We start from the raw sequence: 218,228 nt of genomic DNA, 5'->3' as shown, positions 1-218,228 counted from the left end.
GATTTCAGCCTCGAACCTCGACGAGTTCTACATGGTGCGCGTCGCCGGCCTCAAAGGTCAGCTCGCGGCCCAGGTGGAGCAGCCGAGCAAGGACGGCCTGACCCCGGCCCAGCAGCTCACCCGCATCGCCGCCGACGTCGAGCGCCTCTCCAAGACCCAGCAGGACACCTGGGGCAAGCTCAGCGAGGAACTGACGGCCCAGGGCATCGAACTCGTGGAGCCGGCCGATCTCACCGACGAGGAGCGCGCGTGGCTCGAGGCACAGTTCGAAGAGAGCTATTTCGAGCTGCTGACGCCCATCTCGGTCGACATCGCCAACCAGTTCCCGTTCATCCCGTCGGGCGGCATGGCGGTCGGCTTCGCGCTCGAGCGCATCGGCGAGCCGAGCAAGGTCAAGCATGCCGTTCTGCCGCTTCCGGCCGGTCGCATCGACCGCTTCATCCGGCTTCCGCAATCGAGTGGCGCGCGCCGCTCGCGTGGCCGCCGCGTGGCCGCCGCCGGTGAGCCGGTCGCCCGCTTCTTGCGCGCCGAGCGCATGATCGAATTGTTCGTCCCTCGCCTCTTCATCGGCTATCGCGCCAAGCGCGTGGGCGCCTTCCGGGTCCTGCGCGACAGCGACATCGAGATCGAAGACGAAGCCGAGGATCTCGTGCGCTTCTTCGAGACGGCCCTGAAGCGCCGCCGACGCGGCTCGGTGATCCGCCTCGAGATCGACGCTGCGATGCCTCCCAAGCTCAAGGACTTCATCGTCCGCGAACTCGAGGTCTCCGATGACGAGACGGTGTTCCAGCACGGCCTGCTCGGGTTGGCGGACACCCAGCAGATGATCATCAAGGAGCGCCCGGCGCTCCTCTTTCCGCCCTTCAACATCCGCTTTCCGGAACGGATCAGGGAGTTCGGCGGCGACTGCTTTGCCGCGATCCGCGCCAAGGACATCGTCGTCCACCACCCCTACGAATCGTTCGACGTCGTGCTCCAGTTCCTGCGCCAGGCGGTGGCCGATCCCGATGTCGGCACCATCCGTTGGACGCTCTATCGAACCAGTAAGGAATCGCCGATCGTCGAGGCTCTGAAGGAGGCCGCCAACAGCGGCAAGTCCGTCACCGCCATCGTCGAGGTCAAGGCCCGTTTCGACGAGGCGGCCAACCTCAGATGGGCGCGCGACCTCGAAAACGCCGGTGCCCACGTCATCTTCGGTTTCATCGACAAGAAGACGCATGCCAAGCTCGGCCAGGTCGTGCGCAACGAGGGCGGCCGCCTCGCCACCTACTGCCACATCGGGACCGGCAATTATCATCCCGTCACGGCCCGCATCTACACCGACCTTTCGTTCTTCACCGCCGACCGCACCATCGGTCGTGATGTGACGAACGTTTTCAACTACATAACATCCGCGTGCGACATCGGCGACCTGCGCCTGCTCGCAGTCTCCCCGCACGGCATCAAGCGCCGCCTCCTCGAACTCATCGCGGCCGAGATCGGCAATGCCAAGGCTGGCAAGCCGTCCGGTATCTGGATGAAAATGAACGCCCTGGTCGACACCGACATCATCGACGCGCTCTATTGTGCGAGCCGCGCCGGCGTGCCGGTCCAACTCGTCTGCCGCGGCATCTGTTGCCTGAGGCCCGGGGTTCCGGGGCTGTCCGAGAACATCCGCGTCAAGAGCATCGTCGGCCGCTTCCTCGAACACGCGCGGATTTACTGCTTCGCCAACGGCGCGCCTTTGCCGTCCGCGACCTCCCACGTCTTCATCAGCTCGGCCGACATGATGCCGCGCAACCTCGAGCGCCGCGTCGAGGTGCTCGCCCCGATCACCAACTCGACGGTCCATGCGCAGGTCCTCGAACAGATCATGCTCGCCAATCTTCTGGACAACCAGCAAAGCTGGGTATGCGACCGCCACGGACTGTGGCAACGCCTCGTGGCGAGTGACAGCGCCCCGTTCAACGCCCATGAGTACTTCATGCGCAATCCCAGTCTTTCGGGTCGGGGTGGCTCGCTGACGAGCAACATGCCGCCGACGATCAGCATCGCGCCGGCGCCCGTGGTGAACGAGGTGGGATGACTTCGGACCCCCAAGAGGTCGGCGGACCGCGCGAGCAGTTGAACCGGAACGCACCACATGGGGCGGGCAACAAGCCGTTCGCCGTCATCGACATCGGGTCGAACTCGGTCCGGCTCGTTGTCTACGAGGGCCTGACCAGGGCGCCCGCCCTCCTTTTCAATGAAAAGATCCAATGTGCGCTCGGCAGTGCCGTCGCCGGCACGGGGCGTCTCGAAGGTCCGAGCCTCGACCTCACGCTGACGACACTGCGGCGATTTCGGGCGATCATCGATTTGATGGAGATCACCGGAGTCCGTGCGATTGCGACCGCCGCCGTCCGCGAGGCCGAGGATGGCGTCGCCGCGCTCGCCGCGATGGAGCAGGTGCTCCTTGGCCCGGTCGAACTCCTGACAGGACAGCGCGAAGCCGAGCTTGCCGCGCTCGGAGTCTCGGCTGGCTTTCCGAACTGCAACGGCATCGTCGGCGATCTCGGCGGCGGCAGTCTCGAACTGATCGACACCGACGTCGAACGCTCGCGCCGTTTCGTGACACTGCCGATCGGCGGCCTCCGACTGAAGCTGGCGAGCGGCGGCGACATGAAGCGGGCGCGCCAGATCACCGGCGATGCGATGCGTGACGTGCCTTGGCTGGCCGGCGCGGCGCGTGGGCGAGCCATCTATGCGGTCGGTGGCAGTTGGCGCGCCATCGCTCGCGCGCACATGGCGGTAACCCGCTATCCATTGCGCATCCTCGATCACTACGCCATCACGCCCGACGAATTGGTCCGCTTTTGTCGTGAGTTGCAGAACGTCCCCCCATCCAGCGCAACGGGCATCGAAGCGATGTCGGGTGGCCGGCGCGAGCTTGCTCCGTTCGGAGCGGTGGTGCTGGAGCGGTTGGTCCGTACGGGCAAGCCGCGCGTCGTGCTCATTTCATCCTATGGCGTGCGCGAAGGGGTGCTGCACGAGCTCAAGTCGCAGACCGAGCGCGGGCGCGATCCCTTGCTCGCCGCGTGCGAAGACCTGGCGGACCTTCGCGCCCGCTCGGGTGTCCACGCGCGAGAACTGCCGACCTGGACCGACGATCTGTTCGCCACGGCCTTTGCCTCCGAAACCGCCGAGCAGCGGCGCGTGCGCCATGCCGCCTGCCTCCTCTCGGACATCGGCTGGCGCGTTCACCCGGAATATCGCGGCGAGCAGAGCGTCAACTTGGTCGAGAACGGCGCGTTCTCCGGCGTCGACCACACCGGCCGGGCCTTCATGGCCCTCGCCATCTACTACCGGCACGAAGGCCTCGTGAACGACACCCTGGTCTCCCGCCTCAGGCAGTTCGTTGCCCCGGACCTTTTGAAACGGGCCCGCGTTCTGGGCGCCGCGCTCCGCACGGGGCACATGATCGCGATCGGTCGTCCCGGCGTGATCGGCCATGCGCGCCTCGCCGTCGTCGACGGAAAGCTGCGCCTCACGCTGAGCCGCCCGGTCGTCAACCTGGATGGCGAACGTCTGCGTCGTCGCCTCGGCGTGCTGGCCAAGGAACTCGGGCTCGACGCGGTGATGGTGCTCGAGGGCTAGGTCGACGCTGACGGGCCGCCGCGCCCGCCCGCGAGCCTGTCGACGATCACCGCTAGCTCCTGGAAGTCGGAAAAGCGAGCGGCATGCACGAGGCGGTCCACCGGGGCCTTGCGGTATCCCTCGGTGTGGAGAACGAAATCGATGCCCGCCGCCGCCGCCGTTTCGGCATCGACCTCACTGTCACCAACATAGAGCGCGGGACCTCCGCCTAGCCGGCGCACCGTCTCGATGAGCGGGGCGGGATGGGGCTTGCGTTCGGCGAGCGTGTCGCCGGCCACCACCGCGGCGAACGCCTCGCCGAGGCCGAGCGCCTCGAGCACCGAGATCGTCGGACCGGTTGGCTTGTTCGTGCAGAGCCCGATCCTGTGGCCGGCGCGCCGGAGTTCGGCGATGGCCGCGACCGCCCCGCGATAGGCGACATTGGCGTCACCGGGCGCGGCCTCGTAGATTTCGAGAAAGAGCGCGAGCCGGCTCGCAAAGGCGCCCGGATCGTTGATCGCACGCGTCTCGAGCGCTCCATGCAGAAACGCCGACGCCCCGTTCCCGATCAATGCCCGTGTCTCGGCGAGGCTGAGCGGCGCAATGCCGGGCGCGATCCGCGCCAGCAGCTCGTTGGCGACCGCCCGGATTGCCGGAGCACTGTCGACGAGGGTCCCGTCGAGATCGAACACGACGGCGCTCAATGACCGTCCCGCCACTTGATCGAACAGCCCATGGAGGAAAACTGCTCCGCCGGACCGCGCCCGCTCTTGGCGACTTCGCGCATCGCCTCGAAGAGATCTCGGCGCAGATCCGCCGACCCCGGCTCGCGCCGGCTCGCATCGATCCTCCCGCGATACCTCAGTTTCAGCCCGCCGTCATAGCCAAAGAGGTCCGGCGTGCACACCGCCCCGAAGGCCCGCGCGACGTCTTGGTTCTCGTCATGCAGGTAGGGGAACGTGAAGCCGTGGCGTTCCGCAAAGGTCTTCATGTTCTCGAAGGAATCGTCCGGATAGGCCCGCGCATCGTTGGAGCAGATCGCGATCGTTGCAACGCCGAGCGGGGCGAGATCGCGCGCATCGCGCACCAGCCGATCGATCACCGCGACCACATAGGGACAATGGTTGCAGATGAACGCCACCACGGTCCCGCGTTCGCCCGCGAGATCGGCGAGCGCATGCCGGCCGCCGTCGACGCCGGGAAGGACGAAAAGCGGCGCATCGCTCCCGAGCACACCTTCCTCCGCCGTCACCGCCATGTCACCGCTCCTTCGTCGCCCAGGCCTTCATTTAACTCCCTTGCCGCCGACGTCCCGGCGCTCAGGCCGCCGGCCGCGCACCCGCCCGTGCCGCCTCCGCCGCCGCCCGAATCGAACGGATGTTGCGCCCGTAAACCTCCGGCTTGGCGACCGAGCCACCCTTGAACACCGCCGAACCGGCAACGAGCACATCGGCTCCAGCGGCCGCGACCAGCGGCGCGGTCTCCTCCGTCACCCCGCCATCGACCTCGATGTGGATGGGTCGATCGCCGATCATCTTTCGCAAGCGCGCCACCTTGTCGATCTGCGAACGGATGAACGACTGGCCGCCGAAGCCGGGATTGACGGTCATCACGCAAACGAGGTCGATGCGATCGAGCACGCATTCGATTTGCGCGGCTGGTGTCGCCGGATTGAGCGCCACGCCCGCCCTTTTCCCGAGTGCGCGGATCGCCTGCAGCGTGCGGTCGAGATGCGGCCCGGCCTCGACGTGAACGGTCAGAATATCCGCCCCGGCCTTGGCGAACGCTTCGAGGTATGGGTCGACCGGCGCCACCATGAGGTGCACGTCCATGGTGCCCGCGATGTGCGGACGGATGGCCGCGCAGGTCTGCGGCCCGAACGTGATGTTGGGGACGAAATGGCCGTCCATGACGTCGACGTGGACCCAGTCCGCGCCCTGCGCCTCGATCGCCTCGCACTCGCGCCCGAAGTCGGCGAAATCCGCCGAGAGGATGCTGGGTGCGATCCTGATTTTGCGCTCGAAACCCATTTTCTTCTCCCGATACCGCGATGTCCCCGCAGTCCCGCGGCCCCTGCTCGCGCCACTATTCCGGGTGGATGATTTCCGTTCCCAAGACCTCGACGTCGAAGCCCGAAAGACCGATGTACGTGCGCTCGCGCGTGCCGAGCACGCGGATCGACCGGATCCCGAGGTCCCGCAGGATCTGCGCCCCGAGCCCGACCTCGCGCCACTGCTCCTGGCGGCTGCGCTCGCTCTGGTGGCCTTCGCGGCCCCAGAGTTTTCCGGCCTCTGCCACGCCGACCGCCCCTTGCCTCAGATAGACGACGACACCCCGCCCTTCACGCGCGATCTGCTTTAGCGACGCCTCGAGGGCACCACCACGCGCATTGAACACATCCTCGACGGTGCTTTCGCGTTGCAGGCGCGTCAACACCGCCTCCCCGTCGCCGATGTCGCCATAAACGAGCGCCAGGTGCTGCGCGGTATCGAATGGGGTTTCATAAACCACCGCCTGGGCCGTTCCCGCAGCCGTGCGAACCTCGCTCATCGAGAGGCGAGAGACCAACCGCTCGCTGCGCTGACGATAGGCGATGAGGTCCGCGATCGAGACGAGGGCGAGCTTGTGCGCCCGCGCGAAGGCCTGGATCTGCTCGCCCTTCTGCACCGAGCCGTCATCGTTGACGAGTTCGGAGATGAGCGCGACCGGCGCCAGCCCCGCGAGCCGCGCGAGATCGACCGAGGCTTCCGTATGCCCTGTCCGGATCAGCACGCCGCCCTCGCGCGCGATCAGCGGAAAGATGTGCCCCGGCCGCACGAAGTCCGCCGCCCCGACGTTGCCGTTGGCGAGCGCGCGCACCGTGTTGCTGCGTTCCTCGGCGGATATCCCGGTGGTGAGGCCCACTCGATAGTCGACCGAGACTGTGAACGCCGTCGCAAGCGGCGCGTCGTTGTGGGCGACCATCGGTTGCAGCTGCAGCCGGCGCGCATCGGCGACCGTCAGCGGCACGCAAAGCACGCCACCGGTGTGCCGGATGATGAAGCCGACCCACTCGGGCGTCGCCAGCGAGGCCGCCATGACCAGATCGCCCTCGTTCTCCCGGTCGTCGTCGTCGACCACAACCACGGGCCGGCCGGCTGCGATTTCGGCGATCGCCTTTTCGATGCTGTCGAGTTCGAGGGACATCTGACTTCTGGAAACCTCTGAATGGGGGGTCTGACGCGCCCGAAGGGGTCGGCTCGCCCGGCCGCACCGCCGGCGGCCGCTCAGCGGTGTCCTTCTTGGGCGAGGCCGCGCCCGGACGCAAGGCTCAGGGTTGTCGCGAGGTCATCCCTATCGGCGGGGCTTGGTGGCGGCTGCGATGCGTGGCTGGCGTGCCGCGAGCGAGACGCCGCCGAGGATCAGCGCGAAACCCGCCACATGGAAGCCCTCGAGTCGCTCGCCGAGCAGCGCGATCGCGAGCAGCGAGCCGAACATCGGCACGAGATGGAGGAAGACCCCCGCCCGATTTGACCCGATCAACTGCACGCCGCGATTGTAGAATCTATACGAGAGGATGCTCGGAAAAATCGCAACGAACAGGGCCGCCGCCACGGTCGGCCCATCGAACACCAGTTGCTGTCCCGCGAGATGCTCGCGGATCGTGAACGGCAGGTTGACCATCGCGGCCACCACCGCGAGGACAAACGAGAACGTCAGCCAGTTGAGGTCCGGCCGTTTGCGCAGGAGCACGGTATAGACCGCCCAGGCCTGGAACCCGATGAGGATCAGCGCATCGCCGAGGTTCGGTCTGAGCTGAGCGAGGAACGCGAGATCACCCCGCCCGACGACCACGAGCACGCCGACCAGCGAAATGGCGATGCCGATGCCCGCCGAACGCGCGATGCGATCGCCGAAGATCAAGAAGCCCGTGAGCGCGATCATCACGGGTCCCGCCGACTGCAGCACGAGCCCGTTGAGCGCTGTCGTGTAGTTGAGCCCGACATAGGCGATCGTATTGAAAAAGCCGGGACCGAGGAGCGCGAGCGCCACCAGCAAGCGCCATGACGCCTTGATGGTCGGCCACTCCGCCCTGAGCCGAGGCAACGCGAAAGGCAACAGGATGAGCGCCGCGACCGCCCACCTCAGAAAGCCGAGCGCGACGGGCGGCACATGGCCCGCCACCGCGCGACCGAGCACGAAGTTGCTGGCCCAGAAGATGGACGTGCAGGTGAGCAGGAGATAGGCGTTGTCGAACAACCCGCCGCTCGTCGACTGCTCGATCGTACGCGCCCGCGCTCCGTCCCCGGCCTCGGCAATTGCCGCCCCGCCGGTCGCTCCATCGAGCGCCGCATCCCCCGTGGCGCGGCTCGGATTTGGCACGTCTGTCATCCTGGTCGCACCTTTGCGTGGCATCTCGGGATAGCAGCCGTGGGGGACCGACGCTGGCACTCGAGTGCATGGCAGGGTCGCGCCCGGCGCATGCCCGCGTGCCCGTGGGATGTCCTTTCAGCGGCGCCGCCAACCGCTCCCCGACCTCGGCGAAACGAGCGACCACTTGCCTGAAGGTATCCGATGCGCCACCACGTTGCCCGCACCCCAGAACCCGGATCAGCCATGCCGGATCAGCCGATCCAAACGGTCGTCCTCGATATCGGGAACGTCCTCATCCAATGGGATTCCCGACACCTCTATCGCAAACTCTTTGCCGGCGACGAGGCGGCCATGGAGTGCTTCCTCGCAGAGGTCTGCACCCCCGCCTGGAATCATGAACTGGACCTCGGCCGGCCATGGCGCGAGGCAGTGGCGGAACTGGCCGCGCGCTTTCCCAGGCACCGCGAGCTTATCGAGGCTTACCATGCGCGCTGGCAGGAGATGGTTCCTGGTCCGGTCCCCGGCACCGCCGACATCCTCGCCCGCCTCGTTGCGCGCCCCATCCCGGTCTTCGGCCTGACGAACTTCTCGAGCGAGAAGCTGGCCTAGACCCGGGCGAGGTTTCCCGAACTCGCGCGCTTCGATGGCATCGTCGTCTCGGCCGAGGAAGGCCTCGCCAAGCCCGATCCCCGCATATTCGAAGTGCTCGTGGAGCGCTTTTCCCTCGAGCCGTCACGCACCCTTTTCGTCGATGACAACGCGGACAATATCGCCGCCGCTCATGATCTCGCCTTCATCACCCACCATTTCTCCGATTCGAGTGGGCTGGCCCGGCGCCTCGAACGACTTGGCGTCCTCGATCTGGATGGCGACGGAGATTGAGCCCGCGCTCGTTCCGAGGGCTCGGACCGCCGAGCACCGTTTGGGCGCGTGGGCACGAGGAGGGGGAAACGTGGCGAATGCCGACATGCATGCCCTCGGCGACAGCGAGGCGACCGATGCGCTCGACCGCTCGACAGGCAATGCCATTGCGATGCTCGCGTTGAGCACGCCATTGAACATCGATCCCGTGGCACTCGCCCGCCGCTACGGCGAACGCTGGGGCGGTCCCGCCCCACAGGTCCTCTCCGCCACCGACGGCACGTTCACCTTCCTGCTCGAAGGCGCCCTCGGATTCGTTGCCGCCATGCCGGCTCCGATCCCGAACAACGACCTCGATAGCGCGGTCCGTTCGGCCTGGTGGTGGCGTGACGCCGGCCCGACGCTGGCCGGTCATAGAGCGCACGCCATCGTCGGGATCACGGGCCATGCGGGCGGACCGGTGGCGACGAGGGTGGCCTTGACGCGCCTCATGGCCTGCGTCGTCGAGTTGAGCGACAGCCTCGGCGTCTATTGGGGCGACGCCGGTCTGGTGCAGAGCGCCGGCACCCTCCTTGCCCTCGCCGATCGACTTGGCGACGGGATCCTGCCGGTCATGCTCTGGGTCAACATCCAGATCGGCCCGGATCTGGCTGCCGAGGAGGAGGGCAGGCCGGGACGCTTTGCCGCCTATACCGTCGGCATGCATGCTCTCGGCCACCTGGATATCCAGGCTCGCGACGCCGCTGTCGACGGACGCTGGCTCTTCGAGACCATCCACGACCTCGCCGGTTACATGCTGACGGCCGGAGCGGTCATCGCCGACGGCGACACCATCGGCGCCCACGACGGCGACCGGGTCCTGGTGCGCCACCAACCGAGTTTCGTGAGGGACGGGGCGATCGTCATCGAACTCATGCCGCAGGCACGCGCCTGACGCCGGCCCGCGAACAGCGCGCCGATCGGAGCATTGTGCCCCGGCGCGCGGGCGCGCATGTTCGGTCCGACGCCTCGCCCCGCGCCCGCCGGCCGGTTGCCCGTTGCCGGATCGACCGCGGGGACACCGCGGCCCGGCCGCATTCGACCAGCGACAGAGATTCCCCGAGCCAGCCCGAGTGAACGATGCCCCCCCTCGACCCGAAATCGCCCCCCGCACCGGCCGACCCGGCGAAACCGGCAACGCCGGCCGCGGTCAAATCAGCCGCGACACCACCCCCCGCCCGCAAGGCGCCCACCTTCTCGCTCGCGGCGATCCTCGCCTTCCTGGTCGCCGCGATCCTCGCCCTCTGGTGGCTGGCCGGCCGCGATGTCGAGGTCACCGTCGCACGCCTTGCCCGTGGCAGCGCCGCCGAGGTCGTCTATGCGACCGGGATCGTCGAGCCCAAGACCTGGGCCAAGGTCACGGCTCCCTCCCGCCGGCGCATCACCGAACTCTGTGACTGCGAAGGCAAGACGGTGAAGCAGGGCGAGATTCTCGCCCGCCTCGACGATGGCGAGGAGCGCGCCCAGCTGACAGAGCTCGAGGCGCGCCTCGCCTACCTTCGCGAGGACGTCCAGCGGCTCCGCCGGCTGGTTGAACGCAACATCACCTCGCGCAAGGAATTCGACGAGAAGCTGACCCAGATCCGAGAGTTCGAGGCGAGGATCGTCGCCCAGAAGCACCGCATCGAGGAACTGCAGTTGCGCTCGCCGATGGATGGCGTCGTGCTCCGACGGGACGGTGAGGTCGGCGAGATCGCCGGCGTCGGCGCTGGCGATGTCCTCTTGTGGATCGGCCAGCCGCAGCCGCTGCAGATCGTGGCGGAGGTCAACGAGGACGATGTCTTCCGCGTCAAGACGGGTCAGCGCGTTCTGTTGCGTCACGAGGGCCACGAAGGCGTACCGCTGACCGCAGCCGTCGATCGCATTACGCCGAAGGGGACACCCGAGACCAAGACGTTCCGCGTCTTTCTTTCACTGCCGGACGACACGCCCCTGCTCATAGGCATGAGCATCGAGGCCAACATCGTCGTGCGCGAGGCCGAGAACGCCGTCCTCGTGCCGACCGAGGCGGTGAGCGCCGGCAAGGCGCAGGTGGTCGAGAATGGACGTCTGCGACAGCGGGACGTCGTGCTCGGCGCGCGTGGCGGGCGCGTGAGCGAAGTCATTTCGGGCCTCGAGCCCGGCGATATCGTCCTCGTGCCGCGCCGCGACGATCTCGACACCGGTACCCGGGTGCGCATGCGGGAGGTGGCGAACCGATGAGCCTCATCCTGGACATCGCCTTCACGCATGTCCGCTCGCGCCTGCGTCAGACGTTGGTCGGCATGTTCGGCGTCGCCATGGGCGTCGGCTTCTCGGTCATGATGGCGGCTCTGATGGAGGGTTCGCAGCGCGACTTCGTCGACCAGCTCGTCGACAGCCTGCCGCATGTCACGGTGAGCGACGAGCAGCGCAATCCGCCACGCCAGCCGGCCGAGGACGCCTTCGACGCGGTCGCCTATTCGGGCCTGCGCTCGCCGGTGACGCGGGCCGGGATCAAGAACCCCTATGCCATCGTCGCCACGCTCGAGGATTGGCTCGAGGGAGCCGTCGCCCCTTCGACGCAGACCCGCGCCGTGATCCGCTATGCCGGACGCGACACGGCAGCGAACGTCACCGGCGTCGACCCAAAGCGCGAGCCCTTCGTTTCCAAGCTCGCCGATCAGGTCGTCGACGGCACGCTCGATGAACTCTACAAGGCCTCGAACGCGATCATTCTCGGCGACAAGCTCGCGGCCCGCATCGGCGCGCGCGTCGGCAACACCATTACGCTCGCGTCGGGAACCGGTCAGGTGATCTCCTGCACGGTCGTCGCCCTGCACCATTCGGGCATCAGCCAGAACGACGAGACGCAGGCCTACACGCTCATCAAGACCGCTCAGATCCTCGCCGGCCAGACCGGCCTCGTCAATGCCATCCGCGTCCGCGCCGACGCCGTTCTCGAGGCGCGCACCATCGCTTCCCGCATCGAGGCTCAGACCGGATATAAATCCGTTTCCTGGCAGGAGGCCAACGAGGACCTCCTGTCGGCCTTCGAGATTCGCAACTTCATCATGTACACCGTGGTCGGCGCGATCCTCCTCGTCGCCTCCTTCGGAACCTTCAACATCATCCCCACGATCACCCACGAGAAGACCCGCGACATCGCCATCCTCAAGTCCCTCGGCTTCACCGAGGCGACCGTGCGCAGCATTTTCCTCATCGAGGCGATCCTGATCGGCGGCGCAGGCACCGTCCTCGGCTGGGCGCTCGGCTACGTGCTCTGCCTCATGCTCGGCTCGATCGAGTTCAAGAGCCCGTTCATGGACGCCACCACGCTGCCGATCTATTACACCGCGACGCACTACGCCATTGCCGCCCTCGTCGCCCTCACGGCATCCGCGATCGCCGGCTACCTTCCGGCCCGCAAGGCCGCGAGCGTCCACCCGGTCGAGATCATCCGGGGGGCCTCGTGATGACGGCATCGGCTGGCGGCGGCCCGCTCATCGAAATGCGCGGTGTCACCAAGATCATCGGCGAGGCCATACCGGTGACGCTCGTTCGCGACATCGACCTCACCATCGAACCCGGCGAGTTCGTCGCCATCACGGGACCGTCGGGCTCCGGCAAGAGTTCGCTCCTTTATCTCCTTGGTCTGCTCGATGCTCCGACCCACGGCGAGGTGCTGATCGAGGGGCGGACCACCAGCGATCTCAGCGAGGCCGAACGCGCCCGCTTGCGCCTCGCCCTCCTCGGCTTCGTCTTCCAGTTCCATTTCCTGTTGCCGGAGTTTTCGGCCCTCGCCAACGTCATGCTGCCGATGCGTGCGCTCGCTCGCCTTCCCGAGCCCGCGATGCGCCGGCGTGCCGAGGAATTGCTCGCCTCGCTCGGCCTCGCCGACCACCGCCTGAAACTGCCGGGCCAGCTTTCGGGCGGTCAGCGCCAGCGCGTCGCCATCGCCCGCGCGCTCGCCAACGAGCCGCACGTCATCCTCGCCGACGAGCCGACCGGCAACCTCGATACCGCCTCGAGCGAGCAGGTCCTCGGCATCTTCGAGGAGTTGGTGCACGGTGCCGGCCGCGCCATCGTCATGGTCACCCACAACATGGACCTCGCCGCCCGTGCCACCCGCCACGTCCAGATCATCGACGGCCGGCTGGTCACGTGACGTCCTGCCTGCACCGTTGCCCGTAGGAACCGGTCCTGCCATGGTGCCGTCATTGCGCCCCGCCCCGCAAAGGAAGCCCCGATGCCCGATCCGACCCCTTGCGTCATCACCGTTGCCATCACCGGTTCCGTGCCGCGCAAGGCCGACAACCCGGCGGTGCCGATCACCGTCGCCGAACAGATCGAATCGACCCACGAAGCCTTCGAGGAAGGCGCGAGCCTCGCCCACTGCCACGTCCGCCTCGATGACGGCACACCGACCTCCGACCCCGAACGCTTCGCCCGCCTGAAAGAGGGCATCGAGCGTTACTGTCCCGGCATGATCGTGCAACTGTCGACCGGCGGGCGCTCCGGCACAGGGCGCGAGCGTGGCGGCATGATCCCGCTCCGCCCGGACATGTGCTCGCTCTCGGTCGGCTCCAACAACTTCCCGACGCGCGTCTACGAGAACAGCCCCGACCTCGTCGACTGGTTGGCGTCCGAGATGCGCGCCCACGGCGTCAAGCCCGAGATCGAGTGCTTCGACCTCAGCCACATCTTCCAGGCGGTCGCCATGCAGCGCGACGGCCGCCTCGATGGCCCTCTCCACGTCCAGTTCGTGATGGGCGTCAAGAACGCCATGCCGGTCGACCGGCCGGCCTTCGACTTTTTTCGCGAGACGATCGCCCGCCTCGCCCCCGACGCCACTTGGACCGCCGCCGGCATCGGCCGCGATCAGATCGCGCTCAACCACTGGGCCCTCGAAACGGGCGGCCACTGCCGCACCGGCCTCGAAGACAACGTGCGCCTCGACAAGGATACCCTCGCCCCCTCGAACGCCGCCCTCGTGCGCCGCGTCGTCGACCTCTGCCCGCGGTACGCACGCCGTCCGGCCACCGTCGCAGAAGCGCGCGCGATTCTCGGCCTGCGACCGGCGGCCTGACCCTGAGCGCTCCCATCCACAGGTGCAGCGACCAGCGCGAACCCCCTCCCTGGCGGCCCCGTTGACTGTAATTTGACCGCGTGGAAAGGTCCGCGCGTCGGCCTACGGGGCAGGCGGGGGGAGATGGCGCGTGAACGCTGATTATGTGATCGTCGGCGCGGGCTCGGCCGGCTGTGTGCTCGCCGACCGGCTCTCGGCGGACGGCCGCAGCACCGTAATGGTCATCGAGGCCGGCGGCAGCGATCGCCGCTTCTGGATCCAGGTCCCGCTGGGCTACGGCCGCGTCTTCTACGACCCCAAGGTCAACTGGATGTACCGCACCGAGCCCGACCCCGGGCTTGGTGGACGCACCGACTACTGGCCGCGTGGCAAGGTGCTCGGCGGCTCCTCCTCGATCAACGCCATGGTCTACATCCGGGGCGACCGCACCGACTTCGACGACTGGGCCGGTGAAGGCAATCCCGGCTGGTCCTGGCGCGACATCGAACCCCATTTCCTCGGTATCGAGAAGGCGAGCGGCGGCCCGCTGCACATCGCCGACGTCTCGAACCGCTACCATCCTGTGTCCCGCCGCCTGATCGAGGCGGGCGAGAGCCTGCAGCTGCCGTTCAACCCGGACTTCAACGGCGAAAGCCAGGAGGGGGTCGGCTTCTACCGACTGACGATCTCGCCGGACAGCCGGCGCATGTCGGCGGCCCGCGCTTTCCTGCGCCCGGCCTTGAAGCGCCCAAATGTGCGCCTCGTTGCCGGAGCGCACGTCGAGCGCCTGCACTTCGAGGGGCGCCGCGCCCGCCGCCTGACGGTTCTCATCGGCGGCGAGCGCCGCATGATCGAGGCGCGGCGCGAAATCATCCTGGCAGCGGGCGCCATCGGCTCGCCCATGCTGCTGCAGCGCTCCGGCGTCGGCCCCGGCGAATTGCTTTCCGAACTCGGCATTCCGGTCCTCCACGACAACCCGAACGTCGGCGCCAACCTCCAGGACCATCTCGGCGTCAGCTACTACTACCGCTCGCGCGTGCCGACGCTCAACAGCGAACTCGGTTCCTGGTGGGGAAGGATATTCGCCGGGGTGCGCTATCTGCTGACCGGCGGCGGCCCGCTCGGCCTCAGCGTCAACCACGCGGGCGGCTTTTTCCGCACCGACCCGTCGATGACGCGCCCCAACATGCAGCTCTATTTCCAGGGGCTGACGACGATCGAAGCCAAGACGGGAACGCGCCCGCTCCTCTATCCCGACCCCTACCCCGCCTTCAACATCGGCATTTCCTCCTGCCGGCCGCGCAGCCGCGGTTGGGTTTCGATCCGGTCCGCCAACCCCCTCGAGCCGCCGCGTATCGAGCCCAATTCGTTCGCGGAGCCCGAGGACCTGAGCGAGATGGTGGCCGGCATGAAGTTCGTGCGCCGCCTCGCCGATACGCCGACGTTCTCCGAAATCATCGAGCGCCGCGTACGCCCCGAGGGACCATGCGAGACGGACGAGGAGATCGCCGCCGACATCCGCGCGCGCTGCGGCACTGTTTTTCATCCCTCGTGCACCTGCCGCATGAGCCCGAACGAGGTGGATGGCGTGGTCGACCCGCGCCTCAGGGTCCACGGCCTCGAGGGACTGCGCGTCGTCGATGCCTCGATATTCCCGAACGTCCCCTCGGGCAATCTCAATGCGCCCACCCTCGCTGTTGGCGCCAAAGGGGCCGCGATGATCCTCGAGGACCGCGATCGGGTGTGATGCCCGCCATTTTGGCGCGCTCGCCCCGCACGAAGCTGCCGCCTTGCCCACGCCGGCACCGCGGCCTATGACGGTATCGCGGTGTTGGTGGCACCGGGGCCAGCCCGCCCCGCGCGCCGATACCGTGCCTCGAACGAACGAGCGGACCCCGGACGAAACGCATGTCGCACAACACCTTCGGCCATCTTTTCCGCGTCACCACCTGGGGCGAGAGCCACGGCCCGGCGCTCGGCTGCGTGGTGGACGGCTGCCCGGCCGGCCTCACCCTCACACCGGAGGCGATCCAGTCGTTCCTCGATCGGCGAAAGCCCGGCCAGTCCCGCTTCGTCACACAGCGCCGCGAGCCCGACAGCGTTCGCATCCTCTCCGGCGTCTTCGAGGACGATCGCACGGGCGGGCCGGTGACGACCGGCGCCCCGATTTCCCTCCTCATCGAGAACGTCGACCAGCGCTCGAAGGACTATTCCGACATCCGCGACAAATACCGTCCCGGGCACGCCGACTACGTCTACGACGTCAAGTACGGCGTCCGCGACTATCGCGGGGGCGGTCGTTCCTCGGCCCGCGAGACGGCCGCCCGTGTTGCGGGCGGCGCCGTTGCCCGCGCCGTGATCGCCCCTATGCTGGTGCGCGGCGCCCTCGTGCAGATGGGCCCGCACCGCATCGATCGCGCCCGCTGGGACTGGGCCGAGGTCGACCGCAACCCCTTCTTCTGCCCGGACCCGGTCGCCGCCGCCAAATGGGAGACTTATCTCGACGGCGTGCGCAAGTCCGGCTCCTCCATCGGCGCCGTCGTCGAGATTATCGCGACGGGCGTTCCCGCCGGCCTCGGCGCACCCATCTATGGTAAGCTCGATCAGGACCTCGCCGCCGCCATGATGAGCATCAACGCCGTCAAGGGCGTCGAGATCGGCGAGGGGTTCGCTGCCGCCGCGCTCAGCGGAGAGGAAAACGCCGACGAGATGCGTGCCGGCAACGAAGGCCGCCCCGTTTTCCTCTCGAACCATGCCGGCGGCATCCTCGGCGGCATCTCCACGGGTCAGGATGTGGTCGTGCGCTTCGCCGTCAAACCGACATCATCGATCCTCACGCCCCGCCGCACTGTCGACAGGGATGGAAACGAGACCGAGATCATGACGAAAGGCCGCCACGACCCTTGCGTCGGGATACGCGCCGTGCCGGTCGGCGAGGCGATGATGGCGATCGTGCTCGCCGACCACCTCCTGCGCGCCCGCGCTCAGAATTGGGAGGCGCCGGTAGAGGGATGACGTCGACCCGCGAGCCACCCCCCGGCGCAGGCTCGGCCGACGATGGCTTGGGCTTCGCCCTCGCTTACGCCAAGGGGCGCGCCAGCCAGCGGTTCTATCCCTTTCTCGCGGCCGGCGTCCTCGCCGCCGCATGGTGCACCGCCCGACCCGATCCGATCGCACTCACCATCGCCGTCGCCTTGCTCGCGGTCGCCTATTATAACTTTCCTCTCGTCGAGCGTCGCCCGCGCCTCGGCGCCGGCGAGCCCGGCATCTTCATCGACGGTTTCGGCATCATCGCCTGGCGGGCGATCGCCGACATCAAACTGGTGACGCAAGCGGTCCGCTCCCTCGAAATCGTGGAGTTGCAGATCCACCTCAATCGCGACCTTGCCCATGCCCTCGTCGCCGACTGGCGCCGGGTGGCCATGTGGCGGCTCCTCATGAAGCTGCCCTGGTCGATGTCCTCGGACAATGTCGTCCACATCAAGCTGGAGCCGTTCGCGCCGCCGCCTGCCGAGGTCCATCGCCGCTTCGCGTGGCTCTGGAAACGCTACAGGTCCTGAGGTCTTGCCCATCCAGGAGGATCGAATGCTCGTGCCCAAGCACCTCGAAGGACTGAAAAGTCTGCATTTCGATGTCTTTGGAACCGTCGTGGACTGGCGCACGTCGGTGATCCGCGAATTGACCGCCTTCGGCGACCGCCACGGCCTCTCGTGCGACTGGATCGCCTTCGCCGATGCCTGGCGCGGCCTCTATCAACCCGCCATGGCCGCCGTACGCGAGGGCCGCCGGCCCTTCACCATCCTCGATCAGCTCCATCGTGAGAGTCTTCTTCTTCTCCTCGAGAAGGAAGGGATATCCGGCCTGTCGGAGAGTGAAATCGACGACCTCACCCGCGCCTGGCACCGCCTCGATCCCTGGCCCGACGTCGTTGCCGGATTGCAGAGACTGAAGCCCCGGTATGTCCTCGCCACCCTCTCCAATGGCAATGTCGCCCTCATGGTTGCCATGGCGCGGCGGGCGGGCCTGCCGTGGGACGTGATCCTCGGTGCCGAACCGGCGCGCGCATACAAGCCCCTTCCCGAGGCCTATCTCGCGAACCTGCGCGCCCTCGCTCATGCGCCCGGCGAGGCGGTGATGGTCGCCGCGCACAACGACGATCTCGACGTGGCCCGCTCGCTCGGCATGCGCACCGCCTTCGTCCTGCGGGCCGGTGAGCATGGTCCGGACCAGACGAGCGATCTCGCCCCGACCGGCGCTTGGGACATCGTCGTGGAGGATTTCACTGCGCTGGCCGAGGCTCTCGGCTGCTGACCCGCGCCGCCGGATGCGGCCCGTCAAGCCCGCCTCCGCACCATCACCTTGGAAAGGAACGCGGGCCACGTCGCCACACCGACAAGGCCCGCCGCCGTCATGGCACCATCGAGGTCGTCGCCAAGATAGTCGCGGTAATAGGGCTCGTGGAACCGTTCGGGGAACGTATCGAGCAGCCCGTTCCAGCCGGGCACGTCGTCCCACTGGAGGGAGTCGACCAGGACCAGCAGCCCCCCGGGCTTCAACACCCGCGCCATTTCCCCGATCACCGTGCGCCGAACGCCCCGCGGCAGCTCGTGGAAGAGATAAACGCACGTCAGAACGTCGTGGCTCGCCTCGCCTTCCGGAATATCCTCTGCATTCGCCACACGGAGCGTCAGGTTGCGCCGCCGCCCGAGGTGGCGCCCGGCCTCCTCGATATAGGGAGCGGAAAGATCGATGCCCGTCGCCGCGATCGCGGGCAGGGCGCCGAGCACGTCTCCGAGGAAGCGCCCCGTGCCACAGGCGACATCGAGCAGGTGGAGCGTGCGCTGGTCGCGGCCCCTCACGTGTTCCACGATCGGCCGGATCGCCTGGCGGCGCATCGCCGCCGCCGTCCCCGAGAACAGCGTCTCGACCTGGAGATCGTAGAGCCGCGCCGAGTTTCCGGTGAGATAGCCTCCATCCTGGAAGTGGAAATCCTGGACGAAGTAGTCTGGAAGATTATCGGCACCCGGCAGTTCGCGCGCGCCGCGCGCTTCTCCCGAGCGGCGCCGGTCGGCAGCGCGTGGGACATCCGCGAGGAGCCCCATGATGCCGTTGGCGATCCGCGCGACCGATTGACCGGGCCCGAGCGTCGCTGGCCACAATCCTTCGCCGACCGCCCGGGCGTCGCTCTCGAGGAGGGCCCGCAGGGCGGCGGTGATCTCTCTGCGCTCCGGCACCGGGTGCGGTGTTCGGTATTCGCTCGCCTTGCCCGCGGGTCTGCGCCGGTCCGCCCGCCGCACGACTTCCTGGAGCGCGGCAAAGGCCGCCACCTTGACGGCCTGGTCGGCGAGCTGCAAGGCACTTGCGATCGGTTCCCTCATCCTCGATCCTCCCGGCAGGTCGCTTCCGTCCGACCGTTTGTGACACCACTGGAACCGCTATTCAGTCGGAAGACGAACCCATGGCGAAACCCGAGACCATCCTGATCCTCACCGGTGCCGGGATTTCGGCTGAATCCGGGCTCGGCACCTTCCGCGACGAGGGTGGCATCTGGACCCGCTACGACCTCGAGGAGGTGGCGACGCCCGAAGGCTTCGCGCGCAACCCCGACCTCGTGCACGAATTCTGCAACGCTCGCCGCGCCCATGGCAGCTCCGCCCTTCCCAATCCCGCCCATCATGCCCTCGCCCGTCTCGAGCGTGAGCACCCCGGCCACGTGACCATCGTTACCCAGAACATCGACAACCTACACGAGCAGGCCGGATCCATCCGCGTCATACACATGCACGGCGAACTCGCCCGCATGCTCTGCAACGGCTGCGGCGGGCGCGGCGACAGCCCGGCCGAACTCTCGACCTCGCTCGTCTGTCCGGCCTGCGGCATTGCCGGCGGCCTCAGGCCCGACGTCGTCTGGTTCGGCGAGATCCCATAGCACATGGATCGCATCATGGGTCTGCTCGCCACCACCGACCTGTTCATCTCCATCGGCACCAGCGGCAGCGTCTATCCGGCCGCGGGCTTCGTGCGGATCGCCCGCGACACCGGCGCCCGCACCCTCGAACTCAACCTCGAGCCCTCGGATGGCGCACAGGCATTCGACCATGCCCACCACGGCCCAGCCTCCAGGATCGTGCCCGCCTTCGTCGATCGCTATTTGGCGAGCGGGGTGATCGATCGGGACTGAGTCTTTCACCTTACGGCCAGCTCAGCGCCGGAATGCGGCAACCACCTCGAGGTGGACGCTGTAGCGGAACTGGTCGACAGGCAGAACAGGCCCCATCACGAACCCGGCCCCGACCAGAACTTCAGCGTCGCGCGCAAAGGCCGCCGGAGCGCACGAGACCATAACCACGCGGGCAAGGCCGGAGGCCGCGATCTCGGCAACCTGGGCCCGTGCGCCAGCCCTCGGCGGATCGATCACCACACCGTCGAACGCGGCGAGCGCTTTGCGATCGAGCGGCTCGCGCATCAGGTCGCGGCGCAGCGTCCGGATCGGCTTGAGCCCGCTCGACCCGTCCGCCGCCCGCCGGAGCGCAACGAGCGCCGAGGCATCCTGATCGGCGGCCAGCACCTCGGCACCTTCCGCGAGCCGCAGCGCGAAAGGTCCGACCCCGCAAAAGAGATCGGCGACCTTGCCGGCCCCCGCGAGCCCCGCCACAACCTCGTTCGCCAGCACCGCTTCGGCCGCCGCGACCGCCTGCAGGAAAGGCGCCGGGGGCAGGGGAACCACGCTTCGTCCGATCGCGACGCTCGGCTGAGCCCGCTGGTAAACGGTCTCGCCCGCGATCGTCACCCGGGCAATGTCGAGCCCACCCGCCACGCTCGCCAGTTCGCCGAGCCGCTCGATGTCGTCGGCGAGCCCGGCCGGACCCGTGATCGCGAGGTCGAGTCCGTTGTCGGCCGCCGTCACCATCACATCCGCCTGCCCGCTGCGGCCGAGAAGACCCCGAAGCATCTGCCGCAGCCCGGGCAACGCGGCGACGATCCGGGGCTCGAGAACCGGGCATTCGAGGGCATCGACGATGTCGTGCGTGCGGGCCACCGAATAGCCGAGCAACACGCCCGAGCGCGTCCGGCGGACCTTGAGCGCCGCCCGCCGCCGGCTCGCATCGGGGGCGACCCAGAGCGGGCGAACCTCACCGGCAATCCCCGCCCGTTCGAGCGCACGCACGACGAGATCGCGTTTCCAGTCGGCATAGGCCGGTCCGGCGAAATGCTGCACCGCGCAGGCCCCGCACCGCCCGAAATGCCGGCAAACCGGCCGCACACGGTCCGGCGACGGCCGGATGATCCGCACATCGCCCGCCCGCGCTCCCACAACCGAGGCCGAGACCCGCTCACCAGGCAGCGAAAAGGGCACGAACACGGACCCGTGATCGCTCGCAGCGATCCCGTCCCCGTCGGCCCCGAGGGCGACGATATCGAATTCGACCCGGACCGATGAAAACGCGCGCTCTTTCGTCAAACTCGCCACCTCTCGCGTCGGCTCACACCGCATCGTTGATCGCGCCGAGGAGCCATTCCTCGTTGCCGCTGCCGCCCTCGATCGGCGAGACGATGCGCCCGACCTCCCTCCAGCCGTTGCCCGCCAGAAACCGTGCAACGCCTTCGACGGCCGCCGCGCGCGCACCAGCGTCGCGCACGATGCCGCCCTTGCCGACATGCTCGCGCCCGGCCTCGAACTGCGGCTTGACGAGGGCGATCGACCAGGCCCCCGGCGCCGCCAATCCGAGCGCGGGCCCCACCGCCAGCGTCAGCGAGATGAAACTGAGATCGGCAACGATCGCCTGAACCGGTTCGGGCACGAGCCGCGCGTCGAGATCGCGCACATCCGTGCCTTCGAGCGTGACGACCCGCGGATCGGCGGCAATCGCGGGATGGAGCTGGCCATGCCCGACATCGACGGCGTAGACGCGCCTTGCACCCGCTTCCAGCAGCACCTCGGTGAAACCACCCGTCGAGGCGCCGAGATCGACCGCCACGCACCCCTCGGGAGAAAGATCGAAGGCCGCCAGGGCCGCCGCCAGCTTCTCGCCGCCCCGCGAGACGCGCCGCGCCGCATCGCCCCCGACCGAGAGCGACTGCGCCTCCTGGATCGCCCGGGCCGGTCGGCGCTCGACGGTGCCATCGACCGAGACCAGGCCGCGACGAATGAGGTCGCGGGCCTGGGCCCGGGACCGAACCAGGCCACGCTCGACGAGCGCCACATCCAACCGTGTCCCCAAGAGGCCTCCTCGCGCCACCGCGCTCGAAGGCTGGCCCACGCACGCGCGGCTCACCCCGGAGACGATGGAACCGCAATGGGCGCCGTCAAGCCCGGTGACCGGCCTCCGCGCCCAGCATCTCGCGACCGAGCGCGGCGAGCACCTGCGCGACGATGCCGTCGGCGTCGAGCCCGGCGATCCGGTACATCGCTTCGGGTTTGTCCTGGTCGATGAACACGTCCGGCAGCACCATCGGGCGCACCTTGACGCCGGTATCGAGCAGGCCGCAGGTCGCCAGGTATTGCAGCACGAACGAGCCGAAACCGCCGACCGAGCCTTCCTCCACGGTGATCAGCACCTCGTGCTCGCGCACCAGCCGCCGCACCAGATCCTCGTCGAGTGGCTTGGCAAAGCGCGCGTCGGCAACCGTCGTCGAGAGCCCGAACGCAGCGAGCCGGTCGGCCGCGAGCAGACACTCGCCGAGCCGCGTCCCGAACGAGAGCAGCGCCACCGACGTCCCCTCGCGCAGAATACGGCCGCGCCCGATCTCGAGCGGTACGCCCGCTTGCGGCATCTCGACGCCCATGCCCTCGCCGCGCGGATAGCGCACGGCGCTCGGCCGGTCGTCGATTGCGGCCGCCGTCGCGACCATGTGGACGAGTTCGGCCTCGTCGCCCGCCGCCATCAGCACGAAGCCGGGCAGGCAGCCGAGATAGGCGACGTCGAAGGCGCCTGCGTGCGTCGGCCCGTCCGCCCCGACGAGCCCCGCCCGGTCGATCGCAAAACGCACCGGCAGGCGCTGGATGGCGATGTCGTGCACCACCTGGTCGTAGCCGCGCTGCAGGAAGGTGGAGTAGATCGCCGCGAACGGCTTGTAGCCCTGGGTCGCGAGCCCCCCGCAGAAGGTGACGGCATGCTGCTCGGCGATGCCGACATCGAAGCAGCGATCCGGAAAGGCCTTGCCGAAGAGGTCGAGGCCGGTGCCCGACGGCATCGCGGCCGTCACGGCGACGATCCTGTCGTCCTTTTCCGCCTCCTTGATGAGGCTCTGTGCGAAGACCTTGGTGTAGGACGGCGCGTTCGGCTTGGACTTCTCCTGCGCGCCCGTCACGACGTTGAAACGCGAAACGCCGTGGTACTTGTCGGCCGAGCTTTCCGCCGGAGCGTAGCCCTTGCCCTTCTGCGTCACGCAGTGAACGAGGATCGGCCCGACATTGGCATCGCGCGCATTGCGCAGGACCGGCAGCAGATGGTCGAAGTCGTGCCCGTCGATCGGCCCGACGTAATAGAAGCCGAGTTCCTCGAAGAGCGTGCCGCCCGACCAGAAATTGCGGGTGTATTCCTCGGCCCGCGCCGCCCGGCGCTCCCAGCTCTTGGGCAGCTGGCGGGCGATCTGCTTGGCCCAGTCCCGGATCTTGAGATAGGTGCCGCTCGAGGTCAGCCGCGCGAGATAGAGGCTGAGCGCCCCGGTCGGCGGCGCGATCGACATGTCGTTGTCGTTGAGGATGACGATGAGCCGCTTGTCCATGGCGCCGGCGTTGTTCATGGCTTCGTACGCCATGCCAGCGCTCATCGCCCCATCGCCGATGACGCAGACCACGTGGTTGTCGCCGCCCGAGAGATCGCGCGCCACCGCCATGCCGAGGCCCGCCGAAATCGAGGTCGAGGAGTGCGCGGCCCCGAAATCGTCATAGGCGCTCTCGGCCCGCTTGGTGAAGCCGGCAAGCCCGCCGCCCATGCGCAGCGTGCGAATGCGGTCGCGCCGGCCGGTCAGGATCTTGTGCGGATAGCACTGGTGGCCGACGTCGAAGATGAGCTTGTCCGCCGGCGTATCGAACACGTAGTGGATGGCCGTCGTCAGCTCGACGACGCCGAGCCCCGCCCCGAGATGGCCTCCGGTGATCGACACGGCCTCGATCACTTCGCGCCGCAGCTCGGCCGCGAACTGCGGCAGGTCCTGTTCGGCGATCTTCTCGCGAAGGTCGTGCGGATAGACGACTTGATCGAGCAGCGGAGTGTGGGTCACGTGGCTCAGTCCTTTCGCAGCGATACCGGCGGCACGGCCTGCCGAGCACGAAACCCGGACCGGACACGAACCGTCGCCCCGCACACGTGGGGGGCGACGTAGTCGAATGCCATCGCACGGCACACTCTATCTCGCGCGTTACGCTCGCGATGGTCAGCTACTTCAGCCGTCTCACACCACGAAGTAAAGCCTCGAGGCCGCGAATTGCGATGGGGTCACAGGTGCGCCTCCCGCAACCCCTGTCCTTATGCGATCAGCATGTGTTCGCTCGCGCCCCGATGCCGGATCACTGGGCCGTTGAACCCAATACGTTCGGCATGGCATCCGACCTCGGTCCGGCCCCGTCAGCGAACGCTGGACAGCCGGCCGGCAAAATTTGGCGAAGTGATCAGATCGAGCATCCTTCGCAGGTCCGGCTGCGTACCGATGCGGTTGGGGTTCGTATTGAAATCCCCGTTCCGCACGCCGGTGAGCGCCAAGAGCTGGCGCAACCGGAGCGGATCGAGCGGCAATTGCCCGGCAACACCCTGAACCACCGTCACTCCGGCCGCGACGATCGCCGAGGCACTCGACGTCCCACCGAAGAACCGGGTGTAGTGTTGGTCGCGGTCGGCCTGCGCTCCTTGGACCGTCAGATCGCCATAGCCGCAGGTCACCACCTGCTCGCCCTGGGCGTGAACGTCGATGCGCGAGCCGAAATTCGAACTCGGGTTGACCCGCCGACCGAGCGCTGTGCGCGAAGCAACGAAGATGGCGCCGGAATCGTTCTGCGTTCTATCGAAGGTGCTAGCGTATGTCGTTGCATCGTCGAGGTTCTGGCCATTGCCGTTTCCGGCCGGCTCGACCACCGTGATCCCGATGGCAACCGCGGTCTGGATTGCGCTGAAGACGGCCGGATTGTTCCATTCCACCGGCACGCACCCCGTCTGATCGAGTGGTCCCGTGCAACCGCAGGGCCCCGGATTGCAGCAGCTGTTCGGCCCCCACGACTGCTGCTCGATCAAGATGACGTCGCCGAACGAGAGTCTGAGGGATGCCGTGTTGATCCCGTTCGCGAGGTTGTATGTGATGCCCGAGCCGGGCGAGACGAACCCGAAACGCGCACCCGGCGCCCCACCGACCACGCCCGCCCGGTCGTCGAGGCCGGTCAGGATGCAGGCAACGGCCGTACCGTGATCGATGTCGCCTTGTGCGCCGGATCGGATGCCCAGATCGAACACGGCCGCCTTGGCGTCCTCGTGCGTGTTGCGTCGGTCCCGCTCGATGTCGACCACCGTCACGCCGCGACCGTCTCCGCCGGAAAACCGGCGGGCATAGGTGAAGTCGAGCCCGTTGGGGCTCGGAAAGTACATGAGCTGGCCAATGGAGAAGTTGGGTGTCGGCGGGGCGATGTCCGGGGGCGGCGCCGGCAGTGGCGGCAGGTAAGCGATCTCGACGAACGTGAAGGTGTTGAGCCGATCGGCGAATGTCGCCGCCGCGTTGCCATCGGGTTTCACGAGGCGAATGAGGAAGTAATTCGTGAGGTCGGAGAGTTCGCGCCCGCTCCGCCGTTCACCCGCTTCGCGCTGCCTGTCCAGTTCATCGACGCTGGCGGCAAAGAGCGACGTGACGTCCGCCGCATTGACGATCTCGCCGGATTTGCTGATTTCATCGAGTTGCGCGATGACTTCGGCTTCGCTCAGCGCGAGGCGATCGAAGCGCTTGGCATCCGCCGCGCTCACCTCGGACAGCCGGCGGCGCAGCAGGAAGCGCAAGGTACCCTCGGCCGTCTTGGTGACGAGAACGGGTAGCCCGTCCGCGAACTTGACCGCGACGAGCTGGTTCGAGACGCCGGCGTGAGACACGGTCTTGCCTGGTTTCGGCATGGAACGGGTTCGCGCCGGCAGCGTTGGCGCGGAAATCTCGTCGATCGACTTGGGAAGGTCCTGCAGCGAGCCCGGCGGCAGTTCGGCCGTCTCGGTCGGAACAGGCAACCCCTCGGGAGGTGACGGCACACTGGCAGCTGGTGGAATTGCCGGTGCCGAAGGCGGGCTGGCGAGCGGTGGCGTCGCGGGTTGCGGCGTCACCGGGGATGGCTGGCGCTGCTCTCCGGCCGGCGGCGCGCCGTTCAACATTCGGTTGATGTCGTCGACGCCGCTTTGCGCGACGCGGATGGGCAGTCTGGTGTCTCCGCCCGCCGCCGGCCCAAACATCAGTGCAGCGAGGCAGGCGGCCGCCAGGACACGGCGGCCTGAAACGAAATGAACAGTCATTGCGGGTCACTCCATCGACTTGCGACAGTGCCCTCCCCTCGACGGCCTCCATGCCCCGCCGATGCTGAATGTCATTCAGAATACCCTTGCGGAATGTACAGAGCAACCGCTTGTCGCCGTTGCAAGCTCGAACCGATCGGCTCAGCGCTCGACATCGAGTGGTGTGGTGCCAGCCGGCTTGCCGGAGCCATCGAAGGTCAGCTTCTCGACCTTTTCCTCGGCCTGACGCAGCAGGCGCTCGCAATGGGCCCGGAGCAACGCCCCGCGCTCGTAGATGGCGATGGATTCCTCGAGGGCCACGTCGCCGCGCTCGAGCCGCCCGACGATCTGCTCCAGCTCCTGGAGCGCACGCTCGTAGCTCAGGCTGCCAACGTCCGGTGCCGCGCTTTCCTTGGCCATACGTGCCTCCCGTGCCGGCCCGTTTCCCGCCGATCTGTCACCCGCCCCACTCAGGACGCCGCGTCCATCAGCACCTTGACGTGCACCCCGACGGACTTTGCCAGCGCCGTGAGGTCATAGCCGCCTTCGAGCACGGAAACGACGCGCCCGCCACAGTGACGGTCCGCCACGTCCACAATTTTCGAGGTGATCCAGCGGAAATCGTCCTCGACCAGGGCGAGGCTGGCGAGCGGGTCGTCGCGGTGCGCGTCGAATCCGGCCGAAACGAGTACGAGATCGGGCCGGAAGGCTTCGAGCGCCGGCAGCAAGACGTCGTTCCAGGCCTCGCGGAACGCTTCGCCGCCGTCACCGGAGCGCAGTGGCGCGTTGAAGATGTTGCCGACCCCGGTTTCACTGGTGGCGCCGGTGCCCGGAAAGAGCGGCATCTGGTGCGACGAGGCAAGGAAGAGATCGGGATCGGACCAGAAGATGTCCTGTGTACCGTTGCCGTGGTGGACGTCGAAATCGAGCACCGCGACACGTTCGAGCCCGTGCCGCGCCCGGGCGTGATGCGCCGCGATGGCGACGTTCGAGAGAAAGCAGAACCCCATCGGCCGGACGGCTTCGGCATGATGGCCGCACGGGCGAACGGCGCAGAAGGCGTTGCCCGCCTCGCCCGCGACGACGGCATCGACCGCCGCGACCGCCGCCCCGACCGCATTGAGCCCGGCCTTCCAGCTACCAGGTGAGAGCACCGTGTCAGGGTCGAGCCGCACGTGTCCGCTCGCTGGCACCCGACGCTTGATCTCGTCGATGTAAGCCTGCGGATGCGCCCGCGCGATCGTCTCCTCGTCGCTCGGCGTCGCGCGCCTGCGTTCGAGCCCGGCGAAAATCTCGTGACCGAGCACCTTTTCGATCGCCCGGAGCCGATCGGGTCGCTCGGGATGTCCCGGGCCGGTGTCGTGCTCGAGAAAGACGGGATCGGTGATGTAGAGGGTGCTCATGGCGGAAACCTCTTTGCCGCGCGCGCTCGGCGCACGCACGCGAGCATAGCCGGCATCACGACGGTTTCAATCGCCACCGCCCGATTGCCACATCCGCCTGCGACGGGACGGGCCGGCTGGCTACTGCAGGACGCGGCTGAGCGTGAACTCACCCTGCTCGATGCGCCGCGCCAAGCCCTCTGCCAAGCGCACCACATTGGCTTCGCCATAGGCCGCCACCAGATCGGCGAGTGCCGCAAACAGTGCCGCATTGGCGAGATCGTCGGCATCGAGGCCTTCGTCGATCGCCATTTCCCAGGCTTCGAGGATGAAGCGCAACGCCTCGTCGCTCGCCCGCCCCGGTTCGCCATGATCGTTCAATGCCATCGCGCCCAGGTCCTCCGCGCGGCCGATCGGCCGAGATATCCGTCGCTCGCAGGCGGACCCTAGCAGATCACGTGAGCGAGGCGACCGCGCTCCACGGGCACGGTAAATCCCTCGCTGAAGGCTGTTCGCGAAGCGCTATTCATATTCCTTGGCGAGGGTCTCGGCGATCTCGCGACCTTCCGCCAGGAAGCGGGTGAGTGCCGTCTCGGCGGAACGGTTGCAGCGCCGGTAGGTGCGCTGGTAGCTGCGGTATCCACGGTTGAAACTCTGCGTGAAGCGCACCTTCCTCAACGGCGATGAGCCTTCCGATTCGATCACCCCCAGCATCTGTTCGCGCCACACCTGCCCCTCCTCGAAACCGCAGAGCGCCCGCAGATAGTGGACGGCCCCCAAAATCTCGGACAAGCGCAGCAACTGAGTGTCGTAGGGCTTGGTGACCTCTTCGCCGCGCGCCGGCGCGCCGATGGCCGACATCGCGGCCACTGCGAGCCCGAGCGTCGCGCCTCGCGCAAAGCGTGCGGTTCGTCCGGCGGTTTGCCTTGCGACCATCGATGCCGTGCTCCCGGGCCTGCGGATTCGCCGGTCAGCATAGCCGTGGTTGTGACCGCCGCAAGGCAATGCCGGCAAAGGCCGCTCGTTTCGCCGGTGTCGGATCACCGATGCTTCGTGATGCGGCGCGCCGCCGCGCTGACGATCGCCGCGAGCCCATCGGTGGCCGCCACGCCGTCCAAAGCCCCGACGTCAAGCCAGCCCGCCTCGGCCGCATCGCTCCCCGCCCGGACCTCGCCCCATTCGAGGAGCCCAGTGAAGACGACGATGGCATAGTGGGCCAGGAGACCGCCATCGGTGCCGCGGCGGATCACTTCGGCGACGTCGACGAGGCCGCATAGGCGCGCCCGCACCCCGGTTTCCTCGGCGAGTTCGCGAAGCGCCGCATCGCGCGCCACCTCTCCGGGCTCGATCTTTCCACCGGGCAGCGACCACAGCCCTGCCGCCGGCCCCGCCGCCCGCTTCACAAGCAGCACCTCTCGGCATGAGACCGACCGGAACACCGCCACGCTCGCGGCCACTCGCGGCCACCCTGGTTGTCCGCCTTCCACCGTCATGTTCCGTCTCGCGCCCCGCTTGCGGGTTTGGTCGATCCGCGCGTTACGCTATCGTCGCGCCGGCCGGCGATCCAGCCGGTCGGCCATGCCGCCGGAGGCCCCCGATGTGCTCGCGCTACAATCTCACCACACCGCCCGAGGCCGTGCGCCAGGTCTTCCGCTTCATCAATCATCCCAACTTCCCCCCGCGCTACAACATCGCCCCGAGCCAGCCGGCCGGCATCGTCAGGATCGATCACGATGGCGAACGGCGCTTCACACTCGTTCGCTGGGGGCTGATCCCATCCTGGGCAAAGGATCTCGCGAAGTTGCCGATGATGATCAACGCACGCAGTGAGACGGTGCTCGAAAAGCCCTCCTTCCGAGCCGCGATGCGCCACCGCCGCTGCATCGTGCCGGCCGATGGGTTCTACGAATGGTCGGGGCCCAAGAGCGAGCGCCAGCCACACCTATTTGCACCCGCCTCGGGCGGCCCCATGGGGCTCGCCGGCCTCTGGGAGACCTGGCTCGGCGCCGACGGCAGCGAGATCGATTCGATGGCCATCCTGACCACGCAGCCGAACCGGCTGGTGGCGGCAATCCACGACCGCATGCCCGTGATCCTCGCGCCGCAGGATTTCGACGCCTGGCTCGATTGTCGCGGCACCGATGCCCGCGAGGCCGCGAACCTGATGCGCGCCGCCCCGGATGACTTCCTCTCCTGCCGGCCGGTCAACCGCGCGCTCAACAACGCCCGCAACGAGGGACCGGAACTCATCGCCTCCCCCGACGGGGAGCTTTTCTGAGCTGACGTCAACCGCGCCGCGGCAGCTTTGGCGGCGGCGGCGGCGCGCCGCGCTTGGGCTCGAGCCATTTGCCGAGTTGCACCGATCCCTCCACCTCGAAACCGAGCGCGTCGTAGAAGTCGAGGACTGCCTCGTTCCCCTCCCTGACCAGCAGGTTGATTTTCCAGACGCCCCGTTCGCGCATCCACGCCTCGATCGCCGTCATCAGCACGCGCCCGAAACCTCGTCCCTGCAGTTCGGGGAGAACGGAAAGATAATAGACCGCGCCACGGTGCCCGTCGTGACCGACCATGGCGCTCGCCACCAGCCTGCCACCCGCGAGCCCGACGAGGACATCTGAATTGGGGCCGCTTCGCGCAAAGGCGATGTCGCGCATCGGGTCGTTCCACGGGCGCGTCAGGCCGCAGACCTCCCAGAGCGCGACAACGACCGCCACCTCGTGGTCGCGGACCGGATGCACGGTCAGCTCCGTTGCCGGTTCGGTGCCGTTCATCAGACCACCTTTCCCGGATTGAGGATCCCGTTGGGATCGAGCGCCGATTTTATCGCCCGCATCAGTTCGATCTCCGTGCCTGCCTTGAGTTCCGCGAGCTTCTCGCGCTTCTGGCGTCCGATGCCATGCTCGGCGCTGATCGAGCCGTCGAGCCCGAGCACGACCTCGCCGACCGCCTCCGTCACCTCCTGCCAGCGCGCCATGAAAGCCGCCGCGTCCGCGCCGACCGGCTGCGAGATGTTGTAGTGGATGTTGCCGTCGCCGAAGTGCCCGAACGCGACGGGCCGGGCACCGGGCATCATCGCCGCCACGACGGCGTCCGCGCGCGTCAGCAGCTCCGGCACCCTGGCGACGGGCACGGAGACGTCGTTCTTTATACTTCCGCCTTCATGACGCTGCATCTCCGAGAGGTTTTCCCTGAGGCTCCAGAGCGCCGCCGACTGGGCCTTCGAGCTTGCGATCGCGGCATCCTCGACGTCCCCCGCTTCGATCGCTCCGGCGAGGATATCCTCCATCCGCTGGCTCGCATCGTCGCTCGGAGAGAGGCTGACGAGGTCCATCAGCACGTACCAGTCGTGCCGGCCGGCGAGCGGATCACGCGCGCCGGGCAGATGGCGGAGCACGAACTCGATGCCGATCCGCGGCATGATCTCGAATGCGGTGAGCGTCGGACCCGATGCGTCACGCGCCCGCGAAAAAAGCGCCGCCGCCGCCTGCGGAGAGGAAATGCCGGCGATCGCCGTCACCGTCGCGAGCGGCCGCGCGGCGAGCTTGAGGGTCGCGGCCGTGATGACCCCGAGTGTTCCCTCCGCGCCGATGAAGAGATCGCGCAGGTCATAGCCGGTGTTGTCCTTGCGCAGCCGCCGAAGGCCGTTCCAGATGCGACCATCCGCCAGCACCACCTCGAGCCCGAGCGCCTGGTCGCGCGCGTTGCCGTAGGCCAGCACATTGATGCCGCCGGCATTGGTCGAAAGGTTGCCGCCGACCTGGCAGGTTCCCTGCGAGGCGAGGCTGAGGGCGAGCAGGCGCCCCGCCCCCTCGGCCGCCTTTTGCGCCGCCTCGAGCGTGACACCGGCCTCGACCACCATCGTGTTGCCGACCGGATCGATGTCGCGGATGCGCTTGAGGCGCGAGAGGCTGAGGACGATCTCACCGCCGTGCTCGAAGGGGATCTGTCCACCGACGAGACCGGTGTTGCCGCCCTGCGGCACGACCGCGATGCGGCGTTCGTTGGCGAACGCGAGAATGCGCGAGACCTCCTCGGTCGAGCCCGGGCGCAGCACCATCGCGGTCCTGCCACGATAGAGGCCACGCCACTCGACGAGATGCGGTGCCACGTCCTCGGGCGCCGTCAGAGCGTGGCGCTCGCCGACGATCGCGGTGAGAGCGACGAGCGCCTCCCCGTCGGGCGGTTGATGCCGGTTGTCGCGCATGCTTTCCCCTGTTCTCTCGCCGCCGGCTCCGATCACGATGCCACCTCGGTCAGGGCGCCGAACCGCCCCTCGTTAGCGTCAAACCACGCGGCTCGCCAGCGGCCGCAGCCGCCGGCTCAATCGTCCCCCCGGGGACGTGGCGCCGCCGCCCGCCGCAGCCGTTCGTTGATCGCGACGCCGAGCCCGACCTCTGGCACCGGCGCGACCGCGATCGCATCGACGCCCGTCGCATCCAGTTCGCGCAGCATGGCATAGAGGTTTGCCGCCGCCTCCTCCAGGTCGCCACGCGGACTGAGGTTGCACCGGGGGCCGCCAACGGCCGCCCCCCCACCACTCACGTCGCCGAAGCCGAGGAATGCTGACCCGGCACCGGCTTCGAGGCAATCGAGGAGCACCCGCGCCCGCGGTGCATAGTGGCTCGCGAGCTGGCCCGGCGCGATGGGCAACGTGTCGGCGGCGGCTCCCCCCCCGACTTCCACCCGCTCGCCGAGCACCGCCTCGATCTCGGCCTGCGTCACGGCTCCGGGCCGCAGGATGCGCGCCGCGCCGCCGATCAGCGAAACGACGGTCGATTCGAGCCCGATCGTGCTCGCTCCGGCGTCCAGGACGATGTCGACGCGATCGCCGAATTCGGCCCTGACGTGCGCCGCCGTCGTCGGACTGATCCGCCCGGAACGATTGGCGCTCGGCGCGGCGATCGGCCGGCCGACGAGGGTGAGGAGCTGGCGCGCCACCGGATGGCTCGGCACGCGCAGCGCAACGCTCGAAAGCCCGGCCGAGACCAGCTCTGAAAGCCCGCTCTCCGGTGCTCGCTCCACCACGATGGTGAGCGGGCCCGGCCAGAAGCGTTCCGCGAGCCGCTCCGCCCGCCGATCCCGCACGCCGAGCCGGAGTGCCGCCACCACCTCCGCGAGATGCACGATCAGCGGATTGAACCGGGGCCGCCCCTTGAGTTCGTAGATGCGAGCGACCGCAAGGCCGCTCGTGGCGTCCCCCCCGAGGCCGTAGACCGTCTCGGTCGGGAAGGCGACGATCCCGCCGCTGGCCAGTCGCTCGGCTGCCGCCTTCACCAGCTCACCATCGATGGCCACCGGGCCGCCCTGCATGATGCTCCCAACTCCCTTGCCGTCCGGTACGCGCGCCATCAGGTTCCCGTGCCGCCGGCGGCCTGTCTCCATACGCCCGTTTGCCTCGCCCTGACGAAAGCGTAAAGGTATGTCGCCCACCGCCGGCCGAGGATACGGCATCCGGCGGGTAGGATGTGAGAGACATGGAGGCCCGACGACTATGCCCTACCGTGCACCGATCGACGACATCATGACCGCCCTCGATGCCGGTGCCGATCTCGATCGCGCGCTCGCGAACGGTGATCTCGAAGGGCTCGACCGGGACCTCGTCGCTCAGGTCGTGACCGAGGCCGGCCGCTTCGCCGAGGAGGAACTGGCACCACTCAACCGGCTCGGCGACAAGGTCGGCGCCCGCCTCACCGAAAGCGGTGTCGTGATGCCGGCCGAATTCAAGGCGGCCTATCGCAGCTGGTGTGAAGCCGGCTGGTCGGGCCTGCCCTGCCCGGAAGCCTACGGCGGCCAGAACCTGCCGAGCAGCCTCTCCATGGCCGCCTGCGAAATCTGGAACGGCGCCAACACGAGCTTTGCCTTGGGTCCGATCCTGACGCACGGCGCGGTCCACGCGCTCGAAGCCAAAGCGAGCCCGGAAATCCGCGAGCGCTATCTTGCCAGGCTCACCTCGGGCGAGTGGGCCGGCACCATGAACCTCACGGAGCCGCAGGCCGGCTCCGACCTCGGTGCCCTGCGCACGCGCGCCGAGCGTGCCGGCGATGGCACCTATCGCATCACCGGGACCAAGATCTTCATCAGCTACGGCGACCACGACCTCACCGAGAATATCGTGCATCTGGTCCTCGCCCGCCTACCGGACGCCCCACCGGGCACGAAGGGCATCTCGCTCTTCCTGGTACCGAAACGCCTCGTTTCGCAGGATGGCTCCCTCGGCGCGCTCAACGACGTGCGCTGCACCGGCCTCGAGCACAAGCTCGGCCTCCATTCGAGCCCCACGTGCACCATGACCTACGGCGAGCACGGCGGCGCCGTCGGCTGGCTGATCGGCGAGGAGCACAAGGGCCTCGCCGTCATGTTCCTGATGATGAACGCCGCCCGCCTCGCCGTCGGCATCCAGGGCGTCGCCATCGCCGAGGCCGCGACCCAGCACGCCATCGCCTACGCCAACGAGCGTCGGCAGGGGGCCGCCCCTGGCGCCGCGCCGGGTGAGATGTCACCCATCGTTCGCCACCCCGACGTGCAGCGCAATCTCATGCGCATGAAGGCGCTGACCGCCGCCAGCCGCATGCTCTGCCTCGCCACGGCCGGCGCCATCGATCGCTCCGAGCGCGCCCGCGACGCGGCCGCACGGGCCGAGGGCGCCGCCACCGCCGCCCTCCTCACCCCGGTCGCCAAGGCCTTCTCGACCGATGCCGGCGTCGAGGTCGCATCCCTCGGCATCCAGGTGCATGGCGGGATGGGCTACATCGAGGAGACCGGCGCCGCCCAGCTCCTGCGCGACGCCCGCATCTTCACGATCTACGAGGGCACCAACGGCATCCAGGCCATCGACCTCGCGGTGCGCAAGCTGCCGCTCGAGGGCGGTGCCGTGGTGCGCGGTTACATCGGCTTCCTGCGCGGCATTCTGGCCGAGGTACGGGCCAGCAACGAGCCCGGCCTCACGGCGATCGCCAGGGACCTCGATCTCGCCGTCGATTCGCTCGCAGAAGCCACCGAATGGATGCTGTCGGACGCCGCCCGCGCGGGCGACGGGGCCTCCATGCTCGCCGTTGCAACGCCCTACCTCGCGCTCTTCGGCAAGGCGGCCGGCGGCTGCTACCTCGCCCGCGCCGCGCTACGTGCGCTTCGCCGACCGCCAGGGACCTCGGACCACGCCAGCGCCCGCGAACTCGCCCGCTTCTTCGCCACCAACATCGCTGCCGAGGCGGTCGGCGACCTTCGCGTCGTGCTGGGCGGTGGCGATGGCCTCGCGGACGGCTCCGCGCTCGCACTCCTGGAGTCCTGAGAGATGACCATCGAGATCACCCACGACGGCCCCGTGCAGGTGCTGCGCTTTGCGCGACCGGAAAAGCGCAATGCCGTCACCGGCCCGATGTATGCGGCCCTCGCCGATGCCCTAGTTTCCGGTGACGCCGACCCGGCCATCGCCGCGCACGTCTTTGCCGGCACGCCGGGAGCCTTTTGCGCCGGCAACGACCTCTCGGAATTCCTCGCCTTCGCCCAATCCGGCGCCCTCGGCGAGCCGGTGCTGCGCTTCCTGCGCTCGCTCGCGACGACCGCCAAACCGCTGGTTGCCGCCGTCGACGGCCTTGCGGTCGGCATCGGCACGACGCTGCTCTTTCATTGTGATCTCGTCTATGCGAGCGATCGTTCGAGCTTTCGCACGCCCTTCGTCGACCTCGCCCTGGTGCCCGAAGCGGCCTCGAGCCTCCTGATGCCTGCCCGCATGGGCCACGCCCGGGCCTTCGAGATGCTCGCGCTCGGCGATCCGTACTCCGCCGCAATGGCGCGTGAGGCCGGTTTCGTCAACGCGGTCACACCCCCCGACGAGGTCGAGCACCGCGCCCTCGAGGCAGCCCGACGCCTCGCCACCAAGCCCGCCGGCGCGCTCGCGGCGACACGCCGGTTGCTGCGCGGCGAACCCGATGCCGTGCTGACGCGCATCGATCGGGAAGCCACGGTCTTCGCGGAACGCCTCGCGAGCCCCGAGGCACGCGCCGCCTTCGCCGCATTCCTCGACAAGCGCGGCTCGGGGAGCGCCTGATCCACGACCGCCGCCCGAATGCGCGATCGACACACCCGCCACCCGGCCCGCACGCATTTGCCGGGGACACTTGGCGATCCGTGCGCACCGGCACTGGTCAAACCGGCGGCCATGCTCCATGTCTCCATGCGCGATGATTGAGGCTCTTCTCCAGACCGCGAGGCGCCGATTGCCGAGACGACATTCGTGTAGCGGCCGGTTGGCCGACACGGCCGCTCGTCCATGCGCGGCCCCGGCCGTTCGCCGGCCCGCGTCTCCGAACGCCATGCTCACGTTGTTCCTCGCGCTGCTCCTCGCCATCGCATCCGGCATTGCCGAGCGCGCCCACGCCACGGCCGCCGAGGTTGCCGAAGCCGACGATTTCAAAGGGTTGACCGCCGTCAGCGCCCACCTTGCGGAAACACCACGCATTGGCGGCGTGCCGGCACTGGCTGCGGCCGTCGCCAGTGATGGCACCTGGCGACTCGCCGCGCCGGATGGGCGCACCGTCACCGCCTCGGGTCGCTACGAGCTGCGAACGGCATTGCGCTGGCTCCCGCTCGCTGGCGTCGGCGCCCCGGCGACCGCCGGCGATGCGACCGACAGCGAGCCGCAGAGTGAAATCGCCCTGCTCGTTGCTCCCGACGGGCTCGCCACGACCCCCGGCGCGCTCGCGCTGCTTCCCAAGCGCGTCGCACCGCACACGCTCATCGAAGGCCGCGTCTATCCGGTCCGCGCCGGCGAGGAAGGCCCTGCCTATGTGGTCGCCCATGGGCGCCTGCTCCTGCCACTGACGTCCGACGGCTCGACAGCCGAGTTGCTGTGGCACCTCCGCCGCCGAACGGTCACCGACCGCACGCGGCTGCTTGCGCTCGATCCCGAAGGGGCGGCCCGGCTCGGCGTCCGCCCCCCGTGGCGCCCATTCGTGCGACGCAACGCCGACGTGGGACGACCGGTGGCGACCGTCGAAAAGGTGATGCCGGAGGCGCTCCATGGCGCCTGGACGCGCCTCGACGGTCAACTGGTGATCCTCGCTGGCGCAGTGCGCGATGGCGAATTGCTGGCCGGCCCGAAGACCGAGCCCGATCCGCGCATGCGGGTGACGGCACTGGTTCGCTCGGCGCGAGCCGCCGGCGTCGAACTACTCATCGTCGACACGGCCAGCCCGACCCAGCCCGGCAGCCGCAATGTCGTCTGGCAGCCGATCGACGTGGCCCGTCTGGAGCGCGCCCGCAAGGAGCCGACACTCGGCCACCTCTTAACGGCGATCGCCTACCAAGGCCAGGGGCTGCGCCTCGAACGAACCGCCGCCATCGATTCCACGGGCGGTCTGACGACGGGCCTCAGTGTCGAGCCGCGCGCTGGCCTCGATGCTTTGCTGGACGCGGCGGCACCGGATGTCGTCAGCGGCGCCGGGGCGGTCGTGGTCGGTGTCGTCACCGGCCTCGTTGCGCGTGCGAACGGTGATCTGGAGGCCCGCTCCGTCACCGCTGCCCTCGCGAGCAGGGCCCGCCTCGAGGAGTTGCGGCTTCGGATCGTTCCCTGGGCGCCGAGCTGGCTCCAGTTCGGCTATCTCGCACTCATCGCGATGGGCTTGCTCGCGATCCCGACGGCGACCCGCTGGTTCCATGCCCTCTGGCCACCGCTGCCGCTATCGGTACACCGCTCCGATGCCGAACTGGTGGCCCGTCGAGGCGGCCGGATACTCGTGTTCCTCTTTGCATTTCTGCCGGTCGTCGCGCTCGCCGCCGTCCCCGTCGAGGTGGCCCGGCTGGCGCGCGCCATCACCGCGCGCATGGACGGCGAACCGCGGACCGCCGGATAGGGCACTTGCGACCGCCCACCTCGTGGCGCATCGTCGCACCAGCGACCCGCTGATGCAGCAAGGAGACAGCCGATGGCAACGCTCGCCGGAAAGACGCTCTTCATCACCGGCGGCAGCCGAGGCATCGGTCATGCGATCGCAGTGCGCGCCGCCCGCGACGGGGCAAACGTCGCCATCGCCGCCAAGACGGCCGAGCCGCACCCCAAGTTGCCAGGCACCATCCACACCGCCGCCGAAGACATCGAACGGGCCGGCGGCAAGGCTCTACCCATCCTCTGCGACATCCGCGACGAGGCGGCGGTCGCGGCGGCCGTCGAGCGAACCGTGGCAACCTTCGGTGGCATCGACATCTGCGTGAACAACGCCAGCGCCATCCAGCTGACGCGGACCCCCGACACCGACATGAAGCGCTTCGATCTGATGCACCAGATCAACACGCGCGGCACCTTCCTCACATCGAAGCTCTGCCAGCCACACCTTCGCAAGGCCGCCAACCCGCACATCCTGATGCTCTCGCCACCACTCGACCTGCGGACGAAATGGTTCGCCGGCCATGTCGCCTATTCGATCGCGAAGTACGGGATGAGTCTCTGCGTCCTCGGCATGGCGGGTGAGTTCGCGCGCGACGGAATCGCGGTCAACGCGCTCTGGCCACGCACCACCATCGCGACCGCTGCCATCGCCAACATCGTCGGCGGCGATGCGGTTATGCGCGCGAGCCGCACCCCCGAGATCATGGCCGACGCCGCGCACGCGGTTTTGACGAAGCCGTCACGCACGTTCACCGGCCAATTCGTGATCGACGACACGCTGCTCTACGAGGAAGGCGTGCGCGACTTCGACAAGTACCGCGTCGACCCGACGGTCGATCTGCAACCGGACTTCTTCGTCCCCGATTCCTCGGTTCCGCCGGTCTCCCTCAAGGCGGTGAACACCTGAGATCGGCCGACCCCGCGCCGCGCGACGGCCCGGCACCCAAGCACCCTGCGCGCCGACGGCTGCAACCCTTCCTGGTGCGCCGAGGATTTCCCACGGATGCGAAAGTCGTTGCTGCCGCTGGCCATAACGCTTCATCCCGGGACATGGATTAACCGTTCGTTTAGGGTTCCATCTTACACTATCCACAACCTGAGATTGTGGAATGTGGCCATGCCCGGCACCCTTCGAAAGCATCACGCTGCAATGGCCGTGGCAACGTTCATGGCGGCGGCCCTGGTCGTGCAAGCCCACGTCGGTGCCCCGGACATGCGCATGCGCGAAGCGCCGGGCTCCACCATCGAGCGGTCGCCGAGCCAACCGGTCGCCGTCTGGCAGCCTGCGGATGATTTCCTCGACGACCTGCTTCCCCCTGAAGCCAGGACCGCTGCGGCCCGGCACGAGGAGATCGCCGACGAACCTTGCGGCGACCACTTCCGGAAACCGACCTTTGCCAGGTACACGTTGAAATCATTAACAGATTTCAACTCTTGCACGGCGCTCCCCGGCTTTCTCGTCGTCGTGCGTGGAGGCGATGAGGCACGCCCACGCACCATCGAAGTGGCGGCCGAATCCCCACTCCCGAAAGTCACCGGACGCGGCGCCGAAGTCGCCCCGGGACCATCACCCGACCGACCGACGCTGCACCCGCGGGAATACTTTCACGACGTTCTGGGGGTGGTCATCCCGGACGATCATGGACGCATGAATGTGCTCGCCGTGTTCAGCCGCGAGGCCGAGGTGTCCGTCATCAACGCACAACTCCCGGTAGCGCTGGACGTTCACGTGCCCACCCCGACACTGATTCGCGCCAACGGTCGCGACACGCTGCCCGTCGACCGGGCCGAGGTCCGTCTCGCGAGCGGGATCGTCGGCGTCGTGCGCCCCGAGGTCCGCATCGCGGCAACCGATGGCGATCCGGTGGAAACGGCCTCGACGCAGGGCCACCTGACGCCGACCGCCGCGATCGCCGACGAACCCTCGGTCGAGTTGCCGGAACAGGCGCCAACCGCCCGCCCAACGGTCAGCCCGGCGCCGACCCGAGCAAAGAAGCCCGAGGCCCCGGCTCGCACGCGCCAGGCTCAGAAGCCGGCCGTTCAACGCGGTGCCAACCGGCCCGCCGCGCGTCCCGCGCAAGCCGCGCCCGCCACCACCGGCGGATCGGGTCGCGTCAAATGGTACATGCAGCCGTTCGGCAAGCAGTAGCGCTCCGGCCCGGGCCGCATCGCGGCATCGGACCGGCCTGCGGCCCCCCGTCAGAGCAGGTTGGAGGCGAGTGCCGGATGCGGCACCGATGGCACGTACCCCAGCAGCGAACGCACAATGAGCAGCGCGCCGAAGGCGAGCAGCACGCCCCCCGAGATGCGATTGATCAGCAGGAGCCGCCGCGCCGTGAGCCTGTGGCGCAGTGTGCTGATGACCCGTGAGAGTCCGGTCCACCACAGCATGCTGCCCGCCATGACCGATATGACGAACGTGAAGGCGTCGCGGTAGGTGGTGAAGCCGCCGAGCGCCGTGCCCGTGCCACCGACCAGGGCGAAGATGCCGAGCACGGCGCCCGGGTTGGTGATGGTGAGAAGGAAGGTCTGCGGCGCGGTCCACTTGTCCGCCAGCCGCCGCTTGCCAGCCGGCGCACCGCCATCGGTCTCGAGGCTCTTGCCACCCGCCATCAGCTTCAGACCGAATGCGGCGAGGACGCCCCCTCCGATCAACTGGATCTCGAACCCGTAGTCGTCGATCGTCTTGGTGATCGCGGTAATCCCCGATGCGGCCGCCATCGCCAGGACGCCATCGGCGAGGACCGCCCCGAGCCCCGCCGCGATCCCGCCCCAGAAGCCCCGCTCGAGCGTGCGCTGAATGCAAATGATGTTGACCGGTCCGACGGGCGCCGCCACCAGGATCCCGAGCGCGAGCCCGGCCAGGATATAGTGATGGTCGGGTATCATGACCGACCTCGGTGGATCGAGGGCCCTCGCGCCGGGACGCGCTCGGCCGGGCCGCACCCGGCCCCCCCGCGTGCCGCCCCGCCACCCCTGCTGGCAAGTTGCAATTTGCCGGTCCGCATGCTGGATTTATGCTCTTCGATCGGGATCGGTGGCCTCGAACCGCGAATTCGCCCGGGAGGATGTCGGATGGCACGATGGACGGTGATGTGCCTTTGGCTCGCTGGCGCGATAACGGCGAGTCTCCCCTCTATGCCCGCATTCGCTGCCGGGCATGGTTACATTCTGGTGTCACTCGTTGCGCAAAGTGAACGCTCCACAGCCGATTCCGGCATCGGCGCGATCGATGCGCCGGCCGAGGAGATGCGTAACGCGATCGTGGATGCGGCCCTCTCCGGCAGCTTCGAGGCGCTCTTGGCGGTTGTCGAACTCAACGAACTGCCGCCGGACTTCGGGCCGGGCATCGCAACGCCCGCTGGCGCCGTCGAAGCCTGGCAGCGCCACGATCCCGCGTTCTCCGGCCGGCTGGTTCTGGCGCGTCTCGCCGCCGTTCTCGCGCTGCCGCCCGCCGAGCGGACCGAGAACAGCGCCCGTGTCTATGTCTTCCCCTACCTCGTCGACGTCGACCTGCAAAGCGCGAGCGGCGAGGATATCGTCGCACTTCTCCAGGTCGCGAGCCCGAACGAGGCGGGAACCATGCTGGCGGCCGGCCGCTATACCGGCTGGCAGGTCGCCATTTCCGAGGATGGGGTCTGGCTGTCCTTCACACCGCCGAATGGCGATTGATCGAACGGCCGGATCGGGCCGCGCCTTCGGATGCGATCAGCCGACGGATCGCCTGGGCACCGTCAGTCCGTGGAAATCGATCGCTTCGCCGACCCCCGCCTCGACGATCTCGCCCTGCCACATCACCTGCCGGCCACGCACGAACGTGCCGACCGGCCAGCCTGTCACGGCCATGCCGTCGTAGGGTGTCCAGCCGCAGCGCGAGGCGATCCAATCATTGGTGATCCGCTGGCGGCGCTTCAAATCGACGATGGTCAGGTCCGCGTCGTAGCCGGCCGCGATCCGCCCCTTGCCGGCGATGCCGAAGAGGCGCTGTGGCCCGTGGCTGGTCAGATCGACGAAGCGCTCGAGCGACAGCTTGCCACCGTTGACGTGGTCGAGCATGACCGGCACCAGGGTCTGCACGCCCGGCATGCCGGAGGGAGATTGCGGGTAGGGCTTGGCCTTTTCCTCGAGCGTGTGCGGGGCGTGGTCGGAGCCGAGCACATCGACGACACCATCCGCGAGTGCACGCCAAATCGCCTCGCGATGACGCGAACCTCGCACCGGCGGGTTCATCTGCGCCAGGGTCCCGAGCCGTTCATAGGCCTCCTCGCCCGCGAGTGTCAGGTGGTGCGGCGTCACCTCGACGCTCGCCGCGTGGCGATGGGCCTTGAGGTAGGCCATTTCCTCGCCGGTCGAGATGTGCAGCACATGCACGCGCTTGCCGAGCCGCGTGGCCATCTCGACGAGCCGGCGCGTCGCGATGAGCGCCGCCTCCTCGTCCCGCCACACGGGGTGACTGGAGGCATCTCCCGGGATTCTGAGCCCGGCGCGCTCCCTGAGGCGTGGTTCGTCTTCGCAGTGGAAGGCCGCGCGCCGTGAGATTCGCGAGACCACGGCCTCCAGTCCGCCATCGTCCTCGACCAGCAGGTTACCCGTCGAGGAGCCGATGAAAACCTTGATGCCGGCTGCCCCGGCGAGCCGCTCGAGGCGTCCGACGTCCGCTGCGTTTTCCCGCGTTCCACCGACGTAGAACGCGAAATCGCAGTGCATGCGATGGTGCGCGCGGGCGAGCTTGTCCGCCAGCGCCTCCTCACTAGTCGTGGTCGGGTTCGTGTTCGGCATCTCGAAGACCCCGGTCACGCCGCCCAGCACCGCCGCCCGGCTGCCGCTTTCGAGGTCCTCCTTGTGCTCGCCACCCGGCTCGCGAAAGTGCACCTGGGTGTCGATCACACCGGGCAGGATATGCAGCCCCCGCACGTCGATCGTTCGGGCCGGCTTGACGTCCCGCGCCGCGCGCCCGAGCGCGACGATGCGGCCCTCCGCGATGGCGATGTCCGCCTCGTGGGTGCCGTCGTGATTGACGACGGTGCCGCCACTGACCAGCAGATCGACGTGCTCTTGCATCGCACTCCCCCGGGTGACACGAACGCAGGCACGCTTGAAAGGCCCACGCCCCTAACGTAAGTCTTGCGCGCGTGCATGAAAAGGCCGCGATCCACGCGAATGCGGACGCTCCGCGCCGCGGGATCGTGTCGATCGTGCCATCGTTGAGGAGCGCACATTGATGCCAGCCGAACGCAAGTGGACCCTGCTCGATGACCGGGCGATGGTCCGCGTGTCCGGCCCCGACGCCGCCGGCTTCCTCAACGGTCTCGTCACGAATGCCGTCGACGGGCTCGAGGAGTTCATGACGATCCGCTTCGCCGGATTGCTGACGCCGCAGGGCAAGGTGCTATTCGACTTCCTCGTCTGGAAGTGGGACCGGGAGTTCTACCTCGACTGCCCACGCCCGCTCGTCGGCGATCTCGTCAAGCGCCTCGGGTTCTACCGCCTCCGTGCCAAGGTCGAGATCGCCGACGCCAGCGATCAATTGGCGGTCGCGGCGATCTGGAGCGAGGAGGGCGACCTCGGCCCACCGGCGTCACTACCGGATGACGTCATGGCCTTCCGGGACCCGCGCCTCGAGACCTTGGGCAGACGCGTTGCCGCCCACCCCGACACGCTCGCTACGGCCGGCGTCGGCCTCGCAGAGCGGATCGCCGGAAGCAGCGCCCTACTCGCCGAGGCGCGCCTCGCCGACTACCACCACCACCGCGTCCTCCAGGGCGTTCCCGAGCTGACCCACGATTATGCGCCGAACGAGGTCTATCCACACGACGTCGATTACGACCTGCTCGGCGGGATCGACTTCAAGAAGGGCTGCTACGTCGGTCAGGAGGTCGTCTCGCGCATGCGTCACAAGGCGACCATCCGCACGCGCACCGTCGCCGTCGAAGCGCGCCCGAACGGCGCGCCGCTGCCGCCGGCAGGTACCAAAATCCGCGCCGGCTCGGTCGCCATCGGCACGCTCGGCTCCTCCAGCAGGGGCCTCGCGATCGCCACCTTGCGTCTCGACCGTCTCGCCCGCGCCCGCACCGCAGGCGAGACGATGACCGCCGGCGACGTCGCGATCGACGTGCGCGCCGTACCTTGGCTCGCAGGCGAGCTCGAAGCGGTCGCGGCAACGAGCGGGCCAGGAGATTGCGGAGACGCATCGTGAGTCATCCTGCGACCGACTGCCCCTGGCCGGGCGAGGACCCCCTTTATCGGCGCTATCACGACGAGGAATGGGGCGTACCTCGCACGAGCGATCGCGATCTCTTTGAAAAGCTGGTTCTGGAAGGCTTCCAGGCCGGCCTTTCCTGGATCACGATCCTGCGCAAGCGCGAGCACTTCCGAAACGTCTTCGACGGTTTCGATCCCGAGCGTATCGCGCGCTACACGCCGGCCAAGCTCGCCGCCCTCGAGGCCGACCCGGGCATCGTACGCAACCGGCTGAAAATTGCCGCCACGGTCGACAATGCCCGCGCATTCCTCTCCCTGGCGGAGCGAGGCGTTAACCTCAGCCGCCTCCTCTGGAACCACGTCCTGGAGCAGCCGCCGCGCCCCGCCATCGTCGCCATGAGCGAGGTGCCAGCCTCGACCCCGACCTCGATCGCCATATCGAAATCATTGAAAAAAAATGGTTTTCGTTTCGTCGGCCCGACCACGGTCTATGCCTTGATGCAGTCGTGCGGCCTCGTCAACGACCACCTCGCGAGTTGTCGGCGCCATGGCCCCTGCGGGGAGCTGCAGGCGGCCGTCGTTTCGCGTATGCTGGACGCGAGAAGTCCGGCGTCGCCAGAATGACCAAGGGCCGAGCGATTGCCGCGCTCGCCAGGCGCCGAAACCCGCCGACACAGTCGAAACGAACCCCGTACCGAGAGTCCCCTCCCCATGCGCAGGTTCCGCTTCATCGCCGGACTGATCCTCTTCCTGGCACTCCTGCCGGTCTTTTCCGTCCTGATCGCGTCCGCGCTCGCCGGGACCTACGACTGCACCCTGCACGAGGGGTTCCCCAATCCCTGTCGGATCGGCGGGCTCGATTGGGGGAACACTCTCTATTCGATGTTCGTCATGGGTTGGCTGGCGCTCGCGACTCTGCCGATCGCCGCCCTCGTCGTCGTATTATGGCTCGCCTTCGAAATTGCGGCCTACGTGCGCAGGCGCCGTCAACGGGCGTGACGGCGCCCTGAGGCCGGGCATGGCACCGGCTGGCGCGAAACCGGATTTGGAGTCCGATGGCATCACGATCGAAGCACTCGCCGACCGTCACGTCACCAGAGGTTCCGAGGGCCTGGCAGCGCATGCTGTCCGGCCGCCGCCTCGACCTCCTCGATCCCTCGCCGGGTGATATCGCCATCGAGGATATCGCCCACGGCCTCGCCCGTGTGGCGCGCTGGAACGGCCAGACCCACGGGCCCCATGCCCTCTCCGTCGCCCAGCACAGCCTGCTGGTCGAGGCGATCGTCCGTCATCTCTCGCCCGCTACCGAGCGCAGCCGGCCCCTGCTCCTGACGGCCCTCCTCCACGACGCTCCCGAATATGTCGTGGGCGATCTCATCAGCCCCTTCAAGGCCGCGATCGGAGACGACTACAAGGCCGTCGAGCGGCGTATCTTCGCCGCTGTCCTTGTGCGCTTCGATCTGCCGAGCCCGCCCAACGCCGCCCACCTTGAGGCGATCAAGTCCGCCGACCGCATCAGCGCGTATTATGAGGCGAGGGGCGTTGCTGGATTTTCTCCGGATGAGGCTCTTGCGATTTTCAGGGCGCCGCCCGACCTGCCGAGTGAACTGCGGCGGCAACTGGAAAAGCTCACGCCGCTCGATTCCGAGAGCGCCGGGCGCGCCTTCATGGAGCGTTTCGAGGCTTTGAACCGGCACATATGAGACGAACCGGCTGCACCGTCCTCGGACGTGGCGGGGGCGGGGCCGGCTGGGGTGGCAAACGACGGACGGCACAGTGACCAGGATGGCGATCCGGAACCCAGAGCAGCGTCAGTCCTGCCTCCACGTCTGCCCGCTGAGCGCGGTGGACGAAACCCTCGTTCGCTCGGGCGCCCGCCACCTCGTGAGCCTCATCAACGAACGCATGATGCCCGCGACGCCGGCCTTCATCTCCCCTGCCAACCATCTGCGGCTTTCGATGAACGACATCGTCCGGCCGACCGACGGCCTCGTCACCCCGGACGCCGAGCATGTCGAACAGCTACTGGCATTCACCGAGCGATGGGACCGCACGGAGCCCATGGTCGTACACTGCTGGGCGGGGATCAGCCGATCGACCGCCGCGGCATTCACCATCGCGTGCGCCCTTCTGCCCGACCGTGACGAGATGGCGCTCGCGCTGGCGCTTCGATCCGCTTCGCCGTCGGCCTACCCCAATCGGCTGCTCGTCACCAATGCGGACCGCATCCTCGGCCGCGACGGGCGCATGGTGCGCGCCGTCGAGGCGATCGGGGCCGGAACCCCGACATCCGAGGCCACACCGTTTCTCTTTCCCCTGGAGGTGTGATGGCCCGCCGGCGAGCATCCCCGCCAGCCGGCAGCCTCTGAAATGTGACGTCGATTCGCCACAATGTTCCCCACCGCTGGAATTTCGACCCGCGGCATCGAGATTCCGCACCGGGCGGCAACATCAGTTTTCTGAACAACCGCTTGATATTTCCGCGCGAACATTGGCTGGAGCCCCATGGTGTCCTGACGCCCTTTACGACTCGCCTAAATCTGAGCAAAATGTGTTTTAACTATACGGCGAAAGCGGGTGTGTGTGGCGGGACGCCACGCAGGTGCTGAGTTGTACGAGACGGTCGGCTGCGATGGACCCGAAAGGACAACGATGAACGTGCCCAACACCATTGCATGGGAATCCGGAGTGACCGCAGCAACACTCGAAATCGGATTGACCGCCGCGATCGGAGCCGTCGATGGCGGTGATCCGCAGATCCTGACCGTGCGCACGGGCACCGCCTCGGCGCGCTACGATTCCCTGCCGAACGGCCCCTTTTCGCCGCGAGATCACCGCACGCTCGAGACGGGGCTGCGCACATGGGTGGCCAAACAATCGGGGCTGAACCTCGGCTTCGTCGAGCAGCTCTACACGTTCGCCGATCGCGGTCGGCTGACGGAGGCCACGAGCAAGCAACCGCACGTCGTCTCGATCGGTTACGTCGCCTTGACCCGCATGCCGGAGCCGACCGTGCAATCGGGCGGCGCCTGGCGCAGCTGGTACGCATTTTTCCCTTGGGAAGACTGGCGCAACGGCAAGCCGGATATTATCACCCGCGAGATGCTGCCGCGGCTTCGGGATTGGTGCGAATCACCGGAAGCCGCCACGCGGGCCCATCAGCCGATGCGTCCGATCGATCGGCTGAAGATTTGTTTCGGCATCGATGGCGCGAGCTGGGACGAGGAAAAGGCCCTCGACCGCTACGAATTGCTCTACGAAGCCGGTCTCGTTCGCGAAGCCCGCGAGGATGGCCGACCCGCCGCGCACCGCTGGGCCGACCTGCCGGCCTTCGGCCAGCCGATGATGTTCGATCATCGCCGGATTCTCGCCACGGCCATGAGCCGTCTGCGCGCGAAAATCAAATACCGGCCGGTGATCTTCGAGGTGATGCCGCCCGAGTTCACGCTGTTCGAGTTGCAACGCACCGTCGAGGCCATTCTCGGCAGTCACCTCCACAAGCAGAACTTCCGTCGCCTCGTCGAGAATGGTGGGCTCGTCGTTCCGACCGGCGAGGTTCGAGCCAAGACCGGCGGCAGACCCGCCAAGCTCTTCAGGTTCAGGCGCGAAGTGCTCCTGGAGCGCCCGGCGCCGGGCGTGCGCGTTCATGCGGTGAACGTCTGACCCACATGCTTTGGACGCATGGCGCGCCATCGAATGCGCGCGCCATCCGCCGGTCTTCGACGAAGTCGTTGAAGTGCAGCGCCAAGCGCCCGCAAAGCGGGTGCCACTCGCGGCCTCGATGACGCACCTGCCTATCCGAACCTCGCGATTGTTTGTGGCCGGACCGATTGCATTTCCTGTCGATTGGTCCATATGATTGTCACAAACGGGTGTCGAAAGGGCGCTTCGCGAGGCCGGCCGGCGAGCCGGCTAATTTAAGACCCAAGATATACTCAAACTGAGTATTCTTGGTCGACGCTAGGCCCGGCAACGGGCGATGCCCCGCCCTGGTGGGGCTGAGGAGGTGAATATGACCGAGCTTTCGATGGTCGACCGCACGACGGGCAAGACCCGCCGCTTCAAGTCGCTGGAGATGCCGGAACTCGTCTGGACGCCAGAGGTCGAGCGCGAGACCGCGCACCTCTACGAGCGCGTCGAGACCGTGATCCCGCGCATCGAATGGCCGGCTCTGGCGCCGACGATACATGCCATCAACAAGCTCAAGAAGGTGCGCAACGCCGTTATCCTGGCGCACAACTACATGACGCCGGACATCTTCCATTGCATCGGCGATTTCGTCGGCGATTCGCTGCAACTCGCCCGCGAGGCCGCACGCGTCGACGCCGACGTGATCGTCCAGTGCGGCGTCCACTTCATGGCCGAGACGTCGAAGCTGATGAACCCGGAAAAGACGGTGCTGATCCCCGACAGCCGGGCCGGCTGCTCGCTCGCCGATTCGATCACCGCCGAGGACGTCCGCCTGCTCCGCGAGGCCTATCCGGGCGTGCCGATCGTCACCTACGTCAACACGTCGGCCGCCGTGAAGGCGGAATGCGACATCTGCTGCACCTCCTCGAACGCCGTCAAAGTCGTGGAATCACTCGGTGCGCCGCGCGTCCTGCTGATCCCCGACGAGTACCTGGCCCAGTATGTCGCCCGCAACACCAAGGTCGAGATCCTGACCTGGAAGGGCCATTGCGAGGTCCACGAGCGCTTCACTGCGGCCGAACTGCGCGAGTACCGCGAGGCCAACCCTGGGATCCGCATCATCGCGCATCCCGAGTGCCCGCCCGAGGTGATCGACGAGGCCGATTTTACGGGCTCGACCTCGGGCATGATCGATTGGGTCAAGACCAATCGGCCCGCCAAGGTGTTGATGGTGACCGAATGCTCGATGAGCGACAATGTCGCGGCCGAGACGCCCGATGTTCAGTTCATCCGGCCGTGCAACCTCTGCCCGCACATGAAGCGCATTACCCTCCAAAAGGTTCTCGAGGCGCTCGTCTACATGCGCGAGGAGGTGACCGTCGATCCCGCGGTCGCCGCCAGGGCGCGCCAGGCCGTCGAACGCATGGTCAACCTCACCCACTAATCGGGTGAGAGGCGGCCGGCCGTGATCCTCACCCGAGGACGACGGCCGGCCCCGCGGCTCCCGGCCCCGAGGTCTCGAGCCAATCGGAGGACCAGGCGATGGCTGAGGCGGGCGACGGCATCGTGATCGTCGGGGCGGGGCTCGCCGGCCTCTTCACAGCGTTGCGCCTCGCCCCCCTGCCCGTCACGGTTCTGACCCCCGCCCCGCTCGGCGAAGGCGCCTCGAGCACTTGGGCGCAAGGCGGTATCGCGGCCGCCGTCGGCGAGGGCGACAGCCCCGAGGCCCACGCCGCCGACACGATGGCTGCCGGCGGTCCGCTCGTCGACCCGGAGGTCGCGCGCACCGTCGCGAGCGAAGCGCCCGACCGCATCCGTGACCTGCTGCGCTACGGCGTCCCCTTCGATCGCGACCTTGCCGGCCATTTCGTGCTCTCGCGCGAAGCCGCCCACTCGGCCAAGCGGATTGTCCGTGTCTCGGGCGACCGGGCCGGCGCCGCCATCATGCAGGCGCTGATCGCGACCGTTCGTGCCACCCCCTCGATCCGCGTCCTCGAGGGCGTTTCGGCACATGGCATCCTCTGCCGGGAGGGCGTCGCCACCGGCCTTCGCACCGCGCGCAGCTCCGCTGCCAGCAGTGGCCGGGCCGAAATCCGCGCCAACGCCATCGTGCTCGCGACCGGCGGCATCGGCCAGCTCTATCAGCTGACGACGAACCCACCGCACGCGCGCGGCACCGGCCTCCTCATGGCGCTCGAAGCCGGCGCCACCCTCGCCGACATGGAGTTCGTCCAGTTCCATCCAACGGCCATCGACGTCGGCCTCGATCCCGCACCGCTCGCCTCCGAAGCCCTTCGTGGCGAGGGCGCGGTGCTCGTCGATCGATCCGGCCGCCGTTTCATGGCCGCCCACCATCCGGACGCCGACCTCGCCCCCCGCGACGTCGTCGCACGCGCCGTCTTTGCGGAGATCACGGCCGGTCGCGGTGCATTCCTCGACTGTCGCCAGGCGATCGGCGCGCGCTTTGCCAGCGCCTTTCCGACCATCCATGCGCACTGCGCCCGCGCCGGCATCGATCCCGCGATCGACCTCATTCCGGTCGCCCCCGCCGAGCACTTCCACATGGGTGGCATCGAGACCGACCTCTTCGGCCGCACCTCGGTGCCGGGCCTCTGGGCTGTCGGCGAGGTCGCCTCGACGGGTCTCCATGGTGCCAACCGGCTCGCCTCCAACTCGCTTCTCGAAGCGGTCGTGCTCGGAGCCCGCGTGGCCGAGGACATCGCCGCCCATCACGGCCGGGCGCGCCCGCTCGCCCCCCCGGTGATCACGACGCCCGCCGCCCCCCAGAGACACGAGCCCGCCGATGCCCCGCTGGTGCGGGAGGTTCGCCGGATCATGACCCGCGATGTCGGTGTCGTGCGCACCGGCGAGGGATTGCAATCCGCTCTCTGCGCATTGCTCGCGATTGCGAACGACACGCGTCCTGGCCTTCACCAGCCGATGGCGCGGCTCGCCGGCGTGATCGCACTCGCCGCCCTCGAGCGCAAAGAGAGCACCGGCGCCCACTACCGTGCCGACCACCCGGCCGCGGCGATGGCACCGCGGCACAGTCGTCTCACCAACCAGCTGATCCGCAATGCGTTCGCGATGTCGGGCGCAGAATGCCTGCCATGACGGGTCGGCCCCTGGCCGTTTGCCCGTCGACGCACCTGCCGTGGCACCACACTGCGAGGACCTCCAATGACTCCGACCCTTCCGCGCCACATCGTCGACGAAGCGGTCGCCCGTTCGCTCGCCGAAGATCTCGGCCGCGCCGGTGACCTGACGACCGATGCGATCGTGCCGCCAGAAGCGAGGCTCTCGGCCGCCATCGTCGCACGCAAGCCCGGCGTGATCGCCGGTCTTCAACTCGCGATAGCCGCCTTTCGCGCGCTCGATCCCGGGGCAGCCATCACCGTCGAACGCCCCGACGCGAGCGCGGTGGAGGCCGGAGCCACCATCGCCCGCGTGACGGGCAATGCCCGCGCCATCCTCACCGCCGAGCGCACTGCTCTCAACTACCTGATCAGGCTGTCCGGCATCGCCACTCTCACCCGCAAATACGTCGATGCGGTCGCCGGAACGCGGGCCCATATCATCGACACCCGCAAGACCACGCCCGGCCTGCGCGCCCTCGAGAAATACGCGGTTCGCGCCGGTGGCGGCATGAACCACCGTTTCGGCCTCGACGATGCGATCCTCATAAAGGACAACCACATCGCCTTCGCAGGCGGAATAGACGAGGCGATCACCCGCGCCCGTCGTCATGTCGGCCATCTCGTCAAGATCGAGGTCGAGGTCGACGACCTTGCGCAACTCGAGCGGGTTCTCGGCCACGACGTCGACGCGGTCCTGCTCGACAACATGGACCCAGCGACGCTTCGCCAAGCCGTCGAGCGGGTCGCCGGACGCCTCATAACCGAAGCCTCCGGCGGCGTGAACCTCGCCAGCATCGCTGCGATCGCGGCGACCGGCGTGGACCTCGTTTCGGTCGGGGCCTTGACCCATTCGGCGCCCGCGCTCGACCTCGGCCTTGATTTCACCGTCTCGTGAACCTAGTTGAGCAGTGTGCATGACCCATTGGGGCTAGGGCACGGATTGCCTGGCCCGCAGGATGGGAGTGGCCGAAATGAGTGTAGCCGCAGTGATTACCTTGGTCGGCGGCAGCATGATCGGATGCGCGATACTCGGATTCATCTTCGCGATGCGCCGCAACCGCAGCGCCGACACCTGGGCCACGTTCTGCTTTTTCTTCCCGCCAGCCCTCATCCTGCTGCTCATGATGCCGCGCCTGCCGATGCCCGACCCCGGTCGCGCGATCGGGCGCGGCCTTTCGGACCTTTCCGACGATTGAACCGTCGGAAACGAACAGCCACGACCGGACTATTGACCGATGCCCTGGTCCTGTCTCGCCTCCTCGTGGGGAACGAAATCCGCGCGATAGAAGACGAGACTTCCCACCTGCGCAAGCCGCGTCATGCCGAGGGCCCATGACGCGGTCCCCTCGACCGAATGGAAGTGCGTTGCGTCATCGAGGCCATCGATGCGCGCTCGACCCGACAGGACGCTCTCGGCGACGTCGCGCGCCAGCGCCACCAGACGCTCGTCGATCGCCCTGACCGTGGTCGGGTGGCAGGAGGAAAGAAACTGGCAGCCGGCCTCGCCCTTTTCCGCTCCCTGGAAGACCACGCCGCACACATCGGCCGGAAAGTAATCGCTGCGCACGCGATTCATGACCGTCTGCGCGACGGCGATCTGGGCCCGGACCGGTTCGGTGCCTGCCTCGTGGTAGATGAGCCGGGCGAGGCAGCCGACGGATTCGGCACTCAGTTGCGCCGTTTGCCGCGTTTCGATGATGTCGAAACGCTCGGGAGCCGCACGGACCGACCGCACGTCCGAACGTGCCTCCGGCACCGCGCCCGCCGCGAACATCACCCGCTCGAAGCCTTCGATCGCCGGAAGCTGGTCGGCACGCGGGCCTTTGCCCGCCCGCGAGAAAAGGGCCTCCCCGGCCGGCGGAATGGGCCCGATGACGCCGTGGGGCGAGGCCGCACGTCGCGGGTGGTCGCTGCCAGGCCCGCTAAGGCGCGCCTCGACCGTCACCTTCAGCCTCGCCGCCAGATCCTCGCGGCCGGCGACGTAGCCAGCAAGCCCCGCCACCACCAGGAGCGAAGACGAAAAAAGAGCCATTCCGGCCCTCGAGCGAACAACGCCAACCATCGCCGAACCACCCGCTGATGTCGTCCGTGGCCGCCGCGCCGAAGGCGCCCGCACCCCACGGTTCCATCTCGACATGGTCCATGAAACCCCGGCGAACTTGCCGGATGGTTAACGAGCCGCACCGCCGCCGCGCCCGGCCTCCTGCGCCGCCCGCTCCAGTCCGGCTTCGAGAGCGGCGGTGAGCAATGCACCGACACGGCGGGCGGTCGTGAACGGCCCCTCGTCAGCCAACGGCTCGAGAAAACCGCGCGCGCCAGCCAGCCCACGGGCACCGAACTCGCGCTCGATCCGGCGCTCGAGCCAGGCGACCGACTGGGCCCGGCGGATCGCCCCCGCGCCATCCCGGGCAGAAATCGCGCTCCAGTGCGCCTCGAGTGCCGCGACCAGATCGTCGAGCCCCGCCCCGGTGGTCGCTGAAATGGCGAGTGCCGGCACCCGCCGTTCCTCCCCCGAACCGAGCGAGAGCGCGCCCGCGAGTTCTCCGAGCGCCCGCTCGGCCAGAGGTCCTTGATCGGCCTTCGTCACCACCGCGATGTCGGGGATCTCCATGATCCCGGCCTTCATGAATTGCAGGCTGTCGCCCGATCCGGGCTGCACACAGAGCACGACGGTGTCCGTGACACCACGGATGTCGGCCTCCGACTGCCCGACCCCGACACTTTCGACGATCACCCGATCGAAAATCGCCCGCATCAGCACGAGGCTCGGGAAGGTCACATCCGACAAACCGCCGAGCGCACCGCGTGCGGCCAGCGAGCGAACGAACGCCCCGTCATCGCCCGCCGCCGTTGTGATCCTCGTGCGGTCGCCGAGCAGCGCGCCGCCGCTGCGCTGTGACGAGGGATCGACCGCCAGGACACCGACGGTGAGACGGTCCGCCCTGTATCGGCGCACCAGCGCATCGGTGAGCGTGGACTTGCCGACACCGGGCGGACCCGTCAGGCCGATCGTGCGCCCCTTCGCCCGTCGCTCCGCGGCATCGAGCAGACGCGTGACGGCCTCACTCGTAAACGCGGTCTCGATACGCGTCAGGGCAGCTGCGAGTGCCCGCTTACCGCCAGCGATGATGGCATCGAGATCGTCGCGATCGCTCATGCCGACCTCACCGGACCGCCTGTCCGCCGCCGCATGGGCAGCCCGCCTAACGCGATCCGGTGCGAAGGTCGCTGCCTGCGCGCAGCGCCATCGGCTCCCAAACCTCACCACCATACCGCCCGCCGGGCAGATGGATCGCGGTCGCGAGATTCCATTCGAAATTATAGAGATACGTCCATGCCTCGACTTGGCGGCCCAGCCCGACATCGACGCCGATCATCCGCCGCACGAATTCGTGGGGCTCGGGAAACGCCGGCGAACAGGCTTCGTAGGCGTCGAGCCTCTCGAGCACGACAGCCGGCTGGGCGATCTCGTAGAGTTCGCCATGGACGCGCTCGCCCGGCACCGACGAGAGCACGGCGCCCGGATAGCTGCTGACACCGCGATCGTCCGGATCGTCGATCACATAGAGCCGCCCGGCGAAACTGCCACGCCCGGCCGGCACACCGTTTTCGCGCAAGAACTCCCCGAGGGGGTGGGCGACGGCCGTGGTGAGCGTGCCGTAGACGAAGAGCAGCGCGCTGGATTGCGCCATGGCCGGTGCCTCCGGACTGTGCGGCGACCGGGCCGCCGCAGAGCGTTGTCGACAATCGATAAGGATCGAGAACAGGACCGGCTCCGACCATGCGGCGAAGCGTGCCGGTTGCATGCTGGAATCCGCAAGCCCTGTCAACGCCCTTGGCGCGAACGGCGGCGGCCGCGACGGCAGCACGCCAGTGCCGCCTTGACGCCGCCGCGGATGGGCGTCACCGAGAGTGGCACGGGGTCACGGCAAAGAGAGGCTGGCATGGCGGGCACGATCGAACTGAGCATCTGGATCGCCGTCGATGCCCATGGCGATTACGTCGTTGCCGAGAACGAACACGAGCTGCGCGAGCTGATGGTGGACCGCAGCATCGACGATATCCACCGGGCGGTGCATCACATCATCCTGGAGTGCCCTGCCGTCGAAATCCAACCACAGCGCGCCCAGATCGGAGCGCGCATCCTGCGCCTGGTTCGTGACGAGTAGTTCAATGGAGCTTCGGCCATGCCGATCCTGAACGAGCTGATCCTGACGGTGGTCGGGGGCGTCCTGACCGCTCTCATCCTCGAGCGTGTCCGTGGCTCGGGCAACGCCCCGACGACGGCGAGCGCGGCAACCGGACGCGCCGAGCGCCCGCGCTCCGGCTCGAGCTTCTTTGGCCAGTTGGTGCGGGTGATCCTGGCGGTGACCGGCGGCTACTTCTGTGCCACCACCGGCGCCCGATACATCTTCCAGTCCGGCATCCTCGAGCGTTCGCCGATGAACCGCCTCGCCATCCTGGTTGCCGGCACCATCGTCTGCTGGCTGGTTCTCGCCTGGCTGTTCCGCCGCCGCTGAATAGCCGAGCTGCCGGCCCGAGCCTGCGCCTCAGCCCTCGATGCGCGAGAATTCGGCAACGCCGTGCGTGGCCGCGCGGATGCGGTTGAGCAATCGCAACCGGTTCGCCCGGATGGCCGCATCGTCGGCGTTGACCTTGACCCGCTCGAAGAACGCATCGACCGGTGCCCGCAACTCGGCAAGCGCCCGCATCGCGCCGGTGAAGTTCTCGACGTCGTTCGCCTTGCGGACATCGAGTTCGACCTTTGCGATCGCCTCGTCCAGTTCGCGCTCGGCATGCTCGACGAGCAGCCGCGCCTCGACGGGACCGTCGTGGGCCGCGCCATCCTTCTTTTCCTCGATGCGCAGGATGTTCGCCGCCCGCTTGACGCCGGCGAGCAGGTTGGCCCCGTCCTCGGTCTCGAGGAAGCCACCGAGCGCACCGAGCCGCTTGACGATGAGGGCGATGTCGTCCTGCGCCCCGACCGCCAGGATGGCGTCGATGAGGTCGTGCCTCGCCCCCTGGTCGCGCAGGTAGACCTTGAGCCGCTCGATGAAGAAGGAAAGAAGATCGGCGACGTCCTCACGCTCGCGCGCTGTCGGGCTCGGATTTCCGGTGAGGCGCCCGATGAGCTTGTCCCACTTCTCCTCGAACGACGGCCGCTCGTCGACCCAGGCTCCGAGATCCTCGCTCCAATGCCCCATCGCAGCCTGCCGCATGCCCTCTTCGAGCGTGTGCAGCATCGCGAGCACGTTGGCGCGCATGGCGACGACCAGTCGCTCGGTCAAGCCGAGCCGCAAGTCGTTCTCGATGCAGATGCGGATGACGCCGAGCGCCGCGCGGCGCAGCTGGTAGGGATCACCCGAGCCGGTCGGCTTGTCCCCGATGGCCCAGAACCCGGTCAAGAGATCGAGCTTGTCCGCCAGCGCAACGGCGACCGAGACCGTCCGCGTCGGCACCTCATCGGCCGCCCCGCGCGGCATGTAATGCTCCTCGATGGCGTGCGCGATGTCGCCATCAATTTTCTCTGCTTCGGCGTAGTAGCGGCCCATGAGGCCCTGCAATTCAGGGAACTCGCCGACCATGCCGGAAACGAGGTCCGCCTTGGCGAGTTCGGCGGCGCGTCCCGCCTTGTCGGCCTCGGCATCGACGGCGGGCGCGATGGCGCGCGCAAGCTCGCGCACCCGTTCCATCCGCTCCCACTGCGTGCCGAGCCGCTCGTGGTAGGTGACCGATTTGAGCTCGAAGTGCATGGGCTCGAGGCGGCGTGCGAGATCCTGGCGCCAGAAGAAGCGGGCATCCGAGAGCCGCGCCTCGATGACCCGCTCGTTGCCGGCGATGATCGCTGCTCCCTTGTCCGTGGCCTTCATGTTCGAGACGAGGATGAAGCGGCTGGCGAGCTTTCCGGTTTTCGGATCCCAGAGCGAAAAGCACTTCTGGTGCGCCTTCATGGAGGTCATGAGCACCTCCGGCGGCACCTCGAGGAACTCCTCACGGAAGCGGCCCATCAGAACGACCGGCCATTCGACGAGGCCAGCGTTTTCCTCCAGAAGCCTCGGCTCCTCGACGAGCCTCAAGCCCGCCTCCTGCGCCAGTTTGCGCGCCTGAGCGGCAATCTCCTCGGCGCGCTCGCGCGCATCGAGCAGCACCTTGGCGGCCTTCAGCCCCCTCCTGTAGTCCTTGAAGTCCGCGACACCGAAGGCCTCCGGGGCGAGAAACCGGTGCCCCCGCGTCGTCGCCCCGCTTTCGATCCCTGCCACCTCGAATGGCACGACCTTGCCATCGAAGATGCAGACGATGCCCTGCAATGGCCGCACCCAGGCGAGCTTTCCACTCCCCCAGCGCATCGACTTCGGCCAGGGAAAGCGCGCGATCACGTCCGGCACCAGTTCGGCGAGGATGTCCCGCGTCGCGCGTCCCGTCTTTTCGATCCGCGCGACATAGAAGTCGCCCTTCTTTGGATCGTTGACGACTTCGGCCTCACCGATCGAGCCGAGCCCGGCGGCACGAAGGAACCCCTCGAGCGCCTTGTCCGGCGCACCGACCCGCGGCCCTTTCCGCTCCTCGACGACGTCCTCCGCCTTGCGGGCAAGCCCCGAGAGCACCAGCGCGAGGCGGCGCGGCGTCGCATGGGCCTCCCCCTCGCCGGCCGCGATCCCCGCTTCGGCGAGGCCCTTGACCACGAGCGAACGCAAGTCCTCGGCCGCGCGCGCCTGCATGCGTGCGGGGATTTCCTCGGAGAACAGCTCGATCAGGAGTTCGGACATCGGGGCACTACCTGGATTTTTCGGCCGCGGCCGGACTGCGGAGGGGCTGGCAGGACCCGGGTCGGGTCAGCTCTCGAGCGGATCGAGCCGCCAGACGCCATGGGGATTGTAATAGAAATGGTCCTGCGGGTATCGCCCATCCTCCTGCAGCCTGAGGCGATAGCGCGGCGCCCCCTCCTCGACCGAGAAGGTCTGCCCGTCGGAGAGCGTCGGCGTCTCGGCGATCCGGTAGGCGTTGAACCGGAAGATCAGGTCCGCGAGGTCACCGTCGACCTCCTGCGGATCGCCGATGGCGGCATCGGCAAGGCCGAACTGTTTCATTCCGAACGAGGTCAGGAGGCTGCGATCCTCGACGTGCACCATGAGGGCGAAATAGAGATTGGCGAGGCCCCCATGCTCGAGCAGCGAGTTCCACCGCGAAAAGGGGTGCGCGGCACCCGACTTGTCGACCATGACGCCGAGTCCGCCGGCGACCTCGATGATGTGCGAGAACCGTCGGATACGGCCAGCCAGATCGTTGCCGAAATCGCTGATCGTGATCCCGGCAACCAGCCGGTGGGCGGAAAGGCTCGCCATCTCCTGCTCGTCGAATGCCCCGCCCGAGCCCTTCGCCATGGCCTTGGCGAGCCACGGATCGGGATCGAACACTTCAAAGAGTGCGCTCCAGTCTCCCACCGTATCGTGGATCGCGGCCCCCGCCGCCAGCACCGATCCGCCACTGGCCTCGGCGATCGCGGTGACGAGCGCTGTCCGATCCGGCCAGGGGCCGGGAAAACTGAGCGAAACGCCGGGTGGCTCGGCGAAGATGTTGGCGCTCTTGCCGTTGCTCGTGGCCATCAGGATGGGACCTCGTGGCCGAGTGCCCCGAGCACGCGCGCGAGCACCGCTCCTCCGACCTCACCGGCTGCCCCGCTCGCGGCGAGATAGCCGAGCCCGACCAGAATGAGCGCCGAGGCGAACAGCGAGACCGCCGGAATGCGCCGCAGCAGCAGCCAGGCGAGCACGAGCGCCGGAACCCCGAGCGTCACCAGCCCCGTTACCGTCTCCTTCGTGATCTCCATCAATTCGCCTCCTCGCCGGCGCCACCGCCGCTCGTCGAAAGCCAGGCCGCCGCGCACGCCTTGGCCAGCTCCCGCACCCTGAGGATGTAGCTCTGGCGCTCCGTGACGGAGATCACGCCGCGCGCATCGAGCAGGTTGAAGACATGGCTCGCCTTGATGCACTGGTCGTAGGCCGGCAGAGCGCAGTGGTGCACACGGCCTTCACCCGCGAGCGCGCCCTTTTCCAGCAGCGACCGGCACTCGTGCTCGGCGTCGCGGAAATGGCGGTGCAGCATCTCGGTGTCCGCCAGCTCGAAGTTGTGGCGCGAGTATTCCTGCTCGGCCTGAAGGAAGACGTCGCCATAGCTGATCCGCGCCGCACCCTCGCCACCGTTGAAATTGAGGTCGTAGACGTTCTCGATGCCCTGGACGTACATCGCGAGGCGCTCGAGCCCGTAGGTCAGCTCACCCGAAACGGGATTGCAGTCGAAACCTCCGACCTGCTGGAAATAGGTGAACTGCGACACCTCCATGCCGTCACACCACACCTCCCAGCCGAGGCCCCAGGCCCCGAGCGTCGGGCTCTCCCAGTCGTCCTCGACGAAGCGGATGTCGTGCAACGTGGGATCGATGCCGATCGCCGCGAGGCTTCCGAGATAGCGCTCCTGCAGGTCCGCCGGCGAAGGCTTCATGATGACCTGATACTGGTAGTAGTGTTGCAGCCGATTGGGGTTCTCACCGTAGCGCCCGTCCTTGGGGCGCCGCGAGGGCTGCACGTAGGCCGCCCGCCAGGGCTTGGGACCGAGCGAGCGCAGGGTCGTTGCAGGGTGGAAGGTGCCCGCCCCCACTTCCATGTCGTAGGGCTGCAGGATCACGCATCCCTGCCGGCTCCAGTAATGCTGCAGCGTCAGGATGAGATCCTGGAACGAGCGATCCGGCGCCAGCCCCAGCTCCCCGGCCAGGCCCGTCGATTTCTTGCTTTTCGCCATTTTTGCGAGGTCCGTGGTGCGAGATCCGTCGGCCGGTGCTTGCCGTCTTTAGACAACGTCTCTCGCCCGTGCGCAAGCGCTGCGCCACCGTGTCGGCGGGCTCCGGCTCGGGCGGTCGCCGGCGCGCTCCTCTCGCCCGTCAGTCCGGCTTGCGCACGCGGTAGACCCCCGTTTCGGGATCGGCCACGAGTTCACCCGAGGGCGCCATCGACTCCGACCTGCGCCGCGCGATTTGCTCTTCGGCCTTGCGCAGATCCTCGGAGATTCGCTTGCTTTCCTTGCGCAGCCAGCGATAGCCGGCCCAGAGCCCGGCCCCCGCCAGCGCGATCGCGATCAGCTGCGGCATTGCCACCTCATCTTCTGCCACGGCGCCAGCGGTCCGCGAGCCCAGTATGCCATGCTCCGGCCGCTGGGTCGTCCCTTCAAAGTCCGTAACGCGACCACAGCTCCCGTTCCTCGAGGCTCGCAACGACCTGATCCGTCAGCCCCGTCCCGCCGAGCCGCCCGATCGCATCCTCGCCCGTCGTTTCGCCGAACATGGTGGCGCCGACGAGGCGCTGTACCAGACCACTGCGCCGCGTCACCACCTTGAGGCGTACCTTGTCGCCGTAGATTGCCCGCATCCGCGTGCGCAGATCGCCGACCCCGTCGATGAGCCCGAGCCGCACCGCCTCGCGTGCGAGAAAGACTTGCCCCTCGAAGACGTCGGCATCGGGCGCGACCAGCCTTTCGCCCCGCCGCTCGCGAACCATGTCCTTGAAGATCGTGTGTATCTCGTCTTGCAGCGCCCGCAGTCGCTTGACGTCGTCTTCGCGCGCCGGCTCGAACGGATCGAGCAGTCGCTTGTGCTCACCCGCCGTGAAGACACGCCGTTCGATGCCGAGCCGCTCGATCGCCCTGTGGAATCCGAAACCGGCCGAAATCACCCCGACCGAACCGACGATGGAACTGGCGTCCGCCCAGATCTCGTCGCCCGCGAGCGCCAGCATGTAGCCGCCCGAGGCCATCACGTCCTCGGCAAAGACGTAGACCTTCTTGCCGTGCTCGCCCGCCAGATCGCGGATCCGCTTAAAGATCAGCCGCGATTGCACCGGCGAGCCGCCCGGCGAGTTGATGACGATGGCGACGGCATCGCTGCGCCGCGCCGCCTTGAAGAGTCGCTCGATCAGCCCCGCCATGGTGGCGAGCGAAACCCCCGGGCGCAATGGCGTCGCCAGCCCGATGGGGCCGGTGATGCGCAGCACCGGCACGACTGGTCCTCGGTCAAAGAGGCTCGACAGCATGGTCCGCTCCGTCCTGTGCCGCGCCCCGGCACTCACGCCCACTCCATTGCGACGCCATGGCGCAGCACATCGTCGATGTGGGGGGCAAAGCCGCCTTCGTCCACATGCAACGCCACCCCGTCGAGCAATTGGAGGGGCGCCCGGCTCGCGCGGCGCGCGCGAACCAGGACTCGCTTGGCGGGCGCCCCCCGGCGAGGGTGCAGCGCCAGGACCTCGATACCACCGAACCTGCCCTCGAGCGCGGAAAGGAGGGCCCCGAGCGCGGCAGCCCGATGAACGACGATCAATTCGCCCCCCCTCTCCGTGAGCCGCGCCGCCGCTTCGATCCATCCGGCGAGATCGGCCATCGGCATGGCATGGGCCAGCGAGCGCAGCGGCGCCTTCGGAAGGCGCATGCTGGCGGATTCGTGGAACGGTGGATTGATGGTGACGACGGAGAACCGTGACCCCTCGAGCAGCCCCCGCCCGGCGATGCCCGCCTCGAGCACGTCGCCCGTAACGAAGCCGACCCGGCTGGCGAGTTGGTTCGCCTCGGCATTCGCGCGCGCCATCGCAACGAGGCGCGGCGCCAGTTCAATACCGATGGCCTCGAGCCCCTCGAGCCGCCGGGCTGCTGCGAGCGCCACCACCCCGACACCCGACCCGAGGTCGACGAGGCGGCCGCCCGCGCCCCGAGAGTCGCCGACACTTGCCGCGAGCAGCACGGCATCGAGACCGGCGCGATAGCCCTCCTCGGGCTGGCGGATCATGAGTTGGCCGCCAAGGAAGGCATCGACCGTCTCGCCGTGCGCGGCGCCATCGCCCTCGGCCCCGGACCGCACGCCCTGTCGTTCCACCTTCACGCCCCGCCGTCCTCCGCTGGTCCACCCCAGCGCGAAATTTCGTGTCCGATGCCCGCTTCGACCAAAACCCTTCGGGCCTCTGCGAATTCCCCGTGCCCGACCAGAACGCGGGCGGCGAGGATTCCGACCGAGCCCTCGAGCACGCTCATGTTCTGATCCACCACCACATGCGCAATGCCTGCCTCGGTGAGCAGAACTCCGACGAAAGAGATCAAAACGGGATCATTGGCCCTGATCAGTTCACGCATCGCCGCAACTCCGCTGGCGCCGCAGTCGCTGCCTCTCGATTGCCCCATCGCGCTCGCCACCGCAATCTCGTCGGCGGCTGCAAAACGGTCGTCACAGGCGCGTCCGACGCCCGGAGCACGGCCGCCGGACCATCGCCCCGTGCACGATCTGTCCCGCAACGTCCGTCCTCGGGTTGATCCCGATCGGCTGTCGGCATATTTGGTTGCCCGAAAAGGACATGCGAAGGTTATGATGTCCTTGGCTCGGCCCTGGCGCTGCCTGGCTCCGGCGGGGCGCTCGGCGGACGCCGATTGGCGACGCGACAGGACAGTGAGGTGCACATTGGGTGTTGTCGTTTCAATCGATGACGCGCGCGACCCGATCGCCAGCTTGCGCCCGTTGCTGGCCCTCGTCCAGGAGGACATGGGGCGCGTCAACGCGATCATCATCGACAAGGCCCACTCCAACGTCGACCTCATTCCCGAACTCGCCCGTCACCTGATCGACTCGGGCGGCAAGCGGCTGCGCCCGATGCTGACGCTCGCGGCCGCCCGCCTCTGCGGTTATCACGGCGACGGCCACGTGCTGCTCGCGGCGTCGGTCGAGTTCATGCACACCGCCACCCTGCTGCACGACGACGTCGTGGACGAGAGCGATCTGCGCCGCGGCCGCAAGACGGCCCGCCTCCTCTGGGGCAATCAGGCGAGCGTCCTCGTCGGGGACTATCTGCTTGGCCAGTCGTTCCAGATGATGGTCGAGGTCGGCTCGCTCGAGTGTCTGCGCATCCTCTCGCACGCCGCCGCCGTGATCGCCGAGGGCGAGGTGATGCAGCTCGCCGCCGCCAAGAACACGGCGACGACCGAGGACGAGTACCTCGCCGTCATCAATGCCAAGACGGCCGCCCTCTTTTCCGCCGCCTCCGAGGTCGGTGCCTCGATCGCCGAACGCCCGGCCGACGAAGCCGCCGCATTGCGCTCCTACGGCAAGAACCTCGGCCTCGCCTTCCAGCTGGTCGACGACGCCCTCGACTATTCGGGAGAACAGGCGCGCCTCGGCAAATCGGTGGGCGACGACTTCCGCGAAGGCAAGATCACGCTGCCCGTCGTGCTCTCCTACCGGCGGGGCAACGCCGACGAGCGCACCTTCTGGCGGCGCACGCTGCAGGAAGGGACCATCGAGGACGGCGATCTCGATCACGCCATCGAGCTGATGAGCCGCCACCGCGCGATCGAGGACACCATCGAGCGCGCCCGCCACTATGGCGCCATCGCGCGTGATGCGCTCGCCATCTTTCCCGAGAGCGAGGCGCGCCGGGCGCTTGCCGAGGTCGTCGAATTCTGTGTCGCGCGGGCCCATTGAGGCCTGCCGTCACGCAACCGTTGCCGACTTCGCCCACCCTCTGTCATTCTTTGCCGCGCGCCACGAGGACTCGTTTCCACCTCGTGCTTCCAGTAGTCTGAACGAACATTCAGGATTTTTGACTGGGGGCATGCGATGCCATCTCCAAGATTTCCTCGCCCGAGCCGGATCGCCAGCAGCGCCCGGACCGCGCTCGCGGCGCTCGTATTCTCCATTCCGTTCGTCGGAGCCGGCACGGCGATCGCTGCCGAAAGCGACGCCTACCCGTTCCGCATCGCCCTGCGCGGCGAGATGACCGGTCTCGCGCTCCGCCTCAACGCCTGCACCGGCCATTCCTCGGCCGGCGAGCGCGAGGTGCTGTTCATCGGCGTGCCGCCGCTCAACATCCATCTCGATCCGCCCGATCGCCGCGCCCTCAATTCCGCCGCCGCCGCCGAAATCGGCACCATCAAGGGATTTCGCGCCAACCCGATCGAGCCGGCCGGCGTGCTGCCATCACTCGTGCGCGGCGGCCCGAACGCGGCGATCGAACTGCGCGATACGCTCGCCAAGCGCTACGATGCGCCGATCGTCGTCGTCTTCGACACCGCCCGCCCGACGCCCGACCTCCTCCAGCTCCAGATCAACATGCTCGGCCGCGATGCCTCGGGCGGCTATGGCTGCACCGAAACGGCGGTCCTCTCGCTCGACGCCACGACCTTCGAGCCGCGCACCCGCGCTTCGGGCGAGGGCGACTTCGTCGTCCTCGGCGGTGCCCTGATCGACGCCGTCCAGCGCATGGGCAAGGAGATCGCGGCGGCCGGCAAACTCACCATCGTCGGACGCGCGGACCTGCCCGGAGAGTGTGCCTTGAAGCGCGGCATGGGCCGGGACGTCACCGCCCTCGTCTTCGACATGCGCCGTCAGGGGCTCGCACTGGGCGAGAGCACCGAATGGCCGCAGATCCGCCAGGCGAGCGGCGATTCGCCCGAGGGTGTTCTCGAAGGCCGCGAACTCGAGGTGCTCGCCGAGGCCTCCCCCCTCGGCGACAGCGTCCTCGAGGTCACCGTGACACTGTACGAGAACGGCGGCATCCTCGACCTCATTCGCTATCAGGCCGTCATCCCGGTTTCGCGCCGCGCCGGTTGCGAGCCGCCGGCCACCTCCCCAACCGTCACGTCGGCCCCCGCCACGACCACCGACACCGTCGCTGAAACGCCAAGCGTCCCCGCCACCGGCGAGACGCCCGCGGTGACCACGGCGCCCGCCGTCACCGAATTGCCGGCGGCGACGCCGCTCGCGCCCAAACCCGTCGAGCGCGCCGACTTCGGCTTCTTCGCCAGCCAGGCGAGCTTTCGGCCGGGTGATCCGATGGCGCTGACGCTGGTGCCCCCGGTCGACTGCCGTCTGACGCTCATCAACGTCGACGACAGGGGCCGCAGCTGCGTCCTCCTGCCGCACCCCAAGGTCGAGGACCGATTGCTGAAGGCCGGCGAGACCTTCCGCTTTCCACCGCGCGGCTCGATGCGCGCGGGCGATGCCGGCACCGAGACCTTCATCGCCCTCTGCAACGCCTCGCCCGGTGCCGTCGCCACCGAACGCCATGTAACGGCCGAAGTCGCCTGCTCCGACGGCTCGACCAGTCCCGAAAACTACGAGGAAAAGACATTGGAGACGGTCGTCGTCGACTACGACGCACCGACCCCCGCCGGCGAGGGCGAGATCATCCGCCGCAGCTTGAGGATCAAGATCGCTCCCTGACCGCTCGGTCGCGGAATGTTTCCACTCCCCGAAACCAGAGCCGAGGACAACGCCATGCCCGCCACGCGTCCCCAGCCAAATATGACCCTGCCCTCGTTCGCTGCCCTCGTCGCGGCCGGGTTCCTGCTGCTTTCGCCCGTCGCGGCCTCGGCCCAGACCCCGGAGGTTTTCCTTGGGCAGGGCGGGCTCTGGGGCGACCCGAATGCCAAGCCTCTCGGCGAAACGACCGAGAACCACCTTGCCAAATGCCTCGCCGATCCCTCCGACCGCGTCAGCTGCCACCTCGCCAGGGAGAACAAGACCGATGGCGGTCTCGAGTCGGCCCTCCAGCACCAGCTCGAAACGGTGATCGTGGATTATTCCGCTGGCGAACCCGTGGTGAAGCGCGGCGAGCCGGTGAGCTTCGCGGCACCCCAGACGCCGGTCGCGAGCCAGGCCCCACAACTCGCCATGGTCGAAGCCAACGTCTATTTTGCCTACGATTCGACCGCCTTCGCGCCCGGCGAGGAGGGTAAGGTCGCCCAGCTCGCGACCGCTCTGAAGGACGATGCGACACGCGATCTCGCCTTTCTCGTCCTCGGTCACACGGACGCCAAGGGCGCCGACGCCTACAATTGCCGCCTCTCACGCGCCCGGGCCGAGGCGCTCGCCTCCGCGCTCGTCTCGCAGGGCGTTCCCCCCACCCGCCTCATCGCCATCGGCGTCGGCGAGCGCATCCTGAAGAATGCCGCCGACGGGCTCGCGCCTGAGAACCGGCGCGTCGGATTCGCTCCGCTCGGCGCGAGCGCGGATGTCGTGGTCTCGCACATGCGCTCGCTCTGCAAGTAGAAGGTTCCGGCTGCATGGGTTGACGCGCCAGGGGAACGGGGTGGCGCGCAGGTTCGGTGTCAACGGTCGGGAGGAAATGACATGGGGGGAAATCTGTTTCGGGTGGCGACGGTTGCTGCGGCTTTGCTCGGGCCGGGGGTGCCGGCCCTCGCCGATCCCGCCGATACCGCCCAGAAGGGCTACGTGCCGCACTTCGACCGCATCGTGACCGAACTCGAGGCCGACGCCGCCTTCCGCGCCGCCTTCAAGCCGGCGGACGCGCCCTGCGCGAACCTCGATGAAGCCGCCATCGTCGCCATCGACAAGCGCTGGCGGGCTGGCGATGCCGCGCTCATCGACCCGATGCTCGCCTCGCCCCTCGCGCGCCACCTCGCGACCATCATCGAGGCGAGCAAGGGCCGCGTCACGGAGATCATCCTGATGGACGTCAAGGGCTGCAACATCGCGGTCCACCCCAAGACGACGGACTATTGGCAGGGCGACGAGGACAAGTGGCAGAAGACCTACGCCGCCGCCTCCCAGGCCGTCTTCGAGGACCGCACCGATTTCGACGATTCGACACAGACCTGGTCCCAGCAGCTGAGCCGCACGCTCTTCATCGCCGGCAAGCCCGTCGGCGCCATCACCATCGGCTTCAACATCGCACACCGGTAGGAGCGACCGGCGGGCGTGGAGCGGCCAAGAGGAAAAGAACGCACGGGGGAGTCGCAGATGACGAGCGCCGGAAAGACCACCCCGAGGGCTGCGACCCGCCTCGCCGCGCGTTTCGCCGTGTTGGCCATCGCCCTGCTGGCCCTTGCGCCCCCCGCCACCGCCCAGGTCGCCACCTTCGACGCCGGCTCCATTTACGACCTCGACCCGCCGGCCCAGCAGTCGACGCTCGGCGAGCAACTGCTGAGCCGCGTCGCCAGCCAGCGCCAGCGGGGCGCCATGCAGTACGTGCGCCAGCTCGGCCCGGCCGACGTCCTGCGCACCCTCGCGCGCCCGGTCGGGCGCATCGCCTTTTCGGGCGATTTCGGCCCCGGCCGCCCGAAGGTCGGTTATTGCACCGCGAGCCTCGTAGCCGACGACCTCGTGCTGACGAATTACCACTGCATCGCCGGCAATCCGCTCGGCAAGGTCGCCGACGCGCTGCTCTGGATGGGTTATCTGCGCTTCAAGGACGCGACCGGGGTGAAGCAGTATGGCCTCGAACTCGATCCGGTCGAGGCGAGCGCCGAACTCGACTACGCCATCCACCGGGTGCGCGGGGCGCCGGGCAAGGACTGGGGCCGGGTGCGGCTCGCCGCCGCCGACCCGGGCGACAATACGTCGCTCTTCATCGTGCACCATCCGGGCGGCCAGGATCAGCACATCTCTCTGGGCGCCTGCAAGACCAGCGCCCCGGCGCTCGCGGGCGAGGATTTCCTCCACGAATGCGCGACCGAGGTCGGCTCATCCGGCGCCCCGGTGTTCGACTTCGGGCGGCGCACGGTGATCGGACTGCACTATGCCGGCCTCTCGGAACTCAAGGCTGCCAAGCGCATGGCCGCGATCGCCGAGCGCTCCGAGCGGCTGCGCGGGCTGATGGTGGGGGAGGAGGAGAGGGGCGGCACCGAAAGCAGCGCCGCGCCACAGGCGCCGCTCTCGCCAGCGGCGTTGGAATGGCAGGCGGTGCAGGGGTCGACGAGTTGCGCAGTGCTCGCGAGCTATCTGGAGGCGCATGGGCAGAGTCCCTTCGCGCGCTACGCGACGGCCCGCCAGGGGGAGCTGAATTGCGGGGAGGAGAAGGTTGCCGTCGGGACGTTCCCCGAGACGCCTGCGCTTGCCCCCGCGCCGAGCCCGTCGGCGGGCTGCGCCGGTGTGATGACCGAGGTGGTCGGCAAAGGGCGGGTCTGTCTCGATCCGGCCGACGAGGCGCGGAGGGAGTTCCAGGACTGCCACGGCAGTCTCTGCGGACCTCGGATGGTCGTGGTACCGGCCGGTAGTTTCATGATGGGCTCACCAGCTAGCGAAGAAGGGCGCGACGAAGACGAAGGCCCGCAACGGCGTGTGACGATCCGCCAGCCGTTCGCGGTGGGTAAGTTCGAGGTGACGTTCGCGGAGTGGGACGCATGTGTCGCGGGCGGCGGCTGCACGGATCGGCCGCAAGACCGGGGCTGGGGCCGCGGTCGGCAGCCTGTTATCAACGTCCGGTGGGACGACATCACGCGGCAGTATTTACCCTGGCTGAACCGCAAGCTGGGCCTTTCGGGCGCCGCGGCCTATCGGCTGCTCAGCGAAGCCGAGTGGGAGTATGCGGCGCGGGCCGGCACGACGACGCCCTTCTCTTTCAGTGCGACGATCACGACCGATCAGGCGAACTACGACGGCAACTACACCTACGGGTCCGGCCCCAAGGGCCCCTATCGAGACAGGACGGTTGAGGTCGGCTCGTTTGCCCCGAATGCGTTCGGGCTGCACGACATGCACGGCAATGTCTGGGAATGGGTCGATGACTGCTACGTTGAGAGCTACGCCCGCGCTCCGACCAACGGATCGGCTGTCACAGACTCTGGCTGCGCGTCCCGCGTTCTTCGCGGCGGTGCCTGGGTCGACGATCCATTTGACCTGCGCTCCGCCAGTAGGTTCGGAACCAATTCGGGCAACCCATACGTCAGCCTCGGCTTCCGGGTGGCTCGGTCGTTGTCGCGGTAGTTCTGCCTAGGACCGGCGGCGCGCCACCCCCACGATCCCCGGATGCGGTGCCCCCCCTCACGATCCCCGGATGCTGCGCGGCATGCAATGACGCGCTGCTGGTCCGGGGTCGCGGGGAAGGGAGCAGAACGCGGCGGTCCCGGGTCTGCGGCGCACGGCTGCGCCCTGCACCGCGCCCGGGAGCCGTGGTGTGCAGGTCCCCGGATCAGGCGCGCCCCCCTCACGATCCCCGGATGCTGCGCGGCATCCAATGACGCGCTGCTGATCCGGGGTCGCCACGTAGGGAGCAGAACGAGAGCGGTCCCGGGTCTGCGGCGCACCGTTCCGCTTTGCTCCACGCTGCACCGCGCCCGGGAGCCGTGATTCCGGCCCCCTCCTCGAGGGGGTAGGTCGGGTCGAGCACTTGCGAGACCCGACGAACCACCCGACAAGCGCCGCCCCCTGGTCGCAACCCCGGCGAGGGCGCGATCGGGCGAAATCTTCGCCTCATCTGCGCTTTCTGCCCGCCGATGCTTCAATCTGACGGCAGATCGTGCCATGATCCTTCCATTCAGTGTCCGAGAAGCCAACGCACCATGGGAGCCCCGACCATGTCGACGCGCCGCCCTCGCACCACCGCACGCAGCCGCGCCAGCCTGCCCGCTGCCCTCGCCGCCCTCCTGGCTTGCGGCCTGCTGCTTTCGGCGACCCCGTCCGATGCCCAGACCGTCAACTACGAGTCCGGCTCGATCTACTCGCTCGACCCCCCGGCCAACCAGTCCACCGGCAACCGCATCCTCGAAGCGGTCAATGCCTCCAACGACATGCAGCCGGTGCGCGACCTTTCCGACCGCGACATCTTCCGCCGCCTCGCGCGCCCGGTCGGCCGCTTCGCCTTCCAGACCACCAGCGGCGCCATCGGCTATTGCACGGCGAGCCTCATCGCCGAGGACCTCATCATCACCAACCACCACTGCATCCGCGACGCCAAGGTCGCCATGCTCTGGATGGGCTACCTCAGGGCCCGCTCGCGCGATGGCGTGGCGCAATACCCCGTCCGCCTGCCGCCGCTCGAGGCCGACGCCAACCTCGATTATGCGATCCTCCAGGTCGAGGGCGGCCCCGGCCGCGAATGGGGCACCGTCAAACTCGCCGCCGACAAGCTCAACAACCGCCAGAGCCTCTTCATCATCCACCATCCCGGCGGCTTCGAGCAGCACATCACGCTCGGGCGCTGCAACACCTCGGACCCCGCCGTCGACGGCGACGACGTGCTGCACCATTGCGACACCATGGGCGGCTCCTCGGGCGCACCGATCTTCGACATCGCGACGCGCAACGTCGTCGGCCTGCACTACTCGGCCGTCGCCTTGCGCAACCTCAATGCCGGCAAGCGCATGGAGCGGCTGATTTCCGCCTCGCAGCGCCTGCGCGGGCTCGTGCCCGACGAGCGCCCGCAGCAGCAGCAGACCCAGGGCCAAACCCTGCTCGGCCAGCCGGGCCCGGCCGTCGCCCCGCTGAGCGAGGCGGCGCGCTACTGGGAGACGATCAAGGAGAGCCAGAACCCGGTCGTCCTCGAGGCCTTCATCAAGCAGTACGCCGGCACCGTACAGGCCGCCCTCGCCGAGGAGCGGCTCACCGCGCTCCGCCCGCAGCTCGCCTCGCGCACACCCCCGTCTGGTGAGAGCAGCGGCTCGTCCGGTTCGGGCAATTCGGCGAACACGAGCACCGAAACCACGGCGCCCCCGAGTTCCTCGACCTCGACGCCCACCACCCAGCCGGGCCGCACGACGATCACCGCGCCGACCCGCGCCACCACGGGGCCGCGCATCGTCCTCCAGGCCGGCCACGCAGCCGCCGTCAACGGCGTCGCCCATTCGCCGGACGGCAAGCGCCTCGCCAGCGCCTCCGACGACAACACGGTCAAGGTCTGGGAGGCCGCGAGCGGCCGCCTGCTCGGCGAACTCGGCGAACACGAAACTTCGTTCAACTCGGTCGTCTACTCGCCCGATGGCCGCTTCATCGTCGCTGGCGGCGGCGACGGCCACATCCGCGTCTTCGATGCCGCGAGCGGCAGCCTGGTCGGCCGCCTCGAGGGCCACTCGAGCCTCGTCCTGTCGCTCGCGTTCACCCCGGATGGCAGGCGCCTCGCCAGCGGCAGTGCCGACCATTCCGCCCTCCTCTGGGATTTCGCGGCCCGCAAGATGATCACCACCTTCACCGGCCACACCGACTGGGTCCGCGCCGTCGCCATCACGCGCGACGGCCGCACGGTCGTAACCGCCAGCGACGACAAGACCGCGCGAATCTGGTCCGACGCCGGCGCCCTCCAGCGCACGCTCGAAGGCCATGCCGACTACGTACGCGCCGTCGCCATTTCACCCAACGGGCGCACCGTCGCGACAGGCAGCGACGACAAGAAGATCAGGATCTGGGAAGCCTCGAGCGGCCGGCTCCAGCGCACCATCGAGAGCATCGACAACTGGGTTCGTGTGCTCGCCTTCTCACCCGACGGCAAATCGCTGGCGAGCGGCGCCGACAACAACCACGTGCAACTCTGGAACCCCGGCAACGGCAAGCTCGTGCGCACCTTCGAAGGGCACCAGGGCTACGTCTACGGGCTCTCGTTCTCGGCCGATGGCGCCAGGATCGCGAGTGCCGGGGGTGACAACGCGGTTCGCCTCTGGGAGACCGCCTCCGGCAAATCCGTGCGCGCGATGGAGGGCCTCAACGCCAGCATCGGCGCCATGGCCTTCGCCCCCGACGGGCGCACCCTCGCCACCGCCTTCGGTGACAACCGCGTGCGGCTCTGGGACGTCGACAGCGGCCGTGTGACCCACACCTTCACGAGCTACAATTCCACCCCGCGCGCCCTCACCTATTCTCCGAACGGCCGCATCCTTGCCGGCGGACATGATGACGGCAAGTTGCGCGTCTGGGATCGGGGGACCGGCTGGTTGCTCTTGCGCACCATGTCCGGCCACAGCGATTGGATCCGCTCCGTGACGTTCTCGGCGGCCGGCAACCGCATCGTCACCGCCAGCGACGACAAGTCCGCACTCGTCTGGGACGCCGGCAACGGCCGCCTTCTCCACCGCCTCACGGGCCATACCGATTACGTGCGCACCGCCGCCTTCTCGCCGGACGGAAGCCTCGTTGCGACCGGCAGCGACGACGAAACCATCCGGCTCTGGAATGCCGCGAACGGCAAGCTGGTGCGCACCATCGAGGGCAACGGCGCCTGGGTCATGGACGTCGCGTTTTCGTCGGACGGAGCGAGCCTGCGCGCGCGCACCAGCGGCGGCGAGGACGTCTATTGGAGGGTCAGGGACGGATCGCGCTTGTCCTCTGCGGCGGGCCAGTATCCGGTGCCCCTCGGTGACGAAGCCCGCAGCGCCGACGGCCGGCTCAAGGCACGCGCACACAACAACGCGGTGGCCCTCTCCAACGATGCCGGCGAGGAACTCGCGCGCTTCCAGATTCTGCCGAGCGGCGACTGGCTGTCCCGCTCGCCGGACGGCGGCTTTGCGGCACCCAAGGAAGCGATCAGCCAATACCTGACCATGTCGCTCGAGGGACGGCTCGACACTCGCCCGCTCGACCAGAGCGACATCGAGCGGCTGCACCGGCCCGCGGGCCTCGGCATTCTACGCACCGCCGGCGCCCAATAGGACGGTCGGCGCGATGCCCCCGCACCAGGCAGCCCCGGCGCCCGAAACCCTCGACGGCCGCTGGTATGCCGTCGAGGAGATCGCACCGGGCCTCTACGGCATCGGCGAGCCGCTCTACGAGCAGCGCAACTGGAGCTACCTCATCGTCGGCGCCGAACGCGCGCTGCTCTTCGACACCGGCTCCTACTTCGGCGACATCACCGACCTTGCCGCCCGCCTCGCCGCCGGCCGCCCCCTCGTCGCGCTCCCCTCGCACATGCACTACGACCACCTCGGCAACGTCACCCGCTTTTCGTGCGTGGCCTTACCGGACCTGCCGGTTCTGCGCGCTTGTGCATCGGGTAATGCCGTCACCCCGCCCGAAGAGCTTTTCCTCGGCAGCCATGAAGACCGCGAGGCTCCGACGTTCCACGTTACGGAATGGCTGCCCATCGGCACCGCCATCGACCTCGGCGGCCGCGCGGCGCGCCTCCTCCACACACCCGGCCATTCACCCGACAGCGTGTCCCTCTGGCTGGCCGACGCCGACATCCTCCTCGCCGCCGACTTCCTCTACCCGGGTCCCCTCTATGCCCAGACGCCCGGTGCGAGCATCGCCGACTACCGCGCGACCGCAGACACCCTCCTCCCGCTGCTCGGCCACGCGACCACCATCCTCGGGGCCCATGCCGCCGATGCCGCGCCGACCGCCCCACGGCTCGCGCGGCCCGACCTCGAGTGCCTGCTGGCCTGCCTCGACCGCCTGCTCGAGACACCGCCCGTCATCGCCCCTGGAGCAACCGCGACGCTCTCCGTGAGCCCGCACCTCACCATCATCGTCGGACGGCAGGCACTTTCAACGGTGAACGACAACTGAATTGGTAAACACCAGGACGGTCCAAAGGTGAACGGCGATTATGATCCGTGTGCCGGCCGATTTTTCAATTCGATTTCTCGATCGAACGTGATCGATTAAAAATGCGCTCGAATTTATCGATATTCGAGTGTGCGATAAGGCGCCATTCCGGGCCTCCTACCCCCCCCCGAAGCAGCGGATCGTCAGCCGCCCCCCCCGCTGAAATCACCCGATTTTACGTGGTTTCAGGCGACTTGGAGTCGCCAGACGGCGGGAGCGCCGACCGCAACCGGACCCCGCCCTCACACGGCGGCGGGTTTGAATAAAATGAACTCTCGGCACATTAAAATCTCATTCAGCATGCGCGCATCCTTGACACCACCCCACCGCAATTCGGGAAAATTGGACCAATCCGCTTAAGGAGTGTGACAGTCCTGTCAACTATTCCATTCACCAAGGCGCCCGGAATTTTTCGATTGTGGTGGCGGGCGCCGGTGTGGGGACTGAACAGATGACGACCTCTTTGAAGCAGCACCTGTCGCACTTTGCTTCCGACCGTCGGGGCAACGTCGCGATCATCTTCGCCGCGGCGCTGACGCCGATCATTGTCGCGCTCGGCTCCTCGGTGGACTACGGGCGTGCACTCTCGGTGCGCACCCATCTCCAGCAGGCGCTCGATGCCGCTGTGGTGGGTGCCGCCAAGGCGACCAACGTCTCGATCGAGGAGCGGCTGGTTCTCGCCAACCAGATCTTCACGGCGAACTTCCTCAACGGTTTCGCCGCGTCGGCGACGCCGCAGATCAGCAACGACGGCAACCGCATCATCGCCTCAGCAAATGCCAGCATCGACACGACCTTCCTCGGCGTCGTCGGCCTCGAGGGCGTCGAGGTTTCGGTGAACTCGACCGCGAACGCCGTCCAGCCCAAGCCCATCTGCCTCCTCGCGCTCAACGAGACCAAGAGCAAGGCGATCGAAATCTCGGGCACCGGCACCTTGACCGCAGTCAACTGCTCGGTGCAGACCAACTCGACAGCTCCCGACGCCCTCTATGCGGGCGGCACGACGAGCGCCTCCTCGACCATGTTCTGCACCGTCGGTGGCTGGTCCGGCACCAACTTCACGCCGCGCCCCAAGACCTGCGGGCACGTTGCCGACCCCTATGCCGGCATGGCCTATCCGGAAAGCGAGGGCTGCGACTACAACAACGAATCGGTCCGCATGCAGCAGGGCCCGCGCACCCTCTCGCCCGGCATCTACTGCGGCGGCCTCGACATCCGCACCCACGCCGAGGCGACCCTGCAGCCGGGCGTCTACATCATGAAGGACGGCCCCTTCAGCGTCGGCTCAGGCGCCGAGGTGACCGGGCTCGGCGTGACGATCTACCTCGTCGGTGACGACGCGCTCGTCGACATCGACGGCGGTGCGATTGCCGATCTGCGTGCCCAGACCGAAGGCAACTACGAGGGCTTCCTCTTCATCCAGGACCCCAACGACATCGAATCGTCCGATGACGAGACGAGCGTGATCAACGGCGGCGGTGACATCACGATGGTCGGCACGATCTACCTGCCTGGCCAGACTGTCTTCATCACCGGTGGTGGCTCGTTCGGCATCAACTCCCCGCTCATGCCGATCATCGCCGACAGCTTCATGATCCGTGGCAATGGCGTCTTCCAGATCGACATGGACCAGGCCAACATGGACGTGACCTTGCCGATGACCAACGACGGTTCGATCGTCCTGAACTGATCCATCGCCCGGCGGGACCCACGACCCGCGAAGGCGAAGAAGGAAACGAGACCCGCGCACCATCGCGGGCCTCGAATTGTTTGCAGGGTGAGGTGCGGTCCGGCCCCGCTCAGGCGCCGTGCTCGACGATCGCCATCGCCTTCTGCGCCATCAGCGGCACCGCCGAGCCGAGCCGTCGGGCCTGCTCCGGGTTCGACGCATTGCCCTCGAGTGCCCGCCGCAGCACCCCTTCCATGATCGCCGCGAGGCGAAAAAAGCTGAAGGCGAGATAGAATTCCCAGTTCGCTATGCCGTCGATCCCGCGCCGTTCGCAATAGCGCGCGACATAGTCGGATTCGCTCGGAATGCCGAGGCTCGCGCGATCCACACCCTCGAGCCCCCGCCCCTCCGGTCCGACCGGCATCCGCCACTGCATGCACTGGAACGCGAGATCGGCGAACGGATGGCCGATCGTGGAAAGCTCCCAGTCGATGACCGCGGCGATGCGCGGCGCCTCGGCACGAAAAATCATGTTGTCGATCCGGTAGTCGCCGTGCACGAGGCCGATCCGCCCGTCGTCCTCGGGCGTCGCAGCCTCGAGCCAGGCGATCAGCCGATCCATGTCCACGATCTCGCGGGTGGCCGAGGCGCGGTATTGCTGCGACCAGCGGGCGACCTGACGAGCGAAATAATTTCCCGCCCGACCGAAATCCGCGAGCCCGACCGCCTCGACATCGATGTCGTGCAGCGCCGCAAGCACCCTGTTCATATCGTCGTAGATCGCCGAGCGCTCGCGATTGTCCACCTCCGGCACGCGCGGGTCGCCGAAGTGACGGCCCTCGACCAGTTCCATTACGAGGAACATCGAGCCGATCACCGTCTCGTCCTCGCAGAGGAGGTGGACCCGCGGCACGGGCACCCGCGATCCCGCGAGCGCCCGCATGACACGGAATTCCCGATCGACCGCATGCGCCGACTTGAGCAGTTGACCCGGCGGTTTGCGGCGCAGCACATACCGTCCCCCGGGCGTCTCGAGCCGGAAGGTGGGGTTGGACTGTCCGCTCGCGAATTTCTCCACCCAAACGGGTCCCGAAAAGCCCGGCAGATGGGCTTCGAGATAGCGGGCGATCCCCTCGGGATCGATGAGCTGGCTCGCGGGCTCGGTCATCGGCAGTGCTCGCATCTGCTCGTGTCGCACTGAGCTTGAAGGGCGTACGGATCAGGCTTCGGGCTGAAATGCCGCCAACGTCCCGAAGACGTCGCAGTCGGGCTCGAGTGCGAGGAGGTTACCGAGTGCCGCCTCGCGCGCATCCTCCCCGGTCACCGCGAGCCCGGCGTTGGCGCGGAATTTCCTGATCAACCCATCGCGCGGAAGCGGGTTGCGCGGAGCCCCGAGCTGGAAAACCGCTTCGGCCCGCAATGCGCGACCGCCGCGCAGACGTACCGTGATCGTATCCGGGTCCTCGGGATCGTAATTGAGCTCCGGCCGCTTCGGCGTCCGTGGAAGGACCGTCGTGCGCGCCATGAGCGCATCGACCTCCGGCTCTCGCCAGGTCTCCCCGGTGAAGTCCGCGATTTCGACTCCGCCGCTTCGAAGCGCCACCGCAACCGAGTACGGAACGGAGAATTGCGCCTCCGACATCCGCGTCGGCACGCCGAAGTGTGCGATCGCCGCGTGCGGTGCGAGCAGCGAACAGTCGACCCTTTCGATCTCGGCCACGGCAAAGCCCGGCATCGCCCGCACGGCGAGGGCGCAGTCGATCAGCCGGTGGATATAGCTGCAGCAGGGATAGGGCTTGACGACGATGCCATGCTCGAGAATCGCGAGCGGCTGCCCGAGGCGCCCGAGCGCGCCCTCGACACGTTCGCGATCGACGCCCCCTGGCCGTTGCGGACCATAAAGCGCCATGAAGCCGCCCGGACCGTCCAGACTGCCGGGTTGCGCCGTGATGCCGCTGGCTGCAAGAGAGGCCGCCACCACGCCGGTCTCGGCCGCCGCGCCCGCCTGCAAGGGCTTGGACCCGGCCCCGAACTGGCAGGTGAGCCCGCCGGCCCGGCTGACCGCGAGCGACAGGGCATACGCGGTCCGCGTCGCATCGAGCCCCATGAGGCGCGCGACCGCACCGGCTGCCCCGATCGATCCGAGCGTCGCTGTGGAATGAAATCCCCGATCGTAGTGATCGAAATTCACCATCTCCCCGAGCCTGGCGATGACCTCGAACCCCGCGGCATAGGCGTCCGCGAGTTCGGCTCCGGAAAGGCCGCGCCCGCTCGCCGCGGCAAGGATGGCCGGGAACAGCACCGCGCTGCAATGCGTGTTGCCCGGCTCCTCCCAGTCGTCGAAGTCATAGGCATGGGCCGCGACCGCATTCGCGAGCGCCGCCCAGGGTGGTGGCGCCGAGCGAGCCGTGCCGAAGAGCCGCGCATCGCCCTTGCCGAAGGCCGAGACGGCCTGCCGCGTTCGGACCGCAACGTCGCTCGCCGCACCGACGAGCATGCACCCGACGGTGTCGACGAGCGCCGCCCCGACAGCGGCGGCAACGCCATTCTCCTTGTCGCAGGAGAGCGTGCTGGTGAAGGCCGCGATGCGTTCGATCGTCGTCCGGTTGCCCCCGGTCATTTCTTGCCGCTCTTTTTCTTCTTTCCGCCATCGATCGGTTCCGGCGGCGCGCCTCCGAGGAAGGCGTTACCCTTGGAATAGTTGCAGGGCACTTCCGTCATCTCGAGATGGAGCCGCGTGCCGGTGTAGGGATGGGCGCGCGCGAGTTCCTCGTCGAACTCGATGCCGAGCCCGGGCGCCGTCGGCGCGATGATGTAGCCCTCCTCCCAGCGGATCGAATTCTTGATCAGCCTGAGGTGGAATTCCCCTCCTGTCTGGATGGTCTCGACGATGAGGAGGTTGGGGATGTTCGCCGCGAGCTGGATGTTGGCCGCCCACTCGACCGGTCCGGCATAGAGGTGCGGCGCCACCTGCGCATTGAAAACCTCGGCGATCGCCGCGATCTTCTTGGTCTCGAGAATGCCGCCCGAGCGCCCGAGCGCCGGCTGCAGGATGCTCGCTCCCCCGCACTTGAGGAGGGCCCCGAACTCCGTCTTCGTCGTCATGCGCTCGCCGGTCGCGATCGGAATGCGCACCGCGTCCGCGACCTTGCGGAATTCGGCGATGTTGTCCGGCGGGATCGGCTCCTCGTACCAGAGGGGATCGAATTCCTCGAGCCGCCTGCCGAGGCGGATGGCGCCGTCCGTCGTGAACTGGCCGTGTGTGCCGAAAAGGAGGTCGGCCCTGTTGCCGACCGCCTTGCGCAACTCCCGGCAAAAACGCACGGAATTCTCGATGTCCGTCATCGCCGGCTGGTGGCCACCGCGCAGCGTATAGGGCCCGGCCGGATCGAATTTGATCGCCGTGAAGCCGAGCGCGACCATCTCGAGCGCGCTCTCGGCCGACATCTCGGGCGAGAGCCAGAACTCGTTGATGTCGTGATGGGGCAGAGGATAAAGGTAGGTGTAGGAGCGGATGCGCTCGTTCATCAGCCCGCCGAGGAGGGCATAGACCGGCCGGTCGTGCGCCTTGCCGAGGATGTCCCAGCAGGCCATCTCGAGGCCGGAGAAGGCCCCGATCACCGTCGGATCGGGGCGCTGCGTGAAGCCGGAGGAATAGGCGCGCCGGAACATCATCTCGATGTTCTCGGGGTTCTCGCCCATCCTGTGGCGCTCGAAGACGTCGCGGATGACGGCTTCCATGGCGCGCGGGCCGACGGCCGCCGCATAGACCTCGCCGTAGCCGACGATGCCGTTGTCGGCCGTGACCTTGACGAAGATGAAATAGCGCCCACCCCAGCCGGGGGGCGGCGTGCCGACGACGAAGACCTCGAGATCGCGCAGTTTCATGTGACGGGGCCTCTTGGCGGGGCTCGGGAGGGGGAGGGCAGCGGCCGGGGCACGTTGCCCCGCGACCAGTCTTAGCCCGCCCCGCCGTCGTGTGCCAAGGGGGTGGGCTGGGGCCGATCTATTCCGGCCAGTGCTCGTCAAACGGATGCTCCGACACTGGCACCGATCGAATTAGGCCCGTGCACGAGTCGGTGAAAAACTCGTGTACGCGCCCGATCAATTCATCGCCCGGACCGATCGGCCTCTTCGCCAGTCGGGGGGCCAGGCGCTCCCGCCCGTCTTGCCCTAAATCCGGGGCAGTCGGTTTTCCTCCACCCGGACCGGCACCGGGCGAGGGAGCGGCTTTGTATTCGAGCGATACCACTCGCGATTGCCGCTCTTCGCCTAGCCCGAGCCTGCAGCGCGCCCAGCTGAGAAAGCCGAAGGAATCGGGCCTCACGACGAATCGGGGGGCATCGAGTGGGCGCGCATCGCGATCAATGAACTCCTCGGGAAACGCCAGGGTGAAACCGTCATCCGATTGAGCGACCAGTCTTGCCAGCGGGTAGCCTCGGTTCCGCCCATCGGTCTTGATCTTCGCGAAGATGGACGCTACGGGCTCACCGATCCGCGTGCTGAGTGAATAGGATTGCTGCGCGGCCACAGGGCCCTTCGGAGCGCCGACCGTCGATCGGATGTAGCGCTCAAGTTCGGTCTCTGGCCGGCCGAAAAATTCGGGCCCGCTCTGAACGGGCCCGCCGCTGTCCGCGCCCTGAGTTGGCAGCTGGCGAAAGGCATCGTGACGAACCTCCGGCGTGACCAGAGGGGCCGCACCCGCTGTCGCAATCATCGAAAACAGTCCGCCAATCGCTAGGCAGGCTCCTCTCCACGAAGTCACCCGAACAGCGTCAGGACACGGTGTCATCTTTCCGACCATACGTAATGACGTAGCATCGGAACTGGCGCGAGGCAACAGGAACGGGCGTAACAGCGGTCGACTGATGTGACATCGTGTCGATAGAGCGGACATCGTGTCCTTGACGTCACACTCCGAGCTTGGTAGTGTTAAGTCTCAGCTTGCGTCTGTGCGCGATCGCGATCACAGTAGGAGAGCCTCGATGGACGGTGACCAGCTGCAAGAGCTGATGGACCAGCATGGATGGACGCCTGAAGATGTCGCAACGTACCTGAAGAGGAACGTTCGAACGGTTACGCGATGGTTGGAGAATAGGCATCCTGTCCCGTACGAAGTTGCTCTGGTTCTGGAACAAATTGCGGTTAAAAATCTTAGTCCGTCGGTTTCAATACCGGCTGAGGTGAGTTCGCGCCCCGCACTTTATGAGAATCATCCTATGACAAATAAGAGCAGTCACCCAAAACTTGATGAGTATGTGAAAACGCTTTCAACTAACCAGGACAATGGAGTTGATGGCGTCGCAATAGTATCCTTTGACTGTGTTAGGTTGGAATGTGAATTTATTTATTTTTCTGATCTGTCGACGACTCCAGAAAGCAGGCGATCGAATGTTGCGATCGATGAGTCTGAGTTGTTGGAGAAGATTGCCATTCACGCGCCGGACATAATCAGTGACGCAGGCATCGGTCGCGTAGCAACTTTCTTCATTGGACGTCACGAGTTTGCAATCATTCAACTTCACGAGCGGGATCGCGAGAATACGACCGCTGAAATGGTTGTGTACATTAATTGTAAAGGGGATAAATCCGATCTGCTTAGACGGAACGCAGCTCGTTTGAATGGTAAGGTGTCTAAATGGTTCAAGATCGACGAAGGTCTCGCAAGCGAGTAACCCTTTGATCCTGATTGATCGGCGTGGAATTAGCGAAAGGAACCAGGAGGAAGCCCCTGCGCCCACCACCACGGACGCGAGCGCCAATGTCCGAAGCCGGCCAGCCCCCCGATCGGCCCGTCGAGCCCCCGCCGGGGCCCGTCACCGGCCCCTACCGCACCCGCCTCTGGGCGCTTTTTGCGAGCAAGGCCCCCGTCGCCGTGATCCTGCGGCGCGGCCCCAAGCGCCACTTCCACCTCATCCGCTGGAACCTCGCGCGCGGCACCTTCGAGCACGGCCAATGGATGAAGGGGTTCGTCCGCCTCTGGGACCTCTCGCCGGATGGCGAAAAGCTCATCTATTGGGCGCACCAGTATCATGCCCCGCACCGACCGGAGGGGCGCGGACTGACGTTGTCGGCCACCCCAGGGGTTGCGGGCGCCCACGACCCGCTGGCCGCGGCTCCTCGAAACCGCTCCCCGAAGAAGGGCGAAAAGCGCCGCCGCGTGCCCCGCTACATGCGCGCGCCCTCCCCCGGCCGCATGTTCGGCGCGCCCGTCCGCCAGAACTGGGGCGTCTGGACCGCCATCTCGACCCCACCGTATTTCACCGCCCTCGCCATCTGGCCGAGCTTCGGGCATTGGACCGGCGGTGGCGTCTTTTCGGCCGCCGGCGAAATCGTGCTCAACGAGGGCACCTGCGGCCTCACTCCCAAGCTCAACGTGCCGCTCACCAACCGCGTGCGCATCCGCTCGAACGAGGCCGAGCGCGCCGCCGGCACCTGGCCGACGTTCTCGGCCTGGCACCCCTGGATGGTGGATCGAGGCGTGCGTGACGAGGTCATCGGCTGGCTGCGCGCGACGGGCGCCGAGTGGGTCGACTGGATCGCCCCACGGCCCGACGGCACCCTCTACATCGGCGCTGACGGCTGCCTCTGGCGCATCGCCAATTGGCGAGACCGCCGCCCCGAGGCCTGGATGCCCGAAGCCGAACGCTTGCTCGATCTCAATCCGCTCTCCTTCACCCTCCTGGCCCCACCACCCGACGCCATGGTCTGGTAGGATCGGTCCAAGGCAAGGCCGTAGCCACTGCGGCCCGGCAACCTGGATCGAACTTGGAGAGGGAGTTCCGTGCGCAAGGTCCTGCTCATTACCTTCGATCAGTGGCGGGCCGATGCCCTGAGCCTTGCGGGCCATCGCCATGCCCTGACCCCAAACATCGACGCCTTCGCGGCCGAGGCGGTCGCCTTCGAAAACCACTTCACGGCCTCGGCCCCCTGCGGGCCCTCGCGCGCCACGCTGTTGACCGGTCTCTATCCCTTCAACCACCGCTCGGTGCGCAACGGAACGCCGCTCGACGCACGCCACACCAACCTCGCTTTGCAGGTCCGGGACCGGGGCCTCACCCCCTATCTCTTCGGCTACACCGACACCTCCCTCGATCCGCGCACGCGCCCGCCCGGCGACCCGGCGCTGCGCGTCTATGAAAGTGTGCTGGACGGCTTCGAGATCGGCTGCCGCATGTCCGGCGCCGCCGTTCCGATGAACGAATGGGCGGCCCACCTCGCGCGGCGCGGCCACGCCATCCCGGCCAATCACCCGGACCTCCTCTACGGTCTCGGCGCGCTCGCGGCGGGCGAGCCGGTCTCGAGGCGCCCGGCATTCTATCGCGCCGAGGACAGCGACACCGCGTTCCTTGCCGGACGGATCTGCGATTTCCTCCTCGTCGCCGGCGGTTACGACTGGCTGGTGCACGCGAGCTTTCTTCGCCCGCACCCGCCACTGATCGCCCCCGCCCCCTACAACACCGCCGTCGACCCCGCCGACATCGCCCTTCCCGTGCGCGAGCCGGACCGTGCCGCAGCGGTCGCCAGCCACCCCTTCCTCGCCTACTGGCTCGAGGTGGTTCAGGCCTCACCCAGCTTCTTTCAGAAGAATTTCAATCCTGACCGCCTGACGCCCGACGACATCCGCCTGATGCGCGCGGTCTATTTCGGTCTCATTCAGGAGTGTGACGCGAACTTCGGGCGCATGATCGATGCGTTGAAAGAGACGGGGCTCTACGACGAGACGCTGATCGTGCTGACCTCCGACCACGGCGAGATGCTGGGCGACCATTGGATGTGGGGAAAGGGTGGTTATTTCGACGCCTCCTACCGCATTCCCCTCCTGGTCCGCGATCCGCTTCGGTCCGCACACGCCGGTCGCCGTGTCCGTGCCTTCACCGAGAGCGTCGACGTCGCACCGACCATCATCGACTGGCTCGGCGGCACGCCGCCCGTCTCCTGGGACGGCCGCTCGCTGCTCCCCTTCCTTTCCGGCGACACGCCGCCCTGGCGCGATGCCGTCTTCTGGGAATACGACTTCCGCGAACCGGTCACCCGCGCCGCCGAGCGCCACCTCGGATTGACCTCCGCGCACTGCGTGCTGAACGTGTTGCGCGACGAGAAGGGGAAATATGTCCATTTCAACGGCTTGCCGCCGCTCTTCTTCGATCTCGCGGCGGGACCGGACGAACTCGAGCCGAGCCGGGCGGCCCTGGCGGACGGACGGGCCGCCGACTACTGCGCCCGCCTCCTTTCGCGCCGCATGACGCACGCCGAGCGTGTTCTGGTCGACACCCTGCTGACCCCCGACGGCCCCGTGCGCAACGACGGCCCGCGCTACTGAGGCCACACCGCACCCGCCGCCATCGCGCAGTTTCGAGCGCTACCGGATTTGCGCGAGATCAAGGCCGCCCCGCCGCAATCGCGCCATCGTCCGCGCGCCGCAACCGAGGAGGCCCCCCCGATGCAGCACGCCGAACCTGAAAGCCTGGTCGACTTCAAGGTCCACCTCGGGCCCGAGCCCTGGCACGACAGGGCGCACGACGTCATGATCGACGTTCGCGGCGTCAGCTTCTGGTACGGCGCCAAGAAGGCCCTCGACAACGTCGACTTGCAGATCTACCGGCGCGAGGTCACCGCCTTCATCGGCCCTTCCGGTTGTGGCAAATCGACGCTTCTCAAGTGCCTCAACCGCACCCACGACATCACGCCCGGCGTGCGCATGGAAGGTACGATCCTGGTCGACGGCCTCGACATAAACGACCCGGAGATCGACCCGCCGATGCTGCGCCGCCGCTTCGGCTGGGTGGCCCAGAAGCCGAACCCGTTCCCCTGGTCGGTCTACACCAACGTCGCCTATGGCGCCCGCCTGCACGGCCTCGTCGACGGCCGCGCCGCCACCGACGAACTCGTCGAACGCTGCCTGACGCGCGTCGGTCTCTGGGACGAATTGAAGGACCGCCTCGGCGAACCCGGCACCGACCTCTCGGGTGGTCAGCAGCAGCGACTTTGCATTGCCCGCGCGATCGCCCTCCAACCCGATGTCCTGCTCATGGACGAACCCGCTTCCGCGCTCGATCCGGGCTCGACCGCTCGTCTCGAAAACCTCATCGACGAACTGCGCGCCAGCTACACCATCGTCATCATCACGCACAACATGCAGCAGGCGGCGCGCACCGCCCAGCGCGTCGCGGTCTTTCACCTCGGCCGCCTCGTCGAGTACGGCGACGCCTCCGAGATCTTCATCCATCCGCGCCACGCCATAACGGAAGCCTACATCACCGGTCGCTTCGGCTGATCGTCCCGTACGGCACCGGCGCCTGCCGCCACGGTCACGAGAGTCGGCTCGCCGCCACCCACCAATCGGGGTGCGCCGCTGCCAGCTCCCGGGCGCCCGACGCGGCGGCCTGCGCATCCTCGAACAAGGCGAACCATGTGGCACCCGAACCCGACATGCGCACGAGGCGCCGCCCGGCGAGCCCATCGAGCGCGTCGCGGACCACGGCCATGGCCGGCACCAGTTGCAGCGCTGGCGCCTCGAGATGGTTGCGCCGGGTGATCAGCCAATCGACGAGTGCGGCGGGTGGGATCGCAGCGCCAGCCCCCGGACCGAGGCGCGCGAGATCCCCGAGTGTGCCCGGCTCGCTCGCCCGCGCCACCTCATCCGGTTCGAGCATCCGTGCAGCGAGCCGGGCGAACACCGAACGGGTCGCGACGCCAACACGCGGATTGACGAGCACGCCGTGGAGCCCGCCGGCCAGCCGCAGTGGCGTGAGCCGCTCCCCGATCCCCGTCATGACGGCCGCCCTGCCAGCAAGGCAAACGGGCACGTCGGCCCCGAGTTGTAGCGCCAGCGCCGGCCAATCGAGTCGTGGCTCGAGTTCGGGAAAGGCGCGCGAAATCAGCCTCAGCGTCGCCGCCGCATCCGCCGACCCACCCCCAATGCCAGCCGCGACCGGCAACCGCTTGTCGAGTGTAACGGCGATCCCCGAGAGCGGTTGTCCGACCCGTCCCGCCTCGTGACGAACCAGGGCGACAGCCGCATCGACGATGTTGGGACCTTCGAGCGCGCCAGCCATCGGCCCCTCGAGGTGTGTCGGCCGCAAGGTCGACGAATTCGGGTCACCCGAATTGGTGTCCCGCCCGGCAATCCCAGCCCCTTGGACGGTGAGGCGGACGATGTCGCAGGCATCGCGTGCGAAGACCACGAGGCTTTCGAGCAGGTGGTAGCCGTCGCCCGGCCGACGCCCGTGAACCTCGAGGAAGAGATTGACCTTCGCCGGCGCCCGTTCCTCGAGCGTAAGGGCATTACCGGTCATACCCGTCCCTCGCGGGTCACGCTCGTGCGACTCGCCGCCGCCCACGCTGACCGCCCTCCCTCCGACAGCGAGCGCTACTGCGTCGACCCGCCCGCCGCGGCGCCCTCGGTGGAGTTGGCCCCGGCCTCCGACCCGACGACCTGGTCCTTGCCCACTTCCGGCAAGCCCGCGACGATCTTGGCCTTGATCTTGTCGACTTCTTCCGGCTCCGGCTTGAGATCGAGCGCCTGGCCCCATTGGAAGCGCGCTTCCAGCGTGCGCCCGACCCGCCACAAGGCATCCCCGAGGTGATCGTTGATCACCGGATCCTCCGGCCGAAGCTCGACGGCGCGCTCAAGATAACGAACAGCCGAATCGAACTTGCCGAGGCGGTAGTAGGCCCAGCCGAGGCTGTCGACGAAATAGCCGTCATCGGGCTTGAGACGAACGGCTTTGCGGATCAATTCCATCGCCTCTTCCAGGTTGAGGTTCTGGTCGACCCACGAATAGCCGAGATAGTTGAGGATGAGCGGCTGGTCGGGATTGAGCGCCAGTGCCTGACGCAGGTCCGCCTCGGCCTTCGGCCACTGCTTCACACGCTCGTAGCAGACGCCGCGCGAATAATAATAGTTCCAGTGCTCCGGCAGCGGCTCGTCGATCTTTTCGATCGCGCGCGCGTAATAGCCGATGGCCTCCCCGTATTTCTCGTGCCCGCGCAAGAGGTTTCCGATGGCGAGCAGGACCCGGCTCTCACGGTCGTCGAGTTCGGTCGCGAGTTCGTGGTCGAGCGCGGCCTGCAGCGAGAGGATCGTGCGCGGCCCGACGATGCCGTCGACCTCGAGACCGCTGTCCTTCTGGAAGGCCTTGAGCGCTTCGAGTGACGCGCCCGCGATCCGCCCGTCGCTCGTGCCGTCGTAATAGCCGAGCGCTGCGAGCGACTCCTGGGCGAAACGGCCGCGCTCCGAGAGCTTGACCGCGACCCGCTCACGCACGCCGTTGCCGCCGTGCGCTGCGATCTGGGCCATCACGCCATCCAGCATTCCCGAGAGCTGCGCGCGCGATTCCTCTTCCTTTTCGAGCCAATTGAGATTGTAGGCGATCCGCAGCCCCGCCTCGAAACCGAGCGGGCTCGTCTTGTCGAGTCCACGATAGGCCCCGATGGCCTTATCGTAATGCTTGGTCGCCTCGTGGACATTGCCGAGCGCATAGAACGCCGCCTCGAAATCCCCCCGCACGTAGGTGGCGAGCTGGAGGTAGATCGTCCCGACGTCGATACCGCCTTCCGTCGTCAGCGCTTCGCCGAGACCGAAAAGGAGTTCGGCCATGCCATGCTCGGCATCGGCAACGAGCAGCCCCGGTCGTCCGCCCGCCGCGATCTCGCGGTAGAGTTCGCTCGCCAGGGGATCGCGGCGCCCGGTGGCCCGCATGTGGCGGAGCAGCACGCGCTTGGCCCGCGCCGCATCACCTTCCCCGATCGCCATGGCGTGGCGGGCGTGCCCGAGCGCGACCCGCAACGTGCGCGGCTCGTCCTTGAAGAGACTGGCCCACACCGTTTGCGCCTCGTCGTGGCGCCCCGCGGCATCGAGGATGAGAGCCTTATGGTTGTCACGATAGAAGCGTGCCCAGTCCTGCCGCAGTCCGTCGACCAGCGTCAGCGCCTCGTCGACCTTGCCATCGGCGAAGCGGATCCAGGCCCGCGCCAGCGTCGAGGTCAATTCACCGATCGGGCCGACCGCGGCACGAGAGAGATGCTCCTCGGCGGCCTCGAACCGGCGTTCCTTGAAGGCACGCGTTCCAAGGAAGATCTGCGCCAGCCGGTTGGTCGGATCGTCCTTGACGACTTGCTCGGCACGCCGCGCCGCTTCGTCCCAGCTGCCGATCGCCGCCTCGCTGAGGAAGGCGTTCTGCACCATGTCCTTGTCGTCGGGATCGCGCTCGAGGGCCTCGCGGAAGAACCGCGCGGCCGAATCCATCTCGCGCTGCGAGCGCGCAAACCGACCGGCGAGGTAGCTTCCGAAGAGCGACCGGTTCTGATAGCTCGGCGCCTCGGCGGCGGCCTTGGGCGCGGCAACAGTCTCCTCGGCCGACGCCAGATCGTGCAAGCCCATCGGACCACTGAGGAAAAGGACCGCGAGTGTGATCGCCCCGGTTGGCCACCGGCCCGCGACTGTCCGGCATCGTGAACGAAACGTCATCAAGCACCGCCTCTCCGCCGACACGCTCCCGTGACCTCCCTCGTCATTCGTCCAGACTAGTGCAACGCCGCCCGTCAGCGGTAATCAAGTTTGCGCCAAAACCCGGCGTCTCCGTCCCGCCGGTGCCATCACGCCAGCAGCGAATAGAGAACCGCGCCGCCGACGAGCACTCCGGTGCCCACGAACAGGATCATCGAGCCGTAGCGCTCGATGAGGTCGTGAGCCTTGTGGCCGAGGATGTCGGCCAGGATCGCGATCGCATAGTAGCGGATACCGCGCGAGATCAACACCGCCAGAATGAACATGGGCAACGAGTAGCCCAGCACGCCCGCGCCGACCGTGCCGATCTGGAACGGAATCGGTGTCAGACCGACCAGGAAGACCGCCCAGAACCCGTTCTCTAGGAGATCACCCTCGAATCTCCGGAAGTCGTCCATCCAGCCGGCCCACTCGAGGAGTGGCTGGATCACCGGCTCGAACATGAAGGCGCCGAGCGCGTAACTCGCGAGCGCTCCAACGAGCGTGCCGATCGAAATGATATGGGCGATGAGGTAGGGGCGTCCGCTCACCACCATGAGGGGTGTCGCCACCAACTCGATGGTTACCGGAATGATGGTACATTCCAGGAACGCCGCCACCCCCAGCAGGGTCTTGCCCTTCCAGGTATGGATGCCCTCCCGGATCCGCCGGTAGAGGCCGTCGAGCATGGTCGATCCCCAGGGAAAACCGCGACGCCCCGATCCGGGGCACATGAGGTGGGCCCCGGGAAGGTGTCCGTCTTGTGACGCCGGGTCAAGACCCCGTCACCGGGAGCACAACCGACCGCGTGCCGACTCAGGCCGCCGCGGCCTGCCTCGCCGCCTGCCGGCGATAGAACGTGGTCCCTTGGCCGGCCACCTCCTCGAGCAGGCGGGGCGGCGCGAACCGCGCGCCGAGATCCGCGGCGAGTGCGCGGCAATCGGCCACCACCACGGCTGGCCCGCGCGTATCGACATAGGAGATCGGGCCGCCCGACCAGGGCGCGAACCCCCACCCGAAGATCGCCCCGATATCCGCCTCGCGCACGTCCGTTACCACGCCCTCTTCGAGCGCGCGGATCGCTTCCACCGCCTGGATCGTCAAGAATCGCCGTTTCAGCGCCTCGACGTCCGGCTGCACGTTTGCCACCGCAAAGAGGTCGGCGAGCCCCGGCCAGAGCCGTTTGCGGCCAGCCTCGGGATAATCGTAGAAACCCTTGCGGTTCTTGCGCCCGAGGCGCCCCATCTCCGTCACCATCCGGTCGAGACGCTCTTCCGCCGGATGCACCTGGTAGCCATCCCCGAGGCCGGCCCGCGTCGCCTGACGGATCTTGAGGCCGAGGTCGAGCGCCGTCTCGTCGTTGAGGGAGAGCGGGCCGACCGGCATGCCGATCATGCGTGCCGCATTCTCGATGAGCGCCGGCGCGACGCCCTCAGCCAGCATGTGATGCGCTTCCTCGACGTACTTCAGCACGCAGCGGTTGGCATAAAAGAAGCGCGCGTCGTTGACGACGATCGGCGTCTTGCGCAACTGGCGCACGAAATCGAGCGCCTTGGCGAGCGCCACCTCGCCCGTCCCCTTGCCGAGGATGATCTCGACCAGCGGCATCTTCTCGACCGGTGAGAAGAAATGAATGCCGATGAAATTGGTCGGCCGCGCCGAATTGCGAGCGAGCAGCGAAATCGGGATGGTGGAGGTATTCGAGGCAAAGACCGCATCGGCGCCGAGATGCGCTTCGGCTGCCTCCGTCACCGCCTTCTTGACGTCCGGGGATTCGAACACCGCCTCGACGACGAGTTCGCAGCCCGCGAGCCGCAAATAATCCGCCGTCGTCGTGATCCGGGAGAGAAGTTCTCCCGCCGCCGCCTCGCTCATGCGCCCCTTGGCGACCCGCTCGCTGGCCAGCCGTTCGGCATGGGCTTTCGCCTTGGCCGCGCTCTCCTCGTCGCGGTCGAGCACGACGACCTCGATACCGGCCGCCGCCGCGACATTGGCGATACCGGCTCCCATGAAGCCACCGCCGCCGAGCACGCCGAGACGCTTGACAGACTGGTCCGCAACGCCCGCCGGGCGCCGTGCCCCCTTCTCCAGCGCCTGCTTGTTGACGAACAGCGAGCGGATCATATTACGCGCCTGCGCGCCGCAGACGAGACTGGTGAAGTAGCGCACCTCGATGCGCAGCGCGGTCTCGAACGGCACCTGCAAGCCTTCGTAGACCGCCGAGAGGATGGCCTTCTGCGCGTCGTAGATGCCATAGCTCTCCTTGCGCACCATGGCACCGGCGCCCATGCAGACGGGAAAGCCCTGCGGCGAGAACGGCCACCCGCCCAGGATTTTATACCCCTTCTTGTCCCAGACGGGATCGTAACTCGCCTCCATTGCAGTGCCCGCCGCGCGCGCTGCCGAGACCTTCTCGCCTTCCGCCAGATTGGCTCGCACGAAGGCGAGCGCCGCCTCCCTTTCACGTCCCGCAGGCACCACTTCGTTGACGATGCCGAGCGAGAGCGCCTTGGCGGGATCGAGCGCGCGGCCCTCGAGCAGCAGGGGCGCGGCCGCCATCGCCCCGAGCAGGCGAACGAGGCGCTGCGTCCCACCGGCCCCGGGCATGAGCCCGACCTTGCTCTCCGGCAGGCCGAGCTGCGCCTTGGGATTGTCCGCCACGACGCGGTGGTGAGTTGCCAGCGCCACCTCGAGTCCGCCGCCGAGCGCCGTCCCCGGGAGCGCCGCCGCGACCGGCTTGCCGCACGCCTCGAGCCGCCGCAGCGCCATCTGGAAGGCGAGCATCTCGTGGAATATTTTCTCGGCCGCCGCCTTGCGGTCGCCGCTCTGTGCGGTCTCGGCCATCGCCTCGACCATGGGGAGGTCCGCTCCCGCGATGAAGTCGCGCTTGCCCGATCCGATTACCGCGCCCTTGACCGCCCCGTCCGTCACGATCCGCTCGATCGCGGAGATGTATTCCGCGATCGACTTAGCCGAGAGCACGTTCATCGAGCGCCCCGGCATGTCCCAGACGACGTGCGCGATGCCCTCGCCGTCGACGTCGAAGCGGAAACTATCGTAGGTCATGGGAACCTTCCTTATGCGTAGGGCGTGCCGTCCTTGCGCGTGAAGCGGCTCTTGCCGGCCGTCCGCGCCATGGCGGGATCGTTGTCGGGATGATGGGTGCGCTCGTCGGTGCCTTGGCTGCCGATCTCGCGCAGGAGGGCGGGCCGGGCGGAGCGGTCGACGGCTCGATGACCGTCAGTGGCCCCCGCCTTGAAGGCCGCCGCATCGCCTGGCCCAAGGCGCGTCGGATCGAAGTCGAACCGGGCGGGCTCCGCGCCATCGCCCGACCGCTCGAAGAACCGCCCGGCGGTCACCGCCCGGAACGGCTCGCGATGGCCGGCGCTGCCGCTTCGCCCGAGCCCACCGATGTCGATCCTTTGCATAGGGTCACACCCGCTCGATGACGGTCGCGCAGCCCATGCCCGCCCCGATGCAGAGCGTGACCAGCGCCGTCGAAAGATCGCGCCGCTCGAGTTCGTCGAGCACCGTGCCGAGGATCATCGCACCGGTCGCCCCGAGCGGATGGCCCATCGCGATGGCGCCCCCGTTGACGTTGATCTTGTCGTGCGGGATTTCGAAGGCCTGCATGTATCGAAGGACGACGGAGGCGAATGCCTCGTTGAGTTCGAAGAGATCGATATCCGCCTTCGTCATGCCGGCCCGCCGCAGCACCTTTTCCGTGACGTCGACGGGTCCGGTCAGCATCAGCGCCGGCTCGGAGCCGATCGCCGTGAACGCACGGATGCGCGCCCGCGCCCTGAGGCCGGCGGCATCTCCACCCGCGCGCGATCCGATGAGCACGCCCGCCGCCCCATCCACGATGCCGGAGGAATTGCCGGCATGGTGCACGTGCTCGATCGCCTCGAGTTCGGGATGGGCCTGGATCGCCACCGCATCGAAACCATAGTCCACGCCCATCTGCACGAACGACGGCTTGAGGGCCGCGAGCGCCTGCATGTCGGTCGTCGGCCGGACGGTCTCGTCGCGCTCGAGAATGGTGAGACCGTTGACGTCGACCACGGGCACAACGGAGCGCGCGAACCGCCCCTCGGCCCAGCTCGCGCCCGCGCGCTTCTGGCTTTCGACGGCATAGGCGTCGCAGTCGGCTCGCGAAAACCCGTACTTGGTCGCAATGAGATCGGCCGAAACGCCCTGCGGCATGAAATAGGAGGGGATCGCGATGCGAGGGTCGACCGGCCAGGCGCCGCCGTCCGATGTCATCGGCACGCGTGACATGCTCTCGACGCCACCGGCGATGACGAGGTCGGATGCGCCGCCCGCGACCTGTCCGGCGGCCATGTTCACCGCTTCGAGCCCCGAGGCGCAGAAGCGGTTGATCTGCACTCCGGCCGTCTCGTTGCCATAGCCCGCCCCGAACACCGCCGCCCGCGCGATGTCCATGCCCTGCTCGCCGATCGGCGCCACGCAGCCGAGGATGACGTCGTCGACGAGCTTGGTCTCGAGCCCGTTGCGGTCCCGGATCGCGCCGAGCACCTGCGAGGCGAGCGAAACGGCCGTCACTTCGTGAAGACTGCCGTCTTTGCGGCCCTTGCCGCGCGGCGTGCGCACCGCATCGAAAATGAATGCGTCCGTCATCTCGTATCCCTCCGCATCGACGGTCGGCGGGCCAGCCACGTCCACGCCTCGGCCATAGGATCGCAGATCGCCGGCCCCCGGTCACCTCCGCGGCGCACACGAGCGCGTGCACGCCTCGTGCAGGCCGTGAGCCGGGGTGCCAGGCATCGCCGGTCCGCCGGGACAGATAATTTACGTTAACGTCAACGTCAATGATCGATGAACCTCGGTCGACATCGGCCGATGGAACAGGTGCATGGGTGGCCATGAGGGCCTAGCCCGCACGCGGGCGGCCCGCTATAGCCGTTGCAGAGAGCTGGCGGATCCGGCACGCCCGCGCCGACGATCGCGCGTTGCCTGCCAAGAACGAACGTCCGCTGTCGGGAACCGGGACTGACGCGACGCACCGAGGAGACGAGAGGCATGTCGACCAACACCAATCTCATTGCCGATGCAGCCTGGCCGCGCCCCGCCGCCTCGGGCGCGCTGCTGCGCGACGTCCTGCTCGTGCTCGCGGGCTCGGCGCTCATCGCCGTTTGCGCTCATATCAAGGTGCCGATGTACCCCGTGCCGATGACCATGCAGCCGTTCGCCGTGCTGCTGGTCGGGCTCGCCTTCGGCTGGCGGCTCGGCGGCCTCACCGTTCTCGCCTATCTCGCCGAGGGCGCCTTGGGCCTGCCGGTCTTCACCGGAGGCGCCGGGCTCGCCTATATGGCGGGCCCCACCGGCGGCTATCTGGTCGGCTTCCTCGCCGCCGCGGTCACGGCGGGCTGGCTTGCCGGGCAGGGCTGGGGTCGGCCGGCCGTGCGCGTGTTCCTCGCCATGCTGATCGGCACGGCGGTGATCTACGCATTCGGCTTGGCGTGGCTGGCATTCGGCCTCGGGCTCGGCCTCGAGAAGGCGGTCACCGTCGGCATGCTGCCGTTCATTCCGGGCGACCTGGTCAAGGCGGCGCTCGCCGCCGCGCTGCTGCCGCTCGCCTGGCGCCTGATCGGCCGCTGACGGTAGAGCGCGCCGGGGGCGCTCAGAAGCCGCGCGTGAACGTCACCTCGACCCCGTGCGAGGTGTAGTCGTAGATGTCGATGTTGCTGTGCCGCCGCGCCACGCTCAGCCTGAGCTGCGGCGCGGCGCCGAAGATTTCGAGGTCACGCTTGGTGACCTGGATATCGCCTTCCAGCACCCTGTCTTCGCGCACCGTGCCGGTGAGGCTGTTGGCCAGATCGTATTGCCGGTGCCGCGCCCGCGCCTCGGCAAAGAGCGTGATGCCGAAGGGCAGTTCCTTGTAGCCGCCGATGCCGATCATCCGCTCGCCGTATTCGCGGTAGGGGGCCTCCGACCAGGATTCCTCTCCGCCGATCGTCAGGCGCGCGAAGCTGTCGCTCGAAAGCGCCTGGTCCAACACCAGATCGAGTGAGCAGGCATGCCCATCGCGGTCCGTCAGATCGATGCCCTGCCAGTCCCCGTCGTGACGCGTCGCAAAACAGTTCGCCACGGTCGTCGAGGTCAACGTCGGTGCCAGTTTCACGCGGGCCTCGGCGCGCACGCCCGCAGCAAAGCTCAGCGCCTCGTCGGCGGACCAGTGCCGTTCGGCAAAGAGTATCAGAGCAGCATTGCCCCGCTCGAAGTGGATGCGCGGCCCGATCGAGGCGGCCGCCTTTGCGTAGTTGAAATCGTCCTCCCGGTAGCGCCTCGCCAGACCCCGCAGGTCGACCTCGAGGTCGATGTCGGGCGCTAGCGTGTGCCGCAGCCCGATCGCTCCCCCCGCCGCCAGCCCGATGCCGCTCTTGGCCCGCGAGGAATCGTCGATGACGAACGGCAGGCCGGCGACCGTGATGACGTCGCTGCTGGTGCCCTGGTTGATGTTGCTGGACGGCGCGAGCGAAACGAACGCCGAGGCACTCCACCGCCGGCGCTTGTCCATCTCCCGAACGAAACCGTTGATGACCTGCGAGACGACCGGATCGCCGCTCGCCGAGCGCACCAGTTCGAAATGATGCCGCGCGCCCTCGTCCTCCTCGAGAAGGAAAAGCGTGTGCGCGAGATCGAGGCGCACACGCGTCAGGTCCGGGCGCTCGGCGAGAATGCCGCGAAACATCGCGGCGGCGAGTTCGAGTTCTCCCCGCCGTCGCGCAACGAGGCCCCGCAGATGACGTGCCGTGAGCGCGGCGTCGGGATCGAGCGCTCCGGGATCGGCAACGAGCGGATCGAGGAGGCGCGCGGCCTCGTCCATGGCACCGTTGCGGTAGACCTCCGCCGCTTGTTCCAGCACGTGCCGGCCGGTGGTCGCCGCACCATCTCCCGCGACGGCCGCGATCGGCGAAAGGAGGCCGATGAGGAGGAAGGCGATCGCCGCCAGGACCGAGCCCCCGCGAACGGACGTCGGCACGCGCCGCAACGCGTGCCTCACGAGCCGTGCCGATCGCCGCTCCTGCCGCGCCATGTCCGCTCCGTCCCCTCGCCAACCGGATTCAACGCTTGGCGCCGAAGGCACCCCAGAGTTCGACCCTCGTGGCGTCGTCGATGATCGGGTTGACAGCGATCAGTTCGCCCGAAACGGTGCCCGTCAGTTCCTCGCCCTTCGGGCCTTGGAACTCCGCTTCGATGGCGGTGAGACCGCCGATACCGTTCGGCGAGAGGCTGTTGGTCGTGCCGGGGGCGACGACATTGAAACCGCCGAAATAGCCCCGTTGCAGGTTCTGCGGCGTCCCGGGAATGAAATTGAGGTTGGTGGCGACGCCATGGAGATCGAAATTGGCGGGCACCACGGGACCGGCCGCCGATTCGTACTCGAGGCTGTGGATGCGGGTCGTGGCGCGATGGTTGTCGAAGTCGGCAACGACGTTGACGGCACCCGCGATGGCCTGCGGCGCATAAGGCTGGCCCGGCTTCTGGACCTGCCCGATGAATGCGCCATTGTAGGTGGCGGAAGAGCCGACGGCCGCCGCCACGTCCGATGTGAACGAGCGCTGGCCCGCGGTGTAGAAGCCACCGGAATAGTGGTGCCCAGCGTTGTTGATGAGTTCGAAGAGACCATAGCGGGCGAACTGGAGCTGGTTCGCCGCACCGACACCCCCCGGGGTCGACGCGTTTGTCAGGAGCACCCGTTCGGGGCCATTCGCATAGAGCGTCGTGGTGCCGTTGGTCGAGACCTGCTGGAGACCGGTGGTCTCGGGCAACCGCCCCTGAGGGATGGTAATCGCGGTCGGCCGCTCGGGCAGCGCGTTGGGATCGATCGGGCTCGCGGAGACGTATTCCAGCTCGAACTGGCTCGTCGACCCGCCTCCGAGACGCTCGGTCAGCGTCGGCAGGATCACATCGGCCGTCGTCGAATCGTCGAACGCGACGCGCGTGATGCGCATGGTTTCGTTGTCGTAGAACGTGAACGTGTTGGGCGTGGGCGTCGTCCCGCCGCCACCGCCACCACCAGCTCCGCCGCCGCCGCCTGCGCCGGCACCTCCGCCGGCACCGGCACCACCGCCACCCGAACCACCGCCACCGGAGCTACCACCGGACTTGCCCAGGATCGGACCGATGCCGAGGTCCTGCAGCTCGCCGCTCGGACCCGATCCGAAACAGCCACCCAACGTGACGGAAAGAACCACGGCGCCGAGCACCGGCGCGACACTGCGCAACTTCATGGCCACACGATCCTCGCTTGACGGAACAGCCGAACGCGCAACCAGGTCGGGACACTCGTGAGCCTTGTTTAGCGCACCTTCTCTGAAGATCGGGTTAAGCGGTGTTCCAAATTGCGCCGCAACCTTTCCTGCATATGCAATTCGAGCGGCAGCCTGCGCCTTGGACGAATGCGGCCTGTGAACAAGATGCGAGATGGCGTGGGCGCGCGGCTGCTCGCGGCCTCCGCCGAAAGGTGCAGGCACCACACTCGATGTCTGGCGCTCGAACGAAATAAGGAGGCCGGCCGGCGGCCGCCTCCTCGTCTCGGTATCGCGCTTACGTCGTGGCCCTGCGGCCTGCCGTCAGGCCGCGACCTGACCGTTGCTCGTCGGATCGCGGAGCACGTAGCCGCGCCCCCACACGGTCTCGATGTAGTGCTCGCCACCGGTCGCCGCCGCCAGCTTCTTGCGCAGCTTGCAGATGAAGACGTCGATGATCTTGAGTTCCGGCTCGTCGAGGCCGCCGTAGAGATGGTTGAGGAACATTTCCTTGGTGAGCGTCGTGCCCTTGCGCAGCGAGAGCAGCTCGAGCATCTGGTATTCCTTGCCCGTCAGATGCACGCGCTGGCCGCCGACCTCGACGGTCTTGGCATCGAGATTGACCTCGTACTCACCGGTCCGGATCACCGACTGGGCATGGCCCTTCGAGCGCCGCACGATGGCGTGGATGCGGGCAACGAGCTCGTCCTTGTGGAAGGGCTTCGTCATGTAGTCGTCGGCACCGACGCCGAGACCCTTCACTTTGTCCTCGATGCCCGCGAGGCCGGAGAGAATGAGGATCGGCGTGTGCACCTTCGAGACACGCAGTGTCTTGAGGACGTCGTAGCCGCTGACGTCCGGAAGATTGAGATCGAGTAGGATGATGTCGTAGTCGTAGAGCTTGCCGAGATCGACACCCTCTTCGCCCAGATGCGTCTGGTAGACGTTGAACCCTTCGGAATTGAGCATCAGCTCGATGCTACGAGCCGTCGCGCTGTCGTCCTCGATCAGCAACACTCTCATGTCGATCCTCTTTCCTCTGACCCGGCCACAACCGCTGCCCACGGTTGTGCTGCTGTTTCGGCCTGCTGCGATTAACGTCCATTGCTGAAAGCTAACCGCAGCTGGTTACCAAATCCTTTAACGCCGCTGCCCTGCGGACCCGGTTCGCTACGATTTGAACACAAGTCACACCAGCATATCGCCGAGACGAGCAACGACAGGCCGAGACGGCCCGGTGCACCGAGCCAGCTCCGCGATCCGGCGAACCGCAGCCCGCCCACCCCGGCGAGAGCGATTCGGAACCCGGCAAGTCGTTCGAATCGGCGATCCTCGATTCCTAACAGGATTCGTCACCCGGCGTCAGCACGATGTGCGCAACAGTGTTTGTCTTCGTCAACGTTTACAGCTACTTAAATAAGGGCGTGTAAGATGCTCTTCGATCGGTGTGTTGCCCCTCGGGGCAAGCGGCTCGGGGGAGCCGAGACCGGTCGATCAGGCGCGACGTGCTGGCCCGAGAACTGGCACGGAAGTTGATAACGATAACGTGCCGATCTTTCGAACAGGTAAGGGGTATCGAACCATGAAGTTGCGTGAAAGCCAGCTGCGTCAGCGGCAATTCGAGGTGAACGAAAAGCGTCGCCGGGTCACCGATCTCGAGACGATGATCGGCGAACTCACTCGGATGGCCGAGGATCTCGACCAGCAGATCGAAGCCGAGGAGACTCGCACCGGCGTGCGCGACGTCAATCACTACTCCTATCCGCCCTTCGCCAAGGCCGCTCAGAACCGCCGCTCGAACCTCGTCGACACCGTCGCCGATCTCAACGATCGCCTCGCGGACGCCCGAGCCGAGGTCGATGCCGCGCTCGAGGAGCTGCGCAAAGTCGAAGCGATGGGTGATCGGGCGGTCGAAAGCCTGCCGACCCCGCGTCGCGGCCGTGGCCTCGGCCGCTCGCACCCGCGATCGGCACCGCGCCCCGTCTCGCGCGCACTCTGAGCCCGACTTCAACCGCCCGCCTCCGCCACCCGGTCCGTCGGAGCCGTCGATCGATCGGCCCCGCGACCAGGGCACGCGCCCACGCGCGCGCATCAACAGCCGTCTGCGCCACACCGTTTGCATGCCGGACCCGATCGACCGATAATGCCGCCAGCCGGCGCCATGCCGGTCGGATCGTGGTTCGAGGCGCCCGCAAGCGCGGGTCGGTGGCATCACGGATGCGAGCACGCACATCGATGGCCGTGCGCGGCGCGGTTTCGCCCGCCCTGGCGCTGCTCTTGACCTTGCATGTCGCGGGTTGCGCCGGCACGCCGGGCTTTTCCTCGATCGGTGAGGCACTGAGTTCGGCGACGTCGGGGCAGCCGGTGGCACCTGCGGCACCAGCCGTTTCGGACCCGGCCAACCCGGGGGGCGATCCCGAGGCCGTGCTGGCCAGCTCGGTCGACGAGGCCCTCGGAGAAGCGCCCGCGAGCTGGAGTGTGCCCGGCGGCGCAACCGAGATCTATGCGCGCATTGCGGGCGGCCTCAACCGTTGCCACCTCGGCTACGGCCGCGACCTTGCCGGCACGCACATGCTCTTCGGCGAAACGCCGCCGGACAGTGGCCGCGCCACCATCCGTATCCACCAGCGTTCATCCGAGAACCGCCACGGCCTCATCGCCTTCGTGATCGAGCTTTCCACCGTTGGCGGGGAAACACGCGTTCTGAGCGAAAACAAATCGTTCGACCGGGTGCGTTCGCGCCAGATCCGGGCCGGTGCCCACGCCTGGAGCCGGAACCGGACGGAGTGCGAACCGCTGACCTCGAGCGAGTTGACCATTCCGGGCAGCACGACGGCGCAACCGGCGCCGATCCTGGTGCGCAAGCCCTGAACCGCACGCGAAAGGGTGCGCGGCCGGCCACACGTCGGCGCGCCGCGCCCCACACAACGGGGGCGTCGGCGTTCCGCACGCTGATCGGTCAGTGCCAGGAACCGGTCAGTGCTTGTCGCGGTAGCGCTGGATCTGGGTCGCCCGAAGCCCGGCGAGCCCGTGCCGGTCGATGGAGCGCTGCCAGCTCAGCAACTCGTCGACGGTGAGCGTATAGCGCTCGCACGCCTCGTCGAGACTGAGCAGCCCGCCGCGCACCGCGGCGACCACTTCGGCCTTGCGCCTGATGACCCACCGCTTGGTGTCGGGTGGGGGAAGATCTGCGATCGTGAGCGGACTTCCGTCCGGCCCGATGACATAGCGGACACGCGCCCTGTACTGTTTCTCGGTCATTTTACTCGATACATTACCTGACCAGCTTCAGAAGAGCCTAGCAAATAGCAATTAATGTGCCGCTAATCGCGGCCGGCGAGTTTCGCCGCGCGAAAAGCCCCCTCCGACTGCCTCGCCCCGCGTACCGAAGCGCATGGCGGGCGTTGCACATTCGCCCGATTACGCCCAGATAGTCGCCTGGTGCGGGCGCCCCGGCGCTGCAACGCCGCCCACGGTTGCCCCGGTCCCGGCACATGAAACACAGCAATTTCTTGAGACTGCTCACGATGAACACTGCGAACGAATTGCACATCGACAAGCCGCCGGCGGGGACGCGCGTCGTCGTTGCCATGTCGGGTGGCGTCGATTCCTCCGTGACCGCCGCCCTGCTCGCACGCTCGGGCTACGAGGTGATCGGCCTCACGATGCAGCTCTACGACCACGGCGCCGCGACCACGCGCAAGGGCGCCTGCTGCGCCGGCCAGGACATCCACGATGCTCGCCGTGTCGCCGCGACGCTCGGCATCCCACATTATGTGCTCGATTATGAGAAGCGCTTTTCCGATTCGGTAATCGCCGAATTCGCCGACAGCTATGCCGCCGGCGAAACGCCGGTGCCTTGCGTCGTCTGCAACCAGACCGTGAAGTTCCGAGACCTCCTCGGCGCCGCCCGCGACCTCGATGCCGACGTCCTCGCCACCGGCCACTATGTCGCGAGCCGCCCCGGAACGCACGGCTTCGACCTCTACCGCGCCGGCGACCCGGACCGCGACCAGAGCTACTTCCTGTTCGCGACCACGCGCGAGCAGCTCGGATTTCTGCGATTCCCCCTCGGCGAAATGCGCAAGGCCGACGTTCGGCGGCTGGCGGGCGACTTCGGCCTCGCGAACGCCGGCAAGCGCGACAGCCAGGACATCTGCTTCGTGCCGACCGGCCGCTACACCACGATCGTCGACCGCCTGAGGCCGGACGCCGCCCGGCCCGGCCGCATCGTCCACGTCGACGGTCGCGACCTCGGCGCCCATTCCGGTATCACTGGCTTCACCATCGGCCAGCGCCAGGGGCTCGGCATCGCGACCGGCGAGCCGCTCTTCGTGGTCGACATCGATGCTGCCAGTGCCACCGTCGTCGTCGGCCCGCGCGAGGCTCTGCTGACTCGTCGCATCGCGCTGCGCGATCTCAATTGGCTCGGCGACGCGCCCGTCGCCCCGGGCACCTCGCAGGATGTCTGGGCACGGGTGCGCTCGACCTGCCCGCCGCGCCCGGCCCGCCTCGAGGTCGCGGCGGACGGTGCCGTCACCATCCTGCTGGTCGAGGGCGAGCACGGCGTCTCGCCGGGCCAGGCCTGTGTCCTCTATGCCGACGACGGTCCCGGCGCCCGTGTGCTCGGCGGCGGCTGGATCAGGCGCGACCCCGGTGCCGGCGATCGACCGGCGCACGCGACCCCCGCTCGCCCCGCCCCGGATGCTCCATCCCCACCGCCGTTGTCATAGCCGCACGTTGCGCAGCCGGAGCGCATTCGAGATCACCGACACGGAAGAGAGACTCATGGCCGCCGCAGCCAGCATCGGAGAGAGCAGCATCCCGAGGAAGGGATAGAGCACGCCGGCTGCGACCGGCACTCCGAGGACATTGTAGCCAAAGGCGAAAAAGAGGTTCTGGCGGATGTTGCGCATGGTTGCGCGCGCCAGCCGCCGCGCACGCACGATGCCCCTGAGATCGCCCCTTAATAGAGTGATCCCGGCGCTCTCGATCGCCACGTCCGCCCCCGTTCCCATGGCGATTCCAACATCGGCCTCCGCCAGCGCCGGGGCATCGTTGACGCCATCCCCGGCCACCGCCACCTTGGCTCCCGCTTTGCGCAGGGATCGCACGATCTGCGCTTTGTTCTCGGGTAGCTGCTCGGCCCAGGTCTCGTCGATGCGCAGGCGCCGCGACACCGCCGCCGCTGTCAGCATCGCATCACCCGTAACCATCACGATCCGGATGCCGTCGGCCCGCAGCGCCTCGATCGCTTCACCCGCTGTATCCTTGATCGGATCGCTGGTCGCGACGAGACCTGCGAGCCTGCCCTCGATCGCAACGGCCATCACCGTGCGCCCTTCGGCCCGCAATCGCTCGGCAGCCTCGAGGCGCTCGCCGACATCGATGCCGAGAGCCCCCATCAGCCGCAGATTGCCGAGCGCAACGGACCGCCCGGCGACCAGCCCGGTGACACCGAGCCCGTGCCGGCTCTCGAAATCCTGCGGTCCGACCAGTTCGAGCCCGCGCTCGTGCGCCGCTTCGATGATCGCTGCCGCCAGGGGATGGCCGCTCGCCATCTCGAGGCCGCCCGCGAGCGCGAGCAGTTCGTCCTCGGCCACCCCCGGCTCGGCGAGCACGTCCGTCACCTTCGGCCGGCCGAGGGTCAGCGTCCCGGTCTTGTCGACCACCAGCGTGTCGATGTCCGCCATCCGCTCCAGCATCTCGGCATTGCGGATCAGCACGCCTTCCTTGGCGCCGCGCCCCGAAGCGACCATGATCGACATCGGCGTTGCGAGCCCGAGCGCGCAGGGGCAGGCGATGATGAGCACCGAGACCGCCGCAACGAACGCATAGGCAAGCGAGGGTTCCGGACCGAAGACTGCCCATGCCGCGAACGCCAGTACGGCCACCGCGAACACGGCCGGCACGAAATAGCCCGCAACGACATCGGCCAGCTTCTGGATAGGCGCACGGCTGCGTTGTGCCTCGCCGACCATCGCGACGATACGCGCCAGCGTCGTCTCGCTGCCGATGCGCCGTGCCTCCATGATGAAGCTGCCGGCCCCGTTCAGCGTGCCGCCGGTGACCTCGTCGCCCGGGGTCCGCTCGACCGGCACCGCCTCGCCGGTCAACATCGATTCATCGACCGACGAATGCCCTTCGAGCACGACGCCGTCGATGGGCACCGCCTCGCCGGGCCGCACGCGCAGCCGGTCGCCAACCCTCACGTCTCCGAGCGATACCTCGCCCTCGCTGCCGTCCGATGCGATCCGCCGCGCCATTTTCGGTGAGAGATCGAGCAGCGCACGGATGGCGTCACCGGTCCGCTCGCGGGCTTTCAACTCGAGCACCTGGCCGAGCAGCACCAGCACCACGATCACCGCGGCGGATTCGAAGTAGACCCCGATGGTCCCCTCCGCCCCACGCATCGAAGCCGGAAAAACCTCCGGCGCCACCGTCGCGACGAGACTGTAGAGATAGGCCGCCACGACACCGATCCCGATCAGCGACCACATGTTGAGGCGGGCACTCTCGAAGGAGACCCAGCAGCGCTGGAGAAACGGCCTTCCGCACCAAAGGACGATCGGCGTCGCCAGCGCGAGTTCGATCCAGTCGGCCACCTGGGCGCCGAGCCAGGACCGCACCGGCACCCCGACGTGCGGCCCCATGGCAATGGCGACGAGCGGCACCGCCAGCACAGCTCCCACGATGAGCCGGTGCCGGAAATCGAGCAGCTCCGGGCTCGGCCCGCTCGGCGCGGCCGTGGGGTCCATGGGTTCCAGCGCCATCCCGCAGATCGGGCACGGTCCCGGTTCGTCGCGCACGATCTCCGGGTCCATCGGGCAAGTATAGAGCGTGCCCTTTGGCATGGCCTTGGGCGGCGGCGGCCCCTCCGCGTACGCTGAGGGATCCGCCTCGAACCGCTCCTTGCAGCGCGGGTTGCAGAAATAGTGCACGCCGCCGCCAGCCAGACTGATGTGCTTGGCCGTCGCGATGGTGACCGTCATGCCGCAGACCGGATCGATCGCCTTGCCGGGCTCGAGCCCATCCGCTCCGGCACCATGGTTCGCACTGCCCGCATGATCGCCACAGCACCCTGCCCCGCCGGCCTTTCCGCCCGTGTGTGTGTGTGCCGCGACCGTCTGCCCATCGATCGACCGCATGACGAACCCACCTTTCCGTTGGGACCAGTTCGAACACGACTGATACGAGATGTCAGGCAGATAGGGTTTCCAGTTACTGGAAGGTCAAGGTGTGCGCGTCCGTGTGCCGCATCGCGAAGCTTTCCTTCGGTGTTGTGGCAGGGGCGCCGCCGACGCATAATCCCGATCGAAACTGCGGCAAATGCTGCGGTCACGATGCAGACCGGCGCCGTGTGTGCCGAAGGTGAGGGTGGTTTGGCGATGACGAAGGTGAGCTGGAAGGGTGTCTTCCCGGCCCTGATGACCGAGATGACCAGGGACGGGGCGATCGACCTCGAGGCAACGCAGCGTCACGTGCGCTCGTGCCTTGCCGCCGGTTGCGAGGGCTTCATCATGCTCGGCACGCTGGGCGAGAACTGCTCGCTGTCGCGCGCCGAAAAGCTCGAGGTGGTGGCCGCCGCCCGCGATGCGGCGGGCGGCAAGGTACCAGTGCTCTCGGGCGTCGCCGAATACACCACCCGCGATGCCGCCTCGTATGCCCGCGAGGTCGCCGAGGTCGGCGCGGACGGCCTCATGGTGCTGCCCAGCATGGTCTACCAGCAGGACCAGCGCGAGGCGCTCGCCCATTTCGGCACCATCGCGCGCGCCACCGACCTGCCCATCATGATCTACAACAACCCGGTCTCCTATAAGCTCGACGTCACCGACGAGACGTTCGCCGAACTGGCGCAATTCGACACCATCGTCTCGGTCAAGGAATCGAGCCACGACAGCCGCCGCATCACCGACATGATCAACCGCCTCGGCGACCGCTACGTCATCTTCTGCGGCGTCGACGATCTCGTGCTCGAGAACCTCGCTTTCGGCGCCTCGGGCTGGGTGGCGGGTCTCGTCAACGCCTTCCCCAAGGAATCCGTCGCCCTCTACAAGCTCGCCAAGGCCGGCCGGCTCGAGGAAGCGCTCGCCATCTACCGCTGGTTCATGCCGCTCCTGCACCTCGACGTCGACGTCAAGCTCGTCCAGATGATCAAGCTGGCCAACCAGATGACCGGCGAGGGAGCGGAATGGGTGCGTGAGCCGCGCCTCCCGCTCGTCGGCGAGGAGCGGGCCCGCGTCGAGGCGATCGTGCGCCGAGGCATCGAGACCCGCCCGAAGCTTCCCTCGGTCTGAACCGACGAGTAAAGGAACAGGTGGCGGATGGCCGGAGGCGGCTGATCCGCCACCGGCGAACGTCCACCAGCCCCTAGTCGAGAGCGGTGACCACGATCTGGCAATCCCGCCGGGGATCGCCACCGATCCTGACATTGTATTCCCGTCCCTCGGCGGTCGGGAAGACGCAGGATTGCACGCTCGAACGCGATGCTTCGTCGCAGGCCGCCCCCGCCATGTCGTCGCCCGCCCCGGCATGGCGCGGCGCGACCGTCAGGCGGAGTTCACCTGCCGTCGGTGTGCAGTTGACGGAAACCCTGAGCCGACCGGCATCACGCGGCGCGCGCACCCCATACCCGCCTTCGACCGCGCGACTCCCCGGCGCGCCACAGTCGCGGCAGTTGTAACAGATCACCTGGCGCGGATTTCCGCTCCTCACGCTGGCGCGTGACGGCGGATGGCGCGCCAGTGTGCGCTTGAGCCAGTTCCGGTTGCCGAAGACGTCGACCTCGTAGGCGGCAGCGCCCGGGCGGCAGCTCGGCCCACCGGCGGTCGCCACCCCCGCCAACAACCGCTGCCCGCGGTTGTCCGTAACGATCAGCGGACCGCCAGAATCCCCGTGGCAGATCGAGCCGAGCAGCCGGCCGGCCGAGGCCCTGCCATAGCGCCAGCAGATCAGCTTGTTCCAGAAGGCCTGCTGAGAGCAATGCCCGACCTCGATCTGGCCCTGCAGCTTGAGTCCGGTTGCGAGATTGACCTCCCAAGCGCTCGTCGGACCGCCGTCGGCACCGATAGGGTTGTAGGCGCCGAATCCGACTCCGACCCCGCTGTCACCGTCGGTGAGGCGCCGCGCGGTGTTGAGTTCGAGCGGCGCCACGTCGACCACCGGCTCGCGTAGTATGAGAAGCGCGAGGTCCGCCCGGGGCCAGCGGTAGTCCGGAGGGATGACGACCCTCTCGATTTCCTGCCGACCGACATGCTGAAGAAAAAAGCTGTGCCCGACGGGATCGAGCGCACCGACCCGTCGCCCCTCGTGCACGCGGCTCGCCCTCGCGCAGCCTGCCGCCGTGCGGTGGAAGGTTCCGCGCCGGTCCTTGAGCCCGCCGGTCTTGCAGAAGCAGTGCGCCGCGGTCAGCACCGCATTGGGGGCAACCAGCGTCCCCGTGCAGATCGCGATCGGCCCGCGCCGTCCGTCGTCGTAGAGAAGAGCACCGACGGCTGGCTGATGCGGCGGGGCGGTTCCGTCCGACGCGAGTGGCTCGGCCTCGCTGCCATCGAGGCATCGCGCATCCCACCTGAGGGAGACCAACGTCGCACCGGGGAGGAATTTGTTGGGGCCGAAATCACAACCGCGATCGATCTGCGTCTCATAGAGCCTCGCGATCTTCTCCGCGAATGCGGCCGGCGAAAGACCTCGGGCCTCGCGCACGAGCGAATCGAGAAGTGCGATACGCTGGCGATGGTAGGTGTCGAGCTTTTCGATGACGCACGAGACGTAGTCGCCAGTCTCACCCCGGGTTTCCCCGCTCGCCACCGCGAACCCGGCGAGCCGCGGGTTTTCTTCCCCTTCCTCCTCGACACCGGTCCAGCCGATGTCGCCGATCGCCTTTTCGAGTCCGCTGGCCGCCTCCCATGCCGAACGCGTCCGCGCCGCAGCGAAAGCCTCGAGCAAGTCCCCATTGTCGGCCGGATCGCGCATGAAGCGCACGAGAGCCCGATCGAGCGCGATCCGCCCCGACCGCCACTCCTCGGCGAGGTCGTCACGAGCGCGCTTCACGCGCTCGACCGCAAGGCGGCGCACCTCACGCTCGATGCCGTCCTCCTCGGCCCTTGAACCGTGCGACGCGACCGTCACGCCACCGACGAGCGCAAGCATGATGGCCAGCCCGAACCGGAACGCCACGCCCCGCCCCGCGCTGCGGGCGCCCGCCCACAGACCCCATGCGCCAGCCCAGATGCCGGACCAAAGACGCATGACGACGCACCTGAGGAATGTCGATCGATTTCCGCCGATGGGCGCGGAGCGAGAAAGCATCACGGACTCAGGTGCCGCTTCCGGTGCAGCGTACCGTAAAGAGCCCATCGCCGACGCTGGCCGCGCCATCGGAGATCCCCGATTCGCGGATCGAAGCGAGGCTCGCCTCCAGGTTTTGGATCTGGGCCGTGTTCTCCGCAAGCTGCTTGATCATCGCGACTTGCTGTTCCGCCGGAAGCCCGCCGATGTTGGCGAGCAGTTTGCCCGGTGCCGCGAGCGCGGAAGTCAGAACCGCGTCGTAGACGGTGAGCGGCAATTGCGCGACGGCCAGCACCTCGCTCGGTTTCGAAATCGCGACCGACTTAAGCACGCCGCCGTCGAACCCGAGCTTCGTCACTTTCTCGACCATGAACGCCCTGGTGACGCCGACGTGGCCGACGATCGCCTGGTTGACGACGTCGGTGTGCGCGCTCGAACTGTAGCCGCCCGGTCCGGACAGGAGGAAGCGCGTGGAGACCGCCGTGCGGTAGCAGACGGCGTCCACCGGGCAATTCCGATAGCCCTCCTGTCCCCGCATGGCCGCCGCATCGGGAACGCTGAAGCGATATCGTGCCGCCCCCTCCGCCCAGTGCTGGCCATAGGCCGCCACGATCCGCTGGTTCACCGCCTCGACGTCGCGCGGATCGAGTGGATCGATGGTCATCACGAGCTTGATCGCCTCGAGCGGTCCGATCGTGCTCTCGTCTTGACGCACATCGGCCGTGAACGCGGACGGACCCGCGAGCCGCCCGAACAGCTTGGCGATCGAAACGATGATGTCGTCGGTCTTGTCGTCGGTTGCAACCTCGACGAACTGCAACAGACCCTTGTCTGCCGCAACGCACAGCCGGTCGTGCGAGAACCGGCTGGCATCGTACTGGAGCACGTAGGGATACCGGATGTCCGGCTTGTTTTCGGGGCTGGCGACGTCGAGGACGAGATGGTCGATGGCATAGATCGGGCCATCGGCGTCCTTGCCGGCCCGCCCCCACGGCGTGATGGTTACCTCGACCAGGGTTTTCGGAAGATAATAGATGATGCCGTCCTCGCCGACATCGAGCGAGTGGAAGACGGTGCAGGAGGCCATTACACAAACGGCCATGACCATCGCGAGAGCAATGCGCAACTTGCCGAGCATGGGACTCCTCGGAACCTTATCGCCGAGCCTTGCCGCCGCGCCCCCGAGCCGCAGGCCTCACTACGAGACTAGCCGAGCGGATCATTCGATGGCTGTGGAAAAATTCATTCGACTCTGTGAATGAATGGGGCAGTTGCGCTGACAACACAGATTCGTGAGGCGGCACCCGAGAGCCGCTCGCAGCCAATGTGATCGCCTTGCGATGCGACGACAAAAGGGGCGCCGAGCCATCGCCCGGCGCCCCGCTTTCGCTCGTCCGCTCCTGAAACGGAACTACTTCTGCAGCTCGGTCCAGATCGCCGTATAGAGCGCTTGCGCTGCCGGCGAGCAGGTCGGGTTGAAATGACCGGCTGCCTTGAATTCGGCCGGAATGACGACCTCTGGCGCGGTTTTCATCTCCTCGGGCATGTAAGCTTCCGACCCCGAAATGCCGTTCGAATACCGCGCGAAGGCCGAGATCATCGCGGCGTTTTCAGGCAGCATGATGAAGTCGAGGAACAGCTTGGCATTCTCGACGTTCTTGGCGTCGGAGAGGATCCCGGCCGAGTCCATCCACAGCATGTAGCCTTCATTGGGATAGCCGTAGACGACATTGGGGTTGACGAGGCGCGCTCGCATCGTCGAACCGCTCCAGTTCACCGACGCCGAGACGTCGCTGTTGCCGAGCTTTTCCGTCATGCCGTAGTCCATGCTCATCCAGTGCGGCTTGGCGGCCATGAGGAGGTCGCGGACCTTGCGCAGGACGTCCTTGTCCTCGGTGCAAAGCTCCCCGCCGGCGTAGAGGATGGTGAGCGGGATGACATCCATCATCTCCGGCACGACGTTGATCTTGCCCTTGAGCTCGTCCGGCGGGTTGAGGAAGATGTCCGAAGTGTTCGGATCACCGGCATAGACCGACTTGTTCACCGCCACGCCGGTGCTACCCCACTGCCACGGCACGGTGAACTTGCGACCCGGGTCCCACGTGACATCGCGCCACTCGGGGGCGATATTGCCGTGGTTCTTGAACTCGGCCGGATTGAGCTCCATGAGCAGTCCCTTGCCGGCGAAGATCGGCACGTAGCTCGCGGACGGCACGACGATATCGAAGCCGTGACCACCGGCCTCGATCTTGGCCAGCGCCGTGTCGTTCGAGTCGTAGTCGGTGACCGTGACCTTGACCTGGTAGGTCTCCTCGAACTTCTTGATGAGATCGGGGGCGGTGTAGTTACCCCAGTTGAAGATGTGCAGCTCGCCGGCCGCCTGGACCATGGTGGTCCCCGCCAGCAGTGCTGCGATCGTCAGCGCCAGTTTCCTCATTGCTTTTGGTCTCCTTGTTGCTTGGGGCGTTTTTCCTAGGCTCGCTTCCTGGTGAGCAGGAAGAAGGCCGTCAGAAGCAGGACCGTGAGGGCGAGAAGCGCCGTCGAAATGGCGTTCACCTCCGGTGTGATGGCGCGGCGCATCTGGCCGAGCATGTATGTCGGCAACGTGTCCTGGCCGGCCGATTTGACGAATTCGGTTATGATCACATCGTCGAGCGAGATGACGAAGGCGAGCATGGCCCCCGCCATGATGCCGGGCGCCATCAGCGGCAGCGTGATGCGCCGGAAGGTGCTCCAGGGCGTCGCATAGAGATCGGCGGCAGCGGCTTCGAGGCTGAGGTCCATCCCCTCCAATCGGGCGCGGATGGGGAGATAGGCGAATGGCACGCAGAACGCCGAGTGCGCCAGGATCAAATAACCGAGCCCGCTGTAACCGGTTGCCACCTTGATGCTGGCAAAGAAGATGAGCAGCGCCACCGCGGTCACGATCTCCGGCACCATGAGCGGCTGGTTGATCATGACGTAGATGAAGGTCTGGCCGCGGAATTTGCCCGTGCGCGTCGTGCCGAGCGCGGCCATCGTGGCGACCAGCGTGGCGATCGCCGAGGCGGCAACGGCAATGATGAGCGAGCGTATCGTGGCGTCCTGCACCGCGCGGTTTTCCCATGCCGCGTGGTACCATTGCAGGGAGAACCCGCCCCAGACGGCGACCGACTTCTCGGCGTTGAACGAATAGACCACGAGCGTGATGATCGGCAGATAGAGCGCAACGAACGTCGCCAGCGCAATCGCCGCGAAACCGGGCAGCCGCGTGACGGAAAACTGCGCGCGCGCCGCCATTTCAGCTCCTCTCCCCATCGCGCATCGCCGCCCGCACGTAGATCAGCAGCGCCCCCATGACGATGATCAGCAGCAGCATCGAGAGAGCGGCCCCGAGCGGCCAGTTGCGTCCCGCCCCGAATTGCAGCTCGATGAAGTTGCCGATCATCATGTTCTTGCCGCCACCGAGCACGCGCGGCGTGACGTAGGCTCCGAGTGAAGGAATGAAAACCAGGATCGAGCCGGCGATGATGCCGGGTTTGACCATCGGCAGGATGATCCGCCGAAGCACCTGCAGCCGGCCTGCATAGAGGTCGTATCCGGCTTCCACGAGACGCATGTCGAACCGCTCGATCGCGGCATAGAGCGGCAACACCATGAGCGGCAGGTAGACATAGCTCATGCCGATCAGCACGGCCGTGTCCGTATAGATGAGCCGGATCGGTTCTCCGATCACCCCGAGCCACATGAGCACGGAGTTCATGATCCCCTCGTTCCGGATCACCTCCATCAGGGCGAAGGTGCGGATGAGGAGGTTGGTCCAGAACGGGATGGTTATGAGGAAGAGCCAGGCGGCCCGCGTCTGCCTCGGCCGCGTCGCGATGAACCAGGCGGTCGGGAACCCGATCAGGAAGGTGATGAGGGTCGTCGCCAGCGAAAGCTTGATCGAGCGCCAGAATATGGTGAGGTGCGCGTCGGCGAGTTTCAGCGTGTCGTCGAAGATATCACGTTGGAGGAAAATGTTGAGCCATGCCTGACCCGAAAACTCCCAGACGACGTTGCCATAGGCTCCCGGTTTGAGGAACGAATAGAGGGCGACGATGAGGAGGGGGCCGGATGCCCCGATGACCAGGAGGGTCAGCGCCGGCGCGACCAGCATCCAGTTGCCGCGGACCCGGTCACGCTCCGCACCCGCTAGCCTACCAACCGCCACTCCCGTGCCGTCGACCGCTCCCGCCATTTCAATCCCTCAGCACCTGAGCGGCATCGTCGGGAACCAGGACGCCGACCTCCTCGCCTTGCATGATCCCGTCCTCCTCTCCACGCCGGTTCTGGCGCCGGACCGTGAACGCCTTGCCGCCCTCGAGCTGCAAGTGCACATGCGTGTCCGTACCGAAATAGACGACGTTCTCGACCCTCCCCGTGAGCGTCGGCGAGGCCCCGGCCTTGACGATCAGCGCATGCTCCGGCCGCACGACGATCGAGACGCGATCGCCGCGCCCGGGCGCGCCCGTGCTCGCCATTGTCGCCCGAATCTCCCTATGGGCGCCCCCGGCACGCACCCGGGCCCAGCCATCGCCCGTCTCGACGATCTCTCCCTCGAGGAAATTCGTGTCGCCGATGAAGTCGGCGACGAAATGGTCGGCCGGCCGCTCGTAGATGTCGTGCGGCGTGCCGACCTGCAGGATGCGCCCCTGGTTCATGACCGCGATGCGGTCCGACATGGTGAGCGCTTCTTCCTGATCGTGCGTCACGAAAATGAATGTGATCCCGGTCTCGTGTTGCAAGCGCTTCAGTTCGATCTGCATCTCCTTGCGCAACTTGAGATCGAGGGCCGAGAGCGGCTCGTCGAGCAACAGCACCTTCGGCCGCGGCGCCAGCGCCCGGGCGAGCGCGACGCGCTGCTGCTGCCCCCCCGAGAGCTGCGAGCTTCGCCGCGACTTGAGCGCCTCCATGTGCACGAGGCGGAGCATTTCATCGACGGTCGCGACGATTTCGTCGCGCGGTCGCTTCAACATGGCGAGCCCGAACCCGATGTTCTCCGCCACGGTCATGTGCGGAAAAAGGGCGTAGCTCTGGAACACCGTGTTGACCGGCCGCTTGTAGGGAGGCAGCCCGCTGATGTCCTCGCCATCGAGCAGGATCTCGCCCGAGGTCGCGTTTTCGAACCCGGCGATCAGCCGCAGCAGCGTGGTCTTGCCGCAACCGGACGGACCGAGCAGCGTGAAGAACTCGTTCGGCCGAATGGCGATCGAGGCGTCGTCCAGGGCGCGGACCTGATCCGCACCCGTGCCGAAAACCTTCGTTAGCCGACGACCTTCGACCGCGAATCGATCCGTTGGTGCTTCCCTTTGCATGCCCTCCACCGTCTCATAGCGCCCCCACCCGATCCGAAGGCTATTGGCGATCCTGACGGTCGTAAAGCACCAACTGCGACCTCCAGCAAACCGCCAGACAGGAACCCGCGCGCCGGATCGCCAACCGGCACCACCCGGACTCGCCGAACGCTCCGGGCACATATCCGATTGCCGAGCCGGGCCACTGGCGATATCCGATTGACCCGGAGCGCGAGCGGAGCCGAGCGAGCCATGGCGAGCCACACATTCTTCTGTATCGACGGGCATACCTGCGGCAATCCGGTGCGGCTCGTCGCCGGCGGCGGACCGCGGCTCGAGGGCGACAGCATGAGCGCCCGGCGCCAGCATTTCCTTTCCGAATTCGACTGGATCCGCACCGGCCTCATGTTCGAGCCGCGCGGCCACGACATGATGTCCGGCTCGATCCTCTATCCCCCGACCCGCGACGATTGCGATATCGGCGTGCTCTTCATCGAGACATCGGGCTGCCTGCCGATGTGCGGCCATGGCACCATCGGCACTGTCACGATGGCTCTGGAGAACGGCCTCGTCGTGCCAAAGACCCCCGGCGTGCTCAACCTCGACACCCCCGCCGGCCGTGTCGTTGCGCGTTATCGCCAGGATGGCCGCTTCGTGGAGGCGGTCCGCCTCACCAACGTGCCCGCCTACCTCGATCGTCGAGGCCTCGAGGTCGAGGTCGAGGGTCTCGGCGCCGTCACCGTCGACGTCGCCTACGGCGGCAACTTCTATGCGATCGTCGAGCCGCAACCGTCCTTCCGCGATATCGCCGACCATTCGGTGCAAGAGCTGCTGACCTGGAGTCCACGCCTCAGGGCCGCCCTCAATGCCGCGGCGACTTTCGTGCACCCCGAGAATCCGACGATCCGGGGCCTCAGCCACATTCTCTGGACCGGCGCCCCGACCCGTCCCGGCGCCACCGCACGCAATGCCGTCTTTTATGGCGACAAAGCAATCGACCGCTCACCCTGCGGCACCGGCACCTCGGCCCGCATGGTCCACTGGCATGCCCTCGGCCGCCTTGCGCCGGGCGACACGTTCCGCCACGAGAGCATCATCGGCTCGATCTTCGATGGCCGCATCGAGGCCGTGACCGAGGTCGCGGGCCGCCCGGCCATCGTCCCCTCGATCGAGGGCTGGGCGCGGCAAACCGGCCTCAATACGATCACCATCGATGAGCGCGACCCCTATGCCCACGGCTTTCAGGTGCTCTGATGCGTGAAATGACCACCCCGGGCGACACCATCGTCATCGGCGCCGGCGTGGTCGGCACCTCGACCGCGCTCGAACTCGCCCGCCGTGGCCGGCGCGTCGTGCTGATCGACCGCGACGAGCCCGGTATGGGCTGCTCCTACGGCAACCTCGCCGGCATCGCCATCACCCAGATCATGCCGCAGGCGACCCCATCCACATTGCGCAACATCCCCGGCTGGCTGTTGGACCCGCTCGGGCCAGTCACTTTGCGCTGGCGTGATCTGCCCTTCCTCGCCCCCTGGCTCTGGCGCTTCGTGCTGAGCGCCAACCGCCGCCAGGTCGAGGCCACCACGGACGCCAACGCGACCCTGCAGTTGCGCGCCGCCTCCGATACCGAGGCGCTTTTGCAGAGCCTCGGCAAGCGCCACATGCTCGGCGACCGCGACTGCCTCGCCATCTGCACGACCGAGGCCGAGATCGTAGCCGCCCGCCCCGACCTCGCGCTGAAGGCCCGCTACGGCCTGCCTTGCCAGCCACTCACCGGCAACGAGATGCGCGAACTCGAGCCGGAACTCTCCCCGGCGATCCCTGGCGGCTGGGCCTACACCGGCTGGCGCCATGTCTCGAGCCCGATCGCCATGACGCGTGCCATGGTCGAGGCACTGCGCCAGCAAGGCGGCACGGTGCGCCGCGCCCGTGTCACGGGCTTCGGGATGGACGGAGCCCGCGTTTCGAACGTCGCGCTCGACGGCGAGCCCGCGGTTCCCGCCGGCGAGGTTGTCATCGCGGCCGGCGCCTGGTCGGCAACCCTCGCCGCCATGCTCGGCGACCGCATTCCGCTCGTCGCCGAGCGGGGTTACCACACACTGTTCGAGCGCTCGGGCGTCAACTTGCGCCACGGCCTCCTCGTACCGGCCCATGGTTTCGGCATCACCCAGTGCGAGGACGGCCTGCGGGTCGGCGGCAGCGACGAACTGTCACATCCCGACGGCGCACCGAACTTCAGGCGCGCCAAGCCGCTCGTCGAGAAGGCGCGACGGTTGCTGCCGAATCTGGATGCCAGCGACGGCCGGGAGTGGTCGGGCTGCCGTCCTGCGACACCGGACACCCGCCCCGTGATCGGGCGTGCCTCGCGCGTTCCGAACGTCCACTACGCGTTTGGCCACGGCCACCTCGGACTGACGATGGCGGCCACCACCGCCCGCTTGCTGTCCGAAAGCATGACCGGCGCGCCGATGAATTTCGACCTCGCGCCATTCCGGCCGGATCGCTTCTGATCGCCGTGTCCCGCCCGAAGTCGGCGACCGTCGGGGCCGATCACCCGATTGCGCACATCCGTGCGCCCACTTGAACGGCGGCCGCGATTGACGTGCAGGGCCTGCTGCGTTCTATGGACGGGCGACCAAATCGCCAGCCGGAGCATCGCAATGACACCCTCCATGTCGCTGATCTGGAAGGCCGCCCTTGCGCTGGTCGTCGTCTATGTCCTGGTCGTCGTCGCGATGTATGTCGCCCAGCGCCGCTTCGTTTACGCACCGGATCCGACCCGCGTCGCCCCCGCATCGATCGGCATCACGAACGTCCGCGAGATCACCCTGCCGACCCCGGACGGCGAGACCCTGGTCGCCTGGCGCGCCGACGCCCGCGGCACCAACCCGACGATCCTCTATTTCCACGGCAACGCCGGCAATCTGGCCTCGCGCCGGGAGCGCATCGAAGCCTATTCACGCGAAGGGCTCGGCGCCCTCATGCTCGCCTACCGGTCGTACGCGGGAAGCACCGGAACGCCGGACGAAGAGACCATCGCCGCCGACGCCCGCCTCGCTTATCAGCACCTGATCGACGAGGGCGTGCCCGCGGGCCGCATCGTGGCCTACGGCGAGTCCCTCGGCACCGGCGTTGCAACGCGGCTCGCCAGCGAGCAGCCCGTCGGCGCGCTCATCCTGGACGCGCCGTTCACGGCCCTGGTCGACGTGGCCGCCCGTGAGCAGCCGGCGCTCCCGGTTCGCTACCTCTTGACCGAGCGCTTCGAAACGGTGAAACGCTTGCCGAACGTGCACGTCCCGGTGCTGATCCTGCACGGCGCGCGCGATCCCCTCGTGCCAATCGACATGGGCCGCGAGGTTTTCAAATTGGCGAACGAGCCCAAGGAGATCGTCGAGTTCCCCGCCGGCGCGCACAGTGACCTCTACGATCACGGTGCCATGAACGCGATCCGCTCGTTCCTCTCGCGGCACGTTCCGGGGGCGCGGACGGTGAGCAGCGACTGACGGGGCCTGCGGCCGCCGAACCGCACGGAGCGCAAGCCCCTCACGCCCTCAATCGTCCGCCTCGTCCTCCTCGCCTGTCCGACGCTCGCCGCCCACCGCGCCTTCGCCACGCGTCTCGAGATACCGTCGGAACGAGACTTCCGCACTGAGATAAGGCTCCTGACGCTCGACGCTCCAATAGCGCAGGTCGTCGACGGGGATCCTCTGGCCGGTTACCGCACAGACGACGTAGTCGCCTGCAACGACGACCTGATACTCCGCATCGAGGTAGCGCAGCTTGGCCTCGCCCTTCCTTCCCAGGAACTTCTCGAACCGATTCATGAGCCTGCCGACCGTCTCTCTACCTTGTTCGCAGGCAACATAGGTCGGGGGCGTGCCAAAGACCAGTCCGTTGCCGGCGCCAAGGACCGGCAGCCGCTCACCCGCCAAATCGCACCGCCGCCCGGGGCCCGACGTTCGCCTCGCAAGCCCGCGCCAGCCTCGGCCCGTTGCTCAAAAAAGTTGGCCCTGATCGTCCGGCTCGGGCTTGCGTTCGCGCCGGCTTCGCTTGGTTGCCGCGGTCGGTCCCCGCTCGGCGACTTCGCGGCCCTGCCCCGTCCCTTCACCACTCCCGCCTGTCGGGCCCTCGGCCACCGCACCGATCCGCCCGTCGGCGAGTTCGATCTCCAGCCGGTCGCCTTCGCCGATGCCCGCGACACGCGCGACGGGCACCCCCGAGGCATTCCGCACGACCGCGTAGCCACGCGCCAGAACCCCCTGGTAACTCAGCGATTCCAGCAGCTTCCCGTTCGCTTCGAGTTGCCGCCGCGACTGCGCCAGGAACCCGGCGAACGCCCGTTTTCCTCGAGCATCGAGCGCGATCAGGCGCTCGTCGAGATGGGCGACGCGCACGTTCAGCGCCTTGGGATCGAGCCGCGCGGTGACCCGATCGAGCCGCCCGCGATGGGTTTGGAGGGTCCGTGCGAGACCTCCGAGACGCGTGCGCTCCAGGGCCGCGACACGCTGACGTGCCGCCGACAGACGTTGTGCGAGCAGCACGGGCTGCAACCGGCCCGCCACCCTCGCCAACCGGTTGGCATGACGGCCGGCCCCCGCGATGAGGCCGCGTTCGAGGCGTGTCGCGGCGGTATCGAGCCGCTGGCGGGCGAGCGCGACGAGGTCCACCGGTCGCGGCAGCCCGCGCGCCGCGGCAACGAGGCGTGTCCGCAACCCTGCGAGATGGCGGACCTGCGCGCCGCGTCGGCGCTGCTCGAGTTCGCCGATTCGCTCGATGAGTTCGAGCCGCTTGGGCACCGCCCATTCAGCCGCTTTCGTCGGCGTCGGGGCTCGCGCGTCGGCAACGAGGTCGATCAACGTCCAGTCCGTCTCGTGGCCGACCGCCGAGATCACCGGGATGCGGCTTTCCGCGACCGCCCGCACCACGATTTCCTCGTTGAATCCCCAGAGATCCTCGATGCTGCCCCCGCCCCGAGCCACGATCAGCACGTCGGGGCGCGCAATCGCCCCACCCGGCACGATCGCGTTGAACCCGCGCACCGCCCGCGCCACTTCCGCCGCCGATGTCTCGCCCTGGACGCGCACCGGCCAGACCAGCACATGGATCGGGAACCGCTCCATGAACCCGTGCAGCATGTCACGGATCACCGCGCCGCTCGGCGAGGTGACGATGCCGACGACGCGCGGCAGGAACGGCAGTGGCTTCTTGCGCTCCTCGGCAAAGAGACCCTCTGCGCCGAGCACGCGCTTGCGCTCCTCGAGCAGCGCCATCAGCGCCCCGACGCCTGCCGGCTCGATCGCCTCGACGATCATCTGATAGCGGCTCTGGCCGGGAAAGATGGTGAGTCGCCCGGTGGCGATCACCTCGAGCCCCTGCTCGGGCTGGATCTTGAGGCCGCTTGCGACCCCCTTCCAAACGACGGCCGCAAGCACCGCGCTGTCGTCCTTGAGATCGAAGTAGAGGTGACCCGAGCCCGGCCGCGACACCCGTCCGACCTCGCCCCGCACCCTGACCCGATCGAAGCTGCCCTCGATCACCCGGCGCAGCTCGCGCGCCAGCTCGGAGACCGTGACCTCCATCACGTTGCCGGCCGCCCGACCGGCCTCTGACGGCGATGTGCTCACGAATCGGCTCCCGGTTGCCTCCGACCCCACTGATGCTACAAGGCTTGCGCATTCAAGAAAGGCGCCCGCGAGGCGTTTCAACAGCGTCGGCTCGGCCCGACCGTGGAACACGGCCCCATCATGAGCACCGCCAAGACCAACGTCCTGATCATCGGCGGCGGCGGACGCGAGCACGCACTGGCCTGGGCGATCGCGAAAAGCCCGCGCCTCGGCAAGCTGTATTGCGCCCCCGGCAATGCCGGCACTGCGAGTCTCGCGCGCAATGTCGATCTCGATGCCCGCGACCACGCCGCGGTCGTCGCGTTCGTCGAAGCCAATGCCATCGACCTCACCGTCGTCGGTCCCGAGGCGCCGCTCGTCGACGGCCTCGCCGATGCGCTGAGCGCGGCCGGCGCCCGTGTCTTCGGTCCCTCGCGTGCCGCCGCCAGTCTCGAAGCCTCCAAGGGCTTCACCAAGGACCTTTGCGCCCGCGCCGGCATCCCGACCGCCGCCTACCGCCGTTTCCACGACGCCACAGCCGCGCTCGCCTACGTCCGCGAGCGCGGCGCCCCGATCGTCGTCAAGGCCGATGGCCTCGCCGCCGGCAAGGGCGTCACCGTCGCCGCGACCCTCGAGCAAGCCGAAGCCGCGATCGCCGCCTGCTTTTCCGGCGCCTTCGGCGCGGCCGGCGCCGAGGTCGTCGTCGAGGAAATGCTGGTCGGCGAGGAGGTCAGTTTTTTCGTCCTCGCGGACGGCGAAACGGCGTTAGCGCTGGCGAGCGCCCAGGATCACAAGCGCGCCTTCGACGGCGACGAGGGACCCAATACCGGGGGCATGGGCGCCTACTCCCCGGCCCCGGTGATGACCGAGGCGCTCGCCGAGCGCACCATGACCGAGATCATCCACCCGACCCTCGAGGCACTCGCCGCAGACGGCACCCCGTTTCGCGGGGTGCTTTTTGCCGGCCTCATGATCACGGCGGACGGCCCCAAGCTCATCGAATACAATGTCCGCTTCGGCGACCCGGAATGCCAGGTGCTGATGGCCCGACTCGCGAGCGATGCCCTCGAGCTTCTCGACGCGGTCGCCTCGGGCCGTCTCGCCGGTCTCGAGCCGCAATGGCGGCCGGAACCGGCCGTCTGCATCGTCATGGCCGCGCGCGGATACCCCGGCTCACATGAGAAGGGAACGGAAATCAGGGGGCTCGTGGAGGCTGCCCGCATCGAGGGCGTGGAGATTCTCCATGCCGGCACCCGGCGCGACGGCGTTCGGACGATCGCGAACGGCGGCCGTGTGCTCGGTGTGACTGCCCTCGGTGCGACCGTCGCCGAGGCGCGTGAGCGGGCCTACCGCGCGGTTGACCTGATCGACTGGCCGGAGGGCTTCTGTCGCCGCGACATCGCCTGGCGTGCCATCTCCAGGTCGGCGGGTCGCCAAGGCTGAGGACCTTGAGGAGAGACAGGCAGGCACGACCATGACCGACATCACCGCACTATTCCCCGGCTTCGAGGAACGCACGGTTCGCCTGCCCGGCGCCGAAATTTTCTACCGCATCGCCGGCAGCGGCCGGCCACTCGTCCTCCTGCACGGTTACCCCCAGACCCACGCCATTTGGCACCGCATCGCCGGCCCGCTCGCCGAGCGCTTCACCCTGGTCCTTCCGGACCTGCGCGGCTACGGCCGCAGTCGGGGCCCTGCGGCCGACCCCGCCCACGAGAACTATTCCAAGCGCGCCATGGCCGGCGACATCCTCGCCCTGATGCGCTCCCTCGGCCACGAGCGCTTCGCCGTCGGCGGTCACGATCGCGGCGGGCGCGTCGCCTACAGGCTCGCCCTCGACCAGCCGGACGCCGTCACCCACCTCATCGCCGTCGACATCCTCCCGACACTTGAGATCTGGGAGGCAATGGATGCGGACGCCGCGATCTCCGCCTATCACTGGCCCTTCCTGTCGCAGCCCCATCCGCTCCCGGAGACACTCATCGCCGGCGCACCCGAGTATTACGTCGACCACACCCTGGCGAGTTGGGCCGGTACACGCGACCTCTCCCCGTTTTCGCCCGAAGCACTCGCCGACTACCGCGCCCTGCTCACCTCCCCGCATGGCCGCACGGCCGTCGCCGAGGACTACCGCGCCGGTGCGACATACGACCGGGCCGCCGACCGCGAGGACCGTGCTTCCGGCAGGAGGATCACCGCCCCGATGCTGGTGCTTTGGGGTGAAGACTACGTCGGCGCTGGAAAGACTTCCCCCATCGACATCTGGCGCCGCTGGGCCGCCGACGTCACCGGCGTTGCCATCCCCTGCGGCCATTTCCTAGCCGAGGAGGCGCCCGAGCGCACCCTCGGCGCCATGCTGGCCTTCCTCGAAGACCGCCCCGAGGTGCCACAATGAGCGACCCGAAATACCCCGCCACGCCCGCCGCGCCGCGGGATGGAACGCTCGCCCCCCGGCAGGACCGCTCCTTCGCCCTCGCGCTCGGCGGCGGCGCCGCTCGCGGCCTTGCCCACATTCCCCTCCTCGAGGTGATCGACGAGTTCGCCATCCGACCACGCGTCATCGCCGGCACCTCGATCGGCGCACTCATCGGAGCGGTCTACGCGAGCGGCATGCCCGGCCGCGACATCCGCCGCTACGCCAAGGACTTGTTCGCCTCCCGCACGGAACTCGTGCGCCGGCTCGTCACGCGCTGGCCCGGCTCGATCGGCGCACTCTTCAACCTGACGACGCCGGCGATCGTCAATCCCGAAACACTCTTTCGTATCCTCCTGCCGGATACGCTCCCCGAAACCTTCGAGGAGCTTTCCATTCCGCTCCGCGTCGTGGCGACCGACTTCCACGCCCAGGCCGAGGTCGTGCTCTCGAGTGGTCCGCTGCTGCCGGCCATCAGCGCCTCTTCGGCCCTTCCGGCGCTGCTGACGCCCGTTCGCATCGGCGATCGCATCCTCATCGACGGCGGCTTCGTCAACCCCACCCCATTCGACCGCATCCGCGACGCCGCCGATCTCACCATCGCCATCGACGTCACCGGCCAGGCCGGCCGCCGCAAGTCCGACATGCCGAGCTCGATCGACACCTGGGTCGGTGCCGCCCAGATCATGCTTCACAGCATCGTGACGGAAAAGCTGAAGTCGGAGCGGCCCGACCTGCTCGTTCGCCCCCACGTCGCCCCCTTCACAGTGCTGGACTTCTACCGGATCGACGAGATTCTGGCGGCGGCCGAACCCGCCCGGGACGAACTGCGCCGCGGCCTCGAGCGTCTGCTCGTCGGCGCGCCGGATGCGGGCGGGCCACCCGATGTGATTTTTCTGCCCTCCACATGACATCGGCGGGCTTGCGCCCGGAGCCCCTTCGGCGCACCTTTCGTCGGGCGGCCCACCGAAGAGGAAAAAAACATGTTCGACCCGGCCCCGATCCGCGCGCTCGCCTTCGACTATTACGGCACCATCGGTGACAAGCATGGCCTCGGCGCGGCCATCGACCGGCTCGTGCCCGGTGGCAAGGGGGCGGCACTCGCCAAACTGTGGTTCCTGACCTGCCAGCGTTATTGTTTCCAGATGGGGATGATGGAGCGCTACCGGCCCTGGAACGAACTTACGCGCAGCGCGCTCGACTATGCCGCCGCCGATCTCGGCGTCATCCTCGACGATGCGGTGCGCGATGAACTGCTCGAGGCGGATCGCAAGGTGCCCGTCTACCCGGAGGCGCCGGCCGCGCTGGCCCGTCTCGCCGCTCGCTTTTCCCTCCACGTCCTCTCGATGGGCGCCCCCTCGATGATCGAGGCCTCCCAGGAACGCGCCGGCATCCGGAAGCATTTCACCTCCATCCTGACCACGGAGCCCGACCGTGTCTACAAGCCGGGCAAGGCCGCCTATTCCGTCGGCGTGCGCGGGATCGGTCATCCCGCCGAGGCGATCGGGTTCGTCTCCGGTAATTCCTTCGATGTCATCGGCGCGAGCAACTTCGGCTTTCCGAGCTTCTGGGTTCGCCGCTACGGTCAGCCGCTCGATGCCCTCGGTCCCGAGCCCGATCTCGTCGTTGCCGACCTTGCCGCCTTGGCCGACGCCCTCGGCGCCTGAGGGCGTCGGCGGCCCCGACGTCAGGATCCGTCGTCGCGGCCTGCCCGCCGCACCGAAAAGAAGTCGACCAGCAGCGCCCGCGCCTCGCTCTCGGCAAAACCTCCGAAGTGCTCGGGCGCATGGTGGCAGGTCGGCTGCGAAAAGAACCGCGGCCCGTGCTCGACCGCCCCGCCCTTGGGATCGTCCGCACCGTAATAGAGACGCGCCACCCGGGCGAACGAGATCGCCGCCGCGCACATCGCACAGGGCTCGAGCGTCACGTAGAGTTCGGAGCCGACGAGCCGCTCCGAGCCGAGCCGGGAGGCGGCTGCGCGGATGACCAGGATCTCGGCGTGCGCCGTCGGATCGTGTCGCTCTCGCATCCGGTTGCCGTCCGCCGCCAGCACCGCGCCATCCGCCCCGACCAGCACCGCCCCGACCGGCACCTCACCACGCGCCGCCGCCGCCATCGCCTCGGCGAGCGCGCGTTCCATGTGGCTCTCGGCGCACGGCGGTGTCATAAGGACCTGGCTCCCGTTGCAGCGGCGCGGAGCCGCGAGCTGGAGGCATCAGATGGCGGACGACAGGGAACGTCAAGGTCGTGGCAGAGGCCCGCGCGGACCGCGACCGGGCAGTGCCGACCGATCGACGGAAAGGCCCGCATCGAGGCCGCGCCCGCACGCCAAGCGCCCGAGGCCACGAACGGATGCGCCGGAGCGGGCCTCGCCCCCCGAAACCGACGGGACGGTGCTCCCGGCGGCAACCACCGCGCCGGGCGCCCCCGAGCGCATCGCCAAGGCCATCGCGCGGGCGGGGGTTTGCTCGCGCCGCGACGCCGAACGCCTCATCGAGGAAGGGCGTGTCCGCCTCAATGGGACGCCGCTTACCACTCCCGCCGTCAACGTCGGGGCCAGTGACGAGATCACCATCGACGGCAAACCCCTGCCGGCGCCACTCGCTCCCCGCCTCTGGCGTTACCACAAGCCCCGCGGCCTCGTGACCTCCCACCGCGACCCCGAGGGCCGCCCGACCGTGTTCGATGCCCTGCCGCCCGACCTGCCCCGCGTCGTCTCGGTCGGTCGCCTCGACCTCAACACCGAGGGTCTGCTGCTGCTGACCACCTCCGGCGACCTCGCCCGCCACCTCGAGCTGCCATCGACCGGCTGGCTGCGCCGATACCGCGTACGCGCCCACGGCAGCGTCGAGGTCTCGGCCCTCGAGGCGCTCGCCGCCGGTGCCGAGGTCGATGGCGTGCGTTACGGTCCCGTCGAGGCGCGCCTGGACAAGGTGCAGGGGGCCAACGTCTGGCTGACCGTCGGCATCCGCGAGGGCAAGAACCGCGAGGTCCGCAAGCTCTTGACGCCCCTCGGCCTCGACGTGAACCGTCTGATCCGCCTCTCCTATGGTCCCTTCCAGCTCGGCGACCTCGAGCCGGGCACGGTCGAGGAGGTAAAGGCGCACATCCTGATCGATCAGCTCGGCCGTGAGGTCGCGGAAGGCATCGGTGTGCGCACACCGCACGCCGCCGGAGCAAGCCGCCGGGAGGCGCGTGCGGAGCGCGAGGGCAACAGGAGCGAACGAGCACCCGGCGATCGCCCGCGCACCCGCCCCACCCCTCGCCCGGACCGACGCCCGACGTCGGGTGCTCCGGTAAATCGGCGGGATGACGAGCGCCGGCCGGCGCCCCGTGACCGCGCCGATCGCTCACGGGAGGCACCGCGCGGCGAACGACCCGAGAGGACCGGCGGCGAACGCCCGCGCCGGACGCAAGGACCGGAGAACGGCTGGCGACCGGAGCGCGCCGATGCCCGCAGCGAGAGCCGAGGCAATGACCGCGGCCCGCGCCCCGGACGGAGTGCCAGACCGGAGCGGAGCGGCGGCCCGGCGCGCGGCGACAGGCCCGAGCGGGACGCCAGACCCGAGCGGAGCGGGAGACCGGAGCGGAGCGGCGGACCCGCGCGCGGCGACAGATCCGAACGGAGCGGCAGACCCGAACGCAGCGGGAGACCGGGGGCCGGCGGCCCAACCCGGCCAGATCGACCCCGTCGCGGCCGCCCCTGAGCGGCTGGGCCGCCAACCCCGAGGAGCCTGTCACCAACATGAGGATCGTCGCCGGCAGATACCGGGGTCGGGAGTTGAAATCCCCATCCGACAGCGCCGTGCGCCCGACCGGCGATCGCATCCGCGAGGCGCTTTTCAATATTCTCCTGAACGGCCGCGATCCGGTGTCCATCGAAGGTGCACGGGTGCTCGATCTCTTTGCCGGCACGGGCGCACTCGGTCTCGAGGCCCTGTCGCGCGGCGCCGTCTTCTGCCTCTTCGTCGAGGAGAATTCCGATGCCAGGGCCCTCGTGCGCGAGAATGTCGAGCGCCTGGCGGCAACCGGCATCGCCAAGATTTTCCGCCGCGATGCGACCACCATGGGCGATCCCGGAAGCATGCGCGCCTTCGATCTGGTGTTTCTCGACCCACCCTATCGCAAGGGGCTCGGCGAGAAGGCGCTCGCGAGCGCGCTCGCCGGCGGCTGGCTCACGACGGGCGCCAGGATCGTCTGGGAGGAGGCCGCCGATGCCGAGGTCGCGATCCCGGACGGCTTCGAAGTGATCGATGAACGGACTTGGGGAGAGACGACGGTGCGGTTCCTTTCCCTCCGCACCGCCGGCCCGGCCGGGGACCCGCCGCGCGGTTGATCAGCGCCGGGCGAACAACCGCTCGATGTCGGCGAGGCTGAGACGCACGAACGTCGGCCGGCCATGGTTGCATTGCCCTGCGTTCGGCGTGCGCTCCATCTCGCGCAGGAGTGAATTCATTTCCGCTCCCGTCAGGCGCCGACCGGATCTGACGCTGCCATGGCACGCCATCGTCGCCGCCACGTTCTCGAGACGCTCGACCAGCGGCCGGGCGTCATCGTCCTGCGCGAGATGATCGGCGAGGTCGCGCACCAGCCGCCCCGCATCGACGTGACCCAGCATGGCCGGCGTCTCGCGCACGATGACGGCTTCCGGTCCGAACCGCTCGATATCGAGGCCGAGCCGGCGCAATTCGTCGGCCATGTCCGCCAGCCGCCCGGCCACCTCCGCATCGCCGACCGTCACCACCTCGGGCGTCAGCAAGCCCTGTCGCGCGAGCCCCCCTTCGCGCATCGCGGCCTTGAGGCGTTCATAGACGATGCGCTCGTGCGCGGCATGCTGATCGACGATGACGAGGGCGTCCTGCGTCTGCGCGATGATGTAGTTTTCATGCACCTGCGCGCGCGCCGCCCCAAGAGGATTATTTTCCTCCATGGCATGCGGTGTCACCGGATTGGCCGCACCGACTGCTCCGACAGCACCCGGGCCGGCGTCTCCCTGGGAGTGCGGTCGCGTGTCGGCGGAGGGCTCGAGCACTGCCGAGAGCTGCGTCTGGCGCGCCTCGCCGAGGCCGAACGCGCCCCCACCGCCATCGAGCGGAGCCTGCCAGTCCCCGGGAACACGGATGCCGGCTCCTCCTGCGGCCGCGCGTCGCCGGTCGGCAATGAGTTTCATCGTCTCGCGCCCGCCGATCGAGGAATTGAAATGCCCGCTCGCGGCCAGCGCATCCCGGATCGCCCCGACCAGCAGCCCGCGCACCAGCCCCGGATCGCGGAACCGCACTTCCGCCTTGGTCGGATGAACGTTGACGTCGACCTCGTGCGCGGCGATGTCGATGAAAAGCGCCACCATCGGATGACGGCCCTTCGGCACGGTGTCGCCATAGGCGCCCTTGAGCGCGCCGAGCAGAAGCCGGTCGCGCACCGGCCGGCCATTGACGAAGAGGTACTGGTGCTGCGCCGTTCCACGGTTGAGTGTCGGCAGACCCGCGAGCCCGGCAAGGAGCACCCCCTCGCGCGCCGCGGCAATGGTCATGGCCCCGCCCGTGAAATCCTGCCCCATGATACGGTGAAGTCGCTGCGCGAGTCCGTCGATGCCCGCGCCGCAGGCCGCCAGACGCAGCCCCGTGCGTTCGCCAGTCGCCAGCGTGAACGCGATTTCGGGATGCGCCATCGCAAGGCGCTTGACGGTCTCGGCGATCGCCGCGCTCTCGGCCCGCTCCCCCTTCATGAACTTGAGACGAGCCGGCGTCGCGGAAAAAAGATCCTCCACTTCCACGCTGGTGCCCGGATTGTGCGGTGCCGGGCGAACCGCCCCTTTCTGTCCTCGCACGATGCGGATTTCGCTCCCGTGCGCATCGCCCCGGCGCCGCGAGCGCAGCGTCAGCCGCGCCACCGACCCGATCGAAGGCAGGGCCTCGCCGCGAAAGCCGAGCGTCGCGATGTGAGTGAGGTCGTCGTCGGCGAGCTTGGAGGTCGCATGGCGCTCGACGGCGAGGAAAAGCTCCTCGCCCGACATGCCCTGCCCGTCGTCGGTGACGCGGATGAGCGAGAGGCCACCGCCCGTCGCCACGATATCGACGCTGCGCGCGCCGGCATCGATCGCGTTCTCCACCAGTTCCTTGACGACGCTGGCCGGGCGCTCGATCACCTCGCCCGCGGCGATGCGGTTGACGGTCTCGGGTGACAGCTGGCGGATGGTCATGCGGCCTCCGGATGGCCCCGGCGGCCGGAGCCGCTCATGCCTGCCGGTCGCTCCCGGCTTCGAGGAGAATCGACTCGGCAACGACGTGCATCATGACCTGCCCCAGCCCTCTCGGGTCAAGCCTGCGGCAGGTGATGACTCGCTGGCGACGCCCTTCGAGCGCTCCCCTCGTCATTTCGCGCTCGCTGAGCGCACCGAGCGCCTCCCCGAGTGGGCGCCCCGCCGGCGCAACGAGGCCGGACGCGCGGAGCAGATCGGACTCGATGCATGGCCCGCACAAGGTGTCCTCGAGCACCAGTTGCGTGCGCGTTCCGAAGCCCCAGGCGCGCGCCGGCGCACTCCGTGCGAGCGCGAGTTCCCACCAGGACGCGAGCGGTACGAGGTGACCATGCCGGCTCGCGACCTCGTGCGGCCCCCCGTCGCCACCCGCCACGAAGCGTGTTCCGGTGGCGGGCGCTGCATCCTCGACTTGCGCGTGGAGGAGCGCCAGCACATCCCGCGCCCCCGCGCGCCAGTTCGCGACATCGAGACCGCGCGCGAGCCCGACGAATTCCGTCGTCGTCGAGAAGGCCGCCCGAAGATCGGGCACGCCGGCCGGATGCGCGAGCATGGCAAGACCGAGTGTGCGCGCCATGGTGTGCGAGCCACCGCCCGTCCCGGCACCAGGCCCCGCGATGACCAGGACACGGTCGCCGAGGCTCTCGGCGAGCCCACCCTGGCGCAGCGCCTCGATCAGGCCGACGCCCATCAGCCGCGTCCCGGGCGTGTCCTCGTTCCCGGCCAGCAGCACGAACCGTAGCCGTTCCATGTCGGCACCGACCAGCAGCGCTTCGAGCGCACGCGCGTCGGCTCGATCGAGGAACCGCACACGCGGTCGCTGCAGTTGGCCTTCGATGCGCTCGCCGGGAACGTTCCACCCCGTGAAGCCGGCCACCACCTTGGCCAGCGTCGCCAGTTCGCCGTCGCCGACGAAGACGATGGTTCCGGCGCCTTCCGCGAGACGTCCGTAGGCGCCGGCCACCGCGAGATTGCCGTCAGCGCCGCGCGGCTCGCCCGCTCCGCTCGCGGGCCACCCTGCTCCCTCGGAAACCGTCAGTCCGACGCGCTCGGCCAACGTCCGCAGCCGGGCCTCGCCCCCCGCAGACCCGTGCGCGCCGACGGCATCGCCCGCCGCACCGATGAAACGCTGCCCGTAGAGCAGCCCCGGGCAAGGCGCGGCCATCGCGCTCATCAGCCGGCTTTGCCATTGCCCTGCGGCCGCCCGACGATCGTCACGATGAGACTGTCCGGGCGCAGCAGGCGTTTGGCGACACGGCGCAGATCCTCCATCGACACGCTCTCGATCAACCCGTTTCGGTTGTCGATGTAATCGATGCCGAGTTCCTCGATCTGGATCCAGAGCAACTGGCTCGCGATTTTCGAACTCGTGTCGAAGCGCAGTGCATAGGAGCCGATGAGATACTGCTTGGCGTTCGCCAGCTCTTCCTCGCCCGGCCCATCCGCCAGCATCTCCTCGAGCACCTGCCGGATCACCGTCAGCGATTCCTCGATCGCCTCGTTCTTGGTCGCGACGCCACCGAAGAAGACATGTGAACGCTCGTAGGGATCGATGTAGGAATAGACGGAGTAGGCAAGGCCTCGCTTCTCGCGCACCTGCTCGGTGAGGCGAGAGGAAAATCCGCCGCCCCCGATGATGTAATTGAGCACGAACGCGGCAACGTAGTCGGGGTCCTTGCGCGCGATACCCGCATGCCCGAACTGCGCGACGGCCTGCGGGTTGTCCATTTCATGGAGAGTGCGGCTCGGCCCCTTGGCCGGTAGCACCTCTGCGATCGCCCGCAGCTCGCCGGCAGCCGGCAAGGCACCGAACACTGAATCGATCAATCGTCCGGCCGCTTCCGCCGTGATGTCGCCGACAATGCTGATCTTGAGGCCGTCGCGCGCGAAGGTGTTGCGACGAAAGCCCTCGAGATCGTCGCGCGTGATGGCCGCCACGCTCTCGGGCGTACCCTTGACGGGCCGGCCGTAGGGATGCGTGCCGAAGGCCGTCTCGAACCAGAGCCGCGCAGCGATGCTCTGGGGATCCTTGGCATCGAACGCGAGGTCGGAGAGCAGGCGCGTGCGCATCCGCTCCAGCGCGTCGGCATCGAAACGCGGCTGTGTCAGCGCCAGCCGGAGGAGATCGGCTCCTTCGTCGAGATGCTCGGCGAGTGACTGGAAGCTGCCCGTGAACTGGTCGCGCCCGGTATCGAAGCTGAGCCGCATGGCGAGGTCTTCGGTCCGCTCCTGGAATACCTTGGCATCGAGGTCTCCCGCACCTTCGTCCAGCATCGTGGTGAGGAAATGCGCAACGCCCGGACGCCCGTCCGGGTCCTGCGTGGCGCCGCCACGGAAAGCGAACTGCATGGCAACGAGCGGCAGTCCGTGCTCTTCGACGAGCCAAGCTTCGATGCCGAGAGGACTGACCACGCGTTGTATGTTCACGGCTTCGGCCTTCGAGGATTGCAGAGAGACGGTGGCGATAGCGAGCAACGCGAACGCGACAAGTCGCGCGGCGCGCCCGATGGCACCTGGCTGACGCATGATTTGGGACTCCCGATCAGGATCTCGAGGCCGGCGGCTGCGTGGCCGCTGGCGAAGCAGGTGCACCCAGCTCGATCGCTTTCGGCGTCAGGTAGCCCGTCGCCGATTTGCGAATGTCGAAATAGGTCCGCGCGACACGCTGGACGTCCTCGACGGTGACGGCCGCCACCCGGTCCGGCCAAGCCTCGATGTCCTCGATGGTCTGGCCCGCGGCGAGACCTCCTCCGTAGCGACGCGCCAGGTTCGACTGGCTGTCGTTGCCGTAAACGTACTCCGCCCGGAACAGCTTCTTGGTGCGTTCGAGCTCGATCTCGGTGATGCCGTTCGCGATGAGGTCGGCAACGACGCCATCGATCGCCGCCTCGAGTGTCTCGAGCGCGACGCCGTCGACCGGCACGCCGTAGAGCCCGATACGGCCACTGTCGAGGGCGGTGCTGGTGAACCAGCCGCCGACGCTCGAAGCGATCTTCTGCTCGGTGATGAGCTTGCGGTAGAGACGGCTGGTGCTCGAGCCGCCGAGCACGCGCATCAGCACGTCGATGGCCTCCGCGTCACCCTTGGGCGCCGTCGCATAGCTCGGCGCGAGATAGAGCCGCTGCAGCATGGGCTGCCCCGCCCTCTCGTCGACCAGCGTCAGACGCCGGGGCGCGCGATGCGGCGGCTCGGCGACGCGAGGTTCGCGCAGCGTCGCCGGATTGGCCGGAATGACGCCATAGGTCGGCTTGGCCATCGCCACGACCTCCTCGAGCGTCACGTCGCCCGCCACCACCAGGATGGCGTTGTTGGGCGCGTAGTAGCGCTTGTAGTGATCGATGGCGTCTTGTTGCGTCAGCTGCGCGATCTCGTGCTCCCAACCGATCACGGGAATACCGTAGGGGTGGGCCTGATAGAGCGTCGCCATAAGCTCCTCGTTGAGGATGCTTCCAGGATCGTTGTCGACCCGCGAACGCCGCTCCTCGAGGATCACGTCGCGCTCGGTCAGCACGTCCTCTTCCAGCAGGCGCAGGTTGGCCATCCGATCCGCTTCCATTTCCATCATGCGGGCGAGCTGCGTCTTGGCGACCCGCTGGAAATAGGCCGTGACGTCCTGCGAGGTGAAAGCGTTGTCCTGCCCCCCGAGCCGCGCGACCGCCTTGGAGAAGTCTCCCCGCGCGATCCGGTCGGTGCCCTTGAACATGAGGTGCTCGAGGAAATGGGCGATGCCGGACTTGCCGCGCGGTTCGTCCGCCGCCCCGACCTTGTACCAGACCATGTGCGTGACGACAGGTGCCCGGTGATCCGGGATGACGACGATCTCGAGGCCGTTGTCGAGGCGCGCGGACTGGGCGCGCTGCTGCGATGACTGGGCTGCGAGCGTCGAATGCGAGACGAGCATGGTCATGGCGAGGGCGAGCGTTCCTTTGAGGAGGGTTCTGACGGCTGGCATGGCGAGCGACCTCGGGCAAACGTGGCGCGGACGGCGTCCGGGAGCAATACTGCGTTGACGGCAGCTTGGATCTCGGCACTGGGACATGGGGCAACGCCCATCGGCCGAAAGTCAAATTACATGTTTGACAGACGACAGCAGGCCTGCCGCGCCATTGGCGCTCGCGGTTGTCGGGAACATCCGCTTGGCGATCTGAATCTCGTTGCCGCCCCGGTTCTGGTCGTGCGGCGGGAGCGGTGCGACCACCTGATGCAACGGGCGCCTACCGCGACGAAAGCCATCGCACGGGGGCGATGCACCGCGTCCGACCCAGCGGTCAGCGATCGTCGTCCTCGACGGGACCGCCGAACAGCTTCTTGAGCATTTCAGCCGCTTGCGTGGTGCAGAGCGCACCATTTTCCGTGATGCGGCGGAACTCCTCGGGCTTCGTGCGCTCCATCCAGTCACGGTCGTCGCACATCGCCCGGATCTGCTTCTCGCGCAGCGCCTTTTCGGCCTTCGCGGTCAGGTCCGGGTCCGTTGGCCAAGCCGGATCGAGCGCCGCCGTGTGCACGGTTCCGGGCACGGCCGGCTCTGGAAGCTGCGGCGCCGGCGGCATGACCAGCGGCGCACGCGGCTCGACGAAGCGCTCCTTGTTGGCCTCGTTGAGCGCGGCCGAACTGACGCCCATGACGTCGAAAATCTTGCCGTTGAGCTCGATACCGTCGGCGGCACAACCGCCGAGACCGGCGGCCACCACGATCACCGCCACCTTCGAAAGGAACGATCCCCCCCGACGCTGCGCTGTGCTGTTCATGGTTCCCCCGATCCCCGCTCCACTTCCCCGCCTCGCAAACCCCTTGGCGACACGGGCGGATCTCTCCGGATGGGTGCGGGACTAGCCCTGATTTGCGGCGGTTTTCCGACTCGCCCAGAAAGACTCATACAAGAGCAGGCCCGCGCCTGCAACGATGGCGACGTCAGCGAGATTGAACACGTACCATCGCCAGCCAAAGGCATGCAGCGAGTAGAAGTCGGCGACACCGCCGAGCAGGATCCGGTCAACCGCGTTGCCAGCCGCCCCGCCGATGACGAGACCGAGGGCGACGACCAGCAGCCGGCGATCGGCCCGCCACATCCAGACCCCGAGCACGAGACTGACCGCGACCGCGATGCCGGCGAGCACGAGTTGACCGTTCGGCCCCTCGAGCTGGAAGAGACCGTAGCTGATCCCGCGATTGAGCACGAAAACGAGGTCGAGGAAGGGCGTCGCCGGCACGAGGCCCTTGTCGCCGATCCGATAGACCTCGATCATCCACCACTTGTTGGCTTGGTCGACCAGCGCGGTGGTGAGCGCGATGGCGATCCCGAGCCAGCCGTGACGCGAGCCGGCGACGAGCCGTTGCGGCATCAGCGGATCCTCCCTTGCCTGCCGGCGGGTTGCGCGGACGGTCCGATCCCGGTGAGCGAGGCCGATGGGCTCATGCTCCGCCTGCCAGCCCGAGAGCCCGCCGTTGGCGCACGGCCTCGGCGTCGCGCGAACTGAGCGTCGGGAACTCCGGGTCCTGACCGACGTCCGGCACGAACCGCCACGAGCGCTCGCAGCGCTTGCCCTCGGCCCGCCGCGCGACGACCGCGACACCCGCCACGTCCTCGAGCGTGAAAGCTCCCTTCGGCGGCTTCGTCGTCTTCACCGTCAGCACGCTCGTGATGCAGACCTCCGCCATGTCGACGCCCTCGAGCGCCGCCAGCAGGTCGCCGTCCGTGACGTGCACGATCGGTGCCGCCTCGAGACTTGAGCCGATCCGCTTCTCGCGCCGCTCGACCTCGAGCGCACCGTTGACGACCGAGCGCACGCGCCGCACCTTGGCCCACTTGGCCGCGAGCACATCGTCGCGCCAGTTCGCCGGTACCTCGGGGAAAGTTTCGAGATGGACGGAACGCTCGTCGGCCTCCCCACTCCGCGCGAGCCAAGCCTCCTCGCTGGTGAAGACGAGGATCGGCGCGAGCCAGACGGTCACGTGGCGGAACAACTCCTCGACACAGGCGAGCGCCGCGAGCCGCTTGGTGCTCGCCGGCGGCTCGCAGTAGAGCGCGTCCTTGCGCACGTCGAAATAGAACGCCGATAGCTCTGTGTTCATGAATTGCGAGAGTGTCGCGACCACCCTCGCATAGTCGTAGCGCCGATAGGCCTGCCTGACGACGCCGTCGAGTTCGGCGAGGCGGTGCAGCATCAGCCGTTCGAGTTCCGGCATGTCCTCCAGCGCCACCGCGCCGGATGCGGAACGGGCATCCGAAGGCGCCACCGCGCCGGATGCGGAGTGGGCATCCGAAGGCGCCAAAGGATAATGCGCGAGGGTGCCCAGCATCCAGCGCAGCGTGTTGCGGATCTTGCGGTAGAGATCGGCGAACGAACGCATGATGTCGGTCGAGAGGGTGACGTCGTTGGCATAGTCCGCGCCAGCCACCCAGAGGCGGAGGATATCGGCGCCGGACCCCTTGATCGCATCCTGCGGCGAGACGCCGTTGCGCGACGCCTTCGACATTTTGTTCCCGGCTTCATCGAGGACGAAGCCGTGCGTCAGGACGACGTCGTAGGGCGCGTGCCCGCGCGTGCCGCAGCTCTCGATGAGGGAGGAATGGAACCAGCCGCGGTGCTGGTCCGAGCCCTCGAGGTACATGACGATGTCGTTGCCGCCATCGACCCGCCGTTTGAAGCCGTAGAGACCCGGGAAATGCTCCTTGTCCTCCAGCACGTAGGTGTGGGTCGATCCGGAATCGAACCAGACGTCGAGAACGTCGTTGACCTTCTCGAAGTCCGCGGGATCGTAATCGGGGGCAAGGAAGCGCGCGCCGTCGGGGTCTGTGAACCAAGCGTCCGCCCCCTCCGCGTGCATGGCGTCATAGATGCGCCGGTTGACCTTGGGATCGACCAGGACCTCGTTGGTGCCCTTGGCGACGAACACGGTGATTGGCACGCCCCAGGCACGCTGGCGTGAAATGACCCAGTCGGGCTTGGCCTCGATCATGCCGGTGATGCGGTTTTCTCCCGCCGCCGGCACCCACTCGGTCGCGCGGATCGCCTCGAGCGACACCTCGCGCAGGCTGCGCCCGCCGAGCGCCTCGATGGGCTTGTCCATGTGGATGAACCACTGTGGCGTGTTGCGGAAGATGACCGGCTTCTTCGAACGCCAGGAATGCGGATACTGGTGCTTGAGGCGCCCGCGCGCGACCATCATGCCGACCTCCGCCAGCGCCTTGATGACCGCCTCGTTGGCCTTGCCTTTTTCTCCTTTTTCGGTGATGACGCGTTCGCCGGTGAAGCCCGGCGCGTCATTCGTGAAGGCGCCGTCGGCATCGACCGTATAGGGGATCGTCGTGTCGATGCCGCGCGCGCGAAGGCTGCGCTGCACGTCGGCGCGCATCCAGATGTCGAAGTCCTCGCGCCCGTGCCCGGGAGCGGTGTGCACGAAGCCCGTGCCGGCGTCGTCCGTCACGTGCTCGCCATCGAGGAGGGGAATGTCGAATTGATATCCCCCGAGCCCCGCGCCGCGCAGCGGATGGGCGCAATTCATCATGAAGAAATTCCGTCTGCCGACGGATTTCAGGCGCTCGAATTTCGTCGCCTTGGCAGATTTAAAGACGTCAGCCGCGAGCTTGTCGGCGAGGATGTATTTCTCGCCGACCTTCGCCCAGTTGCCCTCCGGCGCCTCCGTCACCTTATAGAGGCCGTATTCGATGCGCGGATTGTATGAGATAGCCCGGTTGCCGGGGATGGTCCATGGCGTCGTCGTCCAGATAACGATTGACGAATCAAGCAACTCCACCGCACTGGCCGAGTCATCACTTGCAGGGCTGACGCCAGGTTCAGGACTCGCGCTGGCGCTCACCACCGGAAACTTCACCCAGACCATGTCGGACTGGTAGTCCTGGTACTCCACCTCCGCTTCCGCGAGCGCGGTCTTTTCCACCACGCTCCACATCACCGGCTTCGAGCCGCGATAGAGCTGGCCCGTCTCGGCGAACTTCATGAGTTCGCGCGCGATCTGCGCCTCGGCCGGGAACGTCATGGTCGTATAGGGATTCTTCCAGTCGCCCTCGACGCCGAGCCGCTGGAATTCCTCCGACTGCACCGCCATCCAGTGCTCGGCGAAGGCCCTGCACTCCGCGCGGAAGGCCTGCATCGCCGCCGGATCGCCGAGGTTCGGTTTGGCCTTGCCCTTGGCCATGTATTCCTCCTCGATCTTCCATTCGATCGGAAGACCGTGGCAGTCCCAGCCGGGCACGTAGTTGGAATCGAAACCGAGCATCTGCTGGCTGCGCACGACGAAGTCCTTGAGGATCTTGTTCAGCGCATGCCCGATGTGGATGTTGCCGTTGGCATAGGGCGGCCCGTCGTGCAGCGTGAAGCGCGTACGCCCCTTGGCCTGCTCGCGCAGCCGGGCGTAAAGGCCGGTCCGCTGCCAGCGCTCGAGCAGCCTCGGCTCCATCTGCGGCAGGCCGGCGCGCATTGGAAAGTCCGTCTCGGGCAGATAGAGCGTCGCGCTCCAGTCCGCCTCGCCGTCCCTGCCTGCATCCCTGCCGGCGCCAGCCGGCTTACCGGCAGTCTTGCCGGCGCCCGTCGCCTCGCCCGCACCCTTGGCGTCGCTCGTCTTGGCCATGTCGCGATTGCATCCTGCCGCCCGATACGCGCGTCCGGTGCCGTCCCGCCGCCGCGCTGAGGCGCACGAACTCGCGGTCCCGGCCGCCGGAGGCGCCGATTCGCCCCGGTTCTAGCAACGCGGGCTCGCAGTGGCTAGCATCGCGGTCGTTTGCCGGATTGCCGGAGCACCCTCGCGGCGCTCCGGCTGACGGCCTCCAGCAAGGTCCCTCAGAACCCCGCCCACGTCTGCTGGCGTGTGCCGTTGCAGTCCCACACCTGCAACTTGCAGCCGTTCTCGGCCTGACAAGGGGCGTGGACGTCGAGGCACTTGCCCGCCCCCGAGCGAATTTCGCCGCCGACCAGGAGCCAGGTCTGCTGACGCGTGCCATTGCAATCCCAGACCTGCACGTTGCAGCCGTTCTCGTTCTGACAGGGTGCATGGACGTCGAGGCATTTGCCCGCTCCCGAGCGGATCGTGCCGTTGGCGAAGAACCAGGTCTGCTGGCGCGTACCGTTGCAATCCCACACTTGCACCTTGCAACCGTTCTCACCCTGGCAGGGCGCGTGGACGTCCACGCACTTGCCGGCGCCCGAGCGGATCTCACCGGCGCTCGCTGAGCCAGCCATCATCACCGCGAACGACAGAGCCAGAATGGCCTGTGACAATCGAAACATGTCCGTTCTCCAGTCGTCGGATCGCCTCGCCGTACCACGACCCTCGATCGGCCGCACGCGATCGGGAGGCTCGATTGCGGCCCGGCCCGGCGTCCCGCCCCGACGCAAGCGTGGCCTGCACGGTCCTGCCCGGTGCCGCATACGGAGCATCACGCCGATTTGTGTCGGGATGAAGAAACACACATCACTCCATTCGGGTTCCATTTGCCTCCGCTGTCGCCACAAAGGAGAATCTGTTTTCATGAAGGAAGGAAGGGTGTAGTCTGACAATGCAACTTGGGCTCTCGTGCGAGTATACCGCCATGCGTGTCCGCCGCGTCCACCTGCTCCGTCGAGCTGGAGAGTGCATTTCGACCATCCTGCTGCTCGCAACTTTATCCCTCACCGCACCGGTGGCACACGCGGACGACGCCGCGTTGCTCGCCGCCCACAACGCCCATCGCGCGCGCCACTGCGTGCCGCCACTGTCCTGGTCCAACCAGCTCGCCGCCGAGGCACGCCAATGGGCGGCGGCTTGCACGTTCCAGCATTCGCCGCAGGCCTTCCAGGGCACCAACGGCTTCGGCGAGAACCTCTTTTGGGGAACCGGGCAAACCGACCGCAGCGCCGTCGACTGGTGGTACAATGAGATCGCGCGCTACAATTTCGACGCCCCCCGCTTTTCGAACGATATCGCGCACTTCACCCAGCTCGTTTGGCGCGCGAGCACGCAGCTCGGCTGCGGTGTCGCCAACTGTGGCGGGCGCACCTACTGGGTCTGCCGCTATTCACCCCCCGGCAACTGGAACGTGAACAACCCCGGCGTTCTTGCCGCGAACGTGCCCCGCCAATGCACGGGCCAGCCGGGCGGAGGCGCGAGTCCGGGCGGCGGCGCGGCTCCCGCTCCCCAGGGGGGCGGCGCAACTCCAGGTGGTCGCGGCCAGTGGTCCGCATTCGCAACGAACTACCGGGGTTACTGGGGCTATGGCGTGCACCAGGCCGATCAGGGTACGGCTTCGCAGCTGGCGCTGAACGGCTGCGGCGGATCGGCGCGCAACTGCAAGGTCTTCTGGACGACGACCGACCGTTGCGTCGCCTATGCCGAAAGCCGTTCCGGAGGCTTCTGGCTGGCGGCCGGTGGTGGCACGAGCGCCGACGGCGCCCGCGCCAACGCGCTGCGCTTTTGTCAGAGCGGCACCGCACCAGCTGGCACGTGCGCGGTCAAGCTGGTCAACTGCCGCTGACCGCAAACCGCCCGGTCGCGGTCTCATGCCAACTCCGCAAGGGAGCATGACCGCGACCGTTGGCCCTACTGCCCCCGCGTCAACCTCAGAACGCGCCCGTTCGTGTCGTCGAGCAGCAGGACGGAGCCGTCGGCCATCACCTCGACGTCCCGAATGCGCGAGTCGAGCGCTTCGAGCATCCGCTCCTCGCCCGTGATCCGCTCGCCGTCGCGCGAGACCCGCACCAACGCTTGGCCGGCGAGAGCCCCGACGAGGAGATCACCCTTCCAGGCGGGAAACATGTCGCCCTCGTAGAACGCGAGACCGGACGGGGCGATCGAGGGATCCCAGTAGTGCAGCGGCTGCTCCATGCCCTCCCTGGCCGTACCGATCCCGATCTTGGCACCGGAATAGTCGCGCCCGTAGGTGATGACCGGCCAGCCGTAGTTGCGTCCCTTCTCGGGCCGGTTGATCTCGTCGCCGCCGCGCGCGCCATGCTCGACCGTCCAGAGGTGCCCGGTCTCGGGATCGAGCGCGGCGCCTTGCACGTTGCGATGGCCGATCGACCAGACCTCGCCCGCCCATCCGGCCCGCCCCTCGCCCGCCGGGTTGTCCGCCGGCACGCTGCCGTCCGCCGAGATGCGGATCACCTTGCCGATGTGGTTGGCGGGATCCTGAGCATCATCCTTGCGCCCGTAGCGGTCGCCCGTCGTCACGAATAGGGTGCCATCACGCGCCGGCACGATGCGTGAGCCGAAATGGTGCCGGCTGGCGACCGCCGGCTGCTGAACGAAGATGTCGCGCACGTCCTCGAGCTTCATGGCCGCGAGATCGAGGCGTGCGCGCAGGACCGCCGTCGAATTGCGCCCGCCACCCGCTGGCCGGGCGTAGCTGAGAAATAGGGTGCCGCTTTGCGCGAAGTCCGGCGCGAGCGCGACGTCGAGCAGCCCGCCCTGGCCGCCGACGGCGATCGCCGGCAGGCCTTCGAGCGGCGGGGAAACGCGCCCAGAGCCCGTTCGCGAGGGATCGACGATCCTGATGCGCCCTTCTCGCTCGGTGACGAGCAGCCGGCCATCGGGCAGGATTTCAATCCCCCATGGATGATCCAGCCCGCCCGCCACCTCCTCGACGAGGACGGCGTGCGCGCGCGTATCGATCCGCTCCGCCTCGGCCGCAGGCGCGCGCGGCGCCCAGAGCGCGACGAGACCGGCTGCGATCCCCGCCGCCAGGATCAGCAGCCGCCACTTCCAGTCCGTGAAATCGGGTTTCATCGCTTCACCTCCGTCTTGCTCGGGAAGGCGGCGCGCCGCCCTGCTACCGCCGCGGCTCGGGCAATGGCACGCCCGCCGCCGCGAACGCTTGCGTCTGGCGCGCGGCGACCATGTCGGGATCGAAGTCGCTGATCGTCTCGTTGAAGAGGCGATAATAGTTGAGCCGTGCGTTGAGGTGGAGGAACACACCGCCGAGCCCGATCGCCGCGCGGTCCATGAAGACGAACTCGCGCGGCACCTTGACCGGTCCCTTTTCCTTCAGACCCTTGTGAACGGTGTAGGCCTCCTTCCGGCCGTAGGAACCGGGCGAAACGCCTTCCGCGATCAGCCGCTCGCGGTCGTCGAGAAGGGGCCCATAGATGAAACGGGCCCAGACGTTGAGGATGTCGATCAGCTCGTTCGAGAGGCCCTTGAACCCCCAGCTCTCGTAGGCATGCACGATCCGCGCGCGATCGTCTGTCTCGAGCCCGCGATAAAGGTCGACGACACCCTCGACGAAGCGCGGAGCGAACGTGCGGATGCAGCCATAATCGAGCAGGTTCATGCCTGCTGCTTTTCCATCCCCGTCATCGAAGATCGAGTAGTTGCCAAGGTGCGGATCGCCGTGGATGACGCCGTGGTGGCTGAAGGGATACCACCAGGCGCGGAACATCGCGCGAGCGATCTGGTTTCGCTCCTCCTCGGCCCGTTCGCGATAGTCCATCAGCCGGCGGCCGTCCAGCCAGGTCATGGTCAGCAGCCGCCGTGTCGAGAGTTCGCCGACGACCTCCGGCACCCGGATCATCGGATCGCCCGAAAAGATCGCGGCATAGAGCCGCATGTGCGCGGCCTCGCGGACATAGTCCAGCTCCTCGCGCAGCCGGGCCGCGATCTCCTCCAGGATTTCGCTGGTATCGAGTGCGGTATCCATCCGCCGGTGGATCGCGAAGATGACGCCGAGTTGCGTGAGGTCCGCTTCGACCGCGGATTCCATATCCGGATATTGCAGTTTGCAGGCGAGCCTTCGCCCGTCGGAAAGGCTCGCGCGATGCACCTGGCCGAGCGAGGCCGAGTTCGCCGCCTCCTGCTCGAAGGTCGCGAACCGCTCGCGCCAGCCAGGTCCGAGTTCCGCCGCCATCCGCCGCCGAACGAAGGCCCAGCCCATGGCCGGCGCATGGCTCTGCAGTTGTGAAAGCTCGGCCGCGTAGTTCTCGGGCAGCGCCTCGGGTATGGTCGAAAGCAGCTGCGCGACCTTCATGAGGGGTCCTTTGAGTCCCCCGAGGGCGGCCGCAAGGGCCGCCGCATTGCGCTCGTCGCCCGCCCCGACGTTGAAGAGGCGCTGCGTCGCAATGCGAGCCGCCACGCCACCGACGTTCGTGCCGACCCGCGCATACCGACCCAGCCGACGCGAGAACCGGTTCTGTTCGCGATCCTTCTCGCGATCACTGAAGTCGTTCATGCGCCCGCCCATCCTTTGTTGCTCTCTTACGTAGGCACGGGCGCTGCGGGATCAATCGGCCACACCGCTCAGGCACCGGCGGGCCGCGTCAGGACGCGCGCGATCGCCGCCCGCCAGCCGGCGATCCGTCGCTCGCGCTCGCGCTCCTCCATGGAGGGCACGAAACGGCGCTCGGCCGCCCATCCGGACGCGAACGTCTCGGCGTCCGGATAGACTCCTGCCGCCATTCCGGCGAGCCAGGCGGCCCCGAGCGCGGTCGACTCCCTGTTCGCCGGCCGCTCGACGCAGAGCGCGAGAGTGTCGGCCAGCCGCTGCATGGTCCACTGCGAGGCCGTCATGCCCCCGTCGACCCGCAAGATCAGCTCGACATCACCGGCACCCGCGGTGCCCCGCCAGTCCGCACGCATCGCCTCGATCAGGTCGTTCGTCTGGAAGCACACGCTTTCGAGCGTTGCCCGCGCGATCTCGGCCCGTCCGGTGCCGCGCGTCAAACCGAGCAGTGCGCCGCGCGCCTCGGCGTCCCACCAGGGCGCCCCGAGCCCGGCAAAGGCCGGCACCAGATAGACCTCGGCCGCCGGATCGCCGGCTGCCGCGAGCCCGTCCATCTCGCTCGCCTCGGCGATGATCCCGAGCCCATCGCGCAGCCACTGGACCGCCGCGCCCGCAACGAAGATCGCCCCCTCGAGGGCGTAGGTGCGCCGCCCGTCGAGTTGCAGAGCCACCGTCGTCAGCAGCCGGTTCTGCGAGGCAACCGCGTCCTCGCCCGTCGCCAGCAGCGCGAAACAGCCGGTTCCGTAGGTCGCCTTCAACATGCCCGGGCGAAAGCACGCCTGCCCGGCCGCCGCCGCCTGCTGATCGCCTGCCATGCCCTGGATCGAAATCGTCCCGTCGAAGAGCCCGGTCTCGGTCGCCCCGAAGTCGCCGGCGCTGTCGCGAACCTCCGGGAGCATGGCGCGCGGCACCCCGAAGAGCGCGAGGAGCTCATCGCACCATGTGCCCCGTTGGATGTCGTAGAGCATTGTGCGACTGGCGTTGGTCGCGTCCGTCGCGTGCACCCGTCCGCCCGTCAGCCGGGAGAGCAGGAAGCTGTCGACCGTCCCGAAAGCGAGCCGTCCGGCCTCCGCCGCGCTCCGCGCCCCTTCGACGTTGTCGAGCAGGAAGGCGAGCTTTGTTGCGGAGAAATAAGGATCGGCGAGGAGGCCGGTGCGCGCCGAGATCATCGCCTCCGCGCCGTCGGCCCTGAGGCGCTGGCAGACATCGCTCGTGCGCCGGTCCTGCCAGACGATGGCGTTGTGGATGACGCGGCCGGTATCGCGCTCCCATACCAGCGTCGTCTCGCGCTGGTTGGTGATGCCGATGGCAGCGACGTCGCCGCTCGCGGCACCGGCCTCGGCCAAAGCGGCGCGCGCGGTTGCGAGCGTCGAGCGCCAGATCGCTTCGGGATCGTGCTCGACCCAGCCCGGCCGTGGATAGATCTGCGGCAATTCCTCCTGCGCGCCCGCGACCACCGTCATCCGGTCGTCGAACAGCAGCGCCCGCGATGACGTCGTCCCCTGGTCGATGGCGAGCACGAAGTCCGTCATTTGCCGTCCTCCCCGACGAGGCCGCCGCCACGACCCACCATCCTCCCGACGACGTCGGCAACGAAGTCCGCGAGCCTCCGGCGCTGGTCAACGTTCATGTGCAGCCCGAGCTTGCTGCGCCGCCAGAGGATATCGTCTCCGGTTCTCGCCCACTCGTTCGCGATCAGATAGCGCACCTCGCGCTCGCAAAGCCCGGCACCGAATTCTTCCCCGAGGTCGCTCTCGCGCTCGACACCCTCGAGGACCGCGCGCGCCAGGGTGCCATAGCTGCGCGCCAGACGGGCGAGAACCTCCGTCGCCATGAAGGGAAAGCGCGTCTCGAGCTCCCAGACGAGGCTGGCCATGGCATCCGCCCGGAATTCCCCTCCCGGCAACCGGCTGTCGCCGGTCCAGGACCGCCCCCGCGCGTTCCCGGCCGCCGCGATCCGCGCCATCACGGCCTCGGCCAGCCGCCGGTACGTGGTGAGCTTGCCGCCAAAGACGTTGACGAGCAGAGCCTTGCCGCCGCCGCCCTCGGTCTCGATCACGTAGTCCCGCGTCGCCTCCTGGGCGCTCGAAGCCCCGTCGTCGTAGAGCGGGCGGACGGCCGAAAAACTCCAGACGACGTCGGCGGGTCCGATCTCGCGGAAGAAATACGCATTGACACTCCGACAGAGGTATTCGGTCTCGGCGGACGATATCTCCGCCTCTCCGGGTCGCCCGGCGAAATCGCGGTCCGTCGTCCCGATCAGGGTGAACCGTCCCTCGTAGGGGATCGCAAAGACGATCCGGCCGTCCTCGTTCTGCAGGATGAAGGCGTGCTCCCCATGAAAGAGGGCGGGCACCACGATATGGCTTCCTTGCACCAGGCGTACGTTGCGCACGTCCTCGCGCCCCACGACATGGCCGATGACCTCGTCGACCCAAGGTCCGGCAGCGTTGACGAGCACGCCAGCCGAAACCTCGGACCGCCGCCCGTTGAAACGGTCCTCGAGCGTCAGGCTCCAGCCAGCCCCCTGGCGCCGCGCCGAGACGACGCGCGTGCGCACCTTGACGTCGCCCCCCCGGTCGGCCGCGTCGCGCGCGTTGAGCACGACGAGACGGGCATCGTCCACCCAGCAGTCGGAATAGGCAAAGCCGCGCCGGAACCGCCCAGCCTTGAGCGCCGCTCCGGCCGGATCCCTCGAAAGATCGAGCGTTTCCGTCCCCGCCAGCGCCCGCCGGCCGCCGATGTTGTCGTAGAGGAAAAGTCCGAGCCGAAGCAGCCACGCCGGCCGCATTCCGTGGCGGTGCGGCAGCACGAAGCGCATGGGCGCAACGATGTGCGGCGCCATGTTCCAGAGCCGTTCGCGCTCCTGGAGCGATTCCCTGACGAGCCGGAACTCCCGGTGTTCCAGATAGCGCAGCCCCCCGTGGATGAGCTTGGTCGAGCCCGACGACGTGCCGCCCGCCAGGTCGTCCTGCTCGCAGAGCAGCACGCGATAGCCGCGCCCGGCCGCGTCGCGCGCGATGCCCGCCCCGTTGATGCCGCCACCGATGATCGCGATGTCGTACATCGACCGCCCGCGCACGTCCGCTACGCGCTCATCGCCTCGAGTTCATCGACCATGGCCTCGATGACCCCGAGCCCCTTGGCCCAGAACGCCGGATCGCGGGCATCGAGGCCGAACGGGGCGAGCAGTTCGGAGTGATGTTTCGTTCCCCCCGCCGCCAGCATCTCGAAGTATTTTTCCGCAAACCCTTCGCTGGAGCGTTCGTAGACCGCATAGAGCGAATTGACGAGGCAGTCTCCGAACGCATAGGCGTAGACGTAGAACGGCGAGTGGATGAAATGCGGGATGTAGCACCAGAAATTCTCGTAGCCCTCGTTGAGACGGATCGCCGGTCCGAGACTTTCCCTCTGCACGCCGAGCCAGATTTCGCCGAGTTTTTCCGCCGTCAATTCCCCTTCGCGCCGCGCCGTGTGCGCCTCGCGCTCGAAGGTGTAGAAGGCGATCTGGCGGACCACCGTGTTTATCATGTCCTCGGTCTTCTGGGCGAGCATCGCCTTGCGCTCGACCGGGTCTCTTGCCTCCGCGAGAAGCCGCCGGAAGGTCAGCATTTCCCCGAAGACGCTGGCGGTCTCGGCGAGGGTCAGCGGCGTCGGTGCCATGAGCGCCCCCTGCCGGGCGGCCAGGACTTGATGGACGCCGTGGCCGAGTTCGTGCGCGAGGGTCATAACGTCGCGCGGTTTTCCGAGGTAGTTCAGCATGATGTAGGGATGCACGCTCGGCACCGTCGGGTGCGAGAAGGCGCCCGGGCGCTTGCCCGGCGTGACCGGCGCATCGATCCAACCGTGCAGGAAGAAGGGCTCCGCCAGTTCGGCGAGACGCGGTGAAAAAGTACCGTAAGCCTCGATCACCGTGCGGCGCGCCTCGCTCCAGGGGATCGTCCGCTCCGGCTGGTTCGGCAACGGAGCATTGCGGTCCCAGAAGTTGAGCTTTTCCATCCCGAGCCAACCGGCCTTGAGGCCGTAGTAGCGGTGCGATATGCGCGGGTAGGCCTGCCGCACCGCGGCAACGAGTGCCGCGACCACCTCGTCCTCGACCCGGTTGGAAAGGTTGCGTGCCGAGGCGACATCGGTGAACCCGCGCCAGCGGTCCGAGATTTCCTTGTCCTTGGCGAGCGTGTTCGTGACGAGCGCAAAGAGGCGCACGTTGCGTTGGAACGCGTGCGCGAGCGCCCGGCCCGCCGCCGCGCGTCGCTCGGGCGAGGGATCGCTGAGGAGGTTGAGCGTCGCCTCGAGCCCGAGTTCCTCGCCCTCGACGGCAAAGCGCATCTCCGCGAACGTCTCGTCGAACAATCTGTTCCAGGCACCGGCCCCGCTCACCGATTTCTCGTGGAACAGCTGCTCGATCCGGTCCTCGAGCTGATAGGGTTTTTCGAGCCGGATGTCCTTCAGCCAGGGCGCGTAGTGCGCGAGGCTGCCCTTGCCCATCGCCTCGTCGAGGACGGCATCGTCGACCCGGTTGAGTTCGAGTTCGAAAAAGAGGAGGTCCGTGCTGATCCGGGTCAAACGCTCCTGGATGTCGCCGAAGAACTTGGCGCGCATCGCATCCGTGCTGTCCTGGGCATAGCGCAGGAACGCGAAGGACGCGATGCGCCCGAACAGGTCCTGGAGCCCCTCGTAACGCGCGATCGCTTCGGCGAGGCGCTCGCCGTCCCGCGCGAGTTCACCGAGCCGTCCCTGACAGCCATCACGCAGGGCCACCGCCTCGCGTTCGGCCCGCGCCAGCGCCTCGCCGATCTCGGGACCGTCCGGGCTCGGATAGAGATCCTCGAGCCGCCAGACCGGCATCTCGCCGAGTTCGACCGCCGATGTCGCGTTCTTGGTCATGCCCTGCCTCTTTCGCATCTTCATTCGGCCGCCGCCGCCGTGCCGACGCGTGCCTGCTGGCGCGCAAGATAGGCCGGTCGCAGCGAATTGCCCACCCGCAACGTCTCCTGCGGCGATACCTTCGGACGAGCCTTGCGGACCCGTCCCGTCGCATGTCGATTTCGCGCGCGGCGAAACGGCTTGTTTACCGCTCTCGCGCACGATGCCCGCTCAGTTCAGTCCAGTCCGAGTGGTGCGGCGGCCGATGTCAGGCCCGTTGCCCGTGTCGAGTATGAAAGTCGTGTCAGCGTCATGGCAAAGCGTGTTCTCGTCGTCGATGATGATCCGGTCCAGCGTCGCCTCACCGAAGAGGTGATCCGCCGTACGGGCCACGAGGTCCGATCCCTGGCCGGCGGCCAGCAGGCTTGCGAACTCCTCGAGAAGGGCGCCTCCTGCGGTGTCGACATCGTGCTGCTCGACCTCGTCATGCCCGGCATCGATGGCATGGCCGTTCTCGAGCACCTGCGCAACGTTCCAGGCCATCCACCCGTCATCGTGCAGACCGCCAACGGCTCCATCGACGCCGCCATTGCCGCGATGCGCGCGGGCGCGGTCGACTTCGTCGTCAAGCCGGTCAGCCCCGAGCGTCTCGAGGTGTCGCTGAAGAACGCCCTGAAGATCGAAGCGCTCGCCGGGGAAATCACCCGCATCAAGCGCAAGGTCGATGGCACGCTGACGTTCGGCGACCTCATCATGCAGGACGACAGCATGGCCCGCGTCGTCGACCTCGGCCGCCGTGCCGCGCGCTCCAACATCCCGGTCCTCATCGAGGGGGAATCGGGCGTCGGCAAGGAATTGATCGCCCGCGCGATCCAGGGCGAGAGCGAACGCTCCGGCCGACCGTTCGTCACCGTCAACTGCGGTGCCATACCGGAAAACCTCGTCGAGAGTATCCTCTTCGGCCACGAGAAGGGCTCCTTCACCGGCGCGACCGACAAGCGTCAGGGCAAGTTCCAAGAAGCCCACGGCGGCACGCTCTTCCTCGACGAGGTCGGCGAACTCCCGCTCGATGCCCAGGTCAAGCTGCTGCGCGCGCTCCAGGAGGGCGAGGTCGACCCGGTCGGCTCCAAGAAGCCGGTCAAGGTCGATTTCCGGCTGATCTCGGCGACCAACCGCGACATGATCCAGCGCGTCAAGGAAGGCAAGTTCCGCGAGGATCTCTACTATCGCCTCAACGTCTTTCCGGTCTGGGTGCCGCCGCTGCGTGAGCGTCTCACCGACGTGCCCGACCTCGCCATGCATTTCGTCACGCGCTTTGCCGCCGAGGAGGGCAAACGCATCGACGGCATCGACGCCGAGGCGCTCGAACTGCTCCAGTGCTACTCCTGGCCCGGCAACGTGCGCCAACTCGAGAACGTCGTCTTTCGCGCGGTCGTATTGGCCGATACGCCGGTCCTCGGCGTCAGCGAGTTCCCGCAGATCGCGGCCCACGTCGAGGGCTTCTCGAAGGCCGTCCCCGCCGCGCCCGCCTTCATCGATCGCCGCCCGGTGATCGATGGTCCAGTCGTCCTCGGAATCGAGGACATCATGCCCGAGACGCTACAGCTCTATGGCGACGAGGGTCAGGAGGCGATCGGCATTCCGGCCGTCAACGCCACCGGCGAACTGCGCTCGCTCGAGCAGATGGAGGCCGACATGATCCGCCTCGCGCTCGGGCGCTATCGCGGCCACATGACCGAAGTCGCCAAGCGCCTCGGCATCGGCCGCTCGACGCTCTACAGGAAGATGCGCGAATTCGGCCTCGAACCGCGCTTCAACTGACGTCGAATCGTTGCTTTCGCAGTCACCGGCTTCCTCCTCTGCTGCCGGTGATCGCCGCGGGGAGGCCGTCTTCGGCCTCCCCGTTCCCGTTTCGAGCCCTGGCTCGCCCGCGCCGTCGCACGGCCTTGTCGCCGTCGTGTGCACATTCGGTCACAATTCCAGCAAAACACCCTCTCTCTGTCGTGGGGCATGGCTCGGCTGTCTGGTCGCACGCCCGACCATCGGCTAGTCTCGCGGCTCGCTCGGAGGTGGAACATGCGGTCATCGGGACGTCTTCTCGCCACGCTTGCGGCTCTCGCAATGTCGTCGTCGGTCGCCTTGGCGATCGAGCCACGGGACGCCGCGCCACCGCCGACCGCCAGCCAGCAGATCGCCCTCGACGTGGTGCGCTCTCTCGCCGCCGACAATGTCGGCGACGCCAGATCGAGGCTGGCCATCGAGAATGCCTATCGAGCGCGCGCCAACGAGCCGCTCTGGGTGGATGCGAGCGGTCTCAACGAGCGTGGCCGGGCGGTGGTGCGCGAGATTGCCGCGGCCGGTGATTGGGGGCTGGATGCCGCCAAATTCGATCTCGAGCTGCCGGACGTGGCCGGCGACGTTGACGCCACCGCCAGCGCCGTGCGCACGATCGAGCGCAAGGTGACGCTCGCGGTGCTGAGCTATGCCCTCCATGCCAAGGGCGGCCGCGTCGATCCTGCCGTTCTCGGCAAGAATTGGGATCAGACCCTGGATCGCCCCGAGCCGGTCGCACTGCTGACCGGCATGGCGGCCGCCGACGATCCGGCCGCGTTCCTGCGTGACCTGCATCCCAAGCACGCCCAGTTCGAGGCTTTGCGTAAGGCGTATCTCGAGCTGCTGCGTGGTGGATCGGCGGATGCCGAGCCCGTCAACTTGCCGGACGGCCCGACCTTGCGGTCCGGCGAACGCCACCCGCATGTCGCTATCCTGCGCAAACGCCTCGGCGTCCCGGCGCCGGCCTCGCAAGCCACGAACGACCCCGCACCCGGTGATGCCGAACCGAACGGTGCCGTCGAAACGCCTGCCGATTCGGGCGCACGGCTCGAGCCGACCAGCACCGAGGTCCAGGTCACTTCCGCGCCCACGGGAGCGGCCAGCGAGCCCGCACCGGTCGCTCGCAATGACGAACTCTTCGACGACGCGGTCGAGCAGGCCGTTCTCAAGTTCCAGCGCTCGCGCGGCCTCACCGCCGATGGCGTCGTTGGTCCGGGAACCCGCAAGGCCCTCAACTCGAATGGCGGCAACCGCCTCGAGCGCCTCCTTGTCAACATGGAGCGTTGGCGCTGGATGCCGGCGGATCTCGGCACGACCTACGTCCACGCCAACGTGCCGGAGTACCGCGTGCGCGTCATGCGCGACGGCGCCGCGGCATTCGACGAGCGCATGGTCGTCGGCAAGGTTCAGAACCAGACGCCGATCTTTTCCGATGCCATGGAGCGCATCGAGTTCCACCCCTACTGGAACGTTCCGAACTCCATCAAGGTCAAGGAGCTGCTTCCCGGCCTGAGGACGTCGTCGAACGCGACGCAGCGCCACAACCTGCGCATCAAATACAATGGCCAGTATGTCGACCCCGGCAATATCGACTGGGACAACGTCGACGTGCGCAAGTTCCACTTCTATCAGCCGCCGGGCGACGGCAACGTGCTCGGGTTCGTGAAGTTCATGTTCCCGAACAAGCACGACGTCTACATGCACGACACCCCGTCCAAGAGCCTCTTCGAGCAAACGGTGCGCACCTACAGCCACGGCTGCATGCGCATCCGCAACCCGCGTCAATTCGCAGAGACGCTCCTCGGCATCGACAAGGGGTGGGCCGCATCGCGCATCGGCGGCATCATCAGCGCCGGACAGCACAACGTCGTCCCGCTCGATGCGCACATCCCCGTGCACGTCACCTACTTCACCGCGCGGGTGAACGACGATGGCGAGCTGGTGTTCTTCGGCGATCCCTACGGCCACGACCGCCGTCACTCGCTCGCCTTGAGCGGCAAGCCATTGCCGGCGCTCGCCTCGAGCAGCGATACAGCGGAGCCGGCACCGCGCCCGCAGGTGGCGAGCAACACCGCCCGCCCCGACTGGGTCCGCGAGGCCTTCACCAGCCAGCGCTGAGCCGAGCCATTGCGCGTCTCGCTCGACCGGGTCGCGCCAGCGCCCCTGCGGGACCGCTCTTGCCGTTACGTCGCAAGCGCGGATCGCGCGTGCTCACTTGCGCCGTATGTCGATGAACCGCACGCGCTTGCTAACCGCTTCTTAACCTTACCGGCGCACTGATGGGGGCGATTGCCAAGGAATGGTCACACCGGAGCCGCCATTTGCGCCCAGCGAATCGGCTAGCTCGGTAGGATCGGTCGCGGGCAAGACAACGGGGTGGAGCCACCGCTGCGTCCGCCCCGGAGAACTGTAGTGCGTTCAGCAGCGGAAGCGATCCATCCCATGGCGTTTTCCATTCGTTCGATGATGACGTTGGTGGCGATCGGCTCCCTGAGCCTCCTGATCGCCGCCCAGGACATCGTTGCCGACCCGAATGGCGAACGGATCCTCACCGTCTACAACATCCACAGCAAGGATACCGTCTCGGTCATCTACAAGCGCAATGGCCGCTACGTACCGGAGTCCCTCGAGAAGCTGAACTGGGTGATGCGCGACTGGCGGCGCAACGAGCCGACCAAGATGGATCCGGAGCTTCTCGACATCATCTGGGAAGTGCACACCGAACTCGGCTCGCGCGAGCCAATCCACCTCATCTCCGGCTACCGCTCCCCCAGCACCAACGAGATGCTGCGCCGCACCCAGGGTGGCCAGGCGCGCAACAGCCAGCACACCCGCGGCAAGGCCGCCGACGTCCACTTCCCCGACGTCCCTGCCAAGCGCCTGCGCTACGCCGCTCTCGTGCGTGAACGGGGCGGCGTCGGCTACTATCCGACCTCGGCCGTCCCCTTCGTGCACATCGACACCGGAAACGTCCGCCACTGGCCGCGCCTGCCGCGCCAGGAGCTGGCCCTCCTCTTTCCGGACGGCAAGACCCGCCATCGCCCGTCGAGCGGCGGCCCGGTGACACGGGCCGACTACGAGCGCGCCCGCACGGCCAACCCCGAATTGGCGCGGTTCGTCACCGCCTATCACGAATTGCGTGGCAAGCCGTCGGACGGCGCCGGGATCATGGTCGCGAGCGCCAGTGGCCGCCGTATCGACGGCACCGGCCAGGGTTCGCCCTCCATCGCGGCCCCGGCTCCCGTGCTCGCCTCGTTCGCCCCCGTCGAGGCCGAACGACGGGTGGCGGCCGTCTCGACGACGGCCCCTGCCGCAGGACCACTCGTCGCGCCGGTCCCGGCAAGTACGACGCGCATCGCCTCCGTCTCGCCGCGCATCGAGGCTCCCGCCCCGAGCCTTGCCAGCCTCGGGCGCGAGACACGAACCGGAGCTTCCACACCCAGCCCCTGGAGCGCCGAGATCACGGCTGAGCCAACATCGAACGGCTCCGCGACGGCCTCCGCGCCGGTCGCCACTGGCGACGCCATCGCAGGCCTCATCGAGACCAACCCCGCCCCGACGACGGAGCGCCCGGCGGCGGCCCGCGGGTTTGCCGGCAACGCATGGCAGACCAGCTTCGAGGTGCCAGCACCTCGTCTCGTCGCCGCGCTCGACGCCTTTTCGAATGATGGCAGCGCGGTTGGTGAGACGGGAACGAGCCTGCCCGGCACGCTGACGCTGGCCGAAGCCTATCTCGAGTTGACCGGCTGGGCTGGTGCACCCGAATACGATCCCGAGCACCCCGGCGAGTTGCACTACCGCCCGTTCCCGATCGGTCCGCTGTTGACCGAAAACCCCACGATCGACGACGCCGCCCTGGCCGCTCTCGTACATCCCGACCAGAATGGCGCACGCGACATGATCGACCTCGACGAGGACGGCATGCCGCTGCGCTTCCGGCCAGGTATCCAGTTCGCCGAGATGATGTGGTCGGACATGTTCACGGGCGGCTCCAGCGCGAATGTGCTGGCCGCCGGGTTCGAGAACGCGTCGAGCGGGCGTCGCGTACGGACCGCGACCCGCAACTGAGGCGGCCACCGTCCGGCCCGCCACCATTTCCCGGAAGGTCTGAGCGATCGAACCGCTCACCCCACAGCGCCCGGTCGCGCGCACGAACTGGTCGTGACCAGCCGGGCGACCAGGCGTCCCGCTCGAACGTGATCGCGGAACTATTCCGCGGCCACGGAGAAGCCGTCCTCGGAGCCATCGCTGTCGATACCGAACGCCTCGGCATCCATTCCGAGCGCGTGCAGATAGGTCGCGAGCAGCAGCTCGTTCTCCTTGCGCACGTGCGCCTCCTGCTTGCGAAGGCGGATCACCTGGCGCATCACCTTGACATCGAAACCGATCGCCTTGGCCTCGGCGAAGACGTCCTTGATGTCTGAAGCGAGTGCCGCCTTCTCCTCCTCGAGGCGCTCGATGCGCTCGATGAAGGCGCGCAGTTGCTTCTGGGTCGAGGCTTGCAGCTCGCTCATGAAGGATCCTCTCGGTTTCTCGTGGTGCCAGTGCGCTAAGGCGCGGGCATGCACGGCCCGCCCGCACCACACACCGGTGCATGCGTTACCCTAGGCGCGCGTCGGCGCTCCCGTCAGCATGCCGCCGCCTGCTGTCCAGAGGATTTTCTTTTCAGGGGAAGTCCGGGCGCGCGACGTCCGCGCCCCTTGCAGCCCGATTCGGATTCAATGCGAATGCCCACGGGCCGCGAGCTTTGCCTTCTGCTCGGGCGTCGCTTCCTTCTGGTGGCGTGCCTTGTATTCCTCGTAAGGCATGCCGTAGACCGCCGAGCGCACCGCCTCCTTCTCGACCGCGACGCCGCGCGAGACAGCCTCCTCGTGCATCCAGTTGGAAAGGCAGTTGCGACAGAAGCCGGCGAGCCCCATGAGGTCGATGTTCTGGACGTCCGGGTGCGCCCGCAGATGCGCCGCGAGCCGCCGGAACGCGGCCGCCTCGAGTTCGGTCCGCGTGCGCTCGTCGAGTTCCTCGAATGCCGGCATAAGAACCTCCATTGCAGCGCGCCGCCCGGCGAGGGGGCACGCATGTCGACTGGGAGCCGGTGGCGGACACGGTCGCGCCCGCCCGGCCCCCGCTCGCTGGCGAACCTAAGCGAGGACCCCACCGCCACGCAATGGAAACGGCTCGGGCCGATCACCCGCACCGGGCAGGGCTCGCAAAAACTTCCCCTCTCACCACGCGCCTCCGACGCCGTTCAATCACGGGTGCGCTTCAGCGCGGCGCGCACACCTTCGGGACCGCCCAGCGAAAACAAGGTACGGTTCTCGGTCAATATCTCGGCATAATAGGGAACATTGGTCAGTCGCTCCTCGACACTCTCGTGCACCCGCATCGCCTGATACCCGATCTGATGGAAATAGGTCACGCGCGCGCGGATCAAGGCTTCCTGGCCGACGAATCCGAGAGCGAGAAAGACGCTGCGCAATTGCTCGATCCTGAATGTGTCGATCTCGCGCAGCAGCTTCGCGGTGGCAGGCGAGGCATGGCCCCAATCGCGGACCGCGTTGTCATAATCGGGATCGTACTGACCATCCAGCATGAGCACCCGGACATACGCGAGATACTGCCGCCAACCGTCCGAGCCGGCTGCCTCGATCGCTTCGGTGAACGGTTCGGTGTTGGTGCTTGCCCAGTCCTTGCGCAGATCGTCGTGCAGTTCGCGCAGGTTCTTGTATTGCCAATAGAAGGCCCCCGTCGTGACCCCGAGCGACTGCGCCAGCGGTCGCAGCCGCACATGGTTGATGCCCTGATCGATCAGTATCCGCCGCGCGGCAGAGACCCAGTCGGCCCTGGTCAACTGTTTGTTATTTCTTGAAGAATCAGAGTTCACGCTCATCCCGCCGGGCCTTCGTCCATCAACCTTGTTGACTCGTCGTCGGAACATAGCATAGCGTATGCCGAGCACGTAACAGTCGTTATGTTGAATTTGCCTCCGCCTGGACAGCGACGATACCCTCTCGGAGGCGGAACGGAGAACGCCATGATCGACCGTTGATTTCCGTTGACACTGCACGCGCCTCCGCGAGTTGACATCTCTACGATCCGAAACATGGATCGTCGATACCACTCGGAGATGTATTTCGACCGGCTCGTGCCATTCCAAATCGATTGCGCGACCAAGCCAGCCGACTGGACCGTCGAGCCGAGGCCGCTACCCGTCGATTGTGGCGCATTCGCTGCCCGACCGTCGGGTCCCAACATTGGTCGCGTCTTGTGGCCTAGGCAAGGTGGGACTTCGCCGAGGACACCCGAACACTCGACTGATCGCATCCATACCGAGGGAGGAACAACATGCTGAACGGACTTCGAAGCGCTGCCATGGGCCTGGCCTTGTCCACGACGATGGCCCTGTCGGCCAATGCAGCCGACGTGACCTTGAAGTTCGCCGGAACGCTGCCGACGGAGCATTTCGGCCACGCCATCCTCGAGAACATGGCAAAGGAAATCGGCGCCGCAGGTGTCGGTATCACCGTGAAATACTTCCCCGCCAGCCAGCTCGGCAGCGGCGAGGAACTCTTCGAGGACGCCAAGCTCGGCAACGTCGACCTCGTCCATGCCACGGTCTACGCCCAGGCGGACACCCGTCTGGAGATCGCGAGCCTGCCGTTCCTCGTCACCACGATCGATGAGCTCCGGTCCGTGTATGGCGATCCCGCCTCCAAGTACAACACCATCATTCGCGAGATTCTCGGCGATCATGGCATCCAGTATCTCTCCAATATCGGAGAGGGTCTGATCGGCGTGGTTGCCTCCAAAGCGCCCTCGAACGCGGCGGCGTTCGCCGACCAGGGGATGAATATCCGCGTCTGGAGTTCCGAGGTCACGAAAGCGACCATGGAAAAGCTCGGCTATCGCACGACGACCATGAGCTGGGCGGAAGTGTTTCCGGCGGTCCAGGCCGGCACCATCGACGGCGCGATCTGCTGCACCGCGGAGTGGGCCTATACGACCTTCGCGGTCAGCGGTGTCGGGAACACATACGTTCCCTACAACGCGTTCGTCGAATCCACCCAGATCTACATGAACCAAGCCAAGTGGGCGAGCCTCAACGCGGAGCAGCAGGCGGTCATCCAGGCAGCGGCCGCAAAGGCAGCCAATGCGATCATCGACCAGGCCTGGGAGCGCACCGAGGGCTTCATCGCGAAGCTCAAGGAGAAGGGCTGGAATATCGTCGATCTGACGCAGGAGCAGCGTGACGCGATCAAGGCCAAGATCGTCGCCGAGGTCTGGCCGACCGTCGGCAAGATCGTCGGTCAGGAACTCGTCGACCGTCTCAATGCGAACTGAATAGGCTCCCTGCGGCGGGTCCGGAGCGACCCGCCGCTCGATCGTCAGGACACGGCAGGAGGTCCGGCCAGCGATGCGCGAACTAGCTGACAGGTTGCCGCCGGGCCTTGGGCGCCTGGTTCGCACGCTGGTCGCCATCAAATTGGTTTTCAGCGCCATCGCGCTGCTCATCCTGCCGGTCACGTTCTTTTGCGTCGTTATCTTTCGTTATGTTCTGGAAAGGGACCTGTTCGCCTACGAGGAGTGGCTTCTGCCAGTGTCGTTCTGGCTCTATTTCATGGGCAGTGCCGTCGGCAGCTACCAGAACAAGCAGATCCGGGCGGATATTCTCGAATCCTATTTCAGCTCGGCACGGGCGGAGTGGATCCGCCGCGTTGTGCTGTCCGTCATCGAGACGTTGATCGCCTGCGTCGTCGTCTATTGGGCATATCTCATGATCGCCCGTGAGATTGGTATGTATCCCAATTGGCAGAAGACGATCGCACTCAAGATTCCATTCTTCGTTTCGCGCCTCGGGATATTTCTCGGCTTCGTCTTCATGACATTCTACGGGCTGCTCCACCTCTACGTGCTGTTGCGCTTCGGCGTCGAGGTGGTCGAGGACGAGCGCGCACTCGAGAACGGTGGGGCGACCTGATGCTGCTGGGCCTCTCCATTCTCTTGATCGTCATCCTCCTGGTCATGGGTGTCTCGGTGCCGATGGCCTTTGGTGGCGTGCTGCTGTTGATCGCAACGCTCGGCGATCACAACGTCGCCGGCTTCATGGCCACTGGTCACTGGAAAATGAACACGGTGATCGTTCTGGTCATTCCGCTGTTCATCATCGCGGGCGATCTGATGCAGCGCGGTAAGATCGCGGCACCGATCGTCGCCATCGCCGAGCTGATCACCGGCGGCATCAAAGGGGGGCTCAGCGCCGCAAGCGTGATCGCCAGTGCGATGTTCGGCGCCATTTCCGGCAGCGGCGCGGCCACACTGACCTGCATCGGGTCGATCATGATGCCGCACCTCGAGCGCAAGGGCTATCCGAGGGGCTTTTCGGCGGCCCTTCTCGTCAGCGCCAGCCCGCTCGGCCTTCTCATTCCGCCGAGTGGCGTTCAGCTCGTCTACGCCTGGATTACACAGCAGTCCGTTCTCAAATGCTTCCTGTCGGCCATGGCAGCGGGCCTGGTCCTGACGTGCTTTCTGGTCCTGGTCAATTTCTTGATGTTGCGGAATGTCAAGGGCATCGAGCTCGTCCGCTTCGAGGGCAACCCGGTCGCGAAACTCGGCAGGGCGACATTCAAGGCGATTCCGGCTCTGATGATGCCCGTCATCATTCTCGGCGGCATCTACGGGGGCATCATGACCCCGACCGAAGCCGCCGGGGTTGCGGCCATCTACGCCATTCCGGTCGGATTTCTCATCTACCGTGGGCTCACCTGGCAGACGTTCTGGCAATCCCTGAAGGATTCGAGTGTGACCGTCGGCGTCGTCATGGTCATGATATTCATGGTCCTGATCGTCAGCAAATTCTTGATTTTCGAGAACATTCCGACCATCGCGCAGGAGTTCATCTACTCGATCTCCGACAACCCGATCGTCGTGATCTTGATGATCAACCTCGTGATGATCCTGATCGGCATGCTTATGGACGACTTCAGCGGCTTGGTCTTGAGCGCCTCCCTGCTGACGCCGATCGCCGAGAGCGCCGGGATCGACCCGGTTCACTTCGCGGCCATTCTCGGCGTGAACCTGGGGATGGGGAACATCACGCCCCCGACCGCGCCGCTGCTGTACCTCGGCACCCACGTGACGGGAGTTTCGGTCCAGGCGATGATGAAGCCGACCATCATCTTCATCGTGTTCGCGTGGTTGCCGACACTCATGCTGGTGACCTTCATCCCCGAAATCTCGCTTTTCTTTCCCGAATTGTTCTTCGGAAAATGAGCGCCGGACGGTGCGGGCCGTGGCATCGGCCGGGCATTCGGGCAGTCGGACAGACGACCGCCGGCGCGCTTCCTACCCGGTGACCGAGACCGGCCGGTAAGGCGCCCCGGCGGGTGCATGACTGGCGACGTGGCGCAAATCCGCCATGACATCGTCACGCGCGAAGATCCGCTCCATGGCACTTGCCACCCAATCCACCCAGCGCCGTTGGCCCTCTGGCGTTCGGATGAGGTCCTGGCGGATTTCGATCAGCGCATGGGGCAAGCCACGCAAGGTCCCGTGCGAATACATGCAGTCACCCACGAGGCCACCGATGTAGGGCACGTTCTCATCGACGATCAGGGTTGGATCGCGGCCCAGCTCCTCGAGCAGCGGCTTGGGCAGGCGCGGATCCGTGTCCCAGAGCACGGTGATGTGCCAGGGCCGTGGTGTCTCCTTCCACTTCTCGGTGAAGCTGTGCACCGAGAGCAGCATCGGCACCACGCCAGCCGCCGCCACCTGCTCGATCGTGCGCTCGATCGCCTCGTGATAGGGCCGGTAGAAGCCGTTGATACGCCGCTCGCGCTCGCCAGCGTCGAGCGACCGGTTCCCTGGAATGATCGCACCGTCCGAAAGCTGCATGATCAGCGTCGGGTCGTCGTGCCCTCGGTTCGGATCGATGAACAGCCGCGAGAACCGCGAGAGCACGGCCGGCGCCCGGAGCCGCTGGCTGAGCCCTTCCGTCACGGCTTCGGCCCCGATGTCGTAGGCGATGTGGCGGTTGAGCTGCTCGGCCGGCAGACCGAGCGTGCCATAACCATCTGGGAATCGGTTGGTCGCGTGATCGCAAACCAGGATCAAGCCCACGTCGCAGCGCCCCGCGAGCACCCGATAGGCTTCGTGGTGCTGGCCGGGGACATCGCTGCGCGCGGCGAGGGGGTGCGTCATGCGGCCTTCATATAGCCCCCGGCGAGCGGCCTTTCCAGCCGCTTCTGCCACGCTGGAGGATGGCGCCAGTGCTCGATTTCCACGGTTTTCGTCGAAGCCTCAACCGCGCCATGTTCCTTGCCGAACGTCGCGTGGTTAGGCTCGTTCGCGGAACTGGTCGGGATTCGGTCGCATCCTGCCGAGCGCCGTTCAATTCGATCGGCGTCGCGCGGCGATAGTGCCTTCGGCTGGTTCTGGGGTGTGCGTGCACGATATCAGGGACAGGTAGCGCCAATGCACACATCGCCAATTGTGAGTTCGCCAGTTTCGAGACCGCCGGCGGGCGCGCCATCATCGTTGGGGTTCGGCCAGCGATGGACCGCTCTGCGCCCGCTTGCCGCAACCCTCGTCGGCCTCGCCGCGCTCGCGGCCTCGCCCGGCGCCGCGCTCGCCGACCTCAAGCTCTGCAACATGACGGCGAGCCGTGTCGGCGTCTCAATCGGCTACCGCGACGCGGGCGGCTGGGTTGCCGAAGGCTGGTGGAACGTGATGTCGCACTCCTGCGAGACGATACTCGTCGGCGCCCTCAAGTCGCGGTTCTATTATGTCCATGCCGTCGACTACGACCAGGGCGGGGAATGGTCCGGCACTGCCTTCATGTGCACCGCCAAGGAGGCTTTCACCATCCGAGGCGTCGAAGGTTGCGATCGGCGGGGCTACGCGCGCACCGGCTTCTTCGAGATCGACACGCGCGAGGAGCCGGACTGGACCATCCGCCTCACCGATCCCGACAGCGGCTCGCAATCGGGCACCGACCAGGTCTCGACCCAGTAAGGCCCGCAACGACTTGGCCACACTCTGAGAAGCCGGCGCACGACCTCAAGGGCCCGCCGAGACCGCTGTGCGACTCAGATTCCCTGGCCCTCGACCTCGCGCTCCAGCTCGTCCACCGCCTTGCGGGCGGACTCGAGGAAGGGATGGATTTCCAGAGCCTTGCGGTAGGCCTTCAGCGCGGAGGCGTTGTCACCGAGTTCCCGAAGGATGGTCGCGAGCCCGCTGATCGCCTGGAAATGCCGCTGGTCGACCCGCAACGTGCGCTGGAGATCCTGCAGCGCGCGCGCATAATCGCCCTCGGAAAAGAAGACGAAGGCCCGGCGGTTCCAGCCCTCGGCATACTCCGGTTCCAGCTCCGTCACACTGGCCAGTACGCGCAGCGCCAGCCCGACATCGCCGGATTGCTGGAGCTGTGCGGCCCGCTCCATCAGCAGATCGATCGTATCGCTGCCCGAGCGTAGCCACACCCCTTCGATCGCCTTCTCGAGAACCGCGGCGCTTTCGGCTTCGCCAGCTGCGGCCAGCCGCTTGTAGAGTTCCTCGAGCAGCTCGGCCCGGTCCGGAATCTGCTGAGCGAGAGCGGCGCCTGCGGTGGGCGGCGCCTCCGCAGCCTCCCCGGTCCCCGCACCCGGGCCCGGTTCGCCAACGCCCGGCTCGTCGCCGGCCGGCGGACTGTCACCGCCCGCCTCGGGTGCCGCCTCGAGCGGAGCCTGGCTCGCGAGCGGGACCACCGAAGCCCCGACCGAAGGGATTGGCCAAGCCGATGCCACGCCGATCGATGCGACGGCGAGGATCAGGAGGATGCGCGAAAGCATGGGTTGCAGGGGACACTCCAACTGGCCCGGTCGTGAGGCGTGCGGAGCGATCGCGGCGAAGTGGCATTGAGGACGGATATCGTGCATCCGCCAAGGTTAGCCGAACGCGCACGCAGCGCAATGCCTGATGCGCGGCACCAAGCGCGATTGACGCCAACTTGAGCGCCCCACCCCGCAGCGCAGGACGCCCCGCCGGCGAACATCGTTTCCCGACTCGAGGAGGCCCGGCCTCAGCCCTGGCGGGCCTTGTAGCGCCGCTGCGTCTTGTTGATGACGTAGAGGCGGCCCCGGCGGCGCACGACGCGGTTGTCCTTGTGGCGCTTGGCGAGCGACTTGAGTGAATTGCGGATCTTCATCTGAGGTCCATGGCGTTCGACGGGCCGGCTTCGTCGGCCCCGGGTATCGTTCAAAGCGGGCGAGACGCCGGTTTATGGCGCACCCGGGTAAAGGTCAACCTTCCGAGCGCACCGGCGGGCGCAACGCAGAGAGCGCCGCGACGAACGCGCGCCGCCGCCCGGTATTCGCGTTTCAGCGCGGCGAGCAGCGGTTCGGTTGTCGATGGAATGGTGGGCGCGACTGGGATTGAACCAGTGACCCCTACGATGTCAACGTAGTGCTCTCCCGCTGAGCTACGCGCCCATTCCGCCCGGCGACGTCACCGCCACCGGGCCTTGGGATAAACCATGGAACCCGGAGCCGCGTCAACACCCGAGGCGCGGAGCCAAGACCTCCAAGCACGCAGACATCGCCCCGCCTGCGAGCCGACTTGCCGAGGCTTCCGACCGTCGATAGCGTTGCAGGCATTCGATGGCGCGGCGCCTGGGCGATCGGGCGCCAAAGGAAGGGATCGATCGATTGCAGCCGGCAGATGTCCCCTCCGACGCGTCACTCCTCGAGCCCAAGGACTGGTCCTTTCCGGTTCCCATCGCATACGGCCCCGGCCGCCTCGCCGAGATCGGAACACGGTGCGCCGGCCTCGGCATCGAACGGCCCCTGATCGTCACGGACCGCGGCAGCCGGCATTTGCCGTTCGTCGCGGACCTCGAGAGGCACCTGGCGGCCGCCGGCCTCGGCCCGGCTCTCTATTCGGACATTTCACCCAATCCGCGCGACGACGAGATCGCCGCCGGACGCGACGCCTTTCGTGCCGGCGCCCACGATGCCGTCATCGCCATCGGCGGCGGCAGCGCCATGGACGGCGGCAAGGCGATCTGCCTCACCGCCAACAACGACATCGACCTCTGGGCATTCGAGTTCGAGCGGCCGGTGCCCGTGATCCCAACCAACCGGCCCTTCCCGCGCCTCGTCACGATCCCGACGACGGCGGGCACCGGCGCCGAGACCGAGAGCACGGCGATGGTGACCGATGTCGCCCAAGCCATGAAGTTCTGCGTCTGGCACCCCGCCCTCAAACCCTCCCTCGCCCTCCTCGACCCGGCCCTGACGCTCGGCCTGCCGCCGCATCTCACCGCGTGGACCGGCGCCGACGCGCTGACCCACGCCATCGAGGCCTATTGCGTCCCTGGATTCCACCCGCTCTGCGACGCGATGGCCATCGAGGGACTGAAACTCATCGGCGAGTGGCTGCCGGTCGCCTATCGCGAACCGGCGAACATGGCGGCGCGCGGCGGCATGCTGGTCGGCTCGTGCCTTGCCGGCATCGCGTTCCTGAAGGGCCTCGGGATGGTCCACGCGATCTCGCACATGGTGGGCGCCGAATACGACACCCAGCACGGCCTGACCAACGCCGTGGTCCTGCCGGTGGTCCTGCGCTTCAACCTGCCTGGCATGGAGGGAAAAGTTCGCCGCATGGCCGAGGCGCTGAGCCTTCGCGAGACCTCGACCGCCGGCTTCATTGCCCACATCGAGCGCTTGCTGGACGACCTCTCGATCCCGAAATCGCTCGGCGAGATCGGCGTCCCGACGGACTGCGCGGACCGCATCGCCGCCAAGGCCCTTCGCGACAGCGCCGCCGCCACGAACCCGCGCAAGGCGACACACGCCGAGGCCCGTATCCTCGTCGAGGAGGCGATCGCCCGGGCCCGGTGAACGGACCTAACCCCCCGGGCGAGCAAAATCGCGACCTGCCAGCCCGCCACCTTACGTGCGGTCAGCGCCAACCGCTCTGTTGCTCCCAGCGCACAAGTCTTTATCATCGAACGGCGGTGTCCACCTTCGGCTGGAGTACAATCCGCGGCAAGGTCGAGAGGAGGCATTCGCATGACGCGCGACCACGACGACCGACGCTGGATGTCCAGCCCACGACCGGCACGATGGATGGCGACGGCGCTGGCCGCGGCATCACTGATCCTCGCCTGGACCTCTGCCGCGTCGTCGAATTGTTTCTATAACGGATCGCCCCACGTCGTTCGCGTGGCGCACGTCGACGTCCCCAGCAAGTCGATCAGGGCAGAACATGTTCTGCGCGCGCGCCAGGCGATCTGCCTCGGGGACCTCACCCAATCGATGGTCGCACTCTATTCGGACATCATCGCGCGCAACCCGCGCGATTATGCTTCACTGAACCGGACGGCGATCGGTCAGCTGGGCAAACTCTACGCCAATCAACTGAGCCCCAACTACTTCCATGTCATCCCGAGAGACTGGGTTTTCGCCGTCTTCAATTCGAGCCCTTGGAGCGTGATCGAACTCAGGCCAGGGGCGAACCACTGGTTCCAGATCAACCAGAGGATCGCGCCGCCCAGGGGCCAGGTGCCGCTCATGAAGGTGTTCGATGCCCAGTTGCGGCCTCAGGGCATCCTCAATCTCTGGATCATCGAAGCGAGGTCATCGTCCGCGCCCGCCGGGACTGCCCCGAGCGCCCCGAGTTCGCCGACCGTCACGGTGGCCTGCCCGCGCGAGACCATCGACCGGGCCAAGAGCGCCTATACCTGGGTGCGCTTCAACCTGCCGCAGGGCCGGCCCGGAGATGTCATCAACATTCCCGGTGGGGCCCGCAACAAGTATGTCTTCCCGACCTGCCACAGGGTCGCCTGGAACGATCACGTCTACCGCTGCTCCGACACCGGCGGGTGGACGCGCGTCAGGGGCGATGCGACCGCCGACATCCTCTGCCATGGCGGACTACCGAACAGCCCATACATCCAAACCGGCGAGAATTGAAGGGTGCGATCACGACGGCGGCGCGCGGCGGCATCGGATCGTTCCGACAGACCCTTGCCCATGGTCCCTCTCGCTCGACGCCGGGACGCTGGCCTTCCGCAGGATCGCACCGGGCGTCGGACTTGCCGGCTTCGAGCCCGACCATTGGCGACTGAGGTGGAACCGACCTCGAATGGACCACAAAGCTCGTTAGATTGACTCGCAACCAAAGGACGGTCCCGGTTTCGATCACGTGCGCCAAGTCCTGCCCGCCCTGGTACTGCTCATCCTGGCGATCGGCCTCGCCCTGCCTCTGGCAACGGCGTTCGTCGTCATGTGGCGGGCGGAGGAAATCGCGGACGGGAGAGCCTATTGCATCCAGGTGCCCGCCGGGCCGTTCGACTACCGGGCAGCGACGAGCCTGGGTGATCTCCTCGGCTACCGGCTGCGCGCGAGGCGCGACACGCGCGGCGAGTTCAGCGGTTTTCACGCCGTGCTTTTCGTCGAGAACTCCGCGGCAGCGAACTCGCAATGGGGACACTCCGCGTTTCTGCGCCACAATTGGTCCTACGCCAGAATGCGCTTCGTGCCGATCGTCGGGCAGGGTCACGTCGCTTTGGGTGACAGGCCCGTCTGCGCGCCGGCTCCCCGCTACGTTCGCTCGCTCCTCGTGCCATGAGGGAACGGGACGAGGTCAGGGGCGAGGGCGAAAACGATGGCGACGGGACTGACGCGGTAGCCAGTGAAGCGGCTGCGGGCCAGCCGCTGCACTTCCTCAAATGACGCGGCAGAGACGGTTGGCCTCGAGCAACGCGGCGTGAATGTCGCGGGCAGTGAGCGCGTCACCGATACGATAGAGCTGGAAAATGCCGTCGCTGTTTTCCCCCACCGGTTGCGGGCGGAGCGTGGCGAGCGCCTCGTAGTCGAACTCGCCGAAATTGCGGGACCTCTCCGAGAGTGCATCGGACAGGTCCGTGACCGACCGCGTACCGAGATCCGCGACCACCGTGTCGAAGGTGCGCGCTTCGATCTCGCGCGTGAAGGCATGACGCAGCAGCGCCCTCAGCCTGTTGCCGTCTCGCTCGAGACCGACGAGGGCGACATCGGTCATGATGCTGACGCCCGCCCTCCCGAGATTGCGCAGGTACACCGGAGCGTTGTTGCCGTTGATCGCGCGGCCGATATGGCGATCGCTGGTCGCAACGACGACCTTGACACCTTCGCTCGAGAGCCGGTCGGCCGCCGATAGCGCGGCATGGCCGCCGACGGCATCGAAGACGAGCGTCTCGCCACGCGCTTCGGCCTGGCCGCCGAGGACGTCCCAGACCGTAAGCATGAACTCTTGGCCGCCGAGCGCGAGCGAGGTTTCCGGCACACCGCCGGTCGCCACGATGACGACGTCCGGCTCGAGAGCGAGAATGTCGTCCACCTCCGCGTAGGTATCGAGCCGGACGTCGACGCCCTCGTTCTCGACCTCGGCCGCGAGCCAATCCGCGATGCCGATCAGGTCCTTGCGCCAGCCGCCCTTGGCGGCCAGCAGGATCTGTCCGCCGAGGCGCGAGCCAGCCTCGAGGAGGGTGACGCGGTGCCCCCTGAGGGCGAGGACGCGGGCGGCTTCCATTCCTGCCGGGCCGCCACCGACGACGACGGCGCCGAGTGGCGTTGCCGCCCGCTCGATGCGCGACGGTAGCCAGCTTTCCCTGCCCGTCGACACGTTGTGCTGGCAGAGCGCATCGCGGCCGACATAGATGCGGTCGCCGCAGTAGCCGGCGCCAACGCAGGGGCGGATCCGGTTTTCCTCTCCCCGCATGATCTTCGCGACGATCTCCGGGTCCGCCATGTGCGCGCGCGTCATGCCCGCCATGTCGACGTGGCCGGCTCCGATCGCCCAGTCCGCTGTCGCAGGATCGGCGAGCCGCGCGGCCTGGAAGGTGACGAGCCCGCTCGCCTCGCGCACCCGGCGGGCGAGTTCGATGTAGGGGGCAGACGGAAATCCCATCGCCGGCATGTATTCGGCGAGCCCCATGTGCGTGCCGCCATAGGCCCCGTTGACGTTGAGGATGTCGGTGGCGCCGTGCTTGCCGAGGATACGGGCGACCTCGATCCCCTCCTCGGGCGTCAGGCCTGCCTCGTTGCTTTCGTCGAAGTTGGTGCGCACGCTGACGAGGAAGTCGTCGCCGACAGCGCCCCGGACCGCCTCGATGACCTCGACGAGGAAGCGGGCGCGATTGTCGAGGTTGCCGCCATAGGAATCGCTTCGCCGATTGCCGATCGGGGAAAGGAACTGACCGAGGATGTGGGCCGAGCCGAGGATCTCCACGCCGTCGAGGCCGCCCTCGCGACAACGGCGCGCTCCATCGGCAAAGGCTTTGACGATGCGCGCGATCTCGCGCGTCGACAGCGCGTAGGGCATCGAGTGGTGCGCCGGGTCGCGGAGCGCTGATGGCCCCTTGGTCGGCAGCCAGTCGCCCGCGTCCCAGGTCGTGCGCCGCCCCATGTGTGTGATCTGGCACATGAGGCCCGCGCCGTGGGCGTGGACGCGTTTCGACATGGCGCGGAAGGCCGGAATGACGCGGTCGTCGCCAACGTAGATCTGACCGTAGATCGAGCCGGAATCGCGGCTGACGTTCGAGGAGCCACCGAACATCGTCAGCCCGATGCCACCCCGGGCCTTTTCCTCGTGGTAGGCCTGATAGCGATCGCCCGGAAGGCCGCTGTCGGCATAGCCCGGCGCATGCGAACTCGAGAACACCCGGTTGCGAAAGGTGCGACCCTTGATGGTGATCGGCGAGAGGAGGTTGCGGTAGGCCGTCATTGCCATCTCTTCATGAGGTTGTTGTTCACGTCCTTCACGCGGAACCCCATGTCGACGAAGGGCAGGAACCAGGCGGTGCCGCGGTGCCACCAGCGTGTCGAGAACGGGGTATGCGAGAATGCCGTCTCACCGTCGGGGTCGCCGACGATCTTGAGGCCCGCCTTGTGGCCGAGCCAAGGTGCCATGGCGTTGCCGCTGCCGGAATAGCCCATCGCGTGCCAGACGCCGTCGATCCTGCCGACATGGGGAACGAAATCGAAGGTGAACCCCGTGCGGCCACGCCACGAATGCGTTATCCCGACATCGCGCAGTTCGGGAAAGACCTGGGCGAGGAGCCCGCGCATCTGCGAGAGGGCGACAGCCTCCGACACGTCGAACATGGCAGCCCGTCCGCCGAACACGATGCGCCGTCCGTCGGGCGAGGGGCGATAATAGCAGTGCCGGTCGCGCGTCTCGCCGATCGTGCGCAGCTTCGGGATGAGGCTCCGGACGCGGTTCTCGCCCAGCACCTCGGTCGCCACGATGAAGCTCGGCACGGGTATGATCCGACGCTTCAAGGTCGGGAGATGCGACGGGGTGTATCCGTTCGTCGCAACCAGCACCTCGCCCGAACGCACCTTGCCGCGCGGCGTCGTCGCGCACCATCCGGCACCTTCGCGTTCGAGCGCGAGGACGGGCGTTTCACCGGCAACGATCGCCCCGGCCCGCCGCGCGCCAGCGAGGATCCCGAACATCCACTTGGCTGGATTGAGCGCGGCCGCATTGCGATAGACGACGCCGCCCGAATAGAGCTCGGTGGCGATCTCCTCGCTCTGGCGCGCCCGCGGGATCAGCTCGGCTTCCAGTGGAACGATGCGCCCGAGCCGGTCGATCTCCCGGCCCGCACTGTCGTATTCCGAAGGCCGCCAGAAGCCCTTGAACCGGCCCGTCCTGGCGTAATCGCAGGCGATCTCCTCCTCGGCCATGAGCTGCTCGAGATGTCGGATCATGTCGACGTGGGCCTCGCGCAGCATGCGGTGGCCGAGTTCCGTGCCATAGCGGCTCTCGAAATGCTCGAGCGATTGGCGATGGCCGGCCAGCACCATGCCGCCGTTGCGGGAACTGGCACCGATCCCCGGCGGTCCGGCATCCGCAACGAGGACGCTACGGCCTCGGCGCGCGAGCGTGCGCGCCGCCGTGAGGCCGGTCAGACCTGCCCCGACGACGAGCACGTCCACGGCCCCCGGCAAGACATCGATCGGCGGGGATGTCGGGGCGCCGGCATCCTCCCACCAGAAGGGCTCAGATTTCGGCATCACCGAGTTCCCTGCTGCGGCGCGTGACATACTCCTCGAGGGCATCATGGATGCCATCCTCGAGGGCAGGTGCCCGGTAGGCCTCGAGCATTTCCTTCCACTTCGCGTTGGCGCGCATCGCGGCGTCCTTGGCCCCGTCGCGCTGCCAGAACTCGTAGGCCCGCCAGTCCGAGAGGATCGGCTTGTGGAAGGCGTTTTCATAGCGCTTGAGGGTGTGGTCGGTGCCGAGGAAATGCCCGCCCGGTCCGACCTGCCTGATCGCCTCCATCGCCTCTTCCGCATCGGAAAAGTCGATGGACCCCGCGAGCGCACCCATCATCGCGATCATTTCGGAATCGAGCACCGTCTTCTCGAACCCGGTGGTCAAACCGCCCTCCATCCAGCCATGCGCATGGTAGACCATGTGCGCTCCGCCGAGTTGGGCGGCCCATAGGGAGAACATCGTCTCGCACGCCGACTGCGCATCGGGCGAGACGGATGTCGAACCGAGCATCACGCGCTGAGGAATCCGATAGCGCCGCGCCATCTGGCCGTTGGCGAGCGTCCCCGTCACAGTCTCCGGAACGCCCATGGCCGGAGCCCCCGACTTCATGTCGACCGGTGTCGTCAGCACGCCATAAAAGCACGGTGCGCCCGCCTGCACCATCTGCAGGAACGCAATCAGCCCGATCGCCTCGGCATTGCACTGTATGATGCTGCCGGACAGCGTGATCGGCGACATGGCACCCGCGAAGGCGACGGGGGAGACGACGTTGACCTGGCCCGCGAGCGCCAGCTCCATCGCGGCCTCCGAGAGCGGAGCATCGACGACGAGCGGGGAGTTGACATTGATGCCGCCGTGCAGCCGCGGCGCCCGCTCGAACTCGTCGCGCCCGAGGCCGTACGCGATCGCCGCCATCGCGATCGAGTCGTGGACGCGCGTTCGCCCGATCGCATAGACCCGCGTCACCTTGTCGGAGAGGGTGTGCCAGGCCAGGGCACTTGTCAGGTGGCGCGTGTTGACGGGCGTGTCGATCGGCTCGACCGGATGGCCGGAGTGGAACGCGCAAGTCCCCAGCATGTGGTTGAGCCGCACGAGGTCCTCGAAATCGCGCCGCGTTCCCGGCCGGCGCCCGCGATCCAGATCGATGACGTTCGGCGCGCTCGAGGCCGAGCCGTAGTGGATGAGGTCTCCTCCGAACGCGAGATCGTTCGCCGGATTGCGCGCATGCAGGGTGAACGACGAGGGCGCGAGGGCGAGAAAATGCTCGACCACCTCACTCGGCATCCGCACCATGCCGGTTTCCCGATCGACCAGGCAACCCGAGCGCGCGAGCACGGGCCAGGTATCGGGGGAAAGGAACTTGAGGCCGGTCTCGCCCAATAGGCGGAGCGAAAGACGGTGCACGCGCTCCTCGTCCTCGCCCGAGAGGACTTCGATGGGAGCATAAGCTCTGCGCATGGGTCGAAACGGCTGCTCCGGACTCGTGCGACGCCTTTCCTGTCGCTCGCGACGGGCCATCGTGCTGCCTCCTAGCGTTCCAGACGGGCGACCGCGCGCTCCTGGCGACGCAACAATAGTTCGATGTCGGCGACATCGTTCGCGTTGAGGCTCGGGCCGGGACGGCGCACTGCCGCAGAGCGCAAGGCACCGCGCCGATGAAGGATGTGTTTGCGCACCGCCATCCCTTTGCCGAGTTGCAGCTCGTATCGCAACAGCGGGAGGTAGGCATCGAAAACATCGTGCATGTGCTCGCGGTCACCTTCGCTGTGCGCCGCGACGACCCCCGCCAGCATTTCCGGGAAGGAAAACCCAGACATCGCACCGTCGCCACCACGCGCGAGGTCCTCCGGCAGATCGAGCGCCCCGAGCCCGGTCATGATCGAGACACGGCGGCCGCGTCCGCCATCGCCGGCACGCAGGGCCTCGATCTTGTCGAAGCTCGACCAGTCCTCGGCCTTGTACATGACGCAGGACGCGATCTCGGCGAAGATGCGCACGAGCAGCTCCGTCTCCATGACGACGCCGGTCGCGAGCGGGAAATCCTGGACCGAGATCGGCACGTCGGGCCCCAGCAGCCGCGCCATCTCGGCAAAGTGGCCGAAGATCTGGCGCTCGGTCCTGGCAGTTCGCGGCGGGGCGACGAGGAGACCGGCCGCCCCGAGGGCCATCGCCTGCTCGGCCTGCTCGACCGCGTCGGCAATCGATTCCGAGGGCACCCCGACGACGACCGGCAGCCCCTGCGCGCAAGCGATGAATTCCTGAGTTACGGCGCGGCGCTCGCTGCTGGAGAGCTTGGCGGCCTCGCCCATCACCCCGAGGATGGCAAGGCCGTTGCAGCCACGTTCCGCATAGAACGCGACGAGTTGCCCGATACCGTCGCGGTCGAGTGCTCCCTCCTCAGTGAACGGTGTCGGCGTGATGGCGTAGACGCCGCGAACCTCCCCGCAGAGCTTGTCGACCATCCACGCTTCCCCCTCGATAGAGCCGGCACACTAACGGTGGTTGCCGTCTCACGGAACTGCTAGGCTATGATTTCAGCTATAACGAATTTGGTATTTCTAGTGAACTTCAACGATTTGCGCGTGTTCCTCGACGTCGTCGACACCGGTGGCATGACCCAGGCGGCGAGCCAGCGTGGTCGCTCGCAGCCCGGGATCAGCCGGACGATCCGGGACATCGAGATGCGGCTCGGCGTCGTGCTCTTCCGGCGCACCGGTCGGGGTGTCGATCTCACTCCGGCGGGCGAGCGGTTCCTCGGCTTCGCGCGTGCGACGATGGAGGCCTTCGAGGCGGTCGAGAGCGAGGTGCGCGAGATCGCTTCCGTCGGGCCACGCGAACTCGCCGTCGTCGTTCCGCTGCGCACCGGCCGGTTGCTGATCCCCGTGCTCCAGAAGGCGCTGACGAGTGCGTTGCCCGACGTCGAGGTCCACGTCTACGAGGATGCCATGGCCAACATGGCGCAGGGTCTCTCGCAGCGCAAATACGACGTCGCCATCGCCTATGCTCCTCCGTTCCGCTTCGAGCAAAGGCACGATCAGCTCTTTCGCGAAAGGCTCCATCTCGTCGGGACATCCGAGGCGATCGCAGGCGAGGAGGCCACCATCTCGCTCGGCGAGGTCGCGGCGATGCCCCTGCTCCTGCCGAACACGCGCTCGACCTACCGCAACCAGATTTCGTCCGCATTCGCCGAGGCGAACCTGACGCCAACGATTGTTCGGGAACTCGAAACTTCGGAGGCCCTGCTCGCCTTCGCTGGCGAAGGCGAGGGTGTCGCAATCCTTCCCTACAGCAACGTCTATCGTGAGCACGAGGCCGGAGAGATCGCCGTTCGGGAGATTGTGTCACCACCCATCGAGCGACAGGTCGGCTTGCTCTTCAACCGATATGTCGTAGGAGGAACCCGATCACAGGTTCGCAGCACGCTTCGCGATGCCATGAGCATGTTGGCTCAGCGCTCACGGTGGTTGCCGATTGGCTAGCTCGTGGGGACGGGATGCGGCGGCAACGGCACCCGACGGCAGCAATTGGAACAACGCGCCGTCGCCGCACACTATCCCGGCCCAGCACGAACCTGTCCCAGCCAGCCCCTCACACCGCCCCGCTCGGCGCTTCGACGTCGATGCCGAATTGGGCGGCGCTGTCGAGAAGCCACGTCGCGAACGAGCCCGCCATGGAGCGGAACACCTGCACCTCGTAGTTCGGCCCGTCGTCCAGGCGGATGAGGTGCGCCGCCATGTGTCCGAGGTTGACGAGCGCCGCCGCGCCCGCCGGAAAACCGTTCTCGACGTCGAGCGACGTCCCGCGCATGAGAACGTCCACCGCCGCCGGCCCGCCGAAACGAACGAGAGCCGCCCCATGGCTCTGGTCGACGACGCTCGCCGCCCCGCCCATCGCGCTCGCGAGCGCCTCGGCGAGGGAACCGGTATCACCGTCCCGGCCACCCTCGCGGCGCACCACGAAGCGGCCCGGCCCGTCCCAGGCTACCAGCACGCCCTCGCCCCGCGCAAACTGGCGCGGCCCGGGCGCGGCAAGGCCCGTTACCGCCACGATCGCGCTCGAGGCTTTCGCCTCCCCGCCCCGGCGCACCAGCACAGTCGCGACCTCGCGCCCCGTCACGGGACGAACCCGAACGCGCGCCGCCCCGTCCATGCGCCCCTTGCGCCCGACCTCCAGCACCCCCTGCCAGGGCGAGACGCCGTGCGCCAACCGCAGTTCGTGAGCTGTGTCAGCCATGGAGACGCTCCCCCTTGGGATCGACGAACGGTGTCTCGACGATCTCCACCTGGACCTCGCTACCGCGCAGGAATTCGGCCGCCACCAGCCGTTCACCGATCCGCTCGCGCCCGCGTTTGACGAACCCGAGCCCGATCCAGCAGCCGAGCGCCGGACTGAAGGCGACCGACGACATCCATCCCTGGTCGTTGACGACCTTGTGCTCCGCGCCGATGGGAAGGAAATGCGCGCCGGAATAGAGGCGGTCCTGCGGGTTGATCGCCTTGAGCCCGACGAGTACCGGTCGCGTCGTCTCGAGGAAGGCCGGCCGCTCCGACGCCATCCGCCCGATGAAGTCCTTGCCGCGATTGGTCATCTTGTCGAAGCCGAGGTCAGCGGCCGAAGTCCGCCCGTCGATCTCGGAGTGCGTCACGTGGCCCTTCTCGATACGCAGGATATTGAGCGCCTCGAGGCCGTAGGGCGTGATGGCGTGCGGCGCACCCACCTTCATGAAATGCTCCCATGCCGCCTGCCCGTAGTCGGCCGGCACCGCGATCTCGTAGGCGAGTTCGCCTGAAAAGCTGATGCGGAACAGCCGTCCGGGAATGCCGTTCGAGAGGCGGACGTCGACCACCCCCATGAAGGGCAACGCGGCATTGGAAAGGTCCGCGCCCTTCAGCCCCGCCTCGAGCACGGCCCGCGATTTCGGTCCCGCGATGGCGATCTGCGCCCACTGCTCGGTAACGGAGATGTATTGCACGTCGAGGTCCGGCCAATAGGCCTGGTGACAGAACTCGATGTGCGTCATCACCTGCCCGGCCGCCGCCGTCGTCGTCGTCATGAGGAAGCGATCCTCGCCGAGCCGGCTGGTCGTCCCGTCGTCCATCACGAAGCCGTCTTCGCGCAGCATGACGCCGTATCGCGCCCGACCGACCGGCAATTTGAGCCAGTTGTTGATGTAGAGGCGGTTGAGGAATTCTGCGGCGTCCGGTCCCTGGATGTCGATCTTGCCGAGCGTCGAGACATCCGCGATGCCGACGCCCTCACGCACCGCCTTTGTCTCGCGTATCGCCTGCTTCAGCCAGTCCTTCTCCCCATCGGGAGCGTAATAGGAGGGTCGGTACCACTGCCCGGCCTCCATGAAGACCGCGCCGTTGCGCTCGTGCCAGGCGTGCATGGCCGTGAGCCGCGTCGGCTGGAACTGCTTGCCGACCGAGTGCCCCCCGATCGTCCCGAGGGAGACAGGCACATAGGGCGCCCGCGCGACGCTCGTGCCCACGTCTCGCGGCGAAAGCCCGAGCGCCTCGGCCATGATCGCCGCGCCGTTCACATGGCCGGTCTTGCCCTGGTCGGTCGCCATGCCCAGCGTCGTGTAGCGCTTGGCGTGCTCGGCATTGTCGTAGCCCTCGCGCACGGCGAGTTCGATGTCCTTGTCGGTGACGTCGTTCTGGAAGTCGACGAAGGCCTTGCCCTTGGGGCCGCCCTTGCCGGCCTTGACCCGGTAGAGTGGAACGAAATTGCCGACCGTCCGGTCCTCGACACGGGGCAAAGTCGGCGCCGCCACTTGACGACCGAGCCCCGCGGCCGCCCGCTGGCCCGCCTCGGCCCCGTGCGCGAGACACTCCGCCGTCCCCCAGCGACCCGCCGCCGCTCCAACGACGTTGAGGCCCCGGCCGGGCTCCAGCACATGGAAGGAGAATTTATCAGGATCGAACGAGGCCTTGGCGCCGAGATGGGTCGCGATCTGGAAATTGGCGCTCCAACCACCCGCGACCGCAACGAGGTCGCACGCGATCTCCTCGGCCGGCAGATTATCGTCCGTGCGTTGGACCGCGACACCCGCGACCGCCCGCCCGCCCATGACGCGCTGGATCACATGCCCCCGCAGGTGGCGCCCGGCTCCCTCGATCCCGGGTGCCCCCGGTCGCGGATCGACCACCGCCGCGATCTCGATCCCGGCCGCCGCGAGATCGTCCGCCGTGCGCGCGATGTCGTCGTTGTTGCCGAAGACCACGGCCCGGCTGCCGGCACGCACGCCATAGCGGTTGGCAAAGCCGCGCGCCGCCGATGCCGTCATGACGCCCGGCCGGTCGTTGCCGGCAAAGACGATACCTCGCTCGGTGGCGCCTGCCGCCAGGATCGCGTCGCGCGTATAGAAGCGCCAGAGCCGCTGGCGCGGCAGGTGGTGCTCCGGCGCGATGGTGTGATCGCCGACCCGCTCGACCACCGCGAACGTCCCGCCGTCGTAGCGGGCCAAGACCGTGCTCCGCGTCAGCAGACGCACATTGGCGAGACTGGTCAATTCCGCAACGGCGCCCTCGACCCACTTGGCCGCCGGCGCGCCGTCGATGTCGAGCCGCTCGTGGATGAGCTGGCCACCACACCGTGCATCGCTCTCGACCAGCACCACGCGTGCCCCGGCGCGCCCCGCCGTCAGCGCCGCCATGAGCCCGGCCGGCCCGCCACCGATCACCAGGAGATCGGCATGGGCGTGAAGCTTTTCGTAGTGATCGGGATCGTTTTCCGCCGCCACCCGACCGAGCCCGGCCGCACGCCTGATGAGCCGCTCGTAGACCGGTTCCCAGAACGAGGAGGGCCACATGAACGTCTTGTAGTAGAAGCCGGCCACCAGGAACGGCGAGAAGAGCTGGTTCACCGCCATCACGTCGAAGGCGAGCGAAGGCCAGCGGTTCTGGCTCACCGCCTCGAGCCCTTCATAGAGTTCCGCCGTCGTCGCCTTGGTGTTCGGCTCGCGCCGCCCGCCGGTGCGCAGTTCCACGAGCGCACTCGGCTCGGCATCGCCGAGCGCCATCACGCCGCGCGGCCGGTGATACTTGAAGCTGCGCCCGACGAGGCGCACCCCATTGGCGAGCAGCGCCGAGGCCAGCGTGTCTCCGCCGTAGCCCTCGAGGCGTCGGCCGTCGAAGGTGAACGACAGCGCCCGCGAGCGATCGACGAGGCCCCCCGACGGATTCCGGAATTCCTGGACGCTCACTTCTTGCCTCCACTCGCCTGGCGTTCGAGGTGCTCGCTCGCCGTGGTCACCTCGAAGATCTCGTGGGTCACCGTGTCGCGCGTCACCACCAGCCAGCACCGGCAACCACCGGTATGGTGCCAAAACTCCTCGTGGCGCCCCCGCGGGTTGTCGCGCACGAAGACGTGTCGGTAATGCGCCTCCGGCCCCGCATCACCGGCCGGCAGTTTGGCCGTGGCATCGCCCTTGGCGGTGAATTCCTCGTTCGAGCGCGGCCCGCAATGGGGGCAATCGATCAGCATTTTCTTTCCGCTCCTGGCTGCGGGCAGGCGTCGTGGACGGGGGTCAGTGCAGGTTCGGCTGGGCGCCCGTGCCTTCCTCATCGATGCTGTGACCGGTGCGGAACCGATCGAGACGATGGGCGCGCGAAACCTCGTGCATTTCACCGGTCGCCATGAGGTGGGCAAAGCACCACCCGGACGCCGGCGTCGCCTTGAACCCCCCGTAGTTCCAGCCGCAGTTGAGATAGAGCCCCTCGACCGGCGTCTTGTCGATGATCGGGCTGCCGTCCATCGACATGTCCATGATGCCGCCCCACGAGCGCAACACCCGCACGCGGGAAAGCCGCGGGATCATGGTCACGCCGGCTTCGACGACATGCTCGACCATCGGCAGATTGCCGCGCTGCGCATAGCTGTTGTAGCCGTCGATGTCGCCACCGAACACCATGCCGCCCTTGTCGGACTGCGAGACGTAGAAGTGGCCGACGCCGAACGTGACGACGCAGTCCAGGAAGGGTTTCAGTCCCTCGCTGACGAAGGCCTGCAGCACGTGGCTCTCGATCGGCAGTTCCAGGCCGGCCATGCGGCCGAGGGTGGAGGTGTTGCCGGCGACCGCGATACCGACCCGCTCGGCCCGGATCGGCCCGAGCGTCGTCTCGACGCCCTTGACGACCCCGTTCTGGATGTCGAACCCGATGACTTCACAGTTCTGGATGATGTCGACACCGAGCCTGTCGGCGCCGCGCGCAAAGCCCCAGGCGACGGCGTCGTGCCGCGCCGTTCCCGCCCGCGGCTGCAACAGTCCGCCCATCACTGGAAAGCGTGAATTGTCGATGTCGATCATCGGCGCATAGCGCCGCACACCGTCGCGATCGAGCAGAACCGCGTCCGCGCCATGCAGGAGGATCGAATTACCGCGACGAACGAAGCGATCGCGCTGGCCATCGGAATGAAACAGGTTGATGACGCCCCGCTGGCTGAACATGACATTGTAATTCAGCTCTTTTTCCAGCCCCTCCCAGAGCCGGAGCGAATGCGCATAGAACGGTTCGTTGCCTTCGAGGTTGTAGTTGGCGCGCACGATCGTGGTATTGCGCCCGACGTTACCGAGCCCGATCAACCCCTTCTCGACGAGCGCAACGCGCTTCATGCCGTGGTTGCGGGCGAGATAGTAGGCCGTTGCCAGGCCATGCCCGCCGCCGCCGACGACGATGATGTCGTAGGCCTTTTGCGGCGCCACCTGACGCCAGGCCTTTGGCCATCCCGTGTGGCCCTTGAGAGCCTGCTGGGCGAGGGTGAAGACGCTGTAGCGCATCGTAGGGGCCATCCCGGCTGCGGAGAAAAGATCGTCCTGCCCCTCCCCGCGCGTCCGCCCTCGGCCGAAATGCGGCGCGGTGAAGTGGACCGTGATCGAACTGGACGGGGGCGCGAGCGCTCACGTGGCCGTCACCGGCCCACCGCGTTGCCATGCTCGGGCTGAGGCTCGGCTGGTGCGTGCGGAAGGGGCACGGCGCCTCGGTATCGCGTTCCCGCCCTAGGCGCAAGCGCGACCACGGGAGCGACGCCACGTGCCCCGCATGATGTCTGTTCGAGCGATGGATCGGCCGCTTCAGGCCGCGAGCAACCGTTCCACCTCGCCCACCAGATCGCGCAGATGGAAGGGTTTCGAGAGCACGGTGGCATCCCGCGGGGGTGGATTGGCGCTGTTGAGCGCAACCGCCGCGAAACCGGTGATGAACACGATCTTGAGATCCGGGTCGAGTTCGCTCGCCCGCCGGGCCAGCTCGATGCCGTCCATCTCCGGCATGACGATGTCGGTCAGCAACAGCGAGAACGGTTCCTCGCGCAGACGTTCGAAGGCCTCGAGGCCATTGGCGAACGAAGCCACGTCGAAGCCGGCGCGCTTGAGTTCGCGGGCGAGGAAGCGACGCATCGCATCGTCGTCCTCGGCCAGGAGGATCCGCAACATGCCTCGACGCCTGGTATCGCTCGCCGCCATTCGTCCCGCCGTTCGCCGCAGGCCCCCCCGTTGCCGGGCCTTCGTGACGTGACTGTGGCTGATTGAGGGTAAACGAGCGGTAAATCTTCGGTGCATCGCACGATCGTATGCCGGCGGGGATGCGACGATCCCATTGCGTCCCGGGCCGGCGTCCGCAATTGATTGTGTGGGAGCCGGCTCGATCGAGCCGAACGTGGCAAAGCGGCGCGTGGGCTCACGCAAGGCGTGTTGGAAGGCCGAGTGCATTGAGCAAAGCAGTTGACGATTTGTCCGGCCTCGCCGGGGTCAACGACAACCTCGAGCCTGCCGCCTTCACGCTCCAGGGCGGCGATGCGATGGCCTCGGCCTTCGTGTTCAGCTCCCCGCATTCCGGCCGCTACTATCCGCCGCACTTCCTGGCCGCGTCCCGCTTGACGCCCGCCGCCTTGCGCAAGTCGGAGGACAGCTTCGTCGACGACCTCTTTGCCGACGTCGTCGGCTCCGGCGCGGCGCTGCTCGCCGCCAACTATCCACGCGCCTACATCGACATGAACCGCGAGCCCTACGAGCTCGATCCCCGGCTGTTTCGTGATCCCCTGCCGGACTTCGCCAACACACGCTCGCTGCGCGTGCTCGGAGGTCTCGGCACCATCGCCCGCATCGTCTCTGAGGCCGAAGAGATCTACCGCCGGCCGTTGACCCTCGAGGAGGCACTCGAACGCATCGACCGCCTGCATCTGCCCTACCACGACCGCCTCGGCGAGCTGCTGGACGAGCGCCGCCGCAACCACGGCTTCGCCGTTCTCATCGATTGTCATTCGATGCCATCGGTTAGCATCCCGCGGCAACCGGGCCGGCGCCCCGATATCGTGCTCGGCGACCGTTTCGGCTGCTCGTGCTCACGTCGCTTGACGGTCGCCGCCATGGTGGCACTCCGGCGTCAGGACTTCGAGGTCGTGCTCAATCGCCCCTATGCCGGCGGCTACATCACCGAGCATCACGGCCGTCCGAGCCGTGCCGTCCATGCGCTTCAGATCGAGATCGCACGCGATCTCTACATGAGCGAAGCAACCCACGAGCGCACGGCCGGATTTCGACACCTGAAGGAGCGCCTGACGCTGGCCATGAACGAGCTGATGGCGTGCGCGCGCGACCTCTTCCAGCCGGCGGCCGCCGAGTAGGAGGCGAAGGGGCGGTCGCTTCCCGGGGCAGCCGCAAAAAAAAGAGGCCGTTGGTGGTTGCCAACGGCCCAAGTCTAGGGAGGAAACGCCCAAGAAGGGCAGCGACATCAGTGATGCCGCACCGCACAAATAATGCTGCGACGCAACGAACGCAAGACGCCAGTCGATGAAAAAGACGTAATGGGGGAGCCGGTCGGCAAATGTTGCCGTTCTGCATCGGCGGAAGTCGAAGGCCGGTCTCGACCTCGAGTCGACGCGCCTTTACCACTGCCTGGTGGGTTCCGGTCGATGCCCATGGATCGGCAGGACCGCTGCGTCCTCACCAAGACAAAAAATCGGGCCGTGTGGCGTGCCAACGGCCCAAGTCTAAGGGAGGAAACGCCCCAGAAGGGCATGGATGCGCGAAGGGTCACCACCGCATCCGAGATCGAATATGTGACCAGAATTGCCGGAGTTCAACGTGCAGGATGCACGAACGTCTCGATTGCGCGAAATGGTGGCACCATCTGTTGCGATCGCGACACAATTTGGTGCGGTTTTGCACCTCCGCATGCTCACCCCCGCCACTGGAGAGAGCGATCGCGGTAGGCGAGGCATCACGCAATCAGCATCCGAATCGATTCCCAGGGCCGATCCTCCGATCGGCCAATGCCATAACAAGCCGCCGAGGAGGCCAGCCTGATGCCGCAGACCGAGAGCCCGCAAGCCATCATCGAGGCGATGCACGCGATCGCGGACGACGTCGGCATTATCTCGGCCCGCCGCTTTCGCGGCAGCTACGAGGTCGCCGACAAGGCCCCGACCGCCCGCTACGATCCGGTCACCGACGCCGACCGTGAGATCGAAACCCTCATTCGCGAGCAGGTGGCGCGCCGCTTTCCTCACCACGGATTCATCGGCGAGGAGTTCGCCGCGCATACATCCAGCAACCCGCGCCACTGGATCGTCGACCCGATCGATGGCACGCGGTCCTTCCTCCTCGGGGTCCCCACCTGGGGCGTCATGATGGCCGTCGCGGACGACGATCACGTCGTGGCAGGGCTCGTGGCCCAGCCGTTCACCGGCGAGCGCTATTGGGGTTGGCGGCCCGAACAGGGCGGGGCGAGCGCGCACTACCGGGGTCCGGACGGGACCCGCCAGCTCACCAGCTCGGCCACCCGTGAGCCCGCCGAGATGATCCTGTCCACCACGGACCCCTACCTCTTTCGGCCGGGCACGGAGGCCGAGGCGTTCGATGCGCTTCGCCGGACGGCACGCCTCACGCGCTACGGTCTCGACTGCTACGGCTATTGCCGCCTCGCCGCCGGATCGCTCGACGCGATCGTCGAGTCCGGCCTCTCGAGCTACGACGTCGCGGCCCTGGTGCCGGTAATCGAAGGGGCAGGCGGCATCGTCACGACCTGGGGCGGTGGCAACCCGATCGGCGGCGGTCAGATCGTCGCGTCTGCCAATCCGACGCTCCACGAGCGCTTGCTGGCGACCCTGGCGCCAGCAGCCTCGACTTAGCCGCGACCTCGCTGTCGGTTGCATGAGCGGAGGTCAGAAACAGCGGATGGGGCCCGCTGTGGCTCCCTGGCCTGATCCTCCCGAAGGGATCAGGACCTGCCGACCTGCTCGAATGCGACGTAGATGCGGTAGTCCGCCGGTCGCGCGCCCTCGGGAATGGTGAACGCGACGCTCCGCACCGCCGAGAAGAAGCCGATCGGCTTGCCCGCCTCGATCTCGAGATTGACGACCAGGTTCTCACTGCTGATTCGATTGCGTCCGGCATCGAGGACGTAAACGGTCACCGGCAGGGTCACCGGTCCGGGCTGGCCGCGCGGCCCGAGCAGAACACGCCCCGAAAAACCGTACTTCACGCTGATCATCCCGGGCTGGAGCGCACACTCGCGCGCCGTCCGGGTGATTTCGCCACGATGGATGATCGCGAGCCCATCGCCCTCACGACCGGCTTCGTAGCGGGTCAGATGCCGATCCTGGAGCCACACGTCGAACGCTGGACAACCGACCATGGCCTGCGGACTGGTCATCGCGCCACCCGGCGCGTCCAGTTTGGCCGCGGACAGGAGTTGATCTTCCGTGATGTCGGCAACCTCCGGCGACGGCTTCTCGCTGGAGCCGAATATGCCTGTGCCGAGGCCGCTGGTGATCTGGGAGAGACCGCAGCCCCCCAAGGCCAGCATCGCCGCGCCGCACCCAGCCGCAAGCATCCCCTTGAACCAGGAGACCGAGCCAGGACGCCCGCCAATGAGTGATTGCCTCACGTTCCCCCTGCCCGCATAGTCGCGCGCGTGCTGGTTCCTCCAGCCGCCCGACGCCAACACCCCCGCGCCGCGAATGCTCACAAATGGTAGATCGCGAATCAACTTAGCATCCATTCCGATGAGCGGCAAAAGGAAGATAGTCGTCCTCAACCAGCGCGTATAGGACGCCTTGGAGCGCCCCGAGCATGTCGAGCAAACTTGTTGCCCAATCCCCTCGCCCGGGTGAACCGTCGCCCCGCCCCCCGCTTCGAATCCTTCTGGCCGCGCCGCGCGGCTTCTGCGCCGGTGTCGACCGCGCCATCCTGATCGTCGAACGGGCCCTGGAGAAGTACGGCGCCCCGGTCTACGTGCGCCACGAGATCGTCCACAATCGCTTCGTCGTCGAAAGCCTTGAGGCAAAAGGCGCCGTTTTTGTGGAGGAACTCGATCAGATCCCCGCGACCGGTCAACCTGTGATCTTCTCGGCACACGGCGTCGCCAAGGCGGTGCCTGCCGCAGCGGCGGCCCGCCAGCTCTTCCACGTCGACGCCACCTGCCCCCTCGTCACCAAGGTACACAACGAGGCGGAGCGATTGTACCAGGAGGGCTACGAGATCGTGCTGATCGGCCATGCCGGCCATCCCGAGGTCGAAGGTACGATGGGCCAGCTTCCCGCCGGCGCCATCGCCCTGATCGAAACCGCCGAGGACGCGCGCCGGCTCGAGCCGCGCGATCCGCAGCGCCTCGCCTATGTGACGCAGACCACTCTCAGTGTCGACGACACCTCCGCGATCATCGCCGTTCTGGCCGAGCGCTTTCCCTCGATCCGTGCCCCGGCCCGCGAGGACATCTGCTACGCGACCACCAATCGCCAGGCCGCTGTCAAGGCGATCGCGCCGCGCTGCGACAGTGTCATCGTGGTCGGCGCGCCCAACAGCTCGAACTCGCTCCGCCTGGTCGAGGTGGCCGAGCGCGCGGGCTGCCCGGCTGCCCATCTCGTTCAGCGCGCGAACCTCATCGATTGGAGCGCCTTTACGGGCATCGCGACACTCGGCCTGACGGCCGGTGCCTCCGCGCCGCAGGTCCTGGTCGACGAGATCATCGAGGCGTTTCGCGAGCGCTACGAGGTGACGGTCGAGATCGTCGAGACGGCCCGCGAGCGCGTCGTCTTCAATCTTCCCAAGGCGCTGCGCCAGGAGGCTTGACTTCGCCGCGAAGCTCCCGCCAAGCCTTGGCCCCGCTCGGCGCTCCCCCCTTCCCTCACCCCGGACCACCCCGATGGCCGTCTACACCGATGTCACAGACGACGAACTGACGGCCTTTCTCGCGCGCTACGACGTCGGCGCGCTGACCGCCTTTCGCGGCATCGCCGAGGGCGTCGAGAACTCCAACTATCTCGTCGACACCGACCGCACCCGCCTCATCCTGACGCTCTATGAAAAGCGCGTCGCGCGCGCCGATCTTCCTTTTTTTCTCTCGCTGCTCCAGCATCTCGCTTCCAAGGGTCTCCCCTGCCCCGAACCCTACCGCGACCGCGCCGGCCGGACCGAAGGGGAATTGGCAGGCCGACCCGCCGCGCTCTTTTCGTTCCTCCAGGGCGTTTGGCCGCGCCGCCCGACCGCGCACCACTGCGGCGAGCTGGGCCGTGCGCTCGCCCGCCTCCATCTCGCCGGGGCGGATTTTCCCATGTGCCGGGAGAACGCCCTCTCGCATGCCGGTTGGACGAGGCTCGCCGCCGACATCGGCACCGCGGGGGAGGAGGTTTCGGCCGGCATCACGGACATCGTCGCGGCCGAGCTGACGGCACTCGCCCGGGCCTGGCCCACTGGCCTGCCGCGGGGCATAATCCACGCCGATCTGTTCCCGGACAACGTTTTCTTCCACGATGGTGCGATTACCGGTCTCATCGATTTCTACTTCGCCTGCAATGATCTCTACGCCTACGACGTCGCCATATGTCTCAATTCCTGGTGCTTCGAGAACGACCGCGAGTTCAACGTGACGAAGGCGGCGGCACTCCTCAAAGGATACCATTCCGTCCGCCCTCTCGGGTCGGACGAGATCGTCGCCTTGCCGGTCCTCGCGCGCGGCGCGGCCCTGCGCTTCCTGATGACGCGCCTCTATGATTGGCTCAACACACCACCCGACGCATTCGTGCGCCCGCACGATCCGCTCGCCTATCTCAACCGCCTGCGCTTTCACCAGCGCATCGCCGACACCGCCGCCTACGGCATCGGCATCTGATGGCAACCGAGGAAAAGAACATCCGCCCCCTCGCCGAGGTGACGATCTTCACCGACGGCGCCTGCAGCGGCAATCCGGGCCCCGGCGGCTGGGGTGCGATACTGATCTCCGGCGAGAACCGCAAGGAGCTGTGGGGCGGCACTCCCGACACCACCAACAACCGGATGGAATTGACCGCCGCGATCGAGGCCCTGCGCGCGCTGAAACGCCCCTGCCGGGTGGCGCTGCACACCGATTCCGTTTATGTCCGTGACGGCATCACGCGCTGGATCGTCAACTGGAAGCGCAACGGCTGGCGCAACGCCCAGAAAAAACCCGTGAGCAACGCCGACCTCTGGCAAATGCTCGACGAGGCGGCGGCGCGACATTCGATCGAGTGGATCTGGGTGAAGGGCCACGCCGGCCACCCTGAGAACGAGCGCGCCGACGAACTGGCACGCCGCGGCCTCGCCGAGTTCGGGCGGGCCGGGGACGCGCCCCCGCCCGCTCCGCCAGAGGCCTAGAACGAGGGAGCGCTCGCCTCAGAGCGACTTGAGCAATTCCGCCGCGCTGCTTCGCTCGGCCGAACTCGGCATCTCCTCGATGTTCAGCACCTTGACGACGCCGTCATCGACCAGCATCGCATAGCGCTTCGAGCGCACGCCGAGCGCCGCGACCGAAAGGTCGATATCCATGCCCAGAGCCTTGGTGAAGCTGCCGTTGCCGTCCGCAACGAACGCGATCTTGCCGTGTGCGCCGCTGGCCTTGGCCCAGGCTTCCGTCACGAACGGATCGTTCACCGTCAGACAAACGACTTCGGCAACGCCCTTGCCGGCGAGTTCTTCGCGCTTGTCGAGGAAACCGGGCAAGTGCTTTTGATGGCAGGTCGGCGTGAAGGCGCCCGGCACCGCAAAGAGCGCGACCTTGCGGCCGGCAAAGAGTTCACCGGTGGTCTTTTCGACCACTCCGTCGCCCGTGACGACCTTCAGCTTCTGCTCGGGAAGGCGCTGTCCGACTGCGATGCTCATGATGGTACCCTCGGAACGAAGATGAACTGGCTTGCGGTTCTAGCCGAGCTTGGCCAGAGCGCAAGGCGAAATGGTGGGCGCTGGTCTCGGCGCCGACGGGCGACGGCAACGTCCTTCAGGGCTGCGCCAGCGCCCGCCGCCAGACGCTCCCGCCGGTTTCCGACGTGAGTGTTATCGTCAAGGGCCCGCGCGTCATCTCCTCGGCCAAATCCTTCGGAACGTCGAAGCTGAAGCGCGCACTGCGCTGCTGTGGGCGCGGCTCACGAGCGGGCGCCGGCAGCACGATCCCCGATTGTGTCTCGACGAACGCATCGCCGCTCGCCACGTCGCTCGCGCTGCGATAGCGGGCAACGAGCGTCAGCTTGCCAGCCCCACCCCCATCGCCGGCCTCGCTCGCGAACTCGACCAGCTCCACCGGTCCGCTCTCGTCACGCGGAACTCTCGCCAGCGCCGCCGTCAGCGCCGGCAGATGCGTCGTCGCGCGCCCGGCCCGCCCGTCCAGCCCGAGCGACAGCTCGAAGTCGACCGGCACGCAGATTTCCTCGCAGATTCCGAGATAGGCCGTGAGCGTCAGCCGCGACGGCCGTTCGGCATCGGCAACCTCGACGCGGATCGGGAACAGCACGCGGTTTGCATAGCCGATGGTCGACCCATAGGCTTCGGCAAAGCGCTTCGGCGCCGGAAGCTCGACCGTCGCGCTCGCCACATTGTGCGACTTCTCGAAGGCGATGGACGGCGGCACACCGCCGGCATCGCCCGGATTTCGCCAATAGGTCTTCCAGCCCGGCGCCATCTCGATCTCGAGGCCTGCCAAGTGCCGGGACTGGCCGGCTTCGTCGATCCAGGCGCTCGCCACGAGCCGCGTACGCGCATTGTGCAGCGCGAGCCACGGTGTTTCGGCTTCGGCGGCGTGCGCGCTCCCGCCGACCGGCTCGGCCGCAACGCCCAGCGCCATCAGCAGTCCCGCGATCACGCCCGCAAAGGCCGCGCACCGAAGCGATCGGACGCGCGTCTGCTTGCAGCAGCGGTCCTGCCCGTTCCAATGACCGTCCTGCTCCATGGCCTCCTGTCGCATACCTTGCCGCATCGCTGCTCCCTTTCGTCCGATCGCAGGAACCCCTGCCACCCGCATTCGGACCCGCCGACATCGATCATCCAGCACGTTCCGACCGATCTTCGGCGCGCGCGCACTCCTTGGAACCAACGTAGGGTTTCACACCGCTCCCTGCATCTCACGAATGCGCAACTGCCGTACCGTGTTCCGCCAATGATCGCCCCACCGACGCGCGATGCGCCCGGCCGAGGTCCGATCTGCATCTTCTCTGCTTCATTTGGCCCAGTTCTCCCGCTAGGTTGGCGGGATGCCAGCGATAGATGACAGCCACGATCTCAGCGCGGAGGGTTACCTCACCGGTCAGTTCCTGATCGCCATGCCGTCCATGCGCGATCCCAATTTCGCCCGCTCGGTGGTCCTGATCTGCGCCCACTCCGAGGAAGGTGCCATGGGGCTGATCGTCAACAAGCTGGCCGAGCGCATGTCGTTCTACGAACTCTTGACGCAGATCGGCGTGCTGTCGGACCAGCGCACGGTGCCTGCCGTGGATGATTTTCCCATTCAGATCGGCGGTCCGGTCGAAACCAGCCGCGGCTTCGTGCTCCACACCGCCGACTACATGGCCCCGGAAAGCACCCTGCCCGTGGACGAGCGACTGTCCCTCACTGCGACCGTCGATGTCTTGCGGGCGATTGCCGGTGGCACCGGCCCTTCGCGTTCGCTCCTCACCCTCGGTTACGCCGGCTGGCGGCCCGGCCAGCTCGAGCATGAAATCCAGATGAACGGGTGGCTGATCTCTCCGGCCGATCCGGACATCGTTTTCGACCGGGACGTCTCGAGCAAGTACGACAGGGCCCTTGCCTACATCGGCGTGCAGCCGGCCTTCCTGGTCAGTGACGCGGGTCACGCCTGATCGACGACGTCGCGGTTCCGCCCGCGTACCGGACGGCACCGGCCCCGATCCGTCGTTCAACCCTCTTCACTCGGCCGCGTGTTGCCTGGATGGCGGGTTCCACCACCCGGGAGCGATGCTCCGCCCATATCTCGCGAGCGACCCGCGGGCCCTGTTGCGCTGTCGTCCGTGCCAGCCGGACCGCGCGCGGCGCCCTCGCCATTGGCCTTGCCATGACCATTGCCGTTGCCCCCTCGCGCGACCCCACCGGGCGGCGGCTGTATCGGGGACGGTCCCGTGGCGTAGGACCGAGGCCCTTGGCCGGGGACGCTTGCTGGCCCCGTGCCCCCCGGCCCCGTTCCGCTCGCCCCCCCGTTCGGGGTCTGCGCGTGTGGCCGCCCATCGCCGGTCCGAGGATCGGCACCAGGCGCGCCCCCGGGTCGACCGGTGATCGGCCGTCCGAGCGACATTGGCGGCTCGCCCGGTCGTGGCGGCATTGGCGGGCTACCGGTCTGCCCATTGGTTCCCGTGATCGGTCGTTGCGCGGGACGGGTCGGCGGCTCCGGCGGCCGCATGAAGTTGGCTGGGCCTTGCCCTGACGATCCCGCAGGGCTCGGCGGTCCAGGTGGCATTGCCGGGCGGACGGGAACCCCTCGCGGCTGGCGACCGGGACCATCGCCGTCGTCGGCACGGCCCGCCTCGCCGGGGACCGACCCGGACTCGCCAGTCCCCCCGCCACCCGACATCGGCCGGCCGGCCTCGCCAACGTCGCCATCGTCGGGCACGCCCTTCTCGCTCCCCTCCTGGCGGGAGCGGATCATGCGGATGGCGCTTTCCAGCAGCGACGGACGCTCGACCGCCCGTTCATCGCGTGCCAGCGATTTGAGGAGATCGCTCACTTGGCGCTCGGTCATCAGACCGCCGAAATAGAAGCCCTGCGCGAAATCGCAGCCGATTCCGCGTAGCGCGATGGCATCCTCGTAGGTCTCGACCCCTTCGGCCACCACCTCGCGTCCCAGCTCCTGGGACATGGCCACGATCGAGCGCACGATCACTCCGCCCGCCGCCTCCAGCGCGTGGTTCTGGATGAGCGCCTTGTCGAGCTTGATCGTGTCGAAGACGAACCTATGGAGATAGGCGATCGAGGAATGGCCCGTTCCGAAATCGTCGAGCATCAGCCCGGCGCCGGCCTCCTTGAGCAATTCGAGTATCTCGGCCGCGAGTTCCGGGTTCTGCATGGCGAGCGACTCGGTCATCTCGAGTCGAATGGAGCCGCGCTCCGTCGCCTCGCTGCGCAACACGCCGCGCAGCTCTTGGATGAACTCCGGGCGAAAGAGCTGGCTGCTCGAAATATTGATCGAAACGAAGAGCGGATCCTCTCGCCGTGGCAGCAGCTTCTGCCAGCGCGCCAGCTCCTCGCGCGCCCGCGCCAGCACATAGCTGCTGATCGGCGCCACCATGTCGATCTCTTCGGCGATCGATATGAATTCGTCGGGGTTGAGCACGCCGCGCGTCGGATGGTGCCAGCGCACCAGCGCCTCGAAGCCGGACAGTTCCGAATTCGCGAGTCGCACGATCGGCTGGTAGACGACATGCAGTTGACCGCTCTGGATGGCGCGCCGCAGATCGCTTTCGATGAGGATCCGTTCGCTGCCTTCCTCACGCATGCTGCGCGTGAAAACCTCGGTGCGGTCCGAGCCGACCCGTTTCGCCCGCTGCATGGCGAGTTCGGCGTCGCGTAGCAGCCCCCCCGGCTCCTTCTGCGAGCCGTCGTATTCGGCGATCCCGATACTGCCGGTGAGCACGATCGACTGGCCATCGATCTTGACCGGCGATCGCAGCGCCCGGCGAATACGTTCCGCGAGCAGCGCCAGCTGACGCTGGTCGAGCGAGCGCTCGATCAGCACGGCGAACTGGTCGCCCCCCATCCGTGCCAGCGTGTCGCGCGGCCCGAGGTGTCGCGAGAGCCGCCGTGCGATGGTCAGCAGCATGCCATCGCCGATGTTGATGCCGAAGCTCTTGTTGACGTTCTTGAACCGATCGATGTCGACGATGATGACGGTCGGTCGCTCTTCGGTGAATTCCTCGGCCCGCGCGATGGCGCACCCCAGGCGATCGATGAAGATCTGCCGGTTGGGCAGCCCGGTGAGCGTATCCTGCACCGCGTCCTGGATCAGCCTGTCGTGCGCCAGCTTGGTGTCGGTGATGTCACGCAACAGCCCGACGCATTTGACGGTCCGGCTCTCGACCTGCGGCACGGTGGCCGCGTCGAGTTCGTACCAGCGATAGAACCCATCGAACCTGCGCAGCCTCAGGCTGAGGCTGATGACCCCCTCGCCGCGCTCCTGGATCGAACTCATGGCCGCCTTGATTCGTTCCCGATCGGCCGAATGGACATGCTCGAGCCAGTCGCCCGCGCGGGCGTTGAGTTCCCCGGCCTGCAGCCCGAGCGCCTCCTCGATCACCGCCCCTGTCGCGATCTCGTCACGCCGCGCATTCCACTCCCAGACACCGGCTCCTGCCATGTCGATGGCGAGCGAGCGCAGCTGGAGTTGGCTGGGCGAAGCGCTGAACTGCGGCTCGGCCGAGCGGGTCGCGAACTGCGCCACGGTGATCGCCAGCAGAATGAGGACCAGCACGAGCCCGGCCGAGAGCCCCGGCACGATGGCATCTCCCGAAAGCCTGCCCATCACCGAGACCGCCGCCCCGAAGATCCAGACCAGCAACATCATCCAGGCCGGAAGCAGCGAAAGCCCGCGCGCCTGAAGCGTGATCGCGAACGAGAGGACGAGCAGCGTGCCGATCACCGCGATGGTGCCGAACGAGACGCGCGCGATGCTCGAGGCCAGCCCCGGATCGAGCATCGCCAAACCGATCACGCCGACCTGAGCCAGCCCCCAGAGCAGGATGAAAAGACGCGCCCAGCCGAAGCGAATGCCCGGCCTCATGTAGGCGTAGAGGAAGATCACGAGGCTGGCCGCGATCGCCGCCTCCGCCGCCGCTCGGAAATAGGCGATGTCCTGTGGCGAGACCTGGAACAGTTTGTGCCAGAAGCCGAAATCGATGCAGAGGTAACTCAGCACGCTCCAGGCGACCAGCGCCGCCGCCGGAAAGATGAGCTGGTGGTTGGCGGCGTAGACCGCGGTGAGGAAGATCGCGATGACCACGCTGATCCCGATCAGGATCCCCTGGAAGAGCATGCTTTCGCGTTGCTTCTTCTGGTAGACACTGGGGTTCCAGATGTAGAGCCGTGGGAAACGGTCGGAAGCGAGTTCCGTCACGTAGGTAACGGTCTGGCGCGGCTCGAGCGTGATGCTGATGATGTCGGCCTGATCGTTGGCGATCCGCTCCGGCAGGAAGCCGAGTGACGGCGTCACCCGAACGATGCGCGGCGAATCGAGGTCCGGCCAGATGAGTCCCGAGCCGAGCAAGGTGTAGCGCTCGGCGATGAGCCAGCGCTCGATCACGTTGTCGGTCGGGTTCTTGAGGGCGAAGACCGCCCAGTTGGGATCGGTGCCAGGGGTGATCGCCCGCACGGCCATGCGTCCACCGATGCCGTCGTCACCAGCCGCCGTCTCGACCTGCAACCGGTCGCCGCGCGCCTCGTAGAACTGCCCGAGGAACGTGATCTCGATCCGCTGTTGAGTCTGGGAGACGTCGATCGGCTCCAGCGCCCGGGCGGGCGCGGACCATGGCGCGAGTGCAGCGACCATCAGCCAGGCCAGTGCGATCGCTTGGACGAGGGCACGCGAAAACGGCCCGCCGCCGGCATAGGCCGGACGACGCGCGCCGGGCCGCGCGTTGCATGCTGCCCTCGACAACCGCTTGCCCCCAATGTTGGTCGTGACCTCGCCGCGGCGCCTCCCGCCTGAGCGGCTCAGGTTCCGCTGTCGCCCGCAACCATGGCGTACAAGAAGTGATCCTGCCACACGCCATTGATCCTGAGATACTTGCGGGCCAAACCTTCCCGTTGAAAACCGGCTTTTTCGAGGACACCGATCGACGCGACGTTGCCTGTGAGGCATGCCGCTTCGAGTCGATTGAGGCCGAGCGTTCCGAATGTGAACGGGATGACGGTCCCGAGGGCGTCGCTCATGTGACCCTGGCGCGCGAACGGGGCGCCGACCCAATAGCCGACCGTGCACGACTGTGTGACGCCTCGCCGCACCTGGCTCAGCGAAACCCCACCGACGAGCTGATCGTCCTGGCTGCGAAAGAGAAAGAACGTGTAACCCGTCTCTTCGCGCAACTCACGGTGGTAGAAGCGCAACCGCCGGCGGAAGGCAGCGCGCGAGAGTTCGTCCCGTGACCAGGCCGGCTCGAAGGGCACGAGGAATTCCCGGCTCCGGGCCCGCAACTCCGCCCAGGCGACGTAGTCGCCACCCTGCGGCAGGCGCAGCGTCAGCCGCTTGCCGAACAGCACCGGACCGTTGTCACTCGCGCCAACCGATCTGAGAAATGCCATGGCCCTCCGCTCCGGATCAACCGGCCCTGCGTTTTGCACGTCCCGCCCCCGGACGCGCCGGTGTCCGCCGGCCGGCGAGCCCATCCACCAACGCGCCTTGCTCGTGCTGCGGCAGCTCGGGCCCCATCTGCACCCACGTCGGCTCGCCCGCGAGAACGAGCCGCCCGACGAGATCACGCACGTCGGCGACCGTTACGGCCTCGACCTGGCTGACGAGTTCCTCGAGCCCGAGCACACGGCCGAGCATCTGAATATGGTGGGCGAGTTGGTCCGCGCGCGACGACGAGCTTTCGAGTGACATCGCGAGCCCCGCCCGCAGCTGCGCCTTCGCGCGCGCCAGCTCCGCCTCACCGGGGCCCGTGTGCGCGAGGTCGACGATCTGCTCGACCACCACGTCCTGCAACTCGGCCACCTGATCGCCCCGGGTTCCGGCATGTACGCCGAGCAGCCCGCAATCCCGACAGCCGAGCTGATAGGTGTAGATCGAATAGCACAGCCCACGCTTCTCGCGCACCTACTGGAACAGCCGCGACGAAATGCCGCCGCCGAGGAGGCCCGAGAGCACCTGCAGCGCAATGTAGTCGGGCGCAAGAACACCCGGCGCCTCGAGGGCGAGGATCACCTGCGCCTGCTCGCTGTCACGCTCGATGGACCGGCCACCCCCGACATAGCGACCCGGGCTCGCCTCGGGCGCCTTACGAGCCGGGAGATCACCGAGCAGGCCCTCGGCCAGCGCAACGAGCGCCCCATGCTCCACCGCTCCGGCCGCGCTCAGCACCATCCCGGTCGGCGCGTACTGTTCGGCGAGGAAGCCGGAAAGGGTCTCGCGCGTCATCGCCTCGACGCTCGCCTCGGTCCCGAGGATCGGGCGGCCGAGAGGCTGGTCGGGAAACGCCGTGGCGAGTGCGACATCGTGCACGAGATCGTCGGGCGTGTCGTTGACGGACGCGATCTCCTGGAGGATGACGTCGCGCTCGCGCTCGATCTCCTCCTCGGCGAGCACCGAATCGCGAAGGATGTCCGCCAGAAGCCGAACCGCCAGCTCGACGTCGCCTTTCAGGATGCGCGCGTAGTAGGCCGTGCTCTCGACACCGGTCTGCGCATTGAGATAACCGCCGACGTCCTCGATCTCCTCCGCGATGGCCCGCGCGTCCCGGCTCGTCGTCCCCTTGAACGCCATGTGCTCGAGGAAGTGGGCTACGCCGTTGTTCTCGGCTCGCTCGCTGCGCGCCCCGGCATCGACCCAGATGCCGAGCGAGGCCGTCTCGAGTTGTGGCATGGTGTGGGTGACCACCCGCAGGCCGTTGGCGAGTGTGCTGAGCTCGACCGTCATGCGCTACGGCCTCCGGCGCCGACGGCGCGGGCTCGTTCCTCGACATGTCGCGCCACTGCCGCCGCATCGTTGGCGATCCGGACAAAGCGCTCCGCCATGGTCCGCTGGGCAGCGATGCGCGGTGGCTCCGGAGGGCGGATGCCGATCGCCCTCTCGATGGCGTCGGGGAATTTGGCCGGATGCGCCGTCGCAAGCGTTACGATCGGTCCACCACGGCCCGCCTCCCGCCCCGCCGCCGCGACACCGACGGCGGTGTGCGGATCGATGACCATGCCGCCGGTCGACCGGTGGACCTCGGCGAGCGTGCGCGCAACCTCGTCCTCGCCGATGCCATGGCCGGCGAAATCCTGCCGCAGCGCCGCCACGTCCGCTTCGCCGAGCCGAAATCCGCGCCCCTTCGCCACCTCCGACATCAACGACCTGACGCGCCCTGCATCGCGGCCCGAGAGTTCGAACAGATAGCGCTCGAAGTTGGAGGAGATCTGGATGTCCATCGAGGGCGACGACGTCGCCACCACCGGCCTCGGCTCGTAGTCGCCCGTCGCCGCCGTCCGTGCGAGGATGTCGTTGGTGTTCGTCGCGATGATCAGCTGGCCGATCGCCAGCCCCATGCGCTTGGCGGCATAGCCCGCGAAGATGTCGCCGAAATTGCCGGTCGGGACCGAGAAGCTCACTTTTCGTGCGGGCGCGCCGAGCGCGATGGCGGAGGTGAAGTAGTAGACGACCTGCGGCAGGATGCGCGCCCAGTTGATCGAGTTGACGCCCGCGAGCGCCATGCGATCGCGAAAGGCAAGATCGTTGAAGAGCGCCTTCACGATGTTCTGGCAGTCGTCGAAGGTGCCATCGATTGCGATTGCATGCACATTCGCCTCGACCGGGGTCGTCATCTGGCGGCGCTGCACGTCCGACACGCGGCCATCCGGAAAAAGGATGAAAATATCGATGGCGTCGCAGCCGCGGAACGCCTCGATCGCCGCCCCACCGGTGTCGCCCGAGGTCGCCCCGATGATCGTCGCCCGCTGGCCGCGCTCGGCGAGCGTGCGGTCCATCAGCCGCGCCAACACTTGCATCGCGACGTCCTTGAACGCCATCGTCGGCCCGTGGAACAGCTCCAGCAGCCAATGCTCGGGGCCGATCTGGACGAGCGGGGCCACGAGCGCATGCGCGAACTGGTCGTGGGCGTCCGCGAGGATCGCATCGAGTTCGCGTTCCGGGATGGCGTCGCCAATGAACGGACGCATGACCTCGCCAGCCACCACGGCATACGGCTTGCCGGCCCAGCTCGCGATCACTTTCGGTGAAAAGCGCGGCCACGTTTCGGGAACGTAGAGGCCACCGTCGCGGGCGAGCCCCGCAAGGAGCACGTCCGCGAACCCCAGTGCGGGCGCCTCGCCCCGTGTGCTGACATAGCGCATGAATACTCCGCTCCGACGCCCGGCGTCACTTGCCGGGCAGCGCGCCATTTGTCGCGCCACGCACTGTCCTTCGGACCGACGCGACATAGAACGCGTAGACGCCGACCAGTGTCGCTGCAAGGCCGAACCAGGTAAGCGCATATTCGAGGTGGCGGTTGGCGAGCCGCGCGCGACCCTCGTGCGGTTGCGGCCAGCCGCCCGTCGCGGCCGGCTCGACGAGATCGAGGGTGAGATCGAGGGCCCTCTCCGCGAGCCCGGCGGCCTGGGCCATCGCCGACAGATCCCGCCAGAACCATTCGTTTCGCGCCGGCGCATTGTCGGCATCGAACGTTGCGCGCCCGCCGGGCGGCCGTACGAGCCCGATCACCGTCACCTCGCCAGCCTCCTGGCCGGCTGCACGCAAGTCGGCGCGCTTGAGTTCCAGGGGAACGAAGCCCCGGTTCACCAGCACCGCCCGCCCGGCGAGCGGCCCGGCCGTGATCTCGAGCGGCGTCAGGATGTCCCAGCCGGGCCGCCCACCGCGGCTGGCATAGAGATGCAGCTCGCCCGCATGGCGCCACCGGCCGGTGACGGCGGCCTTGCTGAGTTCACCCGCCAGGAGCGAACGCCCATCGGCGCCGACGAAGGATTCGAGCGGGGTCGGAGCCGCCCGTGCCTGGGCTTCGAGGCGCGCGATCAGGTCTTCTTTCCAGGCGAGCCGGCGCAATTGCCATGTCCCGAGCGCGAGCAGGATCGCCAGCGCCGCCAGCACCAACCCGGTCAGCAACCAGAGCCGGGCGCCAGGTCCTGTCACCGCGCCGCTCATTCCGCCCGCCGCCCTTCGCGCGCTGCGTTCTGGAACTGCAGCGCAATCAGCGTCGCCTTCATGGGACGCAACAGGCCGATACCGAGAAGCAGCGTCACAGGCCCCCAGAAGGCGATATGGAACCAGAGAGGCGGCGCGAACGTGAACTCACTCCAGAGCACGAGACCGAGCACGAGGAAGCCGAGGATGAAGATGACGAACACGGCTGGACCGTCACCGGCATCGGCGAATTCGAAATCGAGGCCGCACGCCGTGCACCGCTCCGCGAGCGTCAGCCATCTCGAATAGAGCTTGCCTCGGCCGCAGCGCGGGCAACGGCACCCGAGCCCGCTCGCCATCGCCGACGGAGGTGGGAAATGCTGTTTGTCCGCCATTCCTGCACGCCTCCCGATCGGCCTCGACAGTTCGTCGGGGCCCAAACCGTGAAACAGAAAGGGGGCCAGCTGGCCCCCTCGATTCCGATTGCGGCACAGCCGCCGACCGAGCCCGGGCCGCGGCGCCGCCGCAGCCCCGTTCTCCTCGGCCCTCGCCCTCAGGCGCCCCAGACGTAGATGCTGGCAAACAGGAAGAGCCACACCACGTCGACGAAATGCCAGTACCAGGCGGCCGCCTCGAAACCGAAGTGCTGCTTCGGCGTGAAATGGCCCCTGAGTGCACGGAACAGGCAGACCGTGAGGAAGATGGTGCCGATGATCACGTGGAAGCCGTGGAAACCCGTCGCCATGAAGAACGTCGAACCGTAGATGTGATTCGAGAACGTGAAGGCGGCGTGGCCATACTCGTAGGCTTGCAGGGCGGTGAAGACCGCGCCGAGCAGGATCGTCAGGATCAGCCCGAAGATCAGCCCGCGCCGGTTGTTCTCCAGCAGCGCGTGGTGCGCCCACGTCACCGTCGTGCCGGAAGCGAGCAGGATGAGCGTGTTGAGCAGCGGCAGTCCCCAAGGATCGAAGGTGTGCTTGAAGGTGCCATCCTCGGTCGGCTGCGGCGGCCAGACCCCGCCCGTCAGCGTTTCGCGCGCCACCATGCCGACCTGCGAAGCGGTGTCCGCGATGGTCGAGACATCCCCCGGAAAGAGAGCCGCATCGAAATAAGCCCAGAACCAGGCGACGAAGAACATCACCTCCGAGGCGATGAACATGATCATGCCGTAGCGCAGGTGGAGCTGCACGACGGGCGTGTGGTCGCCGGCATGCGACTCGCGAACCACGTCGCGCCACCAGAAGTACATGGTCGCGACCACGATCGCGAGCCCCGGCAGCACGTACCAGGCCTGCGGGTCACCATCCTTGCGGCTGACGAAGTACATCACCGCCCCGACCGCGAGCACCAGGGCGCCGATCGATCCGACCAGCGGCCACGGGCTCGGGTTCACCAGATGGTAGTCGTGTTGCTTGTGCGCGTGCCCGTCAGCCATTTTCGTTCCGTCCCAATTTCGCCCCGAACCCCGTCCGAACCCTGCACCCGGCGTCGCGCCGCCACCGGCTCGACCCAGGTGCCCTCTTTGACCTCATCCATCGCAGAAAGCAATATCGCGCGAACGACACGTCCTTCCGCCTATCGCTCCATCCAACCGCGCCCGACCGGCCAGCCGAACTCGGCCCACTGTTACCCCCCGGCCGCCGGCGCTGGTGGATCGCCCGCTCCCGCTGCGCCCTCTTCGGTCTCGACCGGATAAAAGGTGTAGGAAAGTGTGATTTCCTGGATGTCCCGGGCATCCGGATCGTCGAGAAGCTCCGGCGCGACGAAGAAACTGACCGGCATATCGACGCTCTCGCCCGGCTGCAGCACCTGCTCGGTGAAACAGAAACAGGCGATCTTGTTGAAGTGCTGGCCGGCAATCGCCGGCGCGACGTTGAAGGTCGCGGTTCCGGTGATCGGATGGTCCGAAGTGTTCGTTGCGCGGTAGAAGGCGAGCGTCTCGACCCCGATGGGCACATCGACGACGCGCTGCTGCGGCTCGAACCGCCAGGCCAGGCCTTCGGCGGTGTTGGCATCGAAGCGGATCGCCATGATCCGACCGGCCGGCCCCGTTGGCACCGTTTCCGCCCGCTTCGTGGTGCCGGCATAGCCGGTGACCTGACAGAAGATCCTATAGAGGGGCACAGCGGCGAACGACATTCCGACCATGCCCGCCGCGAGGGCGCCGAGCATCAGGGCGAGACGGACATCCGCCGAGGCCCGCGCGAGGGCAGTGCCGTGGTTCCGGCCCGTAGCTTCGCTGATCCGCTCCATTCTGGGGCCTCCCCGGCTCACCGCTGCCCGACCACCACGGCCCGGCGACCGCGATCAGTACGCCCTGTTGGCCACATTGCCGCCGAGGCGGACAATGGTGACCACGAAAAACAGCACGGCAAGTGCGATCAAGCCGACCGCGATCGCCAATGAACGTCGCTCTTGCGCTCGTTTGCGCCGGACCTCGCGATCGCCCTCGGACGCCGCCACCACGCGGTCGCTCTCGGGCGCGACCGGCTCGGCAGCCACCGGCTCGCGCGCGCCCGTCATACCGACACCTCGAACGCCGAGATCACCAACCTCTCGACCAGCAATGCCGCAAAGATCGCAAACAGATAGAGGAGCGAGAACCGGAAGAGCCGCCGCGCCGCCGCATCCCCTGCGTGCCCCTCGCGGATGCGGTAGACGCGCAGGGCAAGCCAGACGAACACGGCACCGAGCGCCGCAGCAACGACGGCAAAGGCCGGTCCGGCGAACCCGAGCAGCCAGGGCGCAACGCCGAGCGGGGCGAGCAGCACGGAATAGATCAGGATTTGCCGCCGCGTCTCGTCCGGCCCCGCCACGACCGGAAGCATCGGCACGCCGACGGCCTCGTAATCGCGGCACCGATAGAGGGCCAGCGCCCAGAAATGCGGCGGCGTCCGCATGAAGATGATGAGGAAGAGCACGATGCTCTCGATACCGATGGAGCCCGTTTGCACCGCCCAGCCGATCATCGGCGGGAACGCTCCGGCCGCCCCGCCGATCACGATGTTCTGCGGCGTCGAGCGCTTCAGCCAGATGGTGTAGACGAAGAGATAAAAGCCGATGGTGATGGCAAGGAGCGCCGCCGCCGTCCAGTTCGCCACGAGCCCCAGCGTCATCACCGAGATGATCGAGAGCACGACGCCGAGCGTGAGCGCCTCCTCGGCGGTGACCCTGCCCCGTGGAATGGGTCGAAGCGCGGTGCGCGACATGCCCCCGTCGATGTCGGCGTCGTACCACATGTTGAGCGCACCCGAGGCACCCGCCCCGAAAGCGATCGCAAGGAGCGCCGTTCCGAGGATGATGGGATGCGTATCACCGGGGGCGACCACCATGCCCACGAGGGCAGTGAAGACGACGAGCGACATCACACGTGGCTTCAGCAGAGCGAGATAGTCGCCGAGTTCCGCGAATTGCGGCCCTGAAACGGTCGTCGTCGTGCTTCGGTCACTCATGTCAATCCGACCACCGCTAGAACAACAGCCGCCGCGAACAGCGACCATTGCGGGAAATGCCGCCAGTCGAGCCGCAGCATCAGGATGAGACCGATGCTCAGCAGGCAGAACCCGGCCGAGAGAACGGCGCACATCACCGCGAGTTCACCCGCCCCGGGCCGCACGGCAGCGACCGCATAGCCTGCCGCCATCGCCAGCAGGGTGATGGTCACCAGATGCCAGCAATAGTAGCTCGTGTACTTCGCCACCCGATGCCGCTCGGCGATCGGGTGGAGTTCGCGGGCCGCCAGCAGCGGGCGCGCCACGTACTTCCCGCCGAGGATCACATGAATCGCCGCCGTCGCGGCCGTCACGATCGCGGCTGCGACCAGCCAACCGTTGGCGCCACCTATCGTGCCAGACACGCCACCCCCTCCCCGGTGCGTTCGCTCGTCAGCGGCACCATGCGATCTCTGTCGGCACCGCCGCCGCCCGAACGCGAGCGGCGGGCGGCACTCTGCCGACTACTTGATCCGCGGCAACACCTCGAACTGGTGGTACGGCGGAGGCGAGGGCAGCGTCCACTCGAGCGTCGTTGCGCCTTCGCCCCAGGGGTTGTCCGCCGCCTTTTCCTTGCGCGCGAACGCCTGGAACACACCATAGAGGAAGATCAAGACACTGATCGCCGCGATGATGGCGCCGATCGAAGAGATCTGGTTCCAGCCGGCATAGGCATCCGGATAGTCCACGTAGCGCCGCACCATGCCCGCGAGGCCGAGGAAATGCTGCGGGAAGAAGATGAGGTTCACGCCGACGAAGGTGACCCAGAAGTGCAGCTTCCCGATCGTCTCGGAGTACATGTAGCCCGACATCTTCGGGAACCAATAGTACCAGGCCGAAAAGATCGCGAACACCGCGCCGAGCGACAGCACGTAGTGGAAGTGCGCCACGACGTAGTAGGTATCGTGCAACGCGCGGTCGATGCCCGCGTTGGCGAGCACGACGCCGGTCACACCACCGACCGTGAAGAGGAAGATGAAGCCGACCGCCCAGACCATCGGCGTCGCGAAGCGGATCGAGCCACCCCACATCGTCGCGATCCAGGAGAAGATCTTGATGCCGGTCGGCACCGCGATGACCATGGTCGCAAAGAGGAAGTAGGCCTGCGTGTCGACCGAGAGGCCGGCGGTATACATGTGGTGGGCCCAGACGATGAAGCCGACCACGCCGATCGCCACCATGGCGTAGGCCATGCCCAGGTAGCCGAACACCGGCTTGCGCGAGAAGGTCGAGATCACGTGGCTGATGATGCCGAAGCCCGGCAGGATCAGGATGTAGACCTCGGGATGCCCGAAGAACCAGAAGAGGTGCTGGAACAGCAGCGGATCACCACCGCCCTGGGGCGTGAAGAACTGCGTATCGAAATTGCGGTCCGTGAGCAGCATCGTGATCGCACCCGCGAGAACGGGCAGCGAGAGCAGCAGCAGGAACGCCGTCACGAGGATCGACCAGACGAACAGCGGCATTTTGTGCAGCGTCATGCCCGGCGCGCGCATGTTGAAGATGGTCGTTATGAAATTGATCGCCCCGAGGATCGATGACGCGCCGGCGATGTGCAGAGCGAGGATGGCGAGATCCATCGCCGGGCCCGGCTGGCCGGTGGTCGAGAGTGGTGCATAGATGGTCCAGCCGCCGCCGACACCCAATCCGCCGGGAGGTCCTTCGACGAACATCGAGGAAACCAGCAGGATGAGCGCCACGGGCAGCAGCCAGAACGAGATATTGTTCATCCGCGGAAAGGCCATGTCGGGCGCACCGATCATGAGCGGAACGAACCAATTGCCGAAGCCACCGATCATCGCCGGCATCACCATGAAGAAGATCATGATGAGGCCATGCGCCGTCGTATAGACGTTGTAGACGTGCGGATCGGCGAAGTATTGGAGCCCCGGCTCCGCCAGTTCCGCCCGCATCGCGAACGACAGCAACGACCCGATGATCCCCGAGATGATCGCGAAGATCAGATAGAGGGTGCCGATGTCCTTGTGGTTGGTCGAGTAGAGCCAGCGCACGACGAAGCTCTTTGGCGCTCCGTGATCAGCGTGGCTCGAATCTGCGTATCCCATGGGTCGCTCCTCGTAGCGCTCGTCCCTCGGCGGTCGCTGGACCGCCCATCACCCCGTTGAGGCTATTGTCCGCTGGTGCTCGATGCCACCGTCGTCGGCTTGTCGGCGGCCTCGGCTGCCGCGAGGACCTCACGGGCCTTGTCGCCGTCGCCGCTCTGCATCGCCGCCAGCCAGCTCTCGTAGACCGATTGATCGACCACTCGGATGGCGATCGGCATGTAGGCGTGCAGCTTGCCGCACAGCTCCCCGCATTGTCCGTAGAACATGCCCTTGCGGTTCACCTTGAACCACGTCGAGGTGATCCGGCCCGGCACCGCGTCGACCTTCGAGCCGAACGCCGGAACCACGAAATTGTGGATCACGTCGTTCGCCGTGACCAGCACGTGCACGACCTTGTCGACCGGCACGACGACTTCGTTGTCGACGGAGAGAAGGCGCGGCTGACCCGGCTTGAGCTCGTTGTCCTGCAGCATGATGGAGTCGAACGAGACCCCACCCGCGTCGGGATACTCGTAGCCCCAATACCACTGGTTCGCGATCGCCTTGATGGTCAGATCGGCCTTTGGATAGGTGTGCTGCGCATAGAGCAGCTTGAACGACGGGATCGCGATCACCACCAGGATGAGGATCGGGATCACCGTCCAGGCCACCTCGAGCATCGTGTTGTGCGAGGTCTTGGACGCCACCGGATTGGCGCGCTCGTTGTAGCGGAAGATGCAGACGAGCAGCAGCCCCATGACGAACAGCGTGATCACCGTGATGATCACGAGAAGGAGGTCGTGGAACGAATCCATCTGCTCCATGATGTCGGTCGCCGGCTCGGTCAGTCCCATCTGGTAGGGCGTCGCCAAACCGTCCGCGGCGCTGAGCCCGGCCATTCCAGCCAGCAACGCCGCCACACCAGCGAACGCGCCAACGCTCAGCCGTTTTAGAATGCGCATACCCCTGATCCCCAAGTCTTGTGATTCCAAGTCTTGTGCTGCTTCCATGTCTTGTTCGCTGGGCTCGCTCATCCCGCCATCGGGAAGACCCCTTCGAGGCATGACGCCGCGCCGGCTCACCCATCTCCCTTGCTCGGCTCTTCGCCGAACTCGGATAGCCGCAGTCCTTTGCACGATCGGACCCGTCAAGCCAAGCGCAACATGGCCGATCCGCGCGTTCTCACGCGCAAAAAAAGCATCCGCTCCACGATGGTTGGCACCTTCTCGTCGATACATGCGAAAGAATGAATGTTCAAGGGGCGTGCTCGCTACACGGACGTTCGGCCGCATGCTTGCCCGATGACACGAGTTGGAGCACAGGATTGCCGGATTCGGCCGCTTGAGTGCGGGCATACGTCCGGACCGGTGAGGCGACCACGCACGAGCCGCCGCACCTCCGGTTCCATCGCCCGTGTCGTCCCGAACTCCGTCCTCGCCGCCCCGCCGCAAGCCCATTCATGGAGTGCCACTGATGCGCCTTTGCACCGTCACCGCTCACCGAACCGGACGGCTCGGCGGCACCCCGTCCGGCGGCCATCCCCTGAGCAGCGTCGTCCGAGCGTTCTCTGGTTGTCGGCCACTCGCTCTGTTGGCGATCCTGTTCGTCCTTGCGGCGCCGGCCCCGACGGCGAGCGCCGAGGAGACCACTGTGGCGAGCCAGCACGGCGATTGGCAGAAGGTCTGCAAACGCCCCGCCGGTGCGAGCGAGGACCTCTGCGCCCTGGTTCAGGACGTCACGTCCGAGAGCAATCCCAACGTCGGTTTGAGTGTCCATTTCCAGCGCACGCCGGCGGGAGAGCGGGTGCTGCGTGTGTTCGCGCCACTTGGCATTCTTCTGCCGCCTGGCCTCGGCCTCCAGATCGACGAGCAGAAGATTGGTCACGCCCCATTCGTTCGATGCCACGTCGTCGGCTGCTTTGCCCAGGTCACCCTCACCGACGACCTCGTCGCCCGCTTCAAGGCCGGCCAAACCGCCTGGTTCATCGTCTTCCAGACCCAGGAGGCCGGCATCGGCATTCCGATTTCGCTGAGCGGGTTTTCGGAAGCTCTGGCCAGCCTCGAGACCCGGTGATCGAAGGCCGCGACTCGTACGCCTGAACAGCCCGCCGGTTCACCAGCGATCGCGCCAACCGATCCCCACACGCCGCGTTTTGCAACGTTGGAAGATCATTCTTTCTTCCACGGCCCAACATTGCGGGCTTACACTTTGTACAATTGACGCATATGGTTTCCTTCGATGCGGCGCAGTTGGCGTAAGGAGGATCGGCCGGATGAGTCTCCTCGGCACGATTTCGTCCGCTCAGCATGGCATGGCGTTCGCCACCCTGGCCCGCCGTCTTGGTGTGCGCGAGGAGGGGGTGGCTGTCGCGACCGCGGTACTGCTGCCCGAGCTGCTCGAGTGCATCTGCGCCGCCACGGCGACACCCAAAGGCACGATCGCGTTCCTGAAGCGTCTCAGCGCCGAAAGCCATTCCAACCACTATGAGAGCCCATCGCTCATGGTGGATTTGCGCGTGCGTGATCTCGGCATGTCCATCCTGTCCGAACTCGCGACTGCCCGTGACTTCGATCAGCGCGTCATCCTCGAGGCTGCAACGAGCAGCGAACTGCGCACGTCGGACGTAGAGCGGATGCTCCCCTTCATCACGGTCCTCACCGTCGCTGCCATCGCGCTGCGCGCCGATCGGCCCATGCGGGCCCTGCTCGGCGACCTCGTGCGCAACGGCGAATGGGCGCGTCGCCAGCGTGAGCCGTTCGGCCCGCTGGCCGCTGAATTGGCGCGCCGCTCGACCGCCAGCTCCAGCCAGACGTTCGGGGAAGGCATCTTCGCCTCCCTGCGTGCCCGCCTCGAGCCCCGGCGTTCGAACGAACCGGGCGGGCCGCAGCCGGACTCGCCCGTTGCTGCAATGAGTGGCGAAACGACGCAGGCCGCGCGCGATGCGCACCGGCACGCCGATCCCCGCACGCGCGCCATGCCCCCGCCAGGCGGGGCCGACGATCACACCTCGGCCCCCGTACCGCCGCGCCCGCCTGGTCTGGCCCGGCTGACCGAGCGGCTCGCGGCCAGCCATCCGCCAGCCGCAGAATAGCCGCCACCGCCTCGCTTCGGCCGGCGCACGACGTCTTGCGCACCGCGCTCAGAACGCTTCCTCGACGAAGGCGCGGTCGATGTCGCCACCCCACGTCGTATGAAAGAGCCGCACCAACCGATCGGCGGACGTCTCTCCGGTTTCCACGACCCGCTCGAGCGAGACGAGGTATTGCCGCTCGTCGCTGCCCATGCGGTCGATGTTGCCGCGCGCTGCCAACCCGCGCTTGGCGATCGCCAGAACATCACCCGCGACCTCTCGCGCGCTGCGCCCCCCGATCCGTGCTCGCAGCCCGCCGACCGGCACTTCGTCCCGCAGCCGCTGGCGCTCCTCCGAACCCCACGACCGGATCAGCTCGCAGGCCTCGTCGAGCGCCCCCTCGTCGTAGAGCAGCCCGACCCAGAACGCCGGCAGCGCACAGACCCGACCCCACGGCCCCCCGTCCGCCCCGCGCATCTCCAGGAACCGCTTCATCCGCACTTCGGGAAAGAGCGTCGAGAGATGATCGGCCCAGTCCGCGATGGTCGGTCGCTCACCGGGTAGCACGTCGAGTTTGCCCTCCATGAAGTCACGGAACGAGCGCCGTGTGGCGTCGATATAGCGGCCATTGCGATAGACGAAATACATCGGCACTTCGAGCGCATAGTCGACATAGCTCTCGTAGCCGAAGCCTTCCTCGAAGGCGAAGTCGAGCATGCCCGTGCGCTCGGGGTCGGTGTTGCGCCAGATTTCGCTGCGGAACGACTGGAAGCCGTTGGTCCGCCCCTCGGTGAATGGGGAGTTGGCAAAAAGCGCCGTCGCGAGCGGCTGCAGGGCGAGGCCGACGCGCATTTTGCGCCGCATGTCCGCTTCGTCGGCGAAGTCGAGATTGACCTGGATGGTGCAGGAGCGGAACATCATGTCGAGGCCGAGCGTGCCGACCTTCGGCATGTACTCCTTCATGATCTTGTAGCGGCCCTTCGGCATCATCGGCGTCTCGGCCAGCGTCCACTTCGGCTGGAACCCGAGCCCCATGAAGCCGATGCCGAGGTCACGCCCGATCTCGAGCACTTGTCTGCGATGCTCGGCGACCTCCTTGCAGGTCTCGTGCACGCTCGCGAGCGGCTCCCCGGACAGCTCGATCTGGCCACCCGGCTCGAGCGAAACCCCTCCGCCCGGTACGCCGGGAGCGCGCTTCAGCGCGATGATGTTGTCACCCTCGCGGATCGCTTCCCAGCCGAACCGATTGATCATGCCCTCGAGGAGGGCCCGGACGCCGGCCGGTCCTTCATAGGGGATCGGCCGCAGATCGCGCGTGTCGAACGCGAACTTTTCGTGCTCCGTCCCGATCCGCCATTGTTCGCGTGGCTTGCCGCCGGCCGCGATGTACTCGACGAGATCGCTCTTGCTCTCAACGAGCGGGCTTTCCGGACCGTCCTCGCGCGTCGACATCGCAGCTCCTCAAAATTCGCGGGCCGTCCGGAGCCGGATGATCCCGGCTCTCCGTGGATCGGGTCGCCCAGCCCCACCGCGCCCCTGCCCTCGATACCCATCCGGCGGTTCGCGGCGCTGGACAGAACCACGCCAGCCCCACCGATTTCAACGCCAATCTCCATGCACGACGTTGACCAGGGCGAGCGCCGCGATGGCGGCGGTGTCCGCCCTGAGGATGCGCGGGCCGAGCGAAATCGGATGCACGAACCGCAGGCTCCTGAGAAGGCCACGCTCGCCGGGCGAAAAGCCGCCTTCCGGCCCGACAAGAACCGCCTTCGGCCCCTGCGCGAGCCCTCGTAGCGAGGCGATCGGATCGTCGAGCGCGGCGCCTTCGTCGCAGAAGACGATGATACGCTCACCCGACCACCCGGCCAGCAAAGCCTCGAGCGCGACCGGCTCGCGCACCTGTGGCACCGACACGAGCCCGCACTGCTCGGCCGCCTCGATCGCGTGCGCACGCATCCGTTCACCGTTCAGCCGTTCCGCCTGGGTATAGGCCGTGATCACCGGTTGCAGCACACTGGCGCCCATCTCCGTCGCCTTCTCGACCATGTAGTCGAGACGGCCCTTCTTGAGCGGTGCGAACAGGTAGTGGATGTCCGGTGCCGCACGTTGGGGCCACGTCTGCACGTTGAGCGCAAGTGTCGCCCGCTTGCGGTCCGCCCGCTCGATCAGCGCCGACCATTCCCCATCCCGCCCATTGAAAACGAGAACGCTCGCCCCGGCGGCGAGCCGGAGCACGCTGGCGAGGTAGTGCGATTGCGCGGCGCCGAGTTCGACGCGAGCGCCAGCCGAAAGATCAGCCTCGATGAAAATGCGGGGGACCCGCCCCGAACTGCGCGCCATCGCCTGACTCCCCTTCCGTCACGCCACCCGACGCAATGCAGGCTGGCCGCGAGCCTCGACCTCGCTTATCCCTTGGCTGGAGGTGCGGCAACGAGCTTCGTGACCGTCCGCCCGGATGGCGCCCCCGGCCACGGCACCGGGCTGGCGTCGAGCGCGAGACCCGGCCGCGGGAGCCGGCTGAGGGAGTGAGCCATTGGACCCGCGAGGACGATCGATGAGCGATATCGATACGGTCGCCGCCGGCGATTGCCCGCCGCCCGCCGACGCCGTGCCCCGCAATTGGGTGGACCGAATCGCCCCGCGATGGGCCAAGCCATACTTGCGCCTCGCGCGCGCCGACCGACCGATCGGGGTCTGGCTGCTGCTGCTACCCTGCTGGTGGTCGGCCGCGCTCGCCGCGACGGCCGAGCGCGCACCGCTGCCCGATCTCTGGCACATGTTGCTCTTTGCCGTCGGCGCCTACGTGATGCGTGCCGCCGGCTGCACTTACAATGACATCGTCGATCGCGACATCGATGCCCGCGTCGCCCGCACGGCGCTGCGCCCCATTCCGTCCGGGCAGGTCAGCGCCCGGGCTGCGGCCGCGTTCATGCTCGCCCTCTGCCTCGTCGGCCTCCTCGTGCTCGTCCAGTTCAACCGCTTTTCCATTCTGCTCGGCATCGCCTCGCTGGCGATCGTCGCGGCCTACCCCTTCATGAAGCGCATCACCAGCTGGCCGCAGGCGGTCCTCGGGCTCGCCTTCTCGTGGGGGGCGCTGATGGGCTGGGCGGCCGCCTTCGGCTCGCTCGATCTGCCGGCGCTACTGCTCTTTGCGGCAACCGTCGCCTGGGTGATCGGTTATGACACGATCTACGCCCACCAGGATCGCGAGGACGATGCCTTGCTCGGGCTTGGCTCGACGGCGCTGCGCTTCGGTGCACGCACGCGCCCTTGGCTCGCCGGGCTCTATGGCACGGCCTGGCTCGGGATCGTCGCCGCAGGACTGACCGCCGGAGCGGGTCCCGTGTTCCTCGTTCTGATGAGCTTTGCCGCCATGCACCTGGCTTGGCAGGTCGTGACGCTCGACATCGACGATCCGGGCGGCTGCCTCGTGCGTTTCCGCGCGAACAGGGACGTCGGATTGATCGTGCTGGCGGCTTTTCTGGCGCCCGGCATCGTCGGCTGGCTTGCCCATCATCTGGTGGCTTGAGCCCGGTCAGTCGCGTGTGGCGGCGACTGCGGCGGCACGGGCGCGGGCCGACCCGGTGCGCCAAGACCGGCCGGCGGTGGTGGGCGCCGGACCGGTCGGCGAGGCGGACGGATGGGACCGGAGCCCCATCCGCCGTGACGCCTTTCTTGTCGACTTCCGAACCGCTGAGCCCGTGTCGATGAAGGCAATATAGCCCTCCGCCCCTCTGTTTTCCGTTAAGCGGGTTGGTGAATTCGCCGACAAATTTTGCTCCGGAAAACCATGTGCGGCGTTCATGATTTGCTCATCCGCGCTTGTCAGTCGCTGGCGAATGGGGCACCAGACGGCCTCAGATGGCGCGTTTCGGCGCCGCTGCCGCATCGAATCGGAGAGAATACCACCTTGCCCGCACGATCGAAGGAAGAGCTTGAGCCGCAGCTGCTTCACCTGGTTTTCGGAGGCGAGCTCGAGAGCGTCGAGGACGTACGTTTTCGCAATATCTCCGAACTCGACATCGTCGGCATCTATCCGAACTACGCCAAGGCCTACGACGCCTGGAAATCGGCCGCCCAGCGCACCGTCGACAACGCCCACATGCGCTACTTCGTGGTCCACCTGCATAGGTTCCTGGAGCCGGACGGCGCGAACGCTGGTGCTGTTTCCGCAACCACGGCTGGCGCCGATCACGGTCCAGCGAGCCCGCCCGCCAAGAAGCGCCGCGGCAAGGCGTCGAGCTAGCCATCGGACGGTTACGTCTGTTCGCGCACCGGCACGACGTAGTTGAGCGGGATGCGCCCGCCATCGACGAAGATCGTCTCGCCCGTGATGTAGCTCGCATCGTCGCTGGCAAGGAAAGCCGCGACCGCGGCCACTTCCTCCGGCAGACCGATGCGCCCGAGCGGCGTCCTCGAAAGCACACGACGGCGCGCCGCCTCGTCCTTGGCCACCCCCGAGAGCATCGGCGTCATGATGCTGCCCGGCCCGATGGCATTGACACGGATGCCGTGCGGCGCGAGCGCGAGGGCCATGCCCTTGGTCAGGCTCTGAATACCGGCCTTCGAGATCGAATAGGCAATGTGGTCCGGCAACGCGAAATGGGCGTTGACCGACGCCATGTTGACGACCGAGCCGGGCCTTTCTCCCGCCTCCACCTGCCGCACGAGCTGACGCGACACGGCCTGCCCTACCAGGAACGCCCCCCTGAGATTGACTGCCAACACCTTGTCGAACTCGGCGACGTCGAGTTCCAGGAAGTTGCCGTCATCGAGGATGCCGGCGTTGTTGACCAGCACATCGACGCGTTCGTAGGCTTCGAGCACGGCTGCCATCAGGTTCATGACGTCGAGCCGCTCGGCGACATCGCAGGCCACGAACCGGGCATCATAGCCGCGATCGACGAGATCGCGCGCCGCCTGACGCCCACTCTCCTCGCTGCGATCGCTCAGCACGACCCGCGCGCCCTCGCTCGCGAAGCGCTCGGCGACCGAATAGCCGATCCCGCGCCCCGCCCCCGTCACGACGACAACCCGACCCGCAAATCTGCTCATGCCATCCGCCTGCTGCCTGCTGATTTCGGGCTTACGTCGTCGATACCCACGACGCCCGACGGCCGCGATTGTGGTCCGTCCGGACTTTCCCGACCAGCGAAAAATCGAGATTCGCCCGGACAACTCCGCGGCCAGGGCCTCCGCCACTTGCCGAACTGGCGAACCAGCCCGCTGCACGCTCGCGGCGGATATGCCATCATCCGCTCGCGAACGCCCCTCGCGGTACAGTTCACGATGGGGCGGCATGCGGTGCCGTAGGCCCGCGCGACGATCGGGTTGGCAAGGACCGCGCGCCCTGCCCATGCAACGAACGGACACGAGGAGCAGTTGCCATGAACGTGCGAAGCGCCGAGCTACAGGGCTTCATCGATGCGGCATCGATCGCCTTTGCGGCTCACGCCAGCGAGCCGGCCGCCAGGCGGGCGGTCGACCTCGTTTTCGCCGCCCTCGAATCGCCGGGCACCATCCGCGCCTCACCCGCCGACCGGCCACCGGTCTGCGCGCACTTTCGACCCGCGCTCGAAACCGCTTCGGCGCATGCCCCGCTCGCCCCCCTGGTCGAGCGGCTCGAGGCGCTCGAACCTCAACTCGCCTGGCGCACACGCCCGTCCGACGCCACCGCGAGCGCAAGCTTCGCCGATGGCCATGCCAACGCGATGATCGTCGGACCGAGCGGATTGGAAAAGCGCTCGGACGTCTGGCTCGGGGTCAGCCTCTTGGCGCCTCACGTGCGCTACCCGGACCACGATCATGCGCCGGAAGAGGTCTATCTCGTCCTCTCCGATAGCGACTTCCGCCAGGCGGATGGTGCGTGGTTCACCCCCGGGATAGGCGGCTCGTTCTACAACGAACCGTCCATCGTCCACGCCATGCGATCGCGCGACCGGCCGCTCCTGGCGCTTTGGGCCCTGCGCTCGGTCGCCTGAGTACGTTGGCTAGGACGCGCTCTTGGCCGGCAGACCGCGCACCGACAACGCCTCGCGGATTTCGTCGAGGATCACCGGATCGTCGATGGTCGCCGGCATCTTGTAGGCCTCACCGTCGGCGATAGAGCGCATCGTCCCACGCAGGATCTTGCCCGACCGCGTCTTGGGCAGCCGCTTGACGATGAGTGCCGTCTTGAACGCGGCGACCGGGCCGATCCGGTCGCGCACCAGCTGTACGACCTCGTTCTCGATCTGCGCCGGATCGCGCTTGACGCCGGCATTGAGCACCAGGAAGCCGGCCGGGATCTGCCCCTTCATGGCATCGGCGACGCCGATGACCGCGCACTCCGCCACGTCCGGATGCTGCGCGATCACCTCCTCCATGCCTCCCGTCGACAACCGGTGACCGGCGACGTTGATGATGTCGTCGGTACGCGCCATGACGTAGACGTAACCGTCCTCGTCCATGTATCCGGCGTCCGCCGTCTTGTAGTAGCCGGGATAGTCCGCGAGGTAGCTGTCGCGGAACCGCTGGCTGTTGTTCCAAAGCGTGGGAAACGAGCCCGGCGGCAGCGGCAATTTCACGGAGATCGCGCCCGTTTGGCCGCGCGGCACCTCGTTCTGCTGCTCATCGAGGATGCGGATGTCGTAGCCCGGCATGGCGACCGTGGGTGAGCCGTACTTGACCGGCAACATGCCGAGCCCGACCGGATTGCCGGCGATCGTCCAGCCCGTTTCGGTCTGCCACCAGTGATCGATGACCGGCACCTGGAGTTTTTGTTCGGCCCACTTGATCGTCTCGGGGTCGGCCCGCTCGCCCGCCAGGAACAGCGTGCGGAACCGGCTGAGGTCGTAGTTGCCGATCAGTTCGCCGCGCGGGTCCTCCTTCTTGATGGCCCGGAAAGCGGTCGGGGCGGTGAAGAGGGCCGAAACACCGTGCTCCGCGATCACCCGCCAGAAGACACCGGCATCGGGCGTGCCGACGGGCTTGCCCTCGAAGACGACCGTTGTCGCACCGTGGAGCAGCGGCGCATAGACGATGTAGGAATGTCCGACCACCCAGCCGACGTCCGAGGCCGCCCAGAAGACCTCGCCCGGCGCGATGTCGTAGATCGCCGACATCGACCACTTGAGGGCGACCATGTGCCCGCCGTTGTCGCGTACGACGCCCTTCGGTTGGCCCGTCGTGCCGGAGGTATAGAGGATGTAGAGCGGATCGGTCGCCGCGACCGGCACCGGCGCCGCGCGCTTTCCGGCTGCCTTGGCCGCGTTCACCATCACGGCCCAGTCGTGGTCGCGCCCTTCGATCAGCGTGGCCTTGGCCTGCTCGCGTTGCAGCACGAGACAGGCCTCGGGCTTGTGGCTGGACAGCTCGATCGCCTTGTCGAGCAACGGCTTGTAGGCCACCACCCGGCTCGGCTCGATGCCGCAGGAGGCCGAGATGATCGCCACCGGTTTTGCATCCTCGAGGCGCGTTGCCAGCTCGTTGGCGGCAAAGCCCCCGAACACCACCGAATGCACCGCCCCGATCCGAGCCGTGGCGAGCATGGCGATCACCGCCTCCGCCACCATCGGCATGTAGATGACGACGCGATCCCCCTTGCGCACACCGAGGTCGAGCAGCACCGCCGCGAGTGTTGCCACCTCGTCCGTCAGCTCGCGGTAGGTGTAGGTACGTTTCGCCCCCGTTATGGGGCTGTCGTAGATGAGGGCCGCCTGCTCGCCCCGCGTCTCCAGATGGCGGTCGAGGCAATTGTAGGCGGTATTGCACTCCGCACTGGAAAACCACCGCCCATACTCGCCCATGTAGGGGTCGAACACCCTGTCCCAGCCACGGTACCAGTCGATCTCGCGCGCCACCTCGCCCCAGAAACCCTCCGGGTCCAGCTGCCAACGGGCATAGATGTCGTGATATCGGCTCATGGCGCACTCCCACTCACTAGTGTTCCGTCTCGGACATTTGCTTCCCGACGCGGCTAGGTTCCGAGCAAATGTCCCAGACACGAGGAACACTAGCAACTTTATGATCCTAGTGTTGCTTTCGTCACTGACGCTCGGCAGACCGCTGCGCGGCAACCGGGAACCGAGCGTCAGTGACGCAACACTAGCCTGGCGCACCGAGCCAATGCGGTCGTTGCATGCTCGGGCGTCATCGTCGGCCGGCAAGCAAGCATGTCGGGAGGCGCGACGCAATCAGTCGGATTGCGGATACTTCTGGCGCGCCCAGCGCTCCGGCTCGATCGACGAGATTCCGGGCGGGCTCGGCTGCATTGCGGCCTTGGCCCTCAGATAGAGCTCGGCGATCTCGTGATAGGCCGCTGGCGGCAATCGGCGCTTGAGGGCGCGGGATGCCCGGGTGACGAATCCGGTGTTGGCCTTGTCCCTGGAGGCCCCGGCCACCGCCCCCTCTTGCGGCGCGTTGCTCGGAACATCGTACTCGAACTTGATCGGGCGAGCGAGCGAGGGGCCAAGCGAGCGATGCTTGCGCGACAGCACGAGCATGTGCGTGAAACGCCGGTTCGAGAAATGGAAGTGTCGACGCGTGCTGCGCGGATTCTCGACGCGTAGCCAGTCCCGTCGTCCGAACTCCTCGGCCAGATACACTTCCGTATCGCGATAGCCGTTCTCGTCCGAGAGCAGTCCGAAGAACAGCTCGGGCGCGAACTGGTAGAGCCCGTGACCGCAGGCATTGTTCGCCACTGTCGCCGCGATCAGCGTGCCGCCCGGTGCCACCAGTCTCATTGTCGTCTCGAAGGCCGTTGCGACGTCGAAGACATAATGCAGCACACCGCCGTCGAACACACAGCCGAACCGGTCCTCGAGTTCCGCCGGCATCGGCGAGTTGAGGTCGTGGATGATGGTCGCCCCTTCGTAGGGCGACCGGTCGAGCACCTCGAGGCGCTCACATCCGAGTGCCGCAAAGAATGCATCGCCCGCCCGCTCGCCCGCGGCAAGCACGGCGGCGATCTGCGCTTCGTCATAGCCGGCGCGCCGCATTGCTCGCGCGAGGCGTCGGGGCGGCATGTGCAGCTCCTGACGCCCGAGCGTGAGCGTCTGGCGGAAATCCGCGACGCCGCGGGACCGGGCGCCGAGAAGGAGGTTGACCGTCTGGCTGTTCAGTCCCATTCGCACCTCGAGTTGCACACACAATTGGCGCCTTACGCCCCTGCTCGACCACGGCGGACCACGAGGGTCCCACGAGCGGCGGACGCCGACCGGTGAGCTTGTACGGTGTAAGCAAGTTCCGTGCCCGTTCCGCCGCCGCCGCAACCAGCGGGCCGCAGCGTGCCGTTCGCCGACCGCCCTTGGCGGAAACGGCGTTCGTGCCGAGGTGACCAGGCAACCCCTGGGCTTTGCGAGACCCCGCGTGCCAGTGTAGGAGGGAATGACCGAGCCGCTTGCCAAGGACCCCGCACGATGGCCTCCCGCGACGCCGCCTCACCCTACGACATGGGACTCGACCGCAACCCGGCGAACCATCAGCCGCTGTCGCCGTTGAGCCTGTTCGAGCGCACCGCCGCAACCTTCCCCGCCGCCACCGCCATTGTCCACGGCCGAACGCGCACGACCTATGCCGACTATTACGCCCGCTCACGCCGCCTCGCCTCGGCCCTCTCGCGGATCGGCGTTACGAAAGGCGACACGGTGACGGTGATGCTCTCGAACACGCCAGCCATGCTCGAGGCGCACATGGGCGTGCCGATGACGGGCGCCGTGCTCCACAGTCTCAACACTCGGCTCGACGCCGCCATCGTCGCCTTCCAGCTCGACCATGCCGAAAGCAAGGTGCTCGTCACCGACCGCGAGTTCGCACCGGTCATGAAGGAGGCGCTCGCGCTCGCCAGGGTGAAGCCCCGCGTCATCGACTACGACGATCCCGAGTTTCCACAGACCGGCGAGCGGCTCGGCGATCTCGACTACGAGGAATTCCTCTCCTCGGGCGATCCGGCATTCGAATGGCGCCTGCCGGGCGACGAATGGGACGCAATCTCCCTCAATTATACCTCCGGCACCACCGGCAACCCGAAGGGCGTTGTCTACCACCATCGCGGCGCCTATCTCATGTGTTTCGCCAACGCACTCGCCTCCGGACTTGGACGCCACCCGGTCTATCTCTGGACACTGCCGATGTTCCACTGCAACGGCTGGTGCTTTCCCTGGACCATTTCCGCCGTCGCCGGCACGCACGTCTGTCTCCGCTGGGTGCGCGCGAAAGCGATGTACGAGGCGATAGCCGACCATGGCGTCACCCACCTCTGCGGCGCCCCGATCGTCATGTCGACGCTGCTCAATGCACCTGCGGAGGAAAAACGCGGGTTCCCGCAGACCGTCACCTTCAACACTGCCGCCGCCCCGCCGCCCGAGGCCGTGCTCGCCGCCATGGCCGATGCCGGTTTCGAGGTGACGCACCTCTACGGCCTGACGGAGACTTACGGCCCGGCCGTCGTCAACGAGTGGAAGGGGGAATGGTCGGCACTCGAGGGCCCGGAGCGGGCCAGGAAGAAAGCCCGCCAGGGCGTGCGCTACACGGCCCTCGAAGGCCTCAGCGTGCGCGACCCCGCGACCATGCAGGCGGTCCCCTCCGACGGCGAGACGATGGGCGAGGTCATGTGCCGCGGCAACATCGTCATGAAGGGCTACCTGAAGAACGAGAAGGCGACCGGCGAGGCCTTCGCCGGCGGCTGGTTCCACACCGGTGACCTCGGCGTCATGCACCCCGACGGCTACATCCAGCTCAAGGATCGCTCCAAGGACATCATCATCTCGGGCGGGGAGAACATATCTTCGATCGAGGTCGAGGACGTCCTCTACAAGCACCCCGCCGTCCAGGCGGTTGGCGTCGTCGCGCGTCCCGATGAGCACTGGGGCGAGACGCCATGCGCCTTCATCGAGTTGCGCCCCGGGGCCGTGGTGACAGCGGATGAATTGCTCGCCTTCTGCCGCGAGCGCCTCGCCCGGTTCAAATGCCCGCGACATTTCGTCTTCGCGGAAATTCCGAAAACCTCCACGGGCAAGATCCAGAAGTTCAGACTGCGGGAGATGGCGCGCGAGGACTGATCGCCGCGCCCGGCGTGCGCGGGCTTGCACCCGGCCCCCTTGTCATTCCGATCCGCCGCCGGCCCTTGGGGGGCAGGAATGGCAACCGGCGAAGGGCGAGCCCCCGGACCATGTCCGTCGATCGCGCCAACGCGCGCTAAGATGCTGCGTCGCGCGCGCGCAACCGCAACATTCCATCCGTCAGGCCAGCGACGCTCTACGGCCGCCATCCCGGACATTCGCGGCACCATGTGCGCCCGGAACGAATACGAACAGAACCCGGGCGCAGGATGGTGGACCATCAAGTCGAATTTCTCGGCCTTCGTCGCGTCAGTGCGATGTGGCGGAGAGCCGCTCCATTTCGTCCTTCAACTTCAGTTTTTGTCGCTTCAGCTCCTGGATCTCCATGTCGTCACTGCTCGGGCTCGCCAGAAGCTCCTCGATCTTGCGGTCGAGAAGCCGATGCTTCTCAGCGAGCTCGCTGAGGTGGGCTCCAACAGCCATCGCTACCTCCGTTCTGTGTTGACCTCGTGAGAGTGTCAGAGAAGGCTCGTTTTGTCCACTCGTCGACCGGCCCTGTTGGTTAGCCGAAGGTGACGATCGGCGATGGTTGTAAAGTCGGGCGAACACGGCGATGATCGCGAAGGCACGTTGCTGGTGCGACTGTCGGATCGGTTGCATGGGTCACGAATGAACCGCGAGGATGAGCTCGAACTGCGCACACGCCTCGCCCGTATGCGCCAACAACATCACGACCTCGACTGCGCCATTCACGCACTCGAGACGCGCAACGCCGATCAGTTGCAGCTGACCCGTCTCAAGAAACAGAAATTGCGGCTCAAGGACGAGATCAAGGTCATCGAGAACAGGTTGTTTCCTGACATCATTGCCTGAGCCTTCCGGCGCGCCGGGCCCGGGTGGCACGGCCCCCTTGCCCACCCGGGGTTGCGAGATATTATCACGGACTATGTCGAACGGCCGCGGCGAGCGCGGCGCGCCCCGGACCTGGAACCTTTGAACATGGCGACATCGCAGCCACTGGTCGGCATCATCATGGGCAGCCAGTCCGACTGGCCGACCATGCGCCTGGCCGCCGAGGCCTTGAGCGAACTCGAGGTGGCGCACGAAACCCGCATCGTCTCGGCCCACCGCACGCCGGACCGCCTGTGGAGCTATGCGCGCACCGCCCGCGAGCGGGGCCTCAAGGTGATCATCGCGGGCGCCGGCGGAGCCGCGCACCTGCCCGGCATGGCCGCCTCGCTCACCAGCCTGCCCGTTCTCGGTGTGCCCATTGTCTCGAAGGCCCTTTCAGGTCGCGACAGCCTACTTTCGATCGTTCAAATGCCGGCCGGTATCCCCGTCGGCACGCTGGCGATCGGTGACGCGGGAGCGCGCAATGCCGGCCTGCTCGCCGCCCAGATCCTGGCCCTTGCCGATCCCTCGCTCGCCGCGCGCATCGATCGGCTTCGCGAGGCCCAGACCGCGGCCGTCGCCGAACGACCCGTAGGCTGACCCCGCCATGGCGGACCAACCCGCAGCGCTCGCGCCGGGCGCAACGATCGGAATTCTCGGCGGCGGCCAGCTCGGACGGATGTTGGCCCTCGCGGCGGCGCGCCTCGGCCTGCACGTGCACGTTCTGAGCGACCGGGGCGACGATCCGGCGCTCGAGGTCGCGCGGCAAGGGATCCACGCGGACTACGACGATCTCGACGCCATCGCGCGCTTTGCAGGCAGCGTCGACGTGCTCACCTACGAATTCGAGAACGTGCCGCTCGCGACTGCCGACGCCGCGGCCCTGCACGCCCCGCTGCGCCCCTCCCGGCGCGCCCTCGAAGCCACCCAGGACCGCCTCCTGGAACGCGAACTCGTTCTCTCGGTCGGCCACCGGGTCGCTCCTTTCGCGCCGGTTGCGCACGAGGCCGACATCGCCAAGGCCCTCGCCCACATCGGCGCCCCGGCCCTCCTCAAGACCCGCCGCTTCGGCTACGACGGAAAAGGTCAGGTCCGCCTCGAAGACGCCCGTCCGGAAATCGGCGTGGCGGCATGGCACAGTATCGGCTCGGCACCCGCGATCCTCGAAGCACGTGTCGACTTCGCCCGCGAGCTGTCGGTCGTCGCGACCCGAGGGCTGGACGGTTCCATCGTCAATTACGACCTCGCCGAGAACGAGCACCGCGATCAGATTCTTCGTGTCTCGCGCCTGCCCGCCACGGTCGATGCGGGAACCGCCGACCTCGCCCGCGCCATCGCGCGCGATCTGCTCGAGGCTCTCGACTATGTCGGAACCCTCGCGGTCGAGCTGTTCCACGTGCCGCACGACCCCCTCGGCCCCCTGATCGTCAATGAATTGGCCCCACGCGTCCACAATTCGGGGCACTGGACCGAGGACGCCGCGCTGACCAGCCAGTTCGAGAACCACGTGCGCGCCATCGCCGGCTGGCCGCTCGGGGCAACGGATCGGATCGGCCCGGTCACCATGACGAACCTGATCGGACACGAGGCGGACCGCTGGCGCGAGCTGGCGTCCGATCCGCGCAACCGGCTTCACCTCTATGGCAAGGCCGTCGCCCGCCCGGGTCGCAAGATGGGACACGTCAACAGATTGGAGCTTGCGAACCGTCGGAACGGGGATGCGGATTGATGCATTCGCTGCCCGCTCGGAAGCCCGACGCCTGGGATCGCGGTATTGTCGCCATTCCACCGCCGACTTCCTGGACACCCGCGCCGCGATCTGATAGCTAACGGGCCGCGTATGCATGCTGGTGCGGCTGACGGCGTCGAGTCGTTGCCAGGCACCGCAAGCTCGAGTGGAAGCTGTTCGTTTCCACGCTCCCCAGATGACACTGCCAAGCGAGGATGACGCGTGCAGGTACTCGTTCGCGACAACAACGTCGATCAGGCGCTCCGCGCCCTCAAGAAGAAGATGCAGCGCGAAGGCATCTTCCGCGAGATGAAGCTTCGGAATTTCTACGAAAAGCCGTCGCAGAAGCGCGCCCGCGAGAAGGCCGAGGCGGTGCGCCGCGCTCGCAAGCTCGCCCGCAAGCGCGCCCAGCGCGAGGGCCTCGTGGCGGCGCCCAAGGTCGTCGCCCGCTGACGGGGTCGGCCCTCCGAGGGCCGCGACTGCGCTCCGCAGGGCCCCACGAGGGCTAGCCATCGATGTCGAACGACCACGAGCCGGACGCGTGAGCGCTCCGGCCTCGATGCGTTTTCGAGTCGCCGTTCGAGCGATTTGACGAGCGAACCGGTCCCGCCGCCCGGCGCCGTCGCGCATCCCCTGCCCTGGCGGTGACCCCGCCGATCGAACCGGCGTCCATTTCGTGACGCGCGTTTACCGATTGGCAATTCCCATCCCCGAAACTGACACCCGTTCGACCGTGGCTCCGCCATCCGTTGGCGCGACCCGGTCGCCGTCAAGTCGTGTCCGGCCCCGGTTGGGGTCCGCGTTGTTGCGTGGGGTATCGTCGCGTGTCGAAAAGCATCACCACCGCGCCCGTTCTCGGGGCGCTCCTCATCGCCCTCCTTGGAGGCTGCCAATCGGCCTCGGCGCCTCATGCGCTGACCGGCTCGACCAGGGCCCTGCCGTCGAGCCCGGCAGGTTCGAACATCGCCTCCCTGAGCCAGGTGGTCGCCAGCAACCCCGACGACGCGCATGCGCTCAATGTGCGAGGCTCCGCCCTCGCCGAATCCGGCAACCTCGATGCCGCCATCGCCGACTTCAGTGAGGCCCTGGCCCGCGACCCCTCCTACCATCAGGCCCACTACAATCGCGGCCTCGCCCATGCCCGCAGGCACGACGTCGAGCGCGCCCACGCCGATTTCTCCGCCGCCATCCGCCTCGCTCCCTCCTACACCAAGGCCTTCGTCGCCCGCGCCCGCCTGATGCTCGAGGCTGGCCGCACCGACCTTGCAATGGCCGATCTCTCGAACGCCATCGACCAATCGACCGAGGAGCCTTTCGCCTACTTCGCGCGCGGGCGACTGCACCAGCAGAGCGGGGCGCACGAGGCGGCGATCACCGATTTCGATCAAGCCCTCGCACTCGCTCCCGAGGCGGCCGACGTCTATCTGGCGCGTGGCCAGAGCCACCTTGCGCGGGCCGACCGTCGCCAGGCGGAGGCCGACTTCAAGGAAGCCACCGATATCGACCCCGGCCGGTCGACGGCCTGGACCTGGCGCGGCCTCGTCGCCGAGGAAATGGGAAAGCCCGAGGAGGCCCGCAACGCCTATGTCAAGGCGCTGCGGCTCGACCCCAAGCAACCGGCCGCGCGTGAGGGACTGGTGCGCCTGTCGAGCCAGCCGACCTGATCAGACCCTCGCAGCCGTGCCCGTGAGTACGCCGGCAAGCCGGTCCACCACCGTTTGCCGGTCACCACGTGCCATGACGACATCGACCGCCACCACGACGGCTCGCTCGCGCAATCGCGCCAGCGCCCCGCCCGCGTCGATCCCGGGCATCAAGCGGACGTGATCCTTCTGCGTCGTTACCAGCAGCGCGTCGTGGCGCCCCGCGAGATCGAGGAGGCCAGCCGCCTCCTTCTCGCCCATCGGCTCGTGATCCCCGCGCGGCACGCGCGCGACGATCTCGGCTCCGATCCCCTCGAGCGTCTCGAAGAATTTCTCCGGACGTCCGATCCCGGCGAACGCCACGACACGGCGGCCCGATAAGAAGCGTGCTGGCGCGTTCGGCTCGAGCATCGCCTCGAGCACCGGCACCCCGGCACCTTTCGCTTCGGCCCGCACCTGCTCGAGGCTTCGATGGACGCGCCCGGCCCCCGTCGAAAGGACGATGACGGCATCAACGTGCTCGAGTTGGAAGCTGAGGTCGGCCCGCAGCGGTCCGGCCGGCATCACGAGACCGTTTCCGACGCCGGCACCGGCATCGACGACGGCGATCGAGAGCGACTTTGCGACCGCCCCGTTCTGCAAACCGTCATCCATGATGATGGCACCCGCCCGCGGCACCACCGTGAGCGCGTGCTTGGCCCCCGCCACCCGGTCGCGCGCGACGACCGTCGGCTCGTCGGCGGCGAGCAAGAGCGCTTCGTCGCCGACCTCCCCGGCTCCGTGCATTGCCGGATCGACGAGCAGCGGACCGCGCGCCTGCCCGCGGTACCCCCTCGTAAGAAACACCGGCTGCACGTCGAGCCCGGCGATTTCCTCCGCGATGAACCGCGCGACCGGTGTCTTGCCCGCCCCGCCGGCAGTGAAATTTCCAACGCAGATGACCGGCACCGGCGCCCGAAAAGCACCCGACGCGCGCATGCGGCGCCGCGCGAGGAGATGATGCACGCGCCCCAAGGGTCCGAGCACTCGGGCGACCGCACCGGGCTCTCCGCCATACCACCAAGACGGAGATTTAAGACGCACGCGCACCCTCCTCCTCGCCGGCAAAGAGCGAAAAACGCTCGCCGAGCAGTGTCACGGTTCTCTCGAGCGCCCCTTCGAGCTCGGCGAGCGCCAGTTGCCCGCGCGCGCCGAGCGCTTCGAGCGCGGCCTTGTCGCCGAGCAGACCGGCCGCCTCCCGCGCCAGTGCCTCCGGTGTTGTAACCTCGTGCGCGCCACCGCCCGTGAGAAGGGACTTGTAGATGTCGCGGAAATTCATCCGGTGAGGACCGACCAGCACTCCGGCGCCGTGGCGGATCGCCTCGATCGGGTTTTGCCCCCCATGCTCGACGAGCGAGCCGCCGAGAAATGCGACCGGCGCGAGCGCGTAGAATGTGCCGAGTTCGCCCAGCGTATCCGCCACATAAATATCCTCTTGCCCCGTGGGGAGCTCACCATGCGAGCGCCGCGCGACCTTCAACCCGAGGTCCGCGATCTCCCGCACGACCGCTCCACCCCGCTCGGGATGGCGCGGCACGATGATGGTGAGCAGCCCGGGCAGCCGCTCTGCCGCCAGCTTGTGCGCGCTCGCAACGAGCGTCTCCTCGCCCGGGTGGGTGGAGGCCGCGACCAGCACCGGCCGATCGCCGATCGCCCCCCGGAGTTCCTCGAGCGCACGTCGATCGACCGGGGGCGCCGGCGCATCGACCTTGACGTTGCCGACCGCCACCGCATCGCGTGCGCCGAGCCGCAGGTAGCGCATCGCCATCCGATCGTTCTGAGTGACCGCGAGCTGGATATGACCGAAAATCGCCCGCGAGCTGCGGCTGCGGCGCACCCACGATGCAAAAGACTTGGCCGAGATACGCCCATTGACCACGGCGATCGGGATGCCGCGACGGGCGACTTCGAGCACCATGTTCGGCCAGACGTCCGATTCGGTGAGAATGGCGAGTGAGGGACGCCAATGCTCGAGGAACCGTCTACAATAGACCGGCGCATCGAGCGGTACATATTGGTGGATGTCACCCGCCCGCAACCGCTCCGCCGCGATCGCCGCCGACGTCACGGTCCCCGTCGTCAGCAGGAAACGCAGATCCCGCCGCCGCGCCCCGAGCTCGGCCATCACCGGCAGCACGGCATTCATCTCCCCGACGCTCGCGGCATGCACCCAGACGAGTTCCCCGTCGGGCCGGTCGCGCGAGGCGATACCGTATCGCTCGCCGATCCGCGCGCTGTCCTCCTTGCCGCGTGCGAGGCGCCCTTTGAGCAGCCATGGTGCGAGCGGTGCAAGGAGCCCCGCCGCCCGCCGGTAGGAACTGAGCAGAAGCCCCGGCGACGGCACCGGCGCGAGATGGGCCGGCAACGAACCCTCGATTCGTGCCCCGGCCAGCTCGTAGGCGCGCATGGTCACGCGATCCAACGCCTGCTGCAGTTCGGACCGCTTGCGCTCGAGTTCCGCATCGTCGGCCTCCCGGGCAACGCGGATCGGCTCGCCCATCACGAGTGCCAGCCGGCCGAACGGCAAGTTGATCGTCATGCGGCTCCAGGTGTTGAAGGCAACGTAGTGCGTCGTCGCCGCCGCGATCGGGCGGATCGGCGCCCCCGAAAGCTTGGCGAGCATCACCGTGCCGAGCGTTGCCCGACGCGCCGGCCCGGGTGGCACCTCTGCGGACAAGCCGACCGTGCGCCCCGCACGGATCGAACGGACCGCCGCACGCAGCGCCTCCGTCCCCCCCTTGTCGCGCTTTCCAGCGCGCGCGCCCGCCCCACGCAGCAAGCGAAAGCCGAACCTCTCGAGCGCTGCCCCGCTGATCTCGGCATCGGCATGCCGCGCCACGATGATGTCGACCGGCATGCCCCGCTGGTTGACGTAGGGCAGCATGAGGTTCTGGCCATGCCACATGGCGGCGACGAAGGGGAAATGGGTGGTGTACGACCGTTCGAATTCCGCCGGCTCGGCGACGAGGCGGGTGCTGGCGTGGACGAGCCGCGCATATTGCGCCAGCAGCATCCCGATCGAGCCATAGAGCCGCCGCCTGAACGAACTGGCCTCTACGCGTTCGGACGAGGCGGCGGCATGCGGCTCGACTTGCGGCATCTGCCCCGGTTCCAATGTGATCGGGCCCCCCGGGCGCCGCGTTGGCGCGCCGCCACTGACCGCCCCATTGATGTACGTTTCTATAGCGGATATCTCCGATAAGCCAATCGCACGCTGGAAGGCGTGATCGCGATGGCGTGGTGATGCCCCGGCAAGCGAGCAACACGTTGATCTATTGGAACCAATTCCAGATTCGCATGCCGGTGGACGATCCCGGGGAGATCGCGCCGCGCCCTTGCGGCCACCGCCGGCACGGGCGAATCGACCCATGAAGATCGCAAAACGCCAGCGCCGCCAGCTCTATCGGTCGATGGCCGGCACGCGCCAGGAAATCGCCCGCCGCTCGCCGGCCTGGGCGGTGCGGCTGTTCGGCCCGATCTACGACTACCTCGACATGCTGCTCGTCGATCATGGCATCTTCCGGGTGATCTATCCGAACCGCCACCGGCTCGGTGCGGTGGCATGGCGCTCCAGCCAGCCCGCGCCCCATCAGATCGCTCACCTCGCGCGGCTCGGCGTGCGCACCATCGTCAACCTGCGCGGCGAACGTGACTGCGGCAGCTATCGCCTCGAGCGCGCGGCCTGCGAGCGTCACGGTATCCGCCTCGTCGATTTCCAGCTGAAATCGCGCGCCGCGCCCGAAAAGTCGGTGATCCTCGAAGCCCGCACGCTGCTCGAGGAAGTCGAATACCCGATCCTTCTGCACTGCAAATCGGGGGCTGACCGCGTCGGACTGATGAGCGTCCTCTATGCGCTCTTTCGCGAGCGACAGCCGGCGGTGGACGCCAAGCGCCAGCTCGATTGGCGTTTCGGCCATTTCCGCGCCGCCGACACGGGCGTTCTCGACTATTTCTTCGATCGCTACATCGCCGAGCGCGACGATGGCATGGCCCGGACCGAGGGCGAGGTGGCGGCTTTCCTCGACTGGCTCGAGAACCGCTACGATCCCGCGACCGTGCGCGCCGGCTTCGCCTCCCGATCCTGGTCGAATTTCGTCGTCAACCGCATCCTTCGCCGCG

At 67.4% G+C, this 218,228-nt stretch carries 190 protein-coding genes, 1 tRNA gene and 5 pseudogenes (1 of these 196 cut by a window edge); 88 read left to right on the top strand and 108 right to left on the bottom strand.

Annotation, left to right across the window (positions count from 1 at the left end; all coding sequences use genetic code 11):
* Together GC150_02285 and GC150_02280 are read left to right on the top strand one after the other, a co-directional pair.
* On the top strand, positions 1-2,065 hold a 2,065-nt coding region (locus tag GC150_02285), incomplete at its 5' end, for an RNA degradosome polyphosphate kinase (protein ID MBI1383727.1).
* Positions 2,062-3,615: an exopolyphosphatase gene (locus GC150_02280; protein ID MBI1383726.1), complete on the top strand. Its 1,554-nt coding sequence runs from the start codon at positions 2,062-2,064 to the stop codon at positions 3,613-3,615. The genes GC150_02285 and GC150_02280, both read left to right, overlap by 4 nt.
* Here the strand turns inward: GC150_02280 and gph are convergent.
* The 5 genes from gph to GC150_02255 all read right to left on the bottom strand — a co-directional run bounded on the left by gph (position 3,612) and on the right by GC150_02255 (position 7,989).
* Positions 3,612-4,298, bottom strand: coding sequence for a phosphoglycolate phosphatase (gene gph / locus GC150_02275; GenBank protein MBI1383725.1), 687 nt, complete (start codon positions 4,296-4,298; stop codon positions 3,612-3,614). The two genes, GC150_02280 and gph, sit on opposite strands and share 4 nt — an antisense overlap.
* Positions 4,295-4,852: a redoxin domain-containing protein gene (locus GC150_02270; protein MBI1383724.1), complete on the bottom strand. Its 558-nt coding sequence runs from the start codon at positions 4,850-4,852 to the stop codon at positions 4,295-4,297. Before GC150_02270 ends, gph begins: the two co-directional genes overlap by 4 nt.
* Positions 4,853-4,913: 61 nt before the next feature.
* Positions 4,914-5,624: a ribulose-phosphate 3-epimerase gene (locus GC150_02265; protein MBI1383723.1), complete on the bottom strand. Its 711-nt coding sequence runs from the start codon at positions 5,622-5,624 to the stop codon at positions 4,914-4,916.
* A gap of 55 nt (positions 5,625-5,679) precedes the next feature.
* Positions 5,680-6,780, bottom strand: coding sequence for a 3,4-dihydroxy-2-butanone-4-phosphate synthase (gene ribB / locus GC150_02260; protein MBI1383722.1), 1,101 nt, complete (start codon positions 6,778-6,780; stop codon positions 5,680-5,682).
* Positions 6,781-6,927: 147 nt separating this feature from the next.
* The gene (locus GC150_02255) at positions 6,928-7,989 is read right to left on the bottom strand and encodes an EamA family transporter (protein MBI1383721.1); all 1,062 of its coding nucleotides are present in this window, start codon (positions 7,987-7,989) and stop codon (positions 6,928-6,930) included.
* 201 nt (positions 7,990-8,190) lie between these two features.
* Between GC150_02255 and GC150_02250 the strand changes: the two are divergent.
* The 10 genes and pseudogenes from GC150_02250 (at position 8,191) to GC150_02205 (ending at position 18,184) form a co-directional block, all read left to right on the top strand.
* A pseudogene (locus GC150_02250) lies at positions 8,191-8,829 on the top strand (HAD-IA family hydrolase).
* On the top strand, positions 8,699-9,742 hold the full coding sequence (locus tag GC150_02245; protein ID MBI1383720.1) for a DUF4261 domain-containing protein: 1,044 nt from the start codon (positions 8,699-8,701) through the stop codon (positions 9,740-9,742). Before GC150_02250 ends, GC150_02245 begins: the two are co-directional and overlap by 131 nt.
* Positions 9,743-9,927: 185 nt before the next feature.
* Positions 9,928-11,049, top strand: a complete 1,122-nt coding sequence (locus GC150_02240) for an efflux RND transporter periplasmic adaptor subunit (protein MBI1383719.1) — start codon at positions 9,928-9,930, stop codon at positions 11,047-11,049.
* Positions 11,046-12,281, top strand: a complete 1,236-nt coding sequence (locus GC150_02235) for an FtsX-like permease family protein (GenBank protein MBI1383718.1) — start codon at positions 11,046-11,048, stop codon at positions 12,279-12,281. The genes GC150_02240 and GC150_02235 overlap by 4 nt, the downstream gene beginning before the upstream one ends.
* On the top strand, positions 12,281-12,973 hold the full coding sequence (locus GC150_02230) for an ATP-binding cassette domain-containing protein (GenBank protein ID MBI1383717.1): 693 nt from the start codon (positions 12,281-12,283) through the stop codon (positions 12,971-12,973). The genes GC150_02235 and GC150_02230 overlap by 1 nt, the downstream gene beginning before the upstream one ends.
* An 81-nt stretch (positions 12,974-13,054) precedes the next feature.
* On the top strand, positions 13,055-13,894 hold the full coding sequence (locus GC150_02225; GenBank protein ID MBI1383716.1) for a 3-keto-5-aminohexanoate cleavage protein: 840 nt from the start codon (positions 13,055-13,057) through the stop codon (positions 13,892-13,894).
* Positions 13,895-14,033: 139 nt separating this feature from the next.
* A pseudogene (locus GC150_02220) lies at positions 14,034-15,620 on the top strand (choline dehydrogenase).
* Positions 15,621-15,781: 161 nt separating this feature from the next.
* Positions 15,782-16,888 carry a chorismate synthase gene (gene aroC, locus GC150_02215; protein ID MBI1383715.1) on the top strand — a complete coding sequence of 369 codons (1,107 nt, stop codon included), beginning with the start codon at positions 15,782-15,784 and terminating at the stop codon, positions 16,886-16,888.
* On the top strand, positions 16,885-17,433 hold the full coding sequence (locus tag GC150_02210; protein MBI1383714.1) for a hypothetical protein: 549 nt from the start codon (positions 16,885-16,887) through the stop codon (positions 17,431-17,433). The genes aroC and GC150_02210 overlap by 4 nt, the downstream gene beginning before the upstream one ends.
* Before the next feature lie 25 nt (positions 17,434-17,458).
* Positions 17,459-18,184 carry a haloacid dehalogenase type II gene (locus GC150_02205; protein ID MBI1383713.1) on the top strand — a complete coding sequence of 242 codons (726 nt, stop codon included), beginning with the start codon at positions 17,459-17,461 and terminating at the stop codon, positions 18,182-18,184.
* A gap of 23 nt (positions 18,185-18,207) precedes the next feature.
* Here the strand turns inward: GC150_02205 and GC150_02200 are convergent, their stop codons facing one another.
* Complete coding sequence (locus tag GC150_02200; protein ID MBI1383712.1) at positions 18,208-19,251, bottom strand: methyltransferase domain-containing protein; 1,044 nt, start codon at positions 19,249-19,251, stop codon at positions 18,208-18,210.
* An 80-nt stretch (positions 19,252-19,331) separates the two neighbouring features.
* On the opposite strand from GC150_02200, the pseudogene GC150_02195 reads away from it, so the two are divergent.
* Positions 19,332-20,054, top strand: a pseudogene (locus GC150_02195) (NAD-dependent protein deacylase).
* Between the two features lie 21 nt (positions 20,055-20,075).
* Here the strand turns inward: GC150_02195 and GC150_02190 are convergent.
* From GC150_02190 to GC150_02150, 9 genes are all read right to left on the bottom strand, one after another.
* The gene (locus tag GC150_02190) at positions 20,076-21,335 is read right to left on the bottom strand and encodes a hypothetical protein (GenBank protein MBI1383711.1); all 1,260 of its coding nucleotides are present in this window, start codon (positions 21,333-21,335) and stop codon (positions 20,076-20,078) included.
* A 22-nt stretch (positions 21,336-21,357) separates the two neighbouring features.
* Entirely contained in the window at positions 21,358-22,095 is a 738-nt protein-coding gene (locus GC150_02185) for a TlyA family rRNA (cytidine-2'-O)-methyltransferase (GenBank protein MBI1383710.1), read from the bottom strand.
* An 85-nt stretch (positions 22,096-22,180) separates the two neighbouring features.
* Positions 22,181-24,100 (bottom strand): 1-deoxy-D-xylulose-5-phosphate synthase, encoded by a 1,920-nt coding sequence (locus tag GC150_02180; GenBank protein ID MBI1383709.1) that lies wholly within the window; start codon positions 24,098-24,100, stop codon positions 22,181-22,183.
* A 344-nt stretch (positions 24,101-24,444) separates the two neighbouring features.
* The gene (locus tag GC150_02175; protein MBI1383708.1) at positions 24,445-26,352 is read right to left on the bottom strand and encodes a S8 family serine peptidase; all 1,908 of its coding nucleotides are present in this window, start codon (positions 26,350-26,352) and stop codon (positions 24,445-24,447) included.
* Positions 26,353-26,493: 141 nt separating this feature from the next.
* Positions 26,494-26,751 (bottom strand): exodeoxyribonuclease VII small subunit, encoded by a 258-nt coding sequence (locus GC150_02170; GenBank protein ID MBI1383707.1) that lies wholly within the window; start codon positions 26,749-26,751, stop codon positions 26,494-26,496.
* 50 nt (positions 26,752-26,801) lie between these two features.
* Complete coding sequence (locus GC150_02165) at positions 26,802-27,734, bottom strand: histone deacetylase family protein (GenBank protein ID MBI1383706.1); 933 nt, start codon at positions 27,732-27,734, stop codon at positions 26,802-26,804.
* A gap of 120 nt (positions 27,735-27,854) precedes the next feature.
* Positions 27,855-28,100 carry a hypothetical protein gene (locus GC150_02160; GenBank protein ID MBI1383705.1) on the bottom strand — a complete coding sequence of 82 codons (246 nt, stop codon included), beginning with the start codon at positions 28,098-28,100 and terminating at the stop codon, positions 27,855-27,857.
* 135 nt (positions 28,101-28,235) lie between these two features.
* Positions 28,236-28,649 carry a TIGR02301 family protein gene (locus GC150_02155; GenBank protein ID MBI1383704.1) on the bottom strand — a complete coding sequence of 138 codons (414 nt, stop codon included), beginning with the start codon at positions 28,647-28,649 and terminating at the stop codon, positions 28,236-28,238.
* Positions 28,650-28,753: 104 nt separating this feature from the next.
* A complete protein-coding gene (locus GC150_02150) occupies positions 28,754-29,206 on the bottom strand; it encodes an NUDIX domain-containing protein (protein ID MBI1383703.1) in 453 nt (150 codons plus the stop codon).
* Positions 29,207-29,310: 104 nt separating this feature from the next.
* On the opposite strand from GC150_02150, the gene GC150_02145 reads away from it, so the two are divergent.
* Positions 29,311-29,991, top strand: coding sequence for an SOS response-associated peptidase (locus GC150_02145; GenBank protein ID MBI1383702.1), 681 nt, complete (start codon positions 29,311-29,313; stop codon positions 29,989-29,991).
* 7 nt (positions 29,992-29,998) lie between these two features.
* Here GC150_02145 and GC150_02140 read toward each other — a convergent pair whose 3' ends face one another.
* From GC150_02140 to GC150_02130, 3 genes are all read right to left on the bottom strand, one after another.
* Entirely contained in the window at positions 29,999-30,484 is a 486-nt protein-coding gene (locus GC150_02140) for a GNAT family acetyltransferase (protein ID MBI1383701.1), read from the bottom strand.
* Entirely contained in the window at positions 30,484-31,917 is a 1,434-nt protein-coding gene (locus GC150_02135) for an FAD-binding protein (protein ID MBI1383700.1), read from the bottom strand. Before GC150_02135 ends, GC150_02140 begins: the two co-directional genes overlap by 1 nt.
* A 116-nt stretch (positions 31,918-32,033) precedes the next feature.
* On the bottom strand, positions 32,034-33,023 hold the full coding sequence (locus GC150_02130; GenBank protein ID MBI1383699.1) for a threonylcarbamoyl-AMP synthase: 990 nt from the start codon (positions 33,021-33,023) through the stop codon (positions 32,034-32,036).
* A 181-nt stretch (positions 33,024-33,204) separates the two neighbouring features.
* Between GC150_02130 and GC150_02125 the strand changes: the two genes are divergently transcribed.
* The 5 genes from GC150_02125 to GC150_02105 all read left to right on the top strand — a co-directional run bounded on the left by GC150_02125 (position 33,205) and on the right by GC150_02105 (position 39,745).
* Positions 33,205-35,001: an acyl-CoA dehydrogenase gene (locus GC150_02125; protein MBI1383698.1), complete on the top strand. Its 1,797-nt coding sequence runs from the start codon at positions 33,205-33,207 to the stop codon at positions 34,999-35,001.
* Positions 35,002-35,004: 3 nt separating this feature from the next.
* On the top strand, positions 35,005-35,760 hold the full coding sequence (locus GC150_02120; protein MBI1383697.1) for a crotonase/enoyl-CoA hydratase family protein: 756 nt from the start codon (positions 35,005-35,007) through the stop codon (positions 35,758-35,760).
* A gap of 265 nt (positions 35,761-36,025) precedes the next feature.
* Entirely contained in the window at positions 36,026-37,564 is a 1,539-nt protein-coding gene (locus tag GC150_02115; GenBank protein MBI1383696.1) for a hypothetical protein, read from the top strand.
* Between the two features lie 72 nt (positions 37,565-37,636).
* Positions 37,637-38,503, top strand: a complete 867-nt coding sequence (locus GC150_02110) for an SDR family NAD(P)-dependent oxidoreductase (protein MBI1383695.1) — start codon at positions 37,637-37,639, stop codon at positions 38,501-38,503.
* A 108-nt stretch (positions 38,504-38,611) separates the two neighbouring features.
* Positions 38,612-39,745, top strand: a complete 1,134-nt coding sequence (locus tag GC150_02105) for a hypothetical protein (protein MBI1383694.1) — start codon at positions 38,612-38,614, stop codon at positions 39,743-39,745.
* A 50-nt stretch (positions 39,746-39,795) separates the two neighbouring features.
* Here GC150_02105 and GC150_02100 read toward each other — a convergent pair whose 3' ends face one another.
* Entirely contained in the window at positions 39,796-40,485 is a 690-nt protein-coding gene (locus GC150_02100) for a lysine transporter LysE (protein MBI1383693.1), read from the bottom strand.
* A 186-nt stretch (positions 40,486-40,671) separates the two neighbouring features.
* Between GC150_02100 and GC150_02095 the strand changes: the two genes are divergently transcribed.
* Positions 40,672-41,268, top strand: coding sequence for a hypothetical protein (locus tag GC150_02095; protein MBI1383692.1), 597 nt, complete (start codon positions 40,672-40,674; stop codon positions 41,266-41,268).
* Positions 41,269-41,304: 36 nt separating this feature from the next.
* On the opposite strand, the gene GC150_02090 is transcribed toward GC150_02095, so the two are convergent.
* Positions 41,305-42,657, bottom strand: a complete 1,353-nt coding sequence (locus GC150_02090) for a dihydroorotase (GenBank protein MBI1383691.1) — start codon at positions 42,655-42,657, stop codon at positions 41,305-41,307.
* Between the two features lie 160 nt (positions 42,658-42,817).
* Here GC150_02090 and GC150_02085 point away from each other — a divergent pair, with 160 nt between their 5' ends.
* The 10 genes from GC150_02085 (at position 42,818) to GC150_02040 (ending at position 51,760) form a co-directional block, all read left to right on the top strand.
* The gene (locus tag GC150_02085) at positions 42,818-43,792 is read left to right on the top strand and encodes a folate-binding protein (protein MBI1383690.1); all 975 of its coding nucleotides are present in this window, start codon (positions 42,818-42,820) and stop codon (positions 43,790-43,792) included.
* Positions 43,774-44,421, top strand: a complete 648-nt coding sequence (tag, locus tag GC150_02080; protein ID MBI1383689.1) for a DNA-3-methyladenine glycosylase I — start codon at positions 43,774-43,776, stop codon at positions 44,419-44,421. The genes GC150_02085 and tag overlap by 19 nt, the downstream gene beginning before the upstream one ends.
* Positions 44,422-44,508: 87 nt before the next feature.
* Positions 44,509-44,796: a hypothetical protein gene (locus tag GC150_02075; protein ID MBI1383688.1), complete on the top strand. Its 288-nt coding sequence runs from the start codon at positions 44,509-44,511 to the stop codon at positions 44,794-44,796.
* 56 nt (positions 44,797-44,852) lie between these two features.
* The gene (locus GC150_02070) at positions 44,853-45,500 is read left to right on the top strand and encodes an HD domain-containing protein (GenBank protein MBI1383687.1); all 648 of its coding nucleotides are present in this window, start codon (positions 44,853-44,855) and stop codon (positions 45,498-45,500) included.
* An 82-nt stretch (positions 45,501-45,582) separates the two neighbouring features.
* Entirely contained in the window at positions 45,583-46,125 is a 543-nt protein-coding gene (locus GC150_02065) for a protein tyrosine phosphatase (GenBank protein MBI1383686.1), read from the top strand.
* Between the two features lie 324 nt (positions 46,126-46,449).
* Complete coding sequence (locus GC150_02060; GenBank protein ID MBI1383685.1) at positions 46,450-47,460, top strand: NAD regulator; 1,011 nt, start codon at positions 46,450-46,452, stop codon at positions 47,458-47,460.
* Positions 47,461-47,809: 349 nt separating this feature from the next.
* Entirely contained in the window at positions 47,810-48,871 is a 1,062-nt protein-coding gene (nadA, locus tag GC150_02055) for a quinolinate synthase NadA (GenBank protein MBI1383684.1), read from the top strand.
* Between the two features lie 98 nt (positions 48,872-48,969).
* On the top strand, positions 48,970-50,541 hold the full coding sequence (locus tag GC150_02050; GenBank protein MBI1383683.1) for an L-aspartate oxidase: 1,572 nt from the start codon (positions 48,970-48,972) through the stop codon (positions 50,539-50,541).
* Between the two features lie 66 nt (positions 50,542-50,607).
* Positions 50,608-51,459 carry a carboxylating nicotinate-nucleotide diphosphorylase gene (locus GC150_02045; GenBank protein ID MBI1383682.1) on the top strand — a complete coding sequence of 284 codons (852 nt, stop codon included), beginning with the start codon at positions 50,608-50,610 and terminating at the stop codon, positions 51,457-51,459.
* 76 nt (positions 51,460-51,535) lie between these two features.
* Complete coding sequence (locus GC150_02040) at positions 51,536-51,760, top strand: hypothetical protein (GenBank protein MBI1383681.1); 225 nt, start codon at positions 51,536-51,538, stop codon at positions 51,758-51,760.
* A 29-nt stretch (positions 51,761-51,789) separates the two neighbouring features.
* Here the strand turns inward: GC150_02040 and GC150_02035 are convergent, their stop codons facing one another.
* From GC150_02035 to GC150_02025, 3 genes are read right to left on the bottom strand one after another with little or no spacing between them, the layout of a single operon-like run.
* Entirely contained in the window at positions 51,790-52,701 is a 912-nt protein-coding gene (locus GC150_02035) for a hypothetical protein (GenBank protein MBI1383680.1), read from the bottom strand.
* Positions 52,702-52,734: 33 nt separating this feature from the next.
* Positions 52,735-53,721, bottom strand: coding sequence for a methylmalonyl Co-A mutase-associated GTPase MeaB (locus GC150_02030; protein ID MBI1383679.1), 987 nt, complete (start codon positions 53,719-53,721; stop codon positions 52,735-52,737).
* A gap of 46 nt (positions 53,722-53,767) precedes the next feature.
* A complete protein-coding gene (locus GC150_02025; GenBank protein ID MBI1383678.1) occupies positions 53,768-54,370 on the bottom strand; it encodes a hypothetical protein in 603 nt (200 codons plus the stop codon).
* A 138-nt stretch (positions 54,371-54,508) separates the two neighbouring features.
* On the opposite strand from GC150_02025, the gene GC150_02020 reads away from it, so the two are divergent.
* Positions 54,509-54,733 (top strand): hypothetical protein, encoded by a 225-nt coding sequence (locus GC150_02020; GenBank protein ID MBI1383677.1) that lies wholly within the window; start codon positions 54,509-54,511, stop codon positions 54,731-54,733.
* 18 nt (positions 54,734-54,751) lie between these two features.
* Positions 54,752-55,084, top strand: coding sequence for a hypothetical protein (locus tag GC150_02015; GenBank protein ID MBI1383676.1), 333 nt, complete (start codon positions 54,752-54,754; stop codon positions 55,082-55,084).
* Positions 55,085-55,114: 30 nt separating this feature from the next.
* Here GC150_02015 and GC150_02010 read toward each other — a convergent pair whose 3' ends face one another.
* The 8 genes from GC150_02010 to GC150_01975 all read right to left on the bottom strand — a co-directional run bounded on the left by GC150_02010 (position 55,115) and on the right by GC150_01975 (position 61,733).
* Positions 55,115-57,331 (bottom strand): glycine--tRNA ligase subunit beta, encoded by a 2,217-nt coding sequence (locus GC150_02010; protein MBI1383675.1) that lies wholly within the window; start codon positions 57,329-57,331, stop codon positions 55,115-55,117.
* A gap of 66 nt (positions 57,332-57,397) precedes the next feature.
* Entirely contained in the window at positions 57,398-58,168 is a 771-nt protein-coding gene (locus GC150_02005) for a hypothetical protein (protein MBI1383674.1), read from the bottom strand.
* Complete coding sequence (locus GC150_02000; GenBank protein MBI1383673.1) at positions 58,168-58,392, bottom strand: hypothetical protein; 225 nt, start codon at positions 58,390-58,392, stop codon at positions 58,168-58,170. The genes GC150_02005 and GC150_02000 overlap by 1 nt, the downstream gene beginning before the upstream one ends.
* Positions 58,392-59,360, bottom strand: coding sequence for a glycine--tRNA ligase subunit alpha (locus GC150_01995; GenBank protein ID MBI1383672.1), 969 nt, complete (start codon positions 59,358-59,360; stop codon positions 58,392-58,394). The genes GC150_02000 and GC150_01995 overlap by 1 nt, the downstream gene beginning before the upstream one ends.
* A 139-nt stretch (positions 59,361-59,499) precedes the next feature.
* Entirely contained in the window at positions 59,500-59,706 is a 207-nt protein-coding gene (locus GC150_01990) for a hypothetical protein (protein MBI1383671.1), read from the bottom strand.
* A gap of 76 nt (positions 59,707-59,782) precedes the next feature.
* Positions 59,783-60,643: a S49 family peptidase gene (locus GC150_01985; GenBank protein ID MBI1383670.1), complete on the bottom strand. Its 861-nt coding sequence runs from the start codon at positions 60,641-60,643 to the stop codon at positions 59,783-59,785.
* 32 nt (positions 60,644-60,675) lie between these two features.
* Positions 60,676-61,485, bottom strand: a complete 810-nt coding sequence (locus GC150_01980) for a methyltransferase (protein MBI1383669.1) — start codon at positions 61,483-61,485, stop codon at positions 60,676-60,678.
* Positions 61,482-61,733, bottom strand: a complete 252-nt coding sequence (locus tag GC150_01975; GenBank protein MBI1383668.1) for a DUF2007 domain-containing protein — start codon at positions 61,731-61,733, stop codon at positions 61,482-61,484. The genes GC150_01980 and GC150_01975 overlap by 4 nt, the downstream gene beginning before the upstream one ends.
* A 322-nt stretch (positions 61,734-62,055) precedes the next feature.
* Here GC150_01975 and GC150_01970 point away from each other — a divergent pair, with 322 nt between their 5' ends.
* The 8 genes from GC150_01970 to GC150_01935 all read left to right on the top strand — a co-directional run bounded on the left by GC150_01970 (position 62,056) and on the right by GC150_01935 (position 74,551).
* The gene (locus GC150_01970; protein ID MBI1383667.1) at positions 62,056-63,072 is read left to right on the top strand and encodes a polyprenyl synthetase family protein; all 1,017 of its coding nucleotides are present in this window, start codon (positions 62,056-62,058) and stop codon (positions 63,070-63,072) included.
* 135 nt (positions 63,073-63,207) lie between these two features.
* Complete coding sequence (locus GC150_01965) at positions 63,208-64,812, top strand: DUF4384 domain-containing protein (protein MBI1383666.1); 1,605 nt, start codon at positions 63,208-63,210, stop codon at positions 64,810-64,812.
* A gap of 15 nt (positions 64,813-64,827) precedes the next feature.
* The gene (locus tag GC150_01960) at positions 64,828-65,640 is read left to right on the top strand and encodes an OmpA family protein (protein ID MBI1383665.1); all 813 of its coding nucleotides are present in this window, start codon (positions 64,828-64,830) and stop codon (positions 65,638-65,640) included.
* An 81-nt stretch (positions 65,641-65,721) separates the two neighbouring features.
* A complete protein-coding gene (locus tag GC150_01955; protein MBI1383664.1) occupies positions 65,722-66,294 on the top strand; it encodes a hypothetical protein in 573 nt (190 codons plus the stop codon).
* Between the two features lie 57 nt (positions 66,295-66,351).
* A complete protein-coding gene (locus GC150_01950) occupies positions 66,352-68,316 on the top strand; it encodes an SUMF1/EgtB/PvdO family nonheme iron enzyme (protein ID MBI1383663.1) in 1,965 nt (654 codons plus the stop codon).
* A 509-nt stretch (positions 68,317-68,825) separates the two neighbouring features.
* The gene (locus GC150_01945; protein MBI1383662.1) at positions 68,826-71,966 is read left to right on the top strand and encodes a trypsin-like serine protease; all 3,141 of its coding nucleotides are present in this window, start codon (positions 68,826-68,828) and stop codon (positions 71,964-71,966) included.
* Between the two features lie 13 nt (positions 71,967-71,979).
* On the top strand, positions 71,980-72,822 hold the full coding sequence (locus GC150_01940; protein ID MBI1383661.1) for an MBL fold metallo-hydrolase: 843 nt from the start codon (positions 71,980-71,982) through the stop codon (positions 72,820-72,822).
* A gap of 490 nt (positions 72,823-73,312) precedes the next feature.
* Positions 73,313-74,551, top strand: a complete 1,239-nt coding sequence (locus GC150_01935) for a hypothetical protein (protein ID MBI1383660.1) — start codon at positions 73,313-73,315, stop codon at positions 74,549-74,551.
* Positions 74,552-74,660: 109 nt separating this feature from the next.
* On the opposite strand, the gene GC150_01930 is transcribed toward GC150_01935, so the two are convergent.
* The 4 genes from GC150_01930 to GC150_01915 form a co-directional block, all read right to left on the bottom strand.
* Entirely contained in the window at positions 74,661-75,698 is a 1,038-nt protein-coding gene (locus tag GC150_01930) for a phosphotransferase (GenBank protein MBI1383659.1), read from the bottom strand.
* 51 nt (positions 75,699-75,749) lie between these two features.
* Positions 75,750-77,150 carry a hypothetical protein gene (locus tag GC150_01925; GenBank protein MBI1383658.1) on the bottom strand — a complete coding sequence of 467 codons (1,401 nt, stop codon included), beginning with the start codon at positions 77,148-77,150 and terminating at the stop codon, positions 75,750-75,752.
* Entirely contained in the window at positions 77,147-78,418 is a 1,272-nt protein-coding gene (locus GC150_01920) for a mandelate racemase/muconate lactonizing enzyme family protein (protein ID MBI1383657.1), read from the bottom strand. The genes GC150_01925 and GC150_01920 overlap by 4 nt, the downstream gene beginning before the upstream one ends.
* Before the next feature lie 118 nt (positions 78,419-78,536).
* Positions 78,537-79,247: a hypothetical protein gene (locus tag GC150_01915; GenBank protein ID MBI1383656.1), complete on the bottom strand. Its 711-nt coding sequence runs from the start codon at positions 79,245-79,247 to the stop codon at positions 78,537-78,539.
* Positions 79,248-79,515: 268 nt separating this feature from the next.
* Between GC150_01915 and GC150_01910 the strand changes: the two genes are divergently transcribed.
* The 4 genes from GC150_01910 (at position 79,516) to pstB (ending at position 83,807) form a co-directional block, all read left to right on the top strand.
* Positions 79,516-80,205, top strand: a complete 690-nt coding sequence (locus tag GC150_01910) for a hypothetical protein (GenBank protein ID MBI1383655.1) — start codon at positions 79,516-79,518, stop codon at positions 80,203-80,205.
* An 86-nt stretch (positions 80,206-80,291) separates the two neighbouring features.
* Entirely contained in the window at positions 80,292-81,245 is a 954-nt protein-coding gene (locus GC150_01905) for a hypothetical protein (protein MBI1383654.1), read from the top strand.
* A gap of 27 nt (positions 81,246-81,272) precedes the next feature.
* Entirely contained in the window at positions 81,273-82,853 is a 1,581-nt protein-coding gene (locus GC150_01900) for a sulfatase-like hydrolase/transferase (protein ID MBI1383653.1), read from the top strand.
* A 204-nt stretch (positions 82,854-83,057) separates the two neighbouring features.
* Positions 83,058-83,807 (top strand): phosphate ABC transporter ATP-binding protein, encoded by a 750-nt coding sequence (gene pstB / locus GC150_01895; protein MBI1383652.1) that lies wholly within the window; start codon positions 83,058-83,060, stop codon positions 83,805-83,807.
* Positions 83,808-83,841: 34 nt separating this feature from the next.
* Here the strand turns inward: pstB and GC150_01890 are convergent, their stop codons facing one another.
* The 6 genes from GC150_01890 to GC150_01865 all read right to left on the bottom strand — a co-directional run bounded on the left by GC150_01890 (position 83,842) and on the right by GC150_01865 (position 91,661).
* Positions 83,842-84,828, bottom strand: coding sequence for a 4-(cytidine 5'-diphospho)-2-C-methyl-D-erythritol kinase (locus tag GC150_01890; GenBank protein MBI1383651.1), 987 nt, complete (start codon positions 84,826-84,828; stop codon positions 83,842-83,844).
* A gap of 74 nt (positions 84,829-84,902) precedes the next feature.
* Positions 84,903-87,002, bottom strand: coding sequence for a tetratricopeptide repeat protein (locus tag GC150_01885; GenBank protein MBI1383650.1), 2,100 nt, complete (start codon positions 87,000-87,002; stop codon positions 84,903-84,905).
* 128 nt (positions 87,003-87,130) lie between these two features.
* Positions 87,131-87,754, bottom strand: coding sequence for a DedA family protein (locus GC150_01880; GenBank protein MBI1383649.1), 624 nt, complete (start codon positions 87,752-87,754; stop codon positions 87,131-87,133).
* Between the two features lie 82 nt (positions 87,755-87,836).
* On the bottom strand, positions 87,837-90,086 hold the full coding sequence (locus GC150_01875) for a 3-hydroxyacyl-CoA dehydrogenase (GenBank protein ID MBI1383648.1): 2,250 nt from the start codon (positions 90,084-90,086) through the stop codon (positions 87,837-87,839).
* 11 nt (positions 90,087-90,097) lie between these two features.
* The gene (locus GC150_01870) at positions 90,098-90,448 is read right to left on the bottom strand and encodes a hypothetical protein (protein MBI1383647.1); all 351 of its coding nucleotides are present in this window, start codon (positions 90,446-90,448) and stop codon (positions 90,098-90,100) included.
* A gap of 4 nt (positions 90,449-90,452) precedes the next feature.
* Positions 90,453-91,661, bottom strand: coding sequence for an acetyl-CoA C-acetyltransferase (locus tag GC150_01865; GenBank protein MBI1383646.1), 1,209 nt, complete (start codon positions 91,659-91,661; stop codon positions 90,453-90,455).
* 402 nt (positions 91,662-92,063) lie between these two features.
* On the opposite strand from GC150_01865, the gene GC150_01860 reads away from it, so the two are divergent.
* On the top strand, positions 92,064-92,642 hold the full coding sequence (locus GC150_01860) for a biotin transporter BioY (protein ID MBI1383645.1): 579 nt from the start codon (positions 92,064-92,066) through the stop codon (positions 92,640-92,642).
* A 22-nt stretch (positions 92,643-92,664) separates the two neighbouring features.
* Here GC150_01860 and GC150_01855 read toward each other — a convergent pair whose 3' ends face one another.
* The 3 genes from GC150_01855 to GC150_01845 all read right to left on the bottom strand — a co-directional run bounded on the left by GC150_01855 (position 92,665) and on the right by GC150_01845 (position 96,319).
* Positions 92,665-94,080, bottom strand: a complete 1,416-nt coding sequence (locus GC150_01855) for a DUF560 domain-containing protein (GenBank protein ID MBI1383644.1) — start codon at positions 94,078-94,080, stop codon at positions 92,665-92,667.
* 28 nt (positions 94,081-94,108) lie between these two features.
* Complete coding sequence (locus GC150_01850; protein MBI1383643.1) at positions 94,109-95,278, bottom strand: hypothetical protein; 1,170 nt, start codon at positions 95,276-95,278, stop codon at positions 94,109-94,111.
* A gap of 342 nt (positions 95,279-95,620) precedes the next feature.
* On the bottom strand, positions 95,621-96,319 hold the full coding sequence (locus GC150_01845; GenBank protein ID MBI1383642.1) for a response regulator: 699 nt from the start codon (positions 96,317-96,319) through the stop codon (positions 95,621-95,623).
* A 559-nt stretch (positions 96,320-96,878) separates the two neighbouring features.
* Between GC150_01845 and GC150_01840 the strand changes: the two are divergent.
* Positions 96,879-97,202 (top strand): annotated as a pseudogene (locus tag GC150_01840) (flagellar export protein FliJ).
* A gap of 311 nt (positions 97,203-97,513) precedes the next feature.
* Positions 97,514-98,167 carry a hypothetical protein gene (locus GC150_01835; protein ID MBI1383641.1) on the top strand — a complete coding sequence of 218 codons (654 nt, stop codon included), beginning with the start codon at positions 97,514-97,516 and terminating at the stop codon, positions 98,165-98,167.
* Between the two features lie 105 nt (positions 98,168-98,272).
* Here the strand turns inward: GC150_01835 and GC150_01830 are convergent, their stop codons facing one another.
* Positions 98,273-98,557 carry a DUF1153 domain-containing protein gene (locus GC150_01830; protein MBI1383640.1) on the bottom strand — a complete coding sequence of 95 codons (285 nt, stop codon included), beginning with the start codon at positions 98,555-98,557 and terminating at the stop codon, positions 98,273-98,275.
* Positions 98,558-98,823: 266 nt separating this feature from the next.
* Here GC150_01830 and mnmA point away from each other — a divergent pair, with 266 nt between their 5' ends.
* Positions 98,824-100,029, top strand: coding sequence for a tRNA 2-thiouridine(34) synthase MnmA (gene mnmA / locus GC150_01825; GenBank protein MBI1383639.1), 1,206 nt, complete (start codon positions 98,824-98,826; stop codon positions 100,027-100,029).
* Here the strand turns inward: mnmA and GC150_01820 are convergent.
* Positions 100,024-102,444, bottom strand: a complete 2,421-nt coding sequence (locus tag GC150_01820; protein ID MBI1383638.1) for a heavy metal translocating P-type ATPase — start codon at positions 102,442-102,444, stop codon at positions 100,024-100,026. The two genes, mnmA and GC150_01820, sit on opposite strands and share 6 nt — an antisense overlap.
* Before the next feature lie 240 nt (positions 102,445-102,684).
* Here GC150_01820 and GC150_01815 point away from each other — a divergent pair, with 240 nt between their 5' ends.
* Entirely contained in the window at positions 102,685-103,593 is a 909-nt protein-coding gene (locus GC150_01815; protein ID MBI1383637.1) for a dihydrodipicolinate synthase family protein, read from the top strand.
* 73 nt (positions 103,594-103,666) lie between these two features.
* Here GC150_01815 and GC150_01810 read toward each other — a convergent pair whose 3' ends face one another.
* From GC150_01810 to potA, 6 genes are all read right to left on the bottom strand, one after another.
* Complete coding sequence (locus GC150_01810) at positions 103,667-105,676, bottom strand: trypsin-like serine protease (protein MBI1383636.1); 2,010 nt, start codon at positions 105,674-105,676, stop codon at positions 103,667-103,669.
* Positions 105,615-106,724 carry a hypothetical protein gene (locus GC150_01805; protein MBI1383635.1) on the bottom strand — a complete coding sequence of 370 codons (1,110 nt, stop codon included), beginning with the start codon at positions 106,722-106,724 and terminating at the stop codon, positions 105,615-105,617. The genes GC150_01810 and GC150_01805 overlap by 62 nt, the downstream gene beginning before the upstream one ends.
* A gap of 273 nt (positions 106,725-106,997) precedes the next feature.
* A complete protein-coding gene (locus tag GC150_01800; GenBank protein ID MBI1383634.1) occupies positions 106,998-108,023 on the bottom strand; it encodes an extracellular solute-binding protein in 1,026 nt (341 codons plus the stop codon).
* Positions 108,024-108,058: 35 nt separating this feature from the next.
* Complete coding sequence (locus GC150_01795; protein MBI1383633.1) at positions 108,059-108,865, bottom strand: ABC transporter permease subunit; 807 nt, start codon at positions 108,863-108,865, stop codon at positions 108,059-108,061.
* A 1-nt stretch (position 108,866) separates the two neighbouring features.
* Positions 108,867-109,805 (bottom strand): ABC transporter permease subunit, encoded by a 939-nt coding sequence (locus GC150_01790; protein MBI1383632.1) that lies wholly within the window; start codon positions 109,803-109,805, stop codon positions 108,867-108,869.
* A 1-nt stretch (position 109,806) separates the two neighbouring features.
* Positions 109,807-110,922: a polyamine ABC transporter ATP-binding protein gene (gene potA / locus GC150_01785; GenBank protein MBI1383631.1), complete on the bottom strand. Its 1,116-nt coding sequence runs from the start codon at positions 110,920-110,922 to the stop codon at positions 109,807-109,809.
* Between the two features lie 231 nt (positions 110,923-111,153).
* On the opposite strand from potA, the gene GC150_01780 reads away from it, so the two are divergent.
* The 3 genes from GC150_01780 to GC150_01770 all read left to right on the top strand — a co-directional run bounded on the left by GC150_01780 (position 111,154) and on the right by GC150_01770 (position 114,404).
* Positions 111,154-112,155: a 4-hydroxyproline epimerase gene (locus GC150_01780; protein MBI1383630.1), complete on the top strand. Its 1,002-nt coding sequence runs from the start codon at positions 111,154-111,156 to the stop codon at positions 112,153-112,155.
* Positions 112,155-113,411 (top strand): FAD-dependent oxidoreductase, encoded by a 1,257-nt coding sequence (locus tag GC150_01775; GenBank protein ID MBI1383629.1) that lies wholly within the window; start codon positions 112,155-112,157, stop codon positions 113,409-113,411. The genes GC150_01780 and GC150_01775 overlap by 1 nt, the downstream gene beginning before the upstream one ends.
* A 150-nt stretch (positions 113,412-113,561) precedes the next feature.
* Positions 113,562-114,404: an alpha/beta hydrolase gene (locus GC150_01770; protein ID MBI1383628.1), complete on the top strand. Its 843-nt coding sequence runs from the start codon at positions 113,562-113,564 to the stop codon at positions 114,402-114,404.
* A gap of 48 nt (positions 114,405-114,452) precedes the next feature.
* On the opposite strand, the gene GC150_01765 is transcribed toward GC150_01770, so the two are convergent.
* Both GC150_01765 and GC150_01760 read right to left on the bottom strand, forming a co-directional pair.
* Positions 114,453-114,725, bottom strand: coding sequence for a DUF2093 domain-containing protein (locus GC150_01765; GenBank protein ID MBI1383627.1), 273 nt, complete (start codon positions 114,723-114,725; stop codon positions 114,453-114,455).
* A gap of 171 nt (positions 114,726-114,896) precedes the next feature.
* On the bottom strand, positions 114,897-116,525 hold the full coding sequence (locus GC150_01760; protein MBI1383626.1) for an exodeoxyribonuclease VII large subunit: 1,629 nt from the start codon (positions 116,523-116,525) through the stop codon (positions 114,897-114,899).
* Positions 116,526-116,645: 120 nt separating this feature from the next.
* On the opposite strand from GC150_01760, the gene purD reads away from it, so the two are divergent.
* From purD to GC150_01740, 4 genes are all read left to right on the top strand, one after another.
* Positions 116,646-117,947 carry a phosphoribosylamine--glycine ligase gene (gene purD, locus GC150_01755; protein ID MBI1383625.1) on the top strand — a complete coding sequence of 434 codons (1,302 nt, stop codon included), beginning with the start codon at positions 116,646-116,648 and terminating at the stop codon, positions 117,945-117,947.
* Between the two features lie 31 nt (positions 117,948-117,978).
* A complete protein-coding gene (locus tag GC150_01750) occupies positions 117,979-118,899 on the top strand; it encodes an alpha/beta fold hydrolase (GenBank protein ID MBI1383624.1) in 921 nt (306 codons plus the stop codon).
* Positions 118,896-119,828: a patatin-like phospholipase family protein gene (locus GC150_01745; GenBank protein ID MBI1383623.1), complete on the top strand. Its 933-nt coding sequence runs from the start codon at positions 118,896-118,898 to the stop codon at positions 119,826-119,828. Before GC150_01750 ends, GC150_01745 begins: the two co-directional genes overlap by 4 nt.
* 72 nt (positions 119,829-119,900) lie before the next feature.
* Positions 119,901-120,584, top strand: coding sequence for a haloacid dehalogenase type II (locus GC150_01740; protein MBI1383622.1), 684 nt, complete (start codon positions 119,901-119,903; stop codon positions 120,582-120,584).
* Between the two features lie 20 nt (positions 120,585-120,604).
* On the opposite strand, the gene GC150_01735 is transcribed toward GC150_01740, so the two are convergent.
* Positions 120,605-121,057: a nucleoside deaminase gene (locus tag GC150_01735; protein ID MBI1383621.1), complete on the bottom strand. Its 453-nt coding sequence runs from the start codon at positions 121,055-121,057 to the stop codon at positions 120,605-120,607.
* Positions 121,058-121,136: 79 nt separating this feature from the next.
* Between GC150_01735 and GC150_01730 the strand changes: the two genes are divergently transcribed.
* Together GC150_01730 and rsmD are read left to right on the top strand one after the other, a co-directional pair.
* Positions 121,137-122,624 carry a pseudouridine synthase gene (locus GC150_01730; GenBank protein MBI1383620.1) on the top strand — a complete coding sequence of 496 codons (1,488 nt, stop codon included), beginning with the start codon at positions 121,137-121,139 and terminating at the stop codon, positions 122,622-122,624.
* Positions 122,625-122,662: 38 nt separating this feature from the next.
* On the top strand, positions 122,663-123,253 hold the full coding sequence (gene rsmD, locus GC150_01725) for a 16S rRNA (guanine(966)-N(2))-methyltransferase RsmD (protein MBI1383619.1): 591 nt from the start codon (positions 122,663-122,665) through the stop codon (positions 123,251-123,253).
* Here rsmD and mutL read toward each other — a convergent pair whose 3' ends face one another.
* The 8 genes from mutL to GC150_01685 form a co-directional block, all read right to left on the bottom strand.
* Positions 123,254-125,116, bottom strand: a complete 1,863-nt coding sequence (mutL, locus tag GC150_01720) for a DNA mismatch repair endonuclease MutL (GenBank protein ID MBI1383618.1) — start codon at positions 125,114-125,116, stop codon at positions 123,254-123,256.
* A gap of 34 nt (positions 125,117-125,150) precedes the next feature.
* The gene (locus GC150_01715; protein MBI1383617.1) at positions 125,151-126,347 is read right to left on the bottom strand and encodes a hypothetical protein; all 1,197 of its coding nucleotides are present in this window, start codon (positions 126,345-126,347) and stop codon (positions 125,151-125,153) included.
* Positions 126,347-127,699, bottom strand: coding sequence for an insulinase family protein (locus tag GC150_01710; protein MBI1383616.1), 1,353 nt, complete (start codon positions 127,697-127,699; stop codon positions 126,347-126,349). Before GC150_01710 ends, GC150_01715 begins: the two co-directional genes overlap by 1 nt.
* Positions 127,700-127,715: 16 nt before the next feature.
* Entirely contained in the window at positions 127,716-129,125 is a 1,410-nt protein-coding gene (locus tag GC150_01705) for an insulinase family protein (protein ID MBI1383615.1), read from the bottom strand.
* Positions 129,126-129,441: 316 nt separating this feature from the next.
* The gene (locus tag GC150_01700; protein MBI1383614.1) at positions 129,442-129,921 is read right to left on the bottom strand and encodes a hypothetical protein; all 480 of its coding nucleotides are present in this window, start codon (positions 129,919-129,921) and stop codon (positions 129,442-129,444) included.
* Positions 129,922-130,002: 81 nt separating this feature from the next.
* A complete protein-coding gene (locus GC150_01695) occupies positions 130,003-130,515 on the bottom strand; it encodes a signal peptidase II (GenBank protein ID MBI1383613.1) in 513 nt (170 codons plus the stop codon).
* 70 nt (positions 130,516-130,585) lie between these two features.
* Positions 130,586-133,765 carry an isoleucine--tRNA ligase gene (locus GC150_01690; GenBank protein ID MBI1383612.1) on the bottom strand — a complete coding sequence of 1,060 codons (3,180 nt, stop codon included), beginning with the start codon at positions 133,763-133,765 and terminating at the stop codon, positions 130,586-130,588.
* Between the two features lie 209 nt (positions 133,766-133,974).
* A complete protein-coding gene (locus tag GC150_01685) occupies positions 133,975-134,421 on the bottom strand; it encodes a hypothetical protein (protein MBI1383611.1) in 447 nt (148 codons plus the stop codon).
* A gap of 269 nt (positions 134,422-134,690) precedes the next feature.
* On the opposite strand from GC150_01685, the gene GC150_01680 reads away from it, so the two are divergent.
* On the top strand, positions 134,691-135,644 hold the full coding sequence (locus GC150_01680; protein MBI1383610.1) for a DUF4189 domain-containing protein: 954 nt from the start codon (positions 134,691-134,693) through the stop codon (positions 135,642-135,644).
* A 65-nt stretch (positions 135,645-135,709) separates the two neighbouring features.
* Here the strand turns inward: GC150_01680 and GC150_01675 are convergent, their stop codons facing one another.
* The 5 genes from GC150_01675 to GC150_01655 form a co-directional block, all read right to left on the bottom strand.
* Positions 135,710-136,894 (bottom strand): PQQ-dependent sugar dehydrogenase, encoded by a 1,185-nt coding sequence (locus GC150_01675; protein ID MBI1383609.1) that lies wholly within the window; start codon positions 136,892-136,894, stop codon positions 135,710-135,712.
* A gap of 43 nt (positions 136,895-136,937) precedes the next feature.
* Positions 136,938-138,332, bottom strand: coding sequence for an AarF/ABC1/UbiB kinase family protein (locus tag GC150_01670; protein MBI1383608.1), 1,395 nt, complete (start codon positions 138,330-138,332; stop codon positions 136,938-136,940).
* Positions 138,333-138,400: 68 nt separating this feature from the next.
* The gene (glpK, locus tag GC150_01665) at positions 138,401-139,915 is read right to left on the bottom strand and encodes a glycerol kinase GlpK (GenBank protein MBI1383607.1); all 1,515 of its coding nucleotides are present in this window, start codon (positions 139,913-139,915) and stop codon (positions 138,401-138,403) included.
* Entirely contained in the window at positions 139,912-141,465 is a 1,554-nt protein-coding gene (locus tag GC150_01660) for a glycerol-3-phosphate dehydrogenase (protein MBI1383606.1), read from the bottom strand. The genes glpK and GC150_01660 overlap by 4 nt, the downstream gene beginning before the upstream one ends.
* A 5-nt stretch (positions 141,466-141,470) precedes the next feature.
* Entirely contained in the window at positions 141,471-143,231 is a 1,761-nt protein-coding gene (locus GC150_01655) for a M3 family oligoendopeptidase (protein ID MBI1383605.1), read from the bottom strand.
* A gap of 330 nt (positions 143,232-143,561) precedes the next feature.
* Here GC150_01655 and GC150_01650 point away from each other — a divergent pair, with 330 nt between their 5' ends.
* From GC150_01650 to GC150_01640, 3 genes are all read left to right on the top strand, one after another.
* On the top strand, positions 143,562-145,070 hold the full coding sequence (locus GC150_01650) for a response regulator (GenBank protein MBI1383604.1): 1,509 nt from the start codon (positions 143,562-143,564) through the stop codon (positions 145,068-145,070).
* Between the two features lie 189 nt (positions 145,071-145,259).
* Positions 145,260-147,200 (top strand): L,D-transpeptidase family protein, encoded by a 1,941-nt coding sequence (locus tag GC150_01645; protein ID MBI1383603.1) that lies wholly within the window; start codon positions 145,260-145,262, stop codon positions 147,198-147,200.
* Positions 147,201-147,494: 294 nt separating this feature from the next.
* Positions 147,495-149,150 carry a DUF882 domain-containing protein gene (locus GC150_01640; protein MBI1383602.1) on the top strand — a complete coding sequence of 552 codons (1,656 nt, stop codon included), beginning with the start codon at positions 147,495-147,497 and terminating at the stop codon, positions 149,148-149,150.
* A 140-nt stretch (positions 149,151-149,290) separates the two neighbouring features.
* Here GC150_01640 and GC150_01635 read toward each other — a convergent pair whose 3' ends face one another.
* From GC150_01635 to GC150_01625, 3 genes are all read right to left on the bottom strand, one after another.
* Entirely contained in the window at positions 149,291-149,596 is a 306-nt protein-coding gene (locus tag GC150_01635) for a DUF2312 domain-containing protein (GenBank protein ID MBI1383601.1), read from the bottom strand.
* A gap of 204 nt (positions 149,597-149,800) precedes the next feature.
* Positions 149,801-150,115 carry a DUF1244 domain-containing protein gene (locus GC150_01630; protein ID MBI1383600.1) on the bottom strand — a complete coding sequence of 105 codons (315 nt, stop codon included), beginning with the start codon at positions 150,113-150,115 and terminating at the stop codon, positions 149,801-149,803.
* Positions 150,116-150,327: 212 nt separating this feature from the next.
* Entirely contained in the window at positions 150,328-151,038 is a 711-nt protein-coding gene (locus GC150_01625; GenBank protein MBI1383599.1) for a TetR family transcriptional regulator, read from the bottom strand.
* 386 nt (positions 151,039-151,424) lie between these two features.
* On the opposite strand from GC150_01625, the gene GC150_01620 reads away from it, so the two are divergent.
* The 3 genes from GC150_01620 (at position 151,425) to GC150_01610 (ending at position 154,349) form a co-directional block, all read left to right on the top strand.
* Complete coding sequence (locus tag GC150_01620; protein ID MBI1383598.1) at positions 151,425-152,420, top strand: transporter; 996 nt, start codon at positions 151,425-151,427, stop codon at positions 152,418-152,420.
* 73 nt (positions 152,421-152,493) lie between these two features.
* Positions 152,494-153,057: a TRAP transporter small permease subunit gene (locus GC150_01615; GenBank protein ID MBI1383597.1), complete on the top strand. Its 564-nt coding sequence runs from the start codon at positions 152,494-152,496 to the stop codon at positions 153,055-153,057.
* Positions 153,054-154,349, top strand: coding sequence for a TRAP transporter large permease subunit (locus GC150_01610; protein ID MBI1383596.1), 1,296 nt, complete (start codon positions 153,054-153,056; stop codon positions 154,347-154,349). Before GC150_01615 ends, GC150_01610 begins: the two co-directional genes overlap by 4 nt.
* A gap of 72 nt (positions 154,350-154,421) precedes the next feature.
* Here GC150_01610 and GC150_01605 read toward each other — a convergent pair whose 3' ends face one another.
* A complete protein-coding gene (locus GC150_01605; GenBank protein ID MBI1383595.1) occupies positions 154,422-155,276 on the bottom strand; it encodes an N-formylglutamate amidohydrolase in 855 nt (284 codons plus the stop codon).
* Between the two features lie 273 nt (positions 155,277-155,549).
* On the opposite strand from GC150_01605, the gene GC150_01600 reads away from it, so the two are divergent.
* Positions 155,550-156,089 carry a DUF1036 domain-containing protein gene (locus GC150_01600; protein MBI1383594.1) on the top strand — a complete coding sequence of 180 codons (540 nt, stop codon included), beginning with the start codon at positions 155,550-155,552 and terminating at the stop codon, positions 156,087-156,089.
* A 74-nt stretch (positions 156,090-156,163) separates the two neighbouring features.
* Here GC150_01600 and GC150_01595 read toward each other — a convergent pair whose 3' ends face one another.
* The 3 genes from GC150_01595 to GC150_01585 form a co-directional block, all read right to left on the bottom strand.
* Positions 156,164-156,991: a tetratricopeptide repeat protein gene (locus GC150_01595; protein MBI1383593.1), complete on the bottom strand. Its 828-nt coding sequence runs from the start codon at positions 156,989-156,991 to the stop codon at positions 156,164-156,166.
* Between the two features lie 143 nt (positions 156,992-157,134).
* Positions 157,135-157,260, bottom strand: a complete 126-nt coding sequence (locus GC150_01590; protein ID MBI1383592.1) for a 50S ribosomal protein L36 — start codon at positions 157,258-157,260, stop codon at positions 157,135-157,137.
* 208 nt (positions 157,261-157,468) lie between these two features.
* Positions 157,469-157,543: transfer RNA gene (locus tag GC150_01585), tRNA-Val, on the bottom strand.
* Between the two features lie 168 nt (positions 157,544-157,711).
* On the opposite strand from GC150_01585, the gene GC150_01580 reads away from it, so the two are divergent.
* The 3 genes from GC150_01580 to GC150_01570 all read left to right on the top strand — a co-directional run bounded on the left by GC150_01580 (position 157,712) and on the right by GC150_01570 (position 160,685).
* Complete coding sequence (locus GC150_01580; GenBank protein MBI1383591.1) at positions 157,712-158,953, top strand: iron-containing alcohol dehydrogenase; 1,242 nt, start codon at positions 157,712-157,714, stop codon at positions 158,951-158,953.
* A gap of 171 nt (positions 158,954-159,124) precedes the next feature.
* Positions 159,125-160,027: a hypothetical protein gene (locus tag GC150_01575; protein MBI1383590.1), complete on the top strand. Its 903-nt coding sequence runs from the start codon at positions 159,125-159,127 to the stop codon at positions 160,025-160,027.
* A gap of 232 nt (positions 160,028-160,259) precedes the next feature.
* On the top strand, positions 160,260-160,685 hold the full coding sequence (locus tag GC150_01570; protein MBI1383589.1) for a hypothetical protein: 426 nt from the start codon (positions 160,260-160,262) through the stop codon (positions 160,683-160,685).
* Positions 160,686-160,781: 96 nt separating this feature from the next.
* Here the strand turns inward: GC150_01570 and GC150_01565 are convergent, their stop codons facing one another.
* Genes GC150_01565 through GC150_01550 form a run of 4 tightly spaced genes read right to left on the bottom strand, consistent with a single transcriptional unit; the run spans position 160,782 to position 166,561 of the window.
* Positions 160,782-162,821: an NAD(P)-binding protein gene (locus GC150_01565; GenBank protein MBI1383588.1), complete on the bottom strand. Its 2,040-nt coding sequence runs from the start codon at positions 162,819-162,821 to the stop codon at positions 160,782-160,784.
* Positions 162,818-164,173, bottom strand: a complete 1,356-nt coding sequence (locus GC150_01560) for an FAD-dependent oxidoreductase (GenBank protein ID MBI1383587.1) — start codon at positions 164,171-164,173, stop codon at positions 162,818-162,820. Before GC150_01560 ends, GC150_01565 begins: the two co-directional genes overlap by 4 nt.
* On the bottom strand, positions 164,103-165,617 hold the full coding sequence (locus GC150_01555; GenBank protein MBI1383586.1) for a methyltransferase: 1,515 nt from the start codon (positions 165,615-165,617) through the stop codon (positions 164,103-164,105). The genes GC150_01560 and GC150_01555 overlap by 71 nt, the downstream gene beginning before the upstream one ends.
* 11 nt (positions 165,618-165,628) lie before the next feature.
* A complete protein-coding gene (locus tag GC150_01550; protein MBI1383585.1) occupies positions 165,629-166,561 on the bottom strand; it encodes a dihydrodipicolinate synthase family protein in 933 nt (310 codons plus the stop codon).
* A gap of 66 nt (positions 166,562-166,627) precedes the next feature.
* Here GC150_01550 and GC150_01545 point away from each other — a divergent pair, with 66 nt between their 5' ends.
* Positions 166,628-167,578, top strand: coding sequence for a LysR family transcriptional regulator (locus GC150_01545; protein ID MBI1383584.1), 951 nt, complete (start codon positions 166,628-166,630; stop codon positions 167,576-167,578).
* Between the two features lie 109 nt (positions 167,579-167,687).
* Here the strand turns inward: GC150_01545 and GC150_01540 are convergent, their stop codons facing one another.
* The 5 genes from GC150_01540 to GC150_01520 form a co-directional block, all read right to left on the bottom strand.
* Complete coding sequence (locus GC150_01540; protein MBI1383583.1) at positions 167,688-168,332, bottom strand: hypothetical protein; 645 nt, start codon at positions 168,330-168,332, stop codon at positions 167,688-167,690.
* Complete coding sequence (locus GC150_01535) at positions 168,325-171,306, bottom strand: sarcosine oxidase subunit alpha family protein (GenBank protein MBI1383582.1); 2,982 nt, start codon at positions 171,304-171,306, stop codon at positions 168,325-168,327. The genes GC150_01540 and GC150_01535 overlap by 8 nt, the downstream gene beginning before the upstream one ends.
* Positions 171,303-171,587 (bottom strand): sarcosine oxidase subunit delta, encoded by a 285-nt coding sequence (locus GC150_01530; protein MBI1383581.1) that lies wholly within the window; start codon positions 171,585-171,587, stop codon positions 171,303-171,305. The genes GC150_01535 and GC150_01530 overlap by 4 nt, the downstream gene beginning before the upstream one ends.
* Positions 171,588-171,630: 43 nt before the next feature.
* On the bottom strand, positions 171,631-172,881 hold the full coding sequence (locus GC150_01525) for a sarcosine oxidase subunit beta family protein (GenBank protein ID MBI1383580.1): 1,251 nt from the start codon (positions 172,879-172,881) through the stop codon (positions 171,631-171,633).
* A 294-nt stretch (positions 172,882-173,175) separates the two neighbouring features.
* Positions 173,176-173,535, bottom strand: a complete 360-nt coding sequence (locus tag GC150_01520; GenBank protein MBI1383579.1) for a response regulator — start codon at positions 173,533-173,535, stop codon at positions 173,176-173,178.
* A gap of 365 nt (positions 173,536-173,900) precedes the next feature.
* On the opposite strand from GC150_01520, the gene GC150_01515 reads away from it, so the two are divergent.
* A complete protein-coding gene (locus GC150_01515) occupies positions 173,901-174,725 on the top strand; it encodes an N-formylglutamate amidohydrolase (protein ID MBI1383578.1) in 825 nt (274 codons plus the stop codon).
* A 681-nt stretch (positions 174,726-175,406) separates the two neighbouring features.
* Positions 175,407-176,231, top strand: a complete 825-nt coding sequence (locus GC150_01510) for a histidinol-phosphatase (protein MBI1383577.1) — start codon at positions 175,407-175,409, stop codon at positions 176,229-176,231.
* 89 nt (positions 176,232-176,320) lie between these two features.
* On the opposite strand, the gene GC150_01505 is transcribed toward GC150_01510, so the two are convergent.
* On the bottom strand, positions 176,321-176,989 hold the full coding sequence (locus GC150_01505; protein ID MBI1383576.1) for a hypothetical protein: 669 nt from the start codon (positions 176,987-176,989) through the stop codon (positions 176,321-176,323).
* Positions 176,990-177,174: 185 nt separating this feature from the next.
* Here GC150_01505 and ispH point away from each other — a divergent pair, with 185 nt between their 5' ends.
* The 3 genes from ispH to rnhA all read left to right on the top strand — a co-directional run bounded on the left by ispH (position 177,175) and on the right by rnhA (position 179,715).
* Complete coding sequence (ispH, locus tag GC150_01500) at positions 177,175-178,173, top strand: 4-hydroxy-3-methylbut-2-enyl diphosphate reductase (GenBank protein ID MBI1383575.1); 999 nt, start codon at positions 177,175-177,177, stop codon at positions 178,171-178,173.
* 73 nt (positions 178,174-178,246) lie between these two features.
* Positions 178,247-179,212 carry a homoserine kinase gene (locus tag GC150_01495; protein MBI1383574.1) on the top strand — a complete coding sequence of 322 codons (966 nt, stop codon included), beginning with the start codon at positions 178,247-178,249 and terminating at the stop codon, positions 179,210-179,212.
* Positions 179,212-179,715 carry a ribonuclease HI gene (gene rnhA, locus GC150_01490; protein ID MBI1383573.1) on the top strand — a complete coding sequence of 168 codons (504 nt, stop codon included), beginning with the start codon at positions 179,212-179,214 and terminating at the stop codon, positions 179,713-179,715. The genes GC150_01495 and rnhA overlap by 1 nt, the downstream gene beginning before the upstream one ends.
* Positions 179,716-179,733: 18 nt before the next feature.
* Here rnhA and GC150_01485 read toward each other — a convergent pair whose 3' ends face one another.
* Together GC150_01485 and GC150_01480 are read right to left on the bottom strand one after the other, a co-directional pair.
* The gene (locus GC150_01485; GenBank protein MBI1383572.1) at positions 179,734-180,219 is read right to left on the bottom strand and encodes a redoxin family protein; all 486 of its coding nucleotides are present in this window, start codon (positions 180,217-180,219) and stop codon (positions 179,734-179,736) included.
* Positions 180,220-180,334: 115 nt separating this feature from the next.
* Positions 180,335-181,351: a hypothetical protein gene (locus tag GC150_01480; GenBank protein MBI1383571.1), complete on the bottom strand. Its 1,017-nt coding sequence runs from the start codon at positions 181,349-181,351 to the stop codon at positions 180,335-180,337.
* 229 nt (positions 181,352-181,580) lie between these two features.
* Between GC150_01480 and GC150_01475 the strand changes: the two genes are divergently transcribed.
* Positions 181,581-182,186, top strand: a complete 606-nt coding sequence (locus tag GC150_01475) for a YqgE/AlgH family protein (protein ID MBI1383570.1) — start codon at positions 181,581-181,583, stop codon at positions 182,184-182,186.
* A 56-nt stretch (positions 182,187-182,242) separates the two neighbouring features.
* Here GC150_01475 and GC150_01470 read toward each other — a convergent pair whose 3' ends face one another.
* From GC150_01470 to coxB, 13 genes and pseudogenes are all read right to left on the bottom strand, one after another.
* Positions 182,243-185,986: an EAL domain-containing protein gene (locus tag GC150_01470; protein MBI1383569.1), complete on the bottom strand. Its 3,744-nt coding sequence runs from the start codon at positions 185,984-185,986 to the stop codon at positions 182,243-182,245.
* Between the two features lie 56 nt (positions 185,987-186,042).
* Positions 186,043-186,630, bottom strand: coding sequence for a GNAT family N-acetyltransferase (locus tag GC150_01465; GenBank protein ID MBI1383568.1), 588 nt, complete (start codon positions 186,628-186,630; stop codon positions 186,043-186,045).
* Positions 186,631-186,646: 16 nt separating this feature from the next.
* Positions 186,647-187,963, bottom strand: a pseudogene (locus GC150_01460) (insulinase family protein).
* On the bottom strand, positions 187,960-189,378 hold the full coding sequence (locus GC150_01455; GenBank protein MBI1383567.1) for a threonine synthase: 1,419 nt from the start codon (positions 189,376-189,378) through the stop codon (positions 187,960-187,962). The pseudogene GC150_01460 and the gene GC150_01455 overlap by 4 nt, the downstream one beginning before the upstream one ends.
* A 25-nt stretch (positions 189,379-189,403) precedes the next feature.
* Complete coding sequence (locus tag GC150_01450; protein MBI1383566.1) at positions 189,404-190,183, bottom strand: SURF1 family protein; 780 nt, start codon at positions 190,181-190,183, stop codon at positions 189,404-189,406.
* Positions 190,180-190,557 (bottom strand): DUF983 domain-containing protein, encoded by a 378-nt coding sequence (locus GC150_01445; GenBank protein MBI1383565.1) that lies wholly within the window; start codon positions 190,555-190,557, stop codon positions 190,180-190,182. Before GC150_01445 ends, GC150_01450 begins: the two co-directional genes overlap by 4 nt.
* Positions 190,558-190,715: 158 nt before the next feature.
* Complete coding sequence (locus GC150_01440) at positions 190,716-191,597, bottom strand: cytochrome c oxidase subunit 3 (GenBank protein ID MBI1383564.1); 882 nt, start codon at positions 191,595-191,597, stop codon at positions 190,716-190,718.
* Positions 191,598-191,788: 191 nt separating this feature from the next.
* A complete protein-coding gene (locus GC150_01435) occupies positions 191,789-192,415 on the bottom strand; it encodes a cytochrome c oxidase assembly protein (GenBank protein ID MBI1383563.1) in 627 nt (208 codons plus the stop codon).
* A gap of 54 nt (positions 192,416-192,469) precedes the next feature.
* A complete protein-coding gene (locus GC150_01430) occupies positions 192,470-192,685 on the bottom strand; it encodes a hypothetical protein (protein ID MBI1383562.1) in 216 nt (71 codons plus the stop codon).
* Positions 192,682-193,614 (bottom strand): protoheme IX farnesyltransferase, encoded by a 933-nt coding sequence (locus GC150_01425; protein MBI1383561.1) that lies wholly within the window; start codon positions 193,612-193,614, stop codon positions 192,682-192,684. The genes GC150_01430 and GC150_01425 overlap by 4 nt, the downstream gene beginning before the upstream one ends.
* A complete protein-coding gene (locus GC150_01420) occupies positions 193,611-194,018 on the bottom strand; it encodes a hypothetical protein (protein ID MBI1383560.1) in 408 nt (135 codons plus the stop codon). Before GC150_01420 ends, GC150_01425 begins: the two co-directional genes overlap by 4 nt.
* 99 nt (positions 194,019-194,117) lie before the next feature.
* Positions 194,118-195,719, bottom strand: coding sequence for a cytochrome c oxidase subunit I (ctaD, locus tag GC150_01415; GenBank protein ID MBI1383559.1), 1,602 nt, complete (start codon positions 195,717-195,719; stop codon positions 194,118-194,120).
* A 62-nt stretch (positions 195,720-195,781) separates the two neighbouring features.
* Entirely contained in the window at positions 195,782-196,660 is an 879-nt protein-coding gene (gene coxB / locus GC150_01410) for a cytochrome c oxidase subunit II (protein MBI1383558.1), read from the bottom strand.
* Positions 196,661-197,171: 511 nt separating this feature from the next.
* On the opposite strand from coxB, the gene GC150_01405 reads away from it, so the two are divergent.
* Both GC150_01405 and GC150_01400 read left to right on the top strand, forming a co-directional pair.
* On the top strand, positions 197,172-197,771 hold the full coding sequence (locus tag GC150_01405; protein ID MBI1383557.1) for an invasion protein: 600 nt from the start codon (positions 197,172-197,174) through the stop codon (positions 197,769-197,771).
* A gap of 199 nt (positions 197,772-197,970) precedes the next feature.
* Positions 197,971-198,789: a hypothetical protein gene (locus GC150_01400; GenBank protein ID MBI1383556.1), complete on the top strand. Its 819-nt coding sequence runs from the start codon at positions 197,971-197,973 to the stop codon at positions 198,787-198,789.
* 48 nt (positions 198,790-198,837) lie between these two features.
* Here the strand turns inward: GC150_01400 and GC150_01395 are convergent, their stop codons facing one another.
* Together GC150_01395 and GC150_01390 are read right to left on the bottom strand one after the other, a co-directional pair.
* The gene (locus GC150_01395; GenBank protein ID MBI1383555.1) at positions 198,838-200,220 is read right to left on the bottom strand and encodes a glutamate--cysteine ligase; all 1,383 of its coding nucleotides are present in this window, start codon (positions 200,218-200,220) and stop codon (positions 198,838-198,840) included.
* A gap of 147 nt (positions 200,221-200,367) precedes the next feature.
* A complete protein-coding gene (locus GC150_01390; protein MBI1383554.1) occupies positions 200,368-201,108 on the bottom strand; it encodes a 16S rRNA (uracil(1498)-N(3))-methyltransferase in 741 nt (246 codons plus the stop codon).
* A gap of 214 nt (positions 201,109-201,322) precedes the next feature.
* Between GC150_01390 and GC150_01385 the strand changes: the two genes are divergently transcribed.
* Both GC150_01385 and GC150_01380 read left to right on the top strand, forming a co-directional pair.
* Entirely contained in the window at positions 201,323-202,297 is a 975-nt protein-coding gene (locus tag GC150_01385; protein MBI1383553.1) for a 4-hydroxybenzoate octaprenyltransferase, read from the top strand.
* 261 nt (positions 202,298-202,558) lie between these two features.
* On the top strand, positions 202,559-203,014 hold the full coding sequence (locus tag GC150_01380; GenBank protein ID MBI1383552.1) for a DUF4170 domain-containing protein: 456 nt from the start codon (positions 202,559-202,561) through the stop codon (positions 203,012-203,014).
* A gap of 11 nt (positions 203,015-203,025) precedes the next feature.
* On the opposite strand, the gene GC150_01375 is transcribed toward GC150_01380, so the two are convergent.
* On the bottom strand, positions 203,026-203,823 hold the full coding sequence (locus GC150_01375; GenBank protein MBI1383551.1) for a glucose 1-dehydrogenase: 798 nt from the start codon (positions 203,821-203,823) through the stop codon (positions 203,026-203,028).
* A 332-nt stretch (positions 203,824-204,155) separates the two neighbouring features.
* Between GC150_01375 and GC150_01370 the strand changes: the two genes are divergently transcribed.
* Entirely contained in the window at positions 204,156-204,749 is a 594-nt protein-coding gene (locus GC150_01370; protein MBI1383550.1) for a transcriptional regulator, read from the top strand.
* A 9-nt stretch (positions 204,750-204,758) separates the two neighbouring features.
* Here GC150_01370 and GC150_01365 read toward each other — a convergent pair whose 3' ends face one another.
* Both GC150_01365 and GC150_01360 read right to left on the bottom strand, forming a co-directional pair.
* Entirely contained in the window at positions 204,759-206,672 is a 1,914-nt protein-coding gene (locus GC150_01365) for an AMP-binding protein (protein MBI1383549.1), read from the bottom strand.
* Between the two features lie 270 nt (positions 206,673-206,942).
* The gene (locus GC150_01360) at positions 206,943-207,875 is read right to left on the bottom strand and encodes a hypothetical protein (protein ID MBI1383548.1); all 933 of its coding nucleotides are present in this window, start codon (positions 207,873-207,875) and stop codon (positions 206,943-206,945) included.
* 291 nt (positions 207,876-208,166) lie between these two features.
* Here GC150_01360 and GC150_01355 point away from each other — a divergent pair, with 291 nt between their 5' ends.
* Positions 208,167-209,807 carry an AMP-binding protein gene (locus GC150_01355; GenBank protein ID MBI1383547.1) on the top strand — a complete coding sequence of 547 codons (1,641 nt, stop codon included), beginning with the start codon at positions 208,167-208,169 and terminating at the stop codon, positions 209,805-209,807.
* A gap of 309 nt (positions 209,808-210,116) precedes the next feature.
* Here the strand turns inward: GC150_01355 and GC150_01350 are convergent, their stop codons facing one another.
* Positions 210,117-210,290 carry a DUF465 domain-containing protein gene (locus GC150_01350; GenBank protein ID MBI1383546.1) on the bottom strand — a complete coding sequence of 58 codons (174 nt, stop codon included), beginning with the start codon at positions 210,288-210,290 and terminating at the stop codon, positions 210,117-210,119.
* A gap of 186 nt (positions 210,291-210,476) precedes the next feature.
* On the opposite strand from GC150_01350, the gene GC150_01345 reads away from it, so the two are divergent.
* The 5 genes from GC150_01345 to GC150_01325 all read left to right on the top strand — a co-directional run bounded on the left by GC150_01345 (position 210,477) and on the right by GC150_01325 (position 214,091).
* A complete protein-coding gene (locus GC150_01345) occupies positions 210,477-210,680 on the top strand; it encodes a DUF465 domain-containing protein (GenBank protein ID MBI1383545.1) in 204 nt (67 codons plus the stop codon).
* Positions 210,681-210,806: 126 nt separating this feature from the next.
* On the top strand, positions 210,807-211,298 hold the full coding sequence (gene purE / locus GC150_01340; GenBank protein ID MBI1383544.1) for a 5-(carboxyamino)imidazole ribonucleotide mutase: 492 nt from the start codon (positions 210,807-210,809) through the stop codon (positions 211,296-211,298).
* Positions 211,299-211,305: 7 nt separating this feature from the next.
* On the top strand, positions 211,306-212,427 hold the full coding sequence (locus GC150_01335) for a 5-(carboxyamino)imidazole ribonucleotide synthase (protein ID MBI1383543.1): 1,122 nt from the start codon (positions 211,306-211,308) through the stop codon (positions 212,425-212,427).
* Positions 212,428-212,649: 222 nt separating this feature from the next.
* Entirely contained in the window at positions 212,650-212,880 is a 231-nt protein-coding gene (rpsU, locus tag GC150_01330) for a 30S ribosomal protein S21 (GenBank protein MBI1383542.1), read from the top strand.
* Between the two features lie 371 nt (positions 212,881-213,251).
* Positions 213,252-214,091: a tetratricopeptide repeat protein gene (locus tag GC150_01325; protein ID MBI1383541.1), complete on the top strand. Its 840-nt coding sequence runs from the start codon at positions 213,252-213,254 to the stop codon at positions 214,089-214,091.
* Here GC150_01325 and lpxK read toward each other — a convergent pair whose 3' ends face one another.
* On the bottom strand, positions 214,092-215,096 hold the full coding sequence (gene lpxK / locus GC150_01320) for a tetraacyldisaccharide 4'-kinase (protein MBI1383540.1): 1,005 nt from the start codon (positions 215,094-215,096) through the stop codon (positions 214,092-214,094). It abuts the gene before it with no gap.
* A 46-nt stretch (positions 215,097-215,142) separates the two neighbouring features.
* Positions 215,143-217,479: a DUF374 domain-containing protein gene (locus tag GC150_01315; GenBank protein ID MBI1383539.1), complete on the bottom strand. Its 2,337-nt coding sequence runs from the start codon at positions 217,477-217,479 to the stop codon at positions 215,143-215,145.
* A 40-nt stretch (positions 217,480-217,519) separates the two neighbouring features.
* Here GC150_01315 and GC150_01310 point away from each other — a divergent pair, with 40 nt between their 5' ends.
* Positions 217,520-218,228, top strand: partial view of a protein tyrosine phosphatase gene (locus GC150_01310; GenBank protein MBI1383538.1) — the 5' portion only. 5 nt of this gene lie beyond the right edge of the window; only the first 709 of its 714 coding nucleotides appear in the window; it begins with the start codon at positions 217,520-217,522; its stop codon lies beyond the right edge, outside the window.

The sequence above is a fragment of the Hyphomicrobiales bacterium genome, from assembly GCA_016125495.1.
Lineage (GTDB): Bacteria > Pseudomonadota > Alphaproteobacteria > Rhizobiales > RI-29 > RI-29.
This window is presented reverse-complemented; position numbering and strand designations above follow the sequence as displayed.

Coding starts and splice junctions, on each gene's coding strand:
- GC150_02280 (MBI1383726.1), top strand. CDS start 2,062: ATGACTTCGGACCCCCAAGAGGTCGGCGGACCGCGCGAGCAGTTGAAC.
- GC150_02270 (MBI1383724.1), bottom strand. CDS start 4,852: ATGGCGGTGACGGCGGAGGAAGGTGTGCTCGGGAGCGATGCGCCGCTT.
- GC150_02265 (MBI1383723.1), bottom strand. CDS start 5,624: ATGGGTTTCGAGCGCAAAATCAGGATCGCACCCAGCATCCTCTCGGCG.
- ribB (MBI1383722.1), bottom strand. CDS start 6,780: ATGTCCCTCGAACTCGACAGCATCGAAAAGGCGATCGCCGAAATCGCA.
- GC150_02255 (MBI1383721.1), bottom strand. CDS start 7,989: ATGCCACGCAAAGGTGCGACCAGGATGACAGACGTGCCAAATCCGAGC.
- GC150_02245 (MBI1383720.1), top strand. CDS start 8,699: ATGACAACGCGGACAATATCGCCGCCGCTCATGATCTCGCCTTCATCA.
- GC150_02240 (MBI1383719.1), top strand. CDS start 9,928: ATGCCCCCCCTCGACCCGAAATCGCCCCCCGCACCGGCCGACCCGGCG.
- GC150_02235 (MBI1383718.1), top strand. CDS start 11,046: ATGAGCCTCATCCTGGACATCGCCTTCACGCATGTCCGCTCGCGCCTG.
- GC150_02230 (MBI1383717.1), top strand. CDS start 12,281: ATGACGGCATCGGCTGGCGGCGGCCCGCTCATCGAAATGCGCGGTGTC.
- GC150_02225 (MBI1383716.1), top strand. CDS start 13,055: ATGCCCGATCCGACCCCTTGCGTCATCACCGTTGCCATCACCGGTTCC.
- aroC (MBI1383715.1), top strand. CDS start 15,782: ATGTCGCACAACACCTTCGGCCATCTTTTCCGCGTCACCACCTGGGGC.
- GC150_02210 (MBI1383714.1), top strand. CDS start 16,885: ATGACGTCGACCCGCGAGCCACCCCCCGGCGCAGGCTCGGCCGACGAT.
- GC150_02205 (MBI1383713.1), top strand. CDS start 17,459: ATGCTCGTGCCCAAGCACCTCGAAGGACTGAAAAGTCTGCATTTCGAT.
- GC150_02200 (MBI1383712.1), bottom strand. CDS start 19,251: ATGAGGGAACCGATCGCAAGTGCCTTGCAGCTCGCCGACCAGGCCGTC.
- GC150_02175 (MBI1383708.1), bottom strand. CDS start 26,352: ATGACTGTTCATTTCGTTTCAGGCCGCCGTGTCCTGGCGGCCGCCTGC.
- GC150_02170 (MBI1383707.1), bottom strand. CDS start 26,751: ATGGCCAAGGAAAGCGCGGCACCGGACGTTGGCAGCCTGAGCTACGAG.
- GC150_02165 (MBI1383706.1), bottom strand. CDS start 27,734: ATGAGCACCCTCTACATCACCGATCCCGTCTTTCTCGAGCACGACACC.
- GC150_02160 (MBI1383705.1), bottom strand. CDS start 28,100: ATGGCATTGAACGATCATGGCGAACCGGGGCGGGCGAGCGACGAGGCG.
- GC150_02155 (MBI1383704.1), bottom strand. CDS start 28,649: ATGGTCGCAAGGCAAACCGCCGGACGAACCGCACGCTTTGCGCGAGGC.
- GC150_02150 (MBI1383703.1), bottom strand. CDS start 29,206: ATGACGGTGGAAGGCGGACAACCAGGGTGGCCGCGAGTGGCCGCGAGC.
- GC150_02145 (MBI1383702.1), top strand. CDS start 29,311: ATGTGCTCGCGCTACAATCTCACCACACCGCCCGAGGCCGTGCGCCAG.
- GC150_02140 (MBI1383701.1), bottom strand. CDS start 30,484: ATGAACGGCACCGAACCGGCAACGGAGCTGACCGTGCATCCGGTCCGC.
- GC150_02135 (MBI1383700.1), bottom strand. CDS start 31,917: ATGCGCGACAACCGGCATCAACCGCCCGACGGGGAGGCGCTCGTCGCT.
- GC150_02130 (MBI1383699.1), bottom strand. CDS start 33,023: ATGCAGGGCGGCCCGGTGGCCATCGATGGTGAGCTGGTGAAGGCGGCA.
- GC150_02125 (MBI1383698.1), top strand. CDS start 33,205: ATGCCCTACCGTGCACCGATCGACGACATCATGACCGCCCTCGATGCC.
- GC150_02120 (MBI1383697.1), top strand. CDS start 35,005: ATGACCATCGAGATCACCCACGACGGCCCCGTGCAGGTGCTGCGCTTT.
- GC150_02115 (MBI1383696.1), top strand. CDS start 36,026: ATGCTCACGTTGTTCCTCGCGCTGCTCCTCGCCATCGCATCCGGCATT.
- GC150_02110 (MBI1383695.1), top strand. CDS start 37,637: ATGGCAACGCTCGCCGGAAAGACGCTCTTCATCACCGGCGGCAGCCGA.
- GC150_02100 (MBI1383693.1), bottom strand. CDS start 40,485: ATGATACCCGACCATCACTATATCCTGGCCGGGCTCGCGCTCGGGATC.
- GC150_02095 (MBI1383692.1), top strand. CDS start 40,672: ATGGCACGATGGACGGTGATGTGCCTTTGGCTCGCTGGCGCGATAACG.
- GC150_02090 (MBI1383691.1), bottom strand. CDS start 42,657: ATGCAAGAGCACGTCGATCTGCTGGTCAGTGGCGGCACCGTCGTCAAT.
- GC150_02085 (MBI1383690.1), top strand. CDS start 42,818: ATGCCAGCCGAACGCAAGTGGACCCTGCTCGATGACCGGGCGATGGTC.
- GC150_02075 (MBI1383688.1), top strand. CDS start 44,509: ATGCGCAGGTTCCGCTTCATCGCCGGACTGATCCTCTTCCTGGCACTC.
- GC150_02070 (MBI1383687.1), top strand. CDS start 44,853: ATGGCATCACGATCGAAGCACTCGCCGACCGTCACGTCACCAGAGGTT.
- GC150_02065 (MBI1383686.1), top strand. CDS start 45,583: ATGGCGATCCGGAACCCAGAGCAGCGTCAGTCCTGCCTCCACGTCTGC.
- GC150_02060 (MBI1383685.1), top strand. CDS start 46,450: ATGAACGTGCCCAACACCATTGCATGGGAATCCGGAGTGACCGCAGCA.
- nadA (MBI1383684.1), top strand. CDS start 47,810: ATGACCGAGCTTTCGATGGTCGACCGCACGACGGGCAAGACCCGCCGC.
- GC150_02050 (MBI1383683.1), top strand. CDS start 48,970: ATGGCTGAGGCGGGCGACGGCATCGTGATCGTCGGGGCGGGGCTCGCC.
- GC150_02045 (MBI1383682.1), top strand. CDS start 50,608: ATGACTCCGACCCTTCCGCGCCACATCGTCGACGAAGCGGTCGCCCGT.
- GC150_02040 (MBI1383681.1), top strand. CDS start 51,536: ATGAGTGTAGCCGCAGTGATTACCTTGGTCGGCGGCAGCATGATCGGA.
- GC150_02035 (MBI1383680.1), bottom strand. CDS start 52,701: ATGTCGAGATGGAACCGTGGGGTGCGGGCGCCTTCGGCGCGGCGGCCA.
- GC150_02030 (MBI1383679.1), bottom strand. CDS start 53,721: ATGAGCGATCGCGACGATCTCGATGCCATCATCGCTGGCGGTAAGCGG.
- GC150_02025 (MBI1383678.1), bottom strand. CDS start 54,370: ATGCAACCGGCACGCTTCGCCGCATGGTCGGAGCCGGTCCTGTTCTCG.
- GC150_02020 (MBI1383677.1), top strand. CDS start 54,509: ATGGCGGGCACGATCGAACTGAGCATCTGGATCGCCGTCGATGCCCAT.
- GC150_02015 (MBI1383676.1), top strand. CDS start 54,752: ATGCCGATCCTGAACGAGCTGATCCTGACGGTGGTCGGGGGCGTCCTG.
- GC150_02010 (MBI1383675.1), bottom strand. CDS start 57,331: ATGTCCGAACTCCTGATCGAGCTGTTCTCCGAGGAAATCCCCGCACGC.
- GC150_02005 (MBI1383674.1), bottom strand. CDS start 58,168: ATGGCCACGAGCAACGGCAAGAGCGCCAACATCTTCGCCGAGCCACCC.
- GC150_02000 (MBI1383673.1), bottom strand. CDS start 58,392: ATGGAGATCACGAAGGAGACGGTAACGGGGCTGGTGACGCTCGGGGTT.
- GC150_01995 (MBI1383672.1), bottom strand. CDS start 59,360: ATGGCGAAAAGCAAGAAATCGACGGGCCTGGCCGGGGAGCTGGGGCTG.
- GC150_01990 (MBI1383671.1), bottom strand. CDS start 59,706: ATGCCGCAGCTGATCGCGATCGCGCTGGCGGGGGCCGGGCTCTGGGCC.
- GC150_01985 (MBI1383670.1), bottom strand. CDS start 60,643: ATGCTGTCGAGCCTCTTTGACCGAGGACCAGTCGTGCCGGTGCTGCGC.
- GC150_01975 (MBI1383668.1), bottom strand. CDS start 61,733: ATGCGTGAACTGATCAGGGCCAATGATCCCGTTTTGATCTCTTTCGTC.
- GC150_01965 (MBI1383666.1), top strand. CDS start 63,208: ATGCCATCTCCAAGATTTCCTCGCCCGAGCCGGATCGCCAGCAGCGCC.
- GC150_01960 (MBI1383665.1), top strand. CDS start 64,828: ATGTTTCCACTCCCCGAAACCAGAGCCGAGGACAACGCCATGCCCGCC.
- GC150_01955 (MBI1383664.1), top strand. CDS start 65,722: ATGGGGGGAAATCTGTTTCGGGTGGCGACGGTTGCTGCGGCTTTGCTC.
- GC150_01950 (MBI1383663.1), top strand. CDS start 66,352: ATGACGAGCGCCGGAAAGACCACCCCGAGGGCTGCGACCCGCCTCGCC.
- GC150_01945 (MBI1383662.1), top strand. CDS start 68,826: ATGCTTCAATCTGACGGCAGATCGTGCCATGATCCTTCCATTCAGTGT.
- GC150_01940 (MBI1383661.1), top strand. CDS start 71,980: ATGCCCCCGCACCAGGCAGCCCCGGCGCCCGAAACCCTCGACGGCCGC.
- GC150_01935 (MBI1383660.1), top strand. CDS start 73,313: ATGACGACCTCTTTGAAGCAGCACCTGTCGCACTTTGCTTCCGACCGT.
- GC150_01930 (MBI1383659.1), bottom strand. CDS start 75,698: ATGACCGAGCCCGCGAGCCAGCTCATCGATCCCGAGGGGATCGCCCGC.
- GC150_01925 (MBI1383658.1), bottom strand. CDS start 77,150: ATGACCGGGGGCAACCGGACGACGATCGAACGCATCGCGGCCTTCACC.
- GC150_01920 (MBI1383657.1), bottom strand. CDS start 78,418: ATGAAACTGCGCGATCTCGAGGTCTTCGTCGTCGGCACGCCGCCCCCC.
- GC150_01915 (MBI1383656.1), bottom strand. CDS start 79,247: ATGATTGCGACAGCGGGTGCGGCCCCTCTGGTCACGCCGGAGGTTCGT.
- GC150_01910 (MBI1383655.1), top strand. CDS start 79,516: ATGGACGGTGACCAGCTGCAAGAGCTGATGGACCAGCATGGATGGACG.
- GC150_01905 (MBI1383654.1), top strand. CDS start 80,292: ATGTCCGAAGCCGGCCAGCCCCCCGATCGGCCCGTCGAGCCCCCGCCG.
- pstB (MBI1383652.1), top strand. CDS start 83,058: ATGATCGACGTTCGCGGCGTCAGCTTCTGGTACGGCGCCAAGAAGGCC.
- GC150_01890 (MBI1383651.1), bottom strand. CDS start 84,828: ATGACCGGTAATGCCCTTACGCTCGAGGAACGGGCGCCGGCGAAGGTC.
- GC150_01885 (MBI1383650.1), bottom strand. CDS start 87,002: ATGACGTTTCGTTCACGATGCCGGACAGTCGCGGGCCGGTGGCCAACC.
- GC150_01880 (MBI1383649.1), bottom strand. CDS start 87,754: ATGTGCCCCGGATCGGGGCGTCGCGGTTTTCCCTGGGGATCGACCATG.
- GC150_01875 (MBI1383648.1), bottom strand. CDS start 90,086: ATGACCTACGATAGTTTCCGCTTCGACGTCGACGGCGAGGGCATCGCG.
- GC150_01870 (MBI1383647.1), bottom strand. CDS start 90,448: ATGCAAAGGATCGACATCGGTGGGCTCGGGCGAAGCGGCAGCGCCGGC.
- GC150_01865 (MBI1383646.1), bottom strand. CDS start 91,661: ATGACGGACGCATTCATTTTCGATGCGGTGCGCACGCCGCGCGGCAAG.
- GC150_01860 (MBI1383645.1), top strand. CDS start 92,064: ATGTCGACCAACACCAATCTCATTGCCGATGCAGCCTGGCCGCGCCCC.
- GC150_01855 (MBI1383644.1), bottom strand. CDS start 94,080: ATGGCGCGGCAGGAGCGGCGATCGGCACGGCTCGTGAGGCACGCGTTG.
- GC150_01850 (MBI1383643.1), bottom strand. CDS start 95,278: ATGAAGTTGCGCAGTGTCGCGCCGGTGCTCGGCGCCGTGGTTCTTTCC.
- GC150_01845 (MBI1383642.1), bottom strand. CDS start 96,319: ATGAGAGTGTTGCTGATCGAGGACGACAGCGCGACGGCTCGTAGCATC.
- GC150_01835 (MBI1383641.1), top strand. CDS start 97,514: ATGCGAGCACGCACATCGATGGCCGTGCGCGGCGCGGTTTCGCCCGCC.
- GC150_01830 (MBI1383640.1), bottom strand. CDS start 98,557: ATGACCGAGAAACAGTACAGGGCGCGTGTCCGCTATGTCATCGGGCCG.
- mnmA (MBI1383639.1), top strand. CDS start 98,824: ATGAACACTGCGAACGAATTGCACATCGACAAGCCGCCGGCGGGGACG.
- GC150_01820 (MBI1383638.1), bottom strand. CDS start 102,444: ATGCGGTCGATCGATGGGCAGACGGTCGCGGCACACACACACACGGGC.
- GC150_01815 (MBI1383637.1), top strand. CDS start 102,685: ATGACGAAGGTGAGCTGGAAGGGTGTCTTCCCGGCCCTGATGACCGAG.
- GC150_01810 (MBI1383636.1), bottom strand. CDS start 105,676: ATGGCGCGGCCAGCGTCGGCGATGGGCTCTTTACGGTACGCTGCACCG.
- GC150_01805 (MBI1383635.1), bottom strand. CDS start 106,724: ATGCTCGGCAAGTTGCGCATTGCTCTCGCGATGGTCATGGCCGTTTGT.
- GC150_01800 (MBI1383634.1), bottom strand. CDS start 108,023: ATGAGGAAACTGGCGCTGACGATCGCAGCACTGCTGGCGGGGACCACC.
- GC150_01795 (MBI1383633.1), bottom strand. CDS start 108,865: ATGGCGGCGCGCGCGCAGTTTTCCGTCACGCGGCTGCCCGGTTTCGCG.
- GC150_01790 (MBI1383632.1), bottom strand. CDS start 109,805: ATGGCGGGAGCGGTCGACGGCACGGGAGTGGCGGTTGGTAGGCTAGCG.
- potA (MBI1383631.1), bottom strand. CDS start 110,922: ATGCAAAGGGAAGCACCAACGGATCGATTCGCGGTCGAAGGTCGTCGG.
- GC150_01780 (MBI1383630.1), top strand. CDS start 111,154: ATGGCGAGCCACACATTCTTCTGTATCGACGGGCATACCTGCGGCAAT.
- GC150_01775 (MBI1383629.1), top strand. CDS start 112,155: ATGCGTGAAATGACCACCCCGGGCGACACCATCGTCATCGGCGCCGGC.
- GC150_01770 (MBI1383628.1), top strand. CDS start 113,562: ATGACACCCTCCATGTCGCTGATCTGGAAGGCCGCCCTTGCGCTGGTC.
- GC150_01765 (MBI1383627.1), bottom strand. CDS start 114,725: ATGAATCGGTTCGAGAAGTTCCTGGGAAGGAAGGGCGAGGCCAAGCTG.
- purD (MBI1383625.1), top strand. CDS start 116,646: ATGAGCACCGCCAAGACCAACGTCCTGATCATCGGCGGCGGCGGACGC.
- GC150_01750 (MBI1383624.1), top strand. CDS start 117,979: ATGACCGACATCACCGCACTATTCCCCGGCTTCGAGGAACGCACGGTT.
- GC150_01745 (MBI1383623.1), top strand. CDS start 118,896: ATGAGCGACCCGAAATACCCCGCCACGCCCGCCGCGCCGCGGGATGGA.
- GC150_01740 (MBI1383622.1), top strand. CDS start 119,901: ATGTTCGACCCGGCCCCGATCCGCGCGCTCGCCTTCGACTATTACGGC.
- GC150_01735 (MBI1383621.1), bottom strand. CDS start 121,057: ATGGAACGCGCGCTCGCCGAGGCGATGGCGGCGGCGGCGCGTGGTGAG.
- GC150_01730 (MBI1383620.1), top strand. CDS start 121,137: ATGGCGGACGACAGGGAACGTCAAGGTCGTGGCAGAGGCCCGCGCGGA.
- rsmD (MBI1383619.1), top strand. CDS start 122,663: ATGAGGATCGTCGCCGGCAGATACCGGGGTCGGGAGTTGAAATCCCCA.
- mutL (MBI1383618.1), bottom strand. CDS start 125,116: ATGACCATCCGCCAGCTGTCACCCGAGACCGTCAACCGCATCGCCGCG.
- GC150_01715 (MBI1383617.1), bottom strand. CDS start 126,347: ATGAGCGCGATGGCCGCGCCTTGCCCGGGGCTGCTCTACGGGCAGCGT.
- GC150_01710 (MBI1383616.1), bottom strand. CDS start 127,699: ATGCGTCAGCCAGGTGCCATCGGGCGCGCCGCGCGACTTGTCGCGTTC.
- GC150_01705 (MBI1383615.1), bottom strand. CDS start 129,125: ATGCCAGCCGTCAGAACCCTCCTCAAAGGAACGCTCGCCCTCGCCATG.
- GC150_01700 (MBI1383614.1), bottom strand. CDS start 129,921: ATGAACAGCACAGCGCAGCGTCGGGGGGGATCGTTCCTTTCGAAGGTG.
- GC150_01695 (MBI1383613.1), bottom strand. CDS start 130,515: ATGCCGCAACGGCTCGTCGCCGGCTCGCGTCACGGCTGGCTCGGGATC.
- GC150_01690 (MBI1383612.1), bottom strand. CDS start 133,765: ATGGCCAAGACGAGCGACGCCAAGGGTGCGGGCGAGGCGACGGGCGCC.
- GC150_01685 (MBI1383611.1), bottom strand. CDS start 134,421: ATGTTTCGATTGTCACAGGCCATTCTGGCTCTGTCGTTCGCGGTGATG.
- GC150_01680 (MBI1383610.1), top strand. CDS start 134,691: ATGCAACTTGGGCTCTCGTGCGAGTATACCGCCATGCGTGTCCGCCGC.
- GC150_01675 (MBI1383609.1), bottom strand. CDS start 136,894: ATGAAACCCGATTTCACGGACTGGAAGTGGCGGCTGCTGATCCTGGCG.
- GC150_01670 (MBI1383608.1), bottom strand. CDS start 138,332: ATGAACGACTTCAGTGATCGCGAGAAGGATCGCGAACAGAACCGGTTC.
- glpK (MBI1383607.1), bottom strand. CDS start 139,915: ATGACGGACTTCGTGCTCGCCATCGACCAGGGGACGACGTCATCGCGG.
- GC150_01655 (MBI1383605.1), bottom strand. CDS start 143,231: ATGCCGGTCTGGCGGCTCGAGGATCTCTATCCGAGCCCGGACGGTCCC.
- GC150_01650 (MBI1383604.1), top strand. CDS start 143,562: ATGGCAAAGCGTGTTCTCGTCGTCGATGATGATCCGGTCCAGCGTCGC.
- GC150_01645 (MBI1383603.1), top strand. CDS start 145,260: ATGGCTCGGCTGTCTGGTCGCACGCCCGACCATCGGCTAGTCTCGCGG.
- GC150_01635 (MBI1383601.1), bottom strand. CDS start 149,596: ATGAGCGAGCTGCAAGCCTCGACCCAGAAGCAACTGCGCGCCTTCATC.
- GC150_01630 (MBI1383600.1), bottom strand. CDS start 150,115: ATGCCGGCATTCGAGGAACTCGACGAGCGCACGCGGACCGAACTCGAG.
- GC150_01620 (MBI1383598.1), top strand. CDS start 151,425: ATGCTGAACGGACTTCGAAGCGCTGCCATGGGCCTGGCCTTGTCCACG.
- GC150_01615 (MBI1383597.1), top strand. CDS start 152,494: ATGCGCGAACTAGCTGACAGGTTGCCGCCGGGCCTTGGGCGCCTGGTT.
- GC150_01605 (MBI1383595.1), bottom strand. CDS start 155,276: ATGACGCACCCCCTCGCCGCGCGCAGCGATGTCCCCGGCCAGCACCAC.
- GC150_01600 (MBI1383594.1), top strand. CDS start 155,550: ATGCACACATCGCCAATTGTGAGTTCGCCAGTTTCGAGACCGCCGGCG.
- GC150_01595 (MBI1383593.1), bottom strand. CDS start 156,991: ATGCACGATATCCGTCCTCAATGCCACTTCGCCGCGATCGCTCCGCAC.
- GC150_01590 (MBI1383592.1), bottom strand. CDS start 157,260: ATGAAGATCCGCAATTCACTCAAGTCGCTCGCCAAGCGCCACAAGGAC.
- GC150_01580 (MBI1383591.1), top strand. CDS start 157,712: ATGGCGCGGCGCCTGGGCGATCGGGCGCCAAAGGAAGGGATCGATCGA.
- GC150_01575 (MBI1383590.1), top strand. CDS start 159,125: ATGACGCGCGACCACGACGACCGACGCTGGATGTCCAGCCCACGACCG.
- GC150_01565 (MBI1383588.1), bottom strand. CDS start 162,821: ATGACGGCCTACCGCAACCTCCTCTCGCCGATCACCATCAAGGGTCGC.
- GC150_01560 (MBI1383587.1), bottom strand. CDS start 164,173: ATGGCATCCATGATGCCCTCGAGGAGTATGTCACGCGCCGCAGCAGGG.
- GC150_01555 (MBI1383586.1), bottom strand. CDS start 165,617: ATGGCCCGTCGCGAGCGACAGGAAAGGCGTCGCACGAGTCCGGAGCAG.
- GC150_01550 (MBI1383585.1), bottom strand. CDS start 166,561: ATGGTCGACAAGCTCTGCGGGGAGGTTCGCGGCGTCTACGCCATCACG.
- GC150_01545 (MBI1383584.1), top strand. CDS start 166,628: ATGATTTCAGCTATAACGAATTTGGTATTTCTAGTGAACTTCAACGAT.
- GC150_01540 (MBI1383583.1), bottom strand. CDS start 168,332: ATGGCTGACACAGCTCACGAACTGCGGTTGGCGCACGGCGTCTCGCCC.
- GC150_01530 (MBI1383581.1), bottom strand. CDS start 171,587: ATGCTGATCGATTGCCCCCATTGCGGGCCGCGCTCGAACGAGGAATTC.
- GC150_01525 (MBI1383580.1), bottom strand. CDS start 172,881: ATGCGCTACAGCGTCTTCACCCTCGCCCAGCAGGCTCTCAAGGGCCAC.
- GC150_01520 (MBI1383579.1), bottom strand. CDS start 173,535: ATGTTGCGGATCCTCCTGGCCGAGGACGACGATGCGATGCGTCGCTTC.
- GC150_01515 (MBI1383578.1), top strand. CDS start 173,901: ATGGCCTCGGCCTTCGTGTTCAGCTCCCCGCATTCCGGCCGCTACTAT.
- GC150_01510 (MBI1383577.1), top strand. CDS start 175,407: ATGCCGCAGACCGAGAGCCCGCAAGCCATCATCGAGGCGATGCACGCG.
- ispH (MBI1383575.1), top strand. CDS start 177,175: ATGTCGAGCAAACTTGTTGCCCAATCCCCTCGCCCGGGTGAACCGTCG.
- GC150_01495 (MBI1383574.1), top strand. CDS start 178,247: ATGGCCGTCTACACCGATGTCACAGACGACGAACTGACGGCCTTTCTC.
- rnhA (MBI1383573.1), top strand. CDS start 179,212: ATGGCAACCGAGGAAAAGAACATCCGCCCCCTCGCCGAGGTGACGATC.
- GC150_01485 (MBI1383572.1), bottom strand. CDS start 180,219: ATGAGCATCGCAGTCGGACAGCGCCTTCCCGAGCAGAAGCTGAAGGTC.
- GC150_01480 (MBI1383571.1), bottom strand. CDS start 181,351: ATGCGGGTGGCAGGGGTTCCTGCGATCGGACGAAAGGGAGCAGCGATG.
- GC150_01475 (MBI1383570.1), top strand. CDS start 181,581: ATGCCAGCGATAGATGACAGCCACGATCTCAGCGCGGAGGGTTACCTC.
- GC150_01465 (MBI1383568.1), bottom strand. CDS start 186,630: ATGGCATTTCTCAGATCGGTTGGCGCGAGTGACAACGGTCCGGTGCTG.
- GC150_01455 (MBI1383567.1), bottom strand. CDS start 189,378: ATGCGCTATGTCAGCACACGGGGCGAGGCGCCCGCACTGGGGTTCGCG.
- GC150_01450 (MBI1383566.1), bottom strand. CDS start 190,183: ATGAGCGGCGCGGTGACAGGACCTGGCGCCCGGCTCTGGTTGCTGACC.
- GC150_01445 (MBI1383565.1), bottom strand. CDS start 190,557: ATGGCGGACAAACAGCATTTCCCACCTCCGTCGGCGATGGCGAGCGGG.
- GC150_01440 (MBI1383564.1), bottom strand. CDS start 191,597: ATGGCTGACGGGCACGCGCACAAGCAACACGACTACCATCTGGTGAAC.
- GC150_01435 (MBI1383563.1), bottom strand. CDS start 192,415: ATGGAGCGGATCAGCGAAGCTACGGGCCGGAACCACGGCACTGCCCTC.
- GC150_01430 (MBI1383562.1), bottom strand. CDS start 192,685: ATGACGGGCGCGCGCGAGCCGGTGGCTGCCGAGCCGGTCGCGCCCGAG.
- GC150_01425 (MBI1383561.1), bottom strand. CDS start 193,614: ATGAGTGACCGAAGCACGACGACGACCGTTTCAGGGCCGCAATTCGCG.
- ctaD (MBI1383559.1), bottom strand. CDS start 195,719: ATGGGATACGCAGATTCGAGCCACGCTGATCACGGAGCGCCAAAGAGC.
- coxB (MBI1383558.1), bottom strand. CDS start 196,660: ATGCGCATTCTAAAACGGCTGAGCGTTGGCGCGTTCGCTGGTGTGGCG.
- GC150_01405 (MBI1383557.1), top strand. CDS start 197,172: ATGCGCCTTTGCACCGTCACCGCTCACCGAACCGGACGGCTCGGCGGC.
- GC150_01400 (MBI1383556.1), top strand. CDS start 197,971: ATGAGTCTCCTCGGCACGATTTCGTCCGCTCAGCATGGCATGGCGTTC.
- GC150_01395 (MBI1383555.1), bottom strand. CDS start 200,220: ATGTCGACGCGCGAGGACGGTCCGGAAAGCCCGCTCGTTGAGAGCAAG.
- GC150_01390 (MBI1383554.1), bottom strand. CDS start 201,108: ATGGCGCGCAGTTCGGGGCGGGTCCCCCGCATTTTCATCGAGGCTGAT.
- GC150_01385 (MBI1383553.1), top strand. CDS start 201,323: ATGAGCGATATCGATACGGTCGCCGCCGGCGATTGCCCGCCGCCCGCC.
- GC150_01380 (MBI1383552.1), top strand. CDS start 202,559: ATGTGCGGCGTTCATGATTTGCTCATCCGCGCTTGTCAGTCGCTGGCG.
- GC150_01375 (MBI1383551.1), bottom strand. CDS start 203,823: ATGAGCAGATTTGCGGGTCGGGTTGTCGTCGTGACGGGGGCGGGGCGC.
- GC150_01370 (MBI1383550.1), top strand. CDS start 204,156: ATGAACGTGCGAAGCGCCGAGCTACAGGGCTTCATCGATGCGGCATCG.
- GC150_01365 (MBI1383549.1), bottom strand. CDS start 206,672: ATGAGCCGATATCACGACATCTATGCCCGTTGGCAGCTGGACCCGGAG.
- GC150_01360 (MBI1383548.1), bottom strand. CDS start 207,875: ATGGGACTGAACAGCCAGACGGTCAACCTCCTTCTCGGCGCCCGGTCC.
- GC150_01355 (MBI1383547.1), top strand. CDS start 208,167: ATGGCCTCCCGCGACGCCGCCTCACCCTACGACATGGGACTCGACCGC.
- GC150_01350 (MBI1383546.1), bottom strand. CDS start 210,290: ATGGCTGTTGGAGCCCACCTCAGCGAGCTCGCTGAGAAGCATCGGCTT.
- GC150_01345 (MBI1383545.1), top strand. CDS start 210,477: ATGAACCGCGAGGATGAGCTCGAACTGCGCACACGCCTCGCCCGTATG.
- purE (MBI1383544.1), top strand. CDS start 210,807: ATGGCGACATCGCAGCCACTGGTCGGCATCATCATGGGCAGCCAGTCC.
- GC150_01335 (MBI1383543.1), top strand. CDS start 211,306: ATGGCGGACCAACCCGCAGCGCTCGCGCCGGGCGCAACGATCGGAATT.
- GC150_01315 (MBI1383539.1), bottom strand. CDS start 217,479: ATGGGTCGATTCGCCCGTGCCGGCGGTGGCCGCAAGGGCGCGGCGCGA.